Source organism: Synechococcus sp. PROS-9-1 (genome assembly GCF_014279775.1).
In the GTDB taxonomy this organism is placed as follows: Bacteria; Cyanobacteriota; Cyanobacteriia; order PCC-6307; family Cyanobiaceae; genus Synechococcus_C.
In genome coordinates this window covers 1,020,103-1,243,665 of the sequence record NZ_CP047961.1, presented here as the reverse complement: position 1 = coordinate 1,243,665, position 223,563 = coordinate 1,020,103, and the positions used below count along the sequence as shown (strand labels likewise).

Here is a 223,563-nt window from a genome sequence, read left to right as displayed (position 1 = left end):
GAGATGGCCCGAGATCCCCACGTTTGCGTGATGGGTGAAGACGTCGGCCAATACGGCGGCTCTTACAAAGTCACCAAGGATCTTTACGAGAAATACGGAGAATTACGCGTCCTCGACACGCCGATTGCTGAAAACAGTTTTACGGGGATGGCTGTTGGTGCAGCGATGACGGGCTTAAGGCCAATCGTGGAAGGCATGAACATGGGCTTCTTGCTTTTGGCGTTCAATCAGATCTCCAACAACATGGGGATGCTGCGCTACACCAGTGGCGGCAATTTCACCATTCCCACCGTGGTGCGTGGTCCAGGTGGCGTGGGTCGTCAGCTAGGGGCTGAACATAGTCAGCGCCTTGAGGCCTATTTTCATGCCGTTCCTGGCATCAAGATCGTTGCTTGCAGCACGCCCACCAATGCCAAGGGGCTGATGAAGGCTGCGATTCGCGACAACAACCCAGTGCTCTTTTTTGAGCATGTGTTGCTGTACAACCTCACAGAAGAGCTTCCAGAAGGGGATTACACCTGCGCTCTTGATCAAGCCGATCTGGTGAAAGAGGGCAGTGACGTCACGATCCTGACCTACTCACGCATGCGTCACCATTGCTTGAAAGCTGTCGAGCAGCTTGAAGCGGATGGCATCAGTGTTGAGTTGATCGACTTGATCAGCCTCAAGCCCTTCGATATGGAAACGATCGCCCGCTCGATCCGTAAAACCCATCGGGTGATTGTGGTTGAGGAGTGCATGAAGACCGGCGGGATTGGTGCAGAACTGATTGCCTTGATCACCGAGCATTGCTTCGACGATCTCGATGCCCGGCCCATTCGCTTGTCCAGCCAGGACATTCCCACGCCTTACAACGGCAATCTTGAAAATCTGACGATTATTCAGCCCCACCAAATTGTGGAAACGGCTCAGGCCATCGTGCGCACGGGGCTCTGATTCATGGCCCGTCAACAGGGGTGGTTCGCCCTCATCCTCGCTCTAGCTATCGCTGCTGGATCCGTTCTCACAAGCTTCCCTCTTCAGTTGGGGCTTGATCTGCGCGGAGGTAGCCAGCTCACCCTGGAAGTGCAGCCAGCGGGTGAGATCACCAAAGTGAAAGCTGAGCAGCTTGAAGCCGTGAAGGCCGTGCTGGATCGACGCGTCAATGGTTTAGGTGTCGCCGAATCCACCCTCCAGACCGTGGGCGATAACCAACTGGTCTTGCAGCTTCCAGGAGTGACCGATCCATCCAGAGCAGCGCGGGTGCTTGGCAGTACAGCGTTGCTGGAGTTTCGGTCACAGAAGCCTGGTTCAGAAGACGAATTACGCAGCTTGATTCAACTCAGAGCACAGTTGAAAAGCGTGCTGGCGTTGAACGAAAGCAAGGATCCATCAGAGGCAGCCGATCAAGACGATGGACCTACTCGTGAGCAGTTGGCGAAGGCCCAAAAAGAGTTGGGTCTGGAAGGCACTGCTGATTCTGAGCAAGAGCAGTTGGAACAGCTACTCGCTCGTGCCAACGAACAAATTGTGGAACGGTTCGATCCGGCGGAGCTCACCGGTAAGGATCTCGTCACCGCCGGGCGCCAACAGCAGCAAAACGGCAACAGCTGGGAAGTGACGCTCACCTTCAATCGAGAGGGGGGTGACAAATTTGCAGAGCTCACCCGTTCGATCGCAGGCACCGGGCGTCTGCTCGGCATCGTGTTGGATGGTCGTCCCATCAGCGAAGCCAGCGTGGGTGACCAATTCAAAGCCGCTGGTATTACCGGTGGCTCTGCTGTGATCACAGGCAATTTCAGCGCTGAGGAAGCCCGGGACCTTGAGGTGCAGCTGCGTGGGGGCTCCCTGCCTCTTCCTGTTGAAATTCTTGAGGTGCGCACGATCGGTCCCAGTCTTGGTGCTGAAAATGTGCGTCGCAGCCTGATTGCCGCACTTGCGGGCCTGGTGTTGGTGGCCATTTTCATGCTGCTCGTCTATCGACTTGCAGGGGTGGTGGCTGTGTTGGCACTCAGTCTTTATGCCTTGTTCAACCTGGCGTCCTACGCGCTGATACCGGTCACCCTCACGCTGCCTGGAACGGCAGGGTTCATTCTCAGTATTGGTATGGCGGTGGATGCCAACGTGTTGATTTTTGAGCGCATCAAAGACGAATTACGCCGAGGCAACACCTTGATCCGCTCGATCGAAACTGGGTTCTCTCAAGCCTTCTCCTCGATCGTTGATGGTCACATCACCACGCTGATTAGTTGCGCTGCGTTGTTCTTCCTCGGGACGGGTCTGGTGAAAGGTTTTGCGGCAACGCTGGGAATCGGTGTTCTGCTCAGCCTGTTCACGGCACTGACATGTACGCGCACGCTTTTGCGCTTCTTGATGGGCTATCAATCGCTGCGCCGCCCAACCAATTTTCTGCCCGCAGGGCAGCTGCCTTCCTCCGCTGCTTGAGCCATGGCTGTGTCCTCCCCAACTGGTCAAGAACGCCCTTTGCGTTTTCCTCTGAGCCGTCAACGGCGAAAAGTTTGGTTGATCTCCGTGATTGTGCTGTTGATCAGCACGCTTGGTTTAGTGCTGAGCTGGACCAATCCTCAGATTCGCTCTCCTTTAAGGCCTGGACTCGATTTCACAGGTGGAACCCAAATCCAGCTTGAGCGCGTGTGCGGAGATCGTTGCCAAGACATCAGGGCAATCGATATCCAGCAGAAGCTTGAAAGCCTCGCTTTAACTTCTGAAGCAAGCGATCAAGACTCCGACACCCTGCCTAATCTCGCTGCAGTTCGGGTTCAGCTGCTCGACAGGGGTGAATCGGTGGTCTTGCGCATGCCAGCGTTGTCCGCTTCACAGGGGCAGGCCGTAATTGAGGCTGTCGAGCCCATTGCTGGTCCCTTTGAAGTGGGTGGCCAATCGGTCGACACCATTGGTCCAAGCCTTGGGGGGCAATTGCTGCGCAGCAGCTTGATCTCTTTGCTGGTGGCGTTTGCTGGCATCGCTGTTTACATCAGCGTCCGCTACGACGGGCGTTATGCCGTTTTGGCACTCGTGGCCTTAGGCCATGACGTGTTGATTGTTTGTGGTTGCTTCGCCTGGCTTGGATTGATGAGCGGGTTGGAAGTCGACAGTTTGTTTGCCGTTTCACTCCTCACCATCGCCGGCTATTCGGTGAATGACACCGTGGTGGTGTTTGATCGCATCCGCGAACGCCAACGTGAAGACAGTGACCTACCCCTGGATGCTCAGGTGGATCGTGCCGTTTCCGCGACTCTTACCCGCACTCTGTACACCAGTGGCACCACCTTGCTACCTCTCTTGGGTCTGATTCTGTTTGGTGGATCCACCTTGTTTTGGTTTGCAGTGGCGCTTGCGATTGGCGTGATTGTGGGCAGCTGGTCGAGTATTGCTCTGGCCCCTTCCCTTCTCAGTATTTGGCCCAGACAACGCACGGCGGGTGCCTGATTTGGCCATCACTCCAAGCTCTCCATCCCAACGCTGGGTGCCCCTGCTGTTGGGCGTTCTGGCTCTGTTGGATTTACGCGTGGAGCTTCGGCTCCTGTTGGATCACATCACGTTGACCAGCCTGATTTTTGCGATTCGGCACCATCTCCTGGCGGTGGTGGTCATTCTTCTTCTTCCCTCCATTTGGCGTCACTACGGACCCGTGCGTCGGTCTGAGCTCTGACTCCTAAGTTGGATGTCCGCCTCGAATGCATGATGTCGCTTGATCTCGACGCCAAGAAAACCCTCCTTAGGAAAATCCCCCATGGCTTGTTCATCTGTGGTGTTGCAGAAGGGGATCAAGTCAACGGGTTCACCGCTAGTTGGGTGACTCAGGGATCGTTCGATCCCCCCCTTGTTGTGATGGCTGTTCGTGCCGACAGCACCAGCAACGGCATGATTCAACGCACGCGCCGCTTCTCCCTCAACGTATTGGCAGCCGATCAGAAGGATCTGGCCGCTGTGTTTTTCAAGCCTCAGCAAGCGGTTGGCGGACGCTTTGATGCAGCACCATTCACAACGGGCGAGCTCGGTTTACCGATCCTTAAGGACGCCCTCGGTGCCGTGGAGTGTGAGCTCGTGGGTGAACTTGCCCATGGCGATCACACCGTGTTTCTGGGGGAAGTGAAATCAGCGATTCTCCACCGTGATGCTGCTGCCCTCGAGCTCAGCAGCACGGGATGGCAATACGGGGGGTAACTCCCAGCGATCCATGATTTGCCTGATCACCACTTGCTGCATGATCACTTGAAGCACCACCACCAGCGGTAACGCGAGCAGCACGCCTGGCAGTCCGAGCAGGGCTCCCAGGCTTAATTGGGCGGTCAAGGCCACCGTTGGCAAGAGATTCACCGTCCGACTGAGCAGCACAGGCGTCAAGACAAAAGCTTCGAGGTTTTGCAGTGCAAGCCGCAAGACCAAAACCTGCACCATCAGGGTTGGGGAGATCAGAAGGGCAATCCCCATCGGCAAAAGCGTTGCGGCTGTAGGCCCAATCGTGGGGACAAAGGTGAGCAAGCCACACACCAAGCCGCTGAGCAGGGCCAAAGGCACACCAAGGATGGCGAGTCCTGTCCAGGTGAGGAGAAACACCGCGGTTGCTGAAATGGTCATGCCGGCAAGCCATCCGCCAAGAGCGTCACGGCAGCGATCCAGCAATTCCGTGACCTGAGCCCGTGCAGGGCGTGGACTCACGGCGATCAGCATCTGCCGATGAGAATTGGGATCCAGCGCGAGCAGAATCGCCAGCAGACTCATCAGGAGCACCTGAATCAAGCCATTTGCAGCACCACCGGCATAACCAAGAAGCTGTGCTCCAACGGGCTGAATCCCTGTCCAGCTAAGCGATTCAGAGGGACTGATGTTCAGCTCTGCCAGGCTTGGTTGCGTGGCGATGATCGATTTGATTTTGTCGATCAGATTGGGTAACAGGGCGGTGAGTTGTTCAAATTGACCCAGCAGTTCTGGGAGGAGGAGCTGAACCACCAAGGTTCCGCCGAGGAACAGGATCACCAGAACCAGCAACAGCGCAACGGGCCGTTTGAGCCTGAAGCGTTGTATCAACTTCTGAATCGGAACGTCGAGTGCCACGGCCAACACGACGGCTCCGAACAGAATCAGCAGCACCCAGCGCAGCTGCCACAACAGCAGTGTGAGCAGGATGGATGTGAGGGCAATCAGCAGGGTGCGAGCGTTCATGAGGCCAGTTTCTGTCGCTTCCAGGGGTCAAGAAGATCGTTTACGACGACTTCGCGAATCAGCACCTGCAATACAACCGCTAAAGGGAGAGCAAGCAACAGGCCAAGAGGACCGAACAGAACGGTGAATACAAATTGAGCGGCAAGAGTGAGCCCAGGAAGCAAATTGACCTGGCGCTGCATCACCGAAGGCGTGATGACATAGCTCTCAAGGTTCTGAATCACGATGTACAGCCCCAAGACAGCTAATGCTTTCCATGGGGCATCGAGGAGAGCAACGGACATCGGAAAGACGGTGCTGAGCGTGGGTCCCACATTCGGAATCACGTTGAGTAAGCCTGCCAGCAAGGCATTGGCCATCACCAGCTTCACGCCCAAAAGTGAGAGTCCGATTCCTGCCAAAACAGCAACACAAACGGAACTGATCAACACGCCGATCATCCAGCTGCTGAGAGCTTCGCCGCACATGTTGAGGATGGCGCGAGCTCGCTTTCGATAAAAGGACGGCAACAACTGAATGCCAACGTTCTTGTAGGCATGCGGTTGGACCGCCACCATCAAGGTGACGGCAAAGACGAAGAGAAGCTGCAGCACACCACTGCCGACATTGCCTGCCAAGCCAAGAAGGCTCAGAAATCCTCCAGTCACGCTGGAGGCAATGGCTGGCCCGCCTGGACTCTCAGCTAAGCCTTTGGGAAAGAGCAGTTGGCTCCAATTGCTGGAACTTCCACTGCCGTAGACCATTGAGTTAACCGACGAAAAAGCCTGCACCAAAAGTTCTTTCAGGGCTTTTGCGGCAGATGGAAGCTGAAGAATCAGTTGTTGAAACTGGCTCGTAAAGGGCGGCACGATCACGGTTAAGCCAACCGCAACCATCACCACGAGACCCAACAAACAGACCAACAGTGCCAAGGGTCTAGGAAGGTTCCAACGCTGACGAAGGGATCCAACAAGGGTGCAAAGAGCCATTGCCAAAACAATGGCGGCAAACAAGTGAATCAGGACTTCACGAAGACTCCAGAACAACAGCCCCGTTGCCAGAACAGCGCAAAGTCCAAGCCAGTGTTGAAGCTTCACCCGTTCTCGTTATCACTCGCTGCAGCTTCGCCTGAATCCTGGGAATAACCAAGACCTGAGGAATCTGCATATCTCTGTGCAAAGCGCATGAAACGCTCAAAATCCTGCTCGCTTTTCCAGGTGTAGGTGGCTTCCAAGGCGCTTGGTTTGCCGTTCACAAACTTTCCATTGACCTCCCGCGTGACGAGTGTGCCCTCCTCGTCGATCATGAACATCCCTGTGATCGCCTCCATCACTTCAGGAGCCAGTGCCTCGGGTTGTTCAAACACGAAGATGGCCTGTCCAGTGCGTCCGTCACGACTGCGTGTGACGCGGATGTCGGGAACGACGGGTTCATCCACGCCGCTCAGAAACTGGATCACTGCCTTGCTTCCGTCTGCCATGAATGCTGCTCCAATACCTGAGCGGGATCTTAAGGGGCTTCGATCGGTAGAACGCGACCGGTGTTCAGCAGTTCGATTGCCGCATTCTGCGGATTGCGCCCACTGAGATCAATATTGGATGTTTCGCGGGCTTGTTTGAGTTCGTGGTCGTAGCAGCGGTCGTAGTAGTCGAGCATCGCCCTGCAAGCATCGCGCCAGCGACGATCTCTGATCGCTTCTAAGGCTGCTTGTGTCCTTTGAGGACCGAGTCTGCGCTGGATGCGTTCCGTGGCTTGTCGTAGCTGATCGGGGTCTTGGCAGGCATACACGTCTACGAGTTGATCAATCCGTTCATCAAGACTGCGGCGAATTTCGAGCACCGGTGCTTGCTGCATCTGCTCAAACAGTGCTTTGGGGATGCGGCAACAGCCCACAGAAGAGCTCTCGGCTTCGAGCCAAATTTGTGGGGCTTGTCGTTTTCCATAGCCATCCAAAGCTTCAGCCAGTTCATTTTCGTAATGCTCAGTGCTGGGCTGATTGGGTTGACCAAGACCACCGAAACTGCTTCCGCGGTGATGAGCCAGCCCCTCCAAATCCACCACAGCCACATTCAAAGCTTGCAAGGCGATTAGAAGATCTGTCTTACCCGTGCCCGTTTGTCCCCCAAGCAGCCGGACTGGCCAGGGGCGCTCAAATTGCTCGAGCACCCAGCGTCGATACACCTTGTATCCACCTTCGAGAACAAGGGTGGGATGGTCTTGGAGAGACGCGAGCCACGCCATGCTGTTGGAGCGCATCCCTCCACGCCAGCAGTAGAGCCGAAGTGGCTGGTCGGGGCCTCCAGCTGCCTTCGTAAGTGCTTTGGAAAGATCGACAAGGGCAGGCCCGGTGAAGCTCAGGCCCAGCTCGATGGCTTGTTTTCTGCCCTTTTGCTTGTAGGTGCGACCCACGATGGCTCTCTGTTCATCGTCAAACAGCGGGATGTTGATTGCTCAAGGCCAATGGCCCTGTGCGAATTCTGATGGAGTGCGCACATCAACCAGCGTTCCGCTCGCTGCCCGAAACTGATCGATTCCGCTCACGTATGTGGATCCCATCCCTGACATAGTGGAATATCGCCGAGCCAGTTAGAGCCGGTCGTTCGTCATGCTTTCTGGTCTTTCTTCTTCATCCGATCTCAGCGTTGATCAGCTACTAGAGAAATTCTCCAGTGGCTCATCACGACAAAAACGCTCCTTGATCCCAGCAGTCGAGAAAGCGGCTGATCAGCTGGCTGCAATGGGTGCGGCTGCTTTGGCTTCCTTTGACCGGGAAGGAGACGAGTGGGCTGCGGGTTGGATTTTGCAGGCCTTGCATCGTCATCAACCGTCGGCCCTGAGCCCTCTTTTCAATGCTTCAGGGGGATGGTTTGCTGCTTGTTCGGAATCCGATCTGGACTACTCCCCCCTTCAGCAGGCTCTTCTCGAAGAACGGTTTGAAGAGGCTGATCGCCTCACGAGTGCCTTTCTTCGCCAGCTGGCCGGTGAGCAGGCTGAACGGCGCGGCTATGTCTACTTCAGCGAAGTGTTGTCGATGAGAGGGCTGGATCTTGTCACGATGGATCGTCTGTGGATCGCCTACTCCCAAGGCCGGTTTGGGTTCACAGTGCAGGCCCGTTTGCTGGCCACTCTCAATGGGCGTTACGACAAGCTTTGGCCTCGGATTGGCTGGAAACAGGAGGGAGTCTGGACGCGTTATCCGAATGCTTTTGATTGGTCATTGACGGCTCCAGAGGGCCATATGCCGCTGGTCAACCAGCTTCGAGGGGTTCGACTGATCGATGCCTTGCTCAACCATCCGTCCCTGGTCGCTCGTCAATGAGTTACTGCCCTAGTGGCATGGGTCTGGTAGAGGGGTATGGTCAAAACAGAATGCTTCGGTCCTGATGTCATCGCGGCTTGGATCGACTTCAGGGTCGTTCAGTTTCAATCTCAGTCCCTCGTTCCAACGAACGCGCTGGGCTGACTTCATTCTTCCTTCAACGCTCCAACTCTCTCCGTTGTTGGAGTTACTGCTCGACCCTGTGGACTGTGTTGAGACAACCGGTCGGCTTCAGCTCGGTCTTCAGGAAGCGCTTGTTAATGCTGTACGTCATGGGAACTCTGGTGATCCCAACAAGTGTTTGCGTGTGCGCCGCATCCTCACCCCTCAATGGATGATTTGGCAGATTCAGGATGAAGGTGAAGGAGTCCCCACCCATGCACGTCTCGGGGAACTTCCTGACTGCATCGAAGCGAATCAAGGCCGTGGACTGTTTTTGATTTATCAGTGTTTTGACGATGTGCGCTGGAGTCGCCGTGGGAATCGTGTCCAGCTGGCAAGTCGCCGGCCCGACTCTCGAGTGGTGTCCTTTAACGGTGCGGACAGCCAGGGTCTTTCAGTTCCCGTCTGATCCAGCGGAGTGCTTGCTCGGTGAGCTCCTCAATATCGTGACGCTCTCCTCCCTGGATGAGTTGCGAGAGAGCAGCAGCCATCAGTTCAGCGCTACGACGGTCAGCATTGGTTTTCAAACGATGCCAGTCACGGTCGCCAAGACTCAAGCAACGATGAAGTTCCTTGGCGAGTTCAGGGGCGGGTTCTGGCCAGCGCGCTTCAGCCGTTGACATTGTCTTCTGACGATCGGTTGCCTTTATCCTGATGCTTCACGTCTGACGTTGTGACGTGCACAGTGAACGCTTTCATGGCATCAGGTTTCCGTCGCAAACAGTTGCGGCCCTTACACGCCCTGGCCACGTTGATTCACTTTCAGCCAAGGCGTTGGGAAGGGAACGATGTTCGCTCTAGGCGACGATTGCAACGTCGAGGCTTACTTCAACAACTCGTTGAAGGCCAAAATGAATTTAAGTGGATCTTTAAACCAACATCAGCCCCAATCTTTTGGCGTTCACTGCGTTGGGGTGGCCCCGGCCTTTTGGTTGGATTTGTGTTGGCGAAACTGTCAAAGTGAAGCCTCAACAAATACCTGGATCTAGCAAACGAGAGACTTGTGATGCACAATTACAAGCGATTCAGGCACGGTATTAGACGTTTCAGTGGAATCAGGCAGTTCACTGGAATAAGTTGGAACGGCTTGACCCTTTAACCAAGATTGATGAAGTGCGTGGCGGCGCTTATCTTCCTGGAGAACGAGTCGATCGGCAGCATCTTGGGGTGTTTCGCCATGCAAAAGAGCAGTACGGATACAGATTCCAAAACCATGAGCCTCCACCTGCACTTTCCCTTCCATTAGGACCAACTGAAATGTCCAGCCTTGAAGCCAGCGGACATGAAAAGGGTTGATCATCAAAGCCCTCGGCAAGGGTTCCTGCACCCTATGGGGCGCTGGTAGACATCAATGCATGTATGTCAGGGAATCACTTCAAGGCTTGCTGGCCGTCCAAACCCTCACCATGAAATGGGATTCAGCTGAAATCCCTGTGAAGCCAGCATGACTGAGGCGTGATTCGATGTCATCTGAAATGAAATCTCTATAAAAAGGCTCATGAAAGATCCGCCGGAAGTTATCCATCGCCACGCTGTACTGCGGCGAATCTTTGAGTTGAATCGAGTCGGCAAGAACAAAAACTCCACCGCGCTCTAGCACTCGATAAGCATCATTGAGAACAGCCTGGCGCGCTTCAGGAGGAAGCTCATGCATCAGGAAAACGCAGGTCACAGCCTGCATGCTTTCATCACCAAAGGGCATGGATTCGCCATTGCCTTGCAGCAGCTGCACAAGGCTGTTGCTTCCCTTGTTCAGCCAACGATTGGCCTGACGCAAATAGGACTCAGAGAGGTCGAGGCCAAACAGTGAGGCTTTTGGTAGAGCAGCTCGGATCTGATGAAGCGTCCGACCTGTTCCTGTTGCAACGTCAAGGATGCGAAGACTGGCTTCAGGGCGATCACTAAACCGTTTCAAGCCCCGTTTCAAGGGAGCGATCAGCCTCCGGCGCATGGAGTCTGCGGCGCCGTTGAACAGGATGTCGACTTGTAGGTCGTAGAGCTCAGCAGAGTGATCGCTGAGATAACCATCAGTTTGATGATGGAAATTTTGTAAGTAGTAATCCGGATATAGCTCTTTGTCGTGCGTGTCTGGGATGTCTTGGACGTTTCGAGACCTTCGCCTGGCCCAATTCGAGGGAAGATCAAGCCAAACGCGTGGGTAACGCTCAGCCCACTCCAACCAGGGGATATCGAACAGCAGAGATTGGGGGTAAAGCCCTTGTTCTGACTCCTCCCAATCAATGTCCTGAAGAGCGCTTAATGAGCGTCTCAGTTCGTTCAGTAATTCGACAGGAACAGGTTCTGTGCTGGGCACAACATCGGGTGCCAACAGTTCCATGGCTTTAGAGCTCAGCTCCTTATGGGCCAGTCCTGCGAGGCTCCGGCCTTGCTGGATGGTGCGGTAAGCAATTTCAGTCAGGCTCGACGCCATTGGGCTGTAGTCCTATCAATACGCCTATTTCAATGGATGAGCCCATGCAACCGGGGATACAAATCAAGTCATTCGGGCAAGAAATATGAAGCCGAGGCAAATTTAGTATCGGTTGCTACAGAATGGTTGCATCGAAACGAGGCCTTGCACCATGAAAGCCGTTCTTCGTTCTCTTGAGATTGGCTACTCCGGCAATGTGCTGGAACGTCGCCAGAAGTCAGCTGCTGAGTTTCTTGCCTGGGCTGATCATCACGCCCATGAGCAAAGACTGAGCCAATCCAGTCACGTCCAGCTTGAGGGACATCCAGATCTTCTTGATTCCAATAGCGCGCTTGCTCAACAGCGGGTTTGGGCGAATCGCCATGCTCACAAAAGGCACCTGCATGACAGCGCAATGGCTCACCTGCGGCATGGCTGAGCCGTAGCAATCAATAGCCGAAATAGCCATCACTCCCTTTTGAGTGACTAACCAAGGGATCTAAAAGGGAGTGATGGCTGTGCAAGATCATGCAGATTATTGGCAACAGAACTCTTCAGTGAAAATTGACTGGGATATTTCAGTTTCATGATGGGTGTGTTGCCTTGTTTCCACTCCGTGAAGAAGCCCTCCTCACATTTCAATCATGGCGTAAGAATCGTGAAAACAAGGCCTTGAATATCAGTTGATGCTCGGAGTAAGTGGACAGCTCTTTCGAAGCCTGTTGGCTGAAAGCCATACAACACCCGAAAGGGTAAAGCAGGGGGCCGAGGCACCACTCTGTTACGGCCAAGGTATTTTTACGTCTACTGGAAGATATAAACAATTGGCCAAAGCCAGTATTCAGGATACTCAATGATTATCTCTGGATCTTTAGCTTTAGACTTGCATTCCTCACTGATTATCTTATCCACTATCCTTCTGGACCCTCTATCGTGTCTCCAGCGAGTAGCGTTGTTGTGAGAGATCAAATGTCCTAGGTCAATGGATGTCTTCATTGAAAGAACAATGTGTTGGCTAATGGTCCCTGAATAACTAAAATGAAAACATAGAGTTCATCAGTGAGAGAGGTGAGCGTATCAGGCAAAAGACGATGGCTGATAACTTATTCTGTATTAAGGACTACGGACATACTTCTAATTACCAGTAGATTTATAAATAGTATAAAAGTGGCTTAGTGTTGGATATAGAGGCATTCCGCAAGCAACTGATTAACGCCAATCCTAAGACTGCTTCACTTACTCGAGAGGAAATGCTATCGGAGGATTTAATCATTACTTACGAAGCATTAGATCGTATAACTGACAACCTTGGGGAGTTGATTAACGAAACAAATGATACGGACAAGCTTGTCTACTATGCACAATTGAGAGGAGAGCTCTGCTCTCATTTCAACGCAATTGCTATGTTGCTAGAAGAATACAACTTAGGTGTTTGATCATCGCCAACTTAGGTGATTATTCGTTTTGTATTGATGATTACCCATGGCCAACAGAGTTATCGATAAGATTTCCAAAATGAGACAAAATCGTATGACGATCACGCCAAGGCTTCACAGGCCAATACGCCGACAAGGATTAGAAAATAATAATAAATTTTACCATGAAAATCCAACTATTCCTACACCCTCTTCTTCGTATCAAGAAGCTATCTCGCGAGATTTAGTAATTGCTCTTGAAGTAACTGAAAGGCTAAACAAGAGTCTTGATGGACTGATTCAAGAGGATGGATGCAGCGAGTTTCTTGATTCCCATCGATTGCTTAACGAGAAAATCACTTCAAACCGCAATATATTGCTTATACTATTAGGGAACATCATGGATATAAGTATAAAGTCAGGAAAGCGAGAGCTTAAAGCTAACTATTCTGATTATTTCACAAAGTGATTTAGAGGCATGAGCGTATAAGTCCTCACCCTCTTTTATTTCTGTCTACTTAGTAATTTTGCTGATGACTCTCGATACTGAGATGACGTGGTCCCTGTTTCGTGAGCTACTGATGGCTGCCACTGGTTAAGGCCTCCAGCAGAAGAATCCTGGAGAAGTCGAATTTTGCGTAGCTGCTTTTCTTCATCGACGAAACAGCATTCAGCAGGTACTTTTGAAGAAGCACTATCAATGTCTGTTCTGGTCATGACAGTCACCACCGTGATCACCCTCAAGATCAATGTGCCCTTCAGCGAATGGGTCAAGAGTTTTGATAGCGATCTAGGTGCTCAGCGGCATGCTGAGTTCGGTATCAAGCCTCTGTACCGGGGTGTTAGTAAAGCAGATCGCAGCAAGATCGTTGTCATCCACCAGGCACCTGAAGGAGCGGCTGATGCTTTTATTCAAAAATATGGGGAGTGGATTTCCAGTCACGGAGTTGATCTATCAACTGCTGAAGTTGGAGAATGGCTGGAGGAATAAGGATGTCGTTTGTAGCGTCCAGGCTGGCGGCTCTGAAGTTTTTACAATGCAGGTGACTGTTTGATGCATTCAGGTTTCGACAGTCAGATCACCACAATTGCACCGGCAGCGACGTCCCCATGAAGGTCCCGATGGCAATCGTTGCGAATACCAATACCAGCATCCATTTCATCTGCAGAGACCATCACCACTCTTTAATTTCACCCACATCGCTTTCTCAAGAGTGGTGAGCTTTGGTGCTTTTTCATTCAGCACAGCACTGGCACGGGCCTTTGCCTCGTAGATATACCGAGTAGTGCGATCGAGTTCGTCGAATGACATGTCCAACAGTCCGGCGATATATCAGTGTTAGTTCATCCAATCCAATCTTGTGTGTATCACCTACGACCAAGTTGCTTTTTATTGGTTTGGCGTAATACTTGTTACGAACGTATGTAATCGTTATACCGACTACACAAGGCAACTTCTTATTCTGCTAAGTGCTTGGCAACAAGTAAGGCTATTTAGGCGGATGAGAAGATAGGGGTAGTGGGCTAATCCATTGGCTGAGCGAGTTGATCCATAAAGAAAGAAGGTCGCTTAGGGGTAAGGTAGACCTTCTTTTAATGGGAAAGGCAGGTTCTTCATTGAGAGAGACCGCCTAATTACGGGTGGATTAGTCCCAACCCAATCTGATTTTGCTGATTGAGGTGTTCTGTGTCTCTGGTGATCCTAGAAGCTTTACCTATCGGAAAGAAATGAAGACTTTTCTTAAATAAAAATGAGAACTAAGTTTAAAAAGGATATACAAAGATCTCACCCCAGCTGGAGGAGCTAGGTGTCTAGAAATTCACACTCTTGAGAGGACGTTTGATAGGAAGATGAGAGGATCAGCCCTCGTTGTATGAGCTGATGACGGCTGTGTGAATCAGCACATCATTCTCAACGAACCGCACTGTATTTTCTTGCATGTGATTAGAGATCACACCCTTCTCAGCTTCAACGATCATTAGGTTTTCGATTGATTGTGCCTAGAAACTCCGCGATAGAGCAGCTTGATCCCTTTTGCTTCTCGAGCAGGAACCTCTTCGTTATGAAATGATCTACAAATTTCAAAAATGACTTGCCTAAATCTAATGTCCAGGCGATTGTTTCGAGTAATCGTTTGGATTGTATTTAGCAAATTCAAAGATAAGTTTATACGAATGTTATTGCCAAGCTGTCTTGATGAAGGGATTCTAAATAATAATCACCTGTTTTTGATCGACGTATTAAAAAGCGGTCGTATTCTCAATCGACCGCCGTTCGAAAGAGCGCCTCTCCAAACACTCTTACCCCCACCAATAGAAGCTAGTGAATTGGGCAGTGTCTGTAGAGATACATACCTATTTTTTATTGGCGGGCATAAAAAAGAAGGTCGCCTCTCTTGTAAGCCAACCTTCCTTCCTATGGGAAAGGCGGGGTGCTTCCTCGGTAGAGACCGCCTTATACGGGTGATGCCTCCCGTCCCAATCCAATACTGGCGATGGAGTGCGAGAGTGTCTTTGGCGACCCAAAATCTTTAACTATTGGACAGAAATGAAGACTTTTCTTCATTGGGGATGAGAACTTTGCTTAATAAGGATATAGAAATGATGCACCCAGATGGTTGAGGCAATTGGGCGTCAGCAGTGGCTTTCAACGAGGGAAAGCCTTTAGCTCAAATGGATGCCCTGATTGCCGCTCTCGGCGGAGTGTGCTTTGCAAATCGAATCGGAATCATCAGCAATGTGAAGATCAAGAAGGGGAGATAAAACCAAAGAGGACCTTCCTTCACATGTTTTAGATAGGTCAGTAAGAATACTGTCCAAATCCAATGACCTCCAATAAAGTGAAGTCGCTTCCAGTTCTTCATTCCCATCCAATGCTGAGCTCGATCGGTTGAAGTGAGAGCCATTAGAAACACAAACACATAGGCAAGACCACCAAACATCCACTGCCCCAACGACTGTTCTCTCAAAAATGGTTCTGGAAACCACACGGATATTGAGATAATGAGAGCGAGATGAATGAAATGGGAGGCGGCGAAACTTAAACCGATCCAGCGCCTATTTCGGAGCGACCAGCGGGAGATCGAAGAAGGCCAAATGCTTTCAATACTTGAGGCCGTGAAGGCAATCCCAAAAAGGATCAGGGAGCTGCGCCCGGTAGCATCAATCGCATGTTTAATCGCAGTGGCATTCCACCCCGCTAACCCGAAGTTGAAGATCAAGAAAACAACAATGAAAGACGTGACCAAGGTCGTAATCCTCCAACCCTGAAGATTCTGCATCGTTAGGTGAAAGCACTATTTTGCCAGACAAAATAGGCGTTCAGACTCTTGCTAAATGTCTCGAGACAATTATTGCTCATTCAGTGAGGTTATTCGGCGGTCCAATACGTTCTGGCCCACTGATCAGTGAATGCATACTAAGAAGCCTGTCTTTCTATCACTAGGGTGCGGTGCTGATTTTCCACTTTTGTTATATTTATGGTTTAAGCTTAAAATCTGAGCATAGGTGTGCATTATCACTGGATTGAAATTGAAGAATAGATCAGTGTTAATTTTTTGTTATCTATTTTTCGCCAGACTTGGCCGATCAATCTATTTGTAGCGATTTTCTTGGCGTTTCGCTATTGAGCAATAGATTTCAAGTATCCATGCAAAGTGAACTCTGTTCTTGTATCTACTACCTCTAATGCTACATTTATATCGTCCTTCGAATCACCATAGCCATAACTGTGACTTCCCATCTTGGATGGCAGTCGCTCGTCTAAATCGCACTGCAACTTGATTCCTGTCTTCTGGGATTTGATTGAGTCTGAGATCAATGGCAATAGCAAGTTTCAGCTGCCTCAAAGGCGCCTATAGCGAACTGTTGTTGCGCTGCCCATAAAAAATGATCCCTTTTGGGGACCATTTTGGGGACATCTTTTGGGGTTTGGCTAGTAGCCGAGTGTTACTGACCCTTTTTGATCAAGCGTCGTAGTACATGGTGAATTCGTGGGGATGAGGTCGCTGACGCAGCTGTTGTACCTCTTCGTACTTGAGATTGATCCAGTTGTCGATGAAGTCTTTTGTGAAGACTCCACCTTCAAGCAGGTATTGGTGATCAGCATTCAAAGCTTCCAATGCTCCGTTCAGAGAAGCTGGAACAGTGGCGATGTCCTTCAACTCTTCAGCTGGAAGTTCAAACAAGTCACCATCGAATCCATCACCCGGATCAATCTGGTTCTTGATGCCATCGAGGCCGGCCATCATCATGGCGGCAAAGGCCAAATAGGGATTTGCTAAAGCATCACCGGAACGGAATTCCAAGCGCTTGGCTTTTGGACTAGGTCCAGTGAGGGGGATTCGAACCGCCGCAGATCGGTTGCCTTCCGAGTACACCAAATTCACAGGGGCTTCGAATCCTGGAACCAGGCGCTTGTAGCTGTTGGTGGTGGGATTGGTGAAGGCCAGAAAGCTTGGGGCATGCTTCAAGATGCCGCCGATGTACCAACGGGCGGTCTGAGACAGGTTGGCGTAGGTCCCTTCTCCGAAGAACAACGGTTGTCCACCCTTCCAAAGACTTTGGTGTACATGCATGCCAGTGCCGTTGTCATTAAAGACAGGCTTCGGCATGAAGGTTGCTGTTTTGCCGTACTTTTTGGCAACGTTGCGAACAACGTATTTGTAGGTCATCACGTTATCGGCAGCCTGAATGAGCTCCTCGAACACCATTCCCAATTCGTGTTGACCGGCGCCAGCAACTTCATGGTGGTGCTTCTCAGTTCTAATCCCCAATTGAGCCATCATTAACAACATCTCAGAGCGAATATCCTGCGCTGTGTCGTTTGGTGCAACAGGAAAATAACCCTCCTTGGTTTGGATTTTATAAGCGAGGTTTCCACCTTCTTCTACCCTTCCGGAGTTCCAGCCAGCCTCAATGGTGTCAACGCTGTAGAAACAGCCGCCTTCGCTTGAGTTGTAGCGAACGTCATCGAAGAGGAAAAATTCAGGTTCTGGACCAAAAAATGCCGTATCTGCTAGCCCTGTATTGCCGAGATAAGCCAATGCTTTCTGAGCTAAAGCTCGCGGGCAACGGTCAAATGGTTCATGAGTACGTGGATCTTGAATTGAGCAGATCATGCTCAGAGTTTTATGCCGATAAAACGGATCAATCCAGGCCGTTGAAGGGTCTGGAACCATGGACATATCTGACTCGTTGATCGCCTTCCAGCCGCGAATCGAAGAGCCATCAAAGGCCAATCCTTCCCGAAACTCGACTTCGCCGAGCATGTCGGAACACACGGTGAGGTGTTGCCACTTGCCGTGCAGATCGGCGAATTTGAGGTCGATCAGCTCGATTCCTTCGTCCTTGATCTGACGAAGTACGTCCTGAGCAGTTTTAGCCATGGTTGAGGCTGCAGCCGAGAAAATTTTCCCAACGGTAGGCATCGATCTGACACGCTTTTGTATCAATGCGCACTTTTTTGAGAGCAGGGCTCTCTCAGCGAGGCCTGGGTCAGCGCTTAGTAACCGTTTCTGTCAAATTCCTTGAATCCCAGGTGATGAGAGCGTTCTGACCACCTTTGTGGTGTTACCTTCCAGCCAGTGATCCCTAGCGTCCCCCATCATGCGTGATGCCATCACCGGGTTGATCGGCCGTTACGACCAACTGGGTCGCTATTTCGATCGATCGGCCATCGATCGCATTGAGGGGTATTTCGGCCAGGCCGAGTTGCGTCTCAAGGCCGTTGAGCTGATTAATCGCGAAGCGTCGGAGCTCGTACGAGAAGCCAGTCAAAGACTGTTTGTTGGTGATCCTGAGCTGCTATTGCCTGGTGGTAATGCGTACACCACGCGTCGGCTTGCGGCTTGTTTGCGTGACATGGATTATTTCCTGCGTTACGCGAGCTACGCCCTGATTGCCGACGACAGCACGATCCTGAATGAACGCGTTCTGAACGGCTTGGACGACACTTATAAAAGCCTGGGTGTTCCTACAGGACCCACGGTTCGCAGCATGATTCTTTTGGCTGATGTTCTTTGCGAACGCATGGTGGCTGAAGGATCAAGTTCCAGCGACTGCATGATGCTTCGCAAGCCCTTCGACCATCTGGCATCAGGTCTTTCCGCAAACGACATCAGTCAGCGCTAAGCATTCAACGATTTGTCTCGTTTCAACAGGCGTTGCAAACCAACCGTTTTGCTCCGTTTAGAGGCCTGTCTATGCGTAGGCTGTTTGCCATTAATTGGTGATCCTGGCTTTGGCGACGACGCACTCTCCCCGGTTGGTTGATTCGTCCCATCGAACGGTCATTGCCCCGATTAACACCCCCGATCGTTTGCTGCTCGGTCCAGGACCTTCGAACGCCGATCCAACGGTGCTCAAGGCTTTGTCTCGGACTCCGATTGGTCACCTCGATCCGCTTTATGTGGAGCTGATGGGCGAAGTGCAGGAGCTTCTTCGCTACGCCTGGCAGACCGACAACCGCTTGACCTTGCCGATGAGCGGCACGGGTAGTGCAGCCATGGAAGCAACGCTTGCCAACACGGTTGAACCAGGCGACACCGTTCTCGTCGCTGTGAAGGGCTATTTCGGGAATCGTCTTGTGGATATGGCCGGTCGTTACCGCGCCGATGTGAAGGTGATCGAAAAGCCTTGGGGTGAAGCATTTACCAAGGATGAGCTCGAAGCAGCTCTGATTGAGCACAAGCCCGCCATTTTGGCGATGGTGCATGCCGAAACGTCCACCGGCGTGTGTCAACCGATGGAGGGAATCGGAGATCTCTGCCGCAAGCACGATTGCTTGCTCCTGCTCGACACCGTGACCTCTCTTGGCGGTGTTCCCGTTTATCTCGATGAATGGAAGGTGGATCTGGCCTACAGCTGTAGTCAGAAGGGTTTGAGCTGCCCTCCAGGGCTTGGTCCATTCACGATGGGCCCTCGCGCTGAAGCCAAGCTTGCTGCGCGTCAAGACAAGGTGCCCAATTGGTATCTCGACGTTTCCCTTCTCAATCAGTACTGGGGCAGTGACCGCGTTTATCACCACACAGCACCGGTCAACATGAACTTCGGCATGCGTGAAGCGCTCAGGTTGCTGGCGGACGAAGGCTTGGATATGGCTTGGGCGCGTCACCGCAGTAACGCTGAAGCCCTTTGGTCCGGTCTGGAATCGATGGGTATCGAAATGCACGTGCCCGAGGAGCTCCGTCTGCCCACCCTCACGACCGTTCGGATTCCAGATGATGTGGATGGAAAGGCTTTCACGCAGCACCTGCTCAACAACCACGGGATCGAAGTGGGTGGTGGTCTTGGTGTTCTTGCCGGAAAAATTTGGCGAATTGGCCTGATGGGTTACAACTCAAACCCTGAGAACGTCAGCAGGTTGTTGAACCTGTTTGAAACGGAGCTGCCCCAGTTCCGTCAGAACGTTGCCGTCGCTGCTTAAACCAGCTCGACAGCATTTCTTTCGCCTCCTCAGCCTGTACACCACCGATCACGGTCATTCGGTGGTGTGCACTGATGTGTGTGGCCAGGTTGATCGTGCTTCCCATCGCTCCCCGCTTCGGGTCAGTCGCGGCAAAGATCACTTGTCCAACTCTCGCCTGAACCAAGGCACCGGCGCACATGGGACAGGGTTCCAAGGTCACCAACAGAGTGCAGTCATTGAGGCGCCAGTCACCACGCAGGCGGCAGGCCTGTTGAATTGCCATCAGCTCAGCGTGCCCAAGCGGATCATTGTTCAGCTCCCGTTGATTGATGCCATGGCCAATGCAGCGGCCGTGGTGATCCAAAACAATGGCGCTTACTGGAACCTCTCCGCGTTCGCCGAATCGACGCGCGCGCTCAATCAAACGCTCCATCCAGGCTTGCATCTGCGTGGAAGAGAGTTCGATTGGAGACTGCACCGTCAGGCTCTTGGCTGAGTGCATCTTTGGATGTGCCAACACTTTGATGTGCCACCACAGGGGAGAATGATCACTCCCCATCTTGTCTTCTTGGTTGGATCTTCAAGCAATCCTGAACCGGTAGCTCTGTCGGCGTTTGCTTCGCCCGATGCGCTTGACCCTCAACTCCTTCAGTTTTTGGAGGGTGCTTCCGAGCGCTTATGCAGCTGGATCGGTTCGGCGGGTGAGCGAGGTCCACTTCCAGCACTTCGGGTGCTTCCAGATGCTGCTCCGCAGGCCCATGGTCGCGACATGCAGCAACTGTTGGATGACCTTCAGCAGGTGATGGATGGTGCATTTCAGCCCTCCCATCCCGGGGCGCTTGCCCATCTCGATCCGCCTCCGTTGAGTGCGTCAATCGCCGCTGATTTGATCTGCGCCGGACTGAACAACAACCTTCTGGCCGAGGAGCTGTCGCCAAGTTTGAGTCATCTCGAACGGCAGCTTTGCGCCTGGTTTGCTGAACGCCTTGGCTTCCCTGCAGGGGCTTCTGGTGTTGGGGCAAGTGGAGGCACGCTGAGCAATCTGATCGCCTTGGTTTCTGCTCGTCATCACGTCGGCTTGGACCACAATCCAGAGGCCGTGGTGGTGGTCAGTGCTGATGCGCATGTGTCCTGGCACAAGGCAGCGCGCGTGATGGGGCTTCAAAGCGACGGAGTTCGTGCCATCCCGGTGGACGAGCAAGGGCTCATCGATCTGCAGCAGCTCGAGGCTGAATTGGCAACACTTTCAAGAGATGGACGTCCTTGTATCGCAGTGGTGGCCACAGCAGGTAGCACGGTGCGGGGCGCCATCGACCCCGTTTCTGCGATGGCTGATCTTTGCGCACGCTTGGGCCTATGGCTGCATGTGGATGGGGCGATCGGTGCGGTTTTTGCTCTCAGCTCCACTACCACCCATCTGCTCCATGGGATTGCACGTGCTGATTCGATCACTGTGAATCCCCAGAAAGTTCTTGGCATCACGAAGACGTCATCCCTTCTGTTGGTTCGCAAGGCCGCCGTTCTGGCTGATGCGTTCTCCACAGGCCTTCCCTACATGGAGCCTGCCGTCGAGCACGATCACGGTGGAGAACTGGGTCTGCAGGGGAGTCGGCCGGCGGAAGTGCTCAAACTCTGGCTTGGCTTGCGCCAACTCGGTGAATCAGGGATTGAACAGCTGTTGTCTGCAGCGATCGCTCGACGTGAGTATCTCCAGCAGCAACTGGATCCCAACAGGCTGATGATTCTCACGGGACCTTTGCATGTGCTCGCCTGTAGGCCTCAACGCGGACAGGCGCAGCAGCACGAACGCTGGTCGATCGACACACGCCGGGACTTGCTTAGCCAGGGCATCATGGTGTCGAGACCGCTCCATCAAGGGCGGCATTTCCTCAAGGCTGTTCTTGGCAACCCGCATACCGATCACGCTTTGCTGGACCAACTTGCATCAGCTCTGAATCAATCCGTGGAGGATCGGCCCTGATGGCTGCCCCAAAGCAGCAACGCGGCCGCTGGGTGGCCATCGTCACAGGCATTGTGTCTGTGCTGATAGGTGTGGCCTATTTGGGGCTGATCACGGTTCTTGATGCCCGCGGCCCGATGCGTCCTCCCCCGCCCGAGGCCCTGGTTGGGGCGGTAAGCGCTTCTTTGCCTTTTGCCGCAGTGGTTCCACCACCTTTCTGAGAGCGGTGTCGAGGAATCGTTGGAGGGCGCTATCGCGTCGGTTGAGGTCGTAGTGCCGCTGCACAACGTCCTGCATGCCACCATCTCCCCAATCTTGATCCTGCTGGAAGTAAGTGATGAAACTGGCGCCTGCGATCCGCGTTAACCATGCAGCAGCAACACCTTGAACAGCTTTCCCTAGCAACAAGGTGGGCAGATTCACGCTAAGTGCCGTGCCAATCAAGGCAACACCACCTTTCACAACTCCGAGCCCTGCCAGGGTTCTCCCCACCGAGACGGCCAATTCTTGCGCTTTGGCACGTGTGAGCTGCACGTTGTAGACCTTCGCCACTTCCATCACCATCTGGGCATTCACCGCAGCAGTGCCAAGCAAGTCGATGCCGGGTAGGGGTGTGGCTGCCACGACGCCTGCACTAATCCAGGTGTAACGGTCCACGATCCGTCGAGCCTCGGCCTGACGCTGTCGGTTGAGGAGCGATCGCCCCTTGTCGCCCAGCGTCCTGCATTGAAGAAGAATGTTGTCGGCCAACAGCTCTTCGCCATCGGCATGGAGCACCACGGCCATTCGTTGGAGTAAAACCGCTACCTCAGCTGGAGGTTGCCAAGGTTTTTGGCCGGGTCTTGGCAAGGATTGGGGAGAGGCACTGGTTGGGATGACATCCTCAGCAGACAGCAGGCCTTTGCAACGTCCGCGCAGCAAGGCCAGTAGACGCTTCTCCTCCTCCTCTCCTCGTAAATCGCATTTGTTCAAGACCAACATCAAGCGCTTTCCCAAGCCCGCAAGGCTGCGAACCACATCCCATTCGGCAGAGCGAAGATCACCATCCACCACCACCAGCATCAAGTCGGCCCGGCTGGCGCGTTCACGGGCTTCTTGTTCCCGATCTCTTCCATCCAGTCCGCTCTCAAGGATTCCAGGAGTGTCGACCAATTGCAGACCGCGCTCCAGCTTGTTGAGACGAAGCCGATAGGTCTGACTGCCGGTTGTGGACCCCATCGGTGCTCCAACCCGCCCAACAATGTCTTGGAGGAGGGCACGAATCAGGGATGTTTTCCCACTGGAGCCTGTGCCAAACACCACCACGACTAAATCGCCGCGTGCCAATTCACGCGCCACGCGCTCGCGTTCCAGATGCAGAGCTTGCCGGGCGACATCGTCTTGGAGACGCTCCAGCAGGCGATCAATGCTTTCCAGACTCTGTTCAGCAGCTTGACGACGCGACCCAGGCGGCAAAGGGGCTGTGGTGCTGGCTTTTGTTGCTCCGCGACTAGTTTTCCATCTCTTCCACACGGGCCAGCCAACCTGCACCACGAACGCAATCACCAAGATGCTGCCGATGAGCAGCACTGGACCTACAAGCCAGGGCGGAAGGATGTAACTGAGATCCCAGAGCAGATTGCGAATGGCCTGGAGCACCAGGCCAAGCACCAAGAGGACGATCAGCCCAGCTGCTCCAAACAAGATCAGGCGATTGGATCCCTTCATTGACCCACCAAAGCGCCTTGGCCTGCGGCACGCATGATGCGACTCCAGAGAGAGGCTGCGAGGGCGCTGGAACTGGCTGAAGGACTGTTGTCATCGTTGCCCAGCCAGATTCCCAGCACCCAATGCCGACTCGGCTCGTAGCCAATGAAAAGCAGGTCACGCCCATCGTTTGTGGTTCCTGTTTTCCCCCCTTCTTGTTGGCCGAGCGAGGCGGCACGCCCGGTGCCGCTGCGAATGACCGCTCGCAATAAGCCCTGCATTTGCAGAGCTGTCTGTTTCTTCAGCACACGACGAGACGCTAGGCGCTGACTGCTTCGTTCAGAACTGCCATCTCCAGCTCCGCCACCTTCATTAAGGCTGCCGCAGGCACTGGGTCGGTCTAAGCGACAGGTTTCCGCATCGACCATCCGACGAATGGTGGTGGGAGGTTGCCAGATGCCGCCATTGGCCACAGCGGCATAGGCACTGGTGAGTTCAATCAAGCGAACCTCACTCTGTCCAAGAGCTAGCCCCGGGACTGGATTTAAGGGAGTTGAGATTCCCAAGCGTTTCGCCAAGCTCACCACCTGGTCCAGCCCCACGCGTTGGGCCAAGCGCAGCGCTGCGGTGTTGTGGCTTGAGGCGAAGGCATTGGCCAGGGTCAGTTGGCCCGAACAGGTGCTGGCGAAGCGTTGCCCTCCCCAGCGAAGGGGGGTGCAATCCAAGCTGTCGTTGGGTTTCAGTCCTTGCTCTAGGGCAGCTAAGTAAGTGATGAGTTTGAAGGTGCTCCCTGGTTGTCGCAACGCCATTGAGGCACGGTTGAACTGGCTCGAGTTGTAGTCACGACCTCCGGCGATGGCGAGAACCCCGCCAGTGCGGCTGTCGAGCACAACAGCGGCCCCCTCCTGAACGCCAAGCGTTGAATTGTTGGTCAACAAACCGCTCAACTGGCGTTCCACCACGGATTGCAGAACAGGGTCTAAGTGCGTTTCGATCAAGAAATTTCCTTCATCCGCCACGTCAGGACCCACGAGCTCTGTGAGATCTCGGCGCACTTGATCGGTGTAAAACGGTGCCGATCGACTGACCTGTTCCCGACTGCAGGCTTCGGTTGCAAGTTGAATCGGTTGGCGACGCGCCAGTCGCGCCTGCTCCAAGGAGAGTCGACCACTATCGGCCATTTTGTTGATCACCCGATTACGTGCTTTTAGTGCGAGCTGGGGAAACTGACAGGGATCGTGACCATTGGGTGATGGCAACAGACCTACGAGAAGTGCTGCTTGCTGGATATTTAGATCTGCTGCGGATTGATCAAACAACACGCGTGAAGCATCTTCAAATCCCCAACCAACACCCAGGTACACGCGATTGAGATAGCTCAGCAGCAACTGGTTTTTGCTGAAGCGACTTTCCAACTGCAAGGAAACAAGCAGCTCTTTCCATTTCCTGGCCAAGGTGTCTCCATCTCCCACGTAGTGGGGATAAAGGCTGCGAGCTAATTGCTGCGTGAGACTGCTGCCTCCCTCCAACACCCTCCCGCTCATCAAATTGGTGCTGAAGGCTCTCAGCGTGCCAATGGGATCGACCCCTGGATGCCACCAGAAGCGGTTGTCTTCACTGCTCAGCAGAGCATCAACCAGCAAGGGAGAGAACCCATTCACCGACTTGAGCTCGCGATGACGACTGGAGTCAACGGAGGTTAGTGGTTGGTTATTGCCGTCGTAGATGGCCACCGGACCGCGCACGCGTGCTAGTTGCCCGCGGATCGGCATGGTGATGTTGGACAGCAACAGCAGTGCCCCTCCTCCACCCAGGCATGCCAACAAGAGCAGGCCCAACCAGCGCTCGATCCGATGTCGTCGTCGTCCGGCTGCGTCATGGAAATGCAGAAAGGGTGCCGTTTCGTCTTGAGCTGGCGCAAACAGAACGACGTCTCCATCGCGCAGTTCCAGCTGCGACACCCGGCGGCCTTTCCACCACAAGCCATTGGTGGAATCCAAATCCTGAAGGAACCACTGCCGCCCCTGGCGCTGCAGCAACGCATGTTGCCGGCTGACGGCCGGATGATCGATGCTGATTTCCAGAGGACCATCGCGTCCAATCCGATAGCCATCGCCATGCAATGGAATGGTTCGACCCGCCTGATCTCTCTGATGAATGATCAGTTGGGCTGTAGACGGGCCGTCAGGATTTCGCTTGTCCATTGCGTTGGGAGAGAGCGTCGATGGCGAAGCAGAGAACGGCGAGGTTGATGGCGATATCTGCGCCATTGAAGATGGGAAAACGGAAGGGAACCAGCTCCAGGAAGTCGGTGACATATCCCAGTTGCCAGCGGTCGAAGCCATTGCCGAGTGTTCCTCCAAGCAGGCAGGCCAGGGCCAGACCTAACCAGAGATCAAGTCGCTTGGATCGCCAGACCCAAACCAGCAACCCCATCGAAACGAGCAAGCTGAGCAGTCCGAGCAGGGCCGTGGAATCACTCAACATGCTGAAGGCGGCGCCGGTGTTGCGTACGAGCCGTAACTGCAGCAATCCGGGTAGGAACGGCTGCGACAGATTCGGAAGCAGGTGGGATCGAGCCCAAGATTTGGACGCTTGATCTAGCAGAAGGATCAACAGGCTGATCACCACAACTGTGCGACGCCGGATCAGTCGGTTGCTGTGGCTGATCATTCGATCCAGAGCAGACGACGAATCGGAAGCGCAATCAAAGAGATTGCGACGCACAGAGACAGTTGGGCAAGCAAGGGGCCCAGGCTGTAGCTGAATAACAATTCAGGTAGGGATTCAGTCCAACGGCTCAAACCTGCACCGAGTAGCAAATTAAGAATTCCGCAGAGCTGAATCGTGGCCACGCCAGCGATGCCAGCCAAAGTGAGGCGTGCCAAGTTGTTCATCCCTGCCTGATGCGCAAGCCGTCCCGTGAGCCAGGCTGCTGGCACAAAGCCTGCGAGATAGCCAAAGGCGGGAGTTAGGACATAGCCAAGACCTCCACCGTCATGAAAGACGGGAAAATCAACCAGCCCCACGGTGATGTACGCAACCGCTGCTATCACGCCTGATCGTGGGCCGCAGACAAGAGCGCATAACAACAGTGCCGGCACTTGCCAGGTGCTGGGCAAACTCAGCAATCGGGGGGGAAGTTCTGCAACCGGCACCAGGACGGCAGCCGGGATCAAACTTCCCACAAGGATCAGAAGCAGTCCCGCGATCGCGCCGCTCCAAGTGGCAAGAGCCCGCACGGGCAAATAACAGCTGACCCCATCCTGCTGTAGGAGAGGGTGATTGCCCAGGTGTCATGACCGTTTCCATCGGTGACCAAGTCCAACTGATCAGCCCGATGCCCTATCTCAAAACGGCAGACCCCATGCCAATGCTTCGCCCGTCCGATCTCGTTGGCAGTGATGAATCAGGGGTTGTGGTTGCTCTCCATCCGCTCGAAATTGCCGCTGTTCGCTTCCGTCGCGGCACATTTTTAATTCCGATTGATCGTTTATGTCCCGCTGGATCTGAGGACCAAAGTTAAGGACGAATCCAACTTATTGCTTATTTAGCGAAGCAGTCCATGCGTTCAATCAAACCAACTCTGGCATTCAGCTCAATAGCAACTAACCCAATTCCCTGATCAAGGAACCGGATGGTTAAAAGATAACGAATTCTTGTTCTGGCCTGGTGAAACAATTGTTTATGTCGCTAAGGATTCTTTTGCTTGAAAGTTTGCTGAGTTAGTTATTGCCAAGTTAAGAGGAAGTTAATGCTGGCTAAAAATCCCTTAAGGATGCGTGACTGAAGCGTTTGTAGTCTTGGATACATCCTATTGGTGCCCTGCATACAGAGCATTATTTGCCGGTCGAATAATTTGTTTGCGGGTTAATTCCCGAATTAATTTTTTGGTGTGAGGACCAGAAATGAAACTCTTCCGTCAACTGCTGGTGGCCCCAGCTGCCTTGGGCCTTTTGGCTCCTATGGCTGCTAACGCCACTGAGCTGAACTTCAACGGTGTATCTGACTACGCCGCCACAGGCGAGCAAGTCACCAGCATCACTCAGTTTTCAGACGTTTACCCAACCGACTGGGCTTATCAGGCTCTTAGCAACCTGATCGGGCGCTACGGCTGTGTTGCTGGTTACCCCAACGGCACTTACCGCGGTAACAGGGCAATGACCCGCTTTGAAGCGGCTGCTCTGTTGAACGCATGTCTCGACCGCGTCACTGAAGTGACCGACGAGCTGAAGATGCTGATGAGAGAGTTCTCAAAAGAACTCGCCATCCTCAAGGGCCGTGTTGACGGACTTGAAGCCAAAGTTGGTGAACTGGAAGCTCAGCAGTTCTCCACCACTACCAAGCTGAAAGGCAAAGCCACTTTCGTGATTGGTGGTGTTAATGCTGGTGGAGATAGTACTGATACAGATACTTACAACCAAGGATATGGTGCAGTCACATTCAATTATGACCACCGTTTAACTCTCGATACCAGCTTCACAGGCAAGGACAAACTCCGGACTCGTCTTCGTACTGGTAACTTTGATAACGCAGCATTCGCTGGAGATGGCAATAATTTAACTGCCTTGGATACCGCATCTGGCACATCAGATGATGTAACTATTGATCGGCTGTTTTACAAATTCCCTGTCGGTAAGGAACTCACATTTATTGTTGGTCCCTTGGCCAGGAATACTGAATCCTTGGCAATGTGGCCTTCCAAGTACAATAAAGGTGGTGCAAAGATTCTCGATTTCTTTGCTGTAGCAGGTGTTCCAGGTGTTTATAACAAGGAAACAGGTTCTCTAATTGCTGCGTATTGGAAACAAAAAGTTGCCAAGGGCGATCCTGGTTTCAGCATCAGTGCCAACTATGTTGCAGATGCTGGTGAAGGTAATAATTCTGATTCCACTGCAGGTGGGATTATGACTGATAACTCTCGTGCCAATATCCTTACTCAAATTGGTTGGGGTAATGGTCAGTACGGTGCAGCGGCTGCTTATAGATATGGTCAGTGCAAGTCAGGCATGCGCCGTTCTACTACGTTCGTCAAGAGCGGTGACTACAACCTTCCTTGTACGACTGGTCACAACAACGAGAGCCGCTCCTCCAATAGCTTCGCGCTAAATGCGTATTGGCAGCCTGAGGATCCTGGGTTCATTCCTTCTGTCTCTGTCGGTTGGGCGATGAACACAGTTGTGGGAGATAATATTGCAGATGGCACCTACACCACTTCTCAGAGTTGGTTTACAGGTCTGAAGTGGGACGATGTATTTATCGATGGCAATGACCTGGGCTTCGCCTTTGGTCAGCCTACATTTGCTACTGCACTTAAGGGAAATACTGATCCCGATGATGGCAACTATGCCTTCGAGTTGTATTACAACTACAAGGTGACCGATAACATCACTGTTACCCCAGCAGTGTTCTATCTGTCTCGTCCTAACGGGCAGAGTACAGCGACGACGACAAGCGGCGATGACGGCCAATTCAATATCTTTGGAGCATTGGTTCAAACAACCTTTAAGTTCTAATCGTTGTCTGAGATTAATCTCAAGTTAGCTTGTTAATTTTAGACCCTCCGCTTTTGCTGGGGGTCTTTTTTTGCTTGCTATTCGATTATTGATTTGTTTTTCCCTATTGCATATCACGGATGTATATCAATGTCTGTGAATGCAACGGTGTCGCATCCCATCTCTTCAGTGGGGTGAAGCAACGCTTTTTGGATCGATTGTTGCTCACTTGCTCTTTCCTGCTTGTTGCCCTTCCATCTCGAGACGGGTGGACATAGAGCTGCAGAGGAATAGCTCTTTGGCTACAGTAAATGGGGTATTCCCTAAGGGATTTTTTAAGGTGTTCAAATCTGCATGACAACAGATTTTTTTGATATCTCCAATGCCGCCCGTCTTTTGGTTGTGGATCACGATGAAGAAGCTCGTGACCGTATCTGTGGAGTTCTCAAGGAAGAGGGATTTGATGTTAAATCTTTGGACAATGGACTGCTTGCATGGGAGCTGTTACAGAATGAAGAGTTTGAGTTGATTGTTCTTAATCGGAAGCTTTCTGGGGTCAGTGGATTTGATCTTTGTAGAAAACTTAGAATGCAAAATAATCAATCTCTTATTTTAATGATTAGTAGTTTAGATACGGAAGCTGATCGTGTAATGGGTCTTGAAGTTGGTGCCGATGACTACTTAGTGAAGCCATTTGGTTATCGTGAGTTTTTAGCTCGTTGTAGAGCCCTTTTGCGGCGACATCCATTAAGTGGAGCGGCACTAGTTGCTGAAAAATTTGAGTGTTGCGATCTCAAGCTTTTTCCTGATGAATGTAGGGCTGCTCGTGATGGTTGTGATATTAAACTTTCACCTAAGGAATTTAAACTCCTTGAGCTTTTCATGCAACACCCTAAGAGAGTTTGGAGCAGAGACGAGTTGCTAGATCAGATATGGGGTGTCGACTATATTGGCGACAAAAAAACTGTTGATGTTCATATTCGTTGGTTACGTGAAAAAATTGAAGTCAATCCTTCTAGTCCAGCGAAAATATTCACTGTTCGTGGTTTTGGCTACCGATTCTGTTGATTAGTTGCTGTATTGTATGCAATTAATATCAGTCTTGGTTGTTATATATTCGTTATGTATCTATGCTCAAGACTTCGCTTAAGCTAAGATCTTTTTGTTTTGACTTGTATTTCTACTCGGAAGGTGGCTTACGATAATCTTTTGTTGGTGGTCATGTTGCATCCAACCACTCTCTTTGAGTTGTCCTAGCACCTTCGTGACTGTGACTCGGGTTGTGCTTACAGCACTTGCTATTTCTTGATGGGTTAGCCGTAAATTTAGTTTGAGACCTTGATCGCAAGGCTGACCATAGTCTTCTGCTAACAGCTCTAAAAAGCTTTTTACACGATTTTCAACACCACGCAGACCCAATAGGGCGATCAGAGCTTCCGACTGTCGGGTTCTTTGCATCATTGCCTTCATCAGATTGCTGCTCAGATGAGGCGTTGTATTCACATCTTGAATCGACAGACCAAGTAAGTCGCAGTGATCGAGAGTTGTGGCCTCGAACAGATCGAGATGCGTTAATGGATCTCCAAAAGGTTCGTTTGGTCCTGCAATTGCAAGCAAAACATCATCACCTTGCTCGTTGAGGCAACTTAATTTCACGATGCCTCGTACAACGATCCAAATATGATCTGGGAGTAAGGGAACTTTTACTCCTGAATCGAAATGAATGGAGCGACGTCGATAGCTGTTTTCTAGATCTCCGAGGAATCCGCTGGAGCTGCTAGGCGTGCAAACCATTTCGCGATGTGCTCGTGGTGTGAGACAACCCTATGGAGCCTGATTCAGCACTGAGCAAAGAGCCGGTAATGGTTTGTTTAAGGGTTTTTGTCTCCACAGCTGATGCCTCTCTTAAGCCATGTGACCGTGGGAATGCTGGAAATCTTTACCTGTCCTGTCGAATGCTTTAACCCTTTCTAAACACAGCGCATCCAACTGTTGAGTATGAATGGTGTCATCTCTTCTTCAACTTCGATGCGCATTGGCATCAATGGTTTTGGCCGGATTGGTCGGCTCGTTTTTCGTGCTCTATGGGGCCGACCCGGAATTGACATTGTTCATGTGAACGATTGTGCTGGGGATGCGGCTGCTGCTGCCCACCTTCTTCACTTCGATTCTGTTCATGGACGCTGGCAACATGAGGTTCGACCCCATTCGATGGGCTTCCTCGTTGGCGACAAGGAAGTGCGATACAGCTCAGAGAGTGATCCTGTCAGTGCGTCTTGGATTGAATCTGGGGTAGAGATGTTGTTGGAATGTAGTGGTAAATTTAAAACATCAGATTCACTCCAATTATTTTTAGTTGCTCTAAAACTAAAAAGAATTCTTGTTGCTTGCCCAGTTAAAGGTTCTGTTGATGATGTAGAGATCCTCAATATAGTTTATGGGATTAATCATCAGCTCTACGATCCCAATCGGCATAGTGTCGTAACGGCGGCCTCTTGTACGACAAATTGCCTTGCACCCATTGTTCAGGTTGTTCATAACAGCTTCGGCATTAAGCATGGCTCGATTACTACATTGCACGATGTTACTAACACACAGGTTATTGTGGATGGATTTCATAATGACTTGCGACGTGCTAGATCCTGCATTCAAAGTGTGATCCCAACTACGACAGGATCAGCAAAAGCTATCGGTCTTATCTTTCCTGAATTAGAGGGAAAGTTGAATGGTCATGCGGTGAGGATTCCACTCTTGAATGCATCCCTCACTGATGCAGTGTTTGAGCTTGAGAAGGAAGTGAGTGTTGAGGATATTAATGGAGCCTTTGAGGCTGCTGCCAATGGAGAACTTCGTGGCATTCTTGGCTATGAAACCCGTCCGTTGGTGTCAGTTGATTATGTCAATGACAATCGCAGCACCATCGTTGATGCGTTGTCGACCATGGTTATCAACGGTACTCAAGTCAAGATCTATGCCTGGTATGACAATGAGTGGGGGTATAGCTCACGAATGGCAGATCTGGCATGCCATGTGGTCTCCCTCGAGGAATGAGGCTCTCTTCGCTGCAACAATACAGCGTCGTGACAGCCAATTACTGGGCGTTCACTCTTACCGATGGCGCCTTGCGCATGCTGGTGTTGTTTCACTTCCATGAACTTGGCTATTCCACCCTTGAGATTGCATTTCTGTTTCTCTTTTATGAGTTTTTTGGGATCCTGACCAATCTCTATGGTGGTTTGATTGGTGCTCGTTATGGGTTACGTCTCACGCTTTGGGTTGGCACGTTGCTGCAGATTTTTGCGTTGTTGATGTTGATACCTGTGGCTGCTAGTTGGCCCAAGTTGTTGAGTGTGAGCTATGTGATGGTGGCTCAGGCAATCAGTGGCATTGCAAAGGACCTCAATAAAATGAGTGCTAAAAGTGCAATTAAGGTTGTTGTTCCCGTGAATGCAGATGACGCACAGACGGGTGAATCACAACTCTTTAAATGGGTTGCGATTCTTACTGGGTCCAAAAATGCACTGAAGGGAGTCGGATTTTTTCTGGGTGGGGTGCTTCTCACATCCTTCGGCTTCAATAATGCAGTTGGCTGGATGGCGGCCGGTTTGGCATTTGCATTCCTGCCAACTTTGGTTTTACCTGCTGATTTCGGCAAGATGAAGGACAAGCCTTCGTTGTCTTCACTGTTCTCTAAATCTGAGGGGATCAACGTCCTGTCCTTGGCTCGTTTCTTCTTGTTTGGGGCTAGAGATGTCTGGTTTGTGGTGGCCTTGCCTGTTTTCCTAGAGGCGTCTTTGGGCTGGAGCTTCTGGGAGATCGGCGGTTTTCTGGGCCTTTGGGTGATTGGATACGGGATCGTCCAGGGGGCCGCTCCTGCTTTACGTCGTCTTTGGGGTAAGACCACTCCACCTGGGATCTCATCCCTGCAGTTTTGGAGTGCCTTATTAACTGCGGTACCGGCCCTCATCGCTGTTGCCCTTTGGCGCGAAGTTGATGTGTCGATTGCCATCACCGCTGGACTGGCTGTTTTTGGAGTGGTGTTTGCAATGAACTCCTCCATTCACTCCTACATGGTGCTCTCGTACACCGATTCCGAGAACGTCAGCCTTAACGTTGGTTTTTATTACATGGCGAATGCAGCTGGCCGTTTAACGGGCACCTTATTATCTGGAGCTGTTTTTCTTTTAGGGGGAATGGAGGCTTGTTTGTGGATGTCTTGCCTTCTTGTAAGTTTGGCCTTTTTGACCAGCTGTAAATTACCGCTTCCGCCTAGACATTGTGTTAATCCTGTCCAGTCTGTGTAATTCTCTTTATTGATTTTTTGTATCTATAGATTTTTATATATTTTACTATTTTAAAGGATGCATATATGTTCATTTCTCTGATGTAATTTGTGATGACTTTGTAGCAGGCAGGGCATCCTGCAATTCCTCATGTAGCCAATTTTTGATCATAAAAATAGGGGGGAGAATGACTCCTCCCCCCTATGAGTTTTATTCTCGGTCGTTATTCGACGAAGAATTACTCCTTGATTGTGCTGATCGCTTCTTTGGCTTTGCTAATTACTTCTGGAGGAAGTGAAACATAGCCAAGTTCTGGAGCTTTGGACTGGGCCTCGTCAGAGAGCATGTAGTTGAAGGTCTTCTGAAGCAGAGGGAGCTTTTCAGCATTCTCGTTGGCGTAGGCCAGCACCCATGTGAACGTCACGATTGGATATCCACCCATAGGGTTTGGGTTGCCACCGATCAGATCTGGCCCGAGGTCGATCGATCCCAGTGCTTCACTGGCAGTTTTGTTGGTGGGCAAAACTTGCTTTCCTGAGCCGTTTTGAACAGCTGCTGCTTGCAGGTCTCCTTTCACATAGGCAAGTTCGACATAGCCAATGCCACCATCGATTTGTTGAAGTTGAGCGGACACCCCTTCATTTCCTTTGGCTCCAATTCCTGATGGCCACTGGACAGATTTGTCAGCGCCTACGTTATCTTTCCATTCAGAACTAATCGCTGAAAGGTGCTTGGTGAAGTTGTAGGTGGTTCCCGATCCATCGGAACGATGAACAATCTTGATGGCTTTTGGATCGCAACCCAGCTCGCTGTAGTTTTTAATCGAGCCTAAAAAGATTCCGGATAATTGATCTTGCGTTAGCTTCAGTTCACAGTCTGAGTTGTTGTAAGCCACGGCGATTGCACCAGCTGTCATCGGAATCTGAACGACCCCTCGACTCACTTTGTCAATGGCTTCGGGTTTCATTGGCTTGTCAGAAGCCCCGAAGTCGACTGTTCCTGCTGTGAATTGGCGTACTCCTGCTCCAGAGCCTACAGATTGATAATTGACTTCGATTCCTTGTGGCGCTAGGTCCGAAAACCAGCGTTGATAAATTGCAGCGGGAAAGGAAGCACCTGCTGCAGAGAGTGTCCCTTCAATGTTGCTGTTGCTGTTTTCTGTGCTGGTACATGCTGCAAGGCTGAGGCCTGCAGCTACACCGATGAGAGTGAGGGATGAGCGAATCATGAAAGGACGACGCATGCTGCGAAATCACTGCTCGTTTGTTTTAAGAGTTGATCTTCATACGCAATTAAAGTGAGCATTAAGGACTGGTTATCTGTTGGCTTTCTCTCCCTCCCTCTGAATCAATGGATCTCAGCAGCTGATCACCAGGGTCATGGCTTGTGAGTGTTTTTGCTGCGAGCGGTTTCGTGGTTTTTAGGGCAAATCAAACGGGTTGCAACGTCGTAGCGATTGAGCCAGCGGTTCACTCGAGTGCGTTGTATTTGAGGAACCTCCTCGACCAATTGTGAAAGTTCAATGGCCCCGAGCCGTCTTAACTCGCGAACATCCACGTGCCAAAGGGATTCTGCTTCTCGGATTAAACGGGCCCATGTGCGCACCTGTTGCCAGCGCCTCAAACGACGCCGTAAGGGATCAAAGGTCCGCAATTCGCAGTGGCTGAGAGGTCTCTGCACGCTGGGCCGAAGGTAGAGAACAACCGTACTGACAGCCTGATGCCGTGAACCTCTCCCATGAAAAATCCCCTACGTGGCTTCGGATTGCTGAAATAAAAATGGATGGTTGACGTTAAATCTCGTCTTGCTGCACGACTGCAAATGGCAGTTCTTCCGCTTCACGGGCGCTGAGACGCCTTGTCCAGGCTCCTTTCACCGGATCATTCCAGCGGAATCCCGCTTCACGAGCGAGCTGGCGATCGTCATAGGAGACCTGAGCTCGCATTAAGGAGCGTGGTTCTAGTCCCCTTTCAATCAGTTGTTCAAGTTGATCGCAACGGCGGAACACTTCGGCCAAATAGATGCAATCGCTGAGAGCTCGATGGGCTGCCCAAACCGGAATCTCGTAGGCCAATGCCAAGTCTCGAACTGAAGGGCGTGATCTGAGTTGCTTATCTTTTGGCCAACGCATGTCTTCCATGCTGCAGAGCCAGGGCAGATCTGTGGCAGGTAGATGGCCCCTGCCCAACCATTGCCGGTCAAAGGCCGCGTTGTGTGCAACCAGCAGATCAGCAGCGTTCAGCAGCTCCTGGAAGTAATCCAGTCCTGGTTTCCAGGGTTGCGGCAAGCGCGTTACGGCTGCGGGGATGCGATTGATGGCCTCAGCGGCATTGGACTCAACAGGCAACAAGCAGGACATCTGGGCCAGGACCTGCCGGCTTGGGACATCGAACAAAATCGCCCCGATTTCGAGGCAGTGATGCGCATCTGGATCGAGGCCAGAGGTTTCCGTATCAATGATCAACAGAGTTTGTGCTGTGGATTCATCGAGCCTTTCCCTTTGTTGTATCGGGAGAGGTTCCGGTTCCTCCATCTGGAATTCCCCAAGAAGATTCAATTGCCCCGGAACAGCGTCTGACTCCATCACTCCAGCTCGCTCGTTCTTAGAACCATTCTCCCGTCTCGCCCCAGCTGCTTCCTAGGGTGCCGCCAATTCTTGATTTCCTTTATGGCTCTCACGATCGGAGACCGGGCACCAGAGATTGCCCTCGAAGATCAAGACGGCGTTCTGCGTCGTCGTGATGAGCTGCAAAACAAGGTGTTGGTGCTGTTTTTCTACCCCAAGGACGACACTCCTGGCTGCACTGCTGAAGCGTGTGCCTTCCGCGACACCTACTCTTCTTTCGAGGCTCTCGGAGCTGTTGTTTGGGGTGTCAGCAGTGACGATGCTGTAAGCCATCGAAAATTTGCCCAGCGTTATCAATTGCCCTTTCCCCTCCTCAGTGATCAGGGACAACGACTGCGTACGCGTTTCGGGGTTCCAAAAGTTCTCGGATTGCTTCCAGGACGGGTGACCTATGTGATTGATGCAGAGGGCACGATTCGCCATATTTTCAACAACATGCTCGATGGTCCTGCGCACGTGCGTGAAGCCGAGCGAATCGTGAAGGGGCTGTCAAAAGGATGAGCCGCTGGCAGCGACAACAGGGTTGCTGGTGCCTCTGGCCTGCTTCAGCGCAAGGACTGATTGAATTCATTGGGGGCAGCTACTTAGCCACCAATCCCCAGATCAGTTACCGGCGTCTATTGGAAGGATTGGCTGCCCGTCAGCTTGCAGTGCATGCCTGGAGTTACGTACCAGGTTTCGACCATCAGCTGCAGGCGCGAGAAGGTTGGCAGGCCCTGCGCGCCTGTCGCTCAGTCTTCAATCAGCGTTTAGGAAAAGATCTCGTTCCGGTGCGTGTGGGTCACAGCCTGGGCTGCAAGTTGCATTTGCTGGCCCCGGATGGAGGGCGAAACAGTCTTGCGATGGCTGCGTTGAGCTTCAACAACTTCACCGCTGAACGGTCGATCCCCCTGCTTGGCACAATCGCGCCAAGCCTTGGTGTGGTGACGGAATTCAGCCCTGGGCCTGAGGAAACACTGCGCTTGATCGAACGCTATTACCTCCAGCCTCACAACCTGGTGATTCGCTTCGGGGCTGATCAGCTGGATCAAAGCCAAGACCTGATGCAAGCGCTTAGCAAGCGCTCCGGTGATCAAAGCCAGTTTGTTGCCATGAACGGAGATCACCTCACCCCTGCCAGTGCTGGACTGCGACAGGGGCTCCTAGGAGATTGGGCCGATGATCCAGCAAGAGCCAGGGTGATCGGCTCCTTGATTGAATCGATTGGCAATTTGGGACTCGGTCTTGAACGTCAGTGATGATTCAGAAAGTTCTTTATAGATCGTTTGCTTAGCCGCGTAAACGATCAAGAACGGAGCGGTCTTCCAGTGTGCTGGTATCGCCAGTGACCTCTTCACCGGCAGCAAGAGCGCGCAGAATCCGGCGCATGATCTTGCCACTGCGCGTTTTTGGCAACGCATCGCTGCAGCGAATCTCGTCGGGCCTGGCGATCGGTCCGATCTCTTTGCCGACATGGGCGCGCAGTTCCGCAAGGAGGGCGTCGTTGGACTCTCGTCCCAATTCCAGTGTGACGAAGGCAACGATGCCCTCACCCTTGAGATCATCAGGTCGACCGACCACAGCGGCTTCGGCTACGGCGGGATGACTCACCAAGGCTGATTCGATTTCCATCGTGCCAAGACGATGACCCGAGACATTGATTACGTCATCCACGCGCCCCATCACCCAGAAATAACCGTCGGTATCCCGGCGTGCCCCATCACCAGCGAAGTAGAGGTGTGATCCATCTGCAGGGCGAATCGCCTCCCAGTAGCTCTCGCGGAACCGTTGCGGATTTCCATGAACGGTGCGCATCATTCCTGGCCAAGGGGCTCGCACCGCTAGGTATCCACCTTCGTTCGGTCCACAGCTATTGCCCTCTGCATCGATGATGTCGGCTTGGATCCCAGGTAGGGGCAAGGTGGCAGAGCCAGGCTTGGTGGGGGTCGCTCCAGGGAGGGGGCTGATCATCACGCCACCGGTTTCGGTTTGCCACCAGGTGTCAACGATCGGGCAGCGTTCCCCGCCCACCACATCGCGATACCACATCCAGGCTTCAGGGTTGATCGGCTCACCGACGGTGCCGAGCAGGCGCAGGCTGCTCATGTCGTACTGATCAGGCACCGCACGGCCACTCCTCATAAAGGCACGAATGGCCGTGGGAGCGGTGTAAAAAATGCTGATTCGGTGTTTCTGGATCAGCTCCCAGAACGCCCCTGGCTTCGAGGGTCGAGGAGCTCCCTCGTACATCACTGTGGTGGCGCCGTTCGACAGAGGCCCGTAGACGATGTAGCTGTGTCCGGTGATCCAGCCCACATCGGCCGTGCACCAAAACACGTCATCGTCACGGATGTCGAAGATCCATTGAAAGGTCAAATGGGCCCAGAGGTTGTATCCCGCGGTGGTGTGGACTACACCTTTGGGTTTTCCGGTTGATCCAGAGGTGTAAAGCACAAACAACCGGTCTTCGCTTGCCATCGGCTCAGCAACGCAAGCATCCGATTGATTGGCGACCAGGTCGTGCCACCACTGATCTCTCCCCTCCACCATCTCCACCGGTTGGTCGGTGCGTTTCACGACGAGCACGGACTTCACCGTTGGGCATGCACCATCGGCAAGCGCTGCATTCACAGCTGGCTTCAGCGAAACAGGCTTGTCTTTGCGGAAACCTCCATCGGCCGTGATCACCGCTTTCACTTCACCGTCGATGAGGCGATCACGCAGGGCTTCTGCAGAAAACCCTCCAAACACCACAGAGTGAGGAGCGCCAATGCGCGCGCAAGCGAGCATCGCGATGGCGGCCTCAGGCACCATCGGCATGTACAGCGCAACCAGGTCGCCTTTGCCAATTCCGATGGCCTTGAGGGCGTTAGCAGCACGGCACACCTCGGCATGCAGCTCTTGGTAGGTGAAGGTGCGCACATCCCCGGGCTCCCCCTCCCAGATCAGGGCTGTCTTGTTGGCCTTGGGGCCATTCAGATGACGGTCAAGACAGTTGTAGGAGAGGTTGGTCGTTCCCCCCTCAAACCAGCGTGCAAACGGTGGGTTGTTCCAGTCGAGAACGGTATGAAACGGTTCAAACCAATGCAGTTCACGACGCGCCGCTTCTCCCCAGAACGCATCTGGATCGGATTTGGCCGCTTCAGCTAGAGCGCGATAGGACTCCATCCCAGAAATTCGCGCATCCCTGGCGAGGTTCGCTGGTGGATCAAAGACACGTTCTTCTTGAAGCACGCTCTCAATGGTGGAACCCTCACTCATCGCCTGCTGCTCAAATGCACTGACAGCACAACACTATCGATGCTTTCAGCATCCTGACCAGTCGCGTTGTCAGAATCCACAGAAGAGTGATACGGCAATGATGCCAAAGCCTGGATCCTTGTCAGCGCCAAAAGCATGCCTGTTCGATCTTGATGGTCTCCTGCTTGATACCGAACCTTTGCAGGCAGAGGCTTGGAAGGCAGCAGCAGCATGCTTCAACGGATCCTTATCGCTTCAGCAACTGCAACTGCTCAAGGGACGTCGCCGCGATGACAATGCCAACTTGGTTTGCTCATGGTTGCCCCAGTCAGTTTCGGCGGAAGAACTCCTGAAAGCACGGGAGCCGATTGCTAGGCGTTTAGTAGCTGAGGCTCCAGCCGTTCCTGGCGCGGAGCAATTCATCCAATTTTGCAGCTCCAAGCAGTTACCCATGGTTCTGGTCACCAGTAGTAAGGAAGCGTCTCTGCTCTACAAAATCTCCGGCCACCCATGGCTGGATTTAATTCAAAGCCGTGTGTTGGGCGATGACTCTGAACTTCGCGCGGGGAAACCAGCTCCTGATCCCTACGTGTTAGCGACCCAACGGCTGGGGTTGTCGCCAGGGGAATGCTGGGTGTTTGAGGATTCCCAGGCTGGCTGTCAGTCGGCCTTAGAGGCAGGCTGCTGGGTTTGGCAGTTGGTCGACGCGCTCAGCGAAATCGATGCAAATGCAATGCAACATCCCCGTCTCACCCTCATCACCAGCTTGGGCGAAGGAGAGGAACAACTCCGGAACAGCTTCAGTACAAACGACTGAGAACGAAATCTGGTAACTCGAGTAAGGCTGTGCGGGACGGGGATTCGGGCATCCAATCCAAGGATTCGCGAGCTTCTCGGGCGAACGTTTTGGCGAGTTCGCGTGTGCGAGGAATCGCTTCTGACTCACGCACGAAAGCCAAAGCGGTTTCAAGATCACCCTCTCCACTGAATTCTCGTTCAATCAAACTCGACAGAGCTGGACGCTCCTCAAGGGCATACAACGCTGGTGCTGTGAGATATCCACTGGAGAGATCACTGGCTGCCGGTTTCCCGAGTTGTTGATCATTGCCAGTAAAATCAAGTATGTCATCGACAACCTGGAAAGCCAAACCGAGCTGACGGCCGTAGTGATAAAGCGATTCAAGATGAGGTTCTGACAAGTCACTTAAAACACCTGCAGCTTTTGCACTATTGGCAATTAATGAAGCGGTTTTGCAATAGCTCTTTTCGAAATAGGTTTCAAATGATTGGCCTGTATCGAAGCGAAATAAGCCTTGTTTTACTTCTCCATCGGCGAGATCCATGATCACGCGACTAAGCAATTTCACGACATCCAGATTGTCGAGGTTTGCCAGGTGCCAACTCGCCTGAGCAAACAAAAAATCACCGGCGAGAACGGCAACTCTGTAATTAAATCGGCTGTGAACGGTCTCAACACCACGTCGTGTTGACGCTTCATCAACAACATCGTCGTGGACGAGCGAGGCGGTGTGGATCATTTCAGTGATCTCCGCCAGGCGTCGATGGCGTGAACTCAACTCTCCGTCTGCAGAAATCGCCCTTGAAATCAGCAACACGATTCCAGGCCTGAGTCGTTTGCCCCCAGCGCTGAAGAGGTGTTCAGCAGCAGCTTGGAGAATCGGGTGACCGGCTCCTATCAGGCTGCGAAGGTCGCTTAGCAGGATCTCAAGATCCGACTCGACCGGCTGCAGCAACTCGGTGACGGTGGCCATGAATCCCCTCGGTGCAGAGATCCTAGGAAACGCAGACCTATGGCTGCAGATTCACGAGATCAACGCAAGGCCTTTGACCCAGCCAAGCCGTGGCTCTCTCAGCAAACCCCTGGGGATCTTTCGTCACGCAAAAATGGGCGGCTTCCAGTGATAAAGGCTGGTTTTGGCTTCCAGGCAACGGTTGGCCCAGAAAGGCATCGAGTTGCGTTGCGACGGCGACAGCAGGGTCGATCAGACGCATGTGAGGAGGCAATAAGTTCGCCAGTAGCGGCACCAGCAGCGGGTAGTGGGTGCAACCGAGCACCACCGAATCGACGGAGGCTTCAAGCAAGGGCTGTAAGTACCGAATCGCAGCTTCACGAAGTTCATCAGAACGGAGATCTCCGGCTTCGATCAAGGGAACAAAGTCTGGACAGGCCTGTTGCACCACCAAGGTTCCAGGATGGAGCGCTTCGATGCTCTCGCGATAGGCGCCAGAGGCCACCGTTGCTGGAGTGGCGAGAACGCCAACCCTCTGTTCGCTAACCAATGCAGCGGCTGCTCCAATCAGCCCTACAACGGGAACACCTGCTTGTCCCTCGGTCACGTCTCTGGCGAGAGCATTGGTGGTGTTGCAAGCCATCACAACGGTGGAGACCTGTTGAGCTCGCAACCAAGCCACAACCTCAGCCGCAATCGAACGAATTTCTGAAGGAGAGCGACTGCCGTAGGGAACACGGGCGGTGTCGCCTAGGTACGTCACGGGTACTGCACCGTGACGCTCGAGGATTCTGCGCAGGACGGTGAGCCCGCCAATGCCACTGTCAAACAGTCCGAGACGAATGGTCAACGCACCCCTTTCAGAAAATCAAGAATGCCAGTGGCAATAGCCAAAGCAAGCCTCTGACGGTGGGCGGAGCTAGCGAGGCGCGGAGAGTCAATATTGCCAGTGACAAATCCCATCTCGACGAGTGCTGCTGGCATTATTGTTCGCCTAATCACAAAGAATCGACCTCGTTTCACACCCCGATTCGGGCTACCGGGGGACACGTTTAGCATTTGCTGCTGAAGGTGAGCGGCTAAGCGGGCGGAACGACGGCCGGAATAAAAGAATGTCTCTATCCCATTGACATTCTGTCTTGACATGCTGACCGCATTGGCATGAATACTCACGAAGGCATTGGCCCCAGCGCGGTTGGCAATCGAAACCCGGGGTGGCAGATCCACATCCACTTCCGCCGTTCGCGTCATGGTGACTTGAACCCCCTTGGCTTCCAGTAAGCGAACCACTTGCAGCGAGATATCGAGAACGATTTCACTCTCCCGGATGCCTCGAATCCCAATAGCGCCTGGATCGGGTCCACCATGGCCTGGATCGATGACCACGCGGTATTTTCCTCGGGTCACGGTGGGTAAGCCCGCTGCATTCACCGGGGTTCGGCTCGGTTGGATGCGTAGGCCTCCGGGCCAGGACCCAGAGGATGCACGGTTGATATCTCCTTCGCCGATCGGCCGCAATCCAGTGGTGGGAAGCCCTTGAAAACTGAGCTTCCAGCGATTTGAAGCGGTACCTATCAATTTCAACTGACTGGGATCGAGATCGACCCCTGGCTGAAACTCAATCACCAAGCGGGTCTCACCCACGTTTGGTCTGCCAAGACGAATTTCGCGAACAGGGCCAGAACCGGGCAGGCTTCTAGAGCGACTGAGCTCACCTGGAAAATCGATCCAAACCCTTGGACCACGCTTGCGATCTCCGGATTCGAAGAAGGCTTGAAGTCGTGCCCCCGCAGCGGTGCGCAATAGGAGCTCGCCCGAAGAACTGAGTTTCCACGCTGCTAGGGCACTTGCGGCCTTGGCAGGCAAGCTGATCAGCAGCGATGAAGCTTGTAGAGCCGCGGCAAGGACGAGCGCACTGAAGCGAAAGGGCAGCCTGGCCATGACCTTCAGAACAACGCGGGTTGGCGGTGCTTCAGGCTCGGCATCTGCCCGCGAATGCGTTGGAGATGGCTGGGGTCAACCGGGGCGATTGCTGCCCCTGGTGCAACCCCGGCATCGGACAACACCGTTCCCCAAGGATCCACAACCATGGAATGACCGTGGCTTTGTCTGCGCATGTAATGCACGCCTGTTTGGGCCGGAGCCAGCACGTAAGCCGTGTTTTCGATCGCCCTTGATTGGAGCAAAACTTGCCAATGATCCTTACCTGTGAAGGCTGTGAAAGCAGCGGGAATCATCAACAACTCGGCTCCGGCTCCAACGAGATAGCGATAAAGCTCAGGGAAGCGCAGGTCGTAGCAAATGGACAGCCCCACACGACAAAGCCCAGGAACATCCACCACGGGAGGAGGGGACGTCCCGGGACTAAAACTTGCTGATTCCCGATAGGAGCTCCCGTCTGGGAGGTCAACGTCGAAGAGGTGGATTTTGTCGTAACTCGCCAATATTTGACCGTCACGGCCTACCAGCTGTGACCTCTGAAAATGGCGTTGGCCATCCCCCACGGGAACGGGAAACCCACCACCCAGAACAACGACCTGGTAGCGGCGAGCCATGGTGACCAAAAACCGAGATGCCTGTTCTGACAAAGCCGGCGCCAGTTCGAGTCTCTGAGCGTCGTCACCCATAAAGGCAAAGTTTTCGGGCAAAGCGATCAGCTCGGCGCCACGACGCGCCGCTAAATCGATTTGCTCCTCAGCGGCCGCAAAATTGCTTTCAGGGTCAGTTGTACTGGTGAGTTGCAGGGCCGCAGCCAGAAAGTCACTCACGTGCGTTAAATCCGATTCGCAAATGGTATTGGCTTCTAGCCATGCGGCTACCCAGAAACAGCACGAAGCACGCCTGGTTCAACTTGTGTGGGAACCACAGAGAGCTGATCAAGACCAGCACAGCGTTGGAAATCAGCGTCGTGATCACCCAAGCCAATCAAACGCTGTCCGTGGGATGCGATTCGCAAACAGGCTTCGGGGTTGTCTTTCCATTGGGACCACAGAGCGAGTGCCGCTTGCATTTCATCGTTTGCAACGGTGGCCCCTGCAGCCAGAAGGGAGTCGGCGAGGGCACCGGCTGCTAATGAATCCTCCAAGGAATAGGTGCCTTCCCAGCCGCTTCCCACCATCCACACCTGTTCGGGCTGATCGTTGATCAGTTGTTGTGCCACCGCTTCACGGTTCGGTAAGGCCACCGTGAGGACACAGGCCACCTCTCTCACCCGGTGCAAGGAGCGAGTGCCATTGGTGGTGCTCATGAAGAGGCGTTTGCCCTTCACGGTCTCGGGGACAACGGTTACTGGGGAATTGCCGAGATCAAAACCATCGAGCTTGGAACCACCTCGCTCGCCTACCAGCAGACGCTTTTCATCGGGCCAAGCGTTGGCCTCTGCTCGAAGTTCATCCAGATCAGCGAAGGTTTGAACCGCTTCTGCACCGTTGTGCAAGGCCCAGGCAATGGTGGTGGTGGCGCGCAGGACATCGATGACAACAGCGGCGTCAGGACCATCTGGACCCTTGATGGTGTCTGGAACGTCACCAGCAACGTGGAAATAGGAAACCTTCATGGCCACGATCTCGATCAGCGTGCGTCACAGTAACGAGATTGCTTCCTGATCACCCTTTCAACTCCATGGCTTTGATTGGACCCGGCCCTGGAACGAGAGATTTACGGGACTTCCTCAAGCTGCTTGAAGAGCGTGGGCAGCTGCGGCGGATTACGGCTCCAGTTGATCCAGATCTTGAGCTAGCAGCCATTGCTGATCGGGTTCTTGCTGCTGGTGGACCAGCCCTGCTGTTTGAGAACGTGATTGGCTCCAGCATGCCTGTAGCCGTCAACACGCTCGGCACTGTCGAGCGTGTGGTTTGGAGCATGGGTCTGGAACGGGCTGAACAGCTCGAGGAGCTTGGATCCAGACTTGCCATCCTTCAGCAACCGAGGCCTCCGAAAGACCTCCAGGAGACCAAGCAATTTGCAAGGGTGTTTTGGGATCTGGTGAAGGCCCGACCAGACCGCGATCTTGTCCCTCCCTGCCGGCAACAGGTGTTTCTGGGAGATGACGTCAATCTGGAACAAATCCCCTTGATCAGACCTTGGCCTGGTGATGCCGGTGGTGTGATCACGTTGGGACTCGTGATCACGAAGGACCCTGAAACCGGTGTTCCAAACGTGGGGGTTTATCGGTTGCAGCGTCAATCGGTCAACACCATGACCGTGCATTGGTTGAGCGTTCGTGGTGGTGCGCGTCACCTGCGCAAGGCAGCGGCGATGGGTAAAAAGCTTGAGGTCGCCATCGCCATTGGTGTGCACCCTTTGCTTGTGATGGCGGCAGCAACACCAATTCCAGTGCAACTCAGTGAATGGCTGTTTGCAGGAATTTATGCAGGGGAAGGAGTACGTCTCACCCCCTGCAAAACGATTGATCTGCAGGTGCCAAGTTGCAGTGAGGTGGTGTTGGAGGGAACGATTACTCCTGGAGAGGTGAGTCCAGACGGTCCATTTGGCGACCACATGGGTTTTTACGGCGGTGTGGAGGATTCACCCTTGGTGCGCTTCCACTGCATGACACAGCGGCGGTCTCCGATCTTTCTCACCACCTTCAGTGGCCGGCCACCAAAAGAAGAGGCGATGTTGGCCATTGCTTTGAACAGAATTTATACGCCAATCTTGCGTCAGCAAATTCCAGAAATAAAAGATTTCTTTCTGCCCATGGAGGCACTTAGTTATAAGTTAGCGGTGATTTCTATTGATAAAGCTTATCCTGGCCAGGCAAAGAGAGCTGCAATGGCGTTTTGGAGTGCGCTCCCGCAATTTACTTATACCAAGTTTGTTGTTGTGGTTGATAAGCACATCAATGTGCGTGATCCACGTCAGGTTGTCTGGGCTATCGCTGCACAGGTAGATCCACAGCGGGATTTATTCGTCTTGGAAAATACACCCTTTGATACTCTTGATTTTGCTAGCGAGCAACTGGGTCTTGGTGGAAGGATGGCCATTGATGCCACTACCAAAATAGGTCCAGAAAAGAATCACGAATGGGGTGAACCTCTGAACCGACCAGCTGATTTAGAGCAGAAAGTATCGGATCGGCTCGAGGAGCTTGGCTTGTCTGATCTGGATCATGCTGAACCAGATCCTGCACTGTTTGGCTATATCTTGGACAAGCTTATTTCCATCCAGCCTCGGTCATAAGACGGATGGCTTCTGGGTTATAGCGACTGAGCTCTGAAATAGTGACCCGATCAGGAGTGAATTTTGTCATTCCTTTGAGGTAAGTTGAACCACCAACTCCTTGTAAGGGGAACTCATAGGTTGGCCCTGCAATGCCAGCACTACCTTGAGGAGATGACAGGAATTCGATCAATTTAACCGCATTTTTCTTGTTTTTAGAATAACAAGAAACCGCAGCAGCGCTGATGTTGACGTGAGCAGGTTTTGGCATCACGATTTTTACATCATTGCCAAAATTCTGATCCTTTTTGCCATTTACCCCTGCCCTCATGCGAGCTAAGTAGTAGTGATTCACGACTCCAACACCACATTGCCCTTGAGCAACAGCACGAATCAGTCCGATATCACCACCAAAATAAGGCTCACTCACGTTATTAGTAAGACCCTTTAGCCAAGATTTCACTTTTGCCGTGCCATTAAGTGCCAACTGATCAGCAACGAGTGATTGATTATAGACATTTTTACGCTTTCTCAGGCATACTTTCCCTTTCAAGGATGGGCTCGCTAGCTGTGCATAGGACATCACTGAAGATGGAGAAACCATTGTTGGGTTAACGATTATTGCCCGCACTCGTCGAGTTAAGCCAAACCATCTATTGTTTGGATCTCGATATCTAGAAGGCACAGATTTCTCTAGAGATGATGATTGAATTGGTGCAAAGAGCCCGGCATTGGCTGCATTGTTGATGCGTGCAGCATCAACCAAAATAATTACGTCAGCCTTTGTATTTTTCCCTTCGCTTTTCAATCTCTGAACCAATGAAATACCAGAGGCCTCAATTAAGCGAACCTTGATACCAGTTTGATCTGAAAACTTTTTATAAACTTGACGGTCAGTGTTGTAATGACGACCCGAGTAGACTCGGACTTCCTCTGACGCAAGAGCTGGTGTAAAAAGAGCTATTGGCAAAAGAGATGTGAGAAACAAAATCGTTTTCATCTCAATAAAGCATTATTTTTTATTATAGAATCCTTCTGCGACTCAAGCGAATCATTTGTCACACGGCTACGCTTCGCTGACTATTCCAGAGATGAAAGGACTTAACAATGAATCATTTGCGATTGCAAATACTGGATCAACCAACCTGTGAACGATTGCTTGAGAGACTCGCCAACGAAGCTGAATGGCAGGATGGTTCAATCACCGCCGGTTCCCACGCTAAGGAGGGAAAAAGAAATGCACAGCTTCATTATGAATCTCCATTGCGGAAGGAAATTCATGAGCTCATAGAATGTGCAATGTGGAATCACCCTGCCGTGAAGGGGTTTTGCCTTCCTCGCAAGCTTCACCGATTTTTAGTCACTAAAACGGAAAGCGATGGTGGATATGATTCGCATGTTGATAATGCTTATATGAGCAGTGGAAGGAGTGATTTGTCTTTTACCCTCTCTTTAACTGATGACTCGAAATATGAGGGAGGTGAACTGGAGATCGATAGTATTTCGGAGTCTTTTCCTATCAAGATCAAGCAGGGAGAAATTGTGATCTATCCCAGCACATCGATGCATCGCGTTTGCACTGTCACAACCGGTGTTCGCACAGTTTGTGTGGGTTGGATTGAGAGTTATGTTAAAGGCGAAAGTGATCGCATTTGTCTGTTTCAGCTGGAAAGTGGTGCTCGGGCGATGTTGGCAAAGCACGGTCGTGGCGACGAACTTGATTTGATTTTCTTAGCGTATACAAACCTATTGCGACGTTTAGGCAGCTAGGCATGTATAAAAAGATTCGGGCTTTTGCTTTCTGTTGAGTAAACTGAGATGTGTGCTCAAATTTAATGAAAAAGTCGACTGCTCTTTCAATATTTCTTGCTGGTACAGCTGCATTGACAGGTCCACTAGCAATCGTGGAACCTGCTCAAGCTGAGCAAACACCGGCTGGTGGCCTTCAAGAATGGTCAACAGACCAAGATCTCGATGCTGCAGCTAAGAAAGATTCTGATGCTAAGGCCGCAGCTAAAAAAGCAGCCGAGCAGGACATCTGTATTCCTATTGGTGAGGGTGAGAACTGTTGGTAAAATCTATTAAACCTTGATTTTCAAGGATTAATGATGCACTTATGAGCGCCTATCGGCGCTTTTTTAATGGCTTATAGTTTAAATATTTTAAGAGCATTTGTTATTGTTTAATCTGTATTTTGACTAAAGTGTACTGTTAGCAACGATTTCCAAAAAAAAAGCACCCAGGACGGGTGCTTAAATCATAATTTCTTAATTTAACCTAAAGTTAGATCAGAATTTGAAGGTTGTTTGGACAAGAGCACCAAATTTGTTGGCACCTTTTGTAGAATCGGCACCATATGCCTCGTTAGTCCAGAACACTGCAGGCTTGATGCCGATGTTGTCAGTGACTTGGAAGTTGTACCAAACTTCACCAGCAAAGTTGTCATCGTCGGGACTGTCATTGCCTTTAATTCTAGTTGCGTAGCTGGAGTAGCTACCAACCGCTGCTCCTAGTTTGTTGCCTTCAATAAAGGCATCATCCCAGGTCAGACCAACCATCCAGCCGAAGGTGTCTTCGATTTTACCAGTTGCATCTGCAGCAGAAGTACCAAAATCAAGACCAGCACTAATGGTTGGAATGATGCCGGCATCTTCTGGTGACCAGTAGCCACGAAGTCCGTAGACATTCAACGCTTCGTCCTGATCTTTTGCCTCAGGAGTTGAATAACCCATGGCTGGATCAGAGCCATCAGCACCCTGCTTGCTTGCGAAAAGTCCTGATACGTACCATTGGCGATTACCGTAACCAATTTGGCTTAGGAAATAACCATCAGTTGCTTCTCCAAACATGCCCTTTGTCGAGTTACTGTCTGCACCTTCACCACCATCAGCAACATAGTTGGCAGCTACGTTAAAAGCGGCTTCGCCAGGTGCTACATCTTGGCGCCATTGGATACCAGCACCTTGGCCTGTGCTGGCTCCCATCAGTGCTCCATATCCACCAAGCTTGAAGGCTTTAAGGATTGGTTTGTAGCGAGTAGGTGTTTCGACCATGTAGTAGTTCTCAATCAGAGGACCTACAGTGACCATGAACTCATTACCCACAGGGAATGTGTACCACATTTTGTCGACTTTGAGTGTGCTATCACCACTCTTTGCATCAGACAAATATGAGTCAGTTTGGGTCCAGACGTTATCCATATTTCCTGTTCTCAATCTCGTGTAAAGAAGATCTTTACCCGTGAATGAGCTATTCAGGTTAAGAGTGAACCGGTAAGAGAAGCTTAAGGCGTCGTCATCGCATTCGCCGGCTTGACTGCCAGTAGCACCAGCTTTGTTGCATTCATCACGGTTGTCGTATGAGACTCCACCGATGAAGTAGTCAGCCTGTCCCTTCAGCTTGGTAGTGGTGGAGAATTGCTGAGCTTCCAGTTCACCAACTTTGGCTTCAAGTCCGTCAACACGGCCCTTGAGGATGGCGAGTTCTTTAGAGAACTCTTTCATCAGCATTTTCAGCTCGTCGGTCACTTCAGTGACGCGGTCGAGACATGCGTTCAACAGAGCAGCCGCTTCAAAGCGGGTCATTGCCCTGTTACCGCGGAAGGTGCCGTTGGGGTAACCAGCAACACAGCCGTAGCGCTCGATCAGGTTGCCAAGAGCCTGATAAGCCCAATCGGTTGGGTAAACGTCTGAAAACTGAGTGATGCTGGTGACTTGCTCGCCTGTGGCGGCGTAGTCAGATACACCGTTGAAGTTCAGCTCAGTGGCATTAGCAGCCACAGGAGCCAAAAGGCCCAAGGCAGCTGGGGCCACCAGCAGTTGACGGACAAGTTTCAAGTTGATCCTCACAAAAGGTGACGCAAAATGCGTCGATGCAAACTTAATTGCTCTTTTCCTTTATTGCGACGTAAAAAAGACACTTTCATCTCTCTACACGTCACAATCTTTATACGCATTAAGCACATCTCAACGCGTCATTTGATACGAACAGGATCTAATTCTTCTGGATAGCTAGACAATAGTTCTTAAGGTCACTCGAGAATTGTACATTCCAAGTTTCTTTCTTAGAGCCTCTTTGCTCGCTCTCGCAACACTCGTGGCAGTCGCGTTTGTTTTTGTTAGACGGGATTCCATTGAAGGTAGGGGTGCTTCTGTCAGTGATCAGACGCAAAGTCAGTTGTTTTGGACCAAAACAGGTCGAGATCGCACACCTTCGTCTTCAACAAGCAATCGCTATTGCGAATCGATTGCAGAAAGGGGCTTGTTTGGTCTATGTTGCTATCAATTCTCATTAGCGTTTAAACCACCCCGTGAGCTTCCGCTTCCTGCCTGACGACCCCACGTCATCGATTCAAATCCCCACAGGGCAAACCGTGCTTGTGGATACCCACGGTCGCAGTGATGGTATGAAATTAAATGTGCTTGAGGGAATTGCCAGGGTCTATTGCCCTTGTGAAGAGACAGAGGGAATGACCCTTGCCTTCCTGCAGACGGGCGACCAGCTCAGAACGGATTGCTTGTGCAGTGATGGCATTTGCGTCGAAGCCATGACTCCACTGAGAATCGAGACGAAATCGATAGAGCCCTCACCCAATGGTTATGACTCTGTGAACGAGTGGACGTTGCAACTGCTCAGAATTCGTCACTTAGGACAAGCGGAGCAACGCCTTCATGCCTTACTGAGTCTCTTAGTGAATCGATTGGGTAGGCGCTACGGAGAATGGTGCAATCTTCCCTTTCGCCTCACTCACGACCGAATTGGTGAACTGATTGGTTCCACCAGAGTAACTTCAACTCGCTTGATTTCCAAACTGCGCAATGGTGAAATGTTGGTGACAAACTCTGGGGAAGCTTCTATGAAGCTGTCTCCTAGCTTGATTGAATCGAGCCCACTTGGCTTTTAGGTGTTATATGAAGACGATAGCCAGTGATTATGGAAAATTGAGCTTACTTTCGTGTTGGGACCACATGTGAATATGATTTTGAAGTTGACTTCATTTAAGGCTTCCATCCGAAGAGAAAAGTCTCTCAGCCTGTCGTTTTCAACTTTTAGCCATTCTGAACTAAAAAAACCAATCGGAAATATCTCATTATTGATTGTTGAAATAAGGCTGATTCGTAACACCCCCTCGTCTATTTTTAAAAATTTGCAGCTCTTGGATTCATCAAAATCTTGGAATGTGACATCTAAACTCTGACCCCTTTTGAGGCTATGCAATTGATGCCTAACGATTTATTTTTGAAGTTTATACAATTATAGCGACACGTTGACCATCATATGAATCAAGAGAATGTATAAAATGATAAGCAGGGCGCTGGGCTTCCAGTGGCTTTGATTAAGGATGTATCTGTCGTATTAACTTCTTTGAATTGTTTGTTGTCTCTATAAGAATAAGCTTATTCATTAATGGATGAGTGATATCTCTTGGCTGTTGATGTTGATTTCTTGTTTATTTGCTCATTATTGTCATGTTTTAGTAGGTGTCACCCGCAGAATCTTGGTCTTGCAGCAGGAGTTGGTGACAACTTCAACTAAATGCAAGAGCCTTTGAAGTTCGAGCTAATAGGATCGTTTTCATTACCTACAGGCTGCTCATCGGTGTCGGGCTCAAATGGCTTCCCAAGGGATCTGAAAGCAGGTGGCAGCCTCCATGGTCGGGTCCGCGTTCCAGGCGATAAATCTATTTCTCATCGCGCTCTTCTCTTCGGCGCTATTGCTGAGGGCACAACCACTATCGAAGGTCTTTTGCCAGCAGAGGATCCGATGAGTAGTGCTGCTTGTCTGCGCTCGATGGGGACAACGATTTCGCCGATTAAGAGCGGTGAAATGGTGACCATTGAGGGTGTTGGCCTTGATGGATTGCAAGAGCCTTCGGAGATTCTCGATTGTGGCAACTCCGGAACCACCATGCGGTTGATGCTTGGTCTTCTCGCCGGACGTGAAGGGCGCCATTTTGTTTTGACCGGTGACGCCTCTCTTTGTCGTCGTCCGATGAACAGGGTTGGTCAGCCGCTCTCCTTGTTAGGGGCGGATGTGCGCGGTCGAGATCGAGGAAATTTAGCTCCGCTGGCTGTTCAAGGGCAGAGGTTGAGGGGCGCTGTTGTGGGGACGCCTGTTGCCAGCGCTCAAGTGAAATCAGCCATTTTGCTGGCCGCGCTCACGGCAGATGGATCAACGAGTGTGATTGAGCCTGCTCACTCCCGTGATCACAGCGAGCGCATGCTTAGAGCTTTTGGTGCTGACCTTGAAGTGGGTGGTGAGATGGGCCGGCATATTTTGGTTCGTCCAGGCGCCACATTGAAAGGACAGCATGTTGTTGTTCCGGGAGATATCAGTTCTGCTGCTTTCTGGCTTGTGGCTGGTGCTCTCGTTCCTGGCGCCAAGATTACCGTGGAAAATGTGGGATTAAATCCCACGCGCACTGGAATTCTTGAAGTGTTGGAGATGATGGGCGCCTCGATTGAGGTGTTGAATCGCCGCGATGTTGCCGGTGAACCTGTTGGCGATCTACAGGTGAGTCATGGCCCCCTTAAGGCCTTTCAGTTTGGAGAAGAAATTATGCCGCGCTTGGTGGATGAGGTTCCGATTCTGAGTGTCGCGGCTTGTTTTTGTGATGGAGAAAGTCACATCAGCGGTGCAGCTGAGCTGCGTGTGAAAGAAACGGATCGACTCGCTGTGATGGCCCGGCAACTTAAGGCCATGGGCGCGGACATTGATGAGCATCCCGATGGTCTCACGATTCGTGGTGGCCGCTCTTTAAAAGGTGCTGAATTGGATAGTGAGACAGACCACCGCGTTGCGATGAGTCTTGCTATTGCTGGCTTAATGGCTGAGGGTGATTCAAGAATTTCTCGCAGCGAAGCAGCGGCTGTGAGTTATCCCACTTTCTGGGACGATCTTGAGAGATTGCGTCTCTGACCCAGCTGTGCTTAGTACCCGCTTCACAGCAGACGGAAGCTTCAGTTTGCACAGCAACAGCTTTGCTGAAAGCTTCCATAGTTCTTGCGGCGCTCTGGAAGAAGCAAACAGCAAGTTTGTGCTGCCGGCGCAGCTCGATCGCTTTCCCAGCGGGCGTTGTTTACGCGTTTTAGATGTTTGTTTCGGGCTGGGCTACAACACGGCTGCACTGATGGCGGCCCTCCCCAATGTGGGTGGACCAAACTTGCAATGCTGGGCGTTGGAACTCGATCGAGCGCCTTTGCGGTTGGCCCTCGCTGAGCCCAGTTTTATTGCTCTTTGGCCTGAGCATGTTGTCGCTTGTCTAGGGGCTCTCTCTGCTGATGGTTATTGGCAGGATTCGCGTCGTCAGCAGTCGGTTCAAATGCTCTGGGGTGATGCGCGTCAGCAGCTTCAGTACATACCAAAGGATTTACGTCTGGATTTGATCCTGTTGGACGCCTTTTCACCTGGGAAATGTCCCCAGCTCTGGAGTGAGGAATTTATCCAGAGTCTTGCAGCTCTACTCGCACCGGGGGGACGGTTGTTGACCTATTGCAGAGCAGCAGCAGTGCGGAATAATTTGCGCCTTGCCGGCCTTGAGTTGCGCTCGCTTCTTCCAAAGCCAGGAGACGTTGCGGGGTGGAGCTCTGGGACCTTGGCGTTGCGCCCCAACGAATATGAGCAATATTCACCTGACATTGGACCTGGTTGGCGTGGCTTGAGCGAGATGGAAGAGGAGCATCTGCAGACGCGGGCGGGTGTGCCTTACCGAGACCCGACAGGTACTGATACGGCCGCTTTGATTTTGAAGCGACGCCAACACGAACAGGCTTTTGTTGATCTGCCAAGCACCAGCGCTTGGCAGCGTAAGTGGGGATTGGCGAGACAAGCTTGCAATTCTTAAATATCCATAAGTATTGAACATAGTCTGATTAATATCCGCATTGTTTTAGGCTTTATATTGCATGAATACCTTAAGCTTGCTATTCATCGTTTGTTGATAATATTGCTTCTTTGGCATGCTCTATTAAGTCAGACTGCCTAAGGCTTGCATAGCTTTTGCGAATACGTGTGATTTTTTCTTGTTCTTCTTTGATGGATGGGAATGATCCGCGTCTGTGATCTTAATACCTAAGCGCTCTCGTTCTTCGACAAAATAAATGGCTTCATTTGCTTGATCAATGAATCTAGATAATTTGCTTCCTTTGTAGGAATTCTCTTGATGTGGCAAATTTCTTACAAAATTATTCCTGAGATTTTAGCTTGTGATGGTTTCACGTTTCTTGTCAGTTCGTAAAAGCATGTGGCTGGCAGCAAATAATATTGTTTATTATTTCAATTTCGCTGATTTGTGCCTGTATAGCTCTCAAGGCCTGGATTTATTTCCCAGTTCCCCTGGTAGATCCCTGTTCTGCAGCTCGTGATGTGGTTGCAGGAAAAGCATGCACAGCTATAGCAGTCTTTCGATAAACGCTTATCTTTTTTTTTACATCCTTAAACCGAAAAAGTCCGTCTATGTATTCGCAAGTATTGGAATGTTTGTGAATATGATGCCTTGTGCATTCATACATTACTTCTGACATTGTCATATTCCATGCATTTGCTTACTCTTTTAAAAGGCTATGACACTGATCAGACATCTGAACTTGAACTTTTTTCAATTTTCTTTTCAATCATGGCTTTCTCCAGCATTTAATTATCATGGTGCATGGTGATGTATTAGATGATGCCGTTTGATTTTTGTTTATTTTATGTTGCTATGTATACGCCTCTGCAGTCCCCAGCTTTCGAAGGATGTGAATCAAGCGATATTTTGTTTGCATTCTTATTTTTTTGCAGTGATTTGTATCTTTTCTGATTGTTGGGCGGTGTTGTAGTCGTTTTTGCATGACTTTCAATGGTTCTGCATTGAATAAGCTGTTTTAGGAGCAGTGGGTATTCCTTATTTGTTGTTTATGGGGTTAAGAATTCAACGGCAGTTTGATCCGATGGCCTGTTCTTGTGTTCACAGGCTGAGCTTCCACCGGTAGATTTCGCCGGTCTTGCTCCCTACTCATGCTCGCCGTTGCCGTTCTTGCTGCTGGGAAAGGCACTCGCATGAAAAGCGCGCTCCCAAAGGTGCTTCAACCCCTAGCTGGGGCCACCTTGGTGGAGCGCGTGCTCGCCAGTGTCAGGAACCTCGCGCCAGAGCGCAGGCTGCTGATCGTTGGCCATCAAGCTGAGCGTGTGGAAGCGCAGCTCAGCTCAAATGGCGGGCTTGAATTCGTGCTGCAACAGCCACAGAACGGTACAGGGCATGCTGTCCAGCAGTTGTTGACTCCCCTGCAGGGCTTTCAGGGTGAATTGTTAGTGCTGAACGGTGATGTTCCACTTCTGCGAGCCGAGACCATTGATGCGTTGGTAAGCACTCACCGCAACAGCAAGGCCGATGTGACTTTATTAACGGCAAAGCTTGATGATCCCACTGGTTATGGCCGAGTCTTTGCCGATGCCAATGGTCTGGTGAGCGGAATTATCGAACATCGTGATTGCAGCGATGAGCAGCGGACCAACAACCTCACCAATGCAGGGATCTATTGCTTCAACTGGGCAAAGTTGGCTGAAGTGTTGCCTAAATTGAGCACCGACAACGATCAGGGCGAGCTCTACCTCACCGACACGGTGCAGCTCTTAGATGTGGCGATGCAGATGGAGGTGAGCGACCCCGATGAGGTAAATGGAATCAACAACCGCAGGCAATTGGCGCAGTGTGAGGGTGTTTTGCAGCAGCGGTTGCGTGATCACTGGATGGATGAGGGTGTGACCTTTGTGGACCCGGCCAGTTGCACCCTGAGCGAAGACTGCAGCTTTGGCTGTGACGTGGTGATCGAACCACAAACCCATTTTCGTGGCGCCTGCCGGATTGGAGATCACTGCCGGCTAGGTCCAGGCAGTTTGCTGGACAATGCCGAACTCGGTTGCGATGTCACGGTCGTGCACTCCGTGGTGCGCGATGCACGCGTTGGTAATGCTGTTGAGATTGGTCCCTTCGCCCATCTCCGACCTGGCACCACGATTGGTGATTCCTGCAAAATTGGCAATTTTGTTGAGATTAAAAAGAGTGTGATCGCCGTTGGCAGCAAGGTGAATCACCTCAGTTACATCGGTGACGCGGAATTAGGCGCCAATGTGAATGTGGGAGCTGGCACGATTACGGCCAACTATGACGGCAAGAATAAACATCTCACGGTGATTGGCGAGGGCAGTAAGACGGGGGCCAACTCCGTCTTGGTCGCTCCTGTTGTGATCGGAAAAAATGTCACGATTGGAGCAGGGTCCACGATCACTAAAGCTGTTCCCGATGGATCCCTTGCGATTGGTCGTGCGAAGCAATTGATCAAGGAAGGATGGGATCGCAACGCCAATTGAGCTGAATCAACAGACTTTTTTCACAGCTTGCCCTTGGCCAACGTTCGTTGATGCGTAAGCGTGGGTCGTCCGGTTGTTCGTCCCATGTCCAATCACAAGCGTTTCACTGTTCGCTATCGCGATGCGAGTAGTGATCATCAAGAAGAGTGCTTTTATGCGGGCGATGCTTTTGAAGCGCGGGTTTTGGCGATGGAGGAAATTCGCTACATCCATGATCATCCCCATGCGATTGATTTGATCCGCTGCGAAGACCAGGCGGATGCGCTTAGAGCTGCCTGACCTAGAGCTGTGGCAATAACGGCAGCAACCGCTCCAGTGCAATCCCTCGACTCGCTTTTAAAAGCACGGTGTCGCCAGGCATGAGCCACTCGATCAACGGCCCAGCGGCCTGTTCGGGTGTTTCCACCTGCCGAAACCGCGGTAAACCTGAACTTGCTTCGCGCATGGCCTTGGCTTCCGAACCAGTGGCCACAGCCACCAGCCCATCAAGCTTCAAGGTTGTGGCGTGATCGACCACCGCCTTATGCAAGCGCTCCCTGTCTGGCCCGAGCTCCAACATGGTGCCAAGTACTGCAAAACGTCGACCTGGCTGAGTTGCTAATAAATCCAACGCCGCAATTACTGCTTCCGGTGAAGCGTTGTACGTCTCATCGAGAATCGTTAACGCACCGATTTGTCGCCGGCGATTGCGACCCCCCGGTACCTCAACATTGAGCTGTTTAAGGTCTGCGGGTGAAACGCCGAGGGTGTTGGCGACGGCCAGTGCCAGCATGAAATTGCGCGCATTGTGTCTCCCTTCCAGGGGGCAGTGATAGGTGTGATCCCCCAGTTGGATCTGTCCCGTTGCAGGGTTGTAGTCGCCGAGATCATCAGCAGCTTGACCAGAGTCGTTGGTATCGCCGACAAGCGCGACACGCCGCACACGACCTCTCCAGGATCGTGCCAGGGCTGCGTCCAGGAGAGGATCTCCAGCTGGAATCAACACAAGGCCCTCGGCTGAGAGGGCTGCAGTGATCTCACACTTTGCTGAGGCAATCGCCTCTCGACTGCCTAAGCGGCCTATATGCGCTGTGCCGATATTGGTGATCACGGCAAGGTCTGGTTCTGCACAACGCGACAAGCGTTCAATTTCACCAGGCCCGCGCATTCCCATCTCCACCACAACAGCAGCGTGGTGCTCGTCTACCCCGAGCAAGGTGAGTGGCACACCAACGTCGTTGTTGTTGTTGCCAATACTGGCGTGGACGGCTCCAAGAGGTGCTAATGCGGCACGAATCAGCTCTCTTGTGGTGGTTTTGCCGGCGGATCCTGTTACGGCCACAACAGGTCTGTTCAGGTTGCGTCGCACCAAACAGGCGATCTGTTGGTAGGCCTCCAGCGTGTTGTCCACGCTCCAGTGAAGCAAGTTGAGCGGTACTGGGATGTCGCTATCACGGGCGACAACGGCGGCTTGGACGCCTTGCTCAGTGGCCGAGGCGAGGAAGCGATGGCCATCAAAGCGCTCACCGCGTAGTGGCACAAAAAAATCGTTTGGAGCGAGCAGTCGGCTGTTTGTGCACACAGGACCTAAGCGTTGTTGGAGGTTGGGCGCTGCGCCATCACCCCGTTTTGGTGGTCCCCAGAGCGAAACGAGATCAGCCAGATCCAGCACGTTTAAACCCTCTTGGGATCGAACACGATCATCCCTCCACCGATCCTGGCGGGTCGAGCCAGTAGGTCTTGTTGTGCATTCACGAGACGCAGATCGGCATAGCCCTGGTCTTCCAGTCGGTTCCACCAGGTTTCGGCTAGTTGTTGGCGTTGCTCAGGAGACCGTTGCATCCAAGCGGCAGCATCGATTTGCAGAATCACAGCGTTGCGCTCTGGTTGGGGTTGGGCCGAAACAATCAGTGCTGTTTCCTGGTCACTCTCTGTGCTGCCTTCTTCCGCCAGAAGTTCAAGGAGAGGATCAAAGCGCAACAGGTCTGCATCTGTTCCTGTAGAAGGCGGCTCGAATTCAAGGTCGCTTAACGCAGGGGGTTCATCAGCTGCCATGAGCTTGTCTGGCTCACTGGGCCTGGTGGTGTTGCGGTCTATTGGTGCCTTCGGCAGGCCTTGGTTGTCGAGATCAGATTCGAGGCTGCTGCTGATGGGTAGGGGACGTGCGTCTGGGAAGGGGGTTGTGCGTACGCGCTCCACCTCTGGCGGTGAGGGTGGTGATTGGCTTTGAAGGGCCTGACGCAATTGAATCCCGCCCAGGATCAGCACTGCGAGGCTGAATCCAAGCAACACAGGCCAAAACAATGCAGTCAATTGCTCTGGCCAGAACGCTGGAACCGATAGATCTCCCTCGCGGTTCCGGCGCCAGATCTCTTGGCCGCGAAGACGCAGATCGGCGCTTACGGCCCTCAGATCCTGGCCCAGGGCCTTCCAGGGACTGTTGTAAGGAGCCGGGAGGGAGCTGTCGTTGTCAGAGGACTGCGGTTCGAAGGAATCCTGCATTCGTAATTGCCTGCAGCATTAGCCTCGCTGACCGCCAAACAGTCTGGCTAGCGGGTTACGTGAGCCTGGTCCATTGGACTGGTCATCGGTGGATTGTTCAGGGAGGCTGCTTGGGGCCCCGCGTTGGCCTGGTGCCAAGGAGGGATCCGCATCTTGGCCTTGGGAAAACTGTTCAACGGCAGCGGCATCGGGGCCTGGCTCCTTGAGGCCACAGACCTCCCTGTACATCTGGTCGTATTCCATGGCTGAACGCGCCCAGCTGTAGTCCTGCTGCATGCCCCTTCGCTGCAGTTCGCGCCAGCTGTCTTGATGGCGAAAGGCTTCCCAGGAGCGCACCAGGGCGGTGTAGAAGTCCACGGGATCGAAACTATCGAAGCAGAAACCAGTGCCGCTGTGCTGGGCAGGATCGTGCGGTGGAACCGTATCGACTAAACCACCCACATTTCTCACGACAGGTACGCATCCGTAGCGCATGGCGAGCAATTGACTGATCCCACAGGGCTCAAACCGACTGGGCATCAGGAAGGCGTCACTGCCGGCGTAAATCAAGCGTGAGAGGTCGTCGTCGTAGGTGAGGAAGACGGACACGCGACCTGGATAGCGGGAGGCCATCTGCCAAAGACCGGACTCCAAGCCGCGCTCACCGGTGCCAAGCACCACGATCTGGGTGTCGGTGTAGGCGAGCAAGCGATCCGCCACTTGCAACAGCAGATCAACGCCTTTTTGATCCACCAGACGGCTCACCATGCCCAGCAGATAGGCATCAGATCTGACTTCAAGACCCATGCGTTCTTGGAGCACCTGCTTGTTGTGGGCGCGACCCGACAAATCATTGGCGCTGAAGGTGGCGGGTAAGGCCTGATCGGTGGCTGGATTCCAGGCCTCTAGATCAATCCCGTTCAGGATGCCGCGCAGCTTGCCGGAGATGTAATTGAGCAACCCATCCAGCTTTTCGCCGTATTCCGAGGTGCGGATCTCTCTGGAATACGTGGGTGACACTGCATTCACGCCATCGGCGTAGAGCAGGGCGGCCGCCATGGTGTGGTCGCCCTGCATGTACCAAGGGCACCAAGTCATCCGATCCAGCTTCCAGCGCCAGGGGCCTTGGTATTTGAGGTTGTGGATCGTGTAGACGGTCCTGATCTCGGGGTCTTGGTGCATCCAGACCGGAATCATGCCGGTGTGCCAGTCATGGCAATGGAGAACATTCGGCTTCCAGACGTTCCAGGAAAATTCAGCCGCAGCACTGGCAAAAAAAGTGAAGCGCCAATCTTCATCTTCTCCGCCATAAATCCGTTCTGGATCAAAGACGGGGTGACCTACCAGATAAATGGTGAGGCCATTGGTGGGATGACGGGTCTCAAAGACCGCAAAATCGGTTCCCATCGTCTGGCCTCGCCAGATCGGTTCCGTAGGGATCTCCAATCGAGACCAGAGCTTGCCGTATCCCGGCATGATCAAACGAACGTCGTGCCCCAGAGCCTTCAGGGCAGGGGGAAGGGATCCCACCACATCGCCCATCCCACCGACTTTCACCATCGGGGCGCATTCGGCGGCGGCAAAGAGCACGCGCATGGACGATCAAACCTGTAAGCCGCGAGACTGTAGACGCATTAGCGCTTTATGAACGTTTTAGGGAAGCACGATCACCTGAGTTCCAACGCTGACGAGATTGAACACCTCCTGAACGTTCTCTTCATACAGGCGCACGCAGCCATGGGAAACGGCCCGTCCAACGGTCCAGCGATAGGGGGGGCCATGGAATCCGGCCACGGTGCAGCCATTGATATCTAGGTATTGCTCGCCGTCCCAACCAGAGCGTCCATTGCAGTCGCGGTAGAAGCCAATCCAGCGTGATCCCAGCGGGTTTTTTCGCTTTCAGCCTCCACAAGTTCACCGCTCACCGGATGGGTCCACACCGGCTCCTTCACCTTTTCAAACACTCGAAAGCGTCCGGCAGGGGTCTCCCAACCTGTGGTTCCCACCGCCGCTGGATACCGGCGTGTCATGCGGCCATCCCTCAACACCAGGAGCTGATGGTGCTTGCGGTCGATCACGAGCTGCAGCCCATCACGCTCCATCACATCGCTCGGAACACGGGCCAGCGAGGCGGCATCGCTCACTGGCATCGCCAGGGGCGGGATCGGATCGGATTTGCGTTTTGGATCCTCCTCTGGACCCTCCTCTGGAGCCTCCACCAAAATCTCGCCCTTGACCTCTCTTGTACGGTTTCCGCCCACCTCTTGCGCTGAGGCAACCCCCACCGTTCCAACGAGCAGCGAGGCGGCGAGCAGCGCGGCAGGCATCGCCATCGTCCTTGCATGCTTGTGACAACGCATCGGACGAGGTGAAACAGGTTTCTCTTTTTAGCGACTCCTTCGGCTATGGCAGCCATGGGGTGTCGGAAAAATCAGGATTGCGTTTTTCCAGGAAGGCATTGCGGCCCTCTTGCCCCTCCTCGGTTCGATAGAAGAGATGGGTGGCCTGCCCGGCCAACTCCTGGATGCCAGCCAAGCCATCGGTTTCAGCGTTAAAGGCTGCTTTGAGGCAGCGAATTGCGGTAGGGCTGTGTTGCAGCACCTCTTTGGCCCAACGCACCCCTTCGGCCTCGAGGGCGTCTAAAGGAACAACAGCATTCACAAGGCCCATGCCTAGTGCCTCGTCGGCGCCGTATTGATGGCAGAGGAACCAGATCTCCTTGGCTTTGCGCTGGCCCACCACGCGAGCCAGATAGCCGGCACCAAAGCCGCCATCAAAACTGCCAACCCGTGGCCCGGTTTGACCAAAAACAGCGTTCTCTGCCGCCAGGCTGAGGTCGCAGAGCAGATGCAGCACCTGCCCGCCACCGATCGCATACCCCGCCACCAGAGCGATCACCACCTTGGGCAGGCTGCGAATGATGCGTTGAAGGTCGAGCACGTTGAGGCGGGGCAGGCCTGTTTCGTCGAGATAGCCCCCATCGCCGCGCACGCTTTGATCGCCACCTGAACAAAAGGCATAGCCACCATCAGCAGCGGGGCCCACACCGGTGAGCAGAACCACCCCGATGCGGCTGTCATCGCGGATCCGGGCAAAGGCGTCACAGAGCTCTGAGACCGTGCGGGGCCGGAAAGCATTGCGTTTGCTGGGGCGATTGATCGCTAAACGGGCGATGCCCTCATCACAGCGATCCAGCAGCACATCTTCGTAGGTTCCCCAGGGCTGCCAGTTCACCCCGCTGGATCCTGGGAGCACCTGTCGGATGAAGGGCTCTGACATGGCGATCAGGAAAGGCTGCTTCTCTGTTGTACCGCCTCACGCAGATCGCGGCGAAGCTTGGCGTCGCTGCGGCGATCGGTGCAAACCCGCAGGAGTGCTGGTCTAGGACTCGCCAATCCCCATTCCAGAGCGGTGGGGAGATCATCGAGGCAGGCGAGCTGACGCACGGGGATGGAATGGGCTGCCGCCAGGGCCAGTGGGTCCACCCGTTGGGGCATCGCAAACAGCTGATCAAAGCCATCGCTGGGGGTGGTTTCGATCGGCAGCTGTTCGAAAATGCCGCCGCCGGCGTTGTCGATCAACAGCACAAACAGGGGCAGCTGGGCAGCGCTGGCCAGGAGCCAGCCATTGCTGTCATGCAACAGAGCTAGATCACCTGTGATCAGCACTGTTGGACCGAGCTCGGCCGCTAAGCCCAGGGCCAGGGAAAGGGTGCCATCGATGCCGGAGGCTCCCCGAAAGCTGAAACAGCGCCGGCGGCCGGTATCGCCTGCGGCAAAGGCTTGCCAATCACGAACAGGGCTGCTGGCAGCGAGCATCACAGGCAGCGCAGCTGGCAACAGCTGCGCCAGGGCAACCATCAAGGCGGGTTCATTGGCGGCTCCCTGGATCGGCAGCAGGGCAGAGAGGCGCTTGCCAACAGCAGCATCTGCGTTTTCCCAGCTCTCAAGCACCGACCGTGTTTGAGGGGTTGGAGCACAGGAACCAGCTGGAATGGCGTTGAGCTGGGGGCTGAGCTGTTGCCACCATTGCGACAAGCCGCCGCTCCATTGCTGGGCGATTTCGAGCGGATCGAGGGGCCGTGGATCAGCTTCTGTGATTAACAGCTGTGGTCCCTGCTGGCTCTCAAGCCAGGCCTCCAGGCGTCGACTGGCCGGCATTGAGCCCAGGCGCAGCACCTGGGTGTTGGCGGGCAGCTGGCTCAAACCATGGGGGAGCAGCAGATCCCAGTAGCGAATCACGCCACTTAAGCCATTCGGGCTCGCGGCGAGTGGATCGGCGAGCACGGGCCAGCCACTGCGCTGTTGCCAAGCGATTAAGGCGGCTTGATAGGGCTCAAGCGTGGAGCTCAGGCCTCGCCAGGGCCCGGCAACGATCACACCTGGTTGGTCAGGATCGAGTGCTGGCGCAGCATTGTTGCTCGCTGGCGTCCAGAGCTCAGGGGTGTGGGTGATGGCCTCAGGCTCTGAACGGTTCCATTGATTCCAAAACGCGTACTGCTGATTCAGATCCGGAAGCAGGGGCTCTTCAAAGGGAACGTTGAGATGCACAGGTCCGGGCTGCTGATGCAGATGCCGCCAGGCGTTCTGAGCCAGGGCTCGCAGCTCGTGATCTAGCCCTGTGTTGAGGCCATCCAAGGGACCTGACCCACACCAGCGGCACACCGGGGTGAGGAAGGCTTCCTGATTCACGGTTTGGTTGGCCCCTTTGTTTTTGAGCCGTAGAGGCCGATCGGCGCTGATCAGCAGCAGGGGTTGGCTGGAGCGATCCGCTTCAACGGCTGCGGGGAGAAGATTGGCCACCGCTGTTCCGGAGGTGGTGATCACGGCCGTGGCCACACCAGAGGCGGTGGAGCGACCGAGGGCATGAAATCCAGCAGAGCGTTCATCGATCGCCGTACTGAGCGTGATCAGCCCAGAGCGCTTTAAGCCAGCGGCGGCAAGGGCTAATGGACCGGAGCGACTGCCAGGACAAAGCACCACGTGGCGTAGACCCTGTTGCTGCAGGGTCTGGAGCAACAGGACAGCAGCCTGCAGATTGGCGAGGGCCTGAGTCAGGGAATCGGCGATGGCTAATGCGATCCTCGGCTAACGCAGAACCTGCCATGGCACCCACTCCCAACTCAGAACCCAAGCGCAACAGTTGGAAAGGTCTGCTGGTGTGGGTGGCGTTGGCCCTGCTCCTGCGTTGGCAGGTGATCGAACCCCGCTGGATTCCTTCCGGTTCGATGTTGCCCACCTTGCAGTTGCAAGACCGGATCCTGGTGGAGAAAATCACACCTCGGCTCAATCGGCAGCGCCACAAACCGATTGGCCTGGACCAAATCGTGGTGTTTGCCGTGCCCCCCCAGCTTGTGGAGGCTGGCTACGACGCCAATGCTGCCCTAATCAAGCGTGTGGTTGGACGGCCTGGAGACACGATTGAAGTGCGTGGCGGCCAGTTGCTGCGCAACAACACTCCAGTGCCAGAAAACTGGAAGCCTGCGGCGATGGATTACGACCAGGGGACGCTGAGCGTGCCGGAAGGGCAGTACTGGGTGCTGGGTGACAACCGCAATGCCAGCCTCGATTCCCATATTTGGGGAGCGCTGCCTGATGAGCGGGTGATTGGAACCGCGGTATGGCGTTATTGGCCCTTGAACCGGTTCGGTCCGATTCGGTTCTCACACCAAGATTCAGAGGTGTCGCAGATTGCAGCTGCGATAGGGTCAAACGACTGACGACAGGTGGGCAGGATGTTCAATCCAGAGTTCCTAACCACGGATAGCCAGGACGGCCAGCCCGTTAACAGCTTGATCCAATATCTCCAGGACCAATCGCCGGACGTGTTGCAGCGTGTGGCACGTTCAGCTAGCAACGATATTCAAGACATCATTCGCCACAACGTGCAGGGTTTACTTGGCATGCTTCCCGGCGAGCAGTTTGAGGTGAAAGTCACGGCGAATCGCGACAACCTGGCGAACATGTTGGCTTCCGCGATGATGACTGGATATTTTCTGCGTCAGATGGAACAGCGCAAGGAATTAGAAGAAACGCTTTTCGCTGACGATGAAATGGCTGTAAATCCAGACGATGATCTCAATCTTTAAGTGTTTTCGCTTTGGTCTAAGGCTGCAATAGCCCACTTTGAATGATTTCCAATTGTTTAATCGATGGACTGGTTTGTAGAAAGATCAGTCTTTTTTAACGGATTTTTCGGCACAAATCCAAGCTCTAAAAGCCGCTGATCGATACCACTGAGGAAGGTCCAATTTCCTTCATTGGGTGCCCAGTTTTTCTGTTGTAGTTCCGATCGCAACGCGGATGCCTGTTGCGTGCTAAACGCAAGCGGCGCGCTGTAGTGAGCGGGGATCAACCAGCGCAGATTCGATTTGGATTCCAGTTCTTGAAGCCAAGTGTTGATCGCTTGTTGGGCTCGCGGTAACACCAGCCGTTCCAGCACTGGAGCCACCTGCAACTTGGCGGTTTCGTCCCCCATTAAGGCCGCAGCATCTTCATGCCAGCCGGTTTGCCAATCGAAGGGATACACCCCGAAGTGGGTTTTCCATGACCGCAACCCTGGCCGGAAGGCATGACGCAACAGCTCGGCGATCGGCGGCACGTGCAAGCAATGGGGCCGGAGATAGGAGGCAAACAGCACCAACCGGGCCCAACCACGCCGGCGCGCCTCTGGCGAATCAGTGAGGGGTTGATCACCCCGATCGCGCGCATGAAACAGCAGAGGCGTGGGATCGCGATCAAAGATCGCGGGTGGTGAGGCGTGAATGCCCACTAGGGCATCCGTAATCAACAGGGCGCCACTGGGTTGATGCAGGCAGCTGATCTCCTGAAAACGGCCTACACCGAGATCGAGGGGGCCAAGCGAGATCCATTGGCAGACCTCGGGATGGGGAACGCCATCGCTGAGAAAAACTTTGGTGCGTGCTGCCGGCACCCCGAGCCAGCTCAGGGGAAGCCGCACCGGAAAACTCCACTGGCCTGGACACACCCAGACTTCAGCCTTAGGAAACTTGCGAGCGAGCGGGCCGAGCGGCAGCTTGTGCTCTAGGCCGGATGCGGTGGGCAACACGATCGTGCACACGGGCCCATGCTCCGCTTCTAGGGCCCTAAGGCCAGTGAGCAATTCAGCAGTGGGGGGGAGCGGATTCACCAGCATCAAGCCGCCAGGGACCTTCACCACGGTGAGCCGAATTGGCACCGCTACGTAATAGATGCCCTGGAGTTGCTCAAAGCTCCACACCTGGCCGGGAATCAGCTCTTCAACGTGGGTGGCGCGCTTGCCGTAGGGATACAGCGGCAGCAGCGGCCACCAAGGCCAGTGTTGATCGGTTTTCGTTACAGAACCGGATTGAGTCACGCAGACACAGAAATCCAACAGTCATTCATTCCACTTAAACTAACTGGCATGACTCAGAATTTGATGATCTAGGTCATGTTGAGGACAGTCGACATGTTTCATGAGTGATCACACCGAGCAAAGATTGACCGCGCGGGAAATGGTTCGGGTGCATGCCTACCCGGTGTTGGCATTCATCAGCAGCATCAGCTTGCTGTCAATCGCCATTCTTTTGATTCCACAAGCCGTCAAGATCGATCGCTACAACCGTTGCGTTGATGCGCAGGTTGCTTTGCGTGAAGCGATCAACCCCAAGGGGCTAACAACTCCCGGCAAAATGAATTATCTCAAGGCCGTGGAACATTGCGAAGGCTTTTGAATGCGATGAACAAGACCGAGACATTGATGTCAGTTGCGATTGCTCTGGTGGCAGTCTTTGTAGGGAGCAGCCCAGCGCTTGCCCATGGCAAAGGCCTCTACTCCACTGAGGCCGAGGCTCAAGCGCGAGCCGATGAAATTGGCTGTATAACCGTCCATCAAAACAATGGGAAATGGATGCCTTGTGCGGATGAACGAGAACTGCACCAACAACTACGCAAGCAATGAAACCGGGAGTCCAGACCCAGCGAAAAGCACGACGGATCCACAGGTGGTTGGTGCCTCTCGCTGCTCTACCGCTTTTGCTTACAGCGAGCACAGGCTCGCTTTACAGCCTTCTTCTTGAGCAAGGAATTGATGCCTTTTGGCTCCTCAAAGTCCATACCGGGCAGTTTGGCTGGCTCAATCTCCAACCTGTTTATCCAATGCTGCTGGGGGTGCTCACCATCTTGGTGACAGTGTCAGGGCTTGCCATGCTTTTGAAACCCTCCAGATAAGAGCGATCGCTTTGCTATGAGATTAATAGCATTCAAATACTGATGTAGTGCCGTCGTGGGCGATGGCCATCAAGGGCATTTCTGAAACAGCAAGACCTCGGATATCAGGCCCTTCAGTCAAAAGCCTTTAATGGCTAAGTCAGGGCCATGACCTTCGACAACAAACCCTTCTGCCTCCGCTATCTAGTAGACACGGATTTGAGCTTGATTTAGGCCTTCAGAAGAGCCTCACCATTCTGTCTGCGGATGGCCACCACGCCTGGTCGAGGTGGTCGACCAGGGGCCTGAGCAGGCCAATTTGATCCAAGCGGCACCTTGCGTAGTTGTTGAAAGGTTCGGCCAGCGCGATCCACCAGGTCATGGGCCTGAAATTCATCATCTCCTTTGGCTCGGGTGCCATACACCTCACCGGGATGCTGTACCGCCAGAAATAGCGACGCCTCTGCCTGGTCAAGGCAGACTCCTGTGACTTCGCACTCCATGGGACCAGTGGCGAAACAAGCGGCCGTTTCATCACCATTGCCATTGCGAGGCACGAACCAACAGCTGTTGTTCCCAAAGACATCCCCTGCCGAGGATTTCATCGAGCGATCAGTCACAATCCACAGATTGCCTTGGCTGTCCAATGCCACATTGTCTGGATTGGTGAAGCCGAGACCACCGGCCCATGGCGTGCCACCAGTCACTGCCATACGCCAGGTGAAGTCCTTTTCTCCTGAATCACTAAGACGCATCACCCAACCGTTAGGCCAGCTGTTTTGACCATCTGGCCCTCGAAACACCGCGGGGTCAGCCCCACCAGAAGACCCAGGGGAGCCTGAGGTGAATGCGATTAACAGATCACCAGTGATCGGATCAATCTTGGTGTCCTCTGGACGAGCGGTAGGGGTCGCTCCGATCGCACTGGCTGCCAGGTAAGCGTCCACCAGAATCGCGCCCTGCAGAGCATCGCCCTCACCGCGATAGAGATCAGCCAAGCTGTTGAAACGACGGCAGTAGTCCTCGACAGCGGAGTCCTCACGGAAGAGTTCCGCTCCAGGCTGGTTGCGATCACGGTGAGGCAGCTCCACCGGGCAGCCGAGACCCCGATCGCTGAAGCGGCTTGGGAGGAAAGGATCGACCACCGCCTCCGGTGTAACCGCCAGCCATTCACCACTGCCATCGGCATGGAAACGCGCCACTTGGAGTTCGCCGTTCTCGAATAAGCGTGAATTCCGCTTGTCCTGGATCGTTTCGATGCTGTCAGCACTGACGAAGCGATAGAGATGCCCGCCGCGGCGGTCACACCCCGAATAGACCTGAAGCGGCTTGCCGGCTTCGGCCCGCACCGCCACGGCTTCATGGCGGAAGCGACCAAGGGCTGTGTGCTTCACAACGGGCTGATCGGGTGACATCGGATCCACCTCCACCATCCAGCCGTACTTATTGCCTGCCAGTCCGTAGACATTGCCAAGCCCACCTAGTTTTCCCTCCCTGCAGACAAACGGTTGCTGCGATGGCGCCGCTGCGCTGCCATCGGCATAGACCGGTTCTGGCACCTGCGATTGAAAGTTTTCCTCAGCGCTGAGCACGGTTCCCCAGGGCGTGGTGCCGCCGCCGCAGTTGGCGAAGGTGCCGATGATCCTGTCGCCCAGGCCGTCGTCGTAGCCCTGCCGGTTGCTGGCCGTAAACACCGCGGTGGCCGGACCGCTGCTGAGTAGCTGCTGCAGAGGATCCTCCAGACCACTGATGCCCGTGATACGGCGATCCTGGGCGCCCTGCGCCCGTGTCCAGTTGCCCTGATCATCCCGCTGCAGGGTCATTACCCCAATCCCTAGGTCGGTCATCGCTTCATCGGCGACGACACGGATCTGCTGCAGAAGGAGGTCACCGGCAGGGAGTGCACCGCAGTCGATGACGCCATCTCTGGGCTGCAGAGCCGATACCAGGGCGGCAAAGGGTAGGGGCCTGCCCACCACCTCCTCAAAGCCCTGTACCCAGGGCATGGCACTGATGTACTCAAAATTTACGGTCATCGAGGCCCGCTTCGGATCGTGCTGCAGAAAGCCAAGGTGATCGTTGTTGTAGCCAAAACGACTAGTGCCGAGAGGATCACCCCAGGCCGCAAGCAGATCGGATCGGAACCCTTCTGGAACGGTTAACCGATCCTCCAGAACCTGCTCGCGGTAGGTCGCCTGTTGCTGATCAGCATTGAGGCCATCGCTATTCACCGGCAGCGGCACCCGCACAGGCTGAAAGGGAAAATCCCTGGCAGCGCTGATATTGCGCCCATCTAACACGCATCCCGACAGTCCCTTGGTCGTCAACACACCGACTCCGCCGAAGCCGAGCAGGGAGAGCACGGAACGTCGGCGCATCGGTCAACCCTCAATCAGTGCAAGCGGCGGTGCGGCGTGGAGTCAACACCGCTACCCAGCTTGACTGAAGCGGATTGAAGTTGTCATCACTGGCTAATACCAGTGTCTGTCGTCCATCCGACAGCTCGGGGCCCAGCGCCATGGCCTCCCAGTTGTCCGGAGGCAAACCTGCGTCCAGCAGATCCCAGCCAATGATCGGCTGCACCGGTGGACCTTGCGGGTCAGGTAAGGCAAACAACTGAAGGCGGGCCGTCCATTCATCAGGCGGATTAAACCCTCGTTTCAGGCTCATCAGCAGCTGTCGAGTTGGCAGGGCTAGCAGCTCCGTCACTCCGTCATGGCGCCCTAAGGCACCCGGATCGAGTGCCCCGGTGGATCGGATTGCCTCCCCAGGACGGCGGCGCATCAGGCTGATCCCTTCCCCAGCTTGGTTCTGCAGCAACGGCGCCTCCGCTGCCAGCAACAGATCCCCTGGTCCAAGGGCCGTCAGTGATTCCGGGCCTTTGTTGGAGCCAAGGCCCTTCCCCGGGGTGGCGAGCCAGCCCTGGGGCAACGGCAGCTCCTTCTCCAGCCGGCCGCTGCCTAGATCGATGCGGATCAACCGGGCCGGGCGTTCCAACGAGCGGCGACCTTCACTGGCGATCCAGGCCTGCCCGCCCTCAATCACCAAACCCTCCCCATCGAAGCCCTTCGGCAGCGGCTGGCCATCACCTCCCCTTACCAGCACTCTGCGGCCAGGTCGGAGTGTGTCATGTTTGCCCTTGAGCAGCTTGGCCAGTCCCCCCCACGGCACCAGATGCCCGGTGGGTGCATCGCTGAGCAGCCAGAGGCGATCATGCTTCTGTTGGTATGCCGCAGCAGAGAAACCACCCAGGGGCAGGCCATCGGCGAGGGTCCTGGGCAGCTCAATCGTCCGCACCAACTCCCAGCCAGCCTGGAGCGGACAGGGCAGTGGCAGGTCCATAGAAATCAAGTTGCGAGGCGCAACCGTTGCATCAACGGAGTGCACTGATTCAACTCAAAAGTAGTGATGGGTGCTGAATAGTCAATTCTGTCTACAGATCAAACCGCATTTGCTGGAACGAAACAGAGGCAAGCAGGTCATCCCTGATTGATCTAATGGCTTAAAAACACACGTCCCATCGCGGCACAAAAGATCACCACTCGCCAGGCGGGTTGTTGCCATCCCACCAACAACACAAAAGCAACCATCACCAAGCAAAACTCTTCGCCGCCAACGATCCCCACCTGCCAAAGCGGCTGATACAGCGTGGCCAGCAGAATTCCAACCACCGCTGCATTGACCCCCCTTAAAGCCCGACGCATCGACGAGAGGCGGCCAAGGTCACTCCAGAAGGGCAAGATGCCTCCGATTAATAGAAATGCTGGAGCAAACAAAGCGATGAGTGCCGCCATTGCGCCACCGATGCCATGAAGCCCCGCCTGTAGGTCAAAGCCGAGGAATGCAGCAAAGCTGAACATCGGCCCGGGTAAGGCTTGTGCAAACCCATACCCCGCTAAAAATTGATCTAGCCCGATCCAACCGTGGGGAACAAGGGACTGCTCCAAGAGGGGCAGCACCACGTGCCCACCCCCGAAGACCAACGCACCGGTCCTTAGAAATCCACTGAGCTGTTGAATAACGAGTGGCCTATCCGCCGCCGAAAGCCAAGGCAGAGCCAGCAATAACACCAACAGAAACCCCAACAACACCAAAGCAAGCGACCGCCTGAGCGGAACGGCAAGTCGCTCCGACTGCAATGACGCGTGTTCTGGTGGTGTGAGGACCAAAAGGCCTGCCAGCCCGCCAATGAATAAGGCCAGTAGTTGCGCCCAGGCATGAGGGACGATCAGAACAAGAACGGCAGACAAAGCCATCAAGGTGGCCCGCTCCCGATCTGGGGCGAGTTTCTTCTGGAGTGACAGAACTGCCTGGGCCACGACAGCCACTGCAGCCACCAGAAGGCCGTGGATCCAGCCATCGCCGAACCAGCGCGCTTGAGACGAGAGCAAGGCTGCGGCTAAGACCATCAACACTGCAGACGGCAGAGTGAAGCCAACCCAGGCTGCTAGACCTCCCAGCCATCCAGCCCTGATCAAGCCAATACCCATCCCCACCTGGGAACTCGATGGTCCTGGTAGCAATTGACACAGCGCGACGAGATCGGTGTAGGCATCTGCCGTGAGCCACCGTTCGCGCTGCACAAAGCGCTCATAGAAGTAGCCAAGGTGGGCAACAGGACCTCCAAAGGATGTGCAGCCCAAGGCAAAAAACTGAAGGAATACCTCCAGTAAGGCAGACATAGCGGAGGAAACGTCTCTTCTAGACGCTAGTGAATCTAAAAACATACCTTGATAGTTAGAACACATAGTTCCACTCCCAAGCCAAGTTTCTGATGCTTGTAGAAGTCAAGTAGGCAATAAAAAACCCCGCATGTAGCGGGGCTTAACGTATGCAATTTGCTCAGGTTGCTTTGATTATTTGCCGATCATTTTTACGGCTGCTTTGGACTTGGCCAGGATGTTGCCCTTCAGTGGAACAAAGCCAAGTGAGGGAGCAACATTCTGAGCTTTGCTGCTCAGCATGTAGTTCAAGGTGTCTTGAACAGTCTGGGTCTTAGCACCATTCCCAGTCTTGTAAGCCAGGATCCATGTCAAGGTTGCAATGGGGTAAGCACCTCTTGCAGTTGGATTGGGGTTCTTACCTGCTAAGTCCTTATCGAGGGTGATCCCATTGAGTGCCTTGGCGCCAGCAATAACTGAGGGCTTCAGGTACTCACCAGATTTGTTCTGAAGTGCTGCGGCTACAACTTTGCCCTTGATATAGGACTGGTTGACATAACCGATTGCTCCAACTTTATTTTTAATGACGGCTGCAACACCTTCGTTACCTTTGCCGCCTACAGCATTCTTACCAGGCCACTTCACAGACTTACCAGTTCCTAAGGTCCATTCAGGAGAAAAAGCCTGCATGGAATTGGTGAAAGCCTTGGTGGTGCCAGAGCCGTCTGAGCGATGCACCCAAGTAATCGTGCCAGCGGCACAACCAAGATCCTTCCAATTGGTGAGCTTGCCAATTGCAATGCGCACGGCCTGAGTTTGAGTCAGTTTCACGTCGCAGCCTGGCTTGTTGTAGCCGAACGCAATCGTGCCACCAACCATAGGAATTTGGACCACGCCGCGGGTCACCTTGGCCATGTCCTTCTTTTTCATCGGATCGTCCGATGCACCGAAATCAACTGTGTTTGCCATGAACTGACGGCGACCAGACCCTGAACCAACGGATTGGTAATTGACCTGTGGGCCACCTGAGTTAGCTAGGTCTGCAAGCCAGCGGGTGTAAATCTTGGCTGGGAATGAAGCGCCAGCTCCTGTAAGGCGAGGAGCTGCATGTGTAGAGACTCCAGCTCCAAATGCAACCAAAATAGTGGCAATTGAAAGCTTCTTAAATGAGTTCATGATTGATGACTTGGTGATGCCATTTTTGACACATTTCAAAACTAGGCCCGAGTAGCTCCAAGCACTGATAAGAACAGATGAAGGTATTGTTAACTCTCGGTTAAGCTGTTAACGCGTTGTTAATACTGCGACTTCATGGTGTCGTCTAGGTTACAAGCTTGCATGCTGTTATTCATTTTCTGAATTCTTATAGACGCTAGTTGCCTGCGACCATCACCTTGATCTGATTGCGTCAACACCACCAGATCAAGGTGAGCTCATGAGGTTCAAGAGTTTCCTTGATGGCCTGTGTCATTTCTTCCTTTAAGTCAGTTGCATGGAAGGGAGGAGGTCTGATTGTCCGACGAAACCTTCAGTGACCTCAGAGCGTCATCCGTGACTTCCAGATTATCCACGTATTAAAAGACACGATAAAAAGTAGCTGTTACTACAACTAAAATTCTGATACTCGATCAAGTGATCTCTGACACAGTTAATGAGCTAATCGTTAGATCAAACTGAATTTGCCTTTAGTCATCACCAATGACTAAGACCATAAAGCCAAGAACCATTGCAGACCTGGAAAGTGGTTTCCCCTCCTACTGCAAAGCCTTGCGATTGTTAGTTGAGGCCGGCAGTAGTCTTGAAAAAGTTAAACGAACAATATGCTGGGACTGCTTACAGCGTCTGCACTCTTCACTACCCAAGATTTACCACTCACCTGAATATCTTTTCTATAAATATATTCGTACTAGGTTGATACTCAGGGAGATTTAATTCGTTCGGCGAAATTCTCCACTCTCTCTAATCTTGGGTTGATTGTTCGAACTTTATCGATCAAGAACTGATCGTTGGAAGGCAGAATGCCAGACCTTCGATCATTCAATATGTTGATTGACTTGGTTGTTGAGTTGCGTTGCCTACCGATTTTGGCAGGGTGGTTGACATCTCCAAACCCAGATGACAGTGCATCTTCCGCTGCCGATCACTCAATCCGCAGCTGTTCTCTGGCACTGCGGGGCTTGCAAAACTTTCTAAGCGCGTTTTTATAGCGGAACCCGTTCTTTAGCTGATGTCCTTGCTTCTAAAGCGTCAGATTGAGCGGCTTGAAACCGCTATTGAGCTGTCTTCTGACTGGCTTGAGATTCAATACCTAATGGCTGAATTGGATCAGATCAAACAGTTGTATGAGGAGCTAGACGCTGAGGCCGCCTGATCAGTGGTCTTTGTCATCCAGCCGTTGGTTGATCGACCCGGTTCAGTTGGCGTTTAGTAACGCACGACTCGGTCACGGCGCTTTTATCTGCTTTATACCACTAAAATGGTTGGTTTTCAGCGGCTGGTGTGGATGTCATCGACGCTAAGGATTGAAGGGTAAATTGATTCAAAGACATAGGAAAGCTGTTAGGAAGACGAGCATTCGCGAATGAGATCCCATGCCTCAGCAGCTGTGTCTGCAAACTGAATCAATTGAAGATCCTCATCGTCAATCAGTCCGGAATCAGCCATAAACTCAAAATCAACCAAGCGTGACCAATAGTCTTTTCCGAAGAGAACAATGGGCATCGCATGTTGCGTTCCCACCTGCCGCAGCGTTAGCAGCTCAAAAAGTTCATCGAGCGTGCCATAACCACCTGGAAATAACACTGCGCCTACGGCACGCATCACAAAGTGAAATTTACGCAGCGCAAAATAATTAAATTTAAAGCAGAGATCTGGAGTGATGTAGGGGTTTGGATTTTGTTCATTGGGCAGTTCAATGTTGAGTCCGATCGAACGGCAACCAGCATCAAAAGCACCACGATTAGCCGCTTCCATAATTCCAGGTCCGCCTCCTGTCACAATCACATGGGATGAACAACAAGGACCTGAGTTTGAGCCTGACTGACCAAAATGAGAGGCCAAAAAAGCGAATTCCCTTGCTGCATCGTAAAACGAAGACAGCTCCAGCATCTTTCTGGCACGGCTCACCTTTCGCTTCCATGCTGTTGAATCTGGATCTGCATCCAGCTCCCGAATCGCTTCTTTGAGGCTTGCTTCTGCAGCTGACTTTTCCTGTAAGCGTGCGCCTCCAAACACAATGATCGTGGAGGTAATGCCAGCCTCTGCGAAGTAAAGCTCAGGCTTGCTGATTTCCAGCAACATCCTCACGCCACGCATTGAGGAACTGTTCAGAAGATCAAGATCCTGATGCGCGAGCCGATAATTGTCCGAGTGAATGATCTGTTCAAGATTTCCAGCCACTCGGGCTGGATCATCACTGGGCAAACCTGGATCCATAATATTTGAAGTCATCATCGGCTACTCCCTCACAACATGTTGGCGGCCAGTTCAGCCAAAGCACTACGTTCTCCCCGCGTCAAGGTCATATGACCCACTAGGGCTTGACCTTTTAAGCGCTCAGCAAGCCAAGTGAGCCCGTTGCTCTCGGCATCCACGTAGGGGTTGTCAATCTGATAGGGGTCACCGGTGAACACGATTTTCGTCCCTTCCCCAACACGAGTCACGATTGTTTTCACCTCATGAGGGGTGAGATTTTGTGCTTCATCGACCACCATGAATTGATGAGGAATCGATCGACCACGGATGTAATTAATGGCTTCTACTTCTAGGAGCCCCATCTCGCGGAGATCAGACCAGGAGCTTTTAGGACCACCACCATGGCGGCGGCGATCATCCTTTTGCTCATTGCTCATCGCATCACCGGTAAGGAAATCAAGGTTGTCCACGATCGGTTGCATCCAAGGAGCAAGTTTCTCGTCCAGAGTTCCCGGCAAAAAGCCGATCTCTTTGCCGAGTGAGATTGGTGGACGGGTTACCAGCAGTCGGGCATAGCGATGCTCATCAGCAACCTGATGCAAGCCAGCCGCAATCGCCAGCAAGGTTTTGCCGGTGCCGGCTTTACCCACAAGGGTGACGAGTTCTACGGATGGATCCAGCAGCAAATCGAGGGCAAAGTTCTGTTCGCGATTGCGTGGCTTTAGGCGACCGAGGCGGGCTCGTTTGAGCCAAACCAGAGGTTCTAGTTCTCCCGAATCACCGTGTTGTCGCGCCAAAAATGTGTGGTCTGAGCTATCGCGATCAATCAGGGTCACGCCCTCATTGGGCTGCAGAGACGCCACCGTTTCAGTTGGCAGGGCCTTCAAGGAAAGACGTCCGTTTTGGTGCAGCTCATCGATCAGATCAGCTGAGACCTTCACGCCTCTTGCCCCCGGATAGAGGTCGGAGATCGCCACTTTGTCGTTGGCGTAATCCTGCGCCGCCAGGCCTACGGCATCAGCTTTGATGCGCAAATTGGTGTCCTTGGTGATCAACACCACCTCTGGAGCTTCGCTTAGGCCTTTAGCCCGCATCTGTTCCAGAGCCACAGCCAGGATGTTGTTGTCGCCCCCGCCACCCCTTAGTTCCGGTGGCAACTGGGCCAAGGTTTCAGCGCGGCAGAACGCTACCTCGAGGGTGCCGTCGCTATTGGGCGTTAACGGAACACCATCTGCGAGGTTGCCCCGCTCCCGCAGACTATCGAGCAGACGGGCGATCCGACGGGAGTTGCGACCCTTCTCAGAGGGATCCCGCTTGAAACGATCAATTTCCTCGATCACCTGAATCGGTAGAACAATGCGATCCGATCCGAAGCTGCTTGGCGCTTCTGGATCATGCAGGAGAACATTGGTATCGAGTACAACCACCTTCTTGTTCATGACAAACCCTCTCTCTTCTCTGTTTGTAATTTAGATCGTATAAATCACAGTGATTTGCTTCTTTACCAGGACGTCACTCATTGCTTTATTTATTCTCTACAGAACCGTTGGACGCGCCGTCTTCCTTCTAAAAACGTAGTTGTTTACAGCGATCACTCGATTGAGAACCAGCACTGTCATCGTGGGGGTTCTGTTGGGCCATTGGAGCGTTGACCACGCCGAATCGATAGCTTGAACGCCTCCAATCGTCCGGGCCCATGACTGCCAAGCCTTTGCCCAGCACCGGTGCCGTGACCGGCCTGAAGGAGACCCTCGATTTCTTTAATGACCCGTCCTTTGCGCAGCGGCGTTTTGATGCCTATGGGGATGTGTTTTCCACCAAATTACTGGCGCAGCGCATCGTGTTCATCCGCGGCGAACGAGCGATCACTGAGTTGTTGTATCAGGGCGATGCCTTAGAGGGCTGGTGGCCCGAAAGTGTGAAGCAGTTGCTCGGCAGCCGCTCTTTGGCCAATCGCAACGGGCCTGGTCATAAAGCCCGCCGTCGGGTTGTTGGTCAGTTGTTTTCAAGTGCTGCATTGGTTCGCTACACCCCGTCGATCACCGCCCTGATCGAGGAGCTCGTCAATGATCTGATTCAAAGCGCTGGTTGCGTGGCGCTGTCAACCAAAATGCGACGCTTTGCTTTTGCAGTGATCGCCACCACTGTTCTGGGGCTGGATCGCGACAGCCGAGAGGTGCTCTTCGCTGATTTCGAGATCTGGACCAAGGCTCTGTTTTCGATTCCTTTGGCGATCCCCGGCACTCCCTTTGCCCGCGCGATGGCCGCACGCCAGCGCCTCGTCACTCGCATCAAACAGGTGTTGCAACAGGGCAACAACAAGGGGGGCCTTGATCTGATCAGTGGCGGTCTTGATGAGGCTGGAATTCCCCTCGATGACGACGACCTTGCGGAACAACTGTTGCTCCTACTATTCGCTGGCTACGAAACCACAGCCTCATCTCTGAGCTGTCTGTTTCGCGCCCTGCTGATCCACCCGGAGGTGATGCAATGGTTGCGTCCTGAGCTTTTGAAGTTGTCGTGGCCAGCCACCACAACACCTCAATCAGCGCGTCTAGATGCCACGGTGCTGGAAGTGATGCGCCAGACCCCGCCAGTGGGTGGGTTCTTCCGCCGCAGCCTGCACAAGATTGAGCTAGCGGATGTGGAGGTGCCAGAGAACAGCGTGATCCAGGTGGCCCTGAGCCCCTCAGGGCAAGCGGATAACAGCGATCTTGCCCAATTTCGCCCCCAACGCCATCTCGATGGTTCGTTTGATCAAACCCTGCTTCCTTTTGGAGGAGGTGAAAGGGTGTGCCTAGGTAAGGCCCTGGCGGAACTGGAGATTCGCTTGATGGCGGTGGGTCTGCTGCAGAAGGTGCATCTGCAGCTGGAACCGGATCAGGATCTCTCGTTGCAACTTGTGCCCAGCCCATCGCCTCGTAGCGGCCTGATGGTGAGCGCCACGCCAACCACTGATCAACATCCATGAATGTTTTGCTCAGTAAGTCAAGGCGCTTCAACTCGGCAAAGTTCAGGTCTTTCAGGGCTGATCGATTCCGCAAACAATCCATTCGCCATCTCGCTTTTCATCAATGGTGAAGTCCTGCTCCAGAGTTTCGCGGCGAATGCAGTAGGTGATGCCGGCGCAGCCTATCCATCAGCGATGAACCCCCCACGACAGAGCAACGATCGGACTTCGATCACAGGACGTTTACCTTCAAAACCTTTGCAACCAGTTCTGTTATGTCCCTACTTGCCGTGTCGTACTGGTTACTACCCGGCCCGGAGGCGCAGGCGGTGTTGGAGCAGCTTTCGGCCCTGGCTTGTGAGGGAATTCGGGAAACTGGAGGGGTCTGCAGGTTGCCGCCGCACGTCACCCTTTACAGCGATCATCTCAAGGATGATGACCCTGATAGCCAAGAGCAGGCCATCGATCGACTCCATCAGCTCGCCGATCGCCGCAGGCCCGTGCAGCTTTGTCCGAAAGCCTTTGAAGCGAGTGCGTTGTTGACGCAGAGTCTTGTGATGCGCTTCAACGCCGAGGCCAGGGTGGAATTGCTTCCCTGGTTGACGCAGTTGTGCACAAGCTCTCGCGTTGAGCTTGGTTATCGGCTCGATCCGCACCTAAGCCTTTTGTATAGCGAAGCTCCTCTCGAGCAAAGGCAAAAGCTCGCTAAGCAGATACCGCTTCCAGAAGATCCGCTGCTGTTTGAGCGCGTCAGTGCGGTGATTCACCCATCCACGATCACAAACCTCGCCGATATCGCTGCTTGTACCACCATTTATGAGTGTGAGTTGTTTTCACCCCGTTGATGCACTTGGATTGATCAAAACACTCCTTCAAGGAAGGTCAGCTCACCCCGGAGAGCTTCAAAGCAATCGGCACTCATTACGATGGACTCTGGCTGTTATCAATCTTGAATCACACCAGCAAAAAATACCGGTGTGATTGATGAGTTCAACCTAGAAGCTCTTTTTTTAAGAGTGCAATGCGCGTAAATAATTCAGCCCTTTTGTGTTGTCGCAACAAATTGATTGAGATGAATCTTGCAAATGCTACTAAACCAACGACCTCCATAACCCCTTGAAGTACACCACCAAGCAGAGGTAATTGATTGATTGATTGCAACATATTACCCGACAGCGACAACGCTAAACCAAGCAGGCATGCTGCAAAGATGGCGAGAAAAACCGGATAGAGTTGCCTAAATCCCTCAAGATTAAGCCCCCGTAATGTTTCCATAGCCTGCTGAAGATAGCCGAAGAGTTGAGATTGATTAGTCTCAATGTTCTTGCTGTCTTGCTCTTGCGAAGGGAGAACACTTAGATCACCAGTTCCTGGAGCAGCTCCAATGACTGGCTCAGGGATCGATTGAAATGCTTCTCCTTCCAAGACATCTGACTTAATTGTTGAGACGTCCTCTGGTTCCTTGAACGGCAAATCATCTTGATTGTCTGATGTGCCTTTCACCATCTCACCGTCTAATGACATGTGCCCATTATGAATGGCATTGAATAGAGAAGAAAGTCGATTTAAGGAAACATTAAATCTGAACACAAATCTCATTGTGAAAACGATGAAGCTCAACAATCCTCCATGTAAGGAGCAATAAAAATCTGTTTAAATAAATACATGAATAAGTGACGCATGACCGATCAATGCAGTTTTCAAGAGAGTGAATGGGAAAGCAGTACCCGGTTAATAAAAGAAGGTATTTTCATATTGATCGACTGAGTTGGCATAACTACTGGATGGAGAAGAGCAGCTTCTGGCTGAACACGGCTACCGAGGCGGTCAAAAGCCAGAAGCATTTGATCATGAAAACGAAGCCATCACGCTTCAGAAGTTGCGTGAAGCGGTGAACGTGGACCATCTCAATTGGTTGGCTTCCCTGCAGTTTGGCTTTATTGAACTGGATTGCGGTTTAATCCACTGAAGCTCTGCAGACGTTGGTGATCAGCTTCTTGAAACCACGTCACCCTTGATTCTTTTGGATCGGCTTACGCGACTCGATGTCAATCGGCTGTTCACCGCTCGCAGTGGTCGTCAATTCCATCTGCAACTCAACGGTGGGACGATTCAGTCAAAGGTGAAGGATCATGCAGGTGAAGATCAACAAGAGCACACCGTGCCAAAACGCAGCGTGATCGGTATCGGCTCTGGGGCGAATTACACCCTTTATGACCCAGCAAGTGATCACATCGAATTTCTCAGCGTGTCAGGCAGATCTGGAAGATTTAACCTCGGATTTGGATGACCGGGACGTCATTCTAGATCTCTGATTATTTGCTTTCAGATGACGTGCTCTTTCTAATGGCTGATCATTCAATGAATGATCAGCCTGATGTGACCATTGTTTTAAATTCTTCATTTCCCGACTCATCAGCCAAGTCTGTCAAGAGCGCTTTGCTGTCTTCGCCAAGATTCTCCAAAGTCTTGGCCGTGTAGTCATAATTGTCGAAAATAGTTTCTACTGACCAGACATAATCATTTTCAATGGCGTAACTGCAAATACTTTTAACCACTTCATCTTGAGTTGCTCTAATTCCTTTTTCCCAGAGATCTTTAACGATGAAGTCCACAGTAACGGTCCCTTCAAGCATCGGGTCAAGGTCGAATGCCAGTACACAGCCGAGTTCATTAAAGGTTTCAACCCATGCGCTGTTGGTCTCGAGGCAATCCTTGATAATTGTATGTGCCTCTTGTTTTGTGGTCATTTGAAACCAGTCAGCTCTATTCTTTTTAATGCATCAATGCAGACTTTGTCTTGATATTTCAGAAATAATTTGTTTGGGATGTCTGACAAATCTAATGGAGGCGGAGACTTTGCTGGCACACCTTGGATCTTGAGGTCCATCCATGGTTCTCATGGGTCAATGCTTGGAGTGTCATGTCAAAGAAGCTTGCCAAAGTTTGTGTTTCATGACAGTGCAGATGCAACCTGGCGATCAGTTTTATCCAGGCTCTATTAAAGATGCTAATCAGAGAATCTTGTCATCATTTCTCGTTGGATGATATAACCACTGCTCTTTGCAGTTTTCAGACTTGAATCCTTAATCATGCCAAGGGATGAGCTATGGCTGATAGCAAGAGATCAACGCGTTATGACTGCAGGAACCCTGACCTCCCATTCCTTGCTGAACTGCAAGTTTGAGCGGTTTGGCACTGCGATCCTTCCTGTGGACGACATGACGCCCCATCGCGACATTGATGCCCAACTCAAATTTGAGGGAGCTGACCTGCGCTACTACGTGATGCGGCTACGCCATCGACCGCCGGTGCTGGCATGCATGACCCGCCATCAGCGGGCTACCCAGTGCTTAGGTTCTGCCGATGCTCAGCCTTGGTGGTTGGCTGTAGCCGCTCCAGAGCTTCACCCCGAGGAGCTCAGTGCTGCGTATGTGCATTTGGTGAAAGTCCACCCCGGTGAGGGTGTAAAGCTCCATCAGGGCACCTGGCACGCCGGGCCTTTTTTTAATGCACCATCTGCCCTGTTTTACAACCTGGAGTTGGCCGATACGAATCTCACCGACCACAATTTTCACGCGCTATCCACCCCGATCAGCTTGAAACTGAATTGATCCCTCAGACACCCCAGCCACTGCCGATCGGCTACGGACAACTCTCTGGCCAGTGAATCGATGGTTTGGGTGTCGTGGAAGCAGTTGAACCGTTCGTTCGCCTGGAGCGCAGCATCACTCAGGCCTGATCTGATCAAAGACAGTAGTCGTACCATCGTGCTCAATAGCAAGAACATCAAAGGCTTCAGCTTTGACGCCTGCTGTTTCCATTCCAGGAGATCCCATGGGCATTCCAGGTGCTGTGAGACCTCTGATGTATGGACGCTCGCGCAACATTTTTTTGATGGATACCGCGGGAACATGTCCCTCTACGACATAGCCATCAACAACCGCAGTGTGGCAAGACGACAACTCCGGGGTGATGCCATTGGCTTGTTTGAAAGTTTCCATCGTTTCGATCATCTTGTCTTGGATCGGGAACCCTGCTGATTCCACGTGCTCTCCCCATTTCGTGCAGCATCCACAACTCTCAGAGCGATAAATGGCAATTTCAGGGAGGGGCTCCGAATTCAGCGATGGCAACACGTCTAAAGCTGTCTGCTGTGCATCCACTGAAAGAGGCAAGCTGGCAAAAAATAGCGCGATCAAAATCCCTGCATAAAACCGTTTCATCTCTATCTGCTCAACAACACCCCAATGATAATAAGCGGGAGCCTTCCAATGGAATTTTGATCATTAAAAGGTCCGACTAAGCAGATACTTTGAATGTTTCTACAGTGTCATCAAAGCAACTTCAGCGCATAAACCTGGCCCGAAAGCAAGCGCGACGCATGGTCCGTGGCAACCGTGTTGTCGCATATGCTCAAGAACAAATAATATTGTTGCTGACGACATATTCCCATAATGACTCAGAATATGTCTCGAATGAGAGAGTTGATCTTCTTTGAGAGACAAGGAATCAGCACAAACTTGAAGAATTCTTGGACCTCCAGGGTGAATGGCACAATGTTGAATACTGTTGAGATCTGTGCCATGGGCATCGAGCCATTCGCTCAGCCATGGTTGCAATGCACTGGCAATCGCTTCCGGCACTTTGGGGGATAAGCCCATGGAGAACCCGTGATCTCCAATTTGCCAATGCATTAAATCGTGGGTCCCTGGTATGAGTGTGGATCCAGAGGCCTTCAGGCTTATGCCTGCTGAAGTTGGTTTCTGAGTGGATGACTCAGAATCAGTTGCGACTAAAGCAGCAGCACCGTCTGCAAATAAAGTGTTGGCCACTACATGCTCAGGATTCCAGCCGTATTGCATATGAATACTGCACAATTCCACAGCACATAGGAGAACAACAGCATTGGGATCAGCGTCTACAAAGGCGTGGGCAACGCGTAAACCATTTAATGCCGCGTGACAGCCCATAAATCCAAGATGGGTGCGCTGGATATGGGGAGACAGCTCAAGTTGATCCATAAGATCACAATCAACGCCAGGAGCATGAAATCCTGTACAGCTGATGGTGATTAGATGTGTGATCACACCAGCAGAGATTTGTGACTCTGCGAGAGCGCGTTTGCATGCTTTGAGGGCCAACAAGGAAGCATTCAGGCGATACGCCTCCATCCGTTCTGCCGTGCTTGGGCTTTCAACGCCGTAAAACGGCAAGCGTTGATCGATCGCTTGCTTGGTATCGCCTGTCAATAAAACACTGCCCCTGGTTTGAACTTGCGAGCGTCTTTGAATACGGCGTACAAGCGAGGCCCGATCGGGACGATCTGCACTCACCCATTCAGACAGTGTTGTGGACTCTGTTTGATTGACGGTTTGCTCGGGGACTGCGGTCCCCAGCCCGCGAAAAATCAGAGGCATGGCTCACCTTTGGCCGATGGCAGCTTTTCCTCGTTCAGACTGGAAACGATGGATTCAGCAACAGAGGGCCAGCGTGTCACGAGTTCAAATAAAACTGTTGTGGGGACTGGTCGTTTTAAGACCGAGGACAAGGCTCTGCAAACCATTTGCCGCCTGCCGATATGCACCTGAAGTGTTGTCTTCCAGCGAGTTTCTAAGTCCCCAGTCCATCGTTCCAGTCCTTCTAGAACGAATGGTGCAGCAGCAGCACCTGCCGTTAAGGCCCAGGCCATCCCCTCACCGGTGAATGGCTCGACATATCCCGCCGCATCGCCCATCACAAGAAAGCGTTCCCCTGCCACTACATCTGCATTGCGGCTTAGAGCAGGAGTGAGTTGCCAGCGTTGGCCCCGTTGAAGTGTTGGTGGCACAGGAAATCCTGCCTGATTCAAAACATGTTGAGCCGCATCGACTGCACCTCGACCTTGGGATAGGGCGTCACGATCAAAGGCTCCGGCAAGATTGAGCAATCCGTCTTCCCTGCGCACCAAGCCCACATAACCCTGATCTCCAATGGCCATGTGAATGGCTCCACTGGGGTAGTGATCGGAGTCATCATCTACGACGCAACCAGCACCATGCCTTGATTGCTTGCGAATCCGGCTTTGCCCCGCTTCGTTTTTGGGAAGACAACGCTGACAAAGGCCAGCGGCCACAAGTACAACGCGCGCCTTGACATGGCTCGTAGCCCCACTTTGATGATCTTTCAGGCGCACTCGTCTGTAGCCAGGGCTCGTTGCTTCAATTTGAGCTGTGATCGCGAAGCGTGCTGTCGCTCCAGCTTTGATGGCTGCGTGGATCAGGGCTTGATCGAATCGTTCCCGCGAAAGTACATAGCCATTCGGTAAAGACAACGTTGCTTCACGTCCACGCAGTCCAAGGCGCAAGCTGTCCAGTGTTTGTCCGCCGCAATCCACAATCAAGTTGCTCTCACCTCGAGAACTAAGAATTGCTTGTGCCTGATTGTTGAAACAGCATCCACACACTTTCCAGCGGGGAAACGATCGTTGCTCAACGAGCAGTACGCGCATTCCTTGCTTCGCACAATCCAGAGCAGCAAGACCTCCAGCAGGCCCACCTCCAATGATCAGGACATCCCACAACGTTTGCATCTCAAGAATGGGCCCAGTTCAACAGGTATCGCTCCGGCCATGAGCGTTTGATCTGGGCATCTTTCAGTCCCGCTTGCATGGCGATGCTCTTCATTTCATCGGGTTGCAAGGCGGCGCGTACAGAGAGGAGACCATCGGTATGAACCACCCAGGAACGGCTCAACAGACGGGTGCCTATCCAGGCGAGTGCAAAACCAAGTCGGCTACGAATTAAGTCATCCACGAGGACGAGTTTCCGAGAGCGAAGCGCCATCACCTCTAAAAGGCGCACCACGTCAAGCTCGTCTAGGTGATGCGCAAATAGCGTGCAATACACCACATCAAAGCTGTTGCGGTCTGTTGGTTTTGCCAATGCATCAGCAGTAAAAACAGTTAAGGCTGCCTGTCTTCTCACTGCATTGGTCTGTGCAATTGCAACGGCTTCTGGGTTCAGATCACAGGCATGAATGTCGAGCGATAAACCTTTTCGCTTGGCCATCAGAGCAAGGTCAATGGCTGTATCCCCTCCTCCGCAGGCAAGTTCAAGAACACGAAGTGGCTTGGCTGGCTGAGTGATTGCTAGGGCTTCGATGGGACGAAACAGGCCTGCAGAACAGCGGCTGATCGCATTGATGCGCCGCAAGCCCATGAGTGCTTTTGCATGCTCCTTGGGATCGAGCCCAGGCTGATCCATCACTTCCGGTTGACGATCGCGGTTATTGAGAGCTGCACCCCAGATCATCGATCGCCCCTTCTTGCGTCAACAAGCTAGGAAAAATAAGGGCTGGAGACGCCGCTCTCAGTGGGGCTTCTGGCTGTTCACAATTCACGGATGGAGATTTGATGAAGCCCCATCAGCAACCTCCCACATCCTCGATACGGTATCGACCGACTCACGCTTGATGGGTAAAGAGTTGTAAAAAGGTATTGACTCGTTGTTGTCCTGATGTCTTCCTACTCCGTCATTGGCTGTGGCTACGTCGGCAGCTTCGTTGCAGCAAGCATGAAAAACCAAGGGCATTACGTCGTTGGCACAACCCGCAGCTCACAACGTTTTGCTGAGTTACGCAACGTTGTCAATGAACCCATCAGCCTTGATCTTGCTCAGCAAGATTGCGACTTTTCATTCCTTGAGGATCAGCAGGGTTTGCTGATCAGCGTGGCACCAACACAAAACGGTGATGGATATCAATCCGTTTTTTCAAGTGGAATTCGCAATCTGGCCCGGGCTCTGCGTTGTCGTCAGTCCACCGAGCCTCTCCATGTGACTTACATCAGTTCTGCTGGTGTGTACGGAGATCAGCAAGGTGAGCTTGTCTCTGAAGAATCGGCTGTGGATTCTTTGAATCCTGTGAATGCGATGTTGGTTGAAGCAGAAAATGTTTTGCTCACAATTGATCGCCCTGATACGAAAATCTGTGTACTGCGTCTAGGTGGAATTTATGGCCCAGGACGTGACATGGTTGCCATGATCAAACAGGCGGCTGGTGAACAGATCCCCAAAAATGGCAATGATGTCCCTGCTTGGAGCGGCATCTTTGACATCACTAATGGAGTGAGCTTTGCTTTCAGCAACCAGCTTGTTGGAACCTACAATCTTGTAGACGACATGCAGCTCAGTAGGCGTGAGTTGTCAAACGAAATTTGTGACATTGATGGTTTGCCTCCTGTGATTTGGGCTAATGAAAATACCCCAGGCGCTCGAGCGATGAATGCCAAAGTAAGCAATCAAAAAATTAAATTAGAGGGATTTCGTTTGAGTTCACCTTCCATGCTCCTACCTACACCTGTTTAGCAATGTTTAGAGCTAGTCATCTCTTTTGCTAGCTCGACCAGCGCTCTCATGGCAGTTTCTCAGGCTGTTTGCGGGACGTCCAAAAAAGGATCGCCCACAACGATGAACAGCTCTATGCAACACCTGGATCAACACAATCAGGAATTGAGGCTTATCAATTCACCAGGGAAGCTTCTGACCATTGGAATGCCAAAACGTCCCGCTGGTCTCGAGTTGAAGCTCATCAATCCTTGTTAAGAGCCCTAATACTGCTGTTTTTGGGCTGATCCCGTTTGGATTGAAGTTGATCATGCGCGTGCTCACGAGCCCTGGGTGGAGGATGGCCACCGAGATTCCGCGTGGCTTCAGATCGATCGATAGTGATCGGCCAGCGATGTTGAGAGCCACTTTTGACATGCGGTACCCGTAGGAGCCACCCGAGGTGTTGTCGTCGATTGATCCCATACGACTGGTAATCAGGGCCAGCTTTGCGCCGTGGGGCATCTGTCCCATCAGCGATTGGGCCAACATCAATGGTGCTAAGGCATTCACCTCAAATTGACGTTTGATTCCTTCGATATCCAGGTTCTCGAGACCCATGGATTGCAAAGTCCCAGCATTGAGGATCACTCCATCCAACCGCCGACCATTCAGGTTCTGAACTAACGCGGCGATGGAGGCTTCACTGGTGAGTTCGATGCCGGACTGAATCTCCACACCGATGGCCTCAAGATCTGGAGAAGGCTGTCGGCACACAGCAATCACCTGGTCATGGCGAGCCTGCAGTTGAAGGCAGAACTCAAGCCCGATGCCCCTATTTGCGCCTGTAACAAGAAAGGTCGCCAAAGAGTCCTCTGAATCAGACAACAGTTTGGTTCGGAATCATGAGGGTGCGATCACCAGCAAGGAATTCCCTCGCTGATTGATGAGTGTCACATTCACTGAATCGCTTGGGGTATGACGGTCAGCATTGGCTGAGCGATCTGAAACGGAGCGAGGGGCTTGGCTTACATCCCAGATCGCTCTAGGGGGTTTCACTTTTGCTATCAGTCATCAAACCAGAATCAGAGATCATTGATGAAGAGATGAGTGTTGATTGAAAGTTCCACATTTCTCCGGCCTCTTGCCACAGTTCCCATGAGTATCGAGAGCCATTCACCACAATCAGCTGTCCAGCAAAACCAGCTGGAGATGGTTGGTAGAGATCAGTTAAACCCTGAACTGGTTCGCCATCTCTTGTGAAGATCTCGATAACCCGCTTCCCAATCCGTTTGGAAAGATCTTGCTGGAACTCGTCAAGACTCATGTGCCTTTCTCATCATGTTGAACGCAGTGTTCAGAGCTTCTCTGTTGAAATGAGCTTAAGCACAGGTTATCGCTAGCCACTGGTTCGGTGTTGTCGATCCTTCAGATGCGATTAAATTTGGTCCTTCAGCTTGATGTTATCGCCTAAAAGGAAGCGCTAATCTAATGCCTAGATGGGGACGAGCATGCTGATCCAATCTTGATGAAGTGGTCGTGCATTTTTGGAATAGATAATACGATAATGAGAGGTTGGGTGGATGAAAATAAATCTCAGGATCTCTAAGTATTTTAAAATTATTCTTGTTAGTCACTTCTATTGTATAGAAACCAGTCAATAACATGCTTGCCAAATGTTTGCGGCGTTGCTTACCGCTTCTGGCTTAGGTGTTAGTGGGTTCTCCAATAACGAGAATGTGCCTTCTCATTGGATTCGGCGGCCTGACTGTAGTTCCCTCACTGTTGATTGAAAAGGTTTGTGGAGAGCTTTTGGACAACGGTGCATGTTCCGGCAGTGCGTGGTTACGGCAGCGAGGGCATCAAGAGGACGGGCGTGGGGGGAACCATGATTCCCTCGACAAAACGTCATAGAACACAAGGATGAAAATGATTCTCATCGCGAATACGCGAGCTAAGATTGGATGATTGGTTTCTCAGGGGTCAGCCTGAGAAGGAAACGGGGAAAGAACGGTGAAACCCCGTCGCTGTCCCGCAGCTGTGAAGCGTCTCCTCGGGAGTCGTCAGTCAGAACGCCCGCCAGAACTCCAACCGACGAGGATCGACATTTGACTCTTTCAAACCAGGCCTTCCTGCGGCCGATGAAGTGGGCTTCCCTAGGAATAATTCCTTTGCTTCTGCTTGGAAGCCCCGCCTTCGCTCACCACCCGTTTGGAATGGGCGACAGCAGCCAGCTCAGTGGATGGTCAGGTCTAGTGAGTGGCATTGGTCATCCTCTTCTTGGGCCAGACCATTTGCTCTTTCTGCTGGCCATCGCATTCATTGGCCTGAAGCGGCCGATCGCCTGGATCATCCCAATGCTGGCCATCGGCCTGGGCGGGAGCCTGATCTCTCAGTTCATCCCCCTACCAGATTTGATTGCGCCCTGGGCTGAAGCTCTTGTGTCGCTAAGCCTTGTTGTTGAGGGCCTGATTGCTCTTTCACTAGCTCCAGCCGCCTGGCTTCTGCCGCTCTTCGGCCTCCATGGTTTTCTGCTTGGTACCACCATTGTTGGAGCGGAGCCGACTCCTCTGATCACCTATTTCTTAGGTTTACTCATTGGTCAAGGCGTTCTATTAGCGCTTGTTTGCTCCTTATCGCAAACTGTGATCGCTCGCCTGGGAGAGCAAGGGCGTCGACTCAGTGCTGGAATCTGGATGGGTATTGGAATTGCCTTTGCCTGGGTGGCCCTGATCGACTAACTACGTTTTCATCAATATAAACAAACGCATGCTGTCACCTCCATATCCAATGATATGGAGGCTTTTTATTGCATATATTTTAAAGCAGTCATTTGCCCCTTCGCTGTGATAATTTATTGGCCTTGTCTATTTCTTGATAAGAACCATTTGATTATTTTATGTCAAGCGCTTGGTAAGGCCTGAGCTAGAACCGTGGTTACTGCCGTATCGACACTAAGAACTCTTCTCCCTAGATGTATAGATCTTGCAATCTTTGAGGTAGCCAGTTCAACTTCAAAAGGAACGAACCCACCTTCAGGACCGATCAGGACAACAGCAGGTGTTGAAGCAATATCAAGTTCAATAGCTGATTTGGCTGCATTCATGTCTGTAATCCAGCAGTTGCGATTAGCACATAGATGGGACAATTGGTCTTCAACAAATGGTCGAAACCTTTTATGTAAGTGTACATTGGTCATCAATGTATCTTTTGAGCGCTCCATGCCAGCCATCAGTGCATCATCTATTTTTTCTGGTTGTAATAGCGGGCTCTGCCAGTAGCTTTTTTCTACTCTTGCACTGTTAACTAAATGTAGATTTTCTACCCCATACTCCGCAATTGTACGCAAAATACGACGTAACATTTTGGGGCGTGGTAAAGCAAGAACGATATCAAATTTATGCCTAGATGGCGCATTTTCGTTTAGGATAACCTTGAGTTTCACGACTTGTGTATCAATGCATTCGACAATGCCATATCCGCAACTTCCACCTACCAGGCCAACTTTCAAGGATTGTCCAATGCTTGGATTTAAGATTTTCAGAATATGTGTTAAGCGATAATCACTGATTAGGGCTGTATTTGAATCATGGATGAAATCTTGTTGTTTGAGAAGAATAATATTCATGGAGAATGAGAAGTCTTTTCAACGTTGAACAACTCTGCTGCTCTTATTCACTTTACGACTTGGAGCCAAGCACGCTGAATTGGTAGTTATGCAAGGAAGGTCGCTGCAAGGATGGCTGCTGCACAGATGGCTGCTGCACAGATGGCTGCTGCACAGACAATACGGTCTGGATTTTGGAGATCACAACAACCTCATTGAGATGCTGCTTGTACAACCTATGGTGATCAAACGAAAATGGCTGAGTATGCCGTGGGTTCTGTTGGTTGCTAATGGGATTTGATCCTCGGCGTTGGTCGTCAGCGGCTGAACCGCGTCGTCGTCAGACCGTTACAAGCAACGTTGATGCCCTCTTGGCCGAAAATGACAGTCTGCGTAGGCAGGTGCTGCAGCTGAAACGCCAGCTTGATTTGCTTCGTCAGCGTCAATGGACACCATCCCAGTCAAGACAACAACAGCGCTCAGATGCGCGCAGACAAGAGCATGGAGAGACAATCCCATCTGTCTCCCCTGAACAGGTTGAACGATGGGGAGAAGCCCTCGCAAAGCAGCAGGGTTGGAATGCCCTTCGCCTCAGTGAACTTGAACATCTAATCGCTGCCTTGAATCGCGCCAGTTTTCACCCTCATCTCAATCTTCAACAGCGGTTGGATCGGCTGATGCCTGGCCTGGGTACTGATTTATTTGTTGCCACGCTTAAGCCGATCACGAAAAAACGATGTGCAGTGCTTGCAGCTTTTGCTCTGTATGGAATTAGGTCTCGTGAATGGCTTGACGAAGACCCTCAACGGGTGGTCATTGAATTAAAAAACAGACAACAGAGCTCGCGTAAAAATCGCAGAACCAGGTCTGATCAGCGCGCTTCTGATCGTCACTCTCAGTCCTACGGCAGAGACAACAACCCCTCAGAGTTTTCGATCAGCGAGGCACTCCACGTTTTAGGCCTCAAACCTGGTGCATCGCAAGACTCTATTAAAAAGTCCTACCGCCGTTTAGTCAAACAACATCACCCTGATATAGGCGGATCAGCTGAAGAATTCCGGAAGCTCAATGAGGCATATCAGCAACTCATAATGAATAGCTGAATGGACCTAGTGTGATGTTAACTATATCGCGATAAATCCATAAGGCCCACCTGATCATGTTGAATCATAGGGACGTTTGGTTCTTGATGCCAAGAGACGATTCTACTTAAAAAAGCTTAGACCAATCCGTACGATTCTTCGCGATACTGTTCAAGTGATCAAAGTTGAGGAAGTTTATCTAATTGGAGAACGTGAGGGGTGCACTAGTCTCTTAATTCCTATTTTGCTGACGCAGCGGCAGACAAGTACAGGCTTTCGGGTTGCAGAGGCAATGCTCATTAAATACAGTTCTTATAATCTTCTTCAATTAAAGATAGGCTTGAGAAATGCAGCCAGTTTAGTTTGTATTATTTTCTATTCAATTTTTCCCAAGCGTCGCTGTGACGAAATGCTGGCCAAGCCACAAAGTAATAAATGAATAGTGGGAATAATGAATATTCAGGATGTACATACGAACCATACAAGAGCCAATACCCTCCTAATGCTATTGGTAGAGCAATCAGTCGTGGTCCATTTCCATAATCATCTTCGGCCCAGCGTGCACTTAGCGCTTTACCTACAATCCAAGGTGATAAAATAAGTAAAAATGACCAGTGGATTAGCAACCGATAAAGATTCCAGAAAGGCTTGAAAAATAGTGAAACTATCAGGAATACGGTTAAGTACGAAAAGATCACTGATTTGCTAAAGCTGCTTGTCTATAATAGCTCTGTGAATACCAAGAAGCTATGGTGTCGATGGGCACCATGAATTGATGAGCCATAGGTCTCAATGTCTTCAATTTTAAATTATATCATTTACTTCTAAACAATATTAGTTGGTACGATTGATTGTTGAGGTCTTGGAATCTTGAGTAAAGATCAGCATTTGTGTTGAGAATCAAATATTTCGAATGGATGAGTCAAAAATTGCTTATTATGTTAAAAATAGTTGTTTACGAAATGGGAATCCAATTAAGCAAGAAAAGTAGTATTTTTATTCTTGATTAGCTTATGAGTATCTATTAATTTGTGGAGAATTGAATCTGATGTCTAACAGCTGGAAAGATATTGAGAATCATTGGATTCAACTCAGAGATCAACCATTGTTCAGTTTGAGTACACCCTGCATATTGATTGATAAAGATGGAGATTTGTTTGAAATAAATTTATGGGGGTTGACAGGCCACATAGAAATGCCTTCAACAATGTCAAATTCGCAGATAATTGAATATCTTGAAACCGCCATGCAGATAGGAGTAGAGGCTACAAAGGTGAAAATGCTGGATACTCATCAAAGCAACATTCTGAGCTTTTTTGAGGAACTAGATTTGATTAAAAAGCAGGCACGTAATGATACTTTAGGTCATATTGATGACATCCTTTATGCGATAAATGTTGCATCCAATGGTTTCAATGCAACCCCACGAAAAATGTTAATTGTTCAAATGGGTGAGTGCAGAGCAGATTTGTTATTGGTTTCACCTCCTTCTAACGATGGGCGAAGGATGGATTCTTCCCAGTAAATAGCTTCCATATGTTCTTTAACTGTTTCTTATCATGCTTATCAAATAGGTAAGCTATACACAAACTATTTTCGATACTCCTGATAAAATGAGAAATCCATTGACAGCAAACAATGTCACCTGATCTAATAGGGTACATTGCAGCATTTCTAACGACATTGAGCTTCTTTCCACAAGCTCTCAAAACGCTTCGCAGTAGAGATACGCATTCCATCTCACTAAGAATGTATTTGCTATTTACTACCGGTGTAATGTTCTGGTCAATCTATGGGTGGATGGTAGGTGATGGTCCGGTGTTAATTGCAAACCTAATTACATTAGTTCCCGCAGTAATAGTACTCGTTCTCAAGCTGTCGAATTATTTATAGTCTATACGTAAATTTAAAATTTCTTTATTGGACCAGTGATTTAATAATATAAGAATGCCTAGCTAACAACGTAGACTTTTTTCGGTTTCGATTGAGTCCTTTCCTCTACAAGGAAGAAATCAGCCCACATGCAAACAAGGAAATAAAATGTTTCGAGTGCGCGTATTTGTTCGTCTGAGCCTGGTTTTGTATATTTAAAATCCATAAATATTCTGTCTGCTATAGCTTGTTGATTCCTGCACCTTTGTTCAATAGACATGGTTTAATTTAGTCCTTTTTTGACTGTGGCCAAATCTGAGGGCTGTGCCAGCACTAAGACCGCTTCTGCCGTGATCGAAGCAGTGAAAGCAATCAGCGAACAAAATGCTGATGAGCGATTGGCCATGCCCTAGACCTATTAAATCTCAATAATTCTACATCAAACTTTATATGATGTTGATAGGTGTTTATACTTGCTGAGCTGGATCATCACGCAATCGGCTGGTCACTCAAAATTCTGTCCTAATGTCTGCGTCTCATAGAGCCATGACTGGACCCTGAAGCAGATCCATTGGGCATCTGAATGACAATGATCATTAGAAAAATGGTAACGACCAAATGCCTTCCCGTTATGACACCATCTTCTCGATGGTTGCAGGAATCCAGTCGGAAACTGCTAGGTCGGGTCTCTTAACTAGTGCAAAGCAAGTTCCTGCATTACCACGGCAAATCCGAAGTGTGTTATCAAGTCCTGTGATATCTAGCCAAGCAGGAAACGATTGATTGATTTTAGTAAGTAATTTAGGTCTCCAACCATTACGAAGAGATGGACCAAGCCAACCACCTTTTTTAAATTGTACGCCAACTTGATTGGAACTGTTGATTGATAGCTCAGCTTCAACAGCAATGCCTGCCACTGCACCAATGGGTGAACTTAAACGCAAAAGATTGACACCTTTTTTCTGTTCTGGATCAAGAATCTGCAGGTTTTCTAGCCAATTGGCTTGTTTCAGCCATGGCTGGGTTGAGCTACTCCATCTCAATTCCCATACTCCTTTAAGTAGCAACAGATCAGATTCAAGATCTACGTTCGAATTCGTTTCAATCTGCATGATCAATGAAGGAATCAAACCATTCCCAGGATCTGAGCGCAGAAGCTCCATTAATTGATCTGTGCAATTCATTAAATTAGTTCAGGATGATTTGGGTCGCCTTTAAAAGGACCGATGGTCCAACTTGTGATCCATCCTCCATAAAAGGTTCCAGGCTGTGGGAATACCTTTTCACCTTCCAAAATACAAGCATCAACTAATTGGGGGTACAGACTGATCCAGTCCTCAAGGAGTGCAAAACGCTCCGTTGGTTTCGGATAACTCCATCCAGCACGTGGTCGGAGCTCAGACCCATCGGCTTTACTTAGTGACCAGTACTCTGCCACTCCCTTCCATTCACAAAATGTGGCCCTTCCAGTGGTCTGATGGAGCGATCCCTTGATAAAAGCGTCTTGATGGATATAGATCGTTGGCGGATGAAAGGTTTCGCACACACGTACGTAGCGGTTATCCTCAGCAATAATCTCATCGGCAACACGAACTGAGACGCCGCCATTGATGAGTTCAACCAATGGCGGCCTTGGGTAGTTGGATACTCTTTCTTCAGTTGGCATTTAGGCACGTCACCATTTACTACTTTAGGCATTATTGATGCTTGGTTGTGGGTTTACCTTACATCGTTTTTGTTATTCATTTGCCAATTGTTTCTTTAGCAAGGTTTTGCTTGTCAATTAACAAAGTAGTATCCCAAAATTTCTCCAATTGTGGATACTAGTGAAATGAAATTAATCAGCATGTTGCTCGTATTGTTCTACTTTTTGTGAGTCTGTCTAGACGGGATTCATCGTTTTTTTCAGACGGTAATTGATCAACCAATGGCGAGATGCCTATGGATAAGACCTAGTTATTCGCTTTTGATACTTATGATCGCTACTGTCCTGTGTAATATCTATTTATAGCTGAATCATGTAAGTTAACCACTTATGCTTGACATCTTTAGCGCTTCTCTATCGGTTTCCGAGTGAATCCTGAGCTCACGATCAATTTGAAATCGCAAAAGATTTCTCTTGTTTAATAGCTCAGGACTCTGCAGGGCCTTTGGCTGATGATCTGCATGGGTATCGGTGATCAATGCTCCTTTCAGCATGGGATCAGTTACGTAGCCTTTGCTTTTTAACACTTCGAGCATTGATGAGACAGTCGTTCTCAAAGTTGGCTGTTTCGCTTACAGTCAGTAGCACCAAAGTGTTATGAGCACCTAGTATTTCTTATGGAACAAGTCATTGGCTTCCACACGGATTGAACGTTGGATTGGGTTTTAAGATATTAAATATACCAAAGCTATTTACAATCTTTTTAAAGATTAGACGTCCGAAATGAACATAACTGTTGAATGGTTTGATTGAATAGAGTTTTTAGTGATTAAGCTAAGAATCGTATTGGAATTCTATTACTTACTCATTTCAAGCATTCGCTCAATTGGAGCCAATGCTCTGATTCGTAGGTCTTCGTCCATTTCAATCTTAGGCTCAAGCGTCTCCAGACATTGCCATAGTTTTTCAAGGTTATTCATCCGCATGTAAGGGCATGTATTACAGCTACATCCGTCCAGGCCTGGTACGTCGAGGAAGGTTTTATTGGGAACCATCTTCTGCATTTGATGCAATATACCGGGCTCAGTGAGCACGATAAAAGTGTTTGCAGAACTCGATTGTGCATGCGCCAAGAGTTTGCTGGTTGAGCCTATGAAATCCGCTATATCAAGTAGGTTTTCCATGCACTCAGGGTGAGCAATCACTTCTCCGTAGGGGTGTTGAAGCTTAAGTTTTAATAAAGCCTCTTCGCTAAATGTTTCGTGAACGATGCAGCGTCCTTGCCACAATGTGAGTTCACGCCCACTTTGCCGTTGGACCCAGCGTCCCAGGTTTTGATCTGGGGCGAATAAAATAGGTTGATCAGACGGAAGTTGATTAACAAGGTCAACGGCATTGCTGCTAGTGCATATTAAGTCACTTTGTGCTTTTACAGCTGCGGTGCAATTAATATAACTGACAACAAAATGTTCAGGATGCTTGGCTTTGAATGCCTCAAATTCATCGGCTGGACAATCATCTGCTAGTGAGCATCCTGCGTCGCTATCAGGCAACAGGACAATCTTGTCTGGACTTAAAATCTTTGCTGTCTCTGCCATGAAATGTACGCCGCAAAATACAATTACATCTGCATCTGTGCTGGCTGCTTTACGTGAGAGTTCTAGGGAATCACCAATAAAATCAGCGATATCTTGTATTTCTGGTTCCTGGTAATAATGCGCCAATACGATGGCGTTGCGATCCCTTCGAAGCTGGTTGATTGCGCTGACCAGATCACCGGGAGTATCTTTCATGATCCTGTTCCCTAGCTCTGTCTCAGGGTTGATTTCAGACATTCTGGCCACATCGGGCAGGATGTTGAAAGCTTAGGCACCACTCCTGACCAGATTGCGCCTCGCCATAGCCGGAGACCTTCATGGTGACTGGACCTGTCACGACGAACAGCTGCTCGAGCAGTTGCGGCCTGATGCTCTGTTGTTCGTGGGCGACTTGAGTGATGGTGATCTGCGCTTAGTGAAAGCCATTACGCGTTTGAAGCTCCCCTGCGCCGTGATCCTTGGTAATCACGACCGAGGGAGAGATCGCAGTGGTGAACGTCTGCGACAGCAGATTTCCATGTTGGGGGATCTCGACTGTTCCTGGAAGTTGCGCAATTGGTCGACTCCAGAAGTTGCCATTGTTGGCGCCCGTCCATGCAGTTCAGGAGGTGGTTATCAGCTGTCTGAAGCGGTGCAAAGTGTGTTCGGCCCAGTCACTGAGCAGCAATCGGTTGATCGGATCGTTCAGGCGGCGTCAGACGCACCCGACGACTGGCCACTCGTGCTTCTCGCCCACAGTGGACCCACTGGTCTTGGTTCTGATGCGTCCAGCATCTGTGGTCGGGATTGGAAACATCCCCACATTGATTGGGGCGATCGTGATCTTGCGATTGCTGTTGAGACCCTGCGCCGCCGGCGAGCTGCTGATTTGGTGGTGTTTGGCCACATGCATCACAGCCTCAGAGGGGGGAAGGGAGAACGGATGACATTTCATCGTGATCGTTATGGCACCGCCTACGTCAATGCCGCGTGCGTTCCACGATCGGGATCAGACGAAGCGGGACAGACTTTGATTCATTTCACCTGGGTTGAATTTGAAGGTCGTCAACTCAGTCTTGTAAGCCATCGCTGGTTCCATCCGAATGGAACGCTTGCCTACGAGCAAACGTTGTTGAGGCAACCCAGTGAAAGCTCTAGGTCATGCTGATTTATGTCTGCCTAAGCAGTCATGGTTTTGGACACGCTGCACGACAAGCCACTGTTTTGTGCGCTTTGCATCAGCTTCGTCCGTCCTGGAGGCTTGTGGTCAGCTCCCTGGTCTCTGCTGATTTTCTGAAGCTGGTCTGCGGTGCTGTGCCCGTAGAGCAACGCCTTGTTGGTTGGGATGTGGGAATGATTCAGGCCGACGCGCTCGGCGTGGATCAAGAGAGAACCCTGGAGTCCTTGAAGGCTCTGGATGCTCAGTTGCCACAACGTCTCGATCAAGAGGCTGCCTGGCTTGCTCAGCAGAACACCCCAGTTCTTGTTGTTGGTGATATCCCACCGGCAGCAGCAGTACTGGCTGAAAGGCTCGGCGCTCCTTTGGTTTGGATGGGTAATTTCGGCTGGGATGACATTTATGAACCCCTTGGTGGACGATTCACCGAATACGCAGCATCAGCACGCGCTCAATACCGGCAGGGGTATCTGCTGTTGCGCTGCCCTTTTTCACTGGCGATGCACTGGGATATAGACGAGCAGGCGTTAGGTGTCACCGTCTCTGCCTTGCGCGAACTTCCTGGCCCATTGCGTCAACACTTGGAACACATCCAGCAACCTCTCGTGCTTGTTGGATTTGGGGGCTTGGGTGTCGCGATTGACCCTGCCTTATTTCGTCTTTGGCCCCATCATCATTTTCTGATGCCGGCCCCCGTGGCTCCTCATCTGCGTGCCAACTTTCAATCTGAGGGCAATGTCACTCTTTTGCCCGAAAGTGTTCGGCCTTTTGATGTCATGCCTTTTTGCGACCGACACTTAGGCAAGCCTGGTTACAGCACGTTTTGTGAAGCGTTAAGCCAAGACCTAGGGATGCATGTCGTGGAGCGTGAAGGCTTCGCTGAGGCTTCCGTGCTCATGGATGGCCTTCGTCTGTATGGACAACACAGGATTCTCAGTCGCCATGCTTTCAATCAAGGTGAATGGGAACTCGATCAACAACTTGTCGATGCAATCCGCCCGATTGCTTCAAAACAGGGTGCTGAAGAGGCAGCAAAGGCTTTGGCCACGGTGGCATCGAGCACAGTTCAGCACGTCTGATTGTTGCAATTACTTTTTTTAATCTCTGCCGAGATGGTCGGTGCGCTCTGGCTTTGGCGCATGATGCGTCCCACATGAGTCTTGGCAGTGACTAGGGGCAATTGCTCATCTGTCACATCAGCTCTTGGGTCTCTCGAGCTCGTTCGTCAAAGTTCCTGTTATTGAGCCAATTTCGTTCAATTTCGTTTCTATTTGATATTTCGAGTGCCGCCTTATTGCGGACTGTTAATCTCCCTTTCCGGTCAATCTTGCTTCTTTGACACGTATGACTGTTCTTGCGAAAACCGTTTGTCGTCTCCTTCCAGCGGCTCTCGCAAGTTTTGGTCCAGCATTCATGGCTTCTCAGTCTGCTGAAGCTGCTGTAGCTGCGATGCCAACGCTTCAAGCATCACGCTCTGGACTGATGACTTCAAGAGATCAGTCTGTCAGTGCCCTCCCATACATCATTACCCCAGAGCGACGGGCTCTTCTCAATACGATCCGCTTCGCTGAAGGAACCTGGAAAAACGGTCTCGATATTGGTTATCGCGTGATGTTTGGCGGGGGGCTGATGGGGTCGATGGATCGCCATCCCGATCGCGTCATTTATTCCTCTCGTTATGCGAGTGCTGCGGCTGGTGCCTATCAGTTCATGCCATTCACCTGGGATCTGGTGAAGCGCAGTTTGGGGGTGAAGGGTTTTGGACCTGAAGTTCAAGATCAAGGTGCTCTGTTCCTCGTTCAAAGACGAAAAGCTCTGCGCCTCACAGATGTTGGCGTGATGACACCTCAGCTCGCGGCGAAGCTAGCTCCGGAGTGGGCCTCTTTCCCTACGCTTCGCGGCCGCAGTTACTACGGCCAGCCTGTAAAACGTTTCGCCAATCTTCAATCGTTTTATCAGGTCAATCTGAGTCAGCTGCGTCAGATCAGAGATCAACGCCAAGAAGCTCTCAACGATGACATTGGCAGCAACGGGCCCAAAGCCCCTGTTTGCACAGGACCAACGATTCTTTGTGGCATGCCCCTATCAGGATCTTGATTTAATGGGGGCCATTTATTTGTCATTTTCTTCTGCCAATTTTCGGCCAACGATTGTTTGGGCGATCAGATAGGCACCCACCATCCCTCCAACGAATCCCATCCCGTTGCGAACGAGCGGCAACAGATCGCTTGTTCGTGTGACCACCGGTGCGATGCCAAACACGCCAAACAACATCACCCATAAAGGAGACAACAGGAGTACCCAAGCCCAGGCGATACGTTCACCCTCTTTACGCGGATAGGCAGCAAATCCGGCGATTAAGCCACCAAGCACCGAAGTGGCCAAAGTTAAGAGCCATTGTTCCCGCGGCAAACCCGGAACAAACTGACAACCGCCTCGATCCAGGCAAAGTTCTACGGCTCCGATTGTCGCCAAGAGTGAACCGTCCTCACCGTTGTCGCGGACGTAAAACTGATTTCCATAACGCGTTTGCAGCTCCACCCACCAGGTCCGCGGCATTAAGGCAAAAAAGGCATCGCCCACGTTGAAATTGAGCAAATTCCCACCGCGAGGATCACCAATAATCAACAAACTCCGTTCATCGAGGCCCCAAAACTCTTTAACGGCGAGACCAGGAGTCTTTTCATACTGGGTAAGAACTCTCAGTTTCCAGCCACTGCTCTGTTCAAACGCATCCAATGACGTTTCAAGCTCTTTGAGTTGATTGTCACTAAAGGCGTGAGCCAGATCGATCACCGGGGTTGGATGGTCGGGAAGTAGCTCTGGGTTGTCAATCGCCTGGACTGGACTTGCGACGAGAAGCAACAGAAATAAGCTGAACAGCGGGAACAAAAATCGTGTGAAGCGCGGTTGTGTTCCCATAGCTCTGTCGCATTACAGGCATTCTCCTCAATGACAGGCCCTGCTGCGCCCTGCCCTTTATGGCTTCACCAGCGTTTAAAGCAATTAGGCGGTTCCGTCCCCTTCTCCCAGTTCATGGCCTGGGCTTTGCATGACCCTAAACATGGGGCCTATGGCAGTGGCCAACTGAAGATTGGCAAGGGAGGTGACTTTGTGACGTCAGCCACCCTGGGTCCTGATTTTTCAGCCTTGATGGCTTGTCAGCTTGTCCAGTGGCTTCGAACTCTCGCTCTGAACCACCCAACGGAAACCCTCTCCATCGTTGAAGTTGGGCCTGGTGAAGCGGAGTTGAGTTGTGATCTCATCGACTATTTGAGCGAGCAGCTTCCCGACCTGGTCCATCGACTTGAGCTCGTTTTGGTTGAAGCCAATCCAGGGATGGAACAGCGTCAACGCAAACGGATAGAGCAGCACCAGGGGTCAGGGGATTTCAATAAACTCTTTCGGAAACGCTGGAGCTCTTTATCAGAACTCAAGACCAGCCCGGTGATAGGTGTCTTGATTGCTCATGAGCTCCTCGATGCCTTTCCGGTGGAGCGCCTTGAACTGAACGACGGACGGCTGCATCGTCAAACCGTTCAACTGCAAGATGAAAACAATGGCGATCAGGGTCTGCACTGGGGAATTGAACCCATCCCTCAGACGCTTCAAGAGCGCATGAACGCAACGTTGTCAGCAACACAGATTGCTTTGCCTCCAGAGGACGCTGAGGACGGATGGACCACGGAATGGCATGACGAATGCGCCAATTGGTTCGCAGAGGCGTCTGAGGCTTTAATCGCGGGCCATCTCCTTGTTGTTGACTATGCCCTCGAGGCACATCGTTACTACTCCGCTCAACGCAGAGAGGGGACTCTCATGGCCTATCGAAACCAACGAGCCAGTAACAACGTCTTGGTTGATGCAGGCAAACAAGACCTCACGGCTCATCTCTGTCTTGAGACCATGGTGCATCAAGCCACTACCAATGGTTGGACCCTGGAGGGGCAGTGCCGACAGGGTGAGGCTCTACTGGCCTTAGGCCTTGCTGAGCGATTCAGCAGTCTTCAACAGCTTGCGGGCCACCAACTCGCTGAGGTGCTGCAACGTCGTGAAGCTCTCCTGCGTCTCGTCGATCCTGCCTGCCTTGGGGAATTTCGATGGCTGTCGTTCCTGCGATTCAACCCGTTGTTCCCAAATTCAGGAACTGGTGAGCGGAGTCAATTCCTGCAAGAGCCTTCAGACATCAGCGCAACGATGCCAGGCAGGCTTTGATTTCATCACTGCTTACGTCATCCACGATCGACACAGCACCGATACGTGTCGGAAGCACGAAGCGAAGACGACCGTTGCGGACTTTCTTGTCGCCTTGAAGCGTGCTTAAGACCAGATCTGGATCGAGATCAGGCCATTGGCTGGGCAGTCCAGCACTTTGAATCAAACGTTTCTGACGTTCAGCATCGGTTTGGGGCAAAACACCGCGCTGCACGGAGAGTGAAGCCACCGCCACCATGCCAATCGCAACCGCTTCGCCATGGAGCCAGGTGCCGTATCCAGTCAGTGTTTCGACCACATGTCCAAACGTATGGCCGTAATTGAGGATGGCCCTCTGACCACCCTCTTTTTCATCAGCAGCGACAACGAGTGCTTTGGCTTGTGCAGACCGTTCGAGCATCGTTTCCAGCAGCTCGGTGGAAATCGAGAGAGGGTCGTCAAAGCCGGCGGATCGCTCGAGCAAGTCGAACAATTCTGAATCTCCAATCATTCCGTATTTGATCACCTCAGCGAGACCAGCCTTGAATTCGCGCACGGGAAGGGTCTGAAGCGTGTCTGGATCAATCATCACCAGCCTTGGCTGATGAAAGGCGCCGATCAGATTTTTACCGCCCGGATGATTCACACCCGTCTTTCCGCCAATTGCGGCATCCACCATGGCCAATAGCGTTGTCGGAACCTGCACTACTCCGATTCCGCGCAGCCAGCAAGAGGCTGCAAACCCAGTCATGTCTCCAACAACACCTCCACCTAAAGCGAGCATCAATGACTGACGCTCCAACCCTTTCTCTTTTGCAGCATCAAGGATCGTGCTGAAAGTGTTCAATGTTTTTTGATCTTCCCCTGCGGCAATCGTCAGCAAACTGGCTTTAAATCCCTCCTGAGTGAGGCTGGACAGACAGCGGCCTCCATAGGGCGTAGCAACATCTGCATTGCTGACTACCAGGATTTTGGTGTTCGGGCGAATCCCGATTCGAAGCAATTCAGCGCCGAGATGATCCACACCTCCGCAGTTGATCACGACGTCATAAGGATTGTGTTCGAGCGCCACGCTGATACGTCTTACAGCTACCGCTGATGTGGAGCTCGGTTGGGATTGGGTCATGCCGCCCGCTGTGACGGATCTATTCTCCTTCAAACCATCTGGCGCTGGTGATGGCCCTGCCTTCAACGTCCAAACAGCGGTCCACGCTCATTGCTTGGGGGTTTCTAGCTCCTGCCCTCATTCTTCTGAGCCTTTCCGTATTGGTTCCAGCATTGATGGCGCTGGTGATCAGTTTCACGCAAACAGGACTAGATGTCACCGAACCACTGAAATTTATTGGCTTAACCAATTTTCAGCGGCTCCTTGGCGATCCAATGTTTTATCAGGTGCTAGGCACCACTTTGATTTATTTATTTGGTGTCGTTCCACCGATTGTGATCGGAGCCCTAACCCTGGCGGTTCTTGTTAATCGAGTCCTTCCAGGTGTTCACATCCTGCGCGCTGCTTTCTATACGCCAGTTTTGGTGTCGATCGTTGTAGCTGCTATCGCCTTTCGATGGCTCTATGCCGAAAACGGCTTAATTAACGGATGGCTTGGCGCCTTGATTGGTCAAGGATTCATCCCCATTGATTTTTTAACCAATCCGTTTTTAGCCCTTCCCTCAGTGATGCTCGTCACGCTATGGAAAGGATTGGGCTACTACATGGTGATTTTCCTGGGTGGACTTCAAGGCATCCCAACAGAGCTTTATGAAGCTGCTGAACTGGATGGAAGTGAAGGCTGGCGGAAGCATGTTGATATCACTCTGCCGTTGCTGCGTCCTTACGTCACCTTGGTGGCTGTGATCTCCGCGATTGCTGCAACCAAGGTCTTTGAGGAGGTGTTTCTGATGACACAGGGTGGCCCTGCAGACTCCACCCGCACCCTCGTTTATTACGTCTATGACCAGGCTTTCGCAGAACTAGAAATCAGCTATGCCTGCACGGTTGGGCTCGCGCTGTTCCTACTCGTTTTATTGCTCACAGCCATTCGACTTGCGTTCGGAGGAGAACGAAGCCTGATTTAGGGCTGTCATCGTTGCTAAAAGGAGAGAATGACAAGCTCCACCCAGACCGATCTGCAACGGATGCCCAACGCTGACAACACAATTGGGGTGATCGGTGGAGGGCAACTTGCCCTCATGCTTGGTGAAGCAGCGCAAACACGAGGTTTGACGCTTGCGGTTCAAGCGTCAAAAGCTGAAGACCCTGCTGCCTCACTGGCTAAGGATTTAGTGATTGCGGGATCAACAGATGTCCGTGCAACAAGGGAGCTCTCATCGCATTGCGTAGGCATCACCTTCGAAAACGAATGGGTCGCTGTCGATGCTTTGATGCCTCTTGAGCGACAGGGAGTGCAATTCACTCCTTCACTGGCAAGCCTGATCCCTCTCGTTAATAAGTTGTCCCAGAGGCGACTACTCAATGATCTGTTAATTCCAAGTCCAGATTGGATTTCATTAGCTGAACTCAATCCTGGATCGCCATCCTTACCGAGCGGATGGACATTCCCTGTCATGGCGAAGGCTGCCTACGGCGGTTATGACGGAAAGGGCACAAGGGTTGTGGAAGATCTAAACGGCTTGGTTCAGTTGCTTCGAAACGTCGATACCCATGAGTGGTTAATCGAAGCCTGGGTTTCCTACGAGCAGGAACTAGCTCTTGTTGTAAGTCGAGATTCAAAAGGGCGAATTCGTAGCCTGCCCTTAGCCGAAACGCATCAGAAAAATCAGGTTTGCGACTGGGTCATTGCTCCTGCTCCAGTGAGTCAACTTGTTGAGGCAACGGCTTACAACATTGCAGCCTCAATTCTCACAAAGCTCAGCTACGTGGGAGTGATGACATTGGAGTTTTTCTATGGATCGGAGGGTTTATTTGTTAATGAAATAGCTCCCCGAACGCATAATTCAGGCCATTTTTCAATTGAGGCCTGTTCAAGCAGTCAATTTGATCAACAACTCTGCATTGCAGCAGGCCTGGATGTCCCCAATCCAGAATTCATTGCCGATGGTTCCTTGATGGTCAATTTGCTCGGTCTCAATGCCGACCAGGCAGAACCACTTGAGCAACGCCTTTCAAAACTACGCTCGATCGAGGCGTTGCATCTGCATTGGTATGGAAAAGATGAGATCCCTGGACGCAAAGTGGGGCATGTCACCACCCTTCTCAATGGCCATAGCGCTGATGAGCGTGCCGAGCGAGGACAGCAAATGCTGCAAGCTATTCGTGAAATCTGGCCTCTTCCCCTAAATTGGTAGAGAACTGCTGTGTTGGTGACAGCCTTTCTCTAGTGCTCTGATCTGACTCTCTTTCGATATGGGGTGACTGTCGTGTTGGTGCCGTAAACCGGCCTCGTAGCCGGAAACGAATCCTCTCGAAATCTTTCGTCCCTTCTGGTAACTCCAGGTCGAACACTGGGGCTCGCACGGCACAGCGGTTCACCACCTTAAGAAGCCAGTGATAGCAAGATTTATAAGCTGATTGCCTCTGTTGCTGAATTAGTCAAACCACGACCTAATAGCACTACTCAGAGCGCTATTAGGTCGTGTCAGAAGAATCAGGTTTTCTGCTTAGGAGTAGGGATTAGTCGAGCTGTCGAAGACGGGATAGCTGAGTGCATCCCTCCTTGCTGTTGCTAGAGAGACGTTGAGGCGTGAAGCGATTGCCATCTAGGTGTGTCCTTCAGAACGGAGGCACTTGGCGTTCTGTTGTGGAGTAAGAGTCACATGCCCAAGGATGACCAGTGGAATGGTGAGAACAGCCAGCAGCATTGCTAGGTGACAAGTAGTGGTAGTGATTGCTTGTGAATACAAATTTATATTGCCGGCTGATTGATGCCTAGGACGCTTGCAGAGCCCTCTGGCATCGTCTCTAGCCATCAACGAGTACGCGCCTATGAAGCTGAGATCGTCATCGCTTACCGATACAAAGCAAGAATATGATGCACAAACAAATACACTTAATCCATGATGCTCATGGCATTGCTGATTATATCTACTCATCCTAAATATTTCTACTGATAACATTTTAGTGCCTAGTGTTCTAGCAGGAATACTGCACAGCCCTACCCCAAGATCACAGTGATGCCAATTGATCAGGGATAGTAGTAGTGATGCTCTTGTTAATAGATGTAGATGTATCAACTAACTCACGCCAGATGCAAAGGCATTGCTGTTACTGGTGTTATTGACTATCGGAGTCCTCAATACTACAGAAAATAATCAACCACTGGCCCCAGCCAGCCACCAATAAGCGGCAAAATATAAGAAAAGAGGATTGAGAGCTACCACCCTCAGTACGAAATCTAAAGTCTTAGTAGATGATTCCCGCCCGGGTGAGCTGAATCGCCATAGATATAGCGAATAGGATTTGGAAATTTATTTTTAAAATCCAAGGAGGGGGTTAGTTAGGTCTGTAGTACATGCAGAACACCCACATACCTTCATCCTCTTTCATCCCTAACTTGCCTCTCGCTTCTTGCTCAGTCACACCACCTGAATTTAACCTTGCACACGTCTCCCTAAACATCTCTTCTCTCGATTGACACGAGACCAACAGGAGCAGAGCAGGAAGCAGGATTAATGCCTTTTTCATCATCTATTTCTTGAAGAACTCACAGAAGTTGTCAAGTCTCCTCATGTTGTCAGGATAGTTAGAACCGAATTCCACACCTATTTTTCTCCTGCTTTTTAAAGTAACAACGGCCCACCCTTTCTACCGAGCAGATGTGTATCTCTTTGGTGTGCAGGATACCAACAGAAGTAGCAGAGGAAACAGTAGTCATGCCCTTTTCATCACTGTCTCTAGAGGAACCTGAAAGATGATGTGTAGGCAAAAGGGAATCTAATGCCAAACACTTTTAACAACCATCTTCTAGGTCCGATTCTAAGAATCATTCCTCTACATCCCAGTATTTATACGACTCAGTAATCTCTAATTAAGTTCAATGCAAACACCCAAGCATCCAATCGGTCATTAATTTAAGTTCAACTCAGCAAGTGGAGAATGGTTTTGGAACGCTACCTCTTTAAGAGCAAAAGTAGAGACAATCATCTCTCGAAATTCATTACAATATTTTTTGTCCTGATAGGAAGCACTGTCTTGCTTGAGGCATGGGGAAGTCATCCAGAGCAGATGCAAGAACACGTCATTGAAAGATTAGATTCAATGCGTGAGAACTTAGCCTCCTTTCAATCTGATACTTTATAGTTTTTTCAACTGTACATCTTTATCAGTTGTTTACTGTGCCGGATGTTGAGCCCTCTGGGTGTTTAGTTGTTCTTGAGCACTAAGCTGTTGAGATGGGGGATGTTGCCCTTGCGGACTGCTCTTTCAACATGAATGGACGGAGGGATATGTATCATTGACAGAGAAACTTGCTAGAGCGATATGGACAATCGTTATAAGCATTCGAATGGGGCTATATATAATCTTTGCTACCAGTGACGATCTGATTCGATGAATGCCTATTCGGATAGGGGCCTTCTTCATGCTTAAAGAATCGAAGACCTCGAGCTAGCTAAACGGTCAATTAAATCTGATTTTTCTAGAGTTGTAATAACAAACACTTCCTGAGCCGTCCTGCCACGACGTGCCATCAGCTTGAATCCACCGCGGATCGCAACAGATGGCCTCAGCGTTAGCTCTTGGCAACGACCCTTCACCCTTGCAATCACCCCAGGGGTGATGGTCTGGATCTGTGGGTCATTCGCCAAAACCTTCAGCCAGGGAATGAGTCCCTTCACATAGGTGCTGTGGGTAACGACAAGACGGCCCACGAAGGGATCAGAAGTAAAGCTTGTTTAAGTTAGCTGCTCTGGCTAGAGATTAGGGAAGAGTTCCTTGCGAGCCATGCTCCGATCTGTCGATTCTGTTACGACTGAAATTTCAGCTCCGTTGACATCTCGATTGGGCCCAAAAGCCAAGATCCTCACGGCCGAGGTGCATGGTGATGAGGTGCGGGGGCTCGCTCTTTGCCCAGGAAAAGTGATTCGGTATGTCTTTGCTGCTCAAACCCAACGGCTGCGTACCAAAGCGTTGTTGTCACTGACTCGTTCCACTCGTAAACCTGCTGCTTGATTCAACCGTCGATTTCGGCCATCAACACCATGTCGAGTCGTTGCGTGGTGGATTCCCTGAATTGAGCGACGCTGAGCTGATTAAGAACAATCAAAGCGCCTGCCATCACAAGAATTTCAATCGTAAAAACCAAGCCATACCCAGCCATCGGACCAGCATTGGGTAAAAGCTGACGACCTAGATCAAGCAGCCCACCACCCACGACCTTGCCAAAGCCTCGAGAGAGAGCTTGCGCTAACCCCCAAATGCCTACAAAGGTTCCTGCCATCGCTGGAAGAGTGAGGTCAAGCATCAAAGTGAGTGCGCTATTGGTGCCAACTCCTGCAGCTAAGCCAAACAGCACCATCACAACAGGAAGGAGTCCAGAAGCTTGTTGCCAGCCACTGACCACTAATAGAAATAATGAACCCATCACCATCCAGCATCCCAACCTGGCAGTGGCCAACTTTCCTAGCTTTGGTGTGATAAACCAGCCGGCTAAAAGCAAACCAACAAGGGTTCCTGATCCCCACCAAGCATTAAGCAAAGTTGTTTTAGATACTGGCATTCCAAACACTTCTGCACCAAAACTTTCCAGAATTGGATCCTGCAAAAATAGTCCAAGAGTAAATAAAACTAAAAATCCAAAAAAGATAACTATTTGACGACTTGATGTGACAACTCCCCAGGCATCTTTAAGTGTGACCAAATCCTGCACAGCCCGAACACTTCCAGGACTTGCTGGTTTTTCAACGCCCCAGGTGGAGACAATGGCCAACACCATTACAATTGTAGTTATTGAAATCATGAACTTCTGAAGCCAGCTCTGGAGAATCACTGGATCTGAAATGCCATCGATCGAGCGAACGGCAAGACTGATGGCAATCGCACCAACAATGATTCCTATTGTGAGCATTGCCCAAATCACACCGATACATCGCGGTCTTTGCTCTTCGGTTGTTCGATCAATAACGAGGGCTAAATAGGAGGTGCTCGCTAAAGAAGTACCCAATCCATAGAGAGCAAATAAGCCACAAAATGCAGCAATACCAGCTGCAGCTACTAAGGGTGATCCACTGTCTAGAGCTTCCTTCACCTTGAAACTAACCGGAACGCTAAGAATCGCCAAAAGACAAATAGCGACGGTTCCGAGTAGGACATAGGGCGTTCGATGTTTACCCCATAAGGGATGAGAATCACTGAGGTGTCCGAACAGCACCCGTGCTGGTGAGACCAGCTGCTCAAATCCCAAGCCTCCACCTGCCAGTAATGCAGGAAAGGCAAGTTCTGTAATCAGAATGCGATTAAAGGTGCCAGTGAAAAGCACCGCAAGGGTTCCAAGACAGGCCTGAAAGAGACTCAACCGCAGCAGGGTTGGCCAGCGAAGACCTGGAACGTCATTCATCTCAATGGATGGGGCTATAGACATTAATTGCGTTCCAATGGAGCCATCGTGAGTCCCTCACTGCTGAGTTGTTGGTGGTAAAGCTCTGCAGGCTCAAGGGGGCCGGCCCACACTTCTGCAGCACCTTCTCCATCGATTTGATGGGCAAGTGTCCAAGCCTTATCACTATTCATCCCAGGGATGATTTTGCATAAACACTCAACCACGTGTTCAAACGTATTCACGTCATCGTTGAGAACGATCACTCTGGCATTCGGGTAACGCAGGGTTGTGCGTTCCGGATTGAGAACGCTCGCGGTTCCAGGAGTTGCCATAGTCATAAGAAGTAATGAATCAACCAGTCAGTTCCGCGGGGCAGCCTAGGTAAGCTCTTTACATTCAAGCGTCATTTCAATGCTGTTCACGATTGCCTGGGCATCACTCGCTGCTGTCTTCAGTTTCTCGATCGCGATGGTGGTCTGGGGCCGTAATGGCGATGGCACCGTGAATTTCTGAAGTGAACGAAGCACTGCAAGCTCCCATCGTCAGTCAGGGATTGGCGATGACCGCTGCGGTTCTTTTGGTCTTTGTCAGCGTGATAGTGGTTTACCTCTCCACGATCGAGTGGAAAGATCGTCGTCGCAGGCGTTCTCGTGACCGCAGCTGACTCACTCCTGAAGATCTCCACCTACAGATCCATCGTTCAGTCCCTCCCAATCACGTCATTGGGGTTAGGGGCTGTTTTATTGAGCGGTTTGATCGGCGTCCTTCTGAATCAGCCATCACGTAAAGACGATGGAATACATGCATCACTGAGCCGCGTCTCAGGCGCATTCAGTTTGATTCAGTCTTTTCATGGAGATTCGAAACGCCCAGCTCCCCAGCTTTGGAACCAACGCCTTGGACTTGTTCGAGCTGCAAACCTATGGAAACGGCAAGGGCGCTCGATCTGGTGGCAGGGATGGTCGGATGATGGCGATGCCTATTTAATTCTTCAGGATCAACTGCTCCCCACCGACACCAAAAATTTACGCAAACACCAAGTTTTGGGATTGACGTTTCTCGGCTCTGATGAGCTGCATCGTCAACAACTCATTCAAAGACTTCAACGCCAACCCGAGCGCCCAGCTCAACCAACATCTCTTCAAAGACGTTGCATGCAGCGTCTTGCTAATGCTCCAGCTGTTTTTTGGACGAGCGATGCCCTTGCTGCAATTAGTGGAACAACAGCTTCGTTGCTTCAGCAAGGGAGTCACGGTTGCCTTGCACTTCGCCTAACCGGCGACACCCTCCATTGGGGCGGAGTCGTAGGCGACCGATCGATCGCACTTGCCGCATCACAACCCAAACAAGGTTGGAATCTTGCAGTTCATGATCGTCAGAAGCCAGAAAACTTTGATCAGGACAGCCTTTTAGAAGTACATGGAGCCCGTGTTGATTTAATCCTGGGCACATTGCTGAGTCGACAAATCATCCAGCAGCCTTTGGAATCTCAGTACGGAGTGAATCAATCGATCCGATCAAGGCTTGCGCTCTCACCGTTTTCGCTCCGTCTCCAGCAGCAAGCCAAAGGTTCTTACCGAGCAGGTCTTCAATTTCAGGCACCATTGCCTGGAGGAGCTTCCGCTTGGGTCTCAGTTCTTGATCGAGTGAGCAACCATTTAGAAGAACGTGGCTTTCAACGCTTCAAACCAGCTGAAGACAACGCCAAAAAAGCTGATGCTGTGATTTGGAAAGATAAGCGAGAAGGGCAAAACAAGATTGTGGGTGGTTGGCGTTGGTTGCTTCAACCCCACCCCAATCCCACTCTTTTGAGTGCTGGACTGGCAAGTCTTCCTGACACAAAACCGTTTTATCAAGCACTTCCAGCGTCGACGCTTTCAGCACTGAAGCTCAATGCCCGTCCGCGAAATCTTGTGTCGCTTGGACTGATGAATGGATCGTGGCCTGCACTTTTGAAGCAGGCCGATTTCGTACAAGTTCAAATCAAACCGGCAATCACCTCACCACATCTGAAGGCTTCAGGCCAACAAACATGGTGGGAGATCAGTGGTCAGTTAGGTCTCTCTTCTGCTGCTGATTCATCGGAAGACTCAGATTGAGCTTCGGGTGGTTTTGATTCGCTGGCTTGAGAATCAGCCAGTTGACGATCGCGTTTACGACGTTCTGCGGCCAAGGTTTCTTCAATCAGCTCCACTGCCTGAGCCATCTTTTCAAGATTGGATGTGTACAGGCTGAGGTCCTTGTCCAGGCGAGGTTTGGATAGTCCTAGTTGCTCACCAATTTCATGGGCAAGGGTTTTGAGTTCATCAGGATCGGAAGGTTCACCACCTTGAGCGGATGAGAGCAGGCTCAACAAGCCCACAGCCATCAATCGTGAGTAGTGAAATGATTCACCACCAACACTCGAGATGCCCGCGGACAAGGGCTCTGGAGCCCCAGCTCCGCGATTGGAAAGCCATTCACGCACTTCACTGACGGTGTGTCCTGAGACGGCTGAGGTCGATCCCTCTGCAAGCTTTTTCAAAACCTCCGGATCGAAACCATTGCAGCTGCAAATGGCCGCATAGAGCTCATCGAGGTGTGTTTCAGGTTTGTAGCCCTGTGTGAACGCCTTAAACACCTGACGCAAACCCACAGCAAACAAGGCGTCGCTCTTGAAATGCTGCTGATGACTGAGGAGGTGCAGCTCAACCAAGAGCTCGTCTGCCGTTCTCCTGTACAGAGATGGAATCACATAAGGAAAAGCTTTATGGAAGGCCCGCTTGCTGTCAGCGATCGTCCGTTGATCCGTCAAGGTCCTTCCACCCCACTTTGAATCAAGACCATAGCGCTGCTGCCGCCGCCGTTAGGATTGTTCTAACTGAAGCTATGCAACATGATCCCGATCGTGATCGAGGAATCAGGACGAGGAGAAAGGGCTTTTGATATTTATTCTCGTCTCTTAAGGGAGCGAATCATTTTCTTAGGCGAGCCTGTTACCAGCGATTCCGCCAATCGAATCGTTGCTCAGCTTCTTTTTCTGGAAGCGGAGGATCCCGAAAAAGAGATCTTCTTATATGTGAATTCTCCCGGTGGCTCGGTTTACGACGGGCTTGGGATCTTTGACACCATGCAGCACATCAAGCCAGATGTGCACACCGTCTGTGTTGGCCTTGCTGCGAGCATGGGTGCATTCTTGCTATGTGCTGGCGCGAAAGGAAAGCGCAGCAGTTTGCAGCATTCTCGGATCATGATTCACCAGCCTTTGGGCGGCGCAAGTGGTCAGGCCAGTGATATTCGAATCCAAGCCGACGAAATCTTGTTTCTTAAAGATCGCTTGAATCATGAATTGGCAGACCGCACTGGACAACCTCTAGACAAAATTCAAGCCGATACCGACCGAGATTTCTTTATGTCTCCACAACAGGCTATGGAATATGGCTTGATCGACAACGTGATTGATAAGAGCCCTGTTCGCTCTGTATAAAAAAAGACCCTCGTGATGAGGGTCTTTTAAAAGATCACCAACCGATAAAAAAGACCAGGATTTATGAAAATCCTGGTCTTTTTTATTTAAGCAAGCAAAGGAGAGAAACGCTCCTTTTCAGGTATTTCAGCAAATTCAGCAACAACAACACGGAATTCATCCCCGTCCAAAGTTTCTTGCTCAATCAACTGTTCCACCAATTTGTCCATGGCTTGGCGATGTTGACCAACGAGTGCAACAGTTTCCTCGTAGCACTTCATCACGATCAACCGCACTTGCTCATCAATCTGTTTAGCGATGGAATCGGAAACATCTTTGCGCGTCATCAGATCTCGGCCAAGAAAAACTTCTTGGCTGCCTCCCTCAAGTGCCATCGGACCCAATTGGCTCATTCCAAATTGCGTCACCATTTGACGGGCCATCGAGGCCACCATTTGGATGTCACCTCCGGCACCAGTTGTGACTTCGGAGTGACCAAACACAACATCTTCAGCGGCGCGACCTCCCAAAGCTCCCATGATGCGAGCTTTGAGTTGGGCGCGAGAGACGAGCATCTGCTCTTCGTCTGGTGAGAACCAGGTCAAACCCTGGGCCTGTCCACGGGGAATCAACGTGACCTTTTGAACAGGATCGTGATCTTTCACGAGGGTGCCAACTAGGGCATGCCCAACTTCGTGATAAGCAATTAATCGTTTGCTTCGACCATCGGTGAGGGGATGGCCTTCCATACCAGCAATGATGCGATCAACGGCATCATCAATTTCTGAAATTCCGATACTCTCTTTGCGACGTCGCGCGGTAAGGATTGCCGCTTCATTCAACAAGTTGGCAAGATCTGCACCTGTAAAACCAGGCGTCCTTCTGGCAATGCTGTCGAGAGTTAGATTCTCGTCAAGCTTTTTGTTTCTGGAGTGAACCTCAAGGATCGAAAGACGACCTTTGATATCAGGAGCATCCACGGTGACTTGACGGTCAAAACGACCAGGACGCATTAGCGCGGAGTCCAGAACGTCAGGTCTATTGGTAGCGGCAAGAATGATGATTCCGCTATTTCCTTCAAAACCATCCATTTCTGTCAGCAGCTGATTGAGCGTTTGCTCACGCTCATCGTTGCCTCCACCAACTCCAGCACCACGCTGCCGACCTACGGCATCAATTTCATCGATAAAGATGAGACAAGGGCTATTTTCTTTCGCACGTTTGAAAAGATCGCGAACTCGGCTAGCACCGACACCCACAAACATTTCAACGAATTCTGAACCAGAAAGAGAGAAGAAAGGAACACCAGCTTCTCCAGCAATGGCTTTGGCAAGAAGAGTCTTGCCGGTTCCTGGAGGGCCCACTAACAAAACACCCTTAGGAATTTGAGCACCAACCGAGGTGAAACGTTCAGGTTGCTTCAAAAAGGTGACCACTTCCTGCAAGTCTTGCTTGGCTTCGCTAACACCGGCAACATCATCAAATTTCACACCGGTATCAGCTTCCATTGCAAAACGAGCTTTTGTCTTACCGAATTGCATGGCTTGACCAGGGCCTCCAGGCATGGAGTTGCCACGACGAGCCAAAAAGATCAAAGATCCGATAAGCAACAGGGGGAACAGAAGATTTCCAAGAATTCCAAGGGCAGGGGGAGCTGTCTTCGGTGGATGAATATCGAAACTGATGCCCTCTTCTTTGAGGGTGTTGATCAGCTCAGGGGCTAAGCCAGGAAGGTCTACGCGGAGCCTTTGAACCCGATTATCAAGATCAGGATCAACCGCTTCCACAACCGCGTTACGGCCGCCGTCGTAAATATCAACCGCCGTGACGCGACCAGCTGCGACGTAGTCCAAGAAACGTCCGTAGCTCATCCGAGCCACAGCAGCATTGCGGGGAGCAACCGTGGTGCTTCCGCTAGTGGAAGCACTATTACTACGAAGATTATTGAGAGCTCCGCTTCCAACCAGCTGCCAAACAAGCAGCAACGCGACGCCGATGGGAAGAATCCAGAGGGCTATCTGACGCCAGCGTTGATTCATGGATTCTTCGCAATTCCCACGACTGTAAGAGTTTCCTTACCTAAACCGCTGTTTCAAGGCAAGGCGATTTAGAGGCTTCTTAATGCAACGATCGGATCGAGCATCGCTGCACGCTTGGCAGGTACAACGCCAAAAAACAGACCGATGGATCCAGATAACCCCACCGTGACCAAAATTGTTGATGCACCAATCGCTGCTGGTAAGGGCGAGAAGAAGGCAACAGCTGTCACGGTGCCAAGTCCTACGGCGGTTCCAATTACGCCACCGAGGCTCGCCAAAACAAGACTTTCAACCAAAAACTGTCGGAGAACGTCGGAACTACGCGCACCCAATGCCTTGCGTAAGCCGATTTCTTCCGTGCGCTCGCTGACCGACACCAACATGATGTTCATGATTCCGATGCCACCAACGAGCAACGAAACGCCTCCGATCGCACCAAGCATCAGAGTTAGGCCGCCTGTAATCGTGCCAACGATGGTGAGAGCATCCTTCTGAGATCTGACGGCAAAATCGTCCTTGCGCAAAATGCGATGCCGTTGACGCAGCAAATTGGTGATTTGAAACTTGGCTGGCCCAGTGCTTTGCTCATCCTTCGCTTCAACACTGATAAAGCTGAGACTGATTCCATAGGTTGGGTCCCGGCCAGTGAGACGACTCACCATGGTTGTTAGCGGGATGTAGGCGTTTTCATCCTGGTTTGAACCAAAGACCGCTCCTTTGGGCTCCATCACGCCAATGACAGAGAAGCTCTGGTCTCTAATCCGGATGCTTTGACCAACGGCTGCACCAGAAGGAAAGAGCTTGTCACGAAGATCTGGACCAATCACCACAACGGTCTTCGCGCTCTGTTCATCCTCGGAACTGATGAATCGACCACGGGCAACCTCAAAACTGCGCACCGGTAAAAAAGCTGGCGTTACCCCTGAGATCGAGGCGCTCGTGCTCCTCGCCCCAGCCTGAACAACTTCATTGGCTGAGATCTGGGGAGCAACGCGTTTCACGCTTGGCACTTGCGCAGCAATGGCGCTGGCATCCTCCAGCACCAAGGTGCGCGGAAAGGCCACCCCCTGCCTTCGCGTGTCATTGCTTCCAGGAACCACAAACAACACGTTGGCTCCAAGACTGCTGAGCTGGTCCTCCGCCAAATTTTGGGCACCTCGACCCACACCAACAAGGGTGATCACGGAGGCATTACCAATCACGATGCCCAGCATCGTGAGCAAACTGCGTAAGCGATTTGCCTTCAGTGTGGTGAGAGCCATGCCGACGGTGTCGGCAAGAGGCAGCTTGCTGGCCATGAACGGTTAGGGACCTAACTCAGAGCATGGTGTCTAATTTCATTGCCATGTTGCTGCCTGTACCCCGATGAACCAAACCATCTCTCACGTGCAAGGTGACAACTTCGCCTTCTCTGAGATCTTGCGTGGCATTGGTCACCCCGGTAATCACAGGAACGCCTAGGCGCTTGGCGATTACTGCAGCGTGAGAGTCCTCGCCAGGTTGTTCTGTGATGACAGCAGCAGCTTCACGAATGCCGTCGAGGTAGTCGGCTGAGGTATCCCGAGCCACAAGGATGTCTCCTGGTTCGAGCCGAGCGCAATCACTAGCAGACATCGCTATACGCACTTTTCCGCTAACAGAGCCACTGCCAAAGCCCGTCCCACGACCGAGTACAGCACTCACGATGCCCACTTTGATCAGGTCTGTAGAGCCACTAATTCCAGCGAGCGTACCTGCTGTTTGCACGCAAAGATCACCGTCTTTCACCACACCAAGCTCTTGGGCATAAGCCATCGCCAACGTGAAGGTGGCTGTGGTGCTCTTTTGGGTTTCAATCAACAGTGGTGACACACCCCAAACCAACTGAAGCTTGCGCGCCACGTTGACTTCGCTGGTGATCGCAAGGATGGGAGTGGAGGGCCTGAATTTGCTGACGTTATGAGCGGTGGCACCACTTTTGGTTAAGGGCAAAATCGCTGCCGCATTGAGCTGTCGGGCAATGCTGCTCACCGCCCCACTAATCGCATTCGGGATTGTGCTCGGCAGATGAGTATCGATGGGCCGTTGGGGGTAATCCCGTTCGATCCGCACGGCGATCGTCGCCATGGTTTCAACAGCCTCAACAGGAAAGTCACCAACAGCCGTCTCATTGGACAGCATCACCGCATCAGTGCCATCCAGGATGGCGTTGGCAACGTCACTTACCTCTGCACGCGTCGGTCTAGGGCTCGAAGCCATGGAATCGAGCATCTGGGTCGCCGTAATGATCGGAATCCCGAGGCTGTTTGCTTTGTGGATCAGATCTTTTTGAAGAAGCGGGACCTCTTCAGCAGGCATTTCAACCCCTAGGTCACCACGGGCCACCATCACGCCATCACAAAGCGGCAAGATCGCGTCAATTTGATCAATCGCTTCGAACTTTTCAATTTTGGCGATCACAGGAGTGGTGTGACCGTGCTTACGAATCAGTTCTCTGATCTCTTGCATGTCAGAGGGATTGCGCACAAAGCTCAGCGCGACCCAGTCCACGCCCTGCTGAAGGCCAAAGGCCAAATCTTGTCGATCTTTTGGAGTCAGCGCCCTTACAGAGAGCTGCACGTCTGGGAAATTCACCCCTTTGTTGTTGGACAGCACGCCAGGAACCGTGACTGAGCAGTGGAGGGTCTGGTCGGCGGCATCCACGCGCTCAACCTTCATCTCGACGCGGCCATCATCAAGAAGGATGCGACTACCAGCAGACACTTCTTCGGCCAGTTTGTCGTAGGTGACTGTTGCCACCGTCTGATTACAACGCACCTGCTTAGCCGTGAGTGCGAATTGATCACCTTTTGCGAGCGTGATCGGACCTTCTTCGAAGCGACCTAAGCGAATCTTCGGACCCTGAAGATCCTGAAGGATGCCGATGTGGGCGCCCAATTCGTGGGCCACCTGTCGAATTGTGGCCATCCTTTCGGCGTGCTCGCTGTGATCTCCATGAGAAAAGTTCAGTCGAAACGTGGTCGCTCCGGCTTGGATGAGTTCACGGATCCTTTCGGGACTTTCCGTTGCGGGCCCAATGGTGGCCACGATCTTGGTTCTACGGGTTAGATCGATCTGGGCCATCCACAGGTCTTGAAGCTTGCGGAATCTACCGTCTTGCCCTTTTGGACTCAAAGACTTGTTGGATGATGACTCTCTTCAACATGAATCGTATGGACCTGAATGCTTATCAGACCGCTGCACGGCTAACGGCTCTTTACCCAGATGCTGGCAGCAATCCCATCTATCCAACCTTGGGCCTAACTGGTGAAGCAGGGGAAGTCGCAGACAAAGTGAAGAAGGTTCTGCGCGATCGAGCAGGACACTTTGACGATGAGGTCAGAGCTGAGATCGCGCTGGAGCTCGGTGATGTGCTCTGGTACGTCGCTCAGCTAGCCAGTGAACTGGGCTATGACCTGGATGATGTGGCCAACCAAAACCTTCAGAAATTGCGTGACCGTTCAGCGCGTGGGCAGCTGAAAGGGAGTGGCGATCACCGCTGAGGATGCTGACTCAAGTACACCCCTTAGCCGTAGTTGCCAAATCCACCGGCAAATGCGTAGCTGGCTGACACCAAGAGCTGCTGCATCAAGCTCAGGGCAACGAACGCGAGAATGGCGGACAGATCTAGGCCTCCTAACGGGGGGATCAGGCCACGAAAGGCATTGAGGTAGGGGTCGGTGATCGAACTCACCGTGCTGAGCACTGGGTTCCCCATATCCACATTTGGGAACCAGGTGAGCAGCACTCGAACGATCAAAACAAACGAATAAATCTGCAGTGTCTGGGCAATGATCTGAAGGAAGGTGGAAACAAAACTCAAATCCATTGGTGCTTCTCAAGCGTGACTAATGAATGAACTTTATGCAGCCTGATCTGGTTCTGAGATCCCTCTATCAGGAAGCACAGAAAAAGTACGGTGAAACTTTTCAGAAAGACTGAGCCAATACGAGCGTCCTTCGCTTTGGCGTTTGCGTTCAATAAAGTTCTGATTGAGCAGCTCTTTGATGTGGTCGTAGGCGCCTGACCCCCTTAATTCAACAAGCTCCGACTGAAGAATCCGTCGCTTCAATGCAATCGTTGCCAGCGTTCTCAGCGTTGCCGTGGACAGATTGACCGGCAAGAGATTACGAACCAGTTCCCCAAGACCAGCCCGGAGCTGAAGGCTGTACCGACCGCTGTTTTCGTGAATTTCCAAGGCCGTATCCCGTTGGGCATAACCAGCGACCAAGGCGAGTAAACCCTGTTCTGCTTCTTTGTTACTGGCGTCAGCCAACTCGGCCAATTCCGAAAGGGACAGGGCTTTTCCCTTTAGGTAAAGGATGGCCTCTAAGCGAGCTGGAAGGGAGAGAGAGAACTCCTGCATGTTGCTTCGCTCCAATCCTTGTGCCATTACCTCCCCTTACGAACAGGTTTCAAAGTAACGCTGGTGCAGCTTTTGGCCATTCACTCCTCTTCATCCACCAAGAAAAAGTTGGTAAGCCGGATTACTCGTTTCTTCCCAACTGCTGTAACCAAGGTCGCGCAGGAAGGACTGCCAGGCCTTGAGATCGTCGGTGCTGACAAGAACGCCAACCACAATTCGACCCACATCGGCTCCATGATTTCTGTAATGGAAAATGCTGATGCTCCAATCCCGATGCAAGGCCGTCACGAAGCGCATTAAGGCCCCTGGGCGCTCTGGAAACTCGAAGCGATAAAGCAGCTCCTTCACATTGCTGGCCGTTGAACTCGCAGGGAGACGGCCTCCAACCATGTGCCGGAGATGCACCTTCGACAGTTCATCGTCACTGAGATCTAGGCAGGCATACCCTTGCGTCTTGAGATGGTTGATTAAGGACGCTCTGTCATCGGGCCCGCTCACCTGAACGCCCATAAAAATGTGGGCCTGATCACCAGCCCTCATCCGATAGGAAAATTCTGTGAGGCTGCGATCTGCAAGTAATTCACACAGGCAGCGAAGACTCCCTGGACGCTCCGGAATTTCTACGGCGAGCATCGCTTCGCGCTCTTCACCTAATTCCGCACGCTCAGCAACGAAGCGCAGGCGCGCAAAATTGATGTTCGCCCCACAGGCCACAGCAACGAGGTTTTGATTCTGCAGCGACCGTCGGTTTACATCAGCCTTGAGACCTGCAATAGCAAGGGCGCCTGCCGGTTCGAGAATCGATCGGGTGTCTTCAAAAACATCCTTAATCGCGGCACAGATTTCATCGGTGCTCACGGTGACGATGTCATCGACATACTTTTGGGCCAAAGCAAAGGTGTGCTCCCCCACCTCACGTACAGCCACTCCATCTGCAAAGAGCCCCACTTGTGGCAATCGGATGCGTTCACCTGCCTCTAAGGACAGGGTCATGGCGGCAGCATCGTGGGGTTCAACGCCGATGATTTGAACGTCAGGCCAGAGACTTTTCACATACACGGCGATTCCGCCGATCAAACCACCACCACCCACAGCCACATAGATCGCATCGGGTGGCTGATGGCACTGGCGCAGGATTTCCATGCCCACCGTTCCCTGTCCTGCAATCACCTCCGGATCGTCAAACGGATGGATAAAGCAAAGTTGTTCCGCTTCACTGCGTGACCTGGCCTCGGCATAGGCCTCGTCATAGGTCTCACCATGAAGCACCACCTCTGCTCCCAACTGGCGCACAGCATCAACTTTCACGCCAGGGGTTGTGACTGGCATCACGATCACTGCTCTACAGCCGAGATGGGATGCGCTGAGGGCCACACCCTGTGCATGATTCCCAGCACTTGAAGCGATCACCCCGAGTTGCAGCTCAGCTTTCGAAAGTTGAGCCATGCGGTTGTAGGCACCACGCAGCTTGAAAGAAAAAACGGGTTGAAGGTCTTCCCGTTTCAACCAAACGCTGTTGCTCAACCTTCGGCTCAGGTTGTTAGCGAGTTCTAAAGGGGTTTCCCGGGCCACGTCATAGACACGGGCGCGCAGGATCCGCGGCAAATAATGATCCATCACTGCAGTCTGACAACCACTCACCATCGCGAAGGGTCGGTAGGGCCCGTAGATTGACTGAATCGGTCTGGGGATGGGTATGCATCTGAGCGAATTAACCCATCCCAATCAGCTGCACGGACTGTCCGCTGCGCAGCTTGAGGATGTGGCCAAGCAAATTCGTGAACGCCATTTGGAAGTGGTGTCCAACAGCGGCGGACATCTTGGACCTGGACTAGGCGTCGTTGAATTAACCCTGGCCCTCTACCAAACACTTGATCTGGATCAAGACAAGGTCGTTTGGGATGTGGGGCATCAGGCCTATCCGCACAAATTAATCACTGGACGCTATGGAAGCTTCGACTCCCTACGTCAGCAGGGAGGAGTTGCCGGATATCTCAAGAGAGCGGAAAGTCGTTTTGATCATTTCGGTGCAGGCCACGCCAGCACATCCATCTCTGCAGCCCTCGGAATGGCAATTGCCCGTGATCGGCAAGGTCTTAACTACAAATGCGTTGCCGTGATTGGTGATGGGGCCCTTACCGGTGGCATGGCCTTAGAGGCGATCAACCATGCCGGCCATCTTCCATCCACTCCACTACTCGTTGTTTTAAATGACAACGACATGTCGATTTCTCCACCTGTTGGCGCTCTCTCGACCTATCTCAACCGGATGCGATTGAGCCCGCCTCTTCAATTTATATCTGGAAGCGTTGAGGAAAGCGTGCGTCATCTTCCCTTTATGGGGGGAGAGATACCACCGGAGCTGAATCGTCTCAAAGAGAGCATGCGCCGACTGGCTGTTCCAAAAGTTGGTGCCGTTTTTGAGGAGCTTGGATTCACCTACATGGGTCCGATCGATGGCCATGACATGGCTGAAATGACTCGAACGTTCCAATCCGCTCATCGCGTGGGTGGTCCGGTCATGGTTCATGTTGTTACAAAAAAAGGGAAGGGGTATCCCTACGCAGAAGCCGATCAAGTCGGCTACCACGCGCAGTCAGCTTTCAACCTCAATACCGGTAAAGCAAGGCCCAGCAAAACTCCAAAACCACCGAGCTACAGCAAGGTGTTTGGACAAACCCTTGTCAAACTTTGCGAACAGAATCCAAAGGTTGTTGGGATCACAGCCGCCATGGCGACTGGAACTGGCCTGGATATCCTGCAAAAAGCACTCCCCGACCAATACATCGACGTTGGCATTGCTGAGCAGCATGCCGTCACCCTGTCCGCTGGCATGGCTTGCGATGGGCTGAGGCCAGTTGTGGCGATCTACAGCACGTTTTTACAGAGGGCCTTCGATCAGCTCATCCACGATGTAGGGATTCAAAAACTTCCGGTGACGTTTGTTCTAGATAGGGCGGGCATTGTCGGAGCCGATGGTCCAACGCACCAAGGCCAATACGACATCAGCTACATGCGTGCGATTCCTAATTTCACCGTGATGGCACCTAAAGATGAGGCGGAGCTGCAGAGGATGTTGGTGACTTGCCTCAACCACGATGGACCAACAGCTCTGAGAATTCCTCGCGGTCCAGGTGAAGGTGTGCCATTGATGGAGGAAGGCTGGGAGGCCCTCCCGATTGGCTGTGGTGAAGTCGTACGTGAAGGCAATGATGTCTTGATCGTTGCCTATGGAGCCATGGTGCCAAAGGCAGTGGCTACGGCGAAATGTTTAGCAGCAGTTGGCGTTGAGGTTGCTGTGATTAATGCCCGATATTTACGTCCCCTGGATGAAGCACTCATTCATCCCATGGCCAAGCAGATCGGAAAGATTGTCACGATGGAGGAGGGAGCATTAGCTGGCGGCTTCGGCTCAGCTGTTCTTGAATCGCTCCAGGAGAAAGGGCTAGCGATTCCCATGCTTCGCATTGGCATTCCTGACCGGCTGGTGGATCACGCAACTCCCCAGCAAAGTTTTGAAGCCTTGGGTTTGACACCGGATCAAATGGCAGTCCGGATCAAGCAGCATTTCCTGCTTGCAACAACAGGTTCTCTCACCCTCGAGCAGAAAGCACCAGCTGAGGTGTCCTCAGCTGGCTGAAGTTAAGTTGATTCAGCTGGTGCAGCACTGCTGCAACAGCTGAACTCATGCATCGAGGGAATTTTAAAGAACGCCTCGGGCTGCGAGTCCCTGGATCGCGCCAAAGCCAATGATGTGACCCAGGCTTGTGGTGGCGAGCATGCTGCCGTGACTCATACCCCCAAAGAAATTGGAGCCGGGCAGCTTGAGACCGACGTCTTGATGCTTAATCGTGGCTTTGCCAATCCCGATGGCAATGACATTGCAGATCACCATCACAAGGGCAACCTTGGGTGACCAGGAAAGAGTGGCTGGAGCTATAGCCAGAAGAGGAGTAAACATGCAACGCAACAAGCGACACCTCATCTTCCGATTTCAACGCCCCAAGATCTCCTCCTCGTAAGAGTTATTCACTGGCTCTTGCGGCTTCGATCGAAGCAGCCCGGCAACAATGCAGGCATTGCTCAAGGTGAGAAAGGCTTCAGCGCCACCATGAAGCCAATCCACAGCCACCAGTTCAGAGTCGTATCGAACGAGGGCAAACACCGCAGCAGCAATGGTGACAGCAACAAACAAGAGGGTGAGCTGAAACCCGAGAACGGTCAATTTTGGAAGCTGCTTGCTGCGCCCTAGGTGATACAAAAACACCAAATAAGGGAGTAAGGACAGGGCAAAGAGGGGGGCAGGGTCAAAATTCGATGTCATCCCTTCACCATGGCGTCGCGTTGCAGATTCCAGGCAGCAAAGGCCAACGTGACATTCCCAAGCAGGGTTGTGCTGGCTTGCAGAGTCACGAGCCAACGAAGGCTCTCGGAATTGTCATAGAGGTGCCAAGTGCATGCAGCCATGGCACTGATCAAGGCAGGAATCATTGCTGCGGAGAGCCAGATCATGCTCGTTTGAGAGCGCAGTGAACCGCGCTTAGCGATCAACACCATCGCTAACAGCCACTCAAAAACAGAAGCCACATGAATCCACCATGTACCGAGCGAAAGGGCATGCATGCATCACAACCAAGCGATTCACCAACGTAGGCGCCCTAAGCGCGGATAATGAATGCACCCCTGGTGTTCTGAATGTCTGGCCCGGCTCCGTCTTCATCGCCGAGGGGCATTCTCCTCTGTGGCTATTACGGAGAGCACAACCTGGGAGACGACGCCCTTCTTGAAGTCTTGAACAAACAGTTGCCCCGAGGATGGCAACCGTGGATTACTGCCCATGACCCGTCAGCTGTTCAAACGATCGTTCCCAATGGAACGGTGGTGAACAGGAGGTCGTTGAAAAGCGTCCTGTACAGCCTCAAACATGTGCAAGTGGTGGTGCTAGGCGGCGGCAGCCTGCTCCAAGACAGCACAAGTTTTCGAAGTCTTGTTTATTACATGATTTTGATTGTTGTGTCACGAATCAAACGCAAGCCAGTGTTGCTATGGGGACAAGGTCTTGGTCCTCTGAAGCATCCATGGAGCCGCTATCTGGTGGGTCGAGTTCTTAACAGAACTAGATCAATTACCTGGAGAGATAGTGCATCGATGCAACTAGCCAAACGCATCGGAATCAAAACGTCGATGTCAGAGGCTCCTGATCCAGTGTGGACCCATCAGACAAATGATTATCAGGGAGGAGGAAATATTGTGCTGTGTTGGCGACCAACGCGTTTGTTAACAGCAAGTGGATGGTCACTCTTGCTAGGAGCCGTGGATCAGCTGAGAGAAAGCACAGGACTCTCGGTGACTTGGTTCGCTTTTCATGCCAATCAAGATGCCAATTTGCTAAAAACACTGAACGAGCAAGGATTAGTGCCTCATGGACTCGAAGCAAATTCAAGCACAATCATCGCAAAGAATATTGAACATGCGCAAAACATATTTAGTGATGCAAGCCTGGTCATTGCGATGCGATTGCACGCTCTTATCCTATCAATTGTCAGTCAATGCCCAACCGTAGGACTTAGTTATGATCCAAAAGTAGAGGCTGCTGCACGAACAGCAGGCGTGCCATGGCTTGATTTAACCCACCTGCCAAATCTTGAAAGGGTGGTATTGCAATGGAAAGAATGTATGTCACATTCGCCTGCAACGTCACGGCTTCAAAGAATCCGTCAACAAGCCTACGAACATGAAAGAGCACTAAGATCTTCACTAAAAGAGCTATAAACAAGAAATCAAATATGATGTGAATAAATTATATTCACATCAAACATGTAAAACGAACACAATCGGGAATATGAATCGGTCCATGCTTATGGAAGACGATGGCCACTTTCTAGAGCAAAATGATGCTCATCGGAAACATCCCATGAAACGTGAGGTGCTTCAGGAATATCAACAGCCGTCGAGCAAGACAATCTCAAGAAACCTTCAGGCGAATCAAGATAAAGAAGCTGAGAACTTCCTAGCCATTCACGAGCGGTTATTTTGCAAGGGAGACCCTCCTTAGCAAAGAAAAGAGACTCTGGCCTTACGGCACAAATAACACCATTCTTAGGCCGTAAACAATTAATTTGAGGGCGTCCAATAAATTTGGCAATAAATAAAGTTTCGGGATGATGATAGAGATCTTCAGGGGTCGCAACCTGTTGAATTTTCCCGGAATGCAACACGGCAATACGGTCAGCAATCGCCATCGCTTCATGCTGGTCGTGGGTGACATGTATTACAGGTTTTTGCCGGTCGAGCACAAGTCGACGAAGCTCTGGCCTCAATTCCTCGCGCAGTTGGGCATCTAAATTACTCATGGGCTCATCGAGCAAATACACATCTGGATCGCGCAACAAAGCTCTTGCTAATGCCACCCGTTGCCTTTGACCTCCAGACAGCTCAGCCGGCAAAACATTTGCTCGATCTTGCAACTGCACAAGTTCAAGCATTGCTTGAATACGTTGTTGCCGGTCGAATGGACGAACTCCTCTTACCCGCAGGCCTAGTTCCAAATTGGCAAAGACACTCAAATGTGGAAGCAAGGCATAACTTTGAAAAACCATTCCAACAGCTCTCTTTGCGGCAGAAGAATGCGTTACGTTTGCCTCATTGAGAATAATCTCACCTTCAGAGACTGGATCCAGCCCAGCAATCAGCCTCAAAGTACTACTCTTCCCACATCCAGAAGGACCCACTAATGCAACACATTCACCATCTTCAACTTGAAGATTGAGATGCCTGACAATCCAATGTTGACCAACACTACGACCTAAATTTTGAATTTGAAGAGTCATCCTTTTACTGCTCCACTAGTAAGACCAGAAACAATTGGTTTTTGGAAGATTAAAACAAGTAAGACCAAGGGAATCGATCCAAGTACGGTAGCTGCTGCATAGGCTCCATAGGGAACAGAATAAATAGATGAACCTGCAATTCTTGCCATCGCAACAGGTAAAGTTAATTTGTTTGAATCACTAATCCAAGTTAAAGCAATTGGATACTCATTCCAAGAAAAAAGGAATACAAGGATTGCAGTACTAGCTGTAGCAGGTGATATCAGTGGGATCAAAATCCAACGAAATCGTTGAAAAAGAGAAAGACCTTCTAGCTTTGCAGCATCTTCTAATTCAGGTGGAAGATCATTAAATGCGCTATTGAGCAAAAGGATCGCAAGAGGTTGAGATAGAGCTGCGTAAGGAAGGCTTAAAGCCAAGAGTTGATTACCCAGATTTAATGCACGGGCTAATTCAAGCAAAGCCAAGAACAATAATACATAAGGGAATAATGCTGCACCAACGAGTGCCAAACGAGTGAGAACCGACAATTGTCTCGGAATTCGATTCAGAGCATAGGCAGCAGGGAGTGCAAGCACCAAGCATAGAAATGTGCTTGTTGCTCCTACAATCAAACTATTAATGAGATACCGCCAAAATGATGGATTGGCATTGAGAACATTTTGGTAGTGAATTAATGTCCAACGATGGTCGTTGGAGACGAAGGGTTGAATCAGCGCTTGATCACTACAAAAGGACGTATAAACCTGCCATAGCAATGGACCTAATGACCATAATAAAAGAAGAGCAATCAGAAAACGACGATTCATGATTTAATGACTCCTCTGGATTCTGAATGGGTAGGAATAAGAATTTGCAAACCGATCCAGGCAATTAAACAAATCACACTGATGAGTAAAAAACTTCCCATAATGATAGTGGAACTGTATCCAAAGTCTAAAAATCTCAGTGCATTCCAATAAGCATATAAAGCAACACTTTCGGTACTACTGGCAGGACCACCTCCCGTGAGAACTTGAATTAAATCAAAGACTCCGAATGCTTGAGCCAGTCTAAATAATAAGGCAAGAAGAATATATGGTCGCAGCAACGGAAGCGTGATTCGTCGTAAACAGATGAGGGGATTACCACCTTCTAGTCGTACTGCTTCATAAAGGTCAACGGGAATCGTCTGTAACCCAGCCAACAGAATTAATGCTGCAAATGGCGTTGTTTTCCAAACATCTGCCCATACCGTGGCCATCCATGTAAGGTTAGGGTCTCCGAGAATATTTAGTGAACCAATGCCAACCAAGTTGGTAAAATAATCAATAGGACCATAAGGTGTATTGAAGATCCAACGCCAACCAAGCGCCATCACCGTGGTTGGTAAGGCCCAAGGGATCAAGGCCAGGGTGCGAACGAGATCTCGTCCACGCCAGCGCTGATCCAAAAGCAGAGCGATAATCAGAGCAAGAAAGAGCTCAAGTCCAACAGAGGCTCCAGCAAAACGTAGTGTTTGGCCAAGATCTTGCCAATAGCGTTGATCCTGCACCAAGCGCAGCCAATTCGCACTACCATTCGGAATGGCAATTAAGCCAGTCATCACGGAGTCGGCATGGAAACTCAGCCACGCATAACGAAATAAGGGGCCAACAAAAACAACTAGAAGAAAAAGTAGTGATGGTAATAGCAGAAAGACAGTCACAATTTCTCACCTGCTGAGATCAGGATTTGATTGGTGTGTGAGGTAGCTACATTCATCCCATCCTTTGGAGTCGTCTCACGGGTAAGAATGCTACTAAGTTGGCGAGTTAAGACATCACTAATTTGAGCATACAAGGGTGTTTCAGGCCTCGCCTTAACAACTTTTAGGGCTTGGCCAAATTCCGCCAAGATTGGTTTATCTTGTAGTAGTTGAGGATCATCAAAAACACTTTGTTGTGTTGGTGTATAGCCATGCTTCAGAAATAGCTGCTTTTGTGATGACTCATTTGTTAGAAAACGGATCGCTTCGATCGAGGCATTCACATGCGCAGATCCTTTTAGAACCGTAAGCCCCCAGCTTCCAAGAGTGGCAGTGGAGTGACCAGGCCTAGCCACCATGGTGGTAATACCAACATTCCCTTTTACGGCGCTATCTAATTTTTGAAGTTCAGTCCATGCGTAGGGCCAGTTGCGCATGAATGCGGCATCTCCAACCTTGAAACTCTGTAAAGCCTCAGGTTCAGCATAATTTGTGACTGCGTTTGGGCTGACCCCTTGATCAATTAGTTCCTGCAGCCAAGCTGCTGCTTGCACGCCTGGATCTAAATCTAATCCAATGTGATTGTTATTAGGTTGTAACCAATCACCCCCAAAACCATCAATCATTTCTAAATAGACACAACTAAGACCCTCATACTGACGGCCTTGCCAAACATAACCCCAATCAACTTTTCGATCCTTTTGTAAGGATTGACTAACTAAGACTAATTCTTCTGGGGTTTCTGGTGGTTGCTCCATCAGGTCAGTTCTGTAATAGAGCAAACCCATATCTGCAGTCAGCGGCCAACGATAAAGATGCCCGTCATATGAGTTCCCCTCCCGTGCTCCTATCGCCAGAGCATGCACATCCTTTTCATTGAAAAAATCCTCTAAGGGTTCCATCCAACCAGCTGCCGCATACTTTGGTAGCCAAGTGACATCCATGAGTAAGCCATCAAATGGTGCATTACCTAATAGCAAACTACTGATCGCTAAATCAGACATTGCTTCTGTTTCCAATGGCCCCCTAACAACTTTCAGGTTGATTTCACCACGATGCTCTTGATTAAATTGCTTAACCAAATCTCGAGTAGCATCTGCAAAGGGAGCCGCCATCAAAAACGTAACTGATTCAATTGTTCTTGCCCGTACAAGGCCAAAACCAGCACTACAAATTAAAACAGCGAATAAGGAAGCAAAAATTCTTCTAATAAATGTACTCTGCTTCATGACTAATCACTTTTCCGACCTTCAAGAGCATCCATTTGTTCGCTAACCCAATCACTCACGGTGAAGCTCTCAACAGCACTACTCATCCTCGTCATTCTTTTAATTTGTTCGTCTTGAGGCATTTCCAATGCCCTTTCAATCGCCTCATCCATCTGCCGATGTGAATAAGGATTGGTCAGAATTGCACCATCAAGAACAACGGAAGCACCTGTAAACTCTGAGAGCACTAAAACACCACCTCGATCCTTACGAGCAGCAGCATATTCCTTAGCGACCAAATTCAATCCATCGCGAAGAGGTGTAATCCAACAGATATCTGAACGAGTAAACCAAGCAACCATTTCTTCATAAGGTATGCGTCGTGTGGAGAAACGTATTGGAACCCAATCAATCAAACTAAATCGTCCGTTGATACGCCCTGCAGTTTCTTCGATCGTACGTTGCGTATCTTCGTAGATTTTCATCCCACTTGCAGCTGCTACACAAGCGAGCATTAGAACAACTTTTCCATGCCAATCGGGGCGATGTTCTAGTAAACGTTCAAAGGCAAGCAGGAGCTCTTCATTGCCCTTGGTGTAATCCACACGGCTCGCAGAAAGGATTAGTTTCCTACCTTTCTTAGTGTCGTCATCAATCTGATCAGCTAATTCTTGAACATCAGCCCGAGCTGCGAGTTCTTGGATAACATCTGGCGATGTTCCAACAGGAGAAGACAATAGTTGAATCTTTCGGCCCTTGTAATGCAAACAAGGGGTTTCTGAGGGCTCCGTTAAAGCAGAACCGGTTGAGACAAATCTTGAATTAACAGGTTGCTTTGAACCTTTTTCTGCACCTAATAAACAGTTTGCCGCTCTCGCAAAGTTTTCGGTATAACGTGGAATATGAAACCCCACGACATCACAGGATAAAAGGCTCTCGAGGATTTGCTCGCGCCAAGGCAAAATAGCAAACACATCATTTCCAGGGAAGGGTGTGTGATGAAAGAAAGCAATCTTTAGGTCAGGCCTTAATTCCCTTATATAGCCAGGAACAAGCCACAAGTTGTAGTCATGAATCCAAACGGTTGCTGCTTCGGCGGCCTGGTGACAAGCGGCTTTTGCAAAACGAAGATTAACTTCTTCGAAAATACCCCAGTCGGCATTGTTAACATTAAAATGGGTTGGAAAGGTATGAAGTATTGGCCAGAAAGACTCTTTTGAGGTTACATGATAAAAACTTGATATTTGATTCTCTTCTAATGGAATTCTGCACAAAGTAAATGGCTTCGGATCAGACATCGAGATGCTTTCATCCATCGCATCTTCAATTTTATCTACTTTCCTCCAAGCAATCCAAGTACCATTTTCTCGCGTTCGAAATAAATTTCTTAGGGTCGGAATAATTCCATTTGGGCTTTTCTGGTCGCACCAAACCCTATTGCCATTTTCATCTTTTCCTTCATCAAATGGTGTGCGATGGTACAGAAGAATGAACGGACTTTGTCCCTTTGTGACCGCCATGCTTCACCTCTCTTTCCTGGCTCTACCGAACCATGGTCAACATCCCATCTCTAACACGCGCTGGTGACTCAACCGGTCTGTAACTCTTTGAGGCGGCTTAGTACCTCGTTGGCATGCCCAACGGGACGAACCCCTGTCCAAACAGCTTGAAGCACGGACTGTGGATCGATGAGGAACGTATGCCGCATCGAATATGGCGCCATCCAGGAACCGTAAGCCTTGCTTACAAGACCATCCGGGTCGGAGAGCAAGGGAAACTTCAACTCTTCAGAGCTACAAAACGACTCATGATCGCTAACTGAGTCTGCACTGATGGCAAGAACCTCTGCTCCTTGCTTTTGGAACGCTGGCAATGCTTCCTGAAAGCCATGGGCTTCGATCGTGCAACCAGAGGTGAAATCTCTCGGATAAAAGTAAACGACCAGCCAACGTCCCTGAAGGTTGCCGAGATTCCAATGCTTTTGCTCTGGATTGACACTACTGAACCCGAGAAGATCAAAATCTGGGGCTTTTATTCCGATCTCAGGGGATGTACCACCTAGCGCCCTTACACGAGCAGGCGTCAATAAAAAAATCCCTGCTCCCAGAACTGCAGTCTGGAGTAGGGATCGTCTTTTCATGAAACTGCTGTCAGTTTCTAAATTCTAAAGAGGTTCAGAGCTTTGCGAGGTTCACTCCCAGTGACCGTGCATAGGCACCCAACCCTTTTTTCTGGATGGTCTTGAGTGCACGTGTCGTGATGCGAATGTTGATCCAACGTTTCCCCTCAGCCCACCACAGACGTCGCTGCTGCAGGTTGGCCTGCTGCAGCTTTTTGGTACGTATATGCGAGTGGCTCACAGCCATGCCGTTGTTGGCACGAGTACCTGTGAGCTGACATACCCGTGACATAACGGCGTCCTTAAGAAAGCGATGGCCATTGGCCGATGGCTCATATTAGCAAAGGGTCTGATCAGAAGCCCCGTTCCATCAAGCGAGACATCAGCTGCATATTGTTGGTTTGGAAACTCGCAAGTTCCTTGGGATCTAAGCCTCCCACGGACAGCTTTGCTGTTTCATAAAGATGTTGGGCCAGGTCTCGTGCAAGTACTTCGCTAGGAGATTGACCAACATCGCCAACGATGACACCCCCGGCTTGAAGCTTGAGCAGACCTTCCACAAGGGGGTGCTTTTGATTCACGAGCAAGACGTGATAATCAGGCAAACCTGGCAGCCGCTGGTCCATCAACGCACCGATATCGTTCATACGACGCATTTGTTCTGGAAGCAAAATCAGGGCAGCAGGTCCTTCTGAGCCAGATTTGAGGGATTGAACTTGAATCGTTACTTTATCGTTAGATAATGCATCTTTGATCAATTTTCGCAAGCTTTCACTTTTGGTCTCTCCATCACCATCACTTAATTCAGGTGTTTCTTCCTTAAGCGAAGCATCCAACTCAGCATCAACACGCTGAAATTTTAATTCGTCGTGTCGTGATTCAAGCCAAGGGATGAATTGACTATCAATAACGGTATCGGCGTACAACACTTCTCGCTCTTGTGACGTCCATAAGTTGAGTGCTGCTGATTGTGAAACTTCGTCAGTGCAATACAAAATGATCTTTTCATCATCAGGCAGACGGCGACGGTACCCATCAAGAGTTGTGAAATTGCGCTCACCTCCTCCAATTGGATCCGGATTATCGTCAGTGGAGATGGGTGCGCTGGTGGCAAACATCACTAACTCTTCCACTTGCTCAGCAAACTTGTCATCTTCCATGGCACCGATTTTCACGAACGGTGCTAAAGACTCCCAAGCTTCTGTATAGGCTTGTGCATCGTCTTTTTTAAGACTGCGAAGACGGTCTGAAACTTTCTTGGCAACAAAATTTCCAATGGAGCGCACACGGCGATCGGTCTGAAGCGCACTTCTGCTCACATTTAATGGAATATCAGGTGAGTCAATCACTCCTCTTAAAGGGAGAAGATAGCGGGGGACCACTTCCTTGATTGAATCGCTAACAAATACTTGATTACAGTAGAGCTTGATTTCTCCTTTCTCCCAATCAGCTCTACCCGTTTGCTTGGGGAAGAAGAGTATTCCTTGCAAATTGTACGGGTAATCTGTATTCAAATGGACCCAAAGCAAGGGATCACCTTGGAATGGATAAAGATAATGATAAAGATCAATATAATCTTGATCCGAAAGCTCTCGAGCACTCTTACGCCATGGAGCTACCATCTTATTAATTGTTTCTCCTTCAAGCTGCACAGGTACTGACATAAAATCGCAGTACGTATTGATAAGCGTGCGAATTCTTGCTGGCTCTATATATTCTAATTCTTCTTCCATGAGATGCAGGATGACATCTGTTCCTGCATCAACTCGCTCTGCGCTAGTCAGGTTGAAATTGGGCGACCCGTCGCAGGACCAAAGAACCGCTTCATGGTCAGGCTTGGCAGATTTGGTGAGCAGTTCAACGCGCGCCGCCACCATAAAGCTCGAATAAAAACCTAAACCGAAGTGGCCGATGATGGCATCATCTTCTTGCTTGTATTTCTCGAGAAAGTCTTCAGCGCTAGAAAAAGCCACTTGATTGATATACCGCTTAACCTCATCAGCCGTCATACCAATTCCGTTGTCGGAAATGGTGAGAGTTTTGGCCTCGCGGTCTACATGAATTTTAATTGTGCCATCGTCTCCTTCGCTGCAATCGCCAGCCATAGCAGCCATTCTCCGCTTGCTGATGGCATCAACGCCATTGCTAACAAGCTCTCGCAGAAAGACCTCATGGCCGGAGTAGACAGCCTTTTTAATGATTGGAAAAATATTCTCGGTGTGGATCTGAATTTGACCCTGCTCGTCCAACACCGACATGACAGCAACTTGAAAAACTCAATTTTAGAGAAACAACCCATCCGGGCACAACAGCCTGCTGAGGGGGTTCTCCGAACCTTTTCAAAGCTTTGTGCTCGTTTGAATGCGTAGATATCAACAACGAGGTAACCCCCATAGGGACCATGCTCTTGTATGCAAGAAAATCTCTGCACAACGTAAAAGGGATTAATCATCCCTCATTCGATTCATTCAAATAATCATAAAGATAACAAAATAAAGTTCTATTATTAACTATTTGATCACAACTTTCGGTTATCCGATCAATTGAAGATCATCGGACATCAGCCAGGCTGTTGTAGGTCAGCTCGCTCCTCAGGAAGGATGGCGTTTGCTACTGGGCAAACCTGGAGACAAATGCCACAGTCAATGCAGGTATCGAAATCAATCCAATAAAAATCGGTCCCTTTTTTGTTTTTCCCACGTCCTGGGTTGATGCAGGCAACGGGACAAGCATCGACACAGTCAGCAACGCCCTCGCAGATGTCGGTGACGATCGTGTGTGCCATAGCGGTGGTTGTCTGTCATTGGCAATCTAGTCAGAGAGCCAGTCGATGGTGTTGCATCGCGAAGACTTGAGACGTTGCTCAGCTTCTTCACGATTGCAACAAGGCCTGAGATCACATTGAGCAACCTGCCCTTGTGCATGCCAGCTCGTCTGTTTCCTCAACGCCTTTTCAAGACATGAATCATTGCTCCAGCAAATTAAAACACTCGATTCATTTTTGGCATTCTCGGAACTAGAGCCAGGAAGGTTACGAATATCGTCGAGGCAAAAACTAAACCCCACCCCCGCAGCATTTGCTTCACTTTCTCCGCACCGCTCCACCAATCCGTCATAACGACCTCCACGGGCAATCACCACTGGAGCTGAAACTCCCTGACAGACCAGTTGAAACACCAAGCCGTCATAGAGCTGATGATGAGGGTGAAAGGTTGGATCCAATTGAAGTGCCAGAGATTGTTGTTGAGCAAGGGGACTGAGATGGACAAATACGCGGTTCAGATCATTGAGAACGGTTTGGGAGCCAAAGTGTTCTCCCAACAAATCAAGAATCGTCTTTGGTGTGCCCCGGCAGTCCAGGAGGTTCACTAACCGTCTCAGATCTGATGAATCAAGCCCCATCGCTTCGAGTCCGAGTCGGTCGTATTGGATTAAGCAGGTGCGGATGTCTTCGCGCATCGGTTGCTCAAATGGTGCCAAGACCAATTCCATCAACGCCGTGTGGCCGATCAGCAGTTTGGGCTGATGCTCTCCCAACAGCGAGAGAGCATTCATGGCCTCTAACAGCAGCGTTAGAAGTTCAAGTTCTGCTGCCAGATCTTTAACGCCAAAGAGCTCTACACCGCTGTGCAGTTTTTCCTCGATGCACAGCCCTCCCTCTTCTGCCGTTCGGCTTTCGAAAATGGTTCCGCAAGCACAAAGGCGCAGCGGCCTAGGCCGATCCTTCAGTCTTGTGCAGGCTGCTCTAGCAATCGACGCTGTCATCTCTGGTCGAAGACCCAGCGGGTCATCGGCTACGAGCCGAACCACGTCATGACTAGCAATCGCACCACCGGCCATCAGTGTGTCGAGCCGTTCGACCTGGGGTGGAGACACCTCGTCGTACCCCCAATGGCGATAGACCGTCGCTAACTGTTCTCTTAGATGCTGGTTTTGTTGAACTTGCTTCGGATTCAGATCTCGAGCGCCCGTGGCGGGTTGCAGGGCCATCCAGCTAGTCATCGAATCACGAACAACGATCTTATGACTGCCGAACCTCAAGCTCCATAAAGCTTGGGTGAGAAGGCGGTCACGCGAGCAAGCTCTTGTTTGAGCGGGAGATGGAGCCCTGAAGACGTTGCGAGAATCCTGCCTTCGCCCACATCGAATAAGGAGTCTTTGTAATCACCAACAACACCACCAGCGCAAGCCACCAAGGCAGCACCTGCTGCCAGGTCCCAAGGTGCCAAACCACGCTCCCAATAGCCGTCCAGTCGCCCGCTGGCCACAAAAGCAAGATCAACGGCTGCGGCCCCACCCCGCCTTACACCACGACATCGATGGGTTAGCCAACAGAACTCGGCGTAATTGTTATCGGTAACCTCATGCCTGTCGTAAGCAAATCCCGTCACGAGAAGGCTGTCCTGCAAGGTGATGCAATCACTCACATGAATGGGAGTGTCGTTGAGATAGCTCCCTTGATGGGGAGAACACCAATAGGTCTCATTGAGGAACGGCACTGCCACCGAACCCAGCAGTGGTAAACCCTTCCAGATCAAGCCCACTGAAGTGGCAAAAAAGGGATATCCGTGAGCAAAATTCGTTGTGCCGTCCAGGGGATCCACGCACCAACACAACGAACCTGGAGTACCACTGGAGCCGGATTCTTCGGCAAGGATCGCAATCGTAGGAGTGTGCTCTCTTAAGTAATCAAGAACCACTTTTTCTGCGGCCACATCAGCGTTTGTGACCAAGTCGCCAATACGCCCCTTACTTTCGATGCTGCTGAGACGGCCGTAATGCTGCATCAGCACGGCAGCTCCCAGGTTTGCAGCTGTACGGGCGATCTCAGCAAGCTCTTGCTGGCTCGCTGCGTCCAGATCAGCATCGCTGGCCACCTGCCTGCAATCAAGAACTGAAGTCATCACTCCTCATCCAAAGGAAGGCCAGGACGAACCTGACCACGCCCGAAATGACGTCCAAACTGCAGCTCATACACCTCATCCTCATCTTGTGTGACCGCCTCAAGAGGACCGATGGCTCTTGCAACGCAAAGCAACCCGTAACCCTGTTGTCTGAGCTCTTTTGAAAGTCCCATGGCCTCGGATTGATCCAGGCTTCCACTTTGAACTCTTACTGCGCAAGACGTGCAGCAACCATTACGGCATGAAAAAGGGAGCGGATCACCCTGCTGCTCAAAGCTTTGGAGGATGTACTCCCCCTCTGGAACCTGATGGGTGATCGTCCGTCCAGCCTGAGGCCAGTGAATGGTGACCGTGTGGTTTGGTCTCATATCAGGCCCTCAGGAAACGCCCTGCTACATTCTCACTTCAGCCACTGGAGAGGTGGCCGAGTGGTCGAAGGCGCAGCACTGGAAATGCTGTATAGGGGCAACTCTATCGAGGGTTCGAATCCCTCCCTCTCCGTTAGCTAAACATCCCCCTTGCGATGCAAGGGTTTTTTTTTGGAGATCATTGACAAAAAAATAATTTAAAACTGATAAAAAAGACATTTAAACTGCAAGCATGAAGAAGGTAAAACGTGAAAAATTAGAAAAAAACCAGTAAAGATATATTCGAAAGGTTGCTTAACTTATGTTTTTAGGACTATATCTAAAAACTTATCCAGCCAAGACAATCATCCAAAGCGACCTGAAACGTAATCCTGGGTAGCCTTCTGCGCAGGAGAATTAAAGATTTTATTTGTTTCATTGAATTCAACGAGATAACCTACTTTGCCTGAACCCCCTTCAACCGCTTCAGCATTGAAGAAAGCTGTCATATCACTCACACGTGAGGCCTGCTGCATGTTGTGAGTCACGATCACAATCGTGAAAGTCTTCTTGAGCTCATGGATCGTTTCCTCAATCTTCAGGGTAGAGATGGGATCAAGAGCAGAGCATGGTTCATCCATCAGGATCACTTCAGGCTCAATCGCGATGGTGCGTGCAATACAAAGACGCTGCTGTTGACCACCAGAAAGTGAGTTGCCACTTTCTTTGAGTTTATCTTTGCATTCATCCCATACTGCTGCCTGACGCAGTGACCTCTCCACTAATTCATCCATATCGCCGTTATAGCCATTAATACGTGCACCAAAAGCTATATTTTCATAAATGCTCTTTGGAAAAGGATTCGGTTGTTGAAAAACCATCCCGATACGTCGGCGTACTTCAACTGGATCAACATCGGGAGAATATAAATCAGCACCTTCAAACAGAATTCTTCCTTTGAGAGAACATCCCTCAATCAAATCGTTCATCCGATTAATGGCTCGTAGGACTGTGGACTTTCCACACCCCGAGGGTCCAATAAAAGCTGTTACTTGACCTCTCGGTATATCACAAAATACATTCTTTAAGGCCTCGAAGGAGCCATAGCTGATTGTTGTATTTTGAATAGATACACAAGTTTCAAGCTTTTGATTGGCTAACTCTGTCGATTCTGTAAAAGTCATTGGTATGAAAAATTAAGTGTAGGAAATTAGATTTGTTTGAAAATGTTTATGATAGAAGTCATTAGCTCGAGACTCTCCGTCCAAGCCATCGAGCAAAGAGATTGAGAGCCAATATGAACATAACAAGAATAAAGGACGCTGCCCAAGCGAGTTCATTTTGAACTTCATAAGGCTGAGCAGCAAAATTATAAATTAAAACAGATAACGTTGCAATAGGATCAAAGATCCCATTCGGCCAAAATGGTGAGAAAAGCGCTGTAAATATTAAAGGTGCAGTTTCACCCGATGCTCTCGCGATCGCCAACACCACTCCAGTTGCTATTGGTGTGAAAGCTTTAGGGAGAGTGATTTGAGTCACTGTCACAAAACGAGATGCACCAACTCCAAGGGCAGCACGCCTTAGGTCGTTAGAAACAAGTTTCAAGCCTTCATCTGTTGTCTTGACCACAGTGGGAAGCATCAATACAGAAAGAGCAGTTCCTCCTGCTATCGCGCTAAAGGTATTGCCAAAAATGATTCGAGTAGAAACAATCACTCCGTAAACAAAAACACCAGCAATAATTGATGGGACGCCAGCAAGAACGTTGGTTCCAAAACGAATGAATTGAGAAAATCCTCGGCCGGTAGAATATTCTGCCAAGTAGATTCCACCACCTACACCTATAGGAATCGCGATCATTGCCGCAATTATGGTGACAATGATACTTCCAAGAATTGCATTGGCAATTCCTCCATCTTCAACACCTGGTGGCGGCGGGAGCTTGGTGAAAAGGTCCAAGTTAAATGTTGATATTCCTTTTATTACAAGATAAGCAAGCACCGCAATCAGTGGCAAAACACACACAAGTGAAAACAATCCAGCCAAAATCGATAAAGCCTGACTGCCAATATTTCGTTTTAGCCAACTCTTATAGTTGAGGTCAGGGGTTCCTGTTGCTGACTTGGCGACTGAGGGATAATTCATGAATCAATACTTTAAACTTAAGCGTTTTACAAGCCATTGAGCAGCAATATTGACAATTAATGTCAATACCATTAAAACAAAAGCTGCATACATTAGTGAGGATAATTGTGATATGTCTGCCTCGCCAAACTGATTAGCAAGCATGGCTGAAATTGTATTTCCTGGAGCCAACAATGACCAATTAAAAACGTTGGAGTTTCCGATAATCATGGTGACAGCCATGGTTTCCCCCATTGCTCGTCCTAGGGCGAGCATCACTCCACCAATAATTCCTGAAATGGCCGCAGGCAGGATGATATTGAGAATTGCGCCCCAGCGTGTTGCGCCAACTCCATAGGCGGCTTGGCGGAGTTCAAGAGGTACTTGGTTTAAAGAATCACGGGAAATTGCAGTAATGATCGGTAAAATCATCACAACCAGAATCAAGATCGCAGGTGCCATTCCTGGACCCAAAGGCTCACTGCTAAAAATAGGAATCCATCCAAAATCCTCATATAAGAGCATAAGAAAAGGTCGGATAAGCGGTTCTAAAATAAAAATTGCCCACAAGCCTAAAACGACTGATGGAATAGATGCCAAAAGCTCCACCATTAATCCAATAACGTTTCTAATCTTCTTCGGAATGATGTTTTCGGTGATGAATATTGCAGTGCCCACACCCAAAGGAATGGCAATAACTAGTGCCAGAAGAGAACTGACGAGCGTTCCATAAATCGCCGTGAAGGCACCGTATTCGTCATCAACAGGGTTCCAGTTGGACGTGATTAAAAAATTCAGTCCGTAGCGCCCCATCGAGTCCAAGGATCCCCAAAACACAACCACAAGAATGGAGATGAGAACAAGCGCAACCATGGAGGCCATGACCACGACAAGGTTCTTAAAGCCTTTATCCACCAGCTTTTCTGCTGTTGGTCTGTGCCTAAGAAGATATTGAGCCTTGAATTGGGCCACTCAATCAGCACATATGCAGATGAACACTAGCCTTTTCGCAATTTTTTGCTGGTAAGAGACACAACATCAACACAGGCTCGCCAGAGGAGCTTGGTGATTGGGGTTTGGACCGTTAGCTTGGAGAAACCAAATGCGCGGTTATGGGCCGGATCGTCGGAATCGACCTGGGAACCACGAACTCCGTCGTCGCCGTGCTTGAAGCGGGTCGACCGGTGGTAATTGCTAACGCGGAGGGCACGAGGACAACGCCATCTGTTGTTGGTTACACCAAAGAGGATGAACTTCTGGTTGGTCAGCCCGCCAGGCGCCAACTCGTCCTCAACCCCCGCAACACGTTTTCCAATCTCAAGCGCTTTGTTGGACGCGCCTGGGATGAGCTCGACGACAACACACTTACCGTTCCCTACACCGTGAGTGCGAACACACAGGGAAACGTTCGTGTGGCCTGTCCTCAGACCGAACGGGAATATGCCCCTGAAGAGCTTGTTTCAAGCATCTTGCGCAAGCTTGTTGATGATGCCAGCACCTACCTAGGCGAAACGGTTGATGCAGCCGTTCTCACCGTTCCGGCTTACTTCAACGATGCTCAACGTCAGGCCACTCGAGACGCGGGACGCCTTGCCGGCTTATCGATTGAACGGATTCTCAATGAGCCCACGGCTGCTGCCCTTGCCTATGGCTTTGATCGCAGTGCTGTTCGTCGTGTTCTCGTTTTCGATCTGGGTGGAGGCACCTTTGATGTTTCGCTCCTTCGGATCGCGAATGGTGTCTTCGATGTGAAGGCCACAAACGGTGACACCCAATTGGGTGGAAATGACTTTGACCAACTCATCGTGGATTGGCTTGCCGATGCCTTTCTCCAGCAACATCAAATTGATCTGCGTAGGGATCGTCAAGCGCTTCAACGTCTCACCGAAGCGGCTGAAAAAGCCAAACAAGAACTCTCAGGCGTGTCCACCACACCCATTTCCCTTCCTTTCATTGCAACCGGTCAGGAAGGACCACTTCATATCGAGACCACCCTTGATCGCAAAACATTTGAAAACCTCTGCCCTGATTTGCTTGATCGACTGCTGACGCCTGTTCAGGCCGCTCTGCGCGACTCAGGCTGGCTTGCAGAAGATGTTGACGATGTTGTGCTTGTGGGTGGCAGCACAAGGATGCCCATGGTGATGCAGCTCGTGAGGACCTTGATTCCTCATGACCCCTGTCAATCCGTCAATCCTGATGAGGTTGTGGCTGTAGGTGCAGCCGTACAGGCAGGAATCATCACCGGTGAGCTAAGAGATCTGCTGCTCAATGACGTCACACCCCTATCCCTTGGTTTGGAAACCGTGGGCGGCCTCATGAAGGTGTTGATTCCTCGAAATACGCCGATTCCAGTGCGTCAATCCGACGTTTTCAGCACCTCTGGTGCCAATCAATCCTCTGTGGAGATTCACGTTTGGCAAGGTGAGCGTCAAATGGCACAAGACAACAAGTCATTAGGCCGTTTCCGCTTATCAGGGATCCCGCCTGCACCGCGAGGTGTCCCTCAGATTCAGGTTGCTTTTGACATTGATGCCAACGGGATCCTTCAAGTGAGTGCAACAGATCGCACCACGGGGCGAAAGCAATCCGTCACGATTCAGGGGGGCTCGAACCTCAACGAAGACGAATTGCAAGCACTCCTTGCCGAAGCGGAAGCCCGTTCAGATGAAGACCGGCGCCGACGTGCTTCGATTGAGCGGCGCAATTCAGCCCTCACCTTGGTAGCGCAAGCGGAGAGACGCTTGCGTGATGCCGCCCTTGAGCTCGGTCCATACGGCGCCGAACGGCAGCAGAGGGCCGTTGAAATGGCCATGCGTGATGTTCAGGATTTGCTTGAGCAAGATGATCCTCAGCAATTAGAGATGGGCGTGAGCGGCCTTCAAGAAGCTCTCTTCGGTTTAAACCGACGCCTTTCAGCAGAACGAAGCAGCGATGCGGGGCCACTGCAGGGCATTCGCAGCACGCTTGGGACGCTTAAAGATGAACTCTTCGCAGACGATGATTGGGATGATGACCCCTGGTCCACGGGGAGTAGTCGTTCCGACGACCGTATGAGACGTGGACGTCGCGGAATCGATCCCTGGGATGATGACTTCTATCGCTGACCCCGATTATTGGTCCCTGCTGGGTCTCGATCCAGGCAGTGACGGAGATTCGCTGAAGAGTGCCTTTAGGCGTGAGGCAAGGCGCTGGCACCCTGATCTCAACGGGAACGATCGCCAGGCGGAAGAGCGCTTCAAACTCGTCAATGAGGCCTATGCCGTCCTCAGTGATCACGACAGGCGCGTTGCCTGGGAGCGACGTCGCAACGGTCGAAGTTTTAGCCAGGACCCGTTTGCTTCTGGGTTCCCGGATTTCGAGGAGTATCTATCTGTTGTTCTGGGCATCGGTGATCCTCCAGAGCCTGATCGCGCCGAATCCACTCACAATGAGGATCAAGATGAACCTGAGCGCAGACCAACCCCATCTCCCCAGCCTCCATCCCCTGTCCGCTCGCAAGACAATCTCGAAACAACGGTTGTCTTGACTCCTGATCAAGCCCTTCGTGGCACTGCGGTGAACCTGGAGCTCGCCGATGGAACGGTGATCGAAGTGGACACGCCCCCATTCGCAGGAGATGGCTGGCGCCTCCGTTTGGAGGGAGTCGCCCCAGGTGGACGGGATCATTTTTTGCAGCTGCAGGTGGTAACGGATGAGGGGTTACGCATTGATGGATTGCGTGTGCTGTACCGCTTGGAACTGTTTCCGCCGGATGCGGCCCTGGGATGCGCGGTAGACGTTCCAACGCTGTCCGGATCGGTGACCCTTCAAGTCCCCCCAGGTTCATCGAGTGGTCGCCTGTTGCGACTTCGAGAACGTGGCTTGTCTTGGAACGATCGACAAGGGGATCAGCTTGTGGAGGTGGTCATTGTGATTCCTGCCCATTTGAACGATGACGAACAAGCCTTGTACCAGAGGCTTCAGGAACTGAGCTTGGATCAGGGTCGGATCTAATCCAGGACTTTCGATGAGAGACTGAAAGCGACCTCAATCAGCTCATGCTCGTTCACGTCCTTCTTTACGACGCCGGTCAGGACAGTGAGGGCATTCATTCCCTTGAGCTCTCTGGCCAGACCGTGGTTTTGATGTTTGAAAACTGCGACGATGCCGAACGGTATGCAGGTCTTTTAGAGGCCCAAGATTTCCCAACTCCCACTGTTGAAGCTCTCGAGCAACACGAGGTGGAACTGTTCTGCACGGAGGCTGGATATGAAGCGCGACTCGTCGAAACAGGCTTCGTACCTAAATCGGATGACGAGCGCTTGATGCTCGCTCCTCCGAGTTCCAATCGTGATGTCAGTAATTGGCAAACAGAAGATCAATCGGTGGATAGTGTTCAGCCAACAAGCCCAAGTGATGGTCTGGATGATGTCCGCCGTCGCCTGGAAGGTTTGCTGTGAATCCGTCTGAAAATCGGGGCTACCTCACAACAGAGCAGTCGAACCCACGCAGCGCTGATTTGGATGTGTTGTCCACAATTGATCTGGTGAAGCTGTTCATCGATGAAGATCGCAAACCTCAATTAGCTGTTGAGGGTGCTTCAGAAGCCCTTAGCGCTGCAGTCGATGCTGTGGCATCGCGGTTAAGCAAAGGCGGGCGATTGTTTTACATCGGAGCAGGAACCTCTGGTCGTCTTGGTGTTTTGGATGCCGCTGAATGTCCCCCCACCTTTTGCAGCCCACCAGAACTGGTACAAGGTGTTTTGGCCGGAGGTGCTCCGGCCCTTTTACGCAGTTCAGAGGGACTTGAGGATCTAGACACAGCAGGCGTAGACGACCTCAAAGAACATCAATTCGGCGCTGATGATTGCTTAGTAGGCATTGCCGCTGGTGGCACCACTCCCTATGTACGGGGTGCACTTCAATACGCCGTGGATTTACAAGCCTTGGCGATTGCAATGGCCTGCGTTCCCGCAGAACAGGCGCCCATGCCCTGCCACCTGGACATCCGCTTGCTCACCGGCCCAGAACTGCTCACTGGATCAACGCGTTTGAAGGCGGGAACCGCCACAAAAATGGCACTCAACATTCTTTCCACCGGTGTGATGGTGAAATTGGGAAAGGTGTATGGAAACCGCATGGTTGATGTCGCTGCTAGCAACAGCAAACTTGTCGACCGCTCACTGAGAATTTTGACCGATCTCGTTGGCTTATCACGCGAGCAGGGGCTTCCCCTCCTCACCGAAGCCAAGGGATCGGTGAAGCGGGCTCTGGTCATGGCTGCTGGATCCATGGATCTTCAAGAATCCGAAACCCTGCTCACCAATTACAACGGCAACCTGCGCAAAGCCCTTGGCTCGATCGGAATCACTCTGAATGCAGCAGCTCATTGAGCTTGAGCGGTTGCTGGCCCCCAATAGGCACTCGTGAATAAATCCAGGCGTTGCCGGGTCGCCGCAGGAACGGCATCTGGAGGGGTCATCAAGGCATCTTTAAGGGCCTGATGAGCAGGAGAAGACGGACGTTCACGAGCTAATTTCTCCATGAGAGCGAACAGGATTGGACCTGTGGCATCGGCATTGGCTTTGAGGTTGCCAATGATCATTTCAACCGTCACAGCATCGTGCTCGGTATGCCAGCAATCAAAATCAGTCACCATGCTGAGCGAGGCATAGGCGATTTCGGCTTCTCTTGCTAAACGGGCTTCGGTGTGATTTGTCATGCCAATCACATCACAACCCCAGGTGCGATACATCTCGCTTTCAGCTCTCGTTGAGAACGCCGGACCTTCCATGCACAGATAGGTGCCACCACGATGCAGCCGATGTCCCGATGGCATTTCGGTGGATGCTGCAGTTGCAAGCAAATCACTCAATCGCTCGCAAAAGGGATCAGCAAGACTGACGTGAGCAACGCAGCCATCGCCAAAGAAGGATTGAGGCCTCTGCATCGTTCTGTCGATGAACTGGTTGGGAACAACCATGTCGCGAGGGCGCAGATGTTCCTGAAGAGATCCCACGGCTGAAACTGAGATCAACCAGCGGACTCCTAAGGACCTCATGGCCCAGAGATTGGCTCGATAGGGAACTTCGCTTGGCAGCAGGTGATGCGAGCGTCCATGGCGGGCAAGAAACACCACCTCAACTCCATTCAATTGGCCGACTCGCAAACAATCAGAAGGAACACCAAATGGTGTATCCAACGTGACCTCTTCAACGGATTCGAGTCCATCGATCGCATACAAACCACTACCACCAATCACACCAACGCGAGCGTCTTGGAGGGAGGAGTGGAGTGTGGTCATGGTGAAAAGCGGGCGTGCATTGACACTCATCTTGCTCGCTTGCCTAAGATCGTTTTTTGCCTTTGGTGCCTTGACGACAGTCCTGATGAAAACGGATGCCGGCCAGATCAAGCTGGAAATGTTCGATCAAGATGCGCCGAACACCGTCGCCAATTTTGTGAAACTCGCGCGGGAAGGGTTTTACGACGGTCTTGCCTTCCATCGCGTCATTGACGGTTTTATGGCTCAGGGTGGATGCCCCAATAGCCGTGAAGGCGCAAAAGGAATGCCTGGAACAGGCGGTCCTGGCTACATGATCAATTGCGAGATCAACAGCAAAAAGCATGCCCCGGGCATTCTTTCGATGGCCCATGCCGGTAAGAACACGGGCGGAAGCCAATTCTTCATCGTCCATGAAGCTCAGCCGCACCTCGATGGTGTTCACACCGTGTTTGGGCAAACCGGCGACATGGATGTTGTTCTCGCCTTGAAAAATGGCAGTCGCATTGAAAGCGTCACCGTGACCGACTGATCCGTCAGGACCAGTGAATCAAAATCGGCTGGTCAGATTGGTCTGACCAGCCATTTTTTTTGTGATTCAGCAGAGAAGCCAAGTCCCTGTCTTCACGATTAAGTTGCAAGGAAGGATGGAGACGCTGTTCCGCTTTTGCCGTTTTCAAGAGCCCGAGCCTTTTTGTTTCCGTCCAAGAGGCCAAAGATTTGAGAAATAGCTCAATCGCAGTGATGTCGCCTGACACAGTCCAAACAAATTGAGGACGCTCCCAAAGCGCAAGCAGTCTTGGTGTTTGTTCTGGTTGCAAAGTAAGACTTAATTTTGATGCCAGCATCTCAGCCCTATTCAAAAGATCTGGGAGCTTGGCACTGAGAGCTTCGCCACAATCCCAAGCAAGAGTTACAACATCGGCTGCACTATTTTCATTAAATAGATGTCCTAATTTATCTCTTTTTGTGGCTAGATAATTGGCATTATGGTCACCTGGGTTGATGATGAGTGGGATTCGACTCACCACTTCCAGGCCATAACCACCGAGTCCAGCAATTTTGCGAGGGTTGTTGGTCAGGAGCCTTAGGCGATGAATACCAAGATCACCAAGAATCTGTGCTCCAACTCCGTAATTTCTTAAATCAGCTCCAAATCCCAGCTTCTCGTTTGCTTCCACGGTGTCAAGGCCTCCATCTTGAAGGCTGTAAGCCTTCAACTTATTGATCAGACCAATGCCACGACCTTCTTGGCGTAAATAAACAACAACACCTTCACCTTCTTGCTCTATTTGAGACAGCGCAGCCTCAAGTTGTGGCCTGCAGTCACAACGAAGAGAACCAAAGGCATCACCCGTAAGGCACTCTGAATGCATCCGAACCAGTACAGGTTCTTGGAGTTGCCCGGGAATACCTTTCACCAGGGCAACATGCTCACTGTTGTCCAGTTCATTGCGAAATCCGATCGCCTGGAACTGTCCGAACTGACTAGGCATGACAGCCTGAGCATGGCGACGAACAAACCGCTCGTTTTGAAGCCTGTAGCTGATGAGATCTGCAATGCTGATCAGCCGTAAGCCAAATTGTTTGGCGTAGTCCTGCAGTTCTGGCAGACGAGCCATCGACCCATCGGAATTCTGTATTTCGCAAATCACCCCCGATGGGATGAGTCCTGCGAGCTGGGCGAGATCAACGGCAGCTTCTGTATGTCCAGCACGTTTGAGCACACCTCCAGAACGGGCCCTCAGCGGAAACACGTGCCCTGGACGCCGCAGATCGGATGGCTTGGCATCGGCCTGAAGCACAACCTGAATCGTGCGAGATCGGTCCTCCGCTGAAATTCCAGTCGAGACACCATGCTCAGGGCCGGCATCAATACTCACCGTGAATGCCGTTTGATTTTCATCGGTGTTGCGATCAACCATCAAGGGAAGGTCGAGGGCATCAAGACGATCACCTTCGATGGCAAGACAGATCAAGCCTCGAGCCTCTTTGGCCATGAAATTGATCTGTTCTGGCGTCGCAAACTGCGAAGCACAAATCAAATCTCCTTCGTTTTCACGGCGTTCGTCATCGACGACAACAACGCACTCGCCATTACGGATGGCGTTGAGGGCATCGGGGATGGAATCAAAGATCGGATCCATGCCCTCGGCAGCTACGGCTGAATGGCTCAGCGTTCTAGGTATCCAACAGGCTCTCATCATGATCGACGCCAGTACGATCAGCCGATCATTCCGCTCAGTTCATGGCGATCAAACGAGTTGCGGTCATCGGAGCATCCGGATATGGGGGCTTGCAAAGCCTGAGGCTGTTGCAGTCCCATCCCAATTTTGAGATCAGCCTGCTCGGCGGAGAACGCAGTGCTGGCAAACGTTGGAGCGAGCTGTGCCCGTTTTTGCCCCTACCGGATGATCCCCTGGTGGAGAGTCCTGAGCCCACAAGAATTGCTGAGCGGGCTGATGTGGCTTTGCTCAGCCTTCCGAATGGATTGGCGAGTGGCCTCGTTCCTGGACTTCTGGAACGAGGCGTTCGGGTTATCGATCTGTCTGCTGATTATCGATACCGCTCGCTCGACCAGTGGTCGAGCGTCTATGCCCAGGAGGCTCTTTCGTGCAAGCGCACGGATGCCGATCTGTGCTTAGAAGCCGTCTACGGATTACCTGAGTGGAATGCTTCTGCCATTGCAACAGCTCGATTGGTTGCTGCACCTGGCTGCTTTCCCACCGCGAGCTTGCTTCCTTTGTTGCCCTTCCTCAAGCAAGGTTTGATCGAACAGGACGGTGTGATCATCGATGCAAAGACGGGTACATCCGGTGGCGGTCGCGCTGCAAAAGAACATCTACTGCTGGCGGAAGCTTCTGAATCAATAAGTCCTTACGGCGTTGTTGGCCATCGCCACACCTCTGAAATTGAGCAGATGGCCAGTGAGGTTGCTGGATGTGGCATCCAGTTGCAGTTCACCCCCCATCTCGTTCCCATGGTGCGCGGGCTGCTCTCAACGGTGTACGCCAGATTGCGCGATCCGGGACTGACAGCCGAAGACTGCACCACAGTTCTGGATAGTTTTTATCGCCATCACACCTGCGTCACGGTGTTGCCTGTTGGAACCTACCCAGCAACCAAATGGGCCAAACACACCAATCGGGCCTTTTTATCCGTACAAGTCGACAATCGAACCGGACGTCTTGTTCTGATGAGCGCTGTTGACAACTTGATGAAAGGACAAGCCGCACAAGCCATTCAATGTCTGAACCTGATGGCAGGCCTGCCGGGCGAGACAGCTTTGCCGCTCGCTCCTTTTTATCCTTGATCTCTGTTGGTCGACAGCGCCAAGGCCTGCCGCCACTTCAATCCGGCAAGAGCAATGGCCCAGGGCAAAATGCGATGTTCCTGGGATTGAATACGCGTGGCCAAGGACGCTGGACTGTCGTCCTGAAGCACTGGAACAGCCGCCTGGGCGATAACTGGTCCGGTATCCACATCAGCCTGGACCAGATGTGCCGTGCAACCACTGATCCGCACCGACGCTTGAAGAGCTTGACCAACCGCATCGAGACCTTTGAAGCTGGGCAAAAGTGATGGGTGGATATTGAGCAATCTGTTCGGGAAAGCTTCGATCAGCACTGGAGTCACAATCCTCATCCATCCAGCCATCACAATCAGGTCCACACCCGCCTCAAGAAACGCAGTCACAAGGGCGTGATCAAGACGTTCTCTCGTCTCAAACTGACGATGATCCAATAACTGACAAGGAATGTTGAGACGTTGTGCTCTCTTCTCAGCGCCACAGCCTCGGTTGTTGACCACTAATAGGCGAATGTCGGCATGAAGCTCATTAGCAGAGATCGACTCTTGAATCGCCTCGAAATTGCTTCCGTTGCCAGAGGCCATCACTCCCAATTGCAATGCTGGCTGAAAATGTGGCCATTGCTGGATCGATGGGGAGATCAGCTCGAGACCTGAATCGAGTGCATCATCAGCACAGTGGCTAAGGTTCAAATGCGAGGGCATCATCTGCTCATGTCCCATTTGACCATCCTGCCAACCGTCATTACAGACCTCGAGCTTCTTGAGGAAACTCTGTTGGCGGAGCACTACCTCGTCCAGCGTCCAGGCCTGATCAAAGCGTTTGGCCAGGAGATGTATCCGGCTGAATTGGTGGCCACAGACAGCAGCGGGCTCCAAATGGGCTGGAGGTGGGATGACGATGGATCCTTGGCGTTGATGCTGGATCTTGGGCAAACCAGAGATTCCGCAGGCCACAAAACACATCTCAAAACCATTTTGCGGGCTTATGCCCTGAGGTCAGCCCTCCGCTCTGCAGATGGGGTCACCTTCGATCCTTCCGTCTCAACGACAGACCAGCAGGGAGCTGAGCGGGCCATGAGTTGATGGGTGGCGTCAGGATTTCGATCGATCTCTGTGAGCCTGCACGTCAGCAACTCAAGGTGAAACTCGAGTGGACACCACGAGTGCATCACCAATCCTGGCTGATGCCTAGTTGGACACCTGGGTCCTATACCGTTCGTGACCACGCACAGCATCTTCACAGTCTTCAGCTTCAGCAATCGGGTCGCGCTGTTATTACCAAGCGAGTTGCTCCTTCGTGCTGGGTGGCCGAGCTCCTGAACCTCGACCCCGTTTGCTTGACCTACACGCTGGAAGCGCGTCAGCTCACAGTTCGCACTAATCATTTAGATCCAGATTTCGCATCCCTGTGCCTTCCCGCAGTGGTCATGCTGATTGATGGGGAACGCTGGAATCCGCATCATCTGCAGCTGTCATTGCCACCCGGTTGGTTGGGACATCTCCCCCTGCCAAGTGGGGTCGATGGATACGAAGCACAAGACTTTGACCATCTCGTTGATGCACCCATACACGCCGGTCCCTTCCATTCACGCCGGTTCACGGTTTGTGGTCATCACCATGAATTACTAACGATTGGCGAACCACCGATGGGTTGGCCTCTGACGCTTCAAGCAGATATTGAGGCCGTCTGTGCAGCCGCCTGCAAGTTGATGGGAACCCCACCACCGGCTGGGGATCGTTATCAATTAGTGATTCAGATACTTGATCAAGGCTATGGCGGTTTAGAGCATGATCATTCTTCAGTGCTTCAATTTTCGTGGGAAGCTCTCACAAAAAAGGATGGCTATCGACAGCTTCTGCAATTGATTGGCCATGAATACTTTCACCAATGGAATGTACGTAGACTCCGACCTGGCGCCTACGTTCCCTATCGATACGATAAGGCAGAAATCAGCGATGGTCTTTGGTTTGCAGAAGGAATTACCAGTTATTTTGATCTAACGCTGTCGCTATTAGCAGCTAAATCTGACCGTCAGACTTTTCTTGAAGATTTAGGAAAAGATATTTCTCATGTCCTGGTTAATCCTGGATGTAAGATCCAATCCTTAGCAGATAGTTCAAGAGAAGCATGGCTAAGGCTTTACAAGCAAACAGCCGCTAATTCTGTGGCTCAAATTAGCTATTACCGACTTGGCACTGTTGTCTCATTTTGCCTTGATGTACAGCTAAGGCAATCAGGTTCATCTCTCTCCTCCGTTGTTCGAGATCTTTGGCAGCGCTTAGGGCGCCATGGCAAGGGGTATGAGCCAACAGACCTGATTGATGCTGTAGCTGCTCACAACATGTCACTAGCCGAGCGTTTACCAACCTGGCTTGAAACTACGAATTCAGCTCCGATTCACGACAGCCTGAACGCTCTTGGCTTGCAAGCTGTCGCGATTCACTCGAAGCATCCATACGTAGGAATGCAACTTTCCAAACAAAAAGGTCGATTGTTGATCAACAAGGTGAGTCCTGACGGTCCTGCCGAACAAGCAGGCCTTGTCCCAGGGGACGAAGTGATCGGAGCTCATGATTGGCGTCTAAGGGGACTTGAGCATTGGCAAGCACTCATTCAAGGTCCAGAACAGATTCCAGTTCTTTACGCACGTCGCGGTCGGCTTAGCTCGACAATCCTGAAGAAAAGCGATCCAATTGTGGAGCAATGGGAGATCACTTGGGACTCTGGTGCCTCGTCATCACAAAAAGAATTACGTGATCGATGGTTTTCAATCGTGTAACTGAAATCTGGAAGCGACTGCAGACTCAATCATCACGTCGTAGCTCCACTGTCATTCTTTGTAGTGGCACTCTTGTTGTTGGCATGGGTGCGCTGGCCTGGTTGAGCAATGATCAAAGTGTTGCACTAAAAGAAAGGAGTCCATCTCTCCTCGATCTTCTCGATCAAGTTGGCAGCGAGGCGAATCTAGAGCGTAAAAAAGTTGAGCAAACCAAACCACCGCTACCCCCTAGGGCGATCTCCTGGTCGTCGCCCCTGGCTAAACAATGTTCAGGTTTTGACTCCAAGGTGAAAAAAAGGCTTAAAGCACAACAAGGCACCCTGAAGCAAAGACGTGTTTCTGTAGCAACAGATCCTTCTAATTTCGGAAAACGCTTCAGAATGAATCCATGGGGAGAGTCTCTTAATCCAGATCCACGCGTCGTTGTCCTTCATGAAACGGTGTACTCGCTTGATTCGGCAGTGAATACCTTTATGACTCCTCATCCCAGAGATCCAGACCAAGTGAGCTATCACACAGTGATTGGGCTTGATGGAAAAATCGTTGATCTTGTTGATCCACTCAAACGTGCCTATGGTGCTGGCTATTCAGCTTTTCTGGGTGAATGGGCTGTAACCAATGCAAAAATAAGGGGCTCCGTTAATAACTTTGCACTTCACTTAAGCCTTGAAACGCCTTTTGATGGCGAAAATAGCAGATCTAGCCATAGCGGATACTCATCAGCTCAATATGACTCACTGGCACTTGTATTGAAAGACTGGATCGATCGTTTTGGATTTACTCCAGCAGCCATTACGACCCACCGTCATGTAGATCTTGGTGGAGAACGTGGTGATCCAAGAAGTTTTGATTGGGAAGAACTTCAAATCCGACTTGGTGCTTTAGAAGCGCTTTGTCCTTCTTGAGTCAGGAAATATTGATGAATAGCCGGTGATCAAATAATATATATTTAAATCACTAGATTACAATCAGCTATTAAACCAAAGGCTGTGTGATTGGACGACGCTCAGAATAGATTAGGCCGTGCAACTCAGTATCTTGCATGTATCGCAACACACGTCTTGGATAATCAAGCTTGCCATTATGGAGGTACGCCAAGGTTGCAATTGCTTTGGCATCAACATACGAACGACTCGCAATTAAAACTTGATCAGGAGAGAGGCCTAATTCTTTTTTGAGGCGAGCTATCTTTGCTGCAAGTAATTCAACATTCGCTTCGGAATTCATCAAAAGATTTCTCGCTTCAGCGATTTCAATTTTTGATGGTTGCAAGGGAAGTCGACCTTGATGAATTAACTCACTAATTCCAAGCTGAGCAGGGCCGTGCGTTGACACAAGTCCGGAATGCACAACAAAGGGCAGATCTTCTCCCGGCTTGGAATGCTGTATTTCATCAAACAAGATTGCTGTTACTAGCATCGGATTGACCCGATAACGTCGCGATTCCCGCTTAATAACGGGCTTCAGGTCTTGAAGTCGATTGACCGTTTGAGTGCGCAGAGGCTGGAATTGGTCCATGCCCCGAGTGAACAACTGAGCGAGTCGCGTCTGTGGTCCATGGACTCCAAAACGACGCTGCAGCAGCAAAAGCTCTTCTGGGCTGAAGACACTCGGATCACCCTGCAGAGGCTGCGTCTGGATCTCAGCATCGACTAAGGGAAGTTGTGCGGGGTTGCGAAGGTGAGCAACGGACAAACAGATGAAGCCCAAAACTCCCGCTATGGCAACAACCTGACGTCCAAAAAAGCTCACTAAACACTGTCCACGTTTCCGCCGAGAGAATAACCGCGTTATTCCAATTCATGGGCATCTCGGAAAATCAAGGATAGGTTCGGTGGTGAAGGTTCTCCGCAAGAGATGAGCTTCCCGGATTTCAGCTCCATCGATAGCCAGACCCAGTGGCAACGCTTTTGCGATTTGCTTTGGTATCACGACGATCTCGGCCTCTGGCTTGATGTCAGTCGGATGCATCTCAACAGTTCTGATCTCGAGGCGCTCACTCCCCGTCTGGAACAAGCGTTTAAGGCGATGGAGGCCTTGGAAGGAGGTGCGATCGCCAACGCCGATGAGCAACGTCAAGTTGGCCACTATTGGTTGCGTCAGCCGCAACTAGCGCCGGATCAACAGGTTGGGGTGAGCATCTCTGCTGAAATTGATGCCATCGATCAATTTGGCAAATCGATTCTTGCTGGATCCATTCAGGCTCCGAACGGACAGTCCTTTACCGATGTCCTTTGGATCGGAATCGGAGGGAGTGCTCTTGGTCCTCTGCTCATGGTTCGAGCTCTTCAGGACCATGAAGTAGGCCTGCCGTTCCACTTTTTCGACAACGTGGACCCCAATGGCATGAGCCGGGTTCTTCAAAGCCTGGGTGAACGTCTCCGTACAACGCTGGTGATCACAGTGAGCAAGTCGGGGGGAACACCGGAGCCTCATCTCGGCATGGAACAAGCCAGACACCGCCTCGAAGCTGCAGGAGGCATTTGGCCAGGGCAAGCAGTCGTGGTCACCATGGCGGGCAGCAAGCTCGATCAGCAAGCTGAAAAAGAAAACTGGCTTCAGCGCTTCGACATGTTCGACTGGATTGGAGGTCGAACAAGCATCACGAGTGCTGTTGGTTTATTACCTGGCGCTTTGATCGGTTGCGATATCCGTGGCTTCTTGGCAGGTGCCGCTCAAATGGATGAAGCCACGCGCTGTCCAGATGTGCGCCGCAATCCATCAGCACTCATGGCAGCGGCCTGGTATGCCGCCGGCGAGGGCAAAGGCAAACGCGACATGGTCGTGCTCCCTTACCGAGATCGTCTTGAGGTTTTCAGTCGTTACCTCCAACAGCTGGTGATGGAATCGCTCGGTAAACACCTTGATCGCGATGGCCAGGAAGTGCATCAGGGAATTGCTGTGTATGGAAACAAGGGATCAACCGACCAACACGCCTACGTTCAGCAGTTGCGTGACGGTATCGATAATTTTTTCGTGACCTTCATCGAAGTCCTGCGTGATGTTGATGACATCCCTGCGATCGAGGGTGAGCGCCCTGGAGATTTCCTCGATGGGTTCCTGCAAGGAACGCGCTCAGCACTCACGGAAGGAGGGCGGCAAAGCCTGAGTATCAGCATGCGGAGCTTTGATGCCCGCCGTCTCGGAGCACTGATCGCCTTGTTTGAGCGGACCGTTGGTTTGTATGGGGAATTGGTCAATGTGAATGCCTATCACCAGCAAGGTGTCGAAGCAGGCAAAAAAGCCGCTGCCGCCATTCTCAATTTGCAAAAGCAAGTAGAAGATGTCCTCTCTGACGGAGTGTCCAGGTCTGCATTGGACATCCAGAAGGCCGTTGGATCAGGCACCGAAGAAGCCATTTTTTGGATCCTGCGTCATCTCACAGGTAACGATCGTGGATACGTGGCACAGGGAAGCTGGGACAGTCCAGCCTCACTGCGCTTCAGCAAAGGTTGATCCGTTAGGAGCTCGGCACCAGGTTGACGAGCTTTCCTGGAACCACAATCACGCGTCTAGGGGGCTTGCCTTCCAGCCAGCGTTGGGCCACGTCGCTGGCAAGAGCCAGACGCTCTAGCTCTTCTTTGCTGCAATCCACGGCTACGGACATCGATCCCCGCACCTTTCCTTTGACTTGAATCACCACTTCAATGGACTCCAAGACAAGAGCAGCAGGGTCATGGTCTGGCCATGGCTGAAGGTGAACACTGTCTTCACCGCCTAGTTGTTGCCAAAACTCCTCGGCCAAGTGAGGCGCAAAGGGCGCCAGTAAACGTACGAGAGCAGACATCGCTTCTTGCCGCACACCAGCAGAGGCTTGAGCTAAGCCAGAAGAGAGGGCATTGCTCAGCTTCATCAGCTCAGAAATCGCCGTATTGAACTGAAAGTCATCACTGAGATCCTCGCTAACAGCCTTGATGGCCTGGTGAACGGCCCGACGCATGTCACTGTCTGATTCGCCTGTGGCAGGGGAGACTGCAACATGCTTGACCTGCGCATCCACTAGACGCCAAAGACGCTGCAAGAAACGGAATTGACCCTCCACATCCGCGTCGTCCCATTCCAAATCCTTTTCTGGAGGCGCTTTGAAGAGAATGAACATCCGAGCGGTATCGGCGCCGTAGCGATCGATCACAGCAGCAGGATCCACCCCGTTGTGCTTCGACTTAGACATTTTCTCGAACGAAACCTCCAAAGGTCCACCGTCATCCGGATCGAGGGGGTTGGATTCATCTTTCACCGCTTTCGGGGAGACATAACGCCCTGTTCTCGGATTGCGGTAGGTGGTGCCCTGCACCATGCCTTGCGTTAGCAAGCGTTCAAAAGGTTCCTTTGCCTCTAGTAAATCACGATCTTTCAATGCCTTTGTAAAAAAGCGCGCATACAATAAGTGAAGAATTGCATGCTCAATTCCCCCCACATACTGCTTAACCGGCAACCATCGATTAACCGAGGTTGCATCAAATGGAAGCTCTCGATTATGAGGGTCTGCAAAACGCAGGAAATACCACGATGAACACATAAAAGTGTCCATCGTGTCGGTCTCGCGGCGAGCAGGTTTTCCACACTTGGGACAGCTCACACTGACCCAATCCTCAGCACATGCGAGGGGAGATCCTCCCGAACCTTTGAGATCAACCCCAGTTGGCAATTCCACAGGAAGCTGATCACGGGGAACTGGAACAGCACCACAATCATCACAATGAATAATTGGGATCGGACATCCCCAATATCTCTGACGGGAAATCAACCAATCGCGAAGCCTGTATTGGCGTTTAGCCCGAGCCCAACCGTTCTCGGCCCCATGATTTGTTATCGCAGTTTTAGCCTCTTCATTCGTTAATCCACTAAAACCAGCGCTGTGAATCAAGCTGCCTGGTCCCGTCCATGCTTCGCCGTCATTGAGATGCTCATTGGTTCCTGCAACTTCAATGACCCGTTGAACGGGTAATTCATGTTGCCGAGCAAATGTAAAATCTCGAACATCATGGGCCGGTACCCCCATGACAGCTCCAGTGCCGTAATCAGCCAGCACGTAATCGGCAATCCAAATGGGAATCGATTCACCATTGGCTGGATTAATGGCTATCGCACCGGTGGGAACTCCACGTTTTGGTTGATCTTCAGAGGTACGCTCCTCTTGACTCAATTCAGCCATAAGCTCCCTGAACGCAGTCACCGAGATCCGTTCATCGCTTGTGGTGAGTTGATCGACGAGAGCGTTATCAGGAGCCAATACGAGATAGCTCACTCCAAACAACGTGTCAGGACGCGTTGTAAAAACAGTGATTGAAGTGCCTGGATGGGCTTCAACTTGGAAATCGATCTCCGCACCAATGGAACGGCCAATCCAATTGGCCTGCATGGTGCGGACGCGTTCAGGCCAACCCTGAAGTTGATCAAGATCATCAAGCAGGGCGTCGGCGTAATCAGTGATGCGTAAAAACCATTGGCGCAAGTCCCGCTTTTCCACCAACGCTCCAGAGCGCCAGGAGCGTCCCTCTGCATCCACTTGCTCATTGGCAAGCACCGTTTGATCAACGGGATCCCAGTTGACAGTGGCGTCCTTTTGGTAAGCAAGCCCGCCGGCATGAAGTTCCAGGAACAGCCATTGAGTCCAGCGGTAGTAATCGCTGTGACAGGTTGCTAGCTCACGATCCCAGTCGATTGACAACCCCAGGCGACTCAACTGTCCACGCATCTGAGCGATGTTGCTGTCTGTCCAAACGCCGGGTTCGATCTTTCGTTCAATCGCAGCATTTTCAGCTGGTAAGCCAAAAGCATCCCAACCCATGGGATGAAGCACCGCATCTCCTCGCATGCGTTGCACCCGAGCAATCACATCCGTAATGACGTAATTGCGAACATGTCCCATGTGAAGCGTTCCCGAGGGATACGGAAACATCGACAAGGCATAGAAAGGTCGCTGGCCTGGCTTCGGGTCCTGCGTTTCATAGAGCCGCTGGTCGTTCCAAAGCACTTGCCATCGCTCTTCAAGCGCAAAGGGTTGATACCGATCAGGGGCCGAAGAGGCTGGGCTGGCGGATGGGGACGAGGAAGCCGTCACGTCAGGGGAACATTTGGAAAGATCGTGACACAAATGCTGGTTTTCAAAGGCCACGGGGCAACGGCCGGACTAGGAGCATGGCGGCACGATTGATCAAAACCGGGTCGTCTGAATCCGACGGTTGAAGCGCCAAGCAAAGTTGGTCTTGCCAGATCAGTACTCCAATCAGCCGACGTCCATCGAATAATTCCAGACTGAGAATTTTCCGTTCACGAATCCATGTCTGCAACAGGCGAACGCTGGGCAAGCTCGGATCAAAGGAACTTGGCTCCATAGGATCAGAGAGGGATCGGACATTTCATGCTGCAGTTCAGCAAGTATCAAGGTTTAGGCAATGACTTCGTGCTGTTGGAAGGCCGCGGTGGGCAACTTCCTCTAGAGATCACGGAGCCAGATCCCAATTGGGTGCGCCAGCTGTGTGATCGCCGTTTTGGGATCGGAGGCGATGGCTTGATTTTGGCCTTGCCTCCACAGCATGGCGAAGAACTACGGATGCGCATTTTTAATGCGGATGGAAGCGAGGCCGAAATGTGCGGCAACGGCATTCGCTGCTTAGCCCGTTTTCTTGCAGATAACGATGGAGATCAGCCAGGTCGGACTTGGAGAACCGAAACCATGGCTGGCGTGATCGTGCCTGAACTATGTGAAGACGGACAGATCAGGGTCGATATGGGTCAGCCATTCCTTGAACCGGATCAAGTTCCAACCACACTCTCAAAAGGACGGTCTGGACTGCCTCAAGGAGAGATCGAACTCCAGGGCAGCACCCTTCAGCTCGCCGCTGTGGGGATGGGCAATCCCCATGTGGTCGTTCCGGTGCAAGACCTCAAAGCCATTCCCTTTGACACATGGGGATCTGCGCTTGAGATCGATCCTTTGTTTCCAGCCAAAACGAATGTTCACTTCCTGCAGGTAATCAATCAGCACACCCTTGAGATCCGCGTTTGGGAGCGCGGAGCAGGTCCAACCCTTGCGTGCGGCACGGGTGCCTGCGCCACGCTGGTTGCGGCAAGGCTGCTCGGGTTATCGGAATCGGAGGCCACTGTGAACCTTCCAGGCGGGCCACTCGAGATCAACTGGCCTGATCCCGAAGGGTCCGTTTTTATGACCGGACCCGCCGTAGCAGTTTTTGATGGCGTTCTTAATCCTGAATTACTTCCACAGCCAAGACAAGAACAGCCAACTGCAGTTGCTGGACAATCAACGTCATCTACCGCTGATTCCTCCTCACCATCAACGCAGGTTGAGAACAGCTTGGACTGCGCGAATGATTGCAAAGACACCTGCCAGCAACCAGACCATTGCCTACGCGATGAAGCCCAAGCTCGCGTCCAAGAATTTTTGTCGTCAACCTCTCTAGACGCCATGATCAACCTCGCTGGCGACTCCCTCGAAGAGCGAACCTTGTCCCGCTTTGATCGTGATGACAGGCCCTGAAGACCCCTACTTTTATCTAGATGCGTGTGCCACAGCTCCCCTAAGAGAGAGCGTGATCTCTTGCATGGTCAGGGCGCAGCAGGACGGTTGGGGCAATCCTTCAAGCCTTCATCGGATCGGCTGTGATGCTGCTGAGTCACTGGAACGGGCGCGCCTTTCCATCAGCGCCAGCCTGGGAGCAGAGCGGTCAGACATTTTGTTCAGCTCAGGTGCCACCGAGTCGGCCCATCTCGCCCTGATTGGACTCGCCAAAACCCAATCACCAGGTCGATTGGTGATCTCTGCTGTAGAACATCCCGCTGTTGCGGCGGCGGCTCATCAATTGGTTGCCTGCGGATGGACCGTTGAGCGATGGCCGGTGGATGCCTACGGACAGATCCAAATGCAACATCTGGATCGATTGCTGCAACCACCAACCAAAATCGTGTCCTTGATCTGGGGGCAGAGTGAAGTGGGAACGCTTCAACCGATTCAGGCTGTGGGTGAGGCCTGTCGGTCGAAGCACATTCCATTTCATACCGATGCCACCCAAGTTCTGAGCCAGGGGTGCCCGAATTGGAGTGAGCTTCAAGTTGATCTGTTAACGGCCTCAGCACACAAGTGCGGTGGTCCAAGAGGCATCGGCCTGTTGCTCATCAGACAGGAGATTGCTGAACGCATCCAGCCCTTATTTGCCGGAGGCCAACAAGAAAATGGGCTTCGCGCCGGAACCGAATGCCCCGTCTTAGCTCAAGGGATGGCAGCAGCATTCCGTGAGATCGCTTCTTGTCAGGCGCATCAAGTCGAAGCATCAGGATCTGGGATCGCTCGGTTGCGCGATGCCTTGCTTGCTCTGCTTTGCCAGAACGATGCAATCCGTCTCAGTGGCCATCCCAGAGAGCGTCTGCCGCACCATCTGTCAGTGCTCATCTCCGATCGCCATGGACAGCCCATGTCGGGTCGCGCCTTGGTCCGAGCCCTGGATCGTGAAGGAATCGCAGCGAGTAGTGGCAGTGCCTGTTCCTCCGGTCGCGATAGTGATAGTCCCGTCCTTGCAGCGATGGGGGTGGATCCTGCCTGGCAACGCTCCGGGCTTCGGCTCAGTCTTGGCAACTGGATTGACCCTGCAACATTGCCTAACATCAACAATCGTATTCAGATCGCCATCGACCGTTTGGAACACAATTGAGTCGGGCTTTTAGTACCGTCCGCGCACCCCACCCAATCAAGTTGAGTTTGTCCGTCACCCTTCCTGCCGACCTTGTACAGGCCGAGGCGATGACCCTCGCCTCCCTCAAGCAAGCTCTGAGCGATCGTCAGCAAAGACGCTGGACAGTGACCTGGCGCTTCGAAGGACTCAGGCTCCTAAAACCCGCTTTGCGCCTCGCTAAGGCAATGGAGGATGCAGGACATGAGGTTGTTTTGGGCTGGCCGGATGCAGGTTCAGCGGCTCTGGCGCAGCGAGAAAGCCCTGAAATGGCAGCCAACTGTTTTGCCCTAAAGGATCTGATGCTTTCCAGCGATCCCGAGATCACAGGACGATTGCTCTTGGCTATGGGACCTCAACCCAGCGATTACGAGATGGTCGAGCAGATCTGCAATATCTGGCAGGGAGCGGTGGTTCTTCTCAATGGAAAGCTTGAGGACGCAGGTGTCGGTATTGGCAGTGTCGCCAGGGGCAGACGCAAAGGGTTTCTCTCGATCTGGCGGTCTGCCTTTCACTTAGAGCCGCTAGCTGAAGGAGCACTCCTGCAAAATGAACAGGAGATGTGGCATCTGTTTAAAGCCGATCCTGATGGCTATCGGTTCCTGGGAACCATGCCCTCAAAACCAGACGCCGAAGTGATTGCAATGGCACTCAGCGGTGATGGCGACAGTCTTGGACGCCAATTAGGGGCCGTCGACCGCTTCATCGAAGATCTACGTGGTTGATGTTCCCAACTAACGCTTTTACTGTGGCCAGGTAATCGGAATGGGTATGGCTTTAAGAGACCGATTACGCGGGTTGTCAGTTCTGGATGCCACTGCTGGCCTGATTGCTCTAGTGGCCGTTGGTGGTGTGCTTTGGAGTCCAAAACTCTCCAATGCGTTAGCCAAAGCAAACGGATCGGTGAAATCCGTGCAGGTCATGGTCGACGTCCGTCGTGTGAGTGCGGCAGACCCGGAAGCTTTGATCCAGGACGCTCTTGCCTCTGGACGGACGAGCATCATCATTCGAAATCAGCCCGCTGGAAGCGTCAAGTTGATTCGCGTCGACGACATCAACCAAGTGCTGGTAGAAGTTCAACCCGATGGATCCGTCGTAACAGCCACTGATCCAAACCCGACGAATGTGGGCACATTGAATGCTCGCTTTGTGCTGGAAGGTGATGCAACAGTTTCAAAATCAGGCGTGGTTCTGGCCGGTACCAAGTTGAAAGTCGGCACACCCGTGGAACTTGAAGGTGCGCTCTACCGCCTGAATGGAACGGTTAGCGGTGTCAAGGTGCAATGAAAGCAGCCCTCCTTTCCCTAACGCTAGCGGCAACCACTTCTACGTCGATGCCTAGTCGGGCCGAGCCTCCCTTACTCACCCCTCCACCACCGCCCTCCGACCAGCCCCTTCCTGATCTTCAACAACGGGGTCGCTCATGTGGAGCTTTACAGCAAGCGTTGAATCGCCTGATTGCTCCCGTTGCCTGGGCTTGGAGCGTGTCTGTGGTCAACAGCAATGGTGATCTGCTGGGTGACGTGAATGGCGCGATGGCACGCATTCCAGCCTCCAACCAAAAACTCATCAGTACAGCCTTCGCTCTCGACCAATTAGGTCCAGATTTCCGCTTGCGGACACAGTTAGTCCAACGTGCTGATGGAACCCTTGAGCTCAAGGGTCAAGGTGATCCTGATCTTGGAATTGCCGGTTTACAGCGTTTTGCCATGGCTGCTATGGGCCAGGGAGGAGCGCTGGGAACCTCAGCCGATCCAGTGAACTTGATGGTTCGAGAGGAACCTCGTCAAAATTGGTGGCCGCACGATTGGCACCCCGCAGATCGCGCCTATGCCTATGGAGCCCCGATTACTCGTCTTGCCTTAACCAGTAACGCCTTAGGAGGTGCCGTAAGCGACCCCTATCAACGGTTCGAGACGTTGTTCAAGAAAGAAGTGAAACGGCGTGGCGGAGCCATCAAAGTTCAACAAGCGCGACCCATCAACAACACCCAACGGGCAGAACAAAGCGGCGATCAGATCGTTCTGCATGAGGAGACCTCTGCTCCGATGCATGCTCTGCTAAGCCTTGCCAACACTGAAAGTCATAACTTCACGGCAGAAGTCTTGCTGAGACAAGCAGCTGACCAATGGGATGTCAGAGCGGCATCGGCGGCCGCACACCATTGGATGCATCAACAAGGAATCCCAGTGGGGGGGCTCAGGGTTGCAGACGGCAGTGGTCTCTCGCGCAACAACCGTGTGTCGAGTCAGACCATCGCGGCGTTGTTGATGCGGATGGATCAACATCCTTTAGCCGCCTTTTACCAAGCTTCGATGGCGATTGCTGGACAGCGAGGAACGCTGCGCAATTACTTCATCGGCTCACCAATCCAAGGCAAGTTTTGGGGGAAAACAGGAACCATCAGAGGGGTGCGCTCGATTTCTGGGATTCTCCAAACGAGCGACGGCCCGCGGTACGTGAGCATGATCTCGAATGGTGCCAACCGACCGAACGCAACGATCGGCCAGATTTTGAGGACCGTTTATAACCTCAGCCCGTGCCCTTCATCGATCTGAGACGGGAGGCGGCACGACGTGCCTTGTTCATCGTGACTGCTTTCCCCTGACGGTTTTTCGTGCCAGGAGTCTCTGTCTCGGGAGAGGAACTGTCGGGGCGGATCATTTGAATTGTGACGAGCTCCTGGCGACCAGCCAAAACAACCTGGGACATCTCCTTGAGTCTTTGCTCAAGTTCTCCCAGTGTTTGCTCGGCATAGCGGTTGGCACCGTCCTGAACAGAAGCAGCGTCGTGACGTGTGCGCTGAATCAAGGATTCACACTGCTGTTGGGTTTGCTGGCGAAACTGGAGTGCATCGTGATGAATACGCTCAGCTTCCAATTGAGCTTCTTTATGGAGTTTGACCCCTTCACTACGAATCTGCTCGAGCTCCTGAGCTGACTGCTGCCGGCTGCGCTCATGGTGCTCGGCCAACTGGCGCTTCAGTTCGAGAGCTTCCTGATCAAGCTGTTGCCGGCGTTGCAAAGCCTCTTGCTCTAACTGTTGCCGACGCGCAGCAAATTGCTGCTCCAGCTGCACCTGCTTGGACTGCATGTCGTGCTCCATTTGAGCGGCCTGCTGGCGAGAGCTCTGCAGCAGCTGTTCACACTGCTGGCGAACTTGATCTCTCATCTCATTGACTTGTCGCTCCGCTTCCTGCCGAACCGAAGCAGCACTCACAAGCTGTTCGCGCTGAATCTGAGCTTTTTGAACAATTTCGTCGGCCTGACTGCGCGCCGAGTTGATGAACTCATCCTTTTTTTGCAGCAACTGATCAGCTTGAGTGACCTGCCCAGGCAGCGATGCTCTAACGCCATCCATGATCTCGACGGCATCCTGCTCATTCACCAGCCTTCCCCCACTGAAGGGAATGCGGCTACCTTCAAGAACAATTTCCTCGAGCTGGTCGAGCTGGTCGAGCACGGAGAACTGGATCTCGCTCATCGCAACTGACTTATAAAGCTGAATTAAAGAACCTCTTGAGGTCCTCCGCCACCACCGACGGAACCATGTGTTCAACACGACCACCAAAACGGGCTACTTCTTTCACAACAGAACTGCTCAGAAAGCTGTAGTGGGCTGCTGTGCTTAGGAAAATCGTTTCAAATTCAGAATCCAAAGATCGATTCGTATGCGCGATCTGGAGCTCGTATTCGAAATCACTCATCGCTCGTAAACCGCGCAAAATCAACTGGGCATGGTGTTCGCGAGCACAATTCACCGTTAGGCCGTTAAAGCTGGTCACCGTGACCCCTTGCAGATGGGAGGTGGCCTGAGTGATTTGTTCCAGCCGCTGATCAAGGCTGAATGTGGGGGACTTTCCTGGGTTCTGGAGAACAGCAATCACCACTTCTCCGAACAGAGAACAACCACGCTCGATTAAATCGAGGTGTCCAAGGGTGAGAGGATCGAAACTGCCCGGGTAAAGAGCGCGCATCAGCTGTGCAGGACTGATTGGATCCTATGCAGCGCAGGTTCCCTAGATTCATTTCATGCAGCGTCCTTTGCTCGAGCAACCGGAGCGCCTGGAACAGCGCCTGAAAGAGATCCCCCCTGAGCCGGGCTGTTATCTCATGCGTGATGCCGACGATCGGTTGCTCTATGTCGGAAAATCAAAAACCTTGCGCAGCAGGGTTCGAAGTTACTTTCGCAGCAGCCAAGACCTGAGCCCACGCATCCGCTTGATGGTGCGACAGATCTGTGAAATTGAATTCATCGTGACCGACAGCGAGGCAGAAGCGCTCGCTCTGGAATCCAATCTCATTAAAAACCAGCAACCACATTTCAATGTGCTGTTGAAAGACGACAAAAAATATCCCTATCTCTGCATTACATGGAGCGAACCCTACCCCCGCATTTTTATTACTAGACGGCGAAGGTTTCGAAGCCCTCTTGATCGATTTTATGGACCCTATGTGGATGTGGGCTTACTGAGAAGAACTCTTTTTCTTGTGAAACGAGTGTTTCCACTACGCCAACGACCACGTCCACTTCATCCAAATCGAACCTGCCTTAATTATTCGATTGGTCGTTGTCCAGGTGTTTGTCAGGAGAAGGTGAGTTCTGAGGATTATCACCAAACTTTACGCAAAGTCGCGATGGTGTTTCAGGGGCGCAGTGATGAACTCAGGCAACTCCTCAACCAGCAGATGGAGCGCTACGCTGAGAGGCTTGATTTTGAATCTGCTGCTCGACTACGCGATCAGCTTCAGGGCATTGATCAGTTAACGGCTGATCAAAAAATGAGTTTGCCAGATGCAACTGTGAACAGGGATGTTCTAGCTGTTGCCCAAGATGATCATTTTGCAGCGATTCAGTTGTTCCAGATGCGTGCTGGAAAACTTGTTGGGAGGCTTGGTTTTGCAGCAGACGCAAAAGACCTGCAGGCGGGATTAATTCTTCAACGGGTCATCGAAGAGCACTACAGCCAGGTTGATGCTGTTGAGATTCCTCCAGAAGTCTTAGTGCAGCATCCGCTTCCTCAACAGCCCTTGATTGCCGAATGGCTAAGCGAGCAAAGAGAGCGCAAAGTTCAGGTCTTGCATCCCAAACGGCGCCAAAAAGCAGATCTGATTGAGTTGGTGATGCGTAACGCTGAATTTGAACTAGGTCGAGCTCGCCAAAGCCAGGAGCAACAGGCCTTAGCGAATGAAGATCTCGCTCAACTTCTTGAATTGGCCACACCACCAAGACGAATCGAGGGCTATGACATCAGTCATATTCAGGGCAGCGATGCTGTTGCCTCGCAGGTGGTCTTTATTGATGGACTTCCTGCCAAGCAGCATTACCGCCGATACAAAATCCAAAGCAGCAGCATTCAGGCCGGTCACAGCGATGACTTTATGGCCATGGCAGAAATCATGCGTCGGCGATTTCGCAAATGGGCTCGCATCAAAGCGGAGGGTGCTGATCTGGTTCAGATCAGGCGTCAATCCAGCAGCAGCCTGAACATGGACGGACTGCATGATTGGCCCGATGTCGTGATGATCGACGGCGGCAAAGGTCAGCTTTCAGCAGTGATGGAAGCCTTACGCGAGTTGGATCTAGATGAGGATCTTGTGGTGTGTTCCTTGGCCAAACAACGCGAAGAGATCTTCCTGCCAGAAGCCAAGCAACCCCTTGAAAGTGAACCCGATCAACTCGGAGTGGCCTTGCTGCGGCGTTTGCGCGACGAGGCGCATCGCTTTGCAGTGACCTTCCATCGACAGCAACGGGGCCAGCGGATGAAGCGCTCACGGCTATCTGACATCCCAGGGCTAGGCCCAAAACGCGTGCGAGATCTTCTGGCCCACTTTCAATCCATTGATGCCATTCAGCTCGCCAGCGTGGATCAGCTCCATCAAGCCCCCGGTGTGGGACTCTCGCTGGCCAAGCAGATCCGCGCCTATTTTCATCCTCAGGAAGCGGATGAGGACAACGTGGTGATGGCAGGCGAGGACATGGCATGAAACGGAGCTTTCAAGCCGCAAACTTGATCTTCTCTGTTTTGATCGGCGTCGCCATCACACTGATCGGCCCTGATCGAGCCGTTGCCGCACCTGGCCTCTGCACAGGTGTGGTGTGCGCCGATGAAATCACCCGCAGCGCCAAAAATCACTGGCAACTCCGCATGCGATTAGAAGATCAACAAGGTCATCGGGAACGTGTGGTGATGGACTGTCGCAACCAACAGCTCAGCCCAAGAGGCGGATTGGTGGATCGCATCCCAGCCACAGCTCTTGGGCGGCGTGCCTGTCGACTCGCAGGAGAAGCCGGTTAAGTCGCGATGGAAGTCACCCTTGTTTTTCCCCATCAGCTGTTCGAACACCATCCCGGAATTCGTGCCAATAGAAGCATTGCCCTGATTGCTGATGGCTTGATTCTTGGTGGGGATCCTCAATGGCCACTCACCATCCATCCACGCAAGCAGCAGTTGCATCAACAATCGATGCTTGCCTATAAAAAGCGCCTTGAATCCAAAGGCCATAGCGTTTTCACGCTGACGCCAAACGAACAGCAACAAACGTCAGATCTCCTGAACCAACTAATCGACTCTGGCTATCAAACGTTTTACCTTGCTGATCCAGTCGACGACCTTTTAACCAAGAGAGTCAGAAAGACCCTGCATCAGCGAAGTTGCGTCCTAGAGATTGTGCCCACTCCGATGTTGCTCACACCAACTGAAGTGATGGATGAGTATTTCAATGGCCGACGCAAGCCAATGATGGTCCATTTCTATCAAATGCAGCGCAAACGCCTGGGAGTATTGATCGATGATCAGGGGTCTCCTGTAGGAGGGCGTTGGAGTTTTGATGCCGATAATCGTAAAAAACTTCCCAAGGGAATCACTGTTCCCGAAGAACCATCTATTGACTTGCCCATTGATCACTTATCGGCACAACAATGGTTGGACACTTTTCTTGAACACAGACTGGCTGGTTTTGGCACCTATGAGGATGCGATCAGCTCCCAGCACCGTGTGATGTGGCATAGCGTCCTTACGCCGATGCTTAATCTTGGACTGCTCACTCCAGAACAGGTTCTCAACAGAACACTCGAAGCCGCAGATGCCAATGCCATGCCCCTCAATTCATTGGAAGGTTTTTTAAGACAGATCATTGGCTGGCGTGAATTCATGGCCGCCATGTATTTGCGACACGGAGTAACGATGCGAAACAGCAATTTTTGGAATTTTGAGGATCGTCCCATCCCAGATGCTTTTTATCAAGGAACGACAGGAATTCCGCCGATTGATGATGCCATTAAACGCGCCCTTAATACTGGTTATTGTCATCATATTGAGCGTTTAATGTTGCTTGGAAATATGATGCTTCTTTGCAGCTTCCACCCCACCCGCATCTACACCTGGTTCATGGAACTTTTTGTGGATGCTTACGATTGGGTGATGGTCCCGAATGTTTATGGGATGAGTCAGTTTGCTGACGGTGGAATCTTTACAACTAAACCTTATTTATCAGGTTCCAATTACGTGCGCAAAATGTCGGACTACAAACCCGGAGAGTGGTGTGGAATATGGGATGGTTTGTTCTGGAGTTTTATTCACCGTCATGGAGACTTTTTTCGGTCTCAACCAAGATTGGCGATGATGACGCGCAATCTCGATCGCATGGCACCAGAGGTGATGGAAACCCATTACTCCAAGGCGCAACAGTTTCTTGACTCGCTCAGCTAGCACCTTTCTATTGTTGATGGGAGATGGATGGGGACATGACACTGACGCTTCCTCCTGAGGCTTACCTGTGGTTCAAGACCCTGCACATCATTGGAGTGGTGGTCTGGTTCGCCGGATTGTTTTATCTCGTCAGGCTGTTCATCTATCACGTTGAAGCCGAAGAGGAGTCGTCACCTGTTCGCGAAGCCTTCAAAGCCCAATACGCCCTGATGGAACGGCGACTGGCCAACATCATCACCACACCTGGACTCATCCTCACCGTGACGATGGCAGCAGGGCTGTTGATCGCCCAACCGTCCTGGCTGCACCAAGGCTGGATGCACGCAAAGCTCGGTTTTGTGGCCTTGTTATTGGCGTATCACGTGTTTTGCTATCGAATCATGGGCCAACTTGAGGCTGGGGTTTGCCAATGGAGCGGACGGCAACTCCGAGCTCTCAATGAACTGCCCACCCTGTTGCTGGTCCTGGTGGTGATGCTGGTGGTGTTCAAGACCCAGTTCCCCACTGGGGCGGCAACCTGGCTCACCGTCGGACTGGTGGTGTTCATGGCAGGAACCATTCAGTTTTATGCCCGCTGGCGGCGTCTTCGTGAAGCAGCGCTAGCGCAGGAGCAAGCCAGTGACTCATGACCAGCACCCATTGCGGGCTGTCTTGAACACGATTGGACCGGAGAGCTGTCCGGGCTTACTCAATTTTCATTGCCATACCGTTTGCAGCGACGGAAGCCTGGAACCGATTGCTCTGATTGAACAAGCCACGGCTAGAAAGCTGCATCACATTGCGGTCACCGATCACCATTCGATCGCTGCCTACATGCCAATGGTCGACTGGCTTGATCGCGCCCGCGGTCGGGGCGAAAGCACTCCAACACTCTGGAGTGGCATGGAAATCAGTTGCATCTTGCGCGGTTGTTTGGTCCACGTTTTGGCTCTTGGCTTTACGCCAGGTCATCCCGCTCTTTTGCCCTATTCCAGCGGCGATGCTGCGGTGGGCGCTCCTCTCAGGGCTGCTGAGGTTCGCAAAGCCATTCATGAAGCCGGAGGGCTTGCAATCCTCGCCCATCCAGGTCGCTACAGGTTGGGCTTCTCAGAGCTGATTGATGCAGCAGCTGAGCTGGGTTACGACGGTGGAGAAGCCTGGTACGACTACGACATGCAACAACGCTGGGCCTCCACGCCATTGATCTGCGAATCAATCGACAAACAGTTAAAAAACCTTGGCCTTTTGCGTACTTGTGGCACCGATACCCACGGTATGGACCTAAAAGGCCGTTAAATTCACGTATCGATCTAGATAGATGAAATGGGCCTCTTTGATCGGCTACTGAAGTCACGCTCCAAGGACGATGGTCAACAGGCCCCCAAAGATGCTGGCAAGCCGAAGACAGAAGCCTTCTACCTCGACTCTGACGCGTCGTCGTCCTACGGAAATGTGGACTACATGCGGGAGGCCAAAACCATCCGCCGCACCTTCCCAGGGTCCGCTGACAATCCAGGCAATAAAGAACTGGTGACAGAAGTTGACGCAATGGATGTCAAAATTGGGACTCGGTCCAAGGGTTTGGGTGATGAAAAACCCAACGAAGAGCCTTCCATCCCCTCCGTTTTTTCAAGTGGTGTTCCCACCCCGGTGAAAAAGACGTTCGCCGAGGCGATGACAAAGGAGCAACTGGATCAAAAACTTAAGGGCAATGCCTTACGTACAGCTGGTGTGAATTCACCCATGGCTGCTAACGCAGCCCCTGCAGGTCGCAAGGAGGAGTTGAAGTCCGAACCCCCATCGATGCAGCCTGCACCACAGATGCCTACGCGGACTCCATCCTCAAAACCAGGATCGATTGATCCGTTCAAAGACATGGTCCGCGACCTCAACAACTAAGGCCTCCATTCTCGACAGCCTGCTCGGCCTGGAGAACCAAGCCCCTGATCTGCTCAAGCTGATCAGGGGACGGTTGAGACCACAATCCACGGTTTGCCGCTTCCAACAGTCGTTCGGCCATATCTCTAAGCACCCAGGGATTGGACCGGCTTAAGAAGGCTTGAGTGCCAGATTCCAGTAGCCATTGATCACAGATGGCTCCATAGCACCAATCAGGAACGGCTTCTGTTGAAGCGTCGTAAGCAAACAGATAATCAAGGCTGGCTCCCATTTCGAACGCTCCCTTGTAGCCGTGCTGTTGCATTCCCTTGATCCAACGAGGATTCAATAAACGGCTTCTGACTACCTTGTCGATTTCACGGCTGAGGGAATGAATGCGAAGCCTTTCTTGGCGTGAATGGTCTGCAAACCAGGGCTCCACTGTGGTCCCTCCAGAGCGACGCACCGCAGCGGTCATCCCCCCATGGAACTGGTAGTAGTCATCAGAATCGAGTAAATCGTGTTCCCTGTTGTCTTGGTTATGAAGAACCACCTGCACATGGCGCAGAGCACCCTCTAACCCTGTGCGATTGGCCCGGGCATGAACGTCGCCGTCATAACTCCACGAACTCCAGGCTAAAAAAGCCTCGCCAAGTTCATCCTGGTTGTCCCATTGGCCGGAATCAATCAAGGCCTGCAATCCAGCGCCATACGCACCCGGTGCAGAACCAAAAATCCTGGCTTGAGGTCCGTCCTGACGGGTGATCGCCGCAAGCGGATTCTCGGCGTCAGGTTCATCGAGGGATGAAACGAGTTGTACAGCGCGATTCACCCAACCCACAAGCTGAGGGAAGGCATCGCGGAACAGTCCTGACATCCGCAAGGTGACATCAACCCGGGGGCGAGCCAACAGGCTCAACGGGATCACTTCAAGCTCCACCATTCGCCGTGTTGGGCCATCCCAGAGAGGACGTACCCCCAACAACGCGAACATCTGGGCGATGTCTTCACCGCCATTGCGCATCGTGGCTGTTCCCCACACCGACAACGCAAGATGCCGCAGATCTTCTCCATGCTCGAGTCGGTAGAGATCCAACAATTGCTCAGCGCTCCGCCGGCCCAAATCCCAGGCCGCTTCGGTTGGAAGACCACGCAGGTCAACGGAATAGAAATTGCGACCCGTTGGCAACACATCTGGACGTCCTCGCGTTGGGGCGCCGGAGGGACCACTTGCGATCCGTCGCCCAGCCAAAGCAGCAAGGAAGGCCTTCTTTTCACTGGATGCACAGGCCAACAATCGGGGTAAGAGCTCGTCGCGCAAGCGCAGTAGAGCAGGCTCCTTGTTGTCGTCGAGCCAATGCTGCAGAGCAGGACTTAGAGGTTCCGAGGGCTGGTCTGTGATCTGTTCCAGCAAGCGAAGCGCTTGATCATCGAGCCAACTCACAGCTGCCGATACACGTCTGGGCTGATCACATCCCAACTGCTCGAGGGTTCTGCAGTCGTGATCGCTAAGACGGGCACCGTCTTCATCAGACCAGGGGTCGCACTCCAGTCCAATCACCTTGGCCATCGCCTGAGTGATGCCCTTGCAGCCACCGGACGGCGATCGGGCAATGGCCAGGAGAAGTTCTCTCTGAATCAACGGTTCAGGCTGGCTGCCAAGACGATGCAAGCCTGTTCGGATTTGCGCCTCCTTCAACTCACAGAGATAGGTCTCAACCTGATCAAGACAGCGGGCCCAAGACTCGTTGTCTTGATCAGCAAACCCTGATTGCTCGTTCGATGGTTCGTTTGATGAATTGGGGAAGGAGGGCCAATCGAGGCCTTGCAACAGCTGCTTAATTTGCTGCTCGAGCACAGCGCATCGCTCGGCAGCAACCTGACGAGCCTCGACGTACTCGTCCAGTAAGGCTTCCAGAGACAGCAATGATCCGTGCAGACCAGCCCGACCCAAGGGTGGAGTGAGGTGATCGAGAATCACGGCATGGCCACGACGCTTGGCTTGGGATCCCTCCCCCGGATCATTCACGATGAACGGATAGACGTGAGGGATCGGAGCAAGCGCCAGTCCTGGCCCGCAGGCCTCACTCAGTCCAACCGACTTGCCTGGTAGCCATTCGGCGCTGCCATGTTTCCCCACATGAACCATCAGTTGGGTGCCATGCACCTCCTGCAGCCAGAGATATTGGGCCAAATAACGATGCGGAGGAGGGAGATCAGGAGAATGAAGATCACTGATCTGATCGGGGTCGTAGCCACGGCTGGGCTGAATCAACACGGCCACATGACCCAGCAGAAGACCATGCACAGCAAAACCCTTCTCCTCCAGATCCACGGCTTGTTCCGGTGAACCCCAGCGTTGCTCAATGAGAGCTCGAGCGACGGGAGTGAGTTTTTCCCACCAACGCAAGTAGTGGTTGAGGGGCAGATAGGCAAGGGGCCGTAGGTGAAAACTCTCCGGATCGTTGCTGCGACCAGACAACAATTGGGCCATTAGCGCCTGAGACTCTTCGGGACGCGAAGCGCTGCCAAGGCCAACGCCGGCTTCAGCAAGCCAGTTCAAGATATTGATCGTGCTAGCGGGTGTATCCAGACCAACCCCATTGGCCAAACGTCCATTACGAACGGGGTAATTCGCTAGCACCAATGCCACGCGTTTCTCTGCTGCGTCCGTTTGACGAAGATCCACCCAACAACGGGCATGCTCAGCAAGCCAATGCAGCCCAGCAGTGTCGGCAACCAAAGCTTTGACCGCCGTCGACAGACTGGACTCCGCATCCTGGACTTCACGGAAGGCGCCAATTCTCGTGGTGATACGTCCATCCAACTCAGGAAGCACCACTTGAAGGGAGAGATCGATGGGATCGAGCCCCTGGGTGGTTGCGTCCCAGGCTTGCTTGGATCGTCCCGAACAAAGCAACTGCAACACAGGTAGATCAAGACCATCCCAAAGAGGAGTGCCTAGCCCAGCCTCTTGAAACTGCACCGATGCGAATGCCGTGGTGCAGACCACCAGCTGAACATCCTGCGCTTGAAAAGCTCGTTGCACCCCCTCTTGAACCACGGGGTCCCTCAAGCTGCTCACCCAGAGGGCACGCGGTGCTAATCCGCGGCTTCGCAAGGCCGTTAAAAGTTGATCACACCAATCCGTGTCAGCGGCACGGGCATGGGCCCGATACAGCAAGACACCAACCTTTGCACCAGGTTCATCACGCCAATCAAACGGGGCGGGATCAGCCATCCGCTCCGGCTGAAGATCGGTAGCGTCAATAAGGGTTTCAGCTTCCTTCCCACGGGTAATGAAGGGATGAATCGCCTTCAAAACCTTGGTCATGTTGGGCATCCCGCCTTCGCGCAACAACAGAGCTAGCTGTTGAGACAGGGTGGAAGACACCGATCCAATCGGATGGAGTTCGTCGTTTTGATCAGCGGTCCCCGCCAGGACGATCAACGTCCGATCTTGAGCAGACGACTGCCAGCGGCGGCACTGTTCAAGCCCGTAGCTCCAGTGTCCCCGCCCTCCCAACAAGCGCACCACGAGCACTCGAGCCGTACGCCCCGTTGTGGCCAAATAATGATCAATTTGAGCTGGATGGCGCAGACAGTCGAGTGGCAAAGCTCGCAATTGCTCCTTCAAGTGCCCCAGCTCTGGCTGCTGAAGGCAGGCTGAGAGCGTACTGATGTCGGTTGCAGCGCTCGTCAGAAAAAGAATGGGAGCAGGCGGTTGCTCAACAACGGTGAAAACCTCGTTGCTTTCGGCGCCAGGAAGACTGCTCAGTCGATGCATGTCTCCATTCTGGTCTGATCACATCACACCCAACGAGCGAGGTGAGTGAGAAAATTTGAGCATCGATCAATAAGCGATGCATCAGTTCCTGCCCTACGCCTGGTTTGAAGGCCGCTGCATCCCATTTGACCAGGCCAAAGTTTCGATCGCTACGCATGCCCTTCACTACGGGACCGGTGCTTTCGGAGGCATGCGCGCGATTCCAGATCCCGAAAAGCCCGGCGGCATGCTGTTGTTTCGACCGGACCGCCATGCCCGGCGCCTCTCGCAAAGCGCCAAGCTCCTGCTTGCTGATCTCACGGAAGAAACCGTGATGGAGGCACTCATTGCGGTGCTAAGGGCTAATAAGCCCACAACGCCCATCTACTTAAGGCCGTTTGTATACACCAGTGATTTAGGCATTGCACCACGTCTGCACAACATCGAGACCGATTTTCTGATTTACGGCTTAGAGCTCGGCGATTACCTCTCTCCCGATGGCGTGAGTTGCCGAATTAGTAGTTGGACCCGGCAGGAAGATCGCTCACTACCGCTTCGCGGAAAAATCAGTGGTGCTTACATCACAAGCTCCCTTGCCAAAACAGAAGCCGTCACCAGCGGTTTTGACGAAGCTCTGCTCATGAACACGCGGGGAAAGGTGAGCGAAGCCAGTGGCATGAATCTGTTTTTGGTACGCGATGGCGTCCTCATCACACCTGGCGTTGATCAAGACATTCTTGAAGGAATCACCCGCTCCAGTGTGATCGAGCTGGCGAAGCACATGGGTTTGCAAGTGATTGAACGCCCTGTTGATAAAACCGAACTCTGTATCGCCGACGAAGTGTTCCTCACAGGAACAGCGGCAAAAATTACGCCAATTCGTCAACTCGAATCCACGGTCTTACCGACCAACCGACCTGTGATGAACGCCTTAAGGCAACGTCTGGTGTCGATTACGGAAGGTCGAGACCCAGACTTCAGCCACTGGGTCACCAGGATCGAGCTCGAAGCCTAAGGATCGGCCTTCAGATCAAGAGCAGTTCATAGAATGTGCTGAGAGAAGTAACCGAGCGATGCAGGCCGTCACCGAGACCCCAACCGTGATCGCCTCACGTTTTTTAAAGCGTCTGCACGATCCGTCACGGCCCGTCTTGGTATTTGACGGAGCAACAGGCACATCCCTGCAGCAGATGGACCTCTCCGCCGATGATTTCGGCGGAGAGGCATTGGAAGGTTGCAACGAAAACCTTGTGGTCACAAGACCCGATGCCGTTCAAAGTGTGCATCGACAGTTTCTTGACGCAGGTTGTGATGTCATCGAAACCGATACCTTTGGAGCCGCTTCTGTGGTCCTGGCTGAATACGGCCTAGAAAACAAAACCTTCGAGCTCAATAAGCGTGCTGCTGAGCTGGCCAAAGAAGTGGCCATGGAATACAGCACCGATGACAAACCACGATTTGTGGCTGGCTCGATGGGACCCACCACAAAATTACCCACGCTCGGACACATCAGTTTTGATCTCCTTCGCGATTCCTATCAGGAGCAAGCGGAAGGACTGATTGCCGGCGATGTGGATCTACTCATCATTGAAACCTGTCAGGACGTTCTGCAGATCAAGGCAGCTCTTCAAGGAATTGAGCAAGCCTTTGAAACCAGTGGTGAACGCCGCCCCTTGATGGTGTCCGTAACGATGGAAACCACAGGCACCATGCTGGTGGGTTCCGACATCGCAGCTGTTGTTTCTATTCTGGAACCCTTTCCGATTGATGTTCTTGGCCTGAACTGCGCAACAGGTCCTGAACAAATGAAAGAGCACATGCGCTACCTCACGGAGAATGCTCCGTTTGTGGTGAGCTGCATCCCCAACGCAGGCTTACCAGAAAATGTTGGAGGCGTGGCGCATTACCGACTTACGCCGGTAGAGCTGAAGATGCAATTAATGCACTTTGTAGAAGATCTTGGTGTTCAAGTGATTGGTGGGTGTTGCGGAACAACACCTGCTCATATTGCTGCTCTTTCTGAAATTTCATCAGAGCTAAGTGCCGCACCAAGAAATGTGCGCTCCCACCACCATGAAAGAAAAGCACTCAGTTACGAAGCAGCAGCCTCATCGATTTATGGCGCAACTCCCTATCTACAAGACAATTCATTCTTGATTATCGGTGAACGACTCAATGCCAGTGGCTCCAAGAAAGTACGTGAATTATTGAATGAAGAAGATTGGGACGGACTGGTAGGCGTTGCCCGAGGACAGGTCAAAGAGAATGCTCATGTACTGGATATCAATGTTGATTATGTCGGTCGTGATGGTGAAAGAGATATGCGCGAACTGGTGAATCGAGTCGTCACCAACGTGAATCTTCCTTTAATGCTGGATTCCACCGAATGGCAAAAGATGGAAGCCGGACTCAAAGTTGCTGGAGGGAAGTGCATCCTCAATTCAACGAACTACGAAGACGGCGATGAACGTTTCTTCAAAGTGTTGGAGCTAGCCAAACGTTACGGGGCCGGGGTGGTGATTGGCACGATTGACGAAGACGGAATGGCCAGGACTGCAGACCAAAAGCTTGCAATTGCGAAAAGGGCCTACCGAGATGCTGTGGAGTATGGAATTCCAGCTCGCGAAATCTTTTACGACGCGCTCGCGCTACCAATCTCCACAGGCATTGAGGAAGATCGTCGCAACGGCGCTGAAACCATCGAAGCCATTCGAAGGATTCGCGAGGATCTTCCCCAAGTTCACGTTGTTCTTGGTGTCTCCAATGTGAGCTTTGGTTTGTCTCCTGCTGCCAGAATTACACTCAATTCAGTCTTTCTGCATGATTGCTGTGAAGCTGGAATGGATGCAGCCATTGTCTCACCAGCAAAAATCCTCCCTCTTATAAAAATCAGCGAAGAGCATCAAAAAGTTTGTCGAGACTTGATTAATGATCGCCGTGGATTTGAGGGCGATGTTTGTACTTATGACCCGCTTACAGTTCTAACAACCTTATTCGAGGGTGTCAGCGCCAAAGCGGCCCGTGAATCTGGACCATCCCTGAGCGACCTCCCCGTTGACGAACGGCTAAAACAACACATCATCGATGGTGAACGGATTGGATTAGAAGATGCTCTCAAAGAGGGCTTAAAGAATTATCCACCCCTAGACATTGTCAATACATACTTGCTTGATGGAATGAAAGTGGTTGGAGAACTATTTGGTTCCGGACAAATGCAACTTCCTTTTGTTCTTCAATCTGCCGAAACGATGAAATCTGCAGTGGCATTTTTGGAGCCGTTTATGGAGAAAGAGGACGGCGAGCGATCCGCCAAGGCTAAATTTTTAATCGCAACAGTCAAGGGTGATGTTCATGATATCGGGAAAAACCTTGTAGACATTATTTTGACCAATAACGGCTATGAAGTCATTAACCTTGGCATCAAGCAAGATGTCAATGCAATCATTGCCGCCCAGGAAGAACATCAAGCTGATTGCATCGCCATGAGTGGACTCCTAGTGAAATCCACTGCCTTTATGAAAAATAATTTGCAGTCTTTTAACGAAGCAGGTATCAACGTACCGGTCGTTCTAGGTGGTGCTGCACTTACACCCAGGTTCGTCAATAAAGACTGCAACGACGTATATGAAGGCAAAGTGATTTATGGCAAAGATGCTTTTACAGATCTGCGCTTTATGGATGCCCTAGTGACGGCAAAAGCAAAGGATCGCTGGGATGATCGCGCTGGCTTTCTCGATGGCACCCCTGATGGTCTATCGATTGGCGTTGATGCGGACCCCTCAGATTCAGCCGATGCATCGGCTGAGAACTCCTCTGAGCCAACTGAGACCCCTGATCGCAAGCTTCCGGTTACCTACCACCGATCGGATGCCGTTCCTGAAGAAGCAACCATCAGTACGCCCTTCCTTGGTGCATCCGTCCTTCAGGGAGAGGATCAGATTCCGCTCGATGAGGTGATTGCGTTCCTCGACCGCCAAGCACTGTTCGCTGGTCAGTGGCAGATGCGCAAAGCCAAAAACCAAAGCCGTGAGGACTACGAACAGGATCTCGCGGACAAGGCCGAACCAATTCTTCAAACATGGCTGGCGCGCGCCAAAGACGAAAAACTCCTACTTCCAGCAGTGGCTTACGGCTATTTCCCTTGCGGACGTGATGGCAACGCGGTGGCGGTGTTCAACCCGGAGGGTGATGCAGCTCTGGGTCGATTTGACGTCCCCCGTCAACGCAGTGGCAATCGCTATTGCATCGCCGATTTCTTCCGAGACCTCAAAGAGGGCCAACCCTGTGATGTACTGCCGATGCAAGCCGTCACCATGGGCGAGGAAGCCAGTCGCTTCAGCCAAGAGCTGTTTCGCAAGGATGCCTACAGCGATTACCTCTTTTTCCACGGATTAGCCGTTCAGATGGCAGAAGCGCTTGCTGAGTGGACCCATGCGCGCATCCGCCGCGAATGCGGCTTCTCCGATCCCGAAGCGATGCCTCTCAGAGACATTTTTGCCCAGCGCTATAGGGGTAGCCGCTATTCCTTTGGCTATCCGGCCTGTCCCAACGTGGCGGACTCCCGTCAACAACTGGAATGGCTTCAGGCTGATCGCATTGGTTTGACCATGGACGAAAGCGATCAACTGCATCCAGAACAGAGCACAACAGCCCTGGTTGCTTTGCACAGCAACGCTCGCTACTTCAGCGCTTAAAAAACGCAGAAATGTGGTGCCTCAGACTTCTGAGGCACTGCACTCGCTCCCATGGACTTCAGCGGCCCCGACGCCATCGACAACGCGATTAAGGCTGGATTGGACATCGATGGGAGCCCTCTTCCAGAAGCGATGCTCACTCTTTATCGCGAGGTCATGGATCAAGAGGCACAACGAAAACGCAGTGGAGTGCGTAAGTCGATGAGAAATCGCATCGTGCGCACGGGTGCCAAACATTTCAGCCAGGACGTCCTGAACACCCGATTAATCGAGGCTGGCTGGGAAGGCCTGAAGGACAAGGAAATCAGCTTTTACTTCAGCTGAGAGCCGATTCAATTTGAGCTCTGCAGGATCACTCCTGGCAGAGCTTTTCCATCGTGTCGATCACGTCCTGCTGAAATTCATCCAGCGCACTGGACTCGCTCAAATCAAATCCTTCTCCCGCAGCGTTCTGCGCAAGATCCTGAAAGTGGAAGGCTCCTTCGCCATTGGCGAGGAACTCGATAGCCGATGACTCGCCACTTTCGCGGAACGAATCGCAGAGGGCGATGAACGCCGCGTCTTCAGTGAACTCCCAATCCATCGAGGAGGCATAACTGAACGACCTTTAACGCCTGACCCCCGTGATCCGTCAACTATCTCGTCTCGGAATGTGCCAGTCGTTCGGCAGACTCCTGGTAGAAAATGCAAACGAATGCCATCACAACCACAAGAGCAAAAGCCAGTTGAGCAGGGTGATCTGAATGTCTTAGGTGGTGCTCTTGAAGTCTGTAGTTGTGAGCCGATGACAGGTTGGTTTCGAGATGGACATTGCCGCACCGATCCCAGCGACTTGGGGCAACACAGCGTCTGCTGCGTGATGTCAGAACGATTTCTGAACTACAGCAAGGCCCAGGGCAATGACCTGAGCACTCCCATGCCCGATTTCGGCTTCGCAGGTCTCAAGCCTGGCGATCACTGGTGTGTCTGCGCCCCACGCTGGAAACAGGCCTATGACGACGGAATGGCACCGCCGGTACGACTCGAAGCAACTGAACACACAGCGCTGCAGGTGATCCCTTTGGACGTCCTCAAAACGCACGCTCACCAAGGAATCTCCTGACCATCCCAAGCCAGGAAACGGCCACTGTCGTCTGATGTCTGTTCAAGCAAAACATCGAGCAACAGGGAGGCCGCTTTTTGAGGACTGAACAGACGGTCTGGCGGAACAAAATCTTGAAACGGCTTAGAAAGCGCTGTATCTGTAGTGCCTGGATGCAGCATCGTGACTGTGGCAAGTGGAAAACGCCGCGCCCACTCCACACTCAACGAACGCAAAAACATGTTCTGGGCTGCTTTGGCTCCGCGATAGGCGTACCAGCCTCCACTTCTGTTGTCGCCGATGCTCCCGACCCGCGCACTGAGACTCGCAAAGTGAAAAGGGCGATCACGCTTCAAGGCTGGCTCGATCGCTTTAGCCAAGAGAAGAGGGCCCGCAGCATTGATCGCAAAGGATTCCATCAACTGATCAGCACAAACCTGCTGCAGACGCTTCTCAGGGCTTAGTGAGCCTCCATGGAGTCTCCCAGTGGCATTGATCACCAAACGCAGGGGCTGGGGATCCTCCAGGAGCCTCTGAGACAACACCTCAAGGCTCTGGGGGGACTCAAGATCCACGAACCAATCATTGGCTGAACTCACGGTCCGACCGCAGAGCATGACCGCCAAAGCGGGCTGACGGCGTTGCAGTTCCTGTGCAAGTGCCGCGCCGAGACCACCACGACCAACGATCAATGCACGGCCAATCCAAGCAACTCTGTTGATATCAGGCATGATCAAAAGCGTTGTCCGAGGGACAGTGAGACAGCTCACCCCACTGTTGCTGGGCATGTCCGCCACTGCGGGGCTGATTGCTGTGGTCGCCTGGAGCGTCCAAGCGATTGGACAGTTGGAACAACAGCGAAGCCAACAAACCACCCTTGAAACGCTGTTAGAGAGCTCCTCAACAGATCACCAACTTGTTCACTCGTCTGCTGATTCCTCTGAAAATCCACCCAAACCATCCAATTCGCTGTTCCACCAAACTCCAGATTTCAAGCCAATAGGTGCTCCTAGCAACCCGATTGTGCGCGTTGCGTTATTAAGTCAATCGCCACCCCGTTCCGTAGATTTATCAGGACAGGCAGAGTGCAGATTTAGAAATGGTGTAATCGTTCAAAAAAGAACCCTGACGAAGGTAATTACCAGTCGTCGTTCATATTTAGTGACATGCCAGTCCGGTCAAGATGGTGCCGTAATTGTGAATGAACGCCCCTATCCTAAGACGGTTTACTTTCTGAACAGAGGTGGCGGTGGGATTGTCATCAACCAACTCCCTCTTGAACGTTACGTTGCCTCTGTGGTTGGGGCGGAGATGCCGAGTCACTGGAATCCTGAAGCGTTAAAGGCACAAGCTGTGGCCGCACGGTCCTATGCCCTCGTGCATCTTGTGCGTCCTGCAGATTCTGATTTCAATCTTGGTGATACGACCCGTTGGCAAGCCTATGGAGGCCTCAATAGTCAAACCGAGCCGACGGCAGCAGCAACGAAAGCGACCCAGGGTTTAGTGCTCAGTTTTCAAGGAGGTTTAGTGGAATCTCTGTACGCTTCAACCAGTGAAATCGCCGCTGAAGCGCACAGCCATTTGGGAGCAAGTATGAGTCAGCACGGAGCACAAAACATGGCCATGAATGGGCTCAAGTTTAACGAAATCCTTCGTCGTTATTACGTAGGCGCATCCTTGGCGAGGCTCAAAACAAATGGGAACTGAGACTTACTGGAATCGTGCGCTCGAGCAAAGCAAAAGGGCAATTAAGTCTGGAGCTCTCGTACCACTCAGCACCTCGTTAGAACATCTTATTAGCAGTCCAGAATCAAATTTTGAGCTGAGAACTCTAGAAAGTCGCTTGCCCAAACATTTAAAGAGAGAGGGACCTAAACCCAATCCTTTTCGACCATGGGATCCACAACTTGAGGTGGCACGATTGAATCCAGGTCATACGGTCATTCTGAACAAATATCCGGTCCAACGCGGACATATGCTTCTGATTACTGCCGATTGGGCCGCCCAGGATGGTTGGCTCACATTGGCTGACTGGAGCGCTTTAGTTCAAGTTGACCATGACACATCTGGGCTGTGGTTTTTCAACAGCGGACCAATCGCAGGAGCGAGTCAACCCCATCGACATCTTCAGCTTCTGCCGCGCAACAAAGACGAGACAAGTTGTCCCAGAGATCTATGGTTTCAAAAACGATTGTCATCGCAAAGAACAATCGAAACAACCAGCGATTCCTTGCTGAACTGCTGCGCCGTTGTCTCGCGATTAAGTCATGAAAAGGATAACGATGAACAGGCTCAACACCTCTATCAATGCTATCTGTCACTCTCTAGACAGCTAGGGATTGGGCATCCCTCTCAAGATCAACGCCCAAGGTCTTTTTACAACCTGTTAATAACTCCTCGATGGATAGCGATGGTGAGGCGTCGACGTGAAGGTGCTGCGGGTTTCAGCATCAATGCGCTTGGATTTGCTGGATATCTCTTGGCCACTGCAAGCGCTGATCTGAACTGGCTGAAGACCTACGGACCCGAGGCCTTATTGCGTGAAGTCGTTCTCGAAATCCGTGAAAATACGGTTGTGGAGTAACCCCTATAGCTGTCTGTCTGAAGAAGGACAACCGGCCGACACCGCCCTAAATTCTTCAACAACAGCCATGAACAAGAGCCACAAGATCAGAAACAAAAGGATTGAGCATCATCTGAAACTGGTCGATCCAATTGCTGGCCATTACGCCAAACGATCGGGCACGGATCGAGATGATCTCAAACAGGTGGGCAGGCTTGGCTTATTGCGTGCCGCAGAGGGGTATCAGCAAGACCAAGACAAGCCATTTGAGGTATACGCAAGGCCACACATCAGGGGAGCCATCCTTCACTACCTCAGAGACAGCGTGGGACTGGTTCGACTGCCAAGACGTCTCCAAGAGCAAGCCCAGACCACAATTAAAAATGGTTCCTCTGCAACGCAACAAGGTGAAGCGATGTCAGCGGAGATGGAAGTCAACGTCCAGGCCTATCGCCGACGTCAATCATGGGAACCCTTGGACGAAGCCAGGGTGGCAGCAGAGCAACCTGGATGGCAACCAATGCTGATGCAGGAAAGCGCCCGTCGGATCAGGAAAGCGATCAATGGATTAGCGCCCTTAGAGCAAAGGGCGCTCATTGAGGTGGTGATCGAAGGTGCCAGCCTCCGTGGTGCTGGAAACAAGCAGGGTGTCAGCGCAATGACAATGCAGCGAAGGCTGAAACGGGCCCTAGCCCAGTTGCGACATGAACTTGTCGATCAGGATTCGTCGCTGTGGTCGCGCTGAATTTGACCCTCAAGTGTGGTCATCGCTGCAGTGACGGCAGCAAGCTGACGCTCAAGACCATCACGCCAGAAACGGAGCATCTCCAACTTGCGTTGCTGGTGATGACTACGCCAAGAACTGGACTCACACGAAGGCTGACAGAAGAAAGGAGGCAGCATGAGCAGACACAAGCTTTTCCATAATCCTGGCGAATTGTTCCAGAAATCGGGACTGCCAACACACATGTGGCGCTTCTGAACCAGACGATTAGTTTGGAACTAGCGAAGAACACAAGCCACATTGCTCAAAAGCCAGTCTCGCGTGTCTCACCGATTACCAAAACTGGTCCTAATCGGCGTCGCAATTGCGACCTGCGATTTTGGCGTCATGGAACAGGCGCACGCCTATGTGCCCTTAATGGCTGGACAAAGAGCTCGTGCTCTCAATGGCACCTTCAATAACGTTCCAGTCCTTCATTCCAACCAACCCGAAATTGTCAAAGGGCCAGGGATCCTCGTTACTACAGCCCCAGGTTCTGCTACCACCGCCGAAAACAGCCAGCCCCTAAAGAATGCTGAGTTCACATTTAACGGCGAATTCGGGTTGCATATGCACCATAAGTATTACCCTCAAGATAGCAGTAAATTAGGTGGAAGTCGGGCAAGAGGATTGCTTACGGTTGCAGCAATCGCTATCAACCCAGGCAACAAACCCGTTATCCTTAAGTTTAAACGAGGTTCTGTAAAAAACAGTTTCGAAGCTCCTTATCATCCCAACCGTTTGATGGGGGTGAAAACCCTGGGACGTCGCCCTTGGAATACTGGCCCGGGTGACGCTACAGCTGTGCAAATGCTGCGAGGAGAGCTTGATCGAAAACTCCCACGGGAAATAACGATTCCTGCTCGAAGTAGCAAAGTGATTGTGAGTTCAATTCTTCCTGCTAGGGGAATTATGAACGGGCTGTTGAGAGGTCGTAGTAACGGGCCTTTCCAGCTTGCTGTGATAGCGGCAGAGGAAACCAACCAAGATCAAGAGCTTATCTCCGTTCTTGAGAACAATAAACTAGCCCCAGGACGCGTTTATTTGAAGCGTCTCAATGAGATCAGTACTGGAAAAGTCTTTTCAAGAGTTGCTGGTGTTGCCCTTGGTGATGAGTATAAGGCCTCAATTAATCATGATCTCTCACAAGGTGCATTACACATTCCATTAACAAGTACTCGCAGGCACCACTTTGGAACGAGCGACATACAGGTTAATCAATTATCAACACGAATGATTGATTCTGCTCTGAACAATATTGGCACCTATGGCGTGCGATTTGATGTTGAACTAAATCTGTCTGGCGTTGGTACTCACGAATTGGTTTTAAGCCATCCCGTGGCATCCGGTCGAAAACCATTCACCGCATTCCGAGGATCGATCGGAATTAAAAGTACCGAAGGGTATCGAGAAGTTCATGTCGGGATGAAATCAGGAGAAAGCCTGCCCCTCGGTGCAATTAATGTTCAGGCAAATGCTGTCAATCCCATCACGGTGAGCGTTGTTTATCCAGCGGATGCCACGCCAGGGCACTTGCTAAGCGTGGTTCCAACAACCCAGCTCGCCATGCTTCGTCGTCGTGAAGATTTTGTTGAAGCAGCAAAAAAATCTGAAGCAGTGGCAAAAACACGCAAGGTTGTTCCGTCAACGCCTCCACCGGCGACCCAGGCACAGCCGAAATTTATTCAAGTCACCAACAACAATCCAAAGCAGATCATCAGAACGTCTCTTCCTCAAGCCACACCTCAGACCGATCCCAAACCAGCCCCAAGGATTTCGGCTCAGGCCATTGCAGCACCATCAAGTGGTGCCAATCGGTTACCAGCAGCGATGATCATGCCTCAGCGCGTTAATGAGTCATTAGAGAAGCGCTATAGCGATGCAATCAAGGCTCAAAAGGAATGGGTACGCCGACTACAAGGTCGATAGGCTTCGCGCATCGGTTTTACTCGAATCATCGCGGCAGGTTGAATGGGGCGTCGGATCACACTTGAACTTCCTGATCATCTCGTTGGCCGCCTCGACGAGCTGAAGAAAGAGTGGTGCATCAGGTCCAGAGGCGATTGCTTAACGCGATTGCTGGAAGAAATCTGGACTGATGAGACAGATTTCGACTCTGGCGACAACGAGGATCCAGGGGTCTTATCCGTGGCCACCTCTGCTGCTGCTATCGAATTACAGCGAGACCAGCCACCATCAGAACCCTCTTACGACGAAGACCGGGCCATCGTCTTGGTTCGCAGTAGTCAAGACCCGAAGGAGCAAGACGCAGCTTCAGTGCTCACCCCCGACACCATTCAAGCGAGGGAGAGCAGCACAAAAAGTCGTGGCATCGACTTACCTGGATTTGTGCGAAGCCGTACGCAGGCGATCCGAACCAGCCTGCAACAGCCTCAAACACAAGAAGATCGGCGTGATAGTCCCTTTGTCCCTGTGGTGAGCTTCGATCACCTAACCGCTTGCTGCAATAAAGCCATCGATCATTGGACCAGTTTGTATGGATCCATGCCAGGAGCAACGGTTCTTGAGGCTGTGATGCTCTGGATGGCCCGAGATATTTGGCCCCAATTGGATGGAAGTGAGGGACGCACCTTCACCTGGAGCCAGGTGAACCAATCGATGCAGGATGTCTGCGCTGATTGGTCCGTACAGTCTCCAAAATTTGAACATGTGATTGTCGCTGCTGCAGTTCTCGAAGATCCATTTGCCGCAGGCAGCGTGGAGGATCGCATCCCAACTTTGATTCGTCGCTTTGTGAACCGCTTCAAACGGAGTCGGCGTGTGACGTCATTTGAAACCTTGGAATCCACCATGACCCTGCATGGCGCGCTGAGATTGCTAGATCTACCCACGCAAGCTGGAGCTTCCCTAACGCTGCGTTCCATCCGTGACGCATACAAGAAAAAAGCGATCGAAGCGCACCCAGATGCCGGTGGATCTACGGATGGCATGAGACGACTGAATGAGGCCTATCAGATGCTTCGGGAGCTCTACAGGGACAAAGAGCCTCAATAGTCTCAACTGAGTACCAAGACTAGACGCATCACAAGACTCAGGCTAGACAAAAGAGAATTATTCGTCTCAATTGAGTCTTGCCGCAGGTCTAAGTAAGAGTCCCATCCGAGACCCAGAAGGGCTTGTTGTTATGAACTCATTTTTCCATTGTTTTAAATGCATACGCCTGTAATACCCCCTTCCTTGAATGAGCCAACAACAAGCAATAGATCATCAAGGTCTAAAGACCAGTTGGGCATCAAAGACCAACCGAATGACCGCCTACATCCTGTCCAAGCCTGACAATCCAATGTCCAAGCAATTCTTGGCCAACGCAAATACAAGTTGTAGCTTCGTTTTTAAAGCTTGCGTACCTGCTGTAGACACAGTGACGCAAGAACAATGGTCGACCTTGCCAGCTCACTAACCTGGATCCCCTTGCGCGGGATGGAAGCAGTGGCGCAAGCTTTCGCCGCATCAAACTAATGAGTCAACAGCCTCAGATGAGTCTTATTTCTAGACTCAGCAAGAGTCTTATTTGCTCGACATGAAACAAAGATTGTGTGGATCATTCCTACCGAAACGAGATTCGCTTTGAAGGGAAGCGCAGCTGAAATCCGCTATGAAAAGCCAGACTCAGTAGAGCAAGGCATGCCCGCCCTCAGCAATCAAATGTGTTTCTCAGAGGTCCAAGCTAAGACTATTAAATGGACTCATGAAGTGTCTCACCTGAGACGCATGCAATCCATTTTTGAATGTCGTTTGCATTAAAAAAGCCGCCTCTATGGGCGGCTAACAGATGAAAGCAAGACGGTTTAGGTCGAAGTCTGCATTCCTTGAATGAGGTAATCAAAGTAAGGAGATGCGACGGCTTGCTGGTCTTCGGAAAGGAGGGCCAAGGACGCCTCTCTCATGCAGCGCATGGCTTCCACCATTCCAGGCATGGGAACGCCAAGGCTGTTGTACATCTCACGGGCACCCACAAGACCAATCTGTTGAATCAGCTCTGTACTGCCAGCAAGAACTCCGTAGGTGACAAGGCGCAAATACCAGCTGTAGTCACGCAGGCACTGGGCACGTTGCTTCTGACCGAAGGCGTTGCCTCCAGGAGCAACGTATTCAGGTTTACGAGTGAACAGCTGTTTCGCTGATTCATCGATGATTTTTTTCTCGTTCTCAGTGAGACTTCGAACAACAGATAAACGAATCGACCCCTGGCTGAGGAAATCAACCATTGATCGCAGTTCACCGCTGCTTGGGTAACGCAGATCGTCATCTGCTTTGAGAATCAGATCCCGAACAACGCTCATGTCAGCTGGCAAGCTTGAATGAGTCTAGAGCTATCGATCGCTTCGCATGCAGTTGCAGCGATTGGTGTTACGCCTTTGCAATGGCCCAGTCCTTAAGCGACCCACCAGTAGCTGGTCAAATCATCACTGTTCTGGGGATCGATCTCAATCACCAGGGCCTCGGACTCGCACGCTGGCAAGGCTGGGTGGTGATTGTTCCCCAGTTGCTTCCAGGTGAAGAGGCCCAGGTGCAATTGCTACAACGCAAGAAGTCGCAATGGTTTGCGCGCCATCTCAAAACGATCGTTGCAGCTCCAGGTGCGAGGAAACCTCCGTGCATCCTTGCCAAAGACTGTGGGGGTTGTTCACTGCAACACCTCGAGGAAAGTGTTCAAGCGGAATGGAAGCGCACGCGACTTGAACAGACCCTGAAACGAATCGGTGGGATCGACATCCAGTCGCCTGCCCCAATCCATCACGATCTTGAACACTTGGGCTACCGCAATAGAGCCCTCATTCCTCTGCTTCGACAAAACGATCAGCTGCGTTTGGGTTACTACCGACGCGGAAGCCATCGCATCGTGAACCTCAATCGTTGTCCTGTTTTAGACCCACGCATCGATGCCCTCATCAAACCCCTGAAACAAGATCTTGAAGCCAGTGGTTGGCCCGCTGATGCTGATTTACACGGCGAACTCGGTCTTCGCCATCTCGGCTTGCGCGTTGGCGTGCGAACCGGGGAACTGTTGATCACATTGGTCAGTGCAACGAGCGAACTCAACGGTGTGAAAGAGCTGGCCGTGGAGTGGATGAACCGTTGGCCTGCCGTAAGCGGTGTGACCTTGAACCTGCAACCGCGACGGAGCAATACCGTCCTCGGTGCGATCACCCACACCCTCGCTGGTCGAGATTGCATCAGCGAGCGTTTCTGCGATCTTCAGCTCCTTCTTGGAACCACCACCTTCTTCCAAATCAACACCGCTCGTGCCGAGCAGATCGTGATTGTTTTGCGTGATTGGCTTCTCGCGCGTAAGGATTGCAATCGCTTAATTGATGCCTATTGCGGTATCGGAACCATCAGCTTGCCGATTGCTGCAGCTGGAATTGGTGTGGTTGGTCTTGAAATCAATCCCGCCTCTGTTCAACAGGCACAACAAAACGCGGCTTTGAATGGAATCACTGATGCCAGCTTTGAAGCTGGTGATGTGGCCTTGCTGCTGAGCAATTACCTTCCAGATCATGATGCTCTTGTGGTGGACCCACCGCGAAAAGGATTGGCTCCGGATGTGCTTGACGCCATTTTGAATTGTCCACCCAAAAGCCTGGCCTACTTGAGTTGTGACTCGGCAACCCTGGCAAGGGACCTCAAGAGACTGGTCTCAGAGAGCGGTCCCTATGCCATTGATCGCATTCATCCCGTGGACTTTTTTCCCCAAACAACCCATCTGGAATGCCTTGTCCTCATGGAGCGCATTAACTGCGAAGTTCAACCTTGAATTGTTGAACCAAAGCCTGTCTAACTTTGTCTTGCACTGGCTGCAATTGCTCATCCGTGAGCGTGCTGTCTTTGCCTCGGTAGCGAAGTCGGAAGGCTTGGCTGCATTGATCATCAGGCAGTTGACCACCTTCAAACCGATCGATCAACTCAACACTTTCTAGAAGTGGCTTACCTGCTTTACGGATGGCCTGCATCAAATCTGCAGCTGGCAATGTTTTCGGAACAAGCATCGCGAGATCCCTTTCCATCGCTGGAAGTGTTGAGAACGCTTTAAAGGAAGGCACCCAGCGATTGCGACGCGTCACCGCTTCAAGAAGACGGTGAAGATCAAGATCAAACAGGTAGGTGGCGTCGGGGAGCTCGTACTGAGCACACAACACCGGATGGAGCTGACCAAAGCAACCAAGGGTTCGGCCTTCCACCACCACCGCTGCAGCCCGCCCCGGATGAAGACGCGAGTCGTCAGATAAGGGCCGGTCTTGGGTTTCAAGACCCATGGAGTTCAAAACAGTGGCGAGTGCTCCGCGAGCCATGAAGTAATCCGGAGCGAGTGCCTTGCCGCTGGTCGCCCAGCGTGAAACACGCCGTTCTCCGCAAATCACGCCGCCAAGACGTGCTGTCTGCACTATCTCTCTGTCCTGGGGATGGAAAACATGACCAATTTCAAACAGCCAACAACCGGGTTGAGAAGCCTGAAGGTTGCGTTGGCAAATCTGGAGATGCTCCTGCCAGAGCGCGGTTCTGAGATGGCTGGTTTCCGCCAATAGAGGATTACTGATTGGAATCCGATTCGGATCATCGGCGTCCGCCCCTGTAAGCGATAAGCAAGTGATCTCTTGGAGGCCAGCACTGCAAAGGCGGCGACGCAACCGACGCTCCGCCTGCTGCATGTCCGTAAGACCACCAGGAGCCAGGGGATCGGGCAAGTGGGCCCCAAAACAGTCGAAACCAACAAGACGAGCCACCTCCTCGATCAGATCCACCTCGCGAAGAAGATCCATCCGACGGGAGGGAGGTACAACCACCGTCCAGCCATCCTCAGTAGTGCTGAGGTGGCAGCCGAGTGCGGAAAGACAATCCTCTACCTGTTGATCACTCACATCGGATCCCTCCTCGTCTTCAGAAGCCAAAGGACCTAGAAGTTGATGAAGAGCATGACGGCGAAGCGTCACCACGGGTTCCGGGCCTTCTTCGGCACAGCACTGCCAACTGCGGCCTGCCACTCCGCCTAGGAGCTGTTCCATCAGTTCGAGTGCACGACCCGCTGCAGGCAAGGTGATCTGACGCGGTAACCCCTTTTCGTAACGAGAACTGGCATCCGTGCGCAACCCTGTTGCACGACTGCTGCTGCGAATCGAGGCGGGAGTGAACAGGGCTGACTCCAACCAGATTTTGGTGGTCGTGGCCGTCACTCCGCTCTCAGCACTACCGATCACCCCCGCAATCGCAACCGGTCGATCACGACAGGTAACCAACTGAACGCGTTCGTCAACCTCGATGGTGCGGCCATCCAATCCCGTAAAGAGTTCCTTGTCCCGCCCTTGCCTAAGGCCAAAATCAGCTGGCTTCAGGTCGCTGCCACATAGCCGCTCCAAGGCATCGAGATCAAAAGCATGAAGAGGTTGACCTTGTTCCAACATCACCAGATTGGTGATGTCCACAATCGCGTTAACGGGTTTCACCCCGGCGCGGAGAAGTCTTTGTTGGAGCCAGACAGGAGCATCTTTCCCACCATCGAGACCACTCACTTCGGTCAAGGCGTACACACCCCCCTCTTTCATGGCGGCAGCATGGTCGGCTGAGGGGTTCAAATCAGCTATCGACTGCGGAGCAACTGGCTTTGGCAACTGCAGGGCGGCACCTGTCAGTGCCGCCACTTCCCTTGCAATTCCTGTCATCGAAAGGCCATCTGGCCGATTCGCGGTGATTGCCAATTCCAGAACGGTGTCATCCAAACCGAGGCAAGATGCCACTGCCGTACCAGGTGCTGGCAGGCCTTCAAGCAGATCGTCTAAGACAGCAATGCCGTCAACGTCGGTGGGTTGCCCGAGCTCGGCCAGCGAACAAATCATTCCTTGACTCGCGACCCCCCTCAGCTCACCAGCCTTAATCGTGAGATTGACCGCAGGAAGAACGGCGCCAATGGTCGCTACAGCAACATGAATTCCTGCCCGTACATTGCTGGCACCACAAACGATCTGAACCGTTTTCTCCGCCCCAATATCCACAACACAAACACTGAGTTTGTCGGCATTGGGATGTTTGTCACGCTCCAGAACATGGCCCACTACGACGCCTTGGGCCAAGCGACTCAAATCATCGATCTCCTCGACCTCAAAGCCAGCCATGGAGAGGCGTTCGCCGAGTTGATCCGCGGCTTCAGTTACCTGGACGAGATCCTGCAACCAGGAAAGGGAGACCCGCACGTCAACGATTCAATCGAATGGCGATCCTACGAAGCTCCGAGCCATCATCAAAACTCTTTCTAGTGTCAGTTGAAGATGTAAACTCGTTGTTTGTTACTACGCTTCGCTTCTGCGGCGCAACGTCCTTTATGGCTAAAAACAAGGGCGTCCGGATCGTGATCACTCTCGAGTGCACTGAATGCCGGTCCGCCTCCGCCTCCGAAAAGCGTTCTCCCGGTGTGTCTAGGTACACGACGGAGAAGAACCGACGGAACACCACTGAGCGGCTGGAGATCATGAAATTCTGTCCCCAGCTCAACAAAATGACTCTCCACAAGGAAATCAAGTGATTTTGCAGGTGTTCATCGTTCAACAGCTTTCCTGAGTTATGTCTAGTTCCTTCTTTAAGAAGCGTCTTTCTCCGATCAAACCTGGAGATCCCATTGATTACAAAGATGTGGATCTACTTAAAAAATTCATCACCGAGCGAGGAAAGATTCTTCCTCGTCGTCTGACTGGGCTGACTGCTAAGCAGCAGCGCGACCTGACCAATGCGGTAAAGCGTGCTCGCATCGTGGCGTTGCTGCCCTTCGTCAACCCCGAAGGCTGATCCACTGGCTTCGTCCTCTCTCCAACCAGGAGATCTTGTCGGCGTCCAAGAGTCGAAGGGGAACCAACTTGCTGTCGTCGAATCTCTTCAAGGCAGCAAAGCGCGCTTGAAGCTTGGATTTGATCGCAAATCCGTTGTCTTACCTCAGCGGCAATTGGATCTCATTTGCCCCCTGCCATCCGGAGCTGAGCTTCCCGATGGCCTGGGGGCTTCTCCATGGCATCTCAAATCCGAGCAGGTCCACCCATCTTGTCTCGATCGTCGCAGCTGGGGCGCAGCATGGCTCCTATTGCTGGAATCGGATGAGACCGTTGAGATTGATTTTTTCAGTGATCTGGTCTGCGGAGGAAGCAATCCAAGCCAATTGGCCCTGTGTTGGTTGGCCTTAATGGGGCCACAATTTTGGTTCCGTTATAAGCAAGATCAGATCAAGGCACGCTCGGCAGCCGAACTCAAACCGCTGCGCCGACAACAGCGGCTCAAGACTCTTGAACAGCAAATCGAGCAGCATTGGAAAAAGCTATTAACCGCTCGACAACCGCTTGATCTGCAAGGCCTCCCCCCAGTTCTTGGTGCCAGGTTTGAACAGCTCAAGGACATGGTTTCAGGGTCCCTCGAATTCGCACAACTTGACCGGGTGGTTCAGCAAAGCCTGGTGGGGCTGCGCCTAGATCAAGACAGGGCAGACGTTCGCCTTCTGTTGGTGGACCTCGGCCTTTGGGACCCCCATCAACTTGTATCAATGGCCGGCACTCCCTGGTCTTCAGGATTTAGCTCAGCTCTGCTCGAGGAGGCTGAACGCTTGGTGGAGCTCAACACGAGCGAACGCCCCGGTGACTCCGAGCGCATCGATCTTTGCGATCAGCGCTGCGTCACGATCGACGATGAAGACACTCGAGATATTGATGACGGGATCGCGCTGGAACGTTGCGAGGATGGCACTCAAAGAGTCTGGATTCATATCGCTGACCCAGGGCGACTCATCGATCAAGACTCAGCCCTCGACCTCGAAGCCAGACGCCGCGGTAGCAGCCTCTATTTAGCGAAAGGCAATCTGCCGATGTTTCCAGAATGCTTGTCAACGGGGCCTTTCAGTTTGCGAGCACGGATGCGAACGGCTGCCTGGAGCATCTGGGCTGAACTCAGCAGCGACGGTGAACTCGGAGATCACGGGATCCAGCGCAGCTGGGTTCAACCGACCTATCGCCTCAGCTACGAAGACGCCGATGAGTTGATCGAATTGGCACCTCCAGAAGACACCGATTTAGCAGAATTGGATGCGCTCCTCAGTCGAAGGCGAGGCTGCCGAGTACGCAATGGAGCCCTTCTCATGGACCTTCCAGAAGGCCGGATTCGTTGTCGAAATGGTCAGCCATCTCTCGAAGTCAGTGAACCTGGTCGATCAAGGCAAATGGTGGCTGAAGCGATGATTTTGGCCGGTGCCGTGGTGGCCAGAATTGCGGAGGTGCATGACCTGGCCTTGCCCTTCCGCAGCCAACTCCCAGCTGACCTCCCCCCCAGCTCCGAATTGGAGGCACTGCCCGATGGAGCCGTACGTTTCGCCGCCATCAAGCGTTGTCTCAGTCGCGGACTGATGGGAACCCAACCTGCAGCACATTTCAGCTTGGGACTTGCCTCCTATGCCCAAGCCACATCCCCCATTCGTCGCTACGGGGATCTCGTTGTACAGCGGCAATTCCAAGCCCAACTCAGTGACGGTGACAGTGGCGAGGAACCGCTCGACCGCGATGCACTTCAAGCCCTCTTGAGTGACTTCGATGCAGCGGTGCGAGAAGGCATTGGTATTTCCCGAGAAGACCAAAGACACTGGCAGCAGGTGTGGTTTGAACACCATTGCAAGGAGCAGTGGGCTGCACAGTTCTTGCGCTGGTTGCGTCCTCAGGATCAGCTTGGACTGGTGCGCATTGACGACCTCGCCATGGATGTGGCAGCTGAATGCCCTAGAGATTCAGAACCGGGCGAGGGCCTATTGATCAACGTGCAGCATGTGGACTCGGTGCGCGATCAACTCAGGCTGGTGGCTTCGGCTCACTAACTCCCCCTTGAGCCATGCAGGCTGATGCCCCGTAACCAGGGCCCCCAGGGGTTGGCGACTGCGAGTAACTCAATGGCCTTAGGGCGTTGCTGATTCGCCAGCCAATCGCTCAGCTCCGGCTCCAAGGTAATCAAGGGCCAACGACGGCCGCTCACAAGTTCCAATTCGTATCCACCTTGGCCATCAGGCAGCAGCATTCCTGACCAAACGGCCTGTTGAGGCTGGGGAGGAGGTGCCATCTCAGACTGCGCATCAGAACCGAGCCAACACCCATCACCGCCGAGGAGCTCAGGGGTTTCAAGACAGGCACGCTGTCTTTTTTGCCAGTGTGGATGATGCCAAGGTGTGTCCCAGAGCGGAACAATTCCAGAGGGAGCCGTGGGCTCCTCGATTAGGAGCTCTTGAAGGAGACGAACGGGCAGAGTTGCGAGTGGACATTGGAGCCGAATCGACAGGGCAGCCGCTGCGCCAGAAGCCTGTCCCACATTAAAGACAAGAGGTTGGAGCCTGGTCGCCCCATTGGCCATATGGCTCGTACTGAAAGCCTTATCAGCAGTCAGCAAATTATCCAGGTCAGCACTCACCAGCGCTTGATAAGGAATGCAAAAAGGAGTCCCTGACCAGCGGCCACCCCAACGACAGCTTTTTGGGGCAAGTGGCCAATCAGGTCCGGGATAGTGATGGTCGTTGGCGTAATTGCCAACAGCAATCGATTCCAACGCACCAGCGTCATTTAAGGGAAGCGCAGCGATGGATTGACCGGTCGTCTGAGGCAGAAGATCCTGTTCAATCACCGTCTTGAGACCGACCATCCGGCGCCCCTCACGCCAATAGGGCATTCCAGCCAACCAGGGAGCTGGGCTTCCTGCCTCCTGGGGGAACGCCTCTCCCCGCGTTAACCAACCGGAGCTACATCGCTGAAGCTCATCCGCAAAATGCAGGCTGTGAGCTTGCATCTCAGCCATGAGCTCCTGTTCCGCCTTGGGATCCGCGTTGAAGGCTCTCTCCAATCCCCGATGCCAATCGTTGCCATGCAGGGGCCAATTCAGCATCACCAATCCCCCAGGCAAGCGGCCATAATTGATGGTGCGCTCCAAACCAAAGGCTGCACAGGCCTGTTCAAACGGCTCGGGTAACAGCAACGGTGCTCCGTTTGGATCAAACCCTGAAGCGGGATCAGCCAAAAGTCGATTGCTCTGAAGCTGAGCCATCACCACCCAGGTGGGGGATTGCACTGGCTGCTCACGAAAAAATCGTTCTGTCTTAAGCCGCTGCTCACTAGGAGCGCTCGGCTCCCCCCACAACTCTTGAGCCTCCCAACCAAAACGAAAGGGTGCCTCAGCCAAGGGCAACAAATCTCCGCGATCACTACCATCTATCACCACGTCACAGCCAATGCGATAGACATCGCCAGCGCATTGAATCAGCACTGCTTGTACAGATGATCCAGAACGTTCCACATCCAGCAGCTGACAATCCGCCCACCACTGAAGATTCGGGAGTGCCTGCACCCAGTTTTGAAGAATCCGCTCAGCCGTCGTTGGCCGATAGCCAAAGCAACTCACCCAGTTTTGATCGAGGCCTTCTGGCTCGTTTTGATACAAAGCCCTAAGGAATGCACCCCACAATCCGGTCTGCCAAGGGGCGAGTTCATTTCCATCAGGACAACACACTCCGGCCGTGCTGACCATTCCCCCTAGCCAGCGACCAGGGGTCAGCAGAAGCGTGCTGGCGCCGGATCGAGCAGCCTGGAGTGAAGCGGCAACACCTCCAGTGCCACCACCCCAGACCACCACTGGGCTATGGCAAGTTTGCGCGCTCATCCCTGAGCCGAATCGCGACTGCTGTTCATCAGATCGCAATTGAGGCGAAGCGCCTCGGCCCAGATCCGGAATAAATCAAGTTCAGGTTGGCTGAGCTGCTCAGTCAGCTGCCTCTGTTCCTCAGGATCGAAGTCTCCATCGACGAACGCAACGTTGGGAAGTGGCATGACGAAGCGAAGGGAGGTCGTTAGGATCCAAGGCCGGAAGGGGATCACCCCGAGACGACCATGATTTATACCCTTACAACCCCTCTTTACTACGTCAACGACAAACCTCATTTAGGAAGCACGTACACCACCATTGCCTGTGATGCACTGGCTCGCTTTCAGAGACTTGAAGGTCATGAAGTGGTGTTTGTCACTGGTGTAGACGAACACGGTCAAAAAATTGAACGCACAGCCGCTGCACAAGGAATCAGTCCCATCGATCACTGCAATCGAGTAACAGCGAGCTACGAAAAGGCTTGGAACGAATGGGAGATCAGCAACGATCGATTTGTCCGCACCACGTCACCACGCCATTTGCCGCTTGTCCAACAGTTTTTTCAACGTTGTGAAGAGGCAGGAGATATCCGCAGTGGCCGTCAAACCGGTTGGTATTGCGTTGGCTGCGAGGAGTTCAAAGATGATCCTGCCGAAGCGGTCAACCCAACTTGTTCCATCCACCAGAAAACATTGGAGTGGAGAGATGAAGAGAACCTTTTCTTTTGTTTATCTCACTACCAAGAAAAAATTGAAACCCTGCTCAACCAGTCTGATTTCATTGCACCAGCGAGTCGTCGCAAAGAGATTCAAAACTTTGTAGCGGGCGGATTGCGCGACTTTTCCATTTCAAGGGTCAATGTGGACTGGGGATTACCGGTACCAGGGCATCAAGGCCATACCTTTTATGTGTGGTTCGATGCCTTACTTGGCTACCTCACGGCTCTATTAGATGACGGTGGAAGTATTGACCTTGAGCGCTTAAAAGCTGTTGGCTGGCCAGCAGATCACCACGTGATTGGCAAAGATATCCTGCGTTTTCATGCTGTGTATTGGCCAGCAATGTTGATGTCAGCCGGTTTACCACTACCAAAAAAAGTATTCGGGCATGGTTTTCTGACCAGAGAAGGCCAAAAAATGGGCAAATCAATTGGCAATGTTCTTGATCCAAATGTGCTCTTGAATCGCTGCGGCAAAGATGCCGTGCGCTGGTATCTCTTACGCGATATTCAATTTGGTGATGATGGTGATTTCCAACAACAGCGTTTTGTTGATCTTGTCAACAATGACCTCGCCAACACCATTGGTAATTTGCTGAACCGAACCTCTTCGATGTCTCGTAAATGGTTTAACGAGTCCGCACCCATCGTTGAGTCCAAAGACAGTGATAGTCATGCGTTACGCCAAGCTGCCGAAACGGCAATCGCTTGCGTCCGCGAGGCCATGCCCTTAATGGCCTTTCAGAAAGCGGCTGAGGCCATTCTTCAGCTTGCCATTCAAGCGAACGGATACCTCAACGACCAAGCACCTTGGAGCAAAATGAAGAAGGGTGGCCAGGATGCTCAAGTCGCAGTGGACTTATACGGAGTTTTAGAAAGCGCTCGACTGGTGGGATGGCTTCTGCAACCTCTCGTCCCTGATTTGAGCGAACGGATTCTGAGCCAACTCAACCAACCGTCAAATACGGCACACTGGTCCGGACAACTGGTGTGGGGAGGCCTCGAATCAGGCCATCCCCTCCCCCCGCCACAGCCTGTGATGCTACGGCTGGAACTCGAAGAAGCACTGTGACTCTCGCTCAGCGATTCCACTCCGGCAGCTTGCAAAAAAGCACCAGCTGGATCACTCCAGTGCTTCTCAGTACCTTCATGCTGGGCTGCGGCTCCTCAACAGGAAACCGTTCGAAAACAGTGGCACCACCACCATTTGTGTTTCGAAAGCTTGAGCTTGAACAGAAAAAAACAAGTGGAGATATCGACTGGAAACTCTCGAGTCCTGAAGCACGCTATGAACTCTCTCGCAGATTAGTAAGGGCCAAGAAACCCGTTGGGATTCTCTATAACAACAACAAACCTTCTTTTGAAATTAGGGCTGACATTGCTGTAGTCGTCAATGATGGAGAACAAGTTATACTTGAAGGAGATGTTAAGCTTCAGCAAATCAACGGGCAACAAATATTGATTAAAGGAGAAAGATTGCGTTGGCAACCACAACTTTCTCGCCTTGTGATGGAACAACAGCCAAGGGCTTTTGATGATCGTTCGAGAATCACCGCAACCTTTGCAGTCCTTCGGCAAGATACAAGTGACCTCACACTCAGCGGTCCCGTTCAACTGGATCACTGGAAAGGCAAGCTCGCGCTCACTGTCAAACCAGATACAGCTGTCAGAACAGGGAAAGCATTCTGGAACCTTGAAAGTGGCTCACTTAAAGCGAATGGACCAGTTCTTGGCCAACGTCGTGATCAAGAGGGCGTTGTCCTCGAGCAACTAGAAGGACGGGGATTGATCGGAAATACGCAGAAAGGAGTGATCACGGTGAAATCTCCCGTAATTGTGACCATGCCAAGAAATAAAGGCCTGCTCCGTGCCAAAGACACCAGCTGGAATTTCCGTCAACAAACGCTCAGCAGCAATGACCCATTTCAAGGCTTGATCAATGAAACCCAGATCAATGGTGAACGTTTCCTTGCTGAACTGGATCAAAGCGCTGTGGTGATCCCTGAAGGATGTCGAATCCAACAACCTGGTGAACTGCTAGAAGCTCGCAAATGTCGCTGGAATTGGAAAACGGACGACGTGTTGGCAACTGGAGGGGTTCGCTTGGAACGCGATGACAACAATCAAATTACGGAGGCACAAACACTGAGCGGATCTGTGGGAGACGAGGGGGCACTAATCTTTTCTGCTCCAGGTAACAAAGTCCGGTCTCAACTCAGCATTGAGGAGCAAACAAACAATCAAGATCAACAGCCACAACGTTCCAAACCTCCAGTATTGTTTTAACTGATATTCATTCCCTGAATCATTCTTACGACCGGATGCATTAGCAACTGCCATCTCTGCTTATGGCATGTTGCTCAAGTGATACGCAGTCAGTTCGCCTAGAACAGTTCGTTTCAAAGGAACTTCAAGACTTAATCGAGAATGGCCGCGTCTTTAGACTTAAAGCAACACAAGCCGACACTGAGCTACTTACACCTCAAGCTATTCTTGGGTTTAGGATTAAGGCTAATCTGTCTGCATATGTTACACATTATCGATCTAGATTAGAGCGTAAATAAGCGCCGAACAAGCACACAACTTTCGCAAAAAATACATCCCCAAAACCGCCAATCATTCTCGAGAAGCATGCATAGACTTCTCGCAAAGAGGTAGAGATGAATGAATCAATAGATATCAGCCATCAAACGGTAATCAAGAGAGCGATCAGATGTGCTCGATTAGCGCATTAGAAACAACAGCTGCAAGAGCCAAGAAACCAGCGACAGCAAGGATGCTCATGAGAAGGATTCGAACATGCATTAATCATTTCTCCTGGAGATACCTGTCGTCTGTCTCATTTGAGACCAATCTAAGAATTGCCACAGACCTCGCCAGCTCTTGCCAGCAACCAAGTCGCTGCCCAGCCGAGCCAATAAGGAATTGGCATAAAAAAGCCCCCTTTCGCGAGGACCTTTTTTTTTGCGGATCCCGTTCAAAGGTCGCCTCGAGGAACTTAATGTTTTGGTAACGGTTTGTAAAGGTCTTTGACTAAGATCTTTTCATCCTGACCTCCAGATATGAACCACTCCCCAAACATCGCTTTCTTTGGCGGCACTGTGATCATCGCCATCATGGTTATGGCAGCTTTTGCAAACCTGGCAAACGCTTGACCACGTGGGTCCCCAGGATCACGGCAATAATCTCTGCCCTAGTTTCCGAATCCGTGGCCAATAATAATCGGGCAACCAAACGAGAAAAACTTCGAATTACTGCGATTACAGGGTTTCCTCTTCAGCCTCTGCAGAACTCAGTGTTGTTTGAAGACGTTCAGCCCAACCGCTCAGCCAACGTTCATCGGAGCGACTGAAGCATCGTTCTGACCAACCACCAATCACAACCCAGCCGCTTTGTCCCAGGGGCTGCACCATCACGGAAGGCAAGCCGGGTAAGACGGGGTCAAATTCAGCTTTCCCTGGGTAGAGGGCTGTTTTTACAAGAGAAATCAGTTCTTGCTTTTGCCGCGATCGTTGACAGATCTCGCCAGGTTCAAAATCACCAGCACCTAAAAGGCCCCGGCGAAGCAGGACCGAGTCCTTCCAAAACACAAGGATCGTGGCAGCAGAGGTCGCGGTCAGGAACTGATGGCTACCCCATGCCAGTTCAGCCCGAACCTCATCGGCCAAATCAGAGGAAAGCACAAAACCCTGCTCACCCTCCAGTTCAACTGCTTCCGGACTGCGTGGAGAGGCCCTCGTCCACAGGATGGAAACCAGCATCAAGCCAACGCCTGCCATCCCGGCAAGAACATCGGCTCGCTCCAGGCTTGGAGTAATGGTTTCAGCGGTGCTGGCGTTAAGGATGGAAAGACCCAAAACAAGAACACCTGCGAGCAAACACCATTGGTTGGATCTCAACATTTTTTGCAACTCATGAGCAGTCAGATCAATGCACTTTTGCTGAAATAGAAGTCAACCCTTCAAAGCTGATGACCGAATCCGAAGCCTTTGCCGCGATCGCGCTGGCCACAGTGGCTTGTGATGGAGTTCTGGGCAAAGATGAAGCGCATGCTTTAAGGCTTCAACTGGAATATCGAACCCCTTACAAGGATCGAAGCGAGAGTGAGATGGCAATGTTGTTTGACCATCTACTCAAACGCCTTCGCGAGAAAGGATCAAGTCAATTGATCAAAGACGCCCTACCCCAACTCAAACAATCGCAACAGGAAACAGCACTTGCTGTGGCCGTGCAGCTGGTTCACGCTGATAGGACCGTGACCACTGAGGAACAAACCTTTCTCGACGAGCTCGCTCAAAGCGTCGAACTACCTCAAGGCAAAGCTCAAGCAGTGATGGACGCGATCATGGCCTTGAATCACGACAGCCTTGCCAACTGACGGCAGACTCCACCAATCGAACGCCTCATGATGCCTAGCCTCTTCAAGTCTCTGCAGCTGCTCATCGCCGCAAGTCTCTGTTTCTTTTTGGCAGTGCCAGCGGGTTTTGCCTTATCTCCCCAAGACTTACCAGCTCAGCCGCCGGATGAAGCCGTCCTGGATTCAGCTGACGTGTTGAGTCGGGCTGGAAAGAATGAAATCGAAACGCGACTGAATCAACTGGAGTCTTCCAAGGTGGACGCCAGGGTGATCACCCTACGGAAACTGGACTACGGGCTGAGTCTCACGGGATTCGGAGAAGAATTGGTGGAACGTTGGTCAAATAACGACAACAGGAGTGAGCGTCCTCTGCTTCTTTTCCTTGAAGAAACTCAGAACAAACAAGCTGCGGTTGTGATCTCAGCAGAGCTGAGCGATCAACTACCAGACGCGTTGCTCCGCAGTACTGCTCGAACCACGATGAGTCAGCCGATGCGTGATGGCGAGAGATTCCGACAGGCATCCATGGATGGAATTGATCGAATTGCAGTCGTTCTTGATGGGGGCGAAGATCCAGGCCCACCGATTGAAATTGAACGCACCACGATTCCCACAAACGTTCCCACTGTTGAGGAAACACGTGAAAGCAATGCCTTCACTTGGGTCATTGTGCTGCTGGTGGTCGGAACCATTGTGCCGATGGCCACCTGGTGGGTCTTCTCACGCTGATCAGCTATGGCATTTCGCAATTGGATAGGAGCCTTCGGCAAAGCCAACGCACTTGATTTCAACTCTGACCTCGATCGGGGCTATGAAGCGGCCTTATTAATCCAGAGCTTGGAACTGGAGTATTACGGCGACCGACCCATTCGTCCCGAACTTGAGCTCTCTGTTCCGAAATCAGTGCAGGCGACAGTTCTGCGCAAGTTTCGAGTTGCGATCAATGTTTGTCGTTTGTCGCTAGATCAACTGGAGTACCAGCGAGCCCAGCTGGATCCCCAGGAATTACGTCAACTTCAGCTGATTGAAAGTGTCGTAAATCGGTATAGCCCTAAACGGGCTGCGGGGGCTCCAACCATGACTCGCGCTCCAGATCCGCTGCCGCGCTCACTGCTCGGGGTCTTCGACAAGGTGCGCAGGCAGCTCAATCCTGCCGGAGAAGCGACATTAGTTGCAGGCTTTAGAAGACGCAGGGATTCAACCCTGATCTCGTTGAAGGTTCTTTTACTACTGATTCTGGTACCTCTGTTAGTTCAACAGGTCGGCCGCACCTACATCATCAGTCCTGCTGTAGACCGCTTTGCTCCAGACCTGCCCTTCTTGAGTTACCCAAAGCCACAACTTGAAGAACAAGCTGTTGAAAAGTTGAGAGTTTATAAGGCAGAAATTGAATTCGATGCCCTTCTTCGCGGCGACTCAATCCCAAGCCAAGAAGAACTACAACAACAATTAGGCAAGAAGGCTGCTGAGCTCAAAGAAGAGGCTGACACTGAAAGCACCCATGCTGTGAAAAATGTTTTAGCAGACATTTCAGCCACGCTTGCCTTCGTCATGGTTTGCTTGTTCAGTCGCGAGGAGCTTAGGGTTCTTCGCGGATTTTTTGATGAGGCTGTATACGGATTAAGCGACTCAGCCAAAGCCTTTGCGATTATTCTCTTCACCGACATCTTTGTTGGATTTCATAGCCCAGAAGGCTGGACTGTGCTTCTTGATGGCATTGCAAATCACTTTGGATTTCCAGCACGTGAAAACTTTATCCTGCTTTTCATCGCTACATTCCCTGTGATTTTGGCGACAATATTCAAATATTGGATCTTCCGCTATCTCAACCGTGTCAGTCCATCCTCAGTCGCCACATTGCGAGGCATGAACGGAGGCGGATAACGCTTTGGCTCATCCAAACACAAAAAGCCCAGAGCTTCCCAACGGGCTCATTGTTGTTAGCGGACCAAGCCGTGGAGGGAAAAGCAGATGGGCTGAACATTTGCTCAGCTCTCAAGAGACGGTCACCTACGTAGCGACCTCTGCCCATCGTTCGAATGATCCAAGCTGGGATGAACGGATGCGACTACATCGAGAAAGACGACCGTTGCACTGGCAACTACGCGAACCGGGATCAAAGCTTGCTGAATGCATACGCAGAGAAGATGCCAATCAACCCTTGCTGATCGATGCCCTTGGAGGCTTTACGGCCGTGCACCTCGATCGCAATGATCTTCAGTGGGAGCAAGAGGCGGAAGATCTGGTTCAAAGTCTTCTCACTCGAAGACGCCCCACCGTGATCGTCATTGAAGAAACAGGCTGGGGTGTCGTCCCCTCCACAATGATTGGCGGATTGTTTCGTGACCGCCAAGGCTGGCTAGCCCAACGATTAGAACAACACGCGGCAGACAGCTGGCTCGTTGTTCAAGGCAGAGCTTTGAATCTCACTCAATTAGGCATGCTCGTTCCGTGAAGAAAGCCTCAATCAATCAATCCTTAATTAATCAATCATCTGGCAAACAATCTTCGGATGAGAAGCCTTTGATCCAAAAACCCTTGAGGGTGGCGCTATATGAACCTCGAATTCCTCCAAATACAGGAAATATTGCCCGTACTTGTGCAGCTTTTGGTTTGCCGTTGGATTTAATTGAACCTCTTGGGTTCAGTCTTGAAGATCGTTATTTAAAAAGGGCTGGTCTTGATTATTGGCCTCACGTAGACATCACCATCCACAAGAATGTCGACGCATTTTTTGAGTCCCTTGCCCAAGTCTCAAGGGTGATTGGCTGTAGCCGTCGAGGAGGGGTGCCTCTTCAAGACATGCAGTTCCAACGGGGAGATATTTTGTTATTCGGCAGGGAAGACACCGGCCTATCGGAAGCAACACGCAGCCGATGCACCCAGATCACAACCATTTCGATGCCATGTAGCGCCGGAGAAGATGGCCTAGGGGGCGTACGAAGCCTCAATCTTTCTGTGGCTTGTGCCATCGTCAGCCACCAAGCAGGCTCGCAGCTGCAGTTGTGGTAATTGGCAAGCTGACACTTCAGCCCTTGCGCCAATCTCCTACACCCGTTACTTTCAGGCCGTTCCTGAGCTGTGGCGGCTTCTCCAGGAGCGGTACCAATCGCTGATTCAGATGAAGCCCCTTCTCGTTCTCGTTACGGCAATCGCATCAGGAACGTCTTTATCTGTTTTGGCGCAGCATCCAGGTTTTGCCGATGCTGGCCGCGTACAAGCACCCTTTCTTCTGGCATCGGCACCAGCAACCCAAAGCAGAATTTGGGTGAAGGTCTCGACTCAGAGCACTCTTAAAGGTATAGCGGAGGATCTGGGATATTCCTCCTCTGATCTCATCGCTCTTAACGACCAGTCATCCTTTGAGTCGATCCAGGCTGGCTCTTGGGTAGCTCTCCCTTCTGACGCTGAGGAAGGACTTGAAAACGCATCTCGCCTTGACGCAACAACCGTTCTCCACAGCGCACCGCTCCAATCTCCTCCTGTTCCGCCACCCGTTGTTCGCATCAAAGCGAACGAATCACTTTCAACGTTTTCTCGAGATCAAGGCGTCAGCCTGAGTGAATTGCGCTCGCTGAATCCCGGTCTGGATCTAGCTCGTATGACCATTGGTAGCGAAGTGCGTGTTGCCAAAGCTTCACCGCTGGCTCTGTTAGCGATTCGCCCTATACGTTCAGGTGGTGCAAGCTTCCCAGATCTGCCGCCATTGCCTGGAGTAGAGGAAGAGGATGATTCGGTTGGGAATCAAACCTTCGTGTGGCCTACAAAAGGGGTCTTCACCTCTGGCTTTGGATGGCGTTGGGGCCGTATGCATAAGGGCATTGATATTGCAAACAACGTCGGAACCCCAATCGTTGCTGCCAGAGATGGGGTTGTGAAATTTTCAGGTTGGAGGAGTGGCTACGGTTATTTGGTTGAGTTGACTCACTCCGACGGATCATCCACCCGTTACGCCCACAACAGTCGCCTTTTGGTCCGCAAAGGACAAATCATTCCCCAGGGAGTGAGAATCTCACTCATGGGCAGTACTGGGAGAAGCACTGGACCTCATCTACATTTTGAAATACGCCAATACGGTGGTTCAGCATTAGATCCAATGGCAAAGCTTCCAACACGTCGTCGGGCCTAAGAGGTCCTGACGATCGTCTAAAATTTAGAGGTTACGGCTCGGTAGCTCAGCTGGTTAGAGCGTGGGATTCATAACCCCAAGGTCGGGAGTTCAAGTCTCCCCCGAGCCATTTTTTATTAATTAAATTGTTTTAATTCGAATGAATCTCATCGCATTTCGATGGCGTTAAGTCGCTCTCTGAATGATGTTGGGCTGTCCTTCGTCGTTTCTTCAAGCGTTAAAATTGGTTGATCTTCTGGAACAGGATTGGGGCGCCGCTGTTGTCGTACAGATTGTCCGTGATGAGGCCTTGCCTGAAGCACGAGCTTTCTGGTCTGGGCATCACGATTCAGTGGCTGACTTTTGAGCTCGCTGCGGACTTGATTTAAGAGTCGGAAGTGACCTGTACTGCTGAATTTGCGTAATAAGGCCTGATCCCAAGCCATGGGTTGATCAATCATCTATTTATTTTAGGACTCCATCAGCAGCAAGCTATGCGCGATTCCGCCAACTGCAGGCAAGGGTAGGGCGTGATAAATTAAGCGATGTAACTAGAAGTCGGACCGACTTTGGATTGAGTCTGGTCTGCTGCTTCCGTCACGTACCCATCGACCTTTCATCATGACCGACAACGGTTGCCTGCGCGTGGGCCAACAGGCCCCTGATTTCACAGCTACCGCTGTAGTTGATCAGGAGTTCAAAGAGATCAGCTTGTCTCAGTACCGCGGCAAGTACGTGGTGCTGTTTTTCTACCCACTGGACTTCACCTTCGTTTGCCCAACTGAAATCACAGCGTTCAGCGATCGCTACTCTGATTTCTCCAGCAAAAACACCGAAGTGCTGGGTATCTCAGTGGATAGCCAATTCAGTCACCTGGCTTGGATCCAAACCGCACGCAATCAAGGCGGCATCGGAGATATCAACTATCCGCTCGTTTCAGATCTGAAGAAGGAAATTTCCACTGCTTACAACGTTCTCGATGACGCTGAAGGCGTGGCTCTGCGTGGTTTGTTCATCATCGACCCAGAGGGTGTGATCATGCACGCCACGATCAACAACTTGCCTGTTGGCCGGAATGTTGACGAGACCCTGCGCGTACTTCAAGCATTCCAGTACGTGCAGTCCAATCCAGATGAAGTCTGTCCAGCTAACTGGACACCAGGCGAGAAGACCATGAAGCCTGATCCCAAGGGCAGCAAAGAGTTTTTTGCTGCGATCGGCTGATCGACACCGTCATAAGGCTTTAAGGATCAGCCCTTGCAGGCACTTTAAGTCGAATGGCCAAATGATTGAGGTCACGGGATAGGTCACTGATCTATCCCGATTTTTTATGTCTTGTCTGTCTGTGATTGCGCGCTTCACTAGTCCTGCTTGTCACGCATGCGCGGACGCATCGCCTGACTCGATATCGTCTGGAGCATCCCACACGTCTTCAATCAGAGGTCCCCTCGTTGCCGTTCCTGCAGGCTGTGGCTGGTTAGGCTGGCATCACCGTCTTCTGCTGTGAAAGGAGAGTGAGTGATCCAAGGCTGGAGAGGGGAAGGGGAGCTTGGACGAATTGATGGTTCAAAAGATATCGTCAAATAATTAGTTATTCATTTATTGATCCCTGCTATCGATATTAGCCTGTGCTTATTAGTAGGTTTGCATATTGCTTCCGGAACTGGAATAATTTAATCCCAAAGCCACTACAAAATAATAGGGCTATAAATCCTTATCAAGCTCCTGCACAACAACATCCTTGGTTCCACTCCCCTGAAGAAGAGCATCAAGGCCCGTGCGTAAATCTTTGGCCATCGCAACACGGCTGCCATCGCTGACTACAACACGCGTTAACGTCGGCAAACCACCGCGACGTGCTCTTAAATAAATCGGCTCAACATAGAGAAGAGCATTCCCAAGTGGCACTACCAAAAGGTTGCCTTGGACCACTTGAGAGCCCGCACGGTCCCAAAGACCAAACTGCTGGCTAATCACCGGATTCTGATTGATCAAAGCCTGGATCTGCTCAGGGCCAAAGATCGGAACATCACTAGGAAATCGCAACAGAATCAGTTCTCCATAATGCTCAGAATCGTTTCTAGCCGCTAACCAACCGGAAAGATTGGGACGTGCTAGCGGAGTAAGCGGTTGTAAAAGTAAAAACTCAGAGTCAACACTCGGTTTTACTTGCGCAGTAATATGATATGGAGCTACTGGAATCTGCGTCTTTCCATACAGCTCTTTTGGTACTTGCCAAACGTCATCTCCACTATAGAAAATGCGTGGATTTGTAACATGATAGCGGAGCAATTGCTGTACCTGTAATTCAAACAAAGAACCAGGAACCATCAGATGCTGACGCAAAGATGTAGGCATTGACTCTAAGGGCTGAAATAATGCGGGGAAAACCTTCTGCCAACCACGAATCATCGGATCGTCAGGTTCACTCACATACAGATGAACTGTGCCGTTATAAGCATCAACGACAGCTTTCACTGAATTGCGTACATAACGCATCTCTTGTCCATCTGGAAGTGTTGATGCATAGGGATAAGTGTTTGAGCTGGTGTATCCATCAACAATCCAGTACTGGTGTTGATCGTCTTGATACTGATCAAGACCAGACTCCATAGGAACTGATACAAGATAGGGATCACCTTTCAACTGCAAAAAGGGTGCTAAAGCCTTCACACGCTTTTTGACATCACGTCGAAGTAATAGGCGTGAATCAGGTTGAAGGACGCCCGTATTAAGCAACCTTGGATCACGGATGTAGATCGATGCAGCAATCCGCTGTCCTAAAGACGCCAGTGGGATGCCAGCTCCACCTGAATAATGGTTGTAGGTATTTTCGTCTCCTTCTGGATGATTAAATTCCTCAATTTGTGTTGGAGCAACGGCATAGGGAGATGGAAGCATTCCGAAATAGAGCGCAGCTCGTCCAATCGGCACATTCTTCTTTACATCGTCACGACTAATATCAAGAAATTCGTTGCCATTAATACTCGCTGAACGACCAATATCGCTTATAAAATAATCAGGCAGTCCATCTGCAGCGCTTGAATTCACTGGACTCAATGTGAATCCAAAACCATGTGTAAAGACAAAGTGACGATTTTGCCAAGTACGTGATCGCTTGGGGAGGGCCGCCTGGTCGAGTTCACGCGCAGCAAGGATCACCTGCTGGCGTTCCAGTAAATCAGGACGCAACTGATAGCGATCAACAGCTGCATTCGTAAAGCGGTAGTAAACCCTGAGCTGCTGAAGCTGTCGATTCGTAGCAAGAAGAGGTTGGCTATCCCACAAACGAATATTGCGCAACGTACTGGCACCGTCTTGGAGATCCCTGGGACTTAAGCGAGGAGAAGGATCAACTTGTCGGGTGGTAATTCGATCCAATTGATAGGCATGACGCGTGGCCTCAATCGCACGACTGATGTAAGGGCTCTCGAGCTGTAATTCCCGCGGACGCACCACAAGCCAATGCATCAAAGGAAACAAAACCATCTCCAATCCAAAGGACGCCACAGCAATACAGGCAAGGATCAGCCTTAACTGACGGCGACGAAGACTGGAAAAGGGTGATGGCAAGACAACAAACGCCAACACGAGCAGGGCAATCGAACCCACCGATCGCAGAGGAAGCAGCAGATGAACATCGAGCCAACCAGCGCCTGCAACGATTCCATCCTGAGTCCAAAGCAACTGGTGCCTTGAGAGCCACATCAACCCGGAGCATGTGATCAGAACCAAAGCAAAACCAGGCCTCAAACCATGTCGCTGGCGCACAGTTAATCCTGGAAAGGTCCAATCACTAAGGCAAGTTGAACGTGTTAATTGACTCCATAAAGCTGTACTCAGCGTGAGTGAAAGTTGCAAAAGCACTAACTCAAGGCCAAGCGCAATCGCAGAAAAACGACCCAACCCAAAGCTCACATCAGACCCGAGCATGGGTTCAATGCGGCCAAGATCTGGAATCGAAAGAGCAAGGCTCCAGAGCCCCCAGCTGCGCGCAACGATCAAACAAATGCACACACTTCCATAAACCTGTGCGAGACCTAAACGTCGGCTGCGGGTGAGGCCGAACATGATCAAAATCAGCACCAGAATGGACAAGCTCAGCAGCGGCCAACCTGTCGAAAAGGGAAGACTCCACCAATACGACAATGAAAAAGGTTCGCTCCAGGCCAGCCAAGCCAGTCGTGTATCAATGGCGAGAACGGAGAGCAGCACCAGGAGAGATGTCAACAGACAGAAGCCGTAGCGATAGCCAGTCAGGACAGGTCTGCGCTCAACCTTTTCTAATTCAGGTGAGCGCAGCCAAGATTGACGCCAAAGCGCACAACTACCAACAAACAAAAAAGCAAAAAGTGCGCCTGCTAATTGAAGAAATAAGCGTTTGCCGTAAACAGACCCGAGTTCAAATTGATCGAACCAATACCACTCCACCTGCAGCCTGGAGAGAATCACAATCAATGGGATCAACAAGATCCCAAAACGCCCCATCGTCGGGATGATTTTTGCCACTGGAGTGGAGCGAATCAAGTCGCAACTGGCCTTTGGGCCAGGACAGTTTTGTTGAGAGGTGCATCAAGACCGGCCAAATCATGAAAACGCGAACTCGATAGCGTTTCTTCTGTAATCAAGGCTTCAACAAGACGATCCATCACCTCGCGACGGGTCTCTAACAAGGCGATCGCTTCATTGAGAGCTTGGATTGCCAGTTGGCGGACACAAGCATCAATCGCTTTACCTGTGCTCTCCGCATAAGAGGGACGGGTATGGATCAAGTCTCTGCCTAGAAACACCTGCTGATCTCCACCTTCAAGCGCAACAGGCCCCAGAGAAGAAAATCCAAAGCGAGTCACCATTTCTCTGGCGAGCTGAGACACCATTTGCAGGTCTCCACTCGCCCCCTGGGTAATCTCACCAGGCCCAAACACCACCATCTCTGCTGCACGACCGCCGAGTGCCATCACAAGACGGGCCCGCAAATAAGCCTTGCTGACCAGGCCGGAATCAATCACCTCCTCATCAGGGAAGAATCGGGTAAATCCGCCCACACCGCCACTGCGTGGAAGCAAGGTCACCTTGTCCACGGGATCGGCATGAGGAGTATGGGCTGCCACCAGGGCGTGGCCTATTTCGTGATAGGCGATCAGCCGTTTCTTCGCACTGTCTTGCAGTGGAGACGCGGATAAGCCCATCGTGATGCGTTCGAGGGCTGCCTCTAATTCTGAGCTGCCAACAAATGATCGGTCATTCCGCGCCGTAAGGATCGCGGCCTCATTAATGAGATTGGCCAGGTCAGCACCTGAAAATCCTGGAGTTCTTAAGGCCCAATCAGCCAGAGACACCTCGTCTGAAAGAGGCCGGCTTCGGGCATGGACCGCAAGAATCGCCTCACGCCCCTTGCGGTCAGGCAGGTCGACCTGGATACGACGATCGAAACGTCCTGGACGCATTAATGCCGTATCGAGCACGTCAGCCCTGTTGGTGGCGGCAAGCAGGATCACACCTGAATTATCAGCAAAACCGTCCATTTCTGTCAGCAACTGATTCAGGGTCTGCTCGCGCTCATCATTCCCTCCCCCAATTCCTGCACCGCGTTGACGGCCAACGGCATCAATTTCATCGATAAAAATGATGCATGGCGATTTCTCCTTGGCCTTGCGAAACAGGTCGCGAACGCGACTGGCACCAACGCCCACAAACAGCTCTACAAACTCAGATGCCGCAATCGAAAAAAACGGAACCCCAGCCTCCCCAGCAATGGCTTTGGCAAGCAATGTTTTTCCCGTTCCAGGTGGTCCCACCAACAGAACCCCCCGAGGGATCCGCGCTCCAAGACGGATAAAACTCTCCGGCTGCTTCAGAAAGGTCACGACCTCCTGAAGTTCCTCCTTGGCTTCGCTGATCCCGGCAACGTCCTCAAATCGAACGGTGATTTCATCTTGAGGGCGAATCCGCGCTTGACTGCGACCAAAGCCCATGGCCTTGTTTGCGGCCTGAGCTGAGCGACGAAGAAGAAAGGAAAGACCGATCACAATCAAAGCGATCAAGGCCAAATTTCCTGCCAATCCAGCCAAAGCTTGTTCCTGACGAACATCTTTCACCGTCAGGGGAACGCCAGCTGATTCAGCTGTGCGCAAGATCTGTTGATCGTTCGCCAGCGTGGACACAACGGCGTTGCGGCCGTCGTCGTATTCCACGATCACTTCCCGGCGAGCAGGAACCAATTGCAGATCTTTGACTTTTCCCGCTGAAATTTGCGTCAATAATTCGCTGTAACTCGGCGGTGGATCCGATTCGAAACGAGCAAACACATTGGTGGGCCTTTCCTTGGCATCGGTCCCAGATGCCTGGGAGACGATGATTTCACGATCTTCCTGACCTGAACTCACACCGTTCCTGCGATGTATTAAGAGTAGCGATTTGACGAGCGGACTCTCTAAAGTAGATTATGGGCGATTGGATGAGTTCCGGCTGCAATGGCTGTACCGAAGAAGAAAACCTCTAAAGGCAAGCGCAATCAACGCCATGCTGTTTGGAAGGCAAAAGCAGCCACTGCTGCACAACGTGCCATGTCAATCGGCAAATCAGTGTTGAGTGGCCGCGCTCAAGGTTTTGTGTACCCCGTTGCTGATGCTGATGACAGCGAGGACTGAATTCATTTCAAGGTGATCTCTCGAACAGCGCGTTGGTTCGTGAGATCAATCACAACATCGGATTGATGCAGATCCTGCAGCCAAGGTGCTGGAAATGCAGTTTCAATCATCCGAACAAAATCTTGGACAGCGGATTGAGGCACTTGAACACCGGTTGTCTTGGCTTGGGTCTCCACCTGCTGTCGCTTCCAAAGCCGGCTTGATGTGCCGCTTTGGGATTTGAGGTGCCAAAGCTTATCGATTCGATTCCAAATCGGTTCATAGTCAGGCAAGAGCCGGAAGAGCTGCTCGCGATACAGCAACTCTTCCGTCGTGAGCTCAAGCGAATGGGTGTTCTGTGTGCAAGAAAGCTCATCGGAAACGAGAACGCCCACGAACCATCCCTCCAGAACGACTAAATCAGGAGTGGAACGAACCCATTCACTGCGATCCCCTCGACCTTGACGTAGGGATTTATCAAAACGAGGGGCGTTCAACACACCCGTCTCTCGCCACTGATCGAGGGCCGTGGCCATCAACTCAAGATCGTGACTACCCGGTATGGCCCTGGGCACTCCCCAGGGATTTCCTGCCATCCGTCGATCAAGCTCCGGGCCAGGCCAATAAAAATCATCGATCGAAACAAACGCGATCGACCATCCCAACTCGGAGCTGGCTTGCACAAGCCAATCGCAAAGGGTGGATTTTCCGCATCCAGGGAGAGCACTCAGTCCGAGCAGGGGACGACCACCCATCTCCAAGAGACTCTCTGCCTGCGAGAGCAATGGCAACGCCACACCCAGCAGCCATTCATCTTTTACGTCTGCGGGCCAAACGCGACGCGCAAGCTCAAAACCACCGCGTTGCTGCCAAAGGCTCCACCAGCGCTCGGGATCGGACCAACCCAAGGCTTCAAGGAGCAAAGGCAAACCTTTGGGAGCCATTGGAGACGGATCAGGAGCCAAGCTTGAAGGCCTCAAAGACGACTGAAAACACAGCCCCGATACGGATGTTGTCGATCGCCAGCCAACCAATGGGCCAGGGTTCGCGTTTGACATACGTCCTAGCCCTCACCAACAGCTCAATCACGAACACCATCGAGAGCACAACAAAAGGGCGTTGTTGATCGACCTGTTGAAACCAATACATGGTGAAATTGCTGCCCAAAAGGAACCCGAGCAGCAGGGAAAGAACACCCAGGCTGCGGCGACGCCACGATCCGGTTAGCGATCGCGTGAGTTGAACACCAATCCGTCGCTGAAACTGTTCATAGCGGGTGAGATGGGTCGTCATCAATCAGGTAAGACGAGAAGCATCTGCAAGTACTCCAGCGTGACAAGCCCATCCACACAAGGGGGGCCGCTCGAAACACGGCATGGAAGCTGGGTATTTCCAAGATGATCCAGCACCGCCTCGGCTCGAGCTTGATACCGATAGAGCTCCTGATCCCATGGGGAAGGCATCAGGAGACAACGAAGTCCAGCCGCTTTGGCAGAGAGAAGGCCGGGCGTTGAATCCTCAAATGCCAAAGCCGCATCTGGATCGGTGTTGCTGCATTCAAGCGCCTTCAAATAGGGATCAGGACAGGGTTTATGGCTCGACACATCATCGGCACTAATCACCCCAGCAAACGGATGGACGTCACCGGGAAACAGGGTGTCTAACAGCGCGGATACGGAAAGAGCACCGCTGCTGGTCACAATCCATTGAGCAATCCCACGCTCCTGAAGCTCACCAAGAAGACGATCTACACCTGGGCGCAGAGACACAGCTCCGGCACGCACTGCATCGAGATAGTGACGCTGCTTGGAAGTGCGCAGCTGAGCAATCTGCGCATCACTCAAAACGTCACCCTGCTGCTGCGCAAAGGTTTTCATGCGAAGGCTTCCACCAGGAATGTTCAGCAAACGCTTATAGGTCTCTGGGTCCCAGGTCCAATTCAAACCCTGTTCAACAAAAGCTCGGTTGAAGGCTGGTCGATGCCCATCCATTTCTGTGTCCGCAAGGGTGCCATCCACATCCCAGAACACGGTCTTCAAGACAGGCATGACGGCCATGCAATTGATGGCAACAGCTTGAAGGACGAAGCACAATGCAGGCTGCTTGAGCTCCTGCCCGTTGCCGTCTGCCGCCTCGATTCAGCAATGGCAACTACCGCGGGGCATTGACCTCACTGCTTTGGATGGGGTTCCCCTTCCTCTGCCCCTCCGTGCACTGCTGTTCCGCCGCGGTCTGACAGAACCAGATGAGGTGAATGCACTGCTGAGTGATTCCCCCTTACCCAAGCCTGATGGCCACTTCCCTGACTTGGAAACGGCCGTCCATCGCTTGCGTCAGGCCTGTTTAAAGGCAGAACGCGTTGCAATCTGTGGCGACTACGACGCCGATGGGATGACGAGTACGGCGTTGTTGCTGCGCACCTTGCGCACCTTGGGGGCGGAACCCCAGGCAGCGATCCCAAGCCGTATGGCTGATGGCTACGGCTTGAACTGTTCAATGGTGAATGAACTCCATGACAGTGGAGTTCGGCTCATTGTCACGGTCGATAACGGAGTGGCTGCTCACGAAGCCCTGAGCAGAGCTGAAGATCTGGGCATGGAGGTGGTGCTCACCGATCACCACACGCTCCCAAAAACACCCCCAAAAGCTCTCGCTTTAATTCATCCGGCCACGACGCCGGACCACTCTCCCTATCGGGGGTTAGCAGGCGTTGGACTCGCCTATGTCCTGGCGAGAGAACTCGCAGAACAGATGCGCCAACCAGCAGCCATCTCCAGTGCTCGTGATTTGTTTTGCATTGGAACGGTGGCCGACATGGCACCGCTGACAGGTGCCAACAGGACACTCCTTAGAGAAGGGTTGCTTCATCTCCATCGAAGCAACTGTCCAGGAGTGCGCGCCCTCCAGCAACTCGCAGGACTCGGTGATCGCCCCCTGCGCGCCGATGACATCGGTTTTCAACTGGCTCCCAGAATCAACGCGGTGGGGAGGATCGGCGATCCCCAGTTGGTGGTGGATTTACTCACCGCAGACGACCAAAACAGCGCGATTGAGCTCGGCCGGCAATGCGACAGTCTCAACCGACAGCGGCGAGAACTCTGTGATGCCATTGAGGCCGAAGCATTGGCCTTATTGGAGTCTGACCGTGATCCCTTGCCACCATTCCTTCTGCTCGCTCAAGGCCACTGGCATCACGGAGTGATTGGCATCGTTGCTGCACGTCTGATGGAACGATTTCAACGTCCAACCGCCCTTCTGGCTGCTGATGGCGATGGCCTGATGCGGGCCTCGGTGCGGGCTCCAGAAGGGTTCGCTGTCGACAGCGCTCTCGACCACTGCACAGCCCTTCTTGAACGCCATGGCGGGCACCCCGCCGCAGGAGGGTTCACAGTGAAGCCCGAGCAGGTTCATCGACTGCATGAGCAGCTCAATGCCTTGGCAATGGACTGGATCGAAGCGCGTGGAGAAGGCCTTTTGGTGGAACCAGAAGCCCTGTTGTCGCTAGCAGCAATCAATCACGAACTCTGGTCGGCGTTGCTCACTCTTGAACCCTTTGGAATCGGCCATCCAGCGCCACTGTTTTGGTCGAGGGGTTGCAAGGTGACATCACAACGATTGCTCCGCGGCGGTCACCTGAAACTCACTTTGACTCAAGATGACTGTGAGCGGGAAGCCATCGCTTGGCGTTGGCAACAAACCCAACCACTTCCAACCAGCGTGGATGTGGCGTTTCGGATCAGCCTCAACCGCTGGCAAGGAGAAGCAAAACTGCAGCTCGAAATCCAGGCTTTACGAGAACATCACGCCTGCTTGGATCTGCAGCGCGGGCTAGTCGTTTATCGCTGCACAAGCCCCAACAAATCAACCGTAGAGATTCGGAATCAGTCTGGAGAGAGCCTGGCTGGGCTGATCAACAGCAAAGGAGTCTTCGAAAGCAAAGACAACAGGGCAAGACACCCTTATGTTGCTCGCCTCATTCAAGACGCTTGCATTGGCCTCGGCCTGCTTCCATGACCTCTGCTAAAACCACCAGCTCACTGTTCCGTGGACCAGCGTCGGTCTTGAACGAGATCCTTCGACTTGGGCGCCATTGCATTGGCTTGCTCATTGTTGGCGTCTTGATCGGATTGGCTTGCCTCCCCCTGAATCTCGTCGATCGCATTCAGGAGTGGTTCTTCGAGTTCTTGCCCACAACTGGCCAAACACGCTGGACCTCCATTGGTCTGCTGATTGCCCTTGCTCCCGTCGTGGTGATGCCAATCCTGTTGATTCTTCAACGGGGACCGTGGCGGGGCGGCGCTGGATCAGGAATTCCTTCAACGATGAACGCTCTGGAAGATCCATCGTTGATGCCAGATGCAATGGAAGCAGGCAGCACTCTGCACAGAGGAATCCTTTGGTCTGTGGCGACAGCAGCCATGTTTCCCCTGGGACGGGAGGGTCCGGTGGTGCAATTTGGCTCAGCAGTGGCACGAGCCACTCAAAAGCGTTGGCCCAATTGGATGCCAGCTCTCACCGAACGACAGATGGTCGCCATTGGGGGAGGTGCCGGTCTAGCTGGTGGTTTTAACACCCCTCTGCTTGGCGTTGTGTTCATGCTTGAGGAGCTCACAGCTGAATATTCAATCGTCACGATCTGGCCAGCTTTGCTGGTCTGCGTCGCCGCGGCTGGATTTTCAAACCTTGGAGGAGAACCGATCTTCGGGTTAGGTCTGATCAATGTGTTCGCGCCGGAAAAAGAACAACTCTTTTTGGCAATTCCGATCGGAATTGCCGCTGGTCTTGTGGGTGGATTCTTCAATCGAGGACTCGTCTGGACCACAGCACGTTTGGCTCCAATGGTCCGGCAGCGTCCCCTGCGCACTGGACTATGCCTTGGTGCCTCACTCAGTTTGCTCGCCCTGTTGAGCTGGGGTACAAGCACTGCGGATGGTGAAGCCCTCGTGAAACAACTTCTCGAGCGTGGCTTGCCGGGACTTGGCTCTGAGCACAACGATTTGCGCTCGGGGATCGTGAGCATTTGGATCACCGTTGTGCGGGTGATCGGTCCCATGCTCGCGCTTGCACCAGGCGTACCAGGTGGATTGATCGACCCATCGCTGACGTTCGGTGCCGTTCTTGGCTATACGGTCTGTGCAGTGATTGGATTCAGCACCCAGGTGGGTGTAGGTCTTGGCTTAGCAGCAGGACTTGCTGGAGCCACCCAATTGCCTCTGGTCTCCTTGATTTTTTCCTGGAGACTCGTGGGCGATCAACAATTATTTGCAGGCGCTTGTCTCACGGCCGTCATCGCCGCATACACCGGCCGGCTGGTCTCCCGAACACCGGTTTATCACGCACTCGCAAAGCTTCAGAGAGCTCCGCGCCTATAGAAGAGGATGAAGATCACTGCTGGGCCAGCAAGCGTGATAAGAGCAAGAGCCCCAAAATTTGCAATCAGGTGGATATCAAATCCCATGGAAGGAAAGCAGTTGATCAGCATGATGCCTCCAAAAGGGTACGGGGCGTTCCACCGCATTGCCCTCATCGAGAGGTATCACTGTGATGCCTTGTCACAGCTAGATCTGAATTGAGCCATGAGCCGCCCACCCCTTCACTGGTCTTGCCTGAATCACTGCGGTGCTTGTTGCAGGCTTGCTCCGGCTGAACGACAGGAAGCTCTTCAAGCTTTATCCGATGAACAGCAAACGATCTATCTGGAGATGGTGGGAGAGGACGGATGGTGTCGACATTTTGACCAGGGAGGCAGGCGCTGCAAGATTTATGAGCAGCGCCCAGACTTTTGCAGGGTGAGTGGTTTAGCCGATTTATTTGCGGTAGCTACGGAGGAGGTCAATGACTTCGCCATTGATTGCTGTAGGCAGCAAATTCGATCTGTTCATGGCGGAAGAAGCCTGGAACTGCGTAAGTTCGAGCGGTTGATTCGCTCACCTCAGAATTCCGATGACTGAAGCAGGTAGCGACAGCAAGCTTGGTTTTAATGCCGTTCTGCTTAGTACCTTTACCACCGTATTCCTCGCTGAATTGGGTGACAAAACCCAATTAGCCACGCTTCTCCTTTCCGCCCAATCCGGCGAGCCATGGGTGGTGTTTATCGGGGCAGCGCTGGCGTTGATCTGTTCAAGCCTGGTGGGAGTTCTGGTGGGACGTTGGCTCTCCACCATCCTTCCCCCAGAGCGCCTGGAACAAATGGCAGGTTTGCTGATGGTTGGACTGGGTCTATGGCTGGGAAGTCAGGCCTTGAAGTCACTAATAGAGACCCAATCACTCTGAAATTGTTATGTACTTCACCCTTCTCTTCTCCACGTTTGTGACCGTGTTCTTGGCAGAGCTCGGTGACAAAACACAGTTGGCAACAGTGGCCATCAGCGGCACATCCAATCGACCACTGGCGGTGTTTCTCGGATCCTCCAGCGCTTTAGTGCTCGCCAGCTTGATTGGTGCTGTCGCTGGAGGGTCATTATCCGCTGTCATTCCAGCCGACTGGCTGCAACTGGTTGCTTCCACTGGATTCTTGGTGATCGGAGGTCGCTTGCTCATGCCCATGCTCCAAGCCGGACTGGGATCCAGCCAGACCGAGGACTAAGAGGGGGATTGCGCACAGTCGGCGATTAGAGTTGCATTGTCATTCATTGATTGCACTACCCACTCCTCGAGTGCAACGGTTTTGATTCAACTCCCGGTCCTGAAGGCCGGCTTCTTTCACGCTCCGATGAAATTTACGGTCGCCGACCTTCTCGACCAGGTCCCCCAAGACGGCTCGCTTGAGGTCAGCAAACTCGAGAAGATTCTCCGTCTAACCAATCGAGCCGACAAACAGTCACTCAGCATTGCGCTAAAGGGCCTAGACCGCCTTGGTGTTCTGAGCCTTGAAGAGGAGAGTTCGGTCTCCCGAGGCGATGACATCGGCTGGATTGAAGCCCGTTTGCGCTGCAGCAGCAAAGGATTCTGTTTTGCCATTCGTGATGACGGCGGCGAAGACATCTACATCCGTGACCATCAGTTGAATCACGCTTGGAATGGTGACCGCGTGTTGGTGCGCATCATCCGTGATGCGGGCCGTCGTCGATCTCCAGAGGGAGGGGTGCAATGCATTTTGCAAAGAGCAACCACGAGCCTTTTGGCCCAAGTGGAGCAACAGGATGAACGACTGCTCGCCGTTCCCCTCGATGATCGTCTTCTCGCCTCCATCGAGCTACCCGAGGGAGATAGCAACTACCAACTCGAGGGACCAGCCACATCAGTGGTGGAAGTGCAGCTGGATCGATACCCGATCGCTCAACACCCAGCCCGCGGCCATGTGGCCCGTTCGCTGCCACTCAACGGCGGTGTCGATGCTGATCGCGATCTCCTGCTCACCAAGGCCCATTTGCACTCCCGGGCTAGTGCCCCAAGAACAACGATTAAGGCTCCAGCAGATAAACGACGCAAAGACCTCACGGATCAGCCCTGTTTGCTGCTGAACAACTGGGTGATTGATGGTGCTCCCCACCTACCTGCAGCCCATGTCATCCCCCATGACGGTGGAACCCAACTGTGGATTCATGCTCCTGCTGTCGCTGAACGCATCAACCCTGGCAACAGTCTTGATCAATGGTTGTGCGAACAAAGCGAAGCGCTTTGTTTGGGCAATAAGTGGATCCCGCTGCTAAGCACCAACCTCTCCAAGGCGGCAGCTTTCAAAGTTGGCGAATCACAAGCTGCGGTGAGTCTTCGTGTTGATCTTGATGCTGAAGGCGAAGCTCGCGACTGGGAATTCTGTCTGACTCAGATTCGACCTGTCGCTGAAGTGACATCGGAGGCTTTGGCTGCTTTGGCGGGGCGAAAGCCTCGATCTCGTGCCATCCCAGCAGCACTGAAATCGATTAAAGATCACATCGGACAACTGGAGACTTTGATCTTTTGTGCCAAAGCTCTTCATGAAGCAGAGTTAAGACAGGGACAAATCGAATTGGATCTCCCAACACCCGGTTTAGAAACTCTGGGAGACCTGCGAGCCACCGAACCTGATGGTGGGAATCGGCAGTGGATTGAGCCGCTGAGGGAAGAGGATCCCTTTTCAATCTTGGCTGTGTTACTGCGAGCGGCTCATGCCACCTGGACTCAGCATTGCCTGGATTTCAATCTTCCAGCTCTGGTGCTGCAAGCCAATGATCCCGAAAGTGGACCGCTAAACGATGTCGCCAAAGCAGCCATTGCCTTAGAACTGCCTCTCTCCCTGGATGAAGAGGGCACCACCTCGGCGTCGGAACTCGCTCAAGCCTTGATCGCAAGCCCATCGAGACGGGTGCTCAATCTGCAGTTGCGACACACCCTCCCGGATCCCCAGTACCGCCTGATCCAGTCGAAGGCCAAGCACATCGCACTCGCCAGTGAAGACGATGCATCAGCGACTGAAACGGAGGAATGTCTTGAGGACGTTGACCCTGCAAACGACTCTGATGTGATGTCTAGTCCTGCCCAGGATGGATCGTCTCCCTTATTGGCTCCTTGGTGCTGTCCCAGCCTGCATTACGCCGATTTATTGAACCAGCAGGTGTTGTGTCAGCTCCTCAACGACGGCAAAGATCGTCCCAGCGTTCGCCAGAAAGAAACGGTCAACCTGGGCAACAAAGGTGCCGCTTCAAAGATGACTTGGCCGCTCTTTAGCGGGTCGCTCCAACAACGATTACAGGAGCTTCTCCAAGAACGCCAACTTCAACGGCTCAATGCTCGGCGCCGCCAGCAGTCAGAGCTTCGCAGAGATGTGATTGCGATGGCTCAAGCACGCAGCGCCGAACCCATGCTCGATCAGGAGCAGCAAGGCGTCATTAGTGGCGTTCAGAGTTATGGATTCTTCGTGGAAATTGCCCCCTCCATGGTGGAAGGTCTGGTGCATGTCAGCTCCTTGAACGACGATTGGTACGAATATCGTTCGCGCCAAAATCGACTTGTGGGTCGTCGTAATCGCCGCGTTTACAAACTTGGAGATCCCGTCACGGTTCGTGTCACCAAGGTGGACGTCCTGCGCAATCAGATCGACCTGGACATCGTGTTGTCCTCGGAAGAAGTAGAGGACGAGTCTCCGATGCCTGTGGCCCTGAGTGAGGGTTAGGGACGTGTCCTTCGTGGAGCAATCTGAACGTCCATATGTCATAGGGGTGAGCGGTGCCTCAGCCCAACCGCTTGCCGAGCGGGCCCTCCAATTGTTGCTTCAACAGGAACGCAGCGTTCACCTGATCATGAGTCGTGGGGCTCATGAGGTTTGGCTCGCCGAACAATCCATCCAGGTTCCCGTCGATCCAGAGCTTCAGGAACGCTTTTGGAGATCGCGGCTGAAGGTTGAAACTGGATCGTTGATTTGCCATCGCTGGGGAGATCAAGCCGCCACCATTGCCAGCGGAAGTGTGGCAACCCGAGGCATGGTGATTGTTCCTTGCTCAATGGGCACCGTGGGACGTATCGCCGCCGGAGTGGCCAGTGATCTTCTTGAACGTTGTGCCGATGTTCATCTCAAAGAAGGACGACCACTAGTGCTGGCTCCTAGAGAAATGCCATGGAGCCTGATTCATCTCCGCAATCTCACAACTCTGGCTGAAGCGGGAGCAAGAATTGCACCACCTATCCCTGCCTGGTATAGCCAGCCCCAAAATCTCAATGAGATGGTTGATTTCTTAGTGGTGAGACTCTTCGATTCCCTTGGCGAGGATTTGAGTCCTCTGAAACGTTGGCAGGGTCGCCAGCCATGACAGCCTTTCAACGCTTGCTGCTGATTCCATGTCTGAGTCCGGTGGTGTTGATGCTGTTAATTGCCTCACTCAATCTCGGAAAAGCGTCATCGTTGCGGGTGCTCACATGGAGTTTGCCCCCAATGCCCATTGGGGCCTGGATCGCCGTCGTAACGGTCCTGGGGTCGGGCGTCAGCGCTGTAGGTGGATTGGCGATGGTGACTTCGAGACCTGTGCTGCACCGAAAGGTTCGACGTCCGGCAACAGGGCCCGATCTTCAAGAGCCCTTGCCTCGTGAGCAACCACATCAGGCAAGAGCAGCTCAACCCACGCCCTGGCCTGAACGTGACGTGCGCGATCCAGCCCCAACCGTCTCAGTGCCCTTCAGGGTGGTGCATCGAGGCAGCCCGGCCAACACAACAGCAACCCAATCCAAAAACACCAACCCAATCCAGGCAAGAGAACAGCAGGCCAATCCATCTACTGCCGCTGCAGGGGGAGGAGCTGGATCTGATGCAGACGATTGGAATCGACAGATTGGCGATGATTGGTAGAGGGAGCACTGGGCTGTCTACAGTTCGCGCAGCAATCAAAGTCCGGTGAGCGAAACTCCCGAAACACCCAAAGCAGCTGCCCAACCAGCGGCCAAACCGGCAGCAAAACCTGCTCCGAAGCCGAAGCTGGAGGACAAGCCCTTTCAGGCGTTCATTAAGGACGATCTCATCCCATCCCTCAGCAAAGCGCTGAGCGGCAATCATCAGATCACCGCTTCGATCGATCTCATCGAAGGCGATCGTCCTGTTGTAGGAGGCCAATGCTGGATGGTCGCCGGTGAGTTACCAGGCGATCGGCGGTTCTGGGTCTGTTTTGAATCGGATTCGATCACATCCGGGAAAACCATTGCACTTGCAGAATCCGGAACGGAGCCAAGCCTGCTGGAATCCTTTTTGATCGATGAGAAACGCATCAACCTGGCTCTTCTCCAGTCCCGATTGCTGCAGCGTCTGAATGGCCAGAAATGGCTGGGCGGAAATTAACTGAGCGCTCGTAACAGTGGGCTGCGTGGTTACCAGAGGGCGACCTACGATGAGACGTAGTGACGACGCAACCGATGGTGCCTCCAACAGCCGTGACGGAAGCCACAGCAGCACCAGGATCCAACGTAACGGCGAAAGATCCGGAGAAGGACACGATCCTGACCCCTCGTTTTTATACGACAGATTTCGAGGCGATGGCCGCGATGGATCTACGTCCGAATGAGGCAGAACTAGAGGCCATCTGCGAAGAATTTCGAAAGGATTACAACCGCCATCACTTTGTACGCAATGGCGAATTTGATGGAGCTGCAGAGCAGCTCGATCCAGAAACCCGCAAAGTATTCGTTGAATTTCTTGAGCAAAGTTGCACGTCTGAATTTTCCGGATTTTTGCTTTACAAAGAACTCAGCCGTCGGATCAAAACCAAAAACCCCCTTCTGGCTGAATGCTTCTCGCATATGGCCCGTGATGAAGCGCGCCATGCCGGCTTCCTCAACAAGTCGATGAGCGATTTTGGACTGCAGCTAGATCTTGGCTTCTTAACAGCCAGCAAAAGCTATACATTTTTCAAACCAAAATTTATCTTTTACGCCACATATCTGTCTGAAAAAATTGGTTACTGGCGTTACATCACCATATTTCGCCATCTTGAGCAAAATCCCGATTGCAAGATTTTCCCGATCTTCAACTTCTTCGAGAATTGGTGTCAGGACGAAAATCGCCACGGTGATTTCTTTGACGCGTTGATGAAAGCTCAGCCAGACACTGTGAGGGGATTGCGCGCACGACTGTGGTGCCGTTTCTTTCTGCTTGCGGTGTTCGCCACCATGTATGTGCGTGATGTGGCTCGCAAGGAGTTTTACGAATCCTTGGGTCTTGATGCTCGGGAATACGACCGCTTGGTCATCGACAAGACGAACGAAAACACTGCACGGGTTTTCCCAGTGGTTCTCGATGTCAAGAATCCCCGCTTTTTCAACGGTCTCGAACGCTTGGTGAACAACAACGCTGCGCTCAGCGCCGTGGATGCAACGCAAGCCCCTGCACCTATCAAACTGCTGCGCAAACTTCCCCATTGGGTGGCCAACGGCGCTCAGATGGCATCTCTCTTCTTGATGGCACCGATCCGCAGCGAGCGATACCACCCAAGCATTCGTTGAGAGCTGGCAACCGACCAGAGCCTCTGTCTCCGATTTCTACCGCGATTCTCCATAATCAAGGTTGACGCAGACGAGGGGCTTGGTCGAAACCCATCCCGCTCTTAACCAGACCTTCACTCTGGATCCGAGCCACACTCCCTGGAAAGATCGCCTGGAAACGCTTCTGCAGACAGGGGTTCGTGCTGGTGCTGATCTGGTTGAAGTGTTCCTAGAACGCACGGATCACTTAGGTGTTCTCGCCGAACAGGAACGCATCACAAGTGTGTCTCCATCCTTCGGAATGGGGGCTGGAATCCGCGTCTTCCTCGGACATCGAGACGGTTTCGTTAGCACGAACGATCTCAGTGAATCCGGCCTCGCCCAAGCCCTTGACCAAGCCTTGGCAATGCTCGAATTGGAGCACAACGCTCTTCAGCATCAGAGAGGCTTTGAAGGACTCCTTCAGCTCAGAGATTTTGGAGTCAATAAGGACGCATGGCTCGCTCAGTCACCTGAGCTCAGTGAAATCACACAACGACTGCTGGAAGGAACGGCCCGACTCGATCAGATCGGACAGCACCTTGAGGTGCGTCGTGGCAGCTTTTCACGCGACTGGCAAGAGGTCCTTGTCGCTGCCAGTGATGGAACCTATGCCCGCGACATCCGCTTGCATCAGTCCAGTGGCCTCAGTGTGTTGGCCGCAGATGGTGAACATCGCGCCAGCATCGCTCGCCGATTTGGATCCAGCGATCGCCCGGATGATTTACGGGAATGGGATGTGGATGCAGCGGCCAATGAAGTGTGCAGTAGTGCAGCAACCATGCTTCATGCCGATTACGTGGATGGAGGACAGATGCCCGTGGTCCTTGCCAATCGTTTTGGAGGCGTCATTTTCCATGAAGCCTGCGGCCATCTGCTCGAAACCACCCAGGTGGAACGCGGCACAACCCCGTTTGCAGATCAAGTTGTACAAACGATCGCCAACCCTGCTGTGACCGCAATTGATGAAGGTCTCAGTACCGGTGCCTTTGGGTCTTTATCCATGGACGATGAGGGGATGGAATCAGAGCGCACGGTCTTAATCGAGAAGGGCGTCTTGAAAGGATTCCTGAGTGATCGCGCAGGAGAACTACGCACCGGTCATGCTCGGACCGGGAGCGGTAGGCGACAAAGCCATGGCTTCGCAGCTGCGAGCCGCATGCGCAACACCTATATCGCTGCAGGTCCCCACAGCACCGACGAACTGATCCAATCGGTCGACCGTGGCTTGTATTGCAAGTCCATGGGCGGTGGAAGTGTGGGACCAACCGGTCAATTCAATTTCTCTGTGGAGGAGGGCTACATCATCGAAAATGGCCAACTCGGCCGTCCAGTGAAGGGAGCCACGCTGATCGGTGAAGCCAAGGAAGTCATGCCAAGAATTTCCATGTGCGCCAACGATCTCGACTTAGCAGCTGGCTACTGCGGATCGGTGAGCGGCAGCATTTTTGTCACGGTGGGGCAACCCCACATCAAGGTTGATTCGATCACGGTGGGAGGCCGCTGACCATGACCCATACACCTCTCAATGTGAAAGAGCTGCGGGATCAGCTCCATG

The 223,563-nt window shown here is 52.0% G+C and carries 223 protein-coding genes, 2 tRNA genes, 1 other RNA gene, 1 pseudogene and 1 riboswitch (2 of these 228 cut by a window edge); of the genes and pseudogenes, 121 read left to right on the top strand and 106 right to left on the bottom strand.

Annotated features, from left to right (window positions below):
- The 5 genes in view from SynPROS91_RS06540 to SynPROS91_RS06520 are tightly spaced (at most 32 nt apart) and all read left to right on the top strand, a layout consistent with a single transcriptional unit that may run on beyond the window.
- Positions 1–936 carry the 3' portion of a pyruvate dehydrogenase complex E1 component subunit beta gene (locus tag SynPROS91_RS06540; protein ID WP_186515716.1) on the top strand. 48 nt of this gene lie to the left of the window's left edge, so the window shows 936 of its 984 coding nt (coding positions 49–984); the start codon falls outside the window, past its left edge; the stop codon is at positions 934–936.
- Between the two features lie 3 nt (positions 937–939).
- A complete protein-coding gene (secD, locus tag SynPROS91_RS06535) occupies positions 940–2,424 on the top strand; it encodes a protein translocase subunit SecD (RefSeq protein ID WP_186515715.1) in 1,485 nt (494 codons plus the stop codon).
- A gap of 3 nt (positions 2,425–2,427) precedes the next feature.
- Complete coding sequence (gene secF / locus SynPROS91_RS06530; RefSeq protein WP_186515714.1) at positions 2,428–3,429, top strand: protein translocase subunit SecF; 1,002 nt, start codon at positions 2,428–2,430, stop codon at positions 3,427–3,429.
- Between the two features lie 7 nt (positions 3,430–3,436).
- Entirely contained in the window at positions 3,437–3,652 is a 216-nt protein-coding gene (locus tag SynPROS91_RS06525; RefSeq protein ID WP_186519558.1) for a hypothetical protein, read from the top strand.
- Between the two features lie 32 nt (positions 3,653–3,684).
- Positions 3,685–4,167, top strand: a complete 483-nt coding sequence (locus SynPROS91_RS06520) for a flavin reductase family protein (RefSeq protein WP_186519556.1) — start codon at positions 3,685–3,687, stop codon at positions 4,165–4,167.
- On the opposite strand, the gene SynPROS91_RS06515 is transcribed toward SynPROS91_RS06520, so the two are convergent.
- The 4 genes and pseudogenes from SynPROS91_RS06515 to mnmH form a co-directional block, all read right to left on the bottom strand.
- A complete protein-coding gene (locus SynPROS91_RS06515; RefSeq protein WP_186515713.1) occupies positions 4,099–5,166 on the bottom strand; it encodes an AI-2E family transporter in 1,068 nt (355 codons plus the stop codon). The two genes, SynPROS91_RS06520 and SynPROS91_RS06515, sit on opposite strands and share 69 nt — an antisense overlap.
- Complete coding sequence (locus SynPROS91_RS06510; protein ID WP_186515712.1) at positions 5,163–6,242, bottom strand: AI-2E family transporter; 1,080 nt, start codon at positions 6,240–6,242, stop codon at positions 5,163–5,165. The genes SynPROS91_RS06515 and SynPROS91_RS06510 overlap by 4 nt, the downstream gene beginning before the upstream one ends.
- Positions 6,239–6,625, bottom strand: coding sequence for a photosystem II reaction center protein Psb28 (gene psb28, locus SynPROS91_RS06505; protein WP_186515711.1), 387 nt, complete (start codon positions 6,623–6,625; stop codon positions 6,239–6,241). The genes SynPROS91_RS06510 and psb28 overlap by 4 nt, the downstream gene beginning before the upstream one ends.
- 29 nt (positions 6,626–6,654) lie before the next feature.
- A pseudogene (gene mnmH / locus SynPROS91_RS06500) lies at positions 6,655–7,710 on the bottom strand (tRNA 2-selenouridine(34) synthase MnmH).
- Positions 7,711–7,750: 40 nt separating this feature from the next.
- Here mnmH and SynPROS91_RS06495 point away from each other — a divergent pair.
- Together SynPROS91_RS06495 and SynPROS91_RS06490 are read left to right on the top strand one after the other, a co-directional pair.
- Positions 7,751–8,464: a GUN4 domain-containing protein gene (locus SynPROS91_RS06495; protein ID WP_186515710.1), complete on the top strand. Its 714-nt coding sequence runs from the start codon at positions 7,751–7,753 to the stop codon at positions 8,462–8,464.
- Positions 8,465–8,528: 64 nt separating this feature from the next.
- A complete protein-coding gene (locus SynPROS91_RS06490; protein ID WP_186515709.1) occupies positions 8,529–9,035 on the top strand; it encodes an ATP-binding protein in 507 nt (168 codons plus the stop codon).
- On the opposite strand, the gene SynPROS91_RS06485 is transcribed toward SynPROS91_RS06490, so the two are convergent.
- Positions 8,995–9,249 (bottom strand): DUF6439 family protein, encoded by a 255-nt coding sequence (locus tag SynPROS91_RS06485; RefSeq protein ID WP_186515708.1) that lies wholly within the window; start codon positions 9,247–9,249, stop codon positions 8,995–8,997. The genes SynPROS91_RS06490 and SynPROS91_RS06485 overlap by 41 nt on opposite strands.
- 74 nt (positions 9,250–9,323) lie before the next feature.
- Here SynPROS91_RS06485 and SynPROS91_RS06480 point away from each other — a divergent pair, with 74 nt between their 5' ends.
- Positions 9,324–9,590, top strand: coding sequence for a hypothetical protein (locus tag SynPROS91_RS06480; RefSeq protein WP_186515707.1), 267 nt, complete (start codon positions 9,324–9,326; stop codon positions 9,588–9,590).
- Positions 9,591–9,611: 21 nt separating this feature from the next.
- Here SynPROS91_RS06480 and SynPROS91_RS06475 read toward each other — a convergent pair whose 3' ends face one another.
- On the bottom strand, positions 9,612–9,926 hold the full coding sequence (locus tag SynPROS91_RS06475; protein WP_186515706.1) for a copper-binding protein: 315 nt from the start codon (positions 9,924–9,926) through the stop codon (positions 9,612–9,614).
- Between the two features lie 75 nt (positions 9,927–10,001).
- Positions 10,002–11,057, bottom strand: a complete 1,056-nt coding sequence (locus SynPROS91_RS06470) for a class I SAM-dependent methyltransferase (protein ID WP_186515705.1) — start codon at positions 11,055–11,057, stop codon at positions 10,002–10,004.
- A gap of 151 nt (positions 11,058–11,208) precedes the next feature.
- Here SynPROS91_RS06470 and SynPROS91_RS06465 point away from each other — a divergent pair, with 151 nt between their 5' ends.
- The 4 genes from SynPROS91_RS06465 (at position 11,209) to SynPROS91_RS06450 (ending at position 13,442) form a co-directional block, all read left to right on the top strand.
- Positions 11,209–11,475, top strand: coding sequence for a hypothetical protein (locus tag SynPROS91_RS06465; RefSeq protein ID WP_186515704.1), 267 nt, complete (start codon positions 11,209–11,211; stop codon positions 11,473–11,475).
- 739 nt (positions 11,476–12,214) lie between these two features.
- On the top strand, positions 12,215–12,472 hold the full coding sequence (locus SynPROS91_RS06460; protein WP_186515703.1) for a hypothetical protein: 258 nt from the start codon (positions 12,215–12,217) through the stop codon (positions 12,470–12,472).
- 94 nt (positions 12,473–12,566) lie between these two features.
- Positions 12,567–12,920: a hypothetical protein gene (locus SynPROS91_RS06455; protein WP_186515702.1), complete on the top strand. Its 354-nt coding sequence runs from the start codon at positions 12,567–12,569 to the stop codon at positions 12,918–12,920.
- A 165-nt stretch (positions 12,921–13,085) separates the two neighbouring features.
- On the top strand, positions 13,086–13,442 hold the full coding sequence (locus tag SynPROS91_RS06450; RefSeq protein ID WP_255439645.1) for a DUF3764 family protein: 357 nt from the start codon (positions 13,086–13,088) through the stop codon (positions 13,440–13,442).
- 168 nt (positions 13,443–13,610) lie between these two features.
- Here SynPROS91_RS06450 and SynPROS91_RS06445 read toward each other — a convergent pair whose 3' ends face one another.
- From SynPROS91_RS06445 to glnA, 3 genes are all read right to left on the bottom strand, one after another.
- Complete coding sequence (locus SynPROS91_RS06445) at positions 13,611–13,763, bottom strand: hypothetical protein (protein ID WP_186515701.1); 153 nt, start codon at positions 13,761–13,763, stop codon at positions 13,611–13,613.
- A 1,357-nt stretch (positions 13,764–15,120) separates the two neighbouring features.
- On the bottom strand, positions 15,121–15,672 hold the full coding sequence (locus SynPROS91_RS06440; protein ID WP_370586751.1) for a ferric reductase-like transmembrane domain-containing protein: 552 nt from the start codon (positions 15,670–15,672) through the stop codon (positions 15,121–15,123).
- 744 nt (positions 15,673–16,416) lie between these two features.
- Positions 16,417–17,838 (bottom strand): type I glutamate--ammonia ligase, encoded by a 1,422-nt coding sequence (gene glnA / locus SynPROS91_RS06435; protein WP_186515699.1) that lies wholly within the window; start codon positions 17,836–17,838, stop codon positions 16,417–16,419.
- Positions 17,839–18,058: 220 nt separating this feature from the next.
- On the opposite strand from glnA, the gene SynPROS91_RS06430 reads away from it, so the two are divergent.
- Together SynPROS91_RS06430 and SynPROS91_RS06425 are read left to right on the top strand one after the other, a co-directional pair.
- Positions 18,059–18,583, top strand: a complete 525-nt coding sequence (locus SynPROS91_RS06430) for an allophycocyanin subunit beta (RefSeq protein ID WP_186515698.1) — start codon at positions 18,059–18,061, stop codon at positions 18,581–18,583.
- 97 nt (positions 18,584–18,680) lie between these two features.
- Positions 18,681–19,877: an alanine--glyoxylate aminotransferase family protein gene (locus tag SynPROS91_RS06425; RefSeq protein ID WP_370586798.1), complete on the top strand. Its 1,197-nt coding sequence runs from the start codon at positions 18,681–18,683 to the stop codon at positions 19,875–19,877.
- Here the strand turns inward: SynPROS91_RS06425 and SynPROS91_RS06420 are convergent.
- Positions 19,807–20,361, bottom strand: a complete 555-nt coding sequence (locus SynPROS91_RS06420; protein ID WP_255439644.1) for a nucleoside deaminase — start codon at positions 20,359–20,361, stop codon at positions 19,807–19,809. The two genes, SynPROS91_RS06425 and SynPROS91_RS06420, sit on opposite strands and share 71 nt — an antisense overlap.
- 42 nt (positions 20,362–20,403) lie before the next feature.
- Here SynPROS91_RS06420 and SynPROS91_RS06415 point away from each other — a divergent pair, with 42 nt between their 5' ends.
- Complete coding sequence (locus SynPROS91_RS06415; RefSeq protein ID WP_186515696.1) at positions 20,404–21,840, top strand: aminotransferase class V-fold PLP-dependent enzyme; 1,437 nt, start codon at positions 20,404–20,406, stop codon at positions 21,838–21,840.
- Positions 21,841–21,930: 90 nt separating this feature from the next.
- Here the strand turns inward: SynPROS91_RS06415 and SynPROS91_RS06410 are convergent, their stop codons facing one another.
- The 4 genes from SynPROS91_RS06410 to SynPROS91_RS06395 are packed head-to-tail and all read right to left on the bottom strand — an operon-like array spanning position 21,931 to position 26,747.
- Complete coding sequence (locus SynPROS91_RS06410; RefSeq protein WP_186515695.1) at positions 21,931–23,526, bottom strand: YcjF family protein; 1,596 nt, start codon at positions 23,524–23,526, stop codon at positions 21,931–21,933.
- Entirely contained in the window at positions 23,523–25,709 is a 2,187-nt protein-coding gene (locus SynPROS91_RS06405; protein WP_186515694.1) for a transglycosylase domain-containing protein, read from the bottom strand. Before SynPROS91_RS06405 ends, SynPROS91_RS06410 begins: the two co-directional genes overlap by 4 nt.
- Positions 25,690–26,178, bottom strand: a complete 489-nt coding sequence (lspA, locus tag SynPROS91_RS06400; protein WP_186515693.1) for a signal peptidase II — start codon at positions 26,176–26,178, stop codon at positions 25,690–25,692. The genes SynPROS91_RS06405 and lspA overlap by 20 nt, the downstream gene beginning before the upstream one ends.
- Positions 26,175–26,747 carry a biotin transporter BioY gene (locus tag SynPROS91_RS06395; protein WP_186515692.1) on the bottom strand — a complete coding sequence of 191 codons (573 nt, stop codon included), beginning with the start codon at positions 26,745–26,747 and terminating at the stop codon, positions 26,175–26,177. The genes lspA and SynPROS91_RS06395 overlap by 4 nt, the downstream gene beginning before the upstream one ends.
- Positions 26,748–26,803: 56 nt before the next feature.
- Between SynPROS91_RS06395 and SynPROS91_RS06390 the strand changes: the two genes are divergently transcribed.
- The 3 genes from SynPROS91_RS06390 to SynPROS91_RS06380 all read left to right on the top strand — a co-directional run bounded on the left by SynPROS91_RS06390 (position 26,804) and on the right by SynPROS91_RS06380 (position 30,068).
- Complete coding sequence (locus tag SynPROS91_RS06390; RefSeq protein ID WP_186515691.1) at positions 26,804–27,031, top strand: NAD(P)H dehydrogenase assembly family protein; 228 nt, start codon at positions 26,804–26,806, stop codon at positions 27,029–27,031.
- 382 nt (positions 27,032–27,413) lie between these two features.
- The gene (locus SynPROS91_RS06385; protein WP_186515690.1) at positions 27,414–29,021 is read left to right on the top strand and encodes an iron uptake porin; all 1,608 of its coding nucleotides are present in this window, start codon (positions 27,414–27,416) and stop codon (positions 29,019–29,021) included.
- 333 nt (positions 29,022–29,354) lie between these two features.
- Positions 29,355–30,068: a response regulator transcription factor gene (locus SynPROS91_RS06380; protein WP_186515689.1), complete on the top strand. Its 714-nt coding sequence runs from the start codon at positions 29,355–29,357 to the stop codon at positions 30,066–30,068.
- Between the two features lie 78 nt (positions 30,069–30,146).
- On the opposite strand, the gene SynPROS91_RS06375 is transcribed toward SynPROS91_RS06380, so the two are convergent.
- Positions 30,147–30,794: a Crp/Fnr family transcriptional regulator gene (locus SynPROS91_RS06375; protein WP_186515688.1), complete on the bottom strand. Its 648-nt coding sequence runs from the start codon at positions 30,792–30,794 to the stop codon at positions 30,147–30,149.
- Between the two features lie 234 nt (positions 30,795–31,028).
- Here SynPROS91_RS06375 and SynPROS91_RS06370 point away from each other — a divergent pair, with 234 nt between their 5' ends.
- Together SynPROS91_RS06370 and arsJ are read left to right on the top strand one after the other, a co-directional pair.
- Positions 31,029–32,051, top strand: coding sequence for an ArsJ-associated glyceraldehyde-3-phosphate dehydrogenase (locus SynPROS91_RS06370; RefSeq protein ID WP_186515687.1), 1,023 nt, complete (start codon positions 31,029–31,031; stop codon positions 32,049–32,051).
- On the top strand, positions 32,048–33,304 hold the full coding sequence (gene arsJ / locus SynPROS91_RS06365) for an organoarsenical effux MFS transporter ArsJ (protein ID WP_186515686.1): 1,257 nt from the start codon (positions 32,048–32,050) through the stop codon (positions 33,302–33,304). The genes SynPROS91_RS06370 and arsJ overlap by 4 nt, the downstream gene beginning before the upstream one ends.
- 217 nt (positions 33,305–33,521) lie before the next feature.
- Here the strand turns inward: arsJ and pstS (SynPROS91_RS06360) are convergent, their stop codons facing one another.
- The 3 genes from pstS (SynPROS91_RS06360) to SynPROS91_RS06350 form a co-directional block, all read right to left on the bottom strand.
- Positions 33,522–34,526: a phosphate ABC transporter substrate-binding protein PstS gene (pstS, locus tag SynPROS91_RS06360; protein ID WP_186515685.1), complete on the bottom strand. Its 1,005-nt coding sequence runs from the start codon at positions 34,524–34,526 to the stop codon at positions 33,522–33,524.
- Positions 34,527–34,660: 134 nt separating this feature from the next.
- The gene (locus SynPROS91_RS06355; protein ID WP_186515684.1) at positions 34,661–34,963 is read right to left on the bottom strand and encodes a hypothetical protein; all 303 of its coding nucleotides are present in this window, start codon (positions 34,961–34,963) and stop codon (positions 34,661–34,663) included.
- Between the two features lie 112 nt (positions 34,964–35,075).
- Complete coding sequence (locus tag SynPROS91_RS06350) at positions 35,076–35,867, bottom strand: 3'-5' exonuclease (protein ID WP_186515683.1); 792 nt, start codon at positions 35,865–35,867, stop codon at positions 35,076–35,078.
- A gap of 84 nt (positions 35,868–35,951) precedes the next feature.
- On the opposite strand from SynPROS91_RS06350, the gene SynPROS91_RS06345 reads away from it, so the two are divergent.
- Both SynPROS91_RS06345 and SynPROS91_RS06340 read left to right on the top strand, forming a co-directional pair.
- Complete coding sequence (locus SynPROS91_RS06345) at positions 35,952–36,410, top strand: peroxiredoxin (RefSeq protein WP_186515682.1); 459 nt, start codon at positions 35,952–35,954, stop codon at positions 36,408–36,410.
- Positions 36,407–37,147 (top strand): DUF1350 family protein, encoded by a 741-nt coding sequence (locus SynPROS91_RS06340; protein WP_186515681.1) that lies wholly within the window; start codon positions 36,407–36,409, stop codon positions 37,145–37,147. Before SynPROS91_RS06345 ends, SynPROS91_RS06340 begins: the two co-directional genes overlap by 4 nt.
- Before the next feature lie 31 nt (positions 37,148–37,178).
- On the opposite strand, the gene acs is transcribed toward SynPROS91_RS06340, so the two are convergent.
- Entirely contained in the window at positions 37,179–39,149 is a 1,971-nt protein-coding gene (gene acs / locus SynPROS91_RS06335; RefSeq protein WP_186515680.1) for an acetate--CoA ligase, read from the bottom strand.
- A 97-nt stretch (positions 39,150–39,246) separates the two neighbouring features.
- Between acs and SynPROS91_RS06330 the strand changes: the two genes are divergently transcribed.
- A complete protein-coding gene (locus SynPROS91_RS06330) occupies positions 39,247–39,945 on the top strand; it encodes an HAD family phosphatase (RefSeq protein WP_255439642.1) in 699 nt (232 codons plus the stop codon).
- Here SynPROS91_RS06330 and sds read toward each other — a convergent pair.
- Genes sds through SynPROS91_RS06305 form a run of 5 tightly spaced genes read right to left on the bottom strand, consistent with a single transcriptional unit; the run spans position 39,929 to position 44,435 of the window.
- On the bottom strand, positions 39,929–40,900 hold the full coding sequence (sds, locus tag SynPROS91_RS06325; protein ID WP_186515678.1) for a solanesyl diphosphate synthase: 972 nt from the start codon (positions 40,898–40,900) through the stop codon (positions 39,929–39,931). The genes SynPROS91_RS06330 and sds overlap by 17 nt on opposite strands.
- A 37-nt stretch (positions 40,901–40,937) precedes the next feature.
- Positions 40,938–41,729 (bottom strand): glutamate racemase, encoded by a 792-nt coding sequence (gene murI, locus SynPROS91_RS06320; RefSeq protein WP_186515677.1) that lies wholly within the window; start codon positions 41,727–41,729, stop codon positions 40,938–40,940.
- On the bottom strand, positions 41,726–42,820 hold the full coding sequence (locus SynPROS91_RS06315) for an N-acetylmuramoyl-L-alanine amidase (protein ID WP_186515676.1): 1,095 nt from the start codon (positions 42,818–42,820) through the stop codon (positions 41,726–41,728). Before SynPROS91_RS06315 ends, murI begins: the two co-directional genes overlap by 4 nt.
- A gap of 5 nt (positions 42,821–42,825) precedes the next feature.
- Positions 42,826–43,647 (bottom strand): carbon-nitrogen hydrolase family protein, encoded by an 822-nt coding sequence (locus tag SynPROS91_RS06310; protein ID WP_186515675.1) that lies wholly within the window; start codon positions 43,645–43,647, stop codon positions 42,826–42,828.
- Between the two features lie 47 nt (positions 43,648–43,694).
- Positions 43,695–44,435, bottom strand: coding sequence for a 2-phosphosulfolactate phosphatase family protein (locus tag SynPROS91_RS06305; RefSeq protein ID WP_186515674.1), 741 nt, complete (start codon positions 44,433–44,435; stop codon positions 43,695–43,697).
- 65 nt (positions 44,436–44,500) lie between these two features.
- Here SynPROS91_RS06305 and SynPROS91_RS06300 point away from each other — a divergent pair, with 65 nt between their 5' ends.
- Positions 44,501–46,060, top strand: coding sequence for a UbiD family decarboxylase (locus tag SynPROS91_RS06300; protein ID WP_186515673.1), 1,560 nt, complete (start codon positions 44,501–44,503; stop codon positions 46,058–46,060).
- Here SynPROS91_RS06300 and SynPROS91_RS06295 read toward each other — a convergent pair.
- Complete coding sequence (locus SynPROS91_RS06295) at positions 46,035–47,039, bottom strand: extracellular solute-binding protein (RefSeq protein WP_186515672.1); 1,005 nt, start codon at positions 47,037–47,039, stop codon at positions 46,035–46,037. The genes SynPROS91_RS06300 and SynPROS91_RS06295 overlap by 26 nt on opposite strands.
- A gap of 107 nt (positions 47,040–47,146) precedes the next feature.
- Between SynPROS91_RS06295 and SynPROS91_RS06290 the strand changes: the two genes are divergently transcribed.
- Positions 47,147–47,809 (top strand): Fe2+-dependent dioxygenase, encoded by a 663-nt coding sequence (locus SynPROS91_RS06290; protein ID WP_186515671.1) that lies wholly within the window; start codon positions 47,147–47,149, stop codon positions 47,807–47,809.
- 65 nt (positions 47,810–47,874) lie between these two features.
- Entirely contained in the window at positions 47,875–48,114 is a 240-nt protein-coding gene (locus SynPROS91_RS06285; RefSeq protein ID WP_186515670.1) for a hypothetical protein, read from the top strand.
- Between the two features lie 213 nt (positions 48,115–48,327).
- Here the strand turns inward: SynPROS91_RS06285 and SynPROS91_RS06280 are convergent, their stop codons facing one another.
- Complete coding sequence (locus SynPROS91_RS06280; protein ID WP_186515669.1) at positions 48,328–49,875, bottom strand: iron uptake porin; 1,548 nt, start codon at positions 49,873–49,875, stop codon at positions 48,328–48,330.
- Between the two features lie 473 nt (positions 49,876–50,348).
- Between SynPROS91_RS06280 and SynPROS91_RS06275 the strand changes: the two genes are divergently transcribed.
- The 5 genes from SynPROS91_RS06275 to SynPROS91_RS06255 all read left to right on the top strand — a co-directional run bounded on the left by SynPROS91_RS06275 (position 50,349) and on the right by SynPROS91_RS06255 (position 56,665).
- Complete coding sequence (locus SynPROS91_RS06275; RefSeq protein ID WP_186515668.1) at positions 50,349–50,942, top strand: Crp/Fnr family transcriptional regulator; 594 nt, start codon at positions 50,349–50,351, stop codon at positions 50,940–50,942.
- Between the two features lie 695 nt (positions 50,943–51,637).
- Positions 51,638–52,957: a 3-phosphoshikimate 1-carboxyvinyltransferase gene (aroA, locus tag SynPROS91_RS06270; protein WP_186515667.1), complete on the top strand. Its 1,320-nt coding sequence runs from the start codon at positions 51,638–51,640 to the stop codon at positions 52,955–52,957.
- Positions 52,938–53,882, top strand: coding sequence for an MnmC family methyltransferase (locus SynPROS91_RS06265; protein ID WP_255439640.1), 945 nt, complete (start codon positions 52,938–52,940; stop codon positions 53,880–53,882). The genes aroA and SynPROS91_RS06265 overlap by 20 nt, the downstream gene beginning before the upstream one ends.
- A gap of 1,151 nt (positions 53,883–55,033) precedes the next feature.
- A complete protein-coding gene (glmU, locus tag SynPROS91_RS06260) occupies positions 55,034–56,386 on the top strand; it encodes a bifunctional UDP-N-acetylglucosamine diphosphorylase/glucosamine-1-phosphate N-acetyltransferase GlmU (protein WP_186515666.1) in 1,353 nt (450 codons plus the stop codon).
- A gap of 84 nt (positions 56,387–56,470) precedes the next feature.
- On the top strand, positions 56,471–56,665 hold the full coding sequence (locus SynPROS91_RS06255; RefSeq protein ID WP_186519548.1) for a hypothetical protein: 195 nt from the start codon (positions 56,471–56,473) through the stop codon (positions 56,663–56,665).
- A 1-nt stretch (position 56,666) separates the two neighbouring features.
- Here the strand turns inward: SynPROS91_RS06255 and murF are convergent, their stop codons facing one another.
- The 7 genes from murF to menD all read right to left on the bottom strand — a co-directional run bounded on the left by murF (position 56,667) and on the right by menD (position 63,864).
- Positions 56,667–58,037 (bottom strand): UDP-N-acetylmuramoyl-tripeptide--D-alanyl-D-alanine ligase, encoded by a 1,371-nt coding sequence (gene murF, locus SynPROS91_RS06250; protein WP_186515665.1) that lies wholly within the window; start codon positions 58,035–58,037, stop codon positions 56,667–56,669.
- A 2-nt stretch (positions 58,038–58,039) separates the two neighbouring features.
- A complete protein-coding gene (locus tag SynPROS91_RS06245) occupies positions 58,040–58,867 on the bottom strand; it encodes a hypothetical protein (RefSeq protein WP_186515664.1) in 828 nt (275 codons plus the stop codon).
- 18 nt (positions 58,868–58,885) lie between these two features.
- Positions 58,886–60,442, bottom strand: a complete 1,557-nt coding sequence (gene glgA / locus SynPROS91_RS06240) for a glycogen synthase GlgA (RefSeq protein ID WP_186515663.1) — start codon at positions 60,440–60,442, stop codon at positions 58,886–58,888.
- A gap of 57 nt (positions 60,443–60,499) precedes the next feature.
- Positions 60,500–60,640, bottom strand: a complete 141-nt coding sequence (locus SynPROS91_RS12380; RefSeq protein ID WP_370586750.1) for a L,D-transpeptidase — start codon at positions 60,638–60,640, stop codon at positions 60,500–60,502.
- Between the two features lie 17 nt (positions 60,641–60,657).
- Positions 60,658–61,179, bottom strand: coding sequence for a L,D-transpeptidase (locus SynPROS91_RS12375; RefSeq protein ID WP_370586749.1), 522 nt, complete (start codon positions 61,177–61,179; stop codon positions 60,658–60,660).
- A 70-nt stretch (positions 61,180–61,249) separates the two neighbouring features.
- Positions 61,250–62,125 carry a 1,4-dihydroxy-2-naphthoyl-CoA synthase gene (menB, locus tag SynPROS91_RS06230; protein ID WP_186515662.1) on the bottom strand — a complete coding sequence of 292 codons (876 nt, stop codon included), beginning with the start codon at positions 62,123–62,125 and terminating at the stop codon, positions 61,250–61,252.
- 5 nt (positions 62,126–62,130) lie between these two features.
- Positions 62,131–63,864, bottom strand: coding sequence for a 2-succinyl-5-enolpyruvyl-6-hydroxy-3-cyclohexene-1-carboxylic-acid synthase (menD, locus tag SynPROS91_RS06225; protein ID WP_186515661.1), 1,734 nt, complete (start codon positions 63,862–63,864; stop codon positions 62,131–62,133).
- A gap of 86 nt (positions 63,865–63,950) precedes the next feature.
- Here menD and lepB point away from each other — a divergent pair, with 86 nt between their 5' ends.
- Together lepB and SynPROS91_RS06215 are read left to right on the top strand one after the other, a co-directional pair.
- The gene (lepB, locus tag SynPROS91_RS06220) at positions 63,951–64,565 is read left to right on the top strand and encodes a signal peptidase I (RefSeq protein WP_186515660.1); all 615 of its coding nucleotides are present in this window, start codon (positions 63,951–63,953) and stop codon (positions 64,563–64,565) included.
- A 15-nt stretch (positions 64,566–64,580) separates the two neighbouring features.
- Positions 64,581–64,934: a DUF760 domain-containing protein gene (locus SynPROS91_RS06215; protein WP_006852777.1), complete on the top strand. Its 354-nt coding sequence runs from the start codon at positions 64,581–64,583 to the stop codon at positions 64,932–64,934.
- Positions 64,935–64,990: 56 nt separating this feature from the next.
- On the opposite strand, the gene SynPROS91_RS06210 is transcribed toward SynPROS91_RS06215, so the two are convergent.
- A complete protein-coding gene (locus SynPROS91_RS06210; protein ID WP_186515659.1) occupies positions 64,991–66,202 on the bottom strand; it encodes a DUF4336 domain-containing protein in 1,212 nt (403 codons plus the stop codon).
- A 100-nt stretch (positions 66,203–66,302) separates the two neighbouring features.
- On the opposite strand from SynPROS91_RS06210, the gene SynPROS91_RS06205 reads away from it, so the two are divergent.
- From SynPROS91_RS06205 to SynPROS91_RS06195, 3 genes are read left to right on the top strand one after another with little or no spacing between them, the layout of a single operon-like run.
- Positions 66,303–66,560, top strand: coding sequence for a hypothetical protein (locus SynPROS91_RS06205; protein WP_186515658.1), 258 nt, complete (start codon positions 66,303–66,305; stop codon positions 66,558–66,560).
- A gap of 5 nt (positions 66,561–66,565) precedes the next feature.
- Positions 66,566–66,787, top strand: a complete 222-nt coding sequence (locus SynPROS91_RS06200) for a DUF3721 domain-containing protein (RefSeq protein ID WP_186515657.1) — start codon at positions 66,566–66,568, stop codon at positions 66,785–66,787.
- Positions 66,784–67,056, top strand: a complete 273-nt coding sequence (locus SynPROS91_RS06195) for a hypothetical protein (RefSeq protein WP_186515656.1) — start codon at positions 66,784–66,786, stop codon at positions 67,054–67,056. The genes SynPROS91_RS06200 and SynPROS91_RS06195 overlap by 4 nt, the downstream gene beginning before the upstream one ends.
- Before the next feature lie 209 nt (positions 67,057–67,265).
- Here SynPROS91_RS06195 and SynPROS91_RS06190 read toward each other — a convergent pair whose 3' ends face one another.
- The 4 genes from SynPROS91_RS06190 to pstS (SynPROS91_RS06175) all read right to left on the bottom strand — a co-directional run bounded on the left by SynPROS91_RS06190 (position 67,266) and on the right by pstS (SynPROS91_RS06175) (position 72,872).
- Positions 67,266–69,413, bottom strand: coding sequence for a PhoX family phosphatase (locus tag SynPROS91_RS06190; RefSeq protein ID WP_186515655.1), 2,148 nt, complete (start codon positions 69,411–69,413; stop codon positions 67,266–67,268).
- A 10-nt stretch (positions 69,414–69,423) separates the two neighbouring features.
- Positions 69,424–70,422, bottom strand: a complete 999-nt coding sequence (locus SynPROS91_RS06185) for an esterase-like activity of phytase family protein (protein ID WP_255439635.1) — start codon at positions 70,420–70,422, stop codon at positions 69,424–69,426.
- A gap of 107 nt (positions 70,423–70,529) precedes the next feature.
- Positions 70,530–71,717 carry a chromate efflux transporter gene (gene chrA, locus SynPROS91_RS06180; protein WP_186515654.1) on the bottom strand — a complete coding sequence of 396 codons (1,188 nt, stop codon included), beginning with the start codon at positions 71,715–71,717 and terminating at the stop codon, positions 70,530–70,532.
- Between the two features lie 174 nt (positions 71,718–71,891).
- A complete protein-coding gene (gene pstS / locus SynPROS91_RS06175; RefSeq protein WP_186519544.1) occupies positions 71,892–72,872 on the bottom strand; it encodes a phosphate ABC transporter substrate-binding protein PstS in 981 nt (326 codons plus the stop codon).
- A 522-nt stretch (positions 72,873–73,394) separates the two neighbouring features.
- Here pstS (SynPROS91_RS06175) and SynPROS91_RS06170 point away from each other — a divergent pair.
- Positions 73,395–73,628, top strand: coding sequence for a DUF3136 domain-containing protein (locus SynPROS91_RS06170; protein ID WP_186515653.1), 234 nt, complete (start codon positions 73,395–73,397; stop codon positions 73,626–73,628).
- 295 nt (positions 73,629–73,923) lie between these two features.
- The gene (locus SynPROS91_RS06165) at positions 73,924–74,067 is read left to right on the top strand and encodes a hypothetical protein (RefSeq protein ID WP_186515652.1); all 144 of its coding nucleotides are present in this window, start codon (positions 73,924–73,926) and stop codon (positions 74,065–74,067) included.
- A 188-nt stretch (positions 74,068–74,255) separates the two neighbouring features.
- On the opposite strand, the gene SynPROS91_RS06160 is transcribed toward SynPROS91_RS06165, so the two are convergent.
- A complete protein-coding gene (locus SynPROS91_RS06160; RefSeq protein ID WP_186519542.1) occupies positions 74,256–75,146 on the bottom strand; it encodes an LOG family protein in 891 nt (296 codons plus the stop codon).
- A 14-nt stretch (positions 75,147–75,160) separates the two neighbouring features.
- Positions 75,161–76,549, bottom strand: coding sequence for a PhoH family protein (locus SynPROS91_RS06155; RefSeq protein ID WP_186515651.1), 1,389 nt, complete (start codon positions 76,547–76,549; stop codon positions 75,161–75,163).
- 257 nt (positions 76,550–76,806) lie between these two features.
- Between SynPROS91_RS06155 and SynPROS91_RS06150 the strand changes: the two genes are divergently transcribed.
- Together SynPROS91_RS06150 and SynPROS91_RS06145 are read left to right on the top strand one after the other, a co-directional pair.
- The gene (locus tag SynPROS91_RS06150; RefSeq protein ID WP_186515650.1) at positions 76,807–78,081 is read left to right on the top strand and encodes a cytochrome P450; all 1,275 of its coding nucleotides are present in this window, start codon (positions 76,807–76,809) and stop codon (positions 78,079–78,081) included.
- A gap of 254 nt (positions 78,082–78,335) precedes the next feature.
- Positions 78,336–78,905: a hypothetical protein gene (locus tag SynPROS91_RS06145; RefSeq protein ID WP_186515649.1), complete on the top strand. Its 570-nt coding sequence runs from the start codon at positions 78,336–78,338 to the stop codon at positions 78,903–78,905.
- 145 nt (positions 78,906–79,050) lie between these two features.
- Here the strand turns inward: SynPROS91_RS06145 and SynPROS91_RS06140 are convergent, their stop codons facing one another.
- Positions 79,051–79,680: a CAAD domain-containing protein gene (locus SynPROS91_RS06140; protein ID WP_186515648.1), complete on the bottom strand. Its 630-nt coding sequence runs from the start codon at positions 79,678–79,680 to the stop codon at positions 79,051–79,053.
- A 403-nt stretch (positions 79,681–80,083) separates the two neighbouring features.
- Between SynPROS91_RS06140 and SynPROS91_RS12370 the strand changes: the two genes are divergently transcribed.
- Positions 80,084–80,350, top strand: a complete 267-nt coding sequence (locus tag SynPROS91_RS12370) for a hypothetical protein (protein ID WP_370586748.1) — start codon at positions 80,084–80,086, stop codon at positions 80,348–80,350.
- A 79-nt stretch (positions 80,351–80,429) separates the two neighbouring features.
- Here the strand turns inward: SynPROS91_RS12370 and SynPROS91_RS06130 are convergent, their stop codons facing one another.
- Complete coding sequence (locus SynPROS91_RS06130) at positions 80,430–80,810, bottom strand: hypothetical protein (protein WP_186515647.1); 381 nt, start codon at positions 80,808–80,810, stop codon at positions 80,430–80,432.
- Positions 80,811–81,197: 387 nt separating this feature from the next.
- On the opposite strand from SynPROS91_RS06130, the gene SynPROS91_RS06125 reads away from it, so the two are divergent.
- Positions 81,198–81,674: an ureidoglycolate lyase gene (locus SynPROS91_RS06125; protein ID WP_186515646.1), complete on the top strand. Its 477-nt coding sequence runs from the start codon at positions 81,198–81,200 to the stop codon at positions 81,672–81,674.
- 114 nt (positions 81,675–81,788) lie between these two features.
- Here the strand turns inward: SynPROS91_RS06125 and SynPROS91_RS06120 are convergent, their stop codons facing one another.
- From SynPROS91_RS06120 to SynPROS91_RS06105, 4 genes are all read right to left on the bottom strand, one after another.
- Positions 81,789–82,286, bottom strand: coding sequence for a DUF411 domain-containing protein (locus tag SynPROS91_RS06120; protein ID WP_186515645.1), 498 nt, complete (start codon positions 82,284–82,286; stop codon positions 81,789–81,791).
- 99 nt (positions 82,287–82,385) lie between these two features.
- Positions 82,386–83,480, bottom strand: coding sequence for a type III polyketide synthase (locus tag SynPROS91_RS06115; protein ID WP_186515644.1), 1,095 nt, complete (start codon positions 83,478–83,480; stop codon positions 82,386–82,388).
- Positions 83,471–84,631 carry an NAD(P)/FAD-dependent oxidoreductase gene (locus SynPROS91_RS06110; RefSeq protein ID WP_186515643.1) on the bottom strand — a complete coding sequence of 387 codons (1,161 nt, stop codon included), beginning with the start codon at positions 84,629–84,631 and terminating at the stop codon, positions 83,471–83,473. The genes SynPROS91_RS06115 and SynPROS91_RS06110 overlap by 10 nt, the downstream gene beginning before the upstream one ends.
- A gap of 1 nt (position 84,632) precedes the next feature.
- Positions 84,633–85,352 (bottom strand): class I SAM-dependent methyltransferase, encoded by a 720-nt coding sequence (locus SynPROS91_RS06105; RefSeq protein ID WP_186515642.1) that lies wholly within the window; start codon positions 85,350–85,352, stop codon positions 84,633–84,635.
- A 204-nt stretch (positions 85,353–85,556) separates the two neighbouring features.
- Between SynPROS91_RS06105 and SynPROS91_RS06100 the strand changes: the two genes are divergently transcribed.
- Positions 85,557–86,405: an NAD-dependent epimerase/dehydratase family protein gene (locus tag SynPROS91_RS06100; RefSeq protein WP_186515641.1), complete on the top strand. Its 849-nt coding sequence runs from the start codon at positions 85,557–85,559 to the stop codon at positions 86,403–86,405.
- Between the two features lie 159 nt (positions 86,406–86,564).
- Here the strand turns inward: SynPROS91_RS06100 and SynPROS91_RS06095 are convergent, their stop codons facing one another.
- On the bottom strand, positions 86,565–87,230 hold the full coding sequence (locus SynPROS91_RS06095) for an SDR family oxidoreductase (RefSeq protein WP_186519540.1): 666 nt from the start codon (positions 87,228–87,230) through the stop codon (positions 86,565–86,567).
- 1,085 nt (positions 87,231–88,315) lie between these two features.
- A riboswitch (cobalamin riboswitch) is annotated at positions 88,316–88,462 on the top strand.
- 117 nt (positions 88,463–88,579) lie between these two features.
- Here SynPROS91_RS06095 and SynPROS91_RS06090 point away from each other — a divergent pair.
- Entirely contained in the window at positions 88,580–89,104 is a 525-nt protein-coding gene (locus tag SynPROS91_RS06090) for a HupE/UreJ family protein (RefSeq protein WP_370586797.1), read from the top strand.
- Between the two features lie 161 nt (positions 89,105–89,265).
- On the opposite strand, the gene SynPROS91_RS06085 is transcribed toward SynPROS91_RS06090, so the two are convergent.
- On the bottom strand, positions 89,266–89,991 hold the full coding sequence (locus SynPROS91_RS06085) for a 16S rRNA (uracil(1498)-N(3))-methyltransferase (RefSeq protein ID WP_186515640.1): 726 nt from the start codon (positions 89,989–89,991) through the stop codon (positions 89,266–89,268).
- Between the two features lie 269 nt (positions 89,992–90,260).
- Here SynPROS91_RS06085 and SynPROS91_RS06080 point away from each other — a divergent pair, with 269 nt between their 5' ends.
- The 4 genes from SynPROS91_RS06080 to SynPROS91_RS06065 all read left to right on the top strand — a co-directional run bounded on the left by SynPROS91_RS06080 (position 90,261) and on the right by SynPROS91_RS06065 (position 92,945).
- Positions 90,261–91,073, top strand: coding sequence for a J domain-containing protein (locus tag SynPROS91_RS06080; protein ID WP_186515639.1), 813 nt, complete (start codon positions 90,261–90,263; stop codon positions 91,071–91,073).
- Positions 91,074–91,149: 76 nt separating this feature from the next.
- Positions 91,150–91,491, top strand: coding sequence for a hypothetical protein (locus tag SynPROS91_RS06075; RefSeq protein ID WP_186515638.1), 342 nt, complete (start codon positions 91,150–91,152; stop codon positions 91,489–91,491).
- 609 nt (positions 91,492–92,100) lie between these two features.
- Complete coding sequence (locus SynPROS91_RS06070) at positions 92,101–92,577, top strand: hypothetical protein (RefSeq protein ID WP_186515637.1); 477 nt, start codon at positions 92,101–92,103, stop codon at positions 92,575–92,577.
- A 113-nt stretch (positions 92,578–92,690) separates the two neighbouring features.
- Entirely contained in the window at positions 92,691–92,945 is a 255-nt protein-coding gene (locus SynPROS91_RS06065) for a SemiSWEET family sugar transporter (RefSeq protein ID WP_186515636.1), read from the top strand.
- Between the two features lie 608 nt (positions 92,946–93,553).
- On the opposite strand, the gene SynPROS91_RS06060 is transcribed toward SynPROS91_RS06065, so the two are convergent.
- The 3 genes from SynPROS91_RS06060 to nadA all read right to left on the bottom strand — a co-directional run bounded on the left by SynPROS91_RS06060 (position 93,554) and on the right by nadA (position 96,362).
- Positions 93,554–94,087 carry a PAP/fibrillin family protein gene (locus tag SynPROS91_RS06060; RefSeq protein ID WP_255439631.1) on the bottom strand — a complete coding sequence of 178 codons (534 nt, stop codon included), beginning with the start codon at positions 94,085–94,087 and terminating at the stop codon, positions 93,554–93,556.
- Positions 94,088–94,107: 20 nt separating this feature from the next.
- Complete coding sequence (locus tag SynPROS91_RS06055; RefSeq protein WP_186515634.1) at positions 94,108–94,590, bottom strand: DUF427 domain-containing protein; 483 nt, start codon at positions 94,588–94,590, stop codon at positions 94,108–94,110.
- 836 nt (positions 94,591–95,426) lie between these two features.
- Positions 95,427–96,362 (bottom strand): quinolinate synthase NadA, encoded by a 936-nt coding sequence (gene nadA, locus SynPROS91_RS06050; protein WP_255439989.1) that lies wholly within the window; start codon positions 96,360–96,362, stop codon positions 95,427–95,429.
- A gap of 94 nt (positions 96,363–96,456) precedes the next feature.
- Between nadA and SynPROS91_RS06045 the strand changes: the two genes are divergently transcribed.
- The 3 genes from SynPROS91_RS06045 (at position 96,457) to SynPROS91_RS06035 (ending at position 99,420) form a co-directional block, all read left to right on the top strand.
- Positions 96,457–97,314, top strand: a complete 858-nt coding sequence (locus tag SynPROS91_RS06045; protein ID WP_186515632.1) for a TIGR04168 family protein — start codon at positions 96,457–96,459, stop codon at positions 97,312–97,314.
- On the top strand, positions 97,308–98,402 hold the full coding sequence (locus SynPROS91_RS06040; protein WP_186515631.1) for a hypothetical protein: 1,095 nt from the start codon (positions 97,308–97,310) through the stop codon (positions 98,400–98,402). Before SynPROS91_RS06045 ends, SynPROS91_RS06040 begins: the two co-directional genes overlap by 7 nt.
- Before the next feature lie 265 nt (positions 98,403–98,667).
- Positions 98,668–99,420, top strand: coding sequence for a glycoside hydrolase family 104 protein (locus tag SynPROS91_RS06035; RefSeq protein WP_186515630.1), 753 nt, complete (start codon positions 98,668–98,670; stop codon positions 99,418–99,420).
- A 15-nt stretch (positions 99,421–99,435) separates the two neighbouring features.
- Here the strand turns inward: SynPROS91_RS06035 and SynPROS91_RS06030 are convergent, their stop codons facing one another.
- Positions 99,436–100,245: a TPM domain-containing protein gene (locus SynPROS91_RS06030; protein ID WP_186515629.1), complete on the bottom strand. Its 810-nt coding sequence runs from the start codon at positions 100,243–100,245 to the stop codon at positions 99,436–99,438.
- Positions 100,246–100,275: 30 nt separating this feature from the next.
- On the opposite strand from SynPROS91_RS06030, the gene SynPROS91_RS06025 reads away from it, so the two are divergent.
- Positions 100,276–101,538, top strand: a complete 1,263-nt coding sequence (locus SynPROS91_RS06025) for a class I SAM-dependent methyltransferase (protein ID WP_186515628.1) — start codon at positions 100,276–100,278, stop codon at positions 101,536–101,538.
- Here SynPROS91_RS06025 and aroB read toward each other — a convergent pair.
- Positions 101,510–102,643, bottom strand: a complete 1,134-nt coding sequence (gene aroB / locus SynPROS91_RS06020; RefSeq protein WP_186515627.1) for a 3-dehydroquinate synthase — start codon at positions 102,641–102,643, stop codon at positions 101,510–101,512. The two genes, SynPROS91_RS06025 and aroB, sit on opposite strands and share 29 nt — an antisense overlap.
- Before the next feature lie 50 nt (positions 102,644–102,693).
- Here aroB and SynPROS91_RS06015 point away from each other — a divergent pair, with 50 nt between their 5' ends.
- The 3 genes from SynPROS91_RS06015 (at position 102,694) to ssrS (ending at position 105,006) form a co-directional block, all read left to right on the top strand.
- Positions 102,694–103,590, top strand: coding sequence for a carbohydrate ABC transporter permease (locus SynPROS91_RS06015; RefSeq protein ID WP_186515626.1), 897 nt, complete (start codon positions 102,694–102,696; stop codon positions 103,588–103,590).
- Between the two features lie 27 nt (positions 103,591–103,617).
- A complete protein-coding gene (locus SynPROS91_RS06010) occupies positions 103,618–104,820 on the top strand; it encodes a 5-(carboxyamino)imidazole ribonucleotide synthase (protein WP_255439630.1) in 1,203 nt (400 codons plus the stop codon).
- Positions 104,819–105,006, top strand: a non-coding RNA gene (gene ssrS / locus SynPROS91_RS06005) — 6S RNA. The genes SynPROS91_RS06010 and ssrS overlap by 2 nt, the downstream gene beginning before the upstream one ends.
- 2,049 nt (positions 105,007–107,055) lie before the next feature.
- On the opposite strand, the gene SynPROS91_RS06000 is transcribed toward ssrS, so the two are convergent.
- Positions 107,056–107,340 (bottom strand): DUF2103 domain-containing protein, encoded by a 285-nt coding sequence (locus SynPROS91_RS06000; protein ID WP_186519237.1) that lies wholly within the window; start codon positions 107,338–107,340, stop codon positions 107,056–107,058.
- A 73-nt stretch (positions 107,341–107,413) separates the two neighbouring features.
- Here SynPROS91_RS06000 and SynPROS91_RS05995 point away from each other — a divergent pair, with 73 nt between their 5' ends.
- Positions 107,414–107,641, top strand: a complete 228-nt coding sequence (locus SynPROS91_RS05995; RefSeq protein WP_186519235.1) for a hypothetical protein — start codon at positions 107,414–107,416, stop codon at positions 107,639–107,641.
- Position 107,642: 1 nt separating this feature from the next.
- Here SynPROS91_RS05995 and SynPROS91_RS05990 read toward each other — a convergent pair whose 3' ends face one another.
- Together SynPROS91_RS05990 and clpS are read right to left on the bottom strand one after the other, a co-directional pair.
- Positions 107,643–109,043, bottom strand: coding sequence for a BCD family MFS transporter (locus tag SynPROS91_RS05990; RefSeq protein ID WP_186519534.1), 1,401 nt, complete (start codon positions 109,041–109,043; stop codon positions 107,643–107,645).
- 5 nt (positions 109,044–109,048) lie between these two features.
- Complete coding sequence (gene clpS, locus SynPROS91_RS05985; protein WP_186519233.1) at positions 109,049–109,345, bottom strand: ATP-dependent Clp protease adapter ClpS; 297 nt, start codon at positions 109,343–109,345, stop codon at positions 109,049–109,051.
- 73 nt (positions 109,346–109,418) lie between these two features.
- On the opposite strand from clpS, the gene petN reads away from it, so the two are divergent.
- From petN to SynPROS91_RS05970, 3 genes are read left to right on the top strand one after another with little or no spacing between them, the layout of a single operon-like run.
- Positions 109,419–109,520, top strand: coding sequence for a cytochrome b6-f complex subunit PetN (gene petN, locus SynPROS91_RS05980; protein WP_186519231.1), 102 nt, complete (start codon positions 109,419–109,421; stop codon positions 109,518–109,520).
- Position 109,521: 1 nt separating this feature from the next.
- Positions 109,522–109,671, top strand: coding sequence for a hypothetical protein (locus SynPROS91_RS05975; RefSeq protein ID WP_157028569.1), 150 nt, complete (start codon positions 109,522–109,524; stop codon positions 109,669–109,671).
- Entirely contained in the window at positions 109,658–111,106 is a 1,449-nt protein-coding gene (locus SynPROS91_RS05970; RefSeq protein ID WP_186519229.1) for a hypothetical protein, read from the top strand. Before SynPROS91_RS05975 ends, SynPROS91_RS05970 begins: the two co-directional genes overlap by 14 nt.
- Here the strand turns inward: SynPROS91_RS05970 and psb29 are convergent.
- Positions 111,058–111,801 (bottom strand): photosystem II biogenesis protein Psp29, encoded by a 744-nt coding sequence (gene psb29 / locus SynPROS91_RS05965; RefSeq protein WP_186519227.1) that lies wholly within the window; start codon positions 111,799–111,801, stop codon positions 111,058–111,060. The two genes, SynPROS91_RS05970 and psb29, sit on opposite strands and share 49 nt — an antisense overlap.
- A gap of 81 nt (positions 111,802–111,882) precedes the next feature.
- Between psb29 and clpP the strand changes: the two genes are divergently transcribed.
- Positions 111,883–112,473 carry an ATP-dependent Clp endopeptidase proteolytic subunit ClpP gene (gene clpP, locus SynPROS91_RS05960; protein ID WP_011619341.1) on the top strand — a complete coding sequence of 197 codons (591 nt, stop codon included), beginning with the start codon at positions 111,883–111,885 and terminating at the stop codon, positions 112,471–112,473.
- 86 nt (positions 112,474–112,559) lie between these two features.
- On the opposite strand, the gene ftsH (SynPROS91_RS05955) is transcribed toward clpP, so the two are convergent.
- From ftsH (SynPROS91_RS05955) to pyk, 3 genes are all read right to left on the bottom strand, one after another.
- Complete coding sequence (ftsH, locus tag SynPROS91_RS05955) at positions 112,560–114,491, bottom strand: ATP-dependent zinc metalloprotease FtsH (RefSeq protein WP_186519225.1); 1,932 nt, start codon at positions 114,489–114,491, stop codon at positions 112,560–112,562.
- Between the two features lie 68 nt (positions 114,492–114,559).
- Complete coding sequence (locus tag SynPROS91_RS05950) at positions 114,560–115,789, bottom strand: ABC transporter permease (RefSeq protein WP_186519223.1); 1,230 nt, start codon at positions 115,787–115,789, stop codon at positions 114,560–114,562.
- A gap of 19 nt (positions 115,790–115,808) precedes the next feature.
- On the bottom strand, positions 115,809–117,593 hold the full coding sequence (gene pyk / locus SynPROS91_RS05945) for a pyruvate kinase (RefSeq protein ID WP_186519221.1): 1,785 nt from the start codon (positions 117,591–117,593) through the stop codon (positions 115,809–115,811).
- A gap of 89 nt (positions 117,594–117,682) precedes the next feature.
- On the opposite strand from pyk, the gene SynPROS91_RS05940 reads away from it, so the two are divergent.
- Positions 117,683–118,012: a nucleoside triphosphate pyrophosphohydrolase family protein gene (locus tag SynPROS91_RS05940; protein ID WP_186519532.1), complete on the top strand. Its 330-nt coding sequence runs from the start codon at positions 117,683–117,685 to the stop codon at positions 118,010–118,012.
- Between the two features lie 23 nt (positions 118,013–118,035).
- Here the strand turns inward: SynPROS91_RS05940 and SynPROS91_RS05935 are convergent, their stop codons facing one another.
- From SynPROS91_RS05935 to ilvA, 3 genes are all read right to left on the bottom strand, one after another.
- Positions 118,036–118,338 carry a YggT family protein gene (locus SynPROS91_RS05935; protein WP_006852627.1) on the bottom strand — a complete coding sequence of 101 codons (303 nt, stop codon included), beginning with the start codon at positions 118,336–118,338 and terminating at the stop codon, positions 118,036–118,038.
- A gap of 33 nt (positions 118,339–118,371) precedes the next feature.
- Complete coding sequence (scpB, locus tag SynPROS91_RS05930) at positions 118,372–118,875, bottom strand: SMC-Scp complex subunit ScpB (protein ID WP_255439966.1); 504 nt, start codon at positions 118,873–118,875, stop codon at positions 118,372–118,374.
- A 90-nt stretch (positions 118,876–118,965) separates the two neighbouring features.
- Positions 118,966–120,492, bottom strand: a complete 1,527-nt coding sequence (gene ilvA, locus SynPROS91_RS05925; protein ID WP_186519217.1) for a threonine ammonia-lyase, biosynthetic — start codon at positions 120,490–120,492, stop codon at positions 118,966–118,968.
- A 79-nt stretch (positions 120,493–120,571) separates the two neighbouring features.
- Here ilvA and dxs point away from each other — a divergent pair, with 79 nt between their 5' ends.
- On the top strand, positions 120,572–122,515 hold the full coding sequence (dxs, locus tag SynPROS91_RS05920; RefSeq protein WP_186519216.1) for a 1-deoxy-D-xylulose-5-phosphate synthase: 1,944 nt from the start codon (positions 120,572–120,574) through the stop codon (positions 122,513–122,515).
- A 63-nt stretch (positions 122,516–122,578) separates the two neighbouring features.
- On the opposite strand, the gene psaK is transcribed toward dxs, so the two are convergent.
- From psaK to SynPROS91_RS05905, 3 genes are read right to left on the bottom strand one after another with little or no spacing between them, the layout of a single operon-like run.
- Entirely contained in the window at positions 122,579–122,836 is a 258-nt protein-coding gene (gene psaK, locus SynPROS91_RS05915; protein ID WP_186519214.1) for a photosystem I reaction center subunit PsaK, read from the bottom strand.
- Between the two features lie 33 nt (positions 122,837–122,869).
- The gene (locus SynPROS91_RS05910) at positions 122,870–123,199 is read right to left on the bottom strand and encodes a DUF3593 domain-containing protein (protein WP_186519212.1); all 330 of its coding nucleotides are present in this window, start codon (positions 123,197–123,199) and stop codon (positions 122,870–122,872) included.
- On the bottom strand, positions 123,196–123,498 hold the full coding sequence (locus SynPROS91_RS05905; RefSeq protein WP_186519210.1) for a DUF2499 domain-containing protein: 303 nt from the start codon (positions 123,496–123,498) through the stop codon (positions 123,196–123,198). Before SynPROS91_RS05905 ends, SynPROS91_RS05910 begins: the two co-directional genes overlap by 4 nt.
- Before the next feature lie 72 nt (positions 123,499–123,570).
- Between SynPROS91_RS05905 and csaB the strand changes: the two genes are divergently transcribed.
- Positions 123,571–124,647 carry a polysaccharide pyruvyl transferase CsaB gene (gene csaB, locus SynPROS91_RS05900; RefSeq protein ID WP_186519208.1) on the top strand — a complete coding sequence of 359 codons (1,077 nt, stop codon included), beginning with the start codon at positions 123,571–123,573 and terminating at the stop codon, positions 124,645–124,647.
- 86 nt (positions 124,648–124,733) lie between these two features.
- Here csaB and SynPROS91_RS05895 read toward each other — a convergent pair whose 3' ends face one another.
- The 12 genes from SynPROS91_RS05895 to SynPROS91_RS05840 form a co-directional block, all read right to left on the bottom strand.
- On the bottom strand, positions 124,734–125,705 hold the full coding sequence (locus SynPROS91_RS05895; RefSeq protein WP_186519206.1) for an ABC transporter ATP-binding protein: 972 nt from the start codon (positions 125,703–125,705) through the stop codon (positions 124,734–124,736).
- On the bottom strand, positions 125,702–126,514 hold the full coding sequence (locus tag SynPROS91_RS05890) for a carbohydrate ABC transporter permease (RefSeq protein ID WP_186519204.1): 813 nt from the start codon (positions 126,512–126,514) through the stop codon (positions 125,702–125,704). The genes SynPROS91_RS05895 and SynPROS91_RS05890 overlap by 4 nt, the downstream gene beginning before the upstream one ends.
- Positions 126,511–127,392 carry a carbohydrate ABC transporter permease gene (locus SynPROS91_RS05885; protein WP_186519202.1) on the bottom strand — a complete coding sequence of 294 codons (882 nt, stop codon included), beginning with the start codon at positions 127,390–127,392 and terminating at the stop codon, positions 126,511–126,513. The genes SynPROS91_RS05890 and SynPROS91_RS05885 overlap by 4 nt, the downstream gene beginning before the upstream one ends.
- Positions 127,389–128,660: an ABC transporter substrate-binding protein gene (locus tag SynPROS91_RS05880; protein ID WP_186519200.1), complete on the bottom strand. Its 1,272-nt coding sequence runs from the start codon at positions 128,658–128,660 to the stop codon at positions 127,389–127,391. Before SynPROS91_RS05880 ends, SynPROS91_RS05885 begins: the two co-directional genes overlap by 4 nt.
- Positions 128,661–128,662: 2 nt before the next feature.
- Positions 128,663–130,159, bottom strand: a complete 1,497-nt coding sequence (gene ggpS, locus SynPROS91_RS05875; RefSeq protein WP_186519198.1) for a glucosylglycerol-phosphate synthase — start codon at positions 130,157–130,159, stop codon at positions 128,663–128,665.
- Between the two features lie 68 nt (positions 130,160–130,227).
- Positions 130,228–130,779: a peroxiredoxin gene (locus tag SynPROS91_RS05870; protein ID WP_186519197.1), complete on the bottom strand. Its 552-nt coding sequence runs from the start codon at positions 130,777–130,779 to the stop codon at positions 130,228–130,230.
- Between the two features lie 34 nt (positions 130,780–130,813).
- Positions 130,814–131,050: a 50S ribosomal protein L28 gene (rpmB, locus tag SynPROS91_RS05865; RefSeq protein ID WP_186519195.1), complete on the bottom strand. Its 237-nt coding sequence runs from the start codon at positions 131,048–131,050 to the stop codon at positions 130,814–130,816.
- 61 nt (positions 131,051–131,111) lie between these two features.
- Positions 131,112–133,016: a molecular chaperone HtpG gene (gene htpG, locus SynPROS91_RS05860; protein WP_186519193.1), complete on the bottom strand. Its 1,905-nt coding sequence runs from the start codon at positions 133,014–133,016 to the stop codon at positions 131,112–131,114.
- Positions 133,017–133,318: 302 nt separating this feature from the next.
- A complete protein-coding gene (locus SynPROS91_RS05855; protein WP_186519191.1) occupies positions 133,319–133,543 on the bottom strand; it encodes a ferredoxin family protein in 225 nt (74 codons plus the stop codon).
- Between the two features lie 26 nt (positions 133,544–133,569).
- A complete protein-coding gene (locus SynPROS91_RS05850; RefSeq protein ID WP_186519530.1) occupies positions 133,570–134,748 on the bottom strand; it encodes an ATP phosphoribosyltransferase regulatory subunit in 1,179 nt (392 codons plus the stop codon).
- Positions 134,749–134,795: 47 nt separating this feature from the next.
- Positions 134,796–135,662, bottom strand: coding sequence for an inositol monophosphatase family protein (locus tag SynPROS91_RS05845; protein ID WP_186519189.1), 867 nt, complete (start codon positions 135,660–135,662; stop codon positions 134,796–134,798).
- Complete coding sequence (locus SynPROS91_RS05840; protein WP_186519187.1) at positions 135,662–136,030, bottom strand: 2Fe-2S iron-sulfur cluster-binding protein; 369 nt, start codon at positions 136,028–136,030, stop codon at positions 135,662–135,664. Before SynPROS91_RS05840 ends, SynPROS91_RS05845 begins: the two co-directional genes overlap by 1 nt.
- A 46-nt stretch (positions 136,031–136,076) precedes the next feature.
- Here SynPROS91_RS05840 and SynPROS91_RS05835 point away from each other — a divergent pair.
- Positions 136,077–136,163 (top strand) — tRNA-Ser (locus SynPROS91_RS05835).
- A gap of 211 nt (positions 136,164–136,374) precedes the next feature.
- Here SynPROS91_RS05835 and pstB read toward each other — a convergent pair.
- The 3 genes from pstB to pstC all read right to left on the bottom strand — a co-directional run bounded on the left by pstB (position 136,375) and on the right by pstC (position 139,108).
- Complete coding sequence (gene pstB / locus SynPROS91_RS05830; protein ID WP_186519185.1) at positions 136,375–137,193, bottom strand: phosphate ABC transporter ATP-binding protein PstB; 819 nt, start codon at positions 137,191–137,193, stop codon at positions 136,375–136,377.
- A gap of 61 nt (positions 137,194–137,254) precedes the next feature.
- Complete coding sequence (gene pstA, locus SynPROS91_RS05825; protein ID WP_186519183.1) at positions 137,255–138,157, bottom strand: phosphate ABC transporter permease PstA; 903 nt, start codon at positions 138,155–138,157, stop codon at positions 137,255–137,257.
- Between the two features lie 3 nt (positions 138,158–138,160).
- Positions 138,161–139,108, bottom strand: coding sequence for a phosphate ABC transporter permease subunit PstC (gene pstC / locus SynPROS91_RS05820; RefSeq protein WP_186519181.1), 948 nt, complete (start codon positions 139,106–139,108; stop codon positions 138,161–138,163).
- 140 nt (positions 139,109–139,248) lie between these two features.
- On the opposite strand from pstC, the gene dnaK reads away from it, so the two are divergent.
- The 4 genes from dnaK to murQ are packed head-to-tail and all read left to right on the top strand — an operon-like array spanning position 139,249 to position 143,510.
- Entirely contained in the window at positions 139,249–141,243 is a 1,995-nt protein-coding gene (gene dnaK / locus SynPROS91_RS05815) for a molecular chaperone DnaK (RefSeq protein ID WP_186519179.1), read from the top strand.
- Positions 141,227–142,132, top strand: coding sequence for a DnaJ C-terminal domain-containing protein (locus tag SynPROS91_RS05810; protein ID WP_186519529.1), 906 nt, complete (start codon positions 141,227–141,229; stop codon positions 142,130–142,132). The genes dnaK and SynPROS91_RS05810 overlap by 17 nt, the downstream gene beginning before the upstream one ends.
- 44 nt (positions 142,133–142,176) lie before the next feature.
- Positions 142,177–142,578: a DUF3110 domain-containing protein gene (locus SynPROS91_RS05805; RefSeq protein WP_186519177.1), complete on the top strand. Its 402-nt coding sequence runs from the start codon at positions 142,177–142,179 to the stop codon at positions 142,576–142,578.
- Positions 142,575–143,510 carry an N-acetylmuramic acid 6-phosphate etherase gene (gene murQ / locus SynPROS91_RS05800; protein ID WP_186519175.1) on the top strand — a complete coding sequence of 312 codons (936 nt, stop codon included), beginning with the start codon at positions 142,575–142,577 and terminating at the stop codon, positions 143,508–143,510. Before SynPROS91_RS05805 ends, murQ begins: the two co-directional genes overlap by 4 nt.
- Here murQ and mtnP read toward each other — a convergent pair.
- The gene (gene mtnP, locus SynPROS91_RS05795; protein ID WP_186519173.1) at positions 143,504–144,421 is read right to left on the bottom strand and encodes an S-methyl-5'-thioadenosine phosphorylase; all 918 of its coding nucleotides are present in this window, start codon (positions 144,419–144,421) and stop codon (positions 143,504–143,506) included. The two genes, murQ and mtnP, sit on opposite strands and share 7 nt — an antisense overlap.
- A gap of 85 nt (positions 144,422–144,506) precedes the next feature.
- Here mtnP and SynPROS91_RS05790 point away from each other — a divergent pair, with 85 nt between their 5' ends.
- Positions 144,507–144,932, top strand: coding sequence for a peptidylprolyl isomerase (locus SynPROS91_RS05790; RefSeq protein ID WP_186519527.1), 426 nt, complete (start codon positions 144,507–144,509; stop codon positions 144,930–144,932).
- 4 nt (positions 144,933–144,936) lie between these two features.
- Here the strand turns inward: SynPROS91_RS05790 and ribBA are convergent, their stop codons facing one another.
- Entirely contained in the window at positions 144,937–146,547 is a 1,611-nt protein-coding gene (gene ribBA / locus SynPROS91_RS05785; protein WP_255439965.1) for a bifunctional 3,4-dihydroxy-2-butanone-4-phosphate synthase/GTP cyclohydrolase II, read from the bottom strand.
- A 101-nt stretch (positions 146,548–146,648) separates the two neighbouring features.
- Here ribBA and argC point away from each other — a divergent pair, with 101 nt between their 5' ends.
- Positions 146,649–147,713 (top strand): N-acetyl-gamma-glutamyl-phosphate reductase, encoded by a 1,065-nt coding sequence (gene argC, locus SynPROS91_RS05780; protein ID WP_186519171.1) that lies wholly within the window; start codon positions 146,649–146,651, stop codon positions 147,711–147,713.
- On the opposite strand, the gene purN is transcribed toward argC, so the two are convergent.
- On the bottom strand, positions 147,704–148,414 hold the full coding sequence (purN, locus tag SynPROS91_RS05775; protein ID WP_186519523.1) for a phosphoribosylglycinamide formyltransferase: 711 nt from the start codon (positions 148,412–148,414) through the stop codon (positions 147,704–147,706). The two genes, argC and purN, sit on opposite strands and share 10 nt — an antisense overlap.
- A gap of 9 nt (positions 148,415–148,423) precedes the next feature.
- Between purN and SynPROS91_RS05770 the strand changes: the two genes are divergently transcribed.
- From SynPROS91_RS05770 to SynPROS91_RS05760, 3 genes are read left to right on the top strand one after another with little or no spacing between them, the layout of a single operon-like run.
- Complete coding sequence (locus tag SynPROS91_RS05770) at positions 148,424–148,795, top strand: DUF1257 domain-containing protein (protein ID WP_186519169.1); 372 nt, start codon at positions 148,424–148,426, stop codon at positions 148,793–148,795.
- Complete coding sequence (locus tag SynPROS91_RS05765; protein ID WP_186519167.1) at positions 148,795–150,492, top strand: M61 family metallopeptidase; 1,698 nt, start codon at positions 148,795–148,797, stop codon at positions 150,490–150,492. The genes SynPROS91_RS05770 and SynPROS91_RS05765 overlap by 1 nt, the downstream gene beginning before the upstream one ends.
- The gene (locus SynPROS91_RS05760; protein ID WP_186519165.1) at positions 150,474–151,397 is read left to right on the top strand and encodes an N-acetylmuramoyl-L-alanine amidase; all 924 of its coding nucleotides are present in this window, start codon (positions 150,474–150,476) and stop codon (positions 151,395–151,397) included. Before SynPROS91_RS05765 ends, SynPROS91_RS05760 begins: the two co-directional genes overlap by 19 nt.
- Positions 151,398–151,467: 70 nt before the next feature.
- Here SynPROS91_RS05760 and SynPROS91_RS05755 read toward each other — a convergent pair whose 3' ends face one another.
- A complete protein-coding gene (locus tag SynPROS91_RS05755; protein WP_186519163.1) occupies positions 151,468–152,244 on the bottom strand; it encodes a helicase DnaB in 777 nt (258 codons plus the stop codon).
- Positions 152,245–152,349: 105 nt separating this feature from the next.
- On the opposite strand from SynPROS91_RS05755, the gene SynPROS91_RS05750 reads away from it, so the two are divergent.
- Positions 152,350–153,948, top strand: coding sequence for a glucose-6-phosphate isomerase (locus SynPROS91_RS05750; RefSeq protein WP_186519161.1), 1,599 nt, complete (start codon positions 152,350–152,352; stop codon positions 153,946–153,948).
- Positions 153,949–153,952: 4 nt separating this feature from the next.
- Here the strand turns inward: SynPROS91_RS05750 and leuS are convergent, their stop codons facing one another.
- Together leuS and SynPROS91_RS05740 are read right to left on the bottom strand one after the other, a co-directional pair.
- Positions 153,953–156,556: a leucine--tRNA ligase gene (leuS, locus tag SynPROS91_RS05745; RefSeq protein WP_186519159.1), complete on the bottom strand. Its 2,604-nt coding sequence runs from the start codon at positions 156,554–156,556 to the stop codon at positions 153,953–153,955.
- A gap of 43 nt (positions 156,557–156,599) precedes the next feature.
- Positions 156,600–156,830 (bottom strand): hypothetical protein, encoded by a 231-nt coding sequence (locus SynPROS91_RS05740; RefSeq protein WP_186519157.1) that lies wholly within the window; start codon positions 156,828–156,830, stop codon positions 156,600–156,602.
- 26 nt (positions 156,831–156,856) lie between these two features.
- On the opposite strand from SynPROS91_RS05740, the gene dapF reads away from it, so the two are divergent.
- From dapF to dacB, 5 genes are read left to right on the top strand one after another with little or no spacing between them, the layout of a single operon-like run.
- On the top strand, positions 156,857–157,993 hold the full coding sequence (dapF, locus tag SynPROS91_RS05735; protein WP_186519155.1) for a diaminopimelate epimerase: 1,137 nt from the start codon (positions 156,857–156,859) through the stop codon (positions 157,991–157,993).
- Complete coding sequence (locus SynPROS91_RS05730) at positions 157,980–159,161, top strand: cysteine desulfurase family protein (RefSeq protein WP_186519153.1); 1,182 nt, start codon at positions 157,980–157,982, stop codon at positions 159,159–159,161. Before dapF ends, SynPROS91_RS05730 begins: the two co-directional genes overlap by 14 nt.
- 41 nt (positions 159,162–159,202) lie before the next feature.
- On the top strand, positions 159,203–159,904 hold the full coding sequence (locus SynPROS91_RS05725; protein WP_186519151.1) for a DUF1995 family protein: 702 nt from the start codon (positions 159,203–159,205) through the stop codon (positions 159,902–159,904).
- Between the two features lie 46 nt (positions 159,905–159,950).
- Positions 159,951–160,466, top strand: a complete 516-nt coding sequence (locus SynPROS91_RS05720; protein ID WP_186519149.1) for a DUF4330 domain-containing protein — start codon at positions 159,951–159,953, stop codon at positions 160,464–160,466.
- On the top strand, positions 160,463–161,737 hold the full coding sequence (gene dacB, locus SynPROS91_RS05715) for a D-alanyl-D-alanine carboxypeptidase/D-alanyl-D-alanine-endopeptidase (protein WP_186519147.1): 1,275 nt from the start codon (positions 160,463–160,465) through the stop codon (positions 161,735–161,737). Before SynPROS91_RS05720 ends, dacB begins: the two co-directional genes overlap by 4 nt.
- Here dacB and SynPROS91_RS05710 read toward each other — a convergent pair.
- Both SynPROS91_RS05710 and coaD read right to left on the bottom strand, forming a co-directional pair.
- Positions 161,712–162,662 carry a hypothetical protein gene (locus tag SynPROS91_RS05710; protein ID WP_186519146.1) on the bottom strand — a complete coding sequence of 317 codons (951 nt, stop codon included), beginning with the start codon at positions 162,660–162,662 and terminating at the stop codon, positions 161,712–161,714. The two genes, dacB and SynPROS91_RS05710, sit on opposite strands and share 26 nt — an antisense overlap.
- Before the next feature lie 10 nt (positions 162,663–162,672).
- Entirely contained in the window at positions 162,673–163,155 is a 483-nt protein-coding gene (coaD, locus tag SynPROS91_RS05705) for a pantetheine-phosphate adenylyltransferase (protein WP_186519144.1), read from the bottom strand.
- 55 nt (positions 163,156–163,210) lie between these two features.
- Here coaD and uvrC point away from each other — a divergent pair, with 55 nt between their 5' ends.
- The 6 genes from uvrC to SynPROS91_RS05675 are packed head-to-tail and all read left to right on the top strand — an operon-like array spanning position 163,211 to position 168,768.
- Entirely contained in the window at positions 163,211–165,166 is a 1,956-nt protein-coding gene (gene uvrC, locus SynPROS91_RS05700; RefSeq protein WP_186519142.1) for an excinuclease ABC subunit UvrC, read from the top strand.
- Positions 165,163–165,477 (top strand): hypothetical protein, encoded by a 315-nt coding sequence (locus SynPROS91_RS05695; RefSeq protein WP_186519140.1) that lies wholly within the window; start codon positions 165,163–165,165, stop codon positions 165,475–165,477. The genes uvrC and SynPROS91_RS05695 overlap by 4 nt, the downstream gene beginning before the upstream one ends.
- Before the next feature lie 6 nt (positions 165,478–165,483).
- Positions 165,484–166,890, top strand: a complete 1,407-nt coding sequence (locus SynPROS91_RS05690) for a cryptochrome/photolyase family protein (RefSeq protein ID WP_186519138.1) — start codon at positions 165,484–165,486, stop codon at positions 166,888–166,890.
- Between the two features lie 41 nt (positions 166,891–166,931).
- Positions 166,932–167,519: a protoporphyrinogen oxidase HemJ gene (gene hemJ / locus SynPROS91_RS05685; protein WP_186519521.1), complete on the top strand. Its 588-nt coding sequence runs from the start codon at positions 166,932–166,934 to the stop codon at positions 167,517–167,519.
- Positions 167,509–168,165 carry a PHP domain-containing protein gene (locus SynPROS91_RS05680; protein WP_186519136.1) on the top strand — a complete coding sequence of 219 codons (657 nt, stop codon included), beginning with the start codon at positions 167,509–167,511 and terminating at the stop codon, positions 168,163–168,165. The genes hemJ and SynPROS91_RS05680 overlap by 11 nt, the downstream gene beginning before the upstream one ends.
- A gap of 27 nt (positions 168,166–168,192) precedes the next feature.
- Entirely contained in the window at positions 168,193–168,768 is a 576-nt protein-coding gene (locus tag SynPROS91_RS05675) for a hypothetical protein (RefSeq protein ID WP_186519134.1), read from the top strand.
- Here the strand turns inward: SynPROS91_RS05675 and cobN are convergent.
- Positions 168,758–172,534, bottom strand: coding sequence for a cobaltochelatase subunit CobN (gene cobN / locus SynPROS91_RS05670; RefSeq protein ID WP_186519132.1), 3,777 nt, complete (start codon positions 172,532–172,534; stop codon positions 168,758–168,760). The two genes, SynPROS91_RS05675 and cobN, sit on opposite strands and share 11 nt — an antisense overlap.
- Positions 172,535–172,610: 76 nt before the next feature.
- Here cobN and SynPROS91_RS05665 point away from each other — a divergent pair, with 76 nt between their 5' ends.
- Genes SynPROS91_RS05665 through SynPROS91_RS05655 form a run of 3 tightly spaced genes read left to right on the top strand, consistent with a single transcriptional unit; the run spans position 172,611 to position 177,531 of the window.
- Entirely contained in the window at positions 172,611–173,528 is a 918-nt protein-coding gene (locus tag SynPROS91_RS05665; RefSeq protein ID WP_186519130.1) for a branched-chain amino acid transaminase, read from the top strand.
- 58 nt (positions 173,529–173,586) lie between these two features.
- Complete coding sequence (metH, locus tag SynPROS91_RS05660; protein WP_186519128.1) at positions 173,587–177,207, top strand: methionine synthase; 3,621 nt, start codon at positions 173,587–173,589, stop codon at positions 177,205–177,207.
- Positions 177,208–177,258: 51 nt separating this feature from the next.
- The gene (locus SynPROS91_RS05655) at positions 177,259–177,531 is read left to right on the top strand and encodes a DUF4090 family protein (RefSeq protein WP_186519126.1); all 273 of its coding nucleotides are present in this window, start codon (positions 177,259–177,261) and stop codon (positions 177,529–177,531) included.
- A gap of 28 nt (positions 177,532–177,559) precedes the next feature.
- On the opposite strand, the gene SynPROS91_RS05650 is transcribed toward SynPROS91_RS05655, so the two are convergent.
- The gene (locus SynPROS91_RS05650) at positions 177,560–177,790 is read right to left on the bottom strand and encodes a hypothetical protein (RefSeq protein WP_186519125.1); all 231 of its coding nucleotides are present in this window, start codon (positions 177,788–177,790) and stop codon (positions 177,560–177,562) included.
- A gap of 111 nt (positions 177,791–177,901) precedes the next feature.
- Here SynPROS91_RS05650 and SynPROS91_RS05645 point away from each other — a divergent pair, with 111 nt between their 5' ends.
- Positions 177,902–178,309, top strand: a complete 408-nt coding sequence (locus tag SynPROS91_RS05645; RefSeq protein WP_186519123.1) for a DUF2237 family protein — start codon at positions 177,902–177,904, stop codon at positions 178,307–178,309.
- Here SynPROS91_RS05645 and SynPROS91_RS05640 read toward each other — a convergent pair.
- Positions 178,291–179,019, bottom strand: coding sequence for an SDR family NAD(P)-dependent oxidoreductase (locus SynPROS91_RS05640; RefSeq protein WP_186519519.1), 729 nt, complete (start codon positions 179,017–179,019; stop codon positions 178,291–178,293). The two genes, SynPROS91_RS05645 and SynPROS91_RS05640, sit on opposite strands and share 19 nt — an antisense overlap.
- A 55-nt stretch (positions 179,020–179,074) precedes the next feature.
- Between SynPROS91_RS05640 and SynPROS91_RS05635 the strand changes: the two genes are divergently transcribed.
- The 3 genes from SynPROS91_RS05635 to SynPROS91_RS05625 all read left to right on the top strand — a co-directional run bounded on the left by SynPROS91_RS05635 (position 179,075) and on the right by SynPROS91_RS05625 (position 181,596).
- Positions 179,075–179,995, top strand: coding sequence for a SpoIID/LytB domain-containing protein (locus tag SynPROS91_RS05635; RefSeq protein WP_186519121.1), 921 nt, complete (start codon positions 179,075–179,077; stop codon positions 179,993–179,995).
- A complete protein-coding gene (locus SynPROS91_RS05630; protein ID WP_186519119.1) occupies positions 179,985–180,872 on the top strand; it encodes an ATP adenylyltransferase in 888 nt (295 codons plus the stop codon). Before SynPROS91_RS05635 ends, SynPROS91_RS05630 begins: the two co-directional genes overlap by 11 nt.
- 67 nt (positions 180,873–180,939) lie before the next feature.
- Positions 180,940–181,596, top strand: coding sequence for a sigma-70 family RNA polymerase sigma factor (locus tag SynPROS91_RS05625; protein ID WP_186519117.1), 657 nt, complete (start codon positions 180,940–180,942; stop codon positions 181,594–181,596).
- On the opposite strand, the gene SynPROS91_RS05620 is transcribed toward SynPROS91_RS05625, so the two are convergent.
- Positions 181,569–181,754, bottom strand: a complete 186-nt coding sequence (locus SynPROS91_RS05620; protein ID WP_186519847.1) for a hypothetical protein — start codon at positions 181,752–181,754, stop codon at positions 181,569–181,571. The two genes, SynPROS91_RS05625 and SynPROS91_RS05620, sit on opposite strands and share 28 nt — an antisense overlap.
- 208 nt (positions 181,755–181,962) lie before the next feature.
- Between SynPROS91_RS05620 and SynPROS91_RS05615 the strand changes: the two genes are divergently transcribed.
- Complete coding sequence (locus SynPROS91_RS05615) at positions 181,963–183,543, top strand: DUF3370 family protein (RefSeq protein WP_186519115.1); 1,581 nt, start codon at positions 181,963–181,965, stop codon at positions 183,541–183,543.
- Positions 183,544–183,585: 42 nt separating this feature from the next.
- Positions 183,586–184,629 (top strand): molecular chaperone DnaJ, encoded by a 1,044-nt coding sequence (locus tag SynPROS91_RS05610; RefSeq protein ID WP_186519113.1) that lies wholly within the window; start codon positions 183,586–183,588, stop codon positions 184,627–184,629.
- Positions 184,630–185,423: 794 nt separating this feature from the next.
- Here SynPROS91_RS05610 and SynPROS91_RS05605 read toward each other — a convergent pair.
- Positions 185,424–185,918 (bottom strand): allophycocyanin subunit alpha-B, encoded by a 495-nt coding sequence (locus SynPROS91_RS05605; protein WP_186519111.1) that lies wholly within the window; start codon positions 185,916–185,918, stop codon positions 185,424–185,426.
- A gap of 80 nt (positions 185,919–185,998) precedes the next feature.
- Here SynPROS91_RS05605 and rlmD point away from each other — a divergent pair, with 80 nt between their 5' ends.
- Positions 185,999–187,393 carry a 23S rRNA (uracil(1939)-C(5))-methyltransferase RlmD gene (gene rlmD / locus SynPROS91_RS05600; RefSeq protein ID WP_186519109.1) on the top strand — a complete coding sequence of 465 codons (1,395 nt, stop codon included), beginning with the start codon at positions 185,999–186,001 and terminating at the stop codon, positions 187,391–187,393.
- Here the strand turns inward: rlmD and pheT are convergent.
- Complete coding sequence (gene pheT / locus SynPROS91_RS05595) at positions 187,371–189,821, bottom strand: phenylalanine--tRNA ligase subunit beta (RefSeq protein ID WP_186519107.1); 2,451 nt, start codon at positions 189,819–189,821, stop codon at positions 187,371–187,373. The genes rlmD and pheT overlap by 23 nt on opposite strands.
- A 128-nt stretch (positions 189,822–189,949) precedes the next feature.
- Here pheT and rpmG point away from each other — a divergent pair, with 128 nt between their 5' ends.
- Genes rpmG through SynPROS91_RS05580 form a run of 3 tightly spaced genes read left to right on the top strand, consistent with a single transcriptional unit; the run spans position 189,950 to position 192,466 of the window.
- The gene (rpmG, locus tag SynPROS91_RS05590) at positions 189,950–190,150 is read left to right on the top strand and encodes a 50S ribosomal protein L33 (RefSeq protein ID WP_011619264.1); all 201 of its coding nucleotides are present in this window, start codon (positions 189,950–189,952) and stop codon (positions 190,148–190,150) included.
- 38 nt (positions 190,151–190,188) lie between these two features.
- A complete protein-coding gene (rpsR, locus tag SynPROS91_RS05585) occupies positions 190,189–190,410 on the top strand; it encodes a 30S ribosomal protein S18 (protein ID WP_006041316.1) in 222 nt (73 codons plus the stop codon).
- A complete protein-coding gene (locus SynPROS91_RS05580) occupies positions 190,364–192,466 on the top strand; it encodes a ribonuclease catalytic domain-containing protein (RefSeq protein WP_186519105.1) in 2,103 nt (700 codons plus the stop codon). The genes rpsR and SynPROS91_RS05580 overlap by 47 nt, the downstream gene beginning before the upstream one ends.
- On the opposite strand, the gene SynPROS91_RS05575 is transcribed toward SynPROS91_RS05580, so the two are convergent.
- Entirely contained in the window at positions 192,463–194,289 is a 1,827-nt protein-coding gene (locus tag SynPROS91_RS05575) for an FAD-dependent oxidoreductase (RefSeq protein WP_186519103.1), read from the bottom strand. The genes SynPROS91_RS05580 and SynPROS91_RS05575 overlap by 4 nt on opposite strands.
- Positions 194,286–194,456, bottom strand: coding sequence for a hypothetical protein (locus tag SynPROS91_RS05570; protein WP_186519101.1), 171 nt, complete (start codon positions 194,454–194,456; stop codon positions 194,286–194,288). The genes SynPROS91_RS05575 and SynPROS91_RS05570 overlap by 4 nt, the downstream gene beginning before the upstream one ends.
- Before the next feature lie 60 nt (positions 194,457–194,516).
- Here SynPROS91_RS05570 and metG point away from each other — a divergent pair, with 60 nt between their 5' ends.
- Positions 194,517–196,061, top strand: a complete 1,545-nt coding sequence (metG, locus tag SynPROS91_RS05565; protein WP_186519099.1) for a methionine--tRNA ligase — start codon at positions 194,517–194,519, stop codon at positions 196,059–196,061.
- Entirely contained in the window at positions 195,980–197,275 is a 1,296-nt protein-coding gene (gene lptC, locus SynPROS91_RS05560; protein WP_186519097.1) for an LPS export ABC transporter periplasmic protein LptC, read from the top strand. Before metG ends, lptC begins: the two co-directional genes overlap by 82 nt.
- Positions 197,276–198,249: 974 nt before the next feature.
- Here lptC and SynPROS91_RS05555 read toward each other — a convergent pair.
- Positions 198,250–198,891: a cofactor assembly of complex C subunit B gene (locus SynPROS91_RS05555; protein ID WP_186519095.1), complete on the bottom strand. Its 642-nt coding sequence runs from the start codon at positions 198,889–198,891 to the stop codon at positions 198,250–198,252.
- Positions 198,892–198,959: 68 nt separating this feature from the next.
- Between SynPROS91_RS05555 and SynPROS91_RS05550 the strand changes: the two genes are divergently transcribed.
- The 7 genes from SynPROS91_RS05550 (at position 198,960) to SynPROS91_RS05520 (ending at position 203,584) form a co-directional block, all read left to right on the top strand.
- Entirely contained in the window at positions 198,960–199,367 is a 408-nt protein-coding gene (locus tag SynPROS91_RS05550) for a tellurite resistance TerB family protein (protein ID WP_186519093.1), read from the top strand.
- Positions 199,368–199,397: 30 nt separating this feature from the next.
- Positions 199,398–200,075 (top strand): photosystem II repair protein Psb32, encoded by a 678-nt coding sequence (gene psb32, locus SynPROS91_RS05545; protein ID WP_186519517.1) that lies wholly within the window; start codon positions 199,398–199,400, stop codon positions 200,073–200,075.
- A 6-nt stretch (positions 200,076–200,081) separates the two neighbouring features.
- The gene (pxcA, locus tag SynPROS91_RS05540; RefSeq protein WP_186519091.1) at positions 200,082–201,230 is read left to right on the top strand and encodes a proton extrusion protein PcxA; all 1,149 of its coding nucleotides are present in this window, start codon (positions 200,082–200,084) and stop codon (positions 201,228–201,230) included.
- Between the two features lie 4 nt (positions 201,231–201,234).
- Positions 201,235–201,801, top strand: coding sequence for a bifunctional adenosylcobinamide kinase/adenosylcobinamide-phosphate guanylyltransferase (locus tag SynPROS91_RS05535; RefSeq protein WP_186519089.1), 567 nt, complete (start codon positions 201,235–201,237; stop codon positions 201,799–201,801).
- A gap of 68 nt (positions 201,802–201,869) precedes the next feature.
- Complete coding sequence (locus SynPROS91_RS05530) at positions 201,870–202,358, top strand: tRNA (cytidine(34)-2'-O)-methyltransferase (RefSeq protein WP_255439963.1); 489 nt, start codon at positions 201,870–201,872, stop codon at positions 202,356–202,358.
- Positions 202,359–202,467: 109 nt separating this feature from the next.
- On the top strand, positions 202,468–203,475 hold the full coding sequence (locus SynPROS91_RS05525; protein WP_186519514.1) for a M23 family metallopeptidase: 1,008 nt from the start codon (positions 202,468–202,470) through the stop codon (positions 203,473–203,475).
- A gap of 35 nt (positions 203,476–203,510) precedes the next feature.
- Positions 203,511–203,584, top strand: a tRNA-Met gene (locus SynPROS91_RS05520).
- Between the two features lie 37 nt (positions 203,585–203,621).
- Here SynPROS91_RS05520 and SynPROS91_RS05515 read toward each other — a convergent pair.
- Positions 203,622–203,915 (bottom strand): hypothetical protein, encoded by a 294-nt coding sequence (locus tag SynPROS91_RS05515; protein WP_186519087.1) that lies wholly within the window; start codon positions 203,913–203,915, stop codon positions 203,622–203,624.
- A 160-nt stretch (positions 203,916–204,075) separates the two neighbouring features.
- On the opposite strand from SynPROS91_RS05515, the gene SynPROS91_RS05510 reads away from it, so the two are divergent.
- The gene (locus SynPROS91_RS05510; protein ID WP_006852528.1) at positions 204,076–204,678 is read left to right on the top strand and encodes a peroxiredoxin; all 603 of its coding nucleotides are present in this window, start codon (positions 204,076–204,078) and stop codon (positions 204,676–204,678) included.
- A gap of 480 nt (positions 204,679–205,158) precedes the next feature.
- Here the strand turns inward: SynPROS91_RS05510 and SynPROS91_RS05505 are convergent, their stop codons facing one another.
- Together SynPROS91_RS05505 and ftsH (SynPROS91_RS05500) are read right to left on the bottom strand one after the other, a co-directional pair.
- Entirely contained in the window at positions 205,159–207,942 is a 2,784-nt protein-coding gene (locus tag SynPROS91_RS05505; RefSeq protein WP_186519512.1) for a UPF0182 family protein, read from the bottom strand.
- Positions 207,943–207,977: 35 nt separating this feature from the next.
- Positions 207,978–209,840, bottom strand: coding sequence for an ATP-dependent zinc metalloprotease FtsH (gene ftsH, locus SynPROS91_RS05500; protein ID WP_186519085.1), 1,863 nt, complete (start codon positions 209,838–209,840; stop codon positions 207,978–207,980).
- Positions 209,841–209,927: 87 nt separating this feature from the next.
- Between ftsH (SynPROS91_RS05500) and rpmF the strand changes: the two genes are divergently transcribed.
- A complete protein-coding gene (gene rpmF, locus SynPROS91_RS05495) occupies positions 209,928–210,104 on the top strand; it encodes a 50S ribosomal protein L32 (protein ID WP_186519083.1) in 177 nt (58 codons plus the stop codon).
- A gap of 2 nt (positions 210,105–210,106) precedes the next feature.
- Here the strand turns inward: rpmF and SynPROS91_RS05490 are convergent, their stop codons facing one another.
- Genes SynPROS91_RS05490 through SynPROS91_RS05480 form a run of 3 tightly spaced genes read right to left on the bottom strand, consistent with a single transcriptional unit; the run spans position 210,107 to position 212,140 of the window.
- Positions 210,107–211,048 (bottom strand): kinase, encoded by a 942-nt coding sequence (locus tag SynPROS91_RS05490; RefSeq protein ID WP_255439961.1) that lies wholly within the window; start codon positions 211,046–211,048, stop codon positions 210,107–210,109.
- Positions 211,038–211,376, bottom strand: coding sequence for a DUF565 domain-containing protein (locus SynPROS91_RS05485; protein ID WP_186519081.1), 339 nt, complete (start codon positions 211,374–211,376; stop codon positions 211,038–211,040). The genes SynPROS91_RS05490 and SynPROS91_RS05485 overlap by 11 nt, the downstream gene beginning before the upstream one ends.
- Positions 211,376–212,140, bottom strand: coding sequence for an HAD-IA family hydrolase (locus SynPROS91_RS05480; RefSeq protein WP_186519079.1), 765 nt, complete (start codon positions 212,138–212,140; stop codon positions 211,376–211,378). Before SynPROS91_RS05480 ends, SynPROS91_RS05485 begins: the two co-directional genes overlap by 1 nt.
- Before the next feature lie 61 nt (positions 212,141–212,201).
- Between SynPROS91_RS05480 and recJ the strand changes: the two genes are divergently transcribed.
- Together recJ and SynPROS91_RS05470 are read left to right on the top strand one after the other, a co-directional pair.
- Positions 212,202–214,097 (top strand): single-stranded-DNA-specific exonuclease RecJ, encoded by a 1,896-nt coding sequence (gene recJ / locus SynPROS91_RS05475; RefSeq protein WP_186519508.1) that lies wholly within the window; start codon positions 212,202–212,204, stop codon positions 214,095–214,097.
- Positions 214,094–215,455 carry a chloride channel protein gene (locus SynPROS91_RS05470; protein WP_186519077.1) on the top strand — a complete coding sequence of 454 codons (1,362 nt, stop codon included), beginning with the start codon at positions 214,094–214,096 and terminating at the stop codon, positions 215,453–215,455. The genes recJ and SynPROS91_RS05470 overlap by 4 nt, the downstream gene beginning before the upstream one ends.
- On the opposite strand, the gene psb30 is transcribed toward SynPROS91_RS05470, so the two are convergent.
- The gene (gene psb30 / locus SynPROS91_RS05465; protein ID WP_038013133.1) at positions 215,434–215,541 is read right to left on the bottom strand and encodes a photosystem II reaction center protein Ycf12/Psb30; all 108 of its coding nucleotides are present in this window, start codon (positions 215,539–215,541) and stop codon (positions 215,434–215,436) included. The genes SynPROS91_RS05470 and psb30 overlap by 22 nt on opposite strands.
- Before the next feature lie 118 nt (positions 215,542–215,659).
- Here psb30 and SynPROS91_RS05460 point away from each other — a divergent pair, with 118 nt between their 5' ends.
- The 10 genes from SynPROS91_RS05460 to SynPROS91_RS05415 form a co-directional block, all read left to right on the top strand.
- Positions 215,660–216,034: a YkgJ family cysteine cluster protein gene (locus SynPROS91_RS05460; RefSeq protein WP_186519075.1), complete on the top strand. Its 375-nt coding sequence runs from the start codon at positions 215,660–215,662 to the stop codon at positions 216,032–216,034.
- Complete coding sequence (locus SynPROS91_RS05455; RefSeq protein WP_186519073.1) at positions 216,027–216,356, top strand: TMEM165/GDT1 family protein; 330 nt, start codon at positions 216,027–216,029, stop codon at positions 216,354–216,356. The genes SynPROS91_RS05460 and SynPROS91_RS05455 overlap by 8 nt, the downstream gene beginning before the upstream one ends.
- A 7-nt stretch (positions 216,357–216,363) precedes the next feature.
- Complete coding sequence (locus tag SynPROS91_RS05450; RefSeq protein WP_186519071.1) at positions 216,364–216,669, top strand: TMEM165/GDT1 family protein; 306 nt, start codon at positions 216,364–216,366, stop codon at positions 216,667–216,669.
- Between the two features lie 126 nt (positions 216,670–216,795).
- Complete coding sequence (locus SynPROS91_RS05445) at positions 216,796–219,177, top strand: RNB domain-containing ribonuclease (protein ID WP_186519069.1); 2,382 nt, start codon at positions 216,796–216,798, stop codon at positions 219,175–219,177.
- A 4-nt stretch (positions 219,178–219,181) separates the two neighbouring features.
- Positions 219,182–219,811 carry a flavin prenyltransferase UbiX gene (locus tag SynPROS91_RS05440; RefSeq protein WP_186519067.1) on the top strand — a complete coding sequence of 210 codons (630 nt, stop codon included), beginning with the start codon at positions 219,182–219,184 and terminating at the stop codon, positions 219,809–219,811.
- Positions 219,808–220,344 carry a hypothetical protein gene (locus tag SynPROS91_RS05435; protein WP_186519065.1) on the top strand — a complete coding sequence of 179 codons (537 nt, stop codon included), beginning with the start codon at positions 219,808–219,810 and terminating at the stop codon, positions 220,342–220,344. Before SynPROS91_RS05440 ends, SynPROS91_RS05435 begins: the two co-directional genes overlap by 4 nt.
- Before the next feature lie 45 nt (positions 220,345–220,389).
- Positions 220,390–220,827, top strand: a complete 438-nt coding sequence (locus tag SynPROS91_RS05430) for a DUF2996 domain-containing protein (RefSeq protein WP_186519063.1) — start codon at positions 220,390–220,392, stop codon at positions 220,825–220,827.
- 74 nt (positions 220,828–220,901) lie between these two features.
- Entirely contained in the window at positions 220,902–221,987 is a 1,086-nt protein-coding gene (acsF, locus tag SynPROS91_RS05425) for a magnesium-protoporphyrin IX monomethyl ester (oxidative) cyclase (RefSeq protein ID WP_186519061.1), read from the top strand.
- Positions 221,988–222,066: 79 nt separating this feature from the next.
- Positions 222,067–223,512, top strand: a complete 1,446-nt coding sequence (locus SynPROS91_RS05420) for a TldD/PmbA family protein (protein ID WP_222929405.1) — start codon at positions 222,067–222,069, stop codon at positions 223,510–223,512.
- A gap of 2 nt (positions 223,513–223,514) precedes the next feature.
- A protein-coding gene (locus tag SynPROS91_RS05415; protein WP_186519059.1) for a TldD/PmbA family protein crosses the window boundary here: on the top strand, positions 223,515–223,563 show its 5' end (the start). The gene runs 1,319 nt beyond the window's last position; the window shows 49 of its 1,368 coding nt (coding positions 1–49); the start codon lies at positions 223,515–223,517; its stop codon lies beyond the right edge, outside the window.

Excerpts from the sequence above, each read along its gene's own strand:
- secD (WP_186515715.1), top strand. The coding sequence starts at position 940 with ATGGCCCGTCAACAGGGGTGGTTCGCCCTCATCCTCGCTCTAGCTATC.
- secF (WP_186515714.1), top strand. The coding sequence starts at position 2,428 with ATGGCTGTGTCCTCCCCAACTGGTCAAGAACGCCCTTTGCGTTTTCCT.
- SynPROS91_RS06520 (WP_186519556.1), top strand. The coding sequence starts at position 3,685 with ATGTCGCTTGATCTCGACGCCAAGAAAACCCTCCTTAGGAAAATCCCC.
- SynPROS91_RS06515 (WP_186515713.1), bottom strand. The coding sequence starts at position 5,166 with ATGAACGCTCGCACCCTGCTGATTGCCCTCACATCCATCCTGCTCACA.
- psb28 (WP_186515711.1), bottom strand. The coding sequence starts at position 6,625 with ATGGCAGACGGAAGCAAGGCAGTGATCCAGTTTCTGAGCGGCGTGGAT.
- SynPROS91_RS06495 (WP_186515710.1), top strand. The coding sequence starts at position 7,751 with ATGCTTTCTGGTCTTTCTTCTTCATCCGATCTCAGCGTTGATCAGCTA.
- SynPROS91_RS06490 (WP_186515709.1), top strand. The coding sequence starts at position 8,529 with ATGTCATCGCGGCTTGGATCGACTTCAGGGTCGTTCAGTTTCAATCTC.
- SynPROS91_RS06485 (WP_186515708.1), bottom strand. The coding sequence starts at position 9,249 with ATGTCAACGGCTGAAGCGCGCTGGCCAGAACCCGCCCCTGAACTCGCC.
- SynPROS91_RS06480 (WP_186515707.1), top strand. The coding sequence starts at position 9,324 with ATGGCATCAGGTTTCCGTCGCAAACAGTTGCGGCCCTTACACGCCCTG.
- SynPROS91_RS06475 (WP_186515706.1), bottom strand. The coding sequence starts at position 9,926 with ATGATCAACCCTTTTCATGTCCGCTGGCTTCAAGGCTGGACATTTCAG.
- SynPROS91_RS06470 (WP_186515705.1), bottom strand. The coding sequence starts at position 11,057 with ATGGCGTCGAGCCTGACTGAAATTGCTTACCGCACCATCCAGCAAGGC.
- SynPROS91_RS06465 (WP_186515704.1), top strand. The coding sequence starts at position 11,209 with ATGAAAGCCGTTCTTCGTTCTCTTGAGATTGGCTACTCCGGCAATGTG.
- SynPROS91_RS06455 (WP_186515702.1), top strand. The coding sequence starts at position 12,567 with ATGACGATCACGCCAAGGCTTCACAGGCCAATACGCCGACAAGGATTA.
- SynPROS91_RS06445 (WP_186515701.1), bottom strand. The coding sequence starts at position 13,763 with ATGTCATTCGACGAACTCGATCGCACTACTCGGTATATCTACGAGGCA.
- glnA (WP_186515699.1), bottom strand. The coding sequence starts at position 17,838 with ATGGCTAAAACTGCTCAGGACGTACTTCGTCAGATCAAGGACGAAGGA.
- SynPROS91_RS06430 (WP_186515698.1), top strand. The coding sequence starts at position 18,059 with ATGCGTGATGCCATCACCGGGTTGATCGGCCGTTACGACCAACTGGGT.
- SynPROS91_RS06420 (WP_255439644.1), bottom strand. The coding sequence starts at position 20,361 with ATGCACTCAGCCAAGAGCCTGACGGTGCAGTCTCCAATCGAACTCTCT.
- SynPROS91_RS06415 (WP_186515696.1), top strand. The coding sequence starts at position 20,404 with ATGATCACTCCCCATCTTGTCTTCTTGGTTGGATCTTCAAGCAATCCT.
- SynPROS91_RS06410 (WP_186515695.1), bottom strand. The coding sequence starts at position 23,526 with ATGAAGGGATCCAATCGCCTGATCTTGTTTGGAGCAGCTGGGCTGATC.
- SynPROS91_RS06405 (WP_186515694.1), bottom strand. The coding sequence starts at position 25,709 with ATGGACAAGCGAAATCCTGACGGCCCGTCTACAGCCCAACTGATCATT.
- lspA (WP_186515693.1), bottom strand. The coding sequence starts at position 26,178 with ATGATCAGCCACAGCAACCGACTGATCCGGCGTCGCACAGTTGTGGTG.
- SynPROS91_RS06390 (WP_186515691.1), top strand. The coding sequence starts at position 26,804 with ATGACCGTTTCCATCGGTGACCAAGTCCAACTGATCAGCCCGATGCCC.
- SynPROS91_RS06385 (WP_186515690.1), top strand. The coding sequence starts at position 27,414 with ATGAAACTCTTCCGTCAACTGCTGGTGGCCCCAGCTGCCTTGGGCCTT.
- SynPROS91_RS06380 (WP_186515689.1), top strand. The coding sequence starts at position 29,355 with ATGACAACAGATTTTTTTGATATCTCCAATGCCGCCCGTCTTTTGGTT.
- SynPROS91_RS06375 (WP_186515688.1), bottom strand. The coding sequence starts at position 30,794 with ATGGTTTGCACGCCTAGCAGCTCCAGCGGATTCCTCGGAGATCTAGAA.
- SynPROS91_RS06370 (WP_186515687.1), top strand. The coding sequence starts at position 31,029 with ATGCGCATTGGCATCAATGGTTTTGGCCGGATTGGTCGGCTCGTTTTT.
- arsJ (WP_186515686.1), top strand. The coding sequence starts at position 32,048 with ATGAGGCTCTCTTCGCTGCAACAATACAGCGTCGTGACAGCCAATTAC.
- pstS (WP_186515685.1), bottom strand. The coding sequence starts at position 34,526 with ATGCGTCGTCCTTTCATGATTCGCTCATCCCTCACTCTCATCGGTGTA.
- SynPROS91_RS06350 (WP_186515683.1), bottom strand. The coding sequence starts at position 35,867 with ATGGAGTCAGACGCTGTTCCGGGGCAATTGAATCTTCTTGGGGAATTC.
- SynPROS91_RS06345 (WP_186515682.1), top strand. The coding sequence starts at position 35,952 with ATGGCTCTCACGATCGGAGACCGGGCACCAGAGATTGCCCTCGAAGAT.
- SynPROS91_RS06340 (WP_186515681.1), top strand. The coding sequence starts at position 36,407 with ATGAGCCGCTGGCAGCGACAACAGGGTTGCTGGTGCCTCTGGCCTGCT.
- acs (WP_186515680.1), bottom strand. The coding sequence starts at position 39,149 with ATGAGTGAGGGTTCCACCATTGAGAGCGTGCTTCAAGAAGAACGTGTC.
- SynPROS91_RS06330 (WP_255439642.1), top strand. The coding sequence starts at position 39,247 with ATGATGCCAAAGCCTGGATCCTTGTCAGCGCCAAAAGCATGCCTGTTC.
- sds (WP_186515678.1), bottom strand. The coding sequence starts at position 40,900 with ATGGCCACCGTCACCGAGTTGCTGCAGCCGGTCGAGTCGGATCTTGAG.
- SynPROS91_RS06315 (WP_186515676.1), bottom strand. The coding sequence starts at position 42,820 with ATGGCCAGGCTGCCCTTTCGCTTCAGTGCGCTCGTCCTTGCCGCGGCT.
- SynPROS91_RS06305 (WP_186515674.1), bottom strand. The coding sequence starts at position 44,435 with ATGAAGGTTTCCTATTTCCACGTTGCTGGTGACGTTCCAGACACCATC.
- SynPROS91_RS06300 (WP_186515673.1), top strand. The coding sequence starts at position 44,501 with ATGGCTTTGATTGGACCCGGCCCTGGAACGAGAGATTTACGGGACTTC.
- SynPROS91_RS06295 (WP_186515672.1), bottom strand. The coding sequence starts at position 47,039 with ATGAAAACGATTTTGTTTCTCACATCTCTTTTGCCAATAGCTCTTTTT.
- SynPROS91_RS06290 (WP_186515671.1), top strand. The coding sequence starts at position 47,147 with ATGAATCATTTGCGATTGCAAATACTGGATCAACCAACCTGTGAACGA.
- SynPROS91_RS06285 (WP_186515670.1), top strand. The coding sequence starts at position 47,875 with ATGAAAAAGTCGACTGCTCTTTCAATATTTCTTGCTGGTACAGCTGCA.
- glmU (WP_186515666.1), top strand. The coding sequence starts at position 55,034 with ATGCTCGCCGTTGCCGTTCTTGCTGCTGGGAAAGGCACTCGCATGAAA.
- SynPROS91_RS06255 (WP_186519548.1), top strand. The coding sequence starts at position 56,471 with ATGTCCAATCACAAGCGTTTCACTGTTCGCTATCGCGATGCGAGTAGT.
- SynPROS91_RS06245 (WP_186515664.1), bottom strand. The coding sequence starts at position 58,867 with ATGCAGGATTCCTTCGAACCGCAGTCCTCTGACAACGACAGCTCCCTC.
- glgA (WP_186515663.1), bottom strand. The coding sequence starts at position 60,442 with ATGCGCGTGCTCTTTGCCGCCGCCGAATGCGCCCCGATGGTGAAAGTC.
- SynPROS91_RS12375 (WP_370586749.1), bottom strand. The coding sequence starts at position 61,179 with ATGGCGATGCCTGCCGCGCTGCTCGCCGCCTCGCTGCTCGTTGGAACG.
- menB (WP_186515662.1), bottom strand. The coding sequence starts at position 62,125 with ATGTCAGAGCCCTTCATCCGACAGGTGCTCCCAGGATCCAGCGGGGTG.
- lepB (WP_186515660.1), top strand. The coding sequence starts at position 63,951 with ATGGCACCCACTCCCAACTCAGAACCCAAGCGCAACAGTTGGAAAGGT.
- SynPROS91_RS06215 (WP_006852777.1), top strand. The coding sequence starts at position 64,581 with ATGTTCAATCCAGAGTTCCTAACCACGGATAGCCAGGACGGCCAGCCC.
- SynPROS91_RS06205 (WP_186515658.1), top strand. The coding sequence starts at position 66,303 with ATGAGTGATCACACCGAGCAAAGATTGACCGCGCGGGAAATGGTTCGG.
- SynPROS91_RS06200 (WP_186515657.1), top strand. The coding sequence starts at position 66,566 with ATGAACAAGACCGAGACATTGATGTCAGTTGCGATTGCTCTGGTGGCA.
- SynPROS91_RS06195 (WP_186515656.1), top strand. The coding sequence starts at position 66,784 with ATGAAACCGGGAGTCCAGACCCAGCGAAAAGCACGACGGATCCACAGG.
- SynPROS91_RS06190 (WP_186515655.1), bottom strand. The coding sequence starts at position 69,413 with ATGCGCCGACGTTCCGTGCTCTCCCTGCTCGGCTTCGGCGGAGTCGGT.
- chrA (WP_186515654.1), bottom strand. The coding sequence starts at position 71,717 with ATGTCTGCCTTACTGGAGGTATTCCTTCAGTTTTTTGCCTTGGGCTGC.
- pstS (WP_186519544.1), bottom strand. The coding sequence starts at position 72,872 with ATGAACTCATTTAAGAAGCTTTCAATTGCCACTATTTTGGTTGCATTT.
- SynPROS91_RS06170 (WP_186515653.1), top strand. The coding sequence starts at position 73,395 with ATGACTAAGACCATAAAGCCAAGAACCATTGCAGACCTGGAAAGTGGT.
- SynPROS91_RS06165 (WP_186515652.1), top strand. The coding sequence starts at position 73,924 with ATGTCCTTGCTTCTAAAGCGTCAGATTGAGCGGCTTGAAACCGCTATT.
- SynPROS91_RS06160 (WP_186519542.1), bottom strand. The coding sequence starts at position 75,146 with ATGACTTCAAATATTATGGATCCAGGTTTGCCCAGTGATGATCCAGCC.
- SynPROS91_RS06155 (WP_186515651.1), bottom strand. The coding sequence starts at position 76,549 with ATGAACAAGAAGGTGGTTGTACTCGATACCAATGTTCTCCTGCATGAT.
- SynPROS91_RS06150 (WP_186515650.1), top strand. The coding sequence starts at position 76,807 with ATGACTGCCAAGCCTTTGCCCAGCACCGGTGCCGTGACCGGCCTGAAG.
- SynPROS91_RS06145 (WP_186515649.1), top strand. The coding sequence starts at position 78,336 with ATGTCCCTACTTGCCGTGTCGTACTGGTTACTACCCGGCCCGGAGGCG.
- SynPROS91_RS06130 (WP_186515647.1), bottom strand. The coding sequence starts at position 80,810 with ATGACCACAAAACAAGAGGCACATACAATTATCAAGGATTGCCTCGAG.
- SynPROS91_RS06125 (WP_186515646.1), top strand. The coding sequence starts at position 81,198 with ATGACTGCAGGAACCCTGACCTCCCATTCCTTGCTGAACTGCAAGTTT.
- SynPROS91_RS06120 (WP_186515645.1), bottom strand. The coding sequence starts at position 82,286 with ATGAAACGGTTTTATGCAGGGATTTTGATCGCGCTATTTTTTGCCAGC.
- SynPROS91_RS06115 (WP_186515644.1), bottom strand. The coding sequence starts at position 83,480 with ATGCCTCTGATTTTTCGCGGGCTGGGGACCGCAGTCCCCGAGCAAACC.
- SynPROS91_RS06110 (WP_186515643.1), bottom strand. The coding sequence starts at position 84,631 with ATGCAAACGTTGTGGGATGTCCTGATCATTGGAGGTGGGCCTGCTGGA.
- SynPROS91_RS06105 (WP_186515642.1), bottom strand. The coding sequence starts at position 85,352 with ATGATCTGGGGTGCAGCTCTCAATAACCGCGATCGTCAACCGGAAGTG.
- SynPROS91_RS06100 (WP_186515641.1), top strand. The coding sequence starts at position 85,557 with ATGTCTTCCTACTCCGTCATTGGCTGTGGCTACGTCGGCAGCTTCGTT.
- SynPROS91_RS06090 (WP_370586797.1), top strand. The coding sequence starts at position 88,580 with ATGGGCGACAGCAGCCAGCTCAGTGGATGGTCAGGTCTAGTGAGTGGC.
- SynPROS91_RS06085 (WP_186515640.1), bottom strand. The coding sequence starts at position 89,991 with ATGAATATTATTCTTCTCAAACAACAAGATTTCATCCATGATTCAAAT.
- SynPROS91_RS06080 (WP_186515639.1), top strand. The coding sequence starts at position 90,261 with ATGGGATTTGATCCTCGGCGTTGGTCGTCAGCGGCTGAACCGCGTCGT.
- SynPROS91_RS06070 (WP_186515637.1), top strand. The coding sequence starts at position 92,101 with ATGTCTAACAGCTGGAAAGATATTGAGAATCATTGGATTCAACTCAGA.
- SynPROS91_RS06065 (WP_186515636.1), top strand. The coding sequence starts at position 92,691 with ATGTCACCTGATCTAATAGGGTACATTGCAGCATTTCTAACGACATTG.
- SynPROS91_RS06060 (WP_255439631.1), bottom strand. The coding sequence starts at position 94,087 with ATGGAGCTTCTGCGCTCAGATCCTGGGAATGGTTTGATTCCTTCATTG.
- SynPROS91_RS06055 (WP_186515634.1), bottom strand. The coding sequence starts at position 94,590 with ATGCCAACTGAAGAAAGAGTATCCAACTACCCAAGGCCGCCATTGGTT.
- nadA (WP_255439989.1), bottom strand. The coding sequence starts at position 96,362 with ATGAAAGATACTCCCGGTGATCTGGTCAGCGCAATCAACCAGCTTCGA.
- SynPROS91_RS06040 (WP_186515631.1), top strand. The coding sequence starts at position 97,308 with ATGCTGATTTATGTCTGCCTAAGCAGTCATGGTTTTGGACACGCTGCA.
- SynPROS91_RS06035 (WP_186515630.1), top strand. The coding sequence starts at position 98,668 with ATGACTGTTCTTGCGAAAACCGTTTGTCGTCTCCTTCCAGCGGCTCTC.
- SynPROS91_RS06030 (WP_186515629.1), bottom strand. The coding sequence starts at position 100,245 with ATGGGAACACAACCGCGCTTCACACGATTTTTGTTCCCGCTGTTCAGC.
- SynPROS91_RS06025 (WP_186515628.1), top strand. The coding sequence starts at position 100,276 with ATGACAGGCCCTGCTGCGCCCTGCCCTTTATGGCTTCACCAGCGTTTA.
- aroB (WP_186515627.1), bottom strand. The coding sequence starts at position 102,643 with ATGACCCAATCCCAACCGAGCTCCACATCAGCGGTAGCTGTAAGACGT.
- SynPROS91_RS06015 (WP_186515626.1), top strand. The coding sequence starts at position 102,694 with ATGGCCCTGCCTTCAACGTCCAAACAGCGGTCCACGCTCATTGCTTGG.
- SynPROS91_RS06010 (WP_255439630.1), top strand. The coding sequence starts at position 103,618 with ATGACAAGCTCCACCCAGACCGATCTGCAACGGATGCCCAACGCTGAC.
- SynPROS91_RS05995 (WP_186519235.1), top strand. The coding sequence starts at position 107,414 with ATGCTCCGATCTGTCGATTCTGTTACGACTGAAATTTCAGCTCCGTTG.
- clpS (WP_186519233.1), bottom strand. The coding sequence starts at position 109,345 with ATGACTATGGCAACTCCTGGAACCGCGAGCGTTCTCAATCCGGAACGC.
- petN (WP_186519231.1), top strand. The coding sequence starts at position 109,419 with ATGCTGTTCACGATTGCCTGGGCATCACTCGCTGCTGTCTTCAGTTTC.
- clpP (WP_011619341.1), top strand. The coding sequence starts at position 111,883 with ATGATCCCGATCGTGATCGAGGAATCAGGACGAGGAGAAAGGGCTTTT.
- ftsH (WP_186519225.1), bottom strand. The coding sequence starts at position 114,491 with ATGAATCAACGCTGGCGTCAGATAGCCCTCTGGATTCTTCCCATCGGC.
- SynPROS91_RS05950 (WP_186519223.1), bottom strand. The coding sequence starts at position 115,789 with ATGGCCAGCAAGCTGCCTCTTGCCGACACCGTCGGCATGGCTCTCACC.
- pyk (WP_186519221.1), bottom strand. The coding sequence starts at position 117,593 with ATGGCCCAGATCGATCTAACCCGTAGAACCAAGATCGTGGCCACCATT.
- SynPROS91_RS05940 (WP_186519532.1), top strand. The coding sequence starts at position 117,683 with ATGGACCTGAATGCTTATCAGACCGCTGCACGGCTAACGGCTCTTTAC.
- SynPROS91_RS05935 (WP_006852627.1), bottom strand. The coding sequence starts at position 118,338 with ATGGATTTGAGTTTTGTTTCCACCTTCCTTCAGATCATTGCCCAGACA.
- scpB (WP_255439966.1), bottom strand. The coding sequence starts at position 118,875 with ATGCAGGAGTTCTCTCTCTCCCTTCCAGCTCGCTTAGAGGCCATCCTT.
- ilvA (WP_186519217.1), bottom strand. The coding sequence starts at position 120,492 with ATGGATCATTATTTGCCGCGGATCCTGCGCGCCCGTGTCTATGACGTG.
- dxs (WP_186519216.1), top strand. The coding sequence starts at position 120,572 with ATGCATCTGAGCGAATTAACCCATCCCAATCAGCTGCACGGACTGTCC.
- psaK (WP_186519214.1), bottom strand. The coding sequence starts at position 122,836 with ATGTTTACTCCTCTTCTGGCTATAGCTCCAGCCACTCTTTCCTGGTCA.
- SynPROS91_RS05910 (WP_186519212.1), bottom strand. The coding sequence starts at position 123,199 with ATGACATCGAATTTTGACCCTGCCCCCCTCTTTGCCCTGTCCTTACTC.
- SynPROS91_RS05905 (WP_186519210.1), bottom strand. The coding sequence starts at position 123,498 with ATGCATGCCCTTTCGCTCGGTACATGGTGGATTCATGTGGCTTCTGTT.
- csaB (WP_186519208.1), top strand. The coding sequence starts at position 123,571 with ATGTCTGGCCCGGCTCCGTCTTCATCGCCGAGGGGCATTCTCCTCTGT.
- SynPROS91_RS05895 (WP_186519206.1), bottom strand. The coding sequence starts at position 125,705 with ATGACTCTTCAAATTCAAAATTTAGGTCGTAGTGTTGGTCAACATTGG.
- SynPROS91_RS05890 (WP_186519204.1), bottom strand. The coding sequence starts at position 126,514 with ATGAATCGTCGTTTTCTGATTGCTCTTCTTTTATTATGGTCATTAGGT.
- SynPROS91_RS05880 (WP_186519200.1), bottom strand. The coding sequence starts at position 128,660 with ATGAAGCAGAGTACATTTATTAGAAGAATTTTTGCTTCCTTATTCGCT.
- ggpS (WP_186519198.1), bottom strand. The coding sequence starts at position 130,159 with ATGGCGGTCACAAAGGGACAAAGTCCGTTCATTCTTCTGTACCATCGC.
- SynPROS91_RS05870 (WP_186519197.1), bottom strand. The coding sequence starts at position 130,779 with ATGAAAAGACGATCCCTACTCCAGACTGCAGTTCTGGGAGCAGGGATT.
- rpmB (WP_186519195.1), bottom strand. The coding sequence starts at position 131,050 with ATGTCACGGGTATGTCAGCTCACAGGTACTCGTGCCAACAACGGCATG.
- htpG (WP_186519193.1), bottom strand. The coding sequence starts at position 133,016 with ATGTCGGTGTTGGACGAGCAGGGTCAAATTCAGATCCACACCGAGAAT.
- SynPROS91_RS05855 (WP_186519191.1), bottom strand. The coding sequence starts at position 133,543 with ATGGCACACACGATCGTCACCGACATCTGCGAGGGCGTTGCTGACTGT.
- SynPROS91_RS05850 (WP_186519530.1), bottom strand. The coding sequence starts at position 134,748 with ATGGCCCTGCAACCCGCCACGGGCGCTCGAGATCTGAATCCGAAGCAA.
- SynPROS91_RS05845 (WP_186519189.1), bottom strand. The coding sequence starts at position 135,662 with ATGACTTCAGTTCTTGATTGCAGGCAGGTGGCCAGCGATGCTGATCTG.
- SynPROS91_RS05840 (WP_186519187.1), bottom strand. The coding sequence starts at position 136,030 with ATGAGACCAAACCACACGGTCACCATTCACTGGCCTCAGGCTGGACGG.
- pstB (WP_186519185.1), bottom strand. The coding sequence starts at position 137,193 with ATGACTTTTACAGAATCGACAGAGTTAGCCAATCAAAAGCTTGAAACT.
- pstA (WP_186519183.1), bottom strand. The coding sequence starts at position 138,157 with ATGAATTATCCCTCAGTCGCCAAGTCAGCAACAGGAACCCCTGACCTC.
- dnaK (WP_186519179.1), top strand. The coding sequence starts at position 139,249 with ATGGGCCGGATCGTCGGAATCGACCTGGGAACCACGAACTCCGTCGTC.
- SynPROS91_RS05810 (WP_186519529.1), top strand. The coding sequence starts at position 141,227 with ATGACTTCTATCGCTGACCCCGATTATTGGTCCCTGCTGGGTCTCGAT.
- SynPROS91_RS05805 (WP_186519177.1), top strand. The coding sequence starts at position 142,177 with ATGCTCGTTCACGTCCTTCTTTACGACGCCGGTCAGGACAGTGAGGGC.
- mtnP (WP_186519173.1), bottom strand. The coding sequence starts at position 144,421 with ATGACCACACTCCACTCCTCCCTCCAAGACGCTCGCGTTGGTGTGATT.
- SynPROS91_RS05790 (WP_186519527.1), top strand. The coding sequence starts at position 144,507 with ATGAAAACGGATGCCGGCCAGATCAAGCTGGAAATGTTCGATCAAGAT.
- ribBA (WP_255439965.1), bottom strand. The coding sequence starts at position 146,547 with ATGGATCCGATCTTTGATTCCATCCCCGATGCCCTCAACGCCATCCGT.
- argC (WP_186519171.1), top strand. The coding sequence starts at position 146,649 with ATGGCGATCAAACGAGTTGCGGTCATCGGAGCATCCGGATATGGGGGC.
- purN (WP_186519523.1), bottom strand. The coding sequence starts at position 148,414 with ATGCCCTCGCATTTGAACCTTAGCCACTGTGCTGATGATGCACTCGAT.
- SynPROS91_RS05770 (WP_186519169.1), top strand. The coding sequence starts at position 148,424 with ATGTCCCATTTGACCATCCTGCCAACCGTCATTACAGACCTCGAGCTT.
- SynPROS91_RS05765 (WP_186519167.1), top strand. The coding sequence starts at position 148,795 with ATGGGTGGCGTCAGGATTTCGATCGATCTCTGTGAGCCTGCACGTCAG.
- SynPROS91_RS05760 (WP_186519165.1), top strand. The coding sequence starts at position 150,474 with ATGGTTTTCAATCGTGTAACTGAAATCTGGAAGCGACTGCAGACTCAA.
- SynPROS91_RS05750 (WP_186519161.1), top strand. The coding sequence starts at position 152,350 with ATGAGCTTCCCGGATTTCAGCTCCATCGATAGCCAGACCCAGTGGCAA.
- SynPROS91_RS05740 (WP_186519157.1), bottom strand. The coding sequence starts at position 156,830 with ATGGAGCCAAGTTCCTTTGATCCGAGCTTGCCCAGCGTTCGCCTGTTG.
- dapF (WP_186519155.1), top strand. The coding sequence starts at position 156,857 with ATGCTGCAGTTCAGCAAGTATCAAGGTTTAGGCAATGACTTCGTGCTG.
- SynPROS91_RS05730 (WP_186519153.1), top strand. The coding sequence starts at position 157,980 with ATGACAGGCCCTGAAGACCCCTACTTTTATCTAGATGCGTGTGCCACA.
- SynPROS91_RS05720 (WP_186519149.1), top strand. The coding sequence starts at position 159,951 with ATGGCTTTAAGAGACCGATTACGCGGGTTGTCAGTTCTGGATGCCACT.
- dacB (WP_186519147.1), top strand. The coding sequence starts at position 160,463 with ATGAAAGCAGCCCTCCTTTCCCTAACGCTAGCGGCAACCACTTCTACG.
- SynPROS91_RS05710 (WP_186519146.1), bottom strand. The coding sequence starts at position 162,662 with ATGAGCGAGATCCAGTTCTCCGTGCTCGACCAGCTCGACCAGCTCGAG.
- coaD (WP_186519144.1), bottom strand. The coding sequence starts at position 163,155 with ATGCGCGCTCTTTACCCGGGCAGTTTCGATCCTCTCACCCTTGGACAC.
- uvrC (WP_186519142.1), top strand. The coding sequence starts at position 163,211 with ATGCAGCGTCCTTTGCTCGAGCAACCGGAGCGCCTGGAACAGCGCCTG.
- SynPROS91_RS05695 (WP_186519140.1), top strand. The coding sequence starts at position 165,163 with ATGAAACGGAGCTTTCAAGCCGCAAACTTGATCTTCTCTGTTTTGATC.
- SynPROS91_RS05690 (WP_186519138.1), top strand. The coding sequence starts at position 165,484 with ATGGAAGTCACCCTTGTTTTTCCCCATCAGCTGTTCGAACACCATCCC.
- SynPROS91_RS05675 (WP_186519134.1), top strand. The coding sequence starts at position 168,193 with ATGGGCCTCTTTGATCGGCTACTGAAGTCACGCTCCAAGGACGATGGT.
- cobN (WP_186519132.1), bottom strand. The coding sequence starts at position 172,534 with ATGCATCGACTGAGCAGTCTTCCTGGCGCCGAAAGCAACGAGGTTTTC.
- SynPROS91_RS05665 (WP_186519130.1), top strand. The coding sequence starts at position 172,611 with ATGCATCAGTTCCTGCCCTACGCCTGGTTTGAAGGCCGCTGCATCCCA.
- metH (WP_186519128.1), top strand. The coding sequence starts at position 173,587 with ATGCAGGCCGTCACCGAGACCCCAACCGTGATCGCCTCACGTTTTTTA.
- SynPROS91_RS05655 (WP_186519126.1), top strand. The coding sequence starts at position 177,259 with ATGGACTTCAGCGGCCCCGACGCCATCGACAACGCGATTAAGGCTGGA.
- SynPROS91_RS05650 (WP_186519125.1), bottom strand. The coding sequence starts at position 177,790 with ATGGATTGGGAGTTCACTGAAGACGCGGCGTTCATCGCCCTCTGCGAT.
- SynPROS91_RS05645 (WP_186519123.1), top strand. The coding sequence starts at position 177,902 with ATGCCATCACAACCACAAGAGCAAAAGCCAGTTGAGCAGGGTGATCTG.
- SynPROS91_RS05640 (WP_186519519.1), bottom strand. The coding sequence starts at position 179,019 with ATGCCTGATATCAACAGAGTTGCTTGGATTGGCCGTGCATTGATCGTT.
- SynPROS91_RS05635 (WP_186519121.1), top strand. The coding sequence starts at position 179,075 with ATGTCCGCCACTGCGGGGCTGATTGCTGTGGTCGCCTGGAGCGTCCAA.
- SynPROS91_RS05630 (WP_186519119.1), top strand. The coding sequence starts at position 179,985 with ATGGGAACTGAGACTTACTGGAATCGTGCGCTCGAGCAAAGCAAAAGG.
- SynPROS91_RS05625 (WP_186519117.1), top strand. The coding sequence starts at position 180,940 with ATGAACAAGAGCCACAAGATCAGAAACAAAAGGATTGAGCATCATCTG.
- SynPROS91_RS05620 (WP_186519847.1), bottom strand. The coding sequence starts at position 181,754 with ATGCTGCCTCCTTTCTTCTGTCAGCCTTCGTGTGAGTCCAGTTCTTGG.
- SynPROS91_RS05615 (WP_186519115.1), top strand. The coding sequence starts at position 181,963 with ATGGAACAGGCGCACGCCTATGTGCCCTTAATGGCTGGACAAAGAGCT.
- SynPROS91_RS05610 (WP_186519113.1), top strand. The coding sequence starts at position 183,586 with ATGGGGCGTCGGATCACACTTGAACTTCCTGATCATCTCGTTGGCCGC.
- SynPROS91_RS05605 (WP_186519111.1), bottom strand. The coding sequence starts at position 185,918 with ATGAGCGTTGTTCGGGATCTGATTCTCAAAGCAGATGACGATCTGCGT.
- rlmD (WP_186519109.1), top strand. The coding sequence starts at position 185,999 with ATGGCCCAGTCCTTAAGCGACCCACCAGTAGCTGGTCAAATCATCACT.
- rpmG (WP_011619264.1), top strand. The coding sequence starts at position 189,950 with ATGGCTAAAAACAAGGGCGTCCGGATCGTGATCACTCTCGAGTGCACT.
- rpsR (WP_006041316.1), top strand. The coding sequence starts at position 190,189 with ATGTCTAGTTCCTTCTTTAAGAAGCGTCTTTCTCCGATCAAACCTGGA.
- SynPROS91_RS05575 (WP_186519103.1), bottom strand. The coding sequence starts at position 194,289 with ATGAGCGCGCAAACTTGCCATAGCCCAGTGGTGGTCTGGGGTGGTGGC.
- SynPROS91_RS05570 (WP_186519101.1), bottom strand. The coding sequence starts at position 194,456 with ATGCCACTTCCCAACGTTGCGTTCGTCGATGGAGACTTCGATCCTGAG.
- metG (WP_186519099.1), top strand. The coding sequence starts at position 194,517 with ATGATTTATACCCTTACAACCCCTCTTTACTACGTCAACGACAAACCT.
- SynPROS91_RS05555 (WP_186519095.1), bottom strand. The coding sequence starts at position 198,891 with ATGTTGAGATCCAACCAATGGTGTTTGCTCGCAGGTGTTCTTGTTTTG.
- SynPROS91_RS05550 (WP_186519093.1), top strand. The coding sequence starts at position 198,960 with ATGACCGAATCCGAAGCCTTTGCCGCGATCGCGCTGGCCACAGTGGCT.
- psb32 (WP_186519517.1), top strand. The coding sequence starts at position 199,398 with ATGCCTAGCCTCTTCAAGTCTCTGCAGCTGCTCATCGCCGCAAGTCTC.
- pxcA (WP_186519091.1), top strand. The coding sequence starts at position 200,082 with ATGGCATTTCGCAATTGGATAGGAGCCTTCGGCAAAGCCAACGCACTT.
- SynPROS91_RS05525 (WP_186519514.1), top strand. The coding sequence starts at position 202,468 with ATGAAGCCCCTTCTCGTTCTCGTTACGGCAATCGCATCAGGAACGTCT.
- SynPROS91_RS05515 (WP_186519087.1), bottom strand. The coding sequence starts at position 203,915 with ATGATTGATCAACCCATGGCTTGGGATCAGGCCTTATTACGCAAATTC.
- SynPROS91_RS05510 (WP_006852528.1), top strand. The coding sequence starts at position 204,076 with ATGACCGACAACGGTTGCCTGCGCGTGGGCCAACAGGCCCCTGATTTC.
- SynPROS91_RS05505 (WP_186519512.1), bottom strand. The coding sequence starts at position 207,942 with ATGGGGCGTTTTGGGATCTTGTTGATCCCATTGATTGTGATTCTCTCC.
- rpmF (WP_186519083.1), top strand. The coding sequence starts at position 209,928 with ATGGCTGTACCGAAGAAGAAAACCTCTAAAGGCAAGCGCAATCAACGC.
- SynPROS91_RS05485 (WP_186519081.1), bottom strand. The coding sequence starts at position 211,376 with ATGACGACCCATCTCACCCGCTATGAACAGTTTCAGCGACGGATTGGT.
- SynPROS91_RS05480 (WP_186519079.1), bottom strand. The coding sequence starts at position 212,140 with ATGGCCGTCATGCCTGTCTTGAAGACCGTGTTCTGGGATGTGGATGGC.
- SynPROS91_RS05470 (WP_186519077.1), top strand. The coding sequence starts at position 214,094 with ATGACCTCTGCTAAAACCACCAGCTCACTGTTCCGTGGACCAGCGTCG.
- psb30 (WP_038013133.1), bottom strand. The coding sequence starts at position 215,541 with ATGGGATTTGATATCCACCTGATTGCAAATTTTGGGGCTCTTGCTCTT.
- SynPROS91_RS05460 (WP_186519075.1), top strand. The coding sequence starts at position 215,660 with ATGAGCCGCCCACCCCTTCACTGGTCTTGCCTGAATCACTGCGGTGCT.
- SynPROS91_RS05455 (WP_186519073.1), top strand. The coding sequence starts at position 216,027 with ATGACTGAAGCAGGTAGCGACAGCAAGCTTGGTTTTAATGCCGTTCTG.
- SynPROS91_RS05450 (WP_186519071.1), top strand. The coding sequence starts at position 216,364 with ATGTACTTCACCCTTCTCTTCTCCACGTTTGTGACCGTGTTCTTGGCA.
- SynPROS91_RS05445 (WP_186519069.1), top strand. The coding sequence starts at position 216,796 with ATGAAATTTACGGTCGCCGACCTTCTCGACCAGGTCCCCCAAGACGGC.
- SynPROS91_RS05435 (WP_186519065.1), top strand. The coding sequence starts at position 219,808 with ATGACAGCCTTTCAACGCTTGCTGCTGATTCCATGTCTGAGTCCGGTG.
- acsF (WP_186519061.1), top strand. The coding sequence starts at position 220,902 with ATGGTGCCTCCAACAGCCGTGACGGAAGCCACAGCAGCACCAGGATCC.